Source organism: Bacillus sp. DU-106, assembly GCF_004799705.1.
GTDB lineage: Bacteria > Bacillota > Bacilli > Bacillales > Bacillaceae_G > Bacillus_A > Bacillus_A cereus.
On the sequence record NZ_CP026607.1, the window covers coordinates 3,962,103 to 4,192,788 of the forward strand.

Sequence of the window (230,686 nt, forward strand, 5' to 3'; positions counted from 1 at the left end):
TAAATCATATTTCCCGAACATTTTGTGAAGAAAACATGAACTTTTTGTGTCGAATATAAAAAACTTCATTCTGACTTGTCCTTATCATAACATGATGTTACCTTCTATAATAAACTATTTTGTCTTATTTAACACGTATTCTCCCCATTTCTTTTCAAAATAGCCTATTTTTCACCTAAAATTTTCCTTAGGAACCCTGTTTTTACACCTATTTTCTCCCCCTTTCCTTCCCCCTCCATTTCTTTGCTATTTTATTATTTTTTATATATCATAGGAACTAGCGCGTTTTATTCTATACATAATGGAATGAAAATATTTCGCAATAACTTCATAGCAGAAAGATGGTGAAAGAGATTGCAACGCTTTATTAAATGGTTAGCAGTCATTACAAGCCTTGATTTATTAATAGTTTTATTAGGAGGCGCTTTAGTTACAAAAACAGGTTCTGGTCAAGGTTGTGGTAAATCATGGCCACTTTGTAACGGTGAATTTGTTCCATCTAATTTATCAATGGAAACTATTATTGAACTTAGCCACCGATTAACATCCGGATCAGCTGGAATTCTTGTCACTCTCCTTTGTATTTTGTCCTGGAAATATTATAAACATGTGCGTGAAACAAAAACGTTAGCAATTTTATCCTTCGTATTTTTAGTTGCACAAGCATTAATGGGAGCAGCAGCAGTTGTTTGGGGCCAAATGCCAGCTGTACTTGCTATCCACTTCGGTATTTCCTTAATTTCATTTGCTTCTGTCATTTTATTAACGTGTCTTATCTTTGAAATTGACCAAAAATTTGATGCACGTTCACTTATTATGGACAAAAAAATGAAATTTCATATTTATGGTGTAACAATTTACAGTTATATCGTCGTCTACACAGGTGCTTTAGTACGTCACGAACGAGCTAGCTTAGCCTGTCCAGACTTTCCTTTATGTAGCAAAAACAGACCTATGCCAACTCAACTACATGAATGGGTTCAAATGGGCCATAGAGTTGCAGCGATGTTAATTTTCGCTTGGATACTATACGCGATGATTCTCGCTATTCGCCATTACAAACAGCAACCTGTCGTATATTGGGGATGGATCATTTCATTTATCCTTGTTACACTTCAAGCTGTAGTAGGAGTTTTAGTTGTATTTACAAACGCTAGTTTAGCAATGGCATTGTTACATTCTCTATTCATTTCTTGCTTGTTTGCCGTACTATGCTATTTAGTTATGTTAGGAACAAGAAGTAAAGTGAATGCAAAAGAAGCCGAATTAACTTCTAAACAAACAAAATAATTTAAAACTAAAATCCCTTGCCAATTCGGCAAGGGATTTTTTGCAATAAAAAAAGAGCTGTATTTTACACAGCTCTTTTTTTATTTTAGTGATCTAATTCAATAAGTAAATCACCCGTTTGAATCGCATCACCATCGTTAACATATACTTTCTTCACTTTACCATTGAACGGCGCTTGAACTGTCGTTTCCATTTTCATCGCTTCTGTAATTGCCATAGAATCGCCTTTTTTCACTTCATCGCCTTCTTTTATAACTACTTTAATTACCGTTCCTGGCATCGTTGCACTAATATGATTTGGATTCTCACGGTTACCTTTCACACGTTGTGCAACTGTTGCTTTTACACTCTCGTCTTTCACGATAATTTCACGTGGTTGACCGTTAAATTCCAAGTAAAGGACACGATTTCCATCCGGCTGAGGTTCTCCAATTGATACTAGTTTAACCATCAATGTTTTACCCTGTTCAATTTCTACATCAATTTCTTCACCTAGTCTCATACCATAGAAGAACGTCGGTGTATCAAGTACAGATACATTTCCATAAAGCTCAGCAACTTTTTCATAATCCATAAATACTTTTGGATATAAAGCATATGCAACTACATCAAAAATCGTTACTTCGCGTCCAAGTTTATGGAATAATTCTTCTTTTAACGCTTCGAAATCTACTGGCTCTAGTAATTCACCTGGTCTTACTGTTAATGGCTCTTTCCCTTTTAAAATAATCTTTTGTAATTCTTTCGGGAAACCACCGTACGGTTGACCTAAATCACCAGAGAACATTTCAACAACAGATCCTGGGAAGTCCATAGCATGTCCACGCTCTAAAACATCTTGTTCTGTCAGATGGTTTTGAACCATAAATAATGCCATATCACCAACAACTTTTGATGATGGCGTTACTTTTACAATATCTCCAAACATGTCATTCACACGGCGGTACATTACTTTCACTTCATCGAAGCGATCTCCTAAACCAACCGCCTTCGCTTGTTGCTGAAGATTACTATACTGCCCACCCGGCATTTCATGCATATATACCTCTGTATGAGGCGCATTCATACCACTTTCAAACGGTGCATAGTATTTGCGTACATCTTCCCAATAATGAGATAGTTTTTCTAAAGAATCTATATTAACATCTGGTTGTCTTTCGTTTCCACCTAATGCATAGTATAGCGTGTTCGCACTTGGTTGTGACGTTTGACCAGCCATAGAACTCACTGCTACATCGACGATATCAACACCCGCTTCAATTGCCTTCGTATACGTTAATATACCATTTCCACTCGTATCGTGCGTATGCAGGTGAATCGGAATCGACACTGTCTCTTTTAATGCAGAAACTAAATCATATGCTGCATTTGGTTTTAATAAGCCCGCCATATCTTTAATACCTAAAATGTGAGCTCCTGATGCTTCTAACTCTTTTGCTAAATTTTTATAGTAATTTAAATCATATTTACTACGCAGTGGATCATGGATATCCCCTGTGTAGCACATTGTTGCTTCTGCAATTTTACCAGTGTCTCGTACAGCGTCAATTGCAACTCTCATGCCTTCCACCCAGTTTAAGCTATCAAAAATACGGAATACATCAATGCCTGCTTGAGCAGAACATTCCACAAATTTTTGAATTAAATTATCTGGATAGTTTTTGTATCCAACTGCGTTTGAAGAACGAAGTAACATTTGGAATAAAACGTTCGGCATTTTTTCACGAAGATCTAGTAATCGTTCCCATGGATCTTCTTTTAAGAAACGATACGCAACATCAAACGTTGCACCGCCCCACATTTCCGCTGAGAATAGGTTCGGTAACATTCTCGCTGTTGGCTCCGCAATTTGATGTAAATCTTTTGTACGAATACGAGTTGCAAGTAATGACTGGTGTGCATCACGGAATGTTGTATCCGTTAAAAGTACACGTTTTTGATCCTGTACCCATTTTACTAATCCGTCTGCTCCACGCTCGTCCAAAATTTGTTTCGTTCCATTTTGGATTGGCTCTGAATGTTTTAAACATGGAATACGAGCATCTGGGAATATTGGTTTTTCTTTTTTACCTACTCCTGGGAAACCATTTACTGTTACTGTACCAATGTAATTTAACATTTTCGTTCCACGGTCTTTACGTTTCGGGAACAAGAACAATTCAGGTGACGCATCGATAAATGAAGTATCATATTCTCCTGATAAGAAGTTTTTATGTTTTACTACATTCTCTAGGAATGGAATATTTGTTTTAATACCACGAATACGGAATTCTTTTAAGTTACGTTCCATTTTTGCAGCAGCTTGCTCAAAAGTAAGTGCCCAAGTTGTAACTTTTACAAGTAAAGAATCGTAGTACGGTGTAATAACTGCACCTTGGAAGCTATTTCCTGTATCAAGACGTACACCAAAACCACCGCCTGATCGATACGCCATAATTTTTCCTGTATCCGGCATAAAATTATTTAGCGGATCTTCAGTTGTTACACGAGATTGAATTGCAAATCCATGTACAACTACTTCCTCTTGCTTCGGAACACCTACCATTTTGCTATGTAATGAATGTCCATCAGCTATTAAAATTTGTGATTGAACAATATCTACTCCCGTAATCATTTCTGTAATCGTATGTTCTACTTGAACACGTGGATTTACTTCAATAAAGTAAAACTCATCATCTTTTACAAGGAATTCTACTGTTCCTGCATTTAAATAATTTACATTTTTCGTTAACTTCACAGCAGCATCACAAATACGCTGACGCAGATCATCTGAAAGTGATACACTCGGTGCAATTTCTACAACTTTTTGATGACGACGTTGTACAGAACAGTCACGCTCGTATAAATGAACAACATTGCCTTCTTCATCTGCTAAAATTTGTACTTCTATATGTTTAGGTTTTTCAACGAATTTTTCGACGTAAACCTCATCATTACCAAAGGCTGCTTTCGCTTCTGATTTCGCTCGATTATATGATTCTCCTAATTCCTCACTAGTACGCACAATACGCATACCACGACCGCCACCCCCAAGGGATGCTTTAATAATAATCGGGTAATCATACTTTTCAGCAAATTTTTCGACTTCTTCTAATGAATTTACTGGACCATCACTACCAGGTATAACTGGAATTTGTGCTAGCTGCGCTTGTGTTCTTGCTTTCACTTTATCTCCAAACATATCTAAATGCTTACTTTTCGGACCGATAAAGATAATTCCTTCTTCTTCACAACGTTTAGCGAATTGAATATTTTCTGACAAGAAACCATATCCAGGGTGGATTGCATCTACATGATTACTTTTTGCAATCTCAATAATGCCTTCAATATCTAGATAAGCATCAATTGGTTTTTTTCCTTCCCCAACTAAATAGGACTCATCGGCTTTATAGCGATGATAAGAACCACTATCCTCTTTAGAATAGATTGCAACTGTTTTTAATCCAAGTTCCGAACAAGCTCGAAACACACGAATTGCAATCTCTCCACGGTTAGCTACCAATACTTTTTGAATACGTTGCAGCTTTGTCATGATTTTCCCCCTCTACTTTCCTACCACTCTAGAGATAAAATATATACACACCTTAAAAAGCGTGAAGTTCTTCACTTTCCACATTATATTATACTTAGAAAGCTTCACTTTATTTTTATCCATCATACCTTATTTTTTAACAAATGATAAGTTTTCTGTGCAATTTGTTTCACAAAAATAGTATAGCATACCTCTTCCTTTTCTAACAACTTAATTGTATATCACATTAAACTAAATGTGATATATTGTTTAACCGAAAGATATATTAATACATCACATTTAAAACTACTTAAAAATAAAAACACATCATGCTCTAAAGCACAATGTGTTTTTATTTTACAACTACAAGATGTGGTCCATTTTGTTCTTTTTCTTTCATTAATCCATTCTGTTGTTTCTCTTGTCGTTTCACGTGACTAGCAATATTGAGTAGTATCCCCATCGCAAGTAGATTAGCTATTAAGGAACTTCCACCATAACTAATAAATGGTAAAGGCACTCCCGTAAGCGGTATTAATCCAGACATACCACCAACATTAACAAAAGTTTGTACTCCTATTAAACTTGCAATTCCGATTGCAATTAAACTTCCAAAAGGATCGTTACATTTTTGAGCAATCCTGAATGAACGAATAATAATAAGTAGCAAGCAAATTAAAATAATAGCTACACCAATAAAACCTAATTCTTCAGATATAATAGCCATAATAAAATCTGTTTGCGGTTCTGGTAAATATCCATATTTTTGCACACTATTTCCTAATCCTCGACCATTTAGCCCTCCTGAAGCAATTCCAATAAAAGAATTTACTAATTGGAATCCATCATTCTGAGGATCATTGAATGGATCAAGAAAAACTGAAAAACGTGCCTTTTGATATCCACTTAATTTATAATTAGCCAAAAAATATAGAGCTGGAATCCATACTATAGAAGTTAAAACAATTCGTTTAATCCATAAATTAATCCTTACTCCTGAACAAAGAAACATAATCCCTACTGTTCCTGCAATTAACAAATCGGTACCTAAATCATTTTGCTTTAAAATTAAAAACATTGCCATTCCAACAAATCCAAGTGTAAGTCCCGACCCTTTAAAAACAGGTGTATTTGTTTCTTGTCTCCTTGCAAAAAAGCGAGCTAATATAATAATAATCGATAGTTTAACAAATTCAGCAGGCTGTATACCTAATATCCAACCTTTTGCACCATTTATTTCCTTACCAAAAATCAAGGCTGCTGCTAGTAAAGCAATACTCCCTAGCCCCATCGCGGATAAAATTATTCGTTTCCTCCAAAACTTATAAGGTAACGAAGCTACAATTACTAACAATACCGTTCCAATAGCTAAAGTTATTAATTGTTTTTTAAAAAAGTAATTTGCCGGCCAGTTATGCCTCGAAATCGCAACAATGGAACTAGAACTATATACCATTATTACTCCCAGCACACATAAGATAACAAGAGGAAGTAATAATGAATAATCCATTGATTTCCATACTTTTTTCATTTCATTTCCTCTTTCTGTTTCAATTTAATTATTGTTGTATTCCATATGTACATTGATTCTTCCTGCTTTATTATACAAATAAAAAGCTCAAACTAATTTAGTTTGAGCCCCCTTATTTGAACCCGTTATTGTTGTTTGTTTGTAAATGCTTCATGAAGTGCAGATAACTCACGTTCGAGCTCACCTAACATTGCTTTCCCTTGTTCTTCTGCAATAAGACCAAGGCGAACTGCAAAATCGACCTCGCGGGATAGTCCAAACATTTGTGTGTCTAACACTTCTTCATATAATGGACATTGCGGCATTGTAAGATGGTCCATTTGCACCTTAATAAGTCTTAAAATCTTCTCTGCATCCGCTTGTAGAAGGGCTAGTGCCTTTTCCTGATGATTTGCTACTGTCTCAGACGCCAAATTGATTCCCTCCGTTTCCGTCCTACTCTCCTCTATCCTATCTATTAATATTAGCGATAGTTTTAATAAATTGCAATAGAAACATTTTTTGTGACAACAGTGTCTAATACTATTATACTGAAAAGTGGGAGTATAACACAAATGGGGGAACAACAATGAGCGAAATTTTATTTATTAACGGAAAAGTACGTTTTCCAATCACTATTGATCCAACTGTTTGGATCTTTGATGATCGAAAAGTAGATTTGACAACTTACTTTGATGAAACTAGAGAAAACACGTCTGAACTAGAAACTTATTTAAAAAACACTTCAGAACATTGGGATCGCGAAATCCGTGATGGTGCCGCTTTTCCTCCAATACAACAAAGTGTGAAGAAATATAAAAAAGAACAGCTGATTACTGGAACATTTGGTATACCATTTCATCCATTCCTTGCTAACGCTGAAATTTTAGAGGACGCTACGCAAGTTGAAATTGAAACGGTAGATCATACAATGACACTTCCATTAGAAACTGTCAAAAATGCTATACTAGGCTTTTCAAAAGAAGGAAAACCATTAAAAGAAGACGGGCCTGTTCATCTCTATTTCAACGATGGATCTAATCAACAAAATCCAATCCGTAACATCCGTAAATTTACAATTATTTAAAGAAAAGGAGTGAGCTTAAGCTCACTCCTTTTTACAATAAATCTGCTGCTAGTTGAGCTAAATTAGATCGCTCCCCTTTAACAAACTTCACATGACCACTAATACGCTGTTCTTTAAACTTCTCTACAACATACGTTAAGCCATTATTATATTCATCTAAATATGGGTGATCAATTTGCTGAGGATCTCCCATCAATACAATCTTACTCTTTTCCCCTACCCTAGTTAATATCGTCTTCACTTCATGCTTTGTTAAATTTTGTGCTTCGTCAATGATAATGAACTGATCTGGAATACTTCTCCCGCGTATATAAGTAAGGGCTTCTACTTCAATCGAACCCATTCCAGCTAAAATAGCATCTAACTCTCCTGGCTTTTTCGTATTAAATAAATACTCTAGGTTATCAAAAATTGGCTGCATCCATGGTCTTAATTTTTCTTCTTTTTCTCCTGGTAAATAACCGATATCTTTTCCGACTGGAACAATTGGTCTTGCCACAAGTAATTTTTTATATAACCCTAAGTCTTCTGTTTGCATAAGTCCCGAAGCTAACGCAAGTAACGTTTTTCCTGTGCCGGCTTTCCCCGTTAACGTTACAAGCGGAATATCTTCACGAAGCAACAATTCTAATCCCATAATTTGCTGCACGTTTCGTGGTCGTATCCCCCACACTTGTTCATTGTGAAAAATAAGTTTCTTTACCTTCTTCCCTAAGTGATCCACAATGCCAAGCGCAGAACTAGAGCCCCCTAATGCATCTTTCATTACTACAAATTGATTTGGGTAAAAAGGATGATTCGCAATTTCAGATAGAGGCAATTCACCTTTCTCATAAAAATAATCCAATTGTTCTTTTGATATATATCCTTCTAAAAAACCAGAATATATATTTTCTACTTCAATTACGCGATCACTTAAATAATCTTCAGCCTTCAAACCAATTGCATCAGCTTTTACCCTTACGAGTACATCTTTACTTACTAAAATAACAGACTTCCCGTCCTCTTTTTCCTGTTCTTCTAAAGATAGATTTTTTGCTACAGCTAAAATTCGATTATCATTTGTTTTTTCTACAAAAATATCTTGTAGTTGCACAAATGAACGATGGTTCAATTCAATACGAAATGTTCCGCCGTTTTCTAGCGGGATACTTTCATGCAGCTTTCCTATTTCACGAAATTTATCTATTAACTTAGATACATAACGAGCGTTTCTTCCTACTTCATCCATATAACGTTTTTTCGAATCAACCTCTTCTAATACAACTGCTGGAATCACTACTTCATTGGTTTCAAATGAAAAAATAGATAAAGGATCCTGCAAAAGTACATTCGTATCTAACACATAAATTTTATCCAACCTGTTACCCCCTGACTCCACTTTTAAATTTGTAGAACAAGGGTTTCATCCATAAAATATGGACGAACCATTGTTATAATTATATGTACCGTGTAAACGAGGTAGAATCGAAAATCATAGTCATTAAACCTTTTATTTATTCTTTATTCATTTCTATTCAATATATTACTTTTTATTATAATTATTAACGTTAAATCACAATAACCGACTACAAAAGTGAATAAACGAATTTCTTATTTAGCATCTTTATAATTCTCTTATCCCTACTAACACTTCGTTATCCAGCTTTTTCGCTGCCCGAAGATCATATGTTTTTTCATATGTTGGTTCAATTGCAAGTTTCGCTCCATAAAACATAACATCACGCACTTCTTGCACCTTTACTTCTATTACAGTTAATTTTAGAGAAATACCTTCCATTCTATCTGTCAAAATTTCACCTGCACCACTTATAGAAAATACGGATTCATTCGCCATTATAGTCAATACCACACCTGTATTATGACGTATATTTTCCACAATACGTGAACGTTGATCTACTGCAAATCGAATACTAGTTTCACTCACTGCATACACCCAAGAAATAGCACTTACGTTAGGAACTTGTTTTTCGAAATCTGTCGTTGCTATCATAACAATACACTCTTTACGCAACGTTTGTACTAAATCCTCTGTTAAGGTAGGCTCTACTACATTCGCCATATTTTCACCTCCAAATATACTTGGTATATCCTTATCATAACTTATTTTTTGAATTGCGAAAATATTATTTTTTCCCACTATTATTCAAAAACATTATACTTCCATGATATACTTATACTGATAGAATTCGTATTGAGGTGACGAAATGAGAGTCAAATGTATGATTTGTGATAAAAAAGATATGTTAGATGATGAAAATCCTATGGCAAAAAAACTGCGTAATCGCCCTATTCATACATATATGTGCATGGAATGTTCGGAACGAATTGCAGAGCGTACAATGGAACGTCATGCAAGTGGTAATTTCCGATTATATCGTGATAAAAAAATCGAAGATGATTGGTAAAATGTAAATAAGTCCTTACTCATATAGATAAGGACTTATTTATATTTTTCTGGTTCACGATTCATCTGATCCAAAAAACAATCAATGGCTTCTAACGGAAACCTTGCAGATTTCCGTTCTCCATTTATTTCATATGTAATTAAATACATTTCCTCGTTCCTTTCGACTTCCACATTTCTTAATTTATGTTCTTCATATACCATATTTTGAAATAACAAATATGTTTCTTTTGCAGCACTATCATCTGGACGTGCTTCCGCAACTGTTTTAATTGTTAACCAATTATATAGTGCATCTTGTACTGAACGCATGAAAACTCCCCTTTCTTATCCTGCTTTTTGTTGTTTCGCTTGACGCAAACGCAGTCTATAAATTCCAAGTACAATTGCCGCTACAACAAGTCCTTCTCCAACAGGTAAAAACACAGCAAAAAAGGTTAATACTGTGCATCCAATTGCTAATGATATGTATATCACAATATTTTTTAGTACAGACAACTTTCTAGCAAACCCTAAATTATAAACGAGAGCACTTAATATAATAATCGTCCCATAAAGTAACCACATTCCTAACTCTGGATTTTCATCTACCTTACACAATTTTGCAAAAAAAGACATCCTTTCTAACACACTCTTCCCCCCCTAGCAGTAAAATGCAATTTTCTTTATACACTTAATACAAGAGTAACTCGCAAAAAAAATACTGTCCACAAAAAAGAGTAAATATTCTAAAAAATAAACAAAATAAAAAAACAACGCCCTTTATAAAGGGCGTTGTTTTTTTATTTTTACGCTTCAACAGATTTCTTTTTCTTAGCAGCTCTTTCGCGCTCACTCTTATCAAGAATCTTTTTACGTAGACGAATTGATTCTGGAGTTACTTCACAGAACTCGTCATCGTTTAAGTACTCTAATGATTCTTCTAAAGTCATTAGGCGTGGTTTCTTCATTGTTGAAGTTTGATCTTTCGTCGCAGAACGAATGTTAGTTTGTTGTTTCATTTTCACAACGTTAACTGTTAAGTCGTTCTCACGAGTGTGTTCTCCGACAATCATACCAGCATATACTTCTGTACCTGGTTCAACGAAGATTACACCACGGTCTTCAACTTGCATAATACCGTATTGTGATGCTTTTCCTGTTTCAAGTGAAACTAGAACACCTTGGCGACGTCCACCAACTTGTCCAGCGTGTACTGGTTGGTAGCAATCGAATGTATGGTTTAAAATACCGTAACCACGAGTTAATGTTAAGAATTCTGTTGTGTAACCAATTAAACCACGTGCTGGAACCATGAAAGTAAGACGAACTTGACCGTTTCCGTTATTCACCATATCTAACATTTCACCTTTACGTGCACCCATAGATTCCATAATAGAACCAGTGTATTCTTCAGGTACATCGATTTGTACGCGCTCTACAGGCTCACATCTTACGCCATCAACTTCTTTAATGATTACTTCTGGCTTAGATACTTGTAATTCATAACCTTCACGACGCATGTTTTCAATTAAGATAGATAAATGTAGTTCCCCACGTCCAGATACGATCCACGCATCAGGAGAATCTGTATTATCTACACGTAAACTTACATCTGTTTCTAATTGTGAACGAAGACGCTCTTCAATTTTACGAGATGTAATGTATTTACCTTCACGACCTGCAAATGGGCTGTTATTTACAAGGAACGTCATTTGTAGTGTTGGCTCATCAATACGTAATAATGGTAACGCATCTTGATGTTCAACTGGACATACTGTTTCACCTACGTTAATGTCTTCCATACCAGAAACGGCTACTAAGTCCCCTGCTTTTGCTTCTTCAATTTCTTGACGTTTTAATCCCATGTAACCGAATAATTTCGTTACGCGGAATTGCTTCACGCTTCCGTCTACTTTCATTAAAGCAACTTGTTGTCCAACCTTCATTGTACCGCGGAATACGCGACCAACTCCAATACGTCCAACGTAGTCGTTGTAATCAAGAAGTGCTACTTGGAATTGAAGTGGCTCTTCGCTGTTATCAATTGGTGCTGGAATATGTTCGATAATTGTATCGAATAATGATTTCATATTCTCTTCTTGATTTGCTGGATTTGAATCTAAGCTTGCTGTTCCGTTCATTGCTGATGCAAATACAACTGGGAACTCTAATTGATCTTCGTTTGCACCAAGCTCAATGAATAAGTCGATTACTTCATCAACTACTTCATCTGGACGAGCGAAGTCACGGTCAATTTTGTTTACAACTACGATTGGAGTTAAGTTTTGCTCAAGAGCTTTCTTTAAAACAAATCGTGTTTGTGGCATACAACCTTCATATGCATCAACAACAAGTAAAACACCATCAACCATTTTCATGATACGTTCTACTTCTCCACCGAAGTCAGCGTGACCAGGTGTATCTAAAATGTTAATTCTTTTATCTTCATAGTGAATCGCTGTATTTTTCGCTAAAATTGTAATACCGCGTTCTCTTTCTAGATCATTTGAATCCATTGCGCGTTCTTCAACGTGTTCGTTCGCACGGAAAGTCCCCGCTTGACGTAATAACTGGTCAACAAGTGTTGTTTTACCATGGTCAACGTGGGCAATAATTGCTATATTACGTAAATCTTGTCGTTTTTTCAACATGTCCAACTCCTAATGTCTTTTTAATCCTTCTCTATTATAAGAGCGAAGGGGATACAATAGCAATTAAAATAAAAGCAAGAATGAAAATATAGTTGTATTCTTACTTTTGTGAAAGTAAAATGAGATTGGAGGGTGAAGAAATGGAACACATTCAATATCGCTTTTTATTAACTGCAATTATCGGTGTTATTTTCTTAATCGGTATCGGCATTATGATTGCTGAAAATAGTCCAATCGGTATTATTATTTGCATTATCGGCACATTTGTTACAGTTGGATACGGTTTTGTAACAAAAAGAAAAATGCGCAAATCACAATAACGCTAAAAAGTAAGAAGCTTATACACAGCCTCTTACTTTTTTTGTTGCTCTCATATAAACGATAACACTTCTTCATACACTCCTGGTTTTGCAACTAACACACTGCTCTTCTCTATGATAGAAAGTGGCGCTCCAGAGAATGTCGTCACCTTACCTCCAACTTCTTCTACAATTATCTGCCCTCCGCCAAAATCCCATGGTGATAATCTCGGCGTTACATATGCATCTATTCTTCCTGTTGCAACGTATACCATCTCTAATGCTGCACAGCCATATGACCTTGTGCCCCTTGCTTTCTTAACAAGTGCCATCATACTTTCCATATTAAGCAATGGATTATCTGTAAGCCATATCGCATTTAAAGCTACAATACCTTGCTCTACAGTTCCTTTTTCCAATGGAGGAATTGATATATCATTACAAAAAGCTCCAGATCCCTTGACTGCATGATATAGTTCATCATGCACTGGATCATATATAAGTCCAATCTTTCCGATACCGTTCTCATAAATCCCAATTGAAATCGCAAAATTTCTTTTTTGATGAACAAAGTTCATCGTGCCGTCAATTGGATCAATTAACCAAACAACCCCGTCAGAAGACGTTATCTCGTCTCCATAACCCTCTTCTCCTAAAATATTATGATTCGGGAATGTTTCTTTAATTTTCCCAATTAAAAACTGTTCTATCTCTCGGTCCATATTTGTAACTAAGTCAGCTGCATTTGATTTTGTTTCTATAATAAGTGCTTTTTTCATTGATGCCATTAAATGCTCTCCTGCATCCCGAATCCACCGTTTGGCGTGTGCATCGATGTCTTTCCATACTTCTTGCATGTTTAAACACTCCGATCTATACTGTTCACAGAAAAAACGAACCCTTTATAAGGTTCGCACCAACTAATTTTTTATACATATACTATTATTACGCTTCTAAACGAATCATTTCAAGTCTTAATACTTCTAACTTTTGTACACACTCTTCTTTTTTCTGGTTATCATCTTCCATCATCGCATCATATAAAGTTGCTAATTCATAATCTAGCTCCAAACGTAGCACCGGTATTCTCTTTTCAGCATCTGTTCTCTTTAACGCATTAATCACCTGTCTCATATTATTTGCCTCCTCCCAATATTCGTCTGCCCTCGGACTAGAATTAATTCAATTTTCTGATTTTTTGTTTTATACTATACTATGTTGGATAAATCATCTATGCAACAAAATTATATTTTTTTATTTAAATTTTTTTGTGCTGTTTTTTTTATGAATAGTACAAGCTATGCTAAAATAAAAGCAAAATAGGAGTTGGAGGAACAATCATGACAATACAAACATTCAAGTCAACTGATTTTGATGTCTTTACAGTTGATGGTCTCGAAGAACGAATGAGTGCAATTAAAACGAACATTCATCCTAAGCTAGAAGCTTTAGGGGAACAATTTGCAGAATACTTATCCAAACAAACTGATGAGAACTTTTTTTATCATGTTGCAAAACACGCACGCCGCAAAGTCAATCCACCAAACGATACTTGGGTTGCTTTTTCAACAAATAAACGAGGATATAAAATGCTACCGCATTTCCAAATCGGCTTATGGGGTACTCATGCCTTCATATACTTTGGTTTAATCTATGAGTGTCCACAAAAAGTTGAGACGGCTCATGCCTTCTTAGAACATTTAAATGATTTAAAAACAAATATTCCAAATGACTTCGTTTGGTCCATTGACCATACTAAACCAAGTGTGAAATTACATAAAACACTTGAAACCGAAGACTTACAAAAGATGATTGAACGATTAGCTACTGTAAAAAAAGCAGAATTATTAGTTGGTATTCATATATCACCAGAGGAGTTTTCAGCAATGACCAACGAACAATTCCTTGCTAAGATTGAATCTACGATGCAATCACTCCTTCCTTTATATGCACTTTGTAATCGATAGTAGAAAACGGACAATTTATATTGTCCGTTTTTAGTTGTTATCACATTATATCACTTCAGTTTTTATTTTTCAAAATATTTTTTACATTTTTACAAGCTTTTGTTCTTCGACTTCTTTTGCCCTTTGAATAGCACGATATATAGAGTATCCACTTACTTCTTGAAATTCTTTATCAATTTTCTTTTCTTCTGCTTTCGATGGAACAATCTCTTTAAAACGACGATATAAACCCATTAACTCTTCTCTTATAATTCCTTTTTCATAAGCTTTCTCAATCGCTTCATAAAACTTCACCATTGTAACCATTTCCTCATTTGACCAATCATAATCTAACGGATATTGATATTCCATTTTGCACCTCATTTATCATTTCTTCTTGTTTCATTATGCTATCTTAAAGAGAATATTTTATTCTTCATTATAGCCACTCTGCATTATACACTATTTATTCATTTTAATGGAATTGTCTTCCTCTATTCATTAGTTGAGGCTAACTATTAAACATACTCACCTTAAAAAGATTTTTTTCTATACATCTATAATTATTGGTGATATAATGCTTTTGTTTTATAGAAAATAAAGTGAAGCTACCATCTCAAAAACGATTTTTTGAATGGCAGAAAAACAAGCCTTATTCTAAAAAGGGCTACACTTTTTTAGAGCAGGATTATATAAAACAAATTACACTAAATATTATGAAGAAGAAGGGGTGTATAGATTGTCCCAATACGAAACACCATTGTTTACCGCTTTAGTTGAGCACAGTAAGCGAAATCCAATTCAATTCCATATTCCTGGTCATAAAAAAGGACAGGGCATGGATCCTACATTTCGCGAATTTATTGGGCATAATGCATTAGCAATTGATTTAATTAATATTGCGCCACTCGATGATTTACATCATCCAAAAGGTATGATTAAAGAAGCACAAGATTTAGCAGCAGCCGCATTCGGTGCAGATCATACTTTCTTTTCTATTCAAGGTACAAGTGGCGCTATTATGACAATGGTGATGAGCGTTTGCGGTCCTGGTGACAAAATCCTAGTACCACGAAACGTGCATAAATCAGTAATGTCAGCTATTATTTTCTCAGGTGCAAAACCGATTTTCATGCATCCTGAAATCGATCCGAAGCTCGGTATTTCTCATGGAATCACAATTCAATCTGTCAAAAAAGCACTTGAAGAGCACTCAGATGCAAAGGGCTTACTTGTTATTAACCCAACGTACTTTGGGTTTGCTGCAGACTTAGAACAGATTGTACAATTAGCACATTCTTATGACATCCCTGTACTAGTCGACGAAGCTCATGGTGTTCATATTCATTTTCACGATGAATTACCTATGTCAGCGATGCAAGCTGGTGCGGATATGGCAGCAACAAGTGTTCACAAATTAGGAGGCTCTTTAACTCAAAGTTCTATTCTTAATGTGAAAGAAGGCTTAGTGAATGTAAAGCATGTCCAATCTATTATTAGCATGCTTACAACCACATCAACTTCTTACATCTTGTTAGCATCCCTTGATGTTGCGAGAAAACGTCTTGCTACAGAAGGAACAGCACTCATAGAACAAACAATACAATTAGCTGAGCATGTTCGTGATGCTATAAATTCTATTGAGCATCTTTACTGTCCTGGAAAAGAAATGTTAGGTACAGATGCTACCTTTAACTATGATCCTACAAAGATAATTGTATCTGTAAAAGATTTAGGTATTACCGGCCACCAAGCTGAAGTATGGCTTAGAGAGCAATATAACATTGAAGTAGAACTCTCAGATCTATACAACATACTATGTCTTATCACTTTGGGAGATACAGAAAGTGATACAAATACACTTATTGCAGCATTACAAGATTTAGCAGCAACATTTAGAAATAGGGCAGATAAAGGTGTTCAAGTACAAGTAGAGATTCCAGAAATTCCAGTGCTAGCACTTTCTCCTCGAGATGCTTTTTATTCGGAAACAGAAGTCATTCCATTTGAAAATGCAGCGGGGCGTATTATAGCTGATTTTGTTATGGTTTATCCGCCAGGGATTCCAATCTTTACTCCGGGGGAAATTATTACACAAGAAAACTTAGAGTATATTCGTAAAAACTTAGAAGCAGGTTTACCTGTACAAGGTCCTGAAGATATGACATTACAAACATTACGTGTTATTAAAGAGTACAAGCCTATCAGTTGATAGGCTTTTTTTTCACCTTTTTTCCTTTTCTTCATACGATACTTAAGAATGTAACGTATAGGTGGGGATACTATTATGATTGTAATAGGCCGTTCTATTGTACATCCTTATATTACAAATGAATACGAGCCATTTGCAGCAGAGAAACAACAAATTTTATCAATAATGGCAGGAAATCAAGAAGTTTATTCCTTCCGAACAGCTGATGAACTCAGCTTTGATCTCAATTTACGAGTTAATATTATTATCTCTGCACTAGAGCTTTTTCAAAGTGGATTTCAGTTTCGTACATTTCAGCAATCCTTTTGCAACCCCCAGTATTGGAAAAGAACGTCTCTTGGAGGATTCGAGCTTCTTCCAAACATACCACCTTCTATTGCCATACAGGATATTTTCAAAAACGGAAAACTATATGGAACTGAATGCGCAACCGCTATGATCATTATTTTTTATAAAGCTTTACTATCATTGTATGAGGAAGAAACTTTCAATCGTCTATTTGCAAACCTTTTACTTTATACATGGGACTACGACCAAGATCTAAGGCTCATAACAAAAAACGGTGGCGATCTTGTTCCAGGTGACCTCGTTTACTTTAAAAACCCACAAGTAAATCCAGCTACGATTGAATGGCAAGGAGAAAATACAATCTATTTAGGAAATTTCTTTTTTTACGGGCATGGCGTAGGTGTAAAAACAAAAGAAGAAATTATTTATTCATTAAATGAACGACGAGTCCCTTACGCTTTTATTTCAGCTTTCTTGACCGATACTATTACCCGTATCGATAGTCGTATAATGAGCCAATACGCTTCTTCTAGTACACCACAGACCTCCATAAGCTTTATTCCGATTAGGGATGATGCAATCGTTGCAACAGTTGGTCATACAACTACAATTTATTAAAAAAGCGCCTACACATGTAGGCGCTTTTTCTTATTATTAAGCTTTTGTATGTTCTTTATGGTCACATTCGCAATGAGATCCACATTTCCCGTATAGTACTGTTGATTTTTCATCTTCAAAATGTCCAATTGTTCCTTCACACACTTGGCATACGATTGTTCCCATTTTCATTTCCCCCTGAGTTTCAATAGTAATCTATTTATTTATCATTAAGCTTTCGCATTATCTTTTCTAGCACAGTCACAATTTGTTCCGCATTTTCCGTAAAGTACCGTCGTTTTCTCATCTTCAAAATGTCCGATTGTTCCTTCACATACTTGGCATACGATTGTTCCCATTTTTCATTTCCCCCTAAGTTTATGGTCCTAAAAACTTTTAGCTGTCCATTTCCTATCAATTATTGGGCTTTTGTATGCTCTGTGTGATCACATCCGCAAGATCCACATTTCCCGTAAAGTACCGTTACTTTCTCATCTTCGAAGTGTGCAATTGTACCTTCACAATCTTGACATACGATTGTTCCCATTTTTCATTTCCCCCTAAGTTTATAATCCCAAAAACTTTTTGTAACCGCTTAACTTTCTGTCTTTATTTTAATATGTTATACTTTTTACGTCAATAGGTTTTTAGTATAACACATTAAATATTTTAAATTTAAATTAGTATGCGATATTCAAATAAAAAACAGCCATATTTATAAGTACGACTGTTTCACATTAATTATTCTTCATATTCCGCATGTAAAGAAGTTGACGGAACTAGAAATTTGAAAAACTGAGCTAACTCCTTTGCTTCCTCTTCTGATCCTAATTTAAAAATCTCCTGTATATATTGAACATTCTCTACATCATCTCGTCCGAGTAAAGTAGACCTTCCTGTTTGCATACAAACAATGAGCGGCTTTCCAAAAAACATATTTGTATAAATAACACCAAAATCATAACGTGTATCATGTGTCATAAACCCTAAAAATCGTACCTTCACACTTTCATGCTCATCATACAATTTTTCAAACATTGGTTTCCACCTTTCTACATCACGTTTCATTAATAGTATATTAAACAAAACATGTAATACTCCTTTTAATTGTCAAAAAATTCAGTAGGATGTAGAATAATAGTATTCTACTAAGTTAGGGGGAACTTATATGCAACACGCCTTTATTACGCTTGTACCGAAATCCAACCAACAATCAGTTTCAATAGATGATATAAAACAACTTTTTCATTATTATAAAACAGTTACTTCTAAAACTGGTGCCCAAATTAATTACACGTATACAAATACCGCTTTTCCTTATGAAATTTTAGATACATCTACAACAACATTAAAACTTCAATCCAATCACGACCGGTATGACTCAATTTATATTGGTGTTGGTATAGAAAATGAACAATCTTTCATCCAAGTTTCTTTACCACCTAATGCAACATTTGGTGACAAAGGGAAAGCAAATGAATTTTGCCGTTTTTTAGCGAAGAAATTAGAAGGAGAGTTACAATTATTTAATGGACGAACAATGTATTTTTATAAACGCTAATTTAAAAAATAGATAATATGATTAAAAATAATATACAATTCGAACATGTAAGAAATAAAGCTTGCTTTCTTACGTGCAATACAAAATATGCTATTACATAGGCTAAATATAGAAATACGAAAAAAAGAATAACTTTATAATGAAACTTATCACCATTCGATAATGTTAATACAGTGGAAAAGCCACTCCATAGTAGTAAATGATAAAATATAACATGTAATATTTTCATGGAACCTTCTCCTTTGACATGCTCTATTTTATTAATATATGGGGGTACGTTTGAATCAATTACATATTATAGGATGATATATATTACCTTTGAAGTAAGTTAAGCCGGAATCATTTGTTAAAGTATTATATATTCATTCGACAAGTACGTTTAAAGACCTTGCAAGTCATTTGATGAAAATAAAAATAGCCCCTCTCTTACAATAAGAGAAGGGCTATTTACATTACTTAAATTATTTTACAATGTGAATTGGCATTCCAAGAGCAACTTCAGCTGCTTCCATTGTGATTTCACCTAATGTTGGGTGAGCATGGATTGTTTGAGCGATATCTTCAGCTGTCATTCCAGCTTCGATAGCTAAACCAATCTCAGAGATAATATCAGAAGCACCTGCACCTGCAACTTGAGCACCTACAAGAAGACCATCTTCTTTACGTGTTACAAGTTGTAAGAAACCGTCAGTGCTGTTTAATGATAATGCACGACCGTTAGCAGCGAATGGGAACTTAGATACAGTTACAGTCATTCCAGCTTCTTCAGCTTGTTTTTTAGTGTAACCAACAGATGCTAATTCTGGATCAGTGAAGCATACTGCAGGAATTCCGATGTAATCGATAGCTGATGCATGGCCACTAATTGCTTCTACAGCTACTTTACCTTCGTAAGAAGCTTTGTGAGCTAATGGTGGTCCAGGAACGATATCACCGATTGCATAGATGTTTGGTACATTTGTACGACATTGCTCATCGATTTCGATGATGCCGCGGTCAGTCATTTTAACTCCAACCTGCTCAAGACCGATTTCTTGAGTGTTTGGACGACGACCTACAGTTACTAATACGTAATCTGCTTCTACAGTTTGGATTTCACCTTTAACTTCAAAGCTAACTTTTACGCCAGTTTCTGTTTCTTCAACGCCTTTAGCCATAGCTTTTGTATGGATATTTACGTTACCTTTTTTCTGTAGAGCACGTTTAACAACAGAGCTCATAGCTTTTTCGAAACCAGCTAAGATTTCATCGCCAGCTTCTACTACAGTAACTTCTGTACCGAAGTTAGCATATGCAGTACCTAATTCCATACCGATGTAACCGCCGCCGATTACAACAAGTTTTTTAGGAATTTCAGGTAAGCTTAAAGCACCTGTAGAGTTGATAACACGTTTAGAGTATTTGAATCCTGGAATTTCGATTGGTGTAGAACCAGTTGCAAGAACAGCATTTTTAAACGTATAAGTTTGAGCTGCATCTTCAGTCATAACGCGTAATGTATTAGCATCTACGAAGTAAGCTTCACCGCGAATGATTTCAACTTTGTTACCTTTAAGAAGGCCTTCAACACCGCCAGTTAATTTCTTAACTACGCCGTTTTTCCATTCTTGAACTTTTGTAAAGTCAACTTTTACGTTTTCTGCAGTAATACCCATGTCATCAGAATGCATTGCATTCTCATAACGATGACCTGCATTGATTAACGCTTTTGAAGGAATACATCCAACGTTTAAGCATACGCCACCAAGGTTAGCTTTTTCAATGATTGCTACCTTTTGACCTAATTGTGCTGCACGAATTGCCGCAACGTATCCACCAGGACCTGCACCAACAACGACTGTATCTAATTCAATTGGGAAATCTCCTACTACCATTGTTATTACGCCTCCATTACTAATAATTGTGGGTCATTCAATAGACGTTTAATTTGGTTTAACGCTTTTTGAGCAGTTGCACCGTCAATTAAACGATGGTCAAAGCTTAGAGATAATGCTAATACTGGAGCTGCAACGATCTCACCGTTTTTCACAACTGGTTTTTCAGCGATACGGCCGATACCAAGGATTGCTACTTCTGGGTGGTTGATAACTGGAGTGAACCATTGTCCACCTGCAGAACCAATGTTTGTAATTGTGCAAGAAGCACCTTTCATTTCAGCTGGAGCTAGACGACCTTCACGTGCTTTACCAGCAAGATCATTGATCTCGTTAGAGATTGTGAAGATAGACTTACGATCTGTATCTTTAACAACTGGTACTAATAGACCTTTGTCTGTATCAGCTGCGATACCGATATTGAAGTAATGTTTATGAACTACTTCTTGAGATGCATCGTCTAAAGAAGTGTTTAACATTGGGTATTCACGTAATGCAGATGTTAAAGCTTTAACAACGTACGGAAGGTAAGTTAATTTAATACCTTTGTCAGCTGCTACTGCTTTGAACTTCTTACGGTGAGCAACAAGTTCTGTTACATCTACTTCGTCCATTAATGTTACGTGAGGAGCTGTGTGTTTAGAGTTAACCATTGCTTTCGCAATCGCTTTACGGATACCACTCATTTTCTCACGAGTTTCTGGATATTCACCAGCTGGGATTGGTTGTGCTTTTGGTGCTTCTTCTTTCGCTGCTGCTGGAGTAGCTTCTACTGCTGCTGGAGCCTCAGTTGCTGCTACAGTTTGTCCACCATTTGCAAATGCATCGATGTCAGCTTTTACGATACGGCCATTCTTACCAGTACCAGCTACTTTATGAATGTCTACACCTTTTTCACGAGCGTATTTACGAACAGATGGCATAGCGATTACGCGCTCATTTACTACTTCTGCAGTTGCTGCTGGAGTAGCTTCCGCTGCTGGAGCTTCTACTGCTGCTTCTTCAGCTTTTGGAGCTTCATCATGATCGTCACCTTTAAATTTAAGGTTTTCGTATCCAGGAGCATCAAATTTAATTAATGTATCTCCTACGATTGCAACTGTTCCTTCTTCTACAAGTACTTCAAGTACTTTACCTTTAACAGGAGAAGGGATTTCTACTACTGCTTTATCATTTTGTACTTCAAGAAGTACATCGTCTTCGTTTACTTCATCGCCTGGTTTAATAAACCATTTTACGATTTCACCTTCGTGGATACCTTCACCGATATCTGGTAGTTTAAATTCAAATGCCACGGAATTCAGCCCCCTGATTCATTTCATTATTATGGAATATGTACAAAAGAAACCAGCATGTGCTGATTTCTTTTGCACATGAAAAGCTAAAAATTAGAAGTTCATTACTTTGTTTACAGCTTCAACAATATCTTTGTGGTTTGGTAACCATACGCTCTCTGCTTGAGAGAATGGGAATACTGTATCAGCAGCTGCAACACGTACAACTGGAGCTTCTAAGTTTAAGATTGCACGGTCGTTAATTTCCGCTACAACGTTAGCTGCAATACCAGCTTGTTTTTGAGCTTCTTGAACTACAACTACGCGACCTGTTTTTTCAACAGAAGCGATGATTGTTTCGATATCTAATGGTTGAACTGTACGTAAGTCAACAACCTCTAAAGAGATACCTTCTTTTTCAAGTTCTTCAGCAGCTTTTAATGCAGCGTGAACCATAGCACCGTAAGCGATAACAGATACATCTGTACCTTCACGTTTGATATCAGCTTTACCTAAATCAATTGTGTAATCACCTTCTGGTACCTCTTGACGGAATGAACGGTACAATTTCATATGCTCTAAGTAGATAACTGGATCGTTGTCACGAATCGCAGAGATTAAAAGACCTTTAGCATCGTATGGAGTAGATGGAATAACAACTTTTAGACCAGGTTGTTGAGCCACTAATCCTTCTAAGCTATCAGCATGAAGTTCAGGAGTATGAACACCACCACCGAATGGAGAACGAACTGTTACTGGAGCAGTCCAACGTCCACCAGAACGGTAACGCATACGAGCTAATTGACCAGAAATTGAATCCATTACTTCATAAACGAAACCGAAGAATTGGATTTCTGGAACTGGACGGAATCCTTCAAGTGCAAGACCAACTGCAAGTCCACCAATACCAGACTCTGCAAGTGGAGTATCCATTACACGATCTTCACCAAATTCAGCTTGTAAACCTTCAGTAGCACGGAATACACCGCCGTTTACACCAACGTCTTCACCAAATACAAGTACGTTAGGGTCATTTTTCATTTCAACGCGTAAAGCATCAGTGATTGCTTGAATCATTGTCATTTGAGCCATGGCTTACTTCGACTCCTTTTCTTTGTAGATTTCATATTGTTCAGCTAAGTTGTAAGGCATTTTTTCGTACATGATTTCCATTAAATCAGTTACTTTTTGTTTTGGAGCTTGGTCAGCCTTAGCAATTGCTTGTTTGATATCTTCTTTTGCTTCTTCGATTACTGTCTCTTCAACTTCTTGAGACCATAGGCCTTTAGCTTCTAAGAACTTACGGAAGCGTACGATTGGGTCTTTTTGTTCCCATTCGTTTTCGATATCTTTTGTACGGTAACGAGTTGGGTCATCACCAGCCATTGTATGTGGACCGTAACGGAATGTTAAAGTCTCGATTAAAGTAGGGCCTTCGCCATTTACTGCGCGCTCACGAGCGAAAGCAGTTGCTGCGTATACAGCTAATGGATCCATACCGTCTACTTGAATTCCGTAAATACCTGCTGCTACTGCTTTTTGTGCTACAGTTTTAGCTGCAGATTGCTTTTCTACTGGAGTAGAGATTGCATAACGGTTGTTTTGAACAACGAAGATTGCTGGAGCTTTGAATGCACCTGCAAAGTTCATACCTTCGTAGAAGTCACCTTGTGAAGCACCACCGTCACCAGTGTAAGTAATTGCAACAGATTTTTTACCACGTAGTTTCATACCTAACGCAACACCAGCAGTTTGGATGATTTGCGCACCGATAATGATCTGTGGAGCTAATGCATTTACATTCTCAGGCATTTGGTTACCCATGAAGTGTCCACGAGAGAATAAGAATGCTTGGTATAATGGTAATCCGTGCCATACTAATTGTGGTACATCACGGTATCCTGGTAAGATGAAGTCTTCTGCTTCAAGTGCGAAATGACTTGCTAATTGAGAAGCTTCTTGTCCAGCTGTAGGTGCGTAGAAACCTAAACGTCCTTGACGGTTTAAAGAAATAGAACGTTGATCTAATACGCGAGTATACACCATACGACGCATTAATTCTTTTAATTGATCATCAGATAATTCAGGCATAGCTGCTTCATTCACAACTTCACCGTTTTCATTTAAAATTTGTAATGTTTCAAATTGAGCTGCGATAGCTTTCATTTGCTCATCAACATTAAATAGGGTCTTTTTTGTTTTAGTACCCATTCCGTTCACCTCTTCCTCTCTTGAACCATATTCTGAAACGCTTTCACTGGCTATTTTCCAGTTTAAAAAGCGCAACGATGTAAACCAACATGTTTGTATGTCGGTTGAGAATAATTTTGTGTACCTAACAATCTGTACTAATGTTTTTTCAGAAACATATTAATACAATCTTGATCACGTTTTTTAGTTTACAACTATTCTAATTACGATGTCAATTACTTTGAATACGTTTTTTTATAAATAATATGCAGGTTTCTACTACACAAACGTGTTTTTATTTTTTACATCTGTATTAGTAAGCATTGACCTACTGTTATATTATTCCCTTTTTCACTTATTTTTTCTCTTAGAATAATATGTAAACGATTTAATTCTCTTTAGTTTTTCTCTCTTCGTAACAAAAATATACAAACTACTCTTCCTTTTTTAGGTAAATACCTATACATTTCTACCCTCTCTTCCATACATTATAGTAACCGCAGTATTAGCGGGAAATGATAAAGGAGGTCATCTCATGTACGGATACTCATATTGCTATCCAACTTGTTCATATCCTTCCTACGGTTATGGCGGTTCTTGTGGCGGGTCTGGACGCGGCTTCGCCTTAATCGTTGTGTTGTTTATTCTTTTAATTATCGTTGGTGCTGCTTGCATTCGCTAATTGTAAAACGAAACAACTATGGAAAGAAAAAGACGGCTTTGCCGTCTTTTTCTGTTTACCACATACATAACTACTCTATAATAGAACGATTTCCAAAATGCCTTCCCTTTCTTGCCGATGACTTTTTCCATCTCCTTTGGTAGACTAAAGAGGAAAGGAGAGATTACATATGCTTACAATGAAAGATGTTATTCGCGAAGGAGATCCTATTTTGCGCAACGTTGCAGAAGAGGTGTCCTTACCGGCAAGCGAAGAAGATACAACTACCTTAAAAGAAATGATTGAATTCGTAATAAATAGCCAAGATCCTGAAATGGCTGAAAAATATAGTTTACGCCCTGGAATCGGATTAGCGGCTCCGCAAATCGGTGTTTCAAAAAAAATGATTGCAGTTCATGTAACCGATGCGGATGGTACATTATATAGCCATGCATTATTCAATCCAAAAATCATTAGCCATTCTGTTGAACGTACATATTTACAGGGTGGTGAAGGCTGTCTATCTGTAGACCGCGAAGTACCTGGTTATGTTCCTCGTTATACAAGAATTACAGTAAAAGCAACTTCTATTAACGGAGAAGAAGTAAAATTACGTTTAAAAGGTTTACCAGCAATCGTATTTCAGCACGAGATTGACCATTTAAATGGCGTTATGTTCTATGACCATATCAATAAAGAAAATCCTTTTGCCGCTCCTGATGATTCCAAACCTCTAGAGCGATAATAATAAAAAGGCGGAAGTTAATCTTCCGCCTTTTTATTATGAAATGGGTTCCATATTCAGTTATAGCAATCCAGCCCACTTTAGTCCATGATATATACCGTCTTCATTAACATCCTTTGTCACATGATTTGCAAGTTTTTTCAAGTCTTCATGGCCATTTCCCATCACAATACCTGTGCCAACGGCTTCGATCATTTCTAAATCATTTAAGCCATCTCCAAATGCATACACTTGATCACGATTAAAACCTAACTTTTCAATGTATTTCTCAATTCCTTTTGCCTTAGAACCACCATTCGGAATGATATCCATTGAATATGCATGCCAACGAATAAAATGAAAATCTGGATAATGATTAATAAACTTTTCCTCTTCATTTACTTCACAAAAAAGTAGTGTTTGATAAATATTACGTTCCTCATAAAAATTAGGCTCATATGCTGGATGCTCAAAGTTTAAGCTTCCAAAGCCTTCTTTCACATAATCATGATATTCCACTGATGCTCTCATATCTTGATGGTCAAGATATACAAGTGGATATCCTTCTTGTTTTGCAAACTGAGTAAACTTATGTAAAGCATCTGGATGTAACGGATTATTAAATATTACCTCATCTTCAAAGACAACATATTGTCCATTAAAACTAACATAATTATGTATATCAAGTTCCTTACGAATATCTTCGAACATAAATGGCGCGCGCCCTGTCGCAATTGCTACATGTACACCTTTTTCTTGTAACTGTTTTACTGCATCTCGTGTAGATTGCGGAATTTTTTTATCATGATCTAATAATGTTCCATCAATATCAAAAAAGACAATTTTATCATTCATTTGTCAAAATCCTTTCTGGCACTCTATATTCCTATTTTGAATATCACTTTTCAAATTCTAAAAAAAAGTATAACATATTAAACATCTGTGAAGAAAGCGTTCCCTTTCTGACCTTATTTGTAAACTTTGCATATATATATTAGTAAAACATGTGGATACTTGTTCGTATGAATTTTCTTTTCCATTCTTCCTCATACTATACCTATAACTAACGGCTACTAATCGTTACTATAGAATAACTTTCACTGTATGGGAAAGGACAAGATTCACCATTCACTTTTGTCCTATCTCTTATATCAGAGATAGAGTTTTCACTAGTAATAGGCATGTTTAAAATAAGGAAAGGAAGGAGTAATCATGCTGAAGAAGCTGAAGAAAAAGCTCAAGCGTTATTTAAATGGTCTAGTCCGTAAAAAGACAGTCGCTTAAATTGTGCCCATTTCGGGCTTTTTCTTCATTCTCATTCGAAAAAACATGAAAATCGTGACTGTTTGCTTTATAATAAGTAACAGATAATGCAAAACATAGACAAGGAGAGGTTTTCCAAATGATTTTTAAAGTATTTTATCAAGAAAAATTAACTGAGGTTCCAGTACGTGAAAATACAAAAGTTTTATATTTAGAGGCTACGTCTGAAAAGGATGTTCGTACAAAATTAAATAAGTTCGCATATAATATCGAGTTTGTTCAGTCTGTTACTGGCGCTCATCTTGAATATGAAAAAGAAAACGCTGATTTAACATTAGCGGAAATCGTATAGCGATATGAAATTTCTAAAAAACGACCAAGTTGCTGTATTTGCTCTCGGTGGGCTTGGTGAAATCGGTAAAAATACATACGCTGTTCAATTTCAAGATGAAATTATTATAATTGATGCTGGAATTAAATTTCCAGAGGACGAACTTCTCGGAATCGATTATGTAATACCAGACTACACTTATTTTGTGCGAAACGAAGATAAAATTAAAGGGTTATTCATTACACATGGTCACGAAGATCATATCGGCGGAATCCCTTACCTATTACGTCAAGTGAACATTCCAATTTACGGCGGAAAATTAGCAATTGCACTCATCAAAAACAAACTAGAAGAACACGGCTTACTTCGTAAAGCAAAACTTTACGAGATTCAAGAAGATGACGTTATTAAATTCAAAAAAACGTCTGTATCCTTCTTCCGTACAACTCACAGTATTCCAGATTCGTACGGCGTTGTTGTGAAAACACCTCAAGGTCAAGTCGTTCATACAGGTGACTTCAAATTTGACTTCACACCAGTTGGTGAACCAGCTGATTTAACAAAAATGGCTGAAATCGGTAAAGATGGCGTACTATGTCTATTATCTGATAGTACGAACAGTGAAGTTCCAAACTTTACTATGTCTGAGCGTCGCGTTGGTGATAGCATTCAAGACATTTTCCGTAAAGTAGAAGGACGGATTATATTCGCAACCTTTGCATCAAATATTCACCGCTTACAACAAGTTGTTGAAGCTGCTGTTGAAAACAACCGTAAAGTAGCTGTGTTTGGTCGAAGTATGGAAGCAGCGATTGAAATTGGACAAAACCTTGGTTATATTCGTTGCCCGAAAGATACATTCATAGATGCATCTCAACTAAACCGCTTACCAGCTAATAAAGTTGTTATTTTATGTACAGGTAGTCAAGGTGAACCGATGGCAGCACTTTCACGTATTGCAAACGGTACACACCGCCAAATTCAAATTATTCCTGGAGATACAGTTGTTTTCTCTTCTTCACCAATTCCAGGAAATACAATTAGCGTAAGTCGTACAATTAACATGTTGTACCGCGCTGGCGCTGATGTAATTCATGGGAAACTTTCAAATATCCATACAAGTGGACACGGTGGACAAGAAGAACAAAAGTTAATGTTACGTCTAATTAAACCGAAGTACTTCATGCCAATTCATGGTGAATATCGTATGCAGCGTATGCACATGAACATAGCAAATGATTGTGGCATCCCTGAAGAAAATTGCTTCATTATGGATAATGGCGATGTTCTTGCTTTACGTTCGGATGAAGCTAGCGTAGCTGGAAAAATCCCATCTGGTTCGGTCTACATTGATGGAAACGGTATTGGAGATATTGGCAATATCGTATTACGCGATCGTCGTATCCTTTCTGAAGAAGGACTTGTAATTGTAGTTGTAAGCATTGATATGAAAGAATTTAAAGTTGCAGCAGGACCTGATATCATCTCACGCGGTTTCGTTTACATGCGTGAAAGTAGCGATTTAATCAATGATGCACAAACATTAATTACAACTCATTTAGAAAAAGTAATGGAGCGTAAAACAACACAATGGTCTGAAATTAAAAATGAAATTACAGACACATTAGCTCCATTCCTATATGAGAAAACGAAACGCCGTCCAATGATTTTACCAATCATTATGGAAATATAAGAAAAAGGACAATGCCATGAAGGCATTGTCCTTTTCTTTTCTCTTATCTTAAAAAGTGTTTAAATCGATCCACTTCATCGTCATGACCAATGACAATTAATATATCTCCTGCTTGAATATTCTCCGTAGCTCGAGGGGATACGATAACTTCTTTGCCTCGTTTAATTGCTACAATATTCAATCCAAACTTCGCACGAATATCTAATTCAATTAAAGAGTGCCCATCAATTTTTTTATTCGCAATAATCTCTACAATACTATGCTCATCTGAAAGCTCAAGGTAGTCTAGCACATTGCTTGATGCAATATTATTAGCAATCCTTTTTCCCATATCACGTTCTGGATGCACAATATGATCTGCACCTATTTTACTTAACACTTTTTCATGATAATCATTTTGAGCTTTTACAGTAATATTTTTTACACCCAACTCTTTCAAAATCAAAGTCGTTAAAATACTTGAATTTAAATTATCTCCAATAGCAACGACTACGTGATCAAAATTTCGAATACCAAGGCTTTTTAATACCATCTCATCTGTTGAATCTGCAATTACAGCATGCGAAGCTATATTTGCAAATTCATTAATTTTATCCTCATCTGAATCGATTGCCATTACTTCCATTCCTAATTGAGCTAATTCTCGGCAAATACTTCCACCAAAGCGACCAAGTCCAATGACAGCAAATTCTTTTTCTTTCTCACCCACGGGAATTCCTCCAATAACTTCAAGTACTATTTATTTTCAGTGTAACACACTTTATATGCGTCACAAAAACTGTAATTAGCTCTTATTTTTGTTTTTGTATATAAAAATATTGTTGCAAGTAAAAAGCGATACCAACAAGTAGCATAGCAAATACAAATATATTTCCAAAAGAACTAAATGTTTCAAAAACGAATAATAATGTTTCTTGACCAAAAAAGGCAAATAGAAGCTGTGTGAATGCAAATAACAACGCCCATATGTAATGATGTTGATGGAATAAATAATGCGTTGCACCTAAAAAAGCAATAAACGAAAAGATAAAGATCCACCAATTTCCTAAAAATAGTTGCCAATTAGAAAATTGATATCCATTTACTAATATCGCAATAAGCGCGATAACTACCATCGTCGGCACACTCCAAAATAATGCCCGTCCTCTAAAGAAACGAGTGCCTTTAACATCTCCTTTTTCATGTGCAATATATGTTAGTACTACTGTGCTTATATACAAAACAGAAAGAATTGTTAAAACGATAATAAGCCAAAAATGTAATTGATAATATTCATGCTCTATATTTGTCACGATTGCAGCTAACATGCACGGAATTAACATTCCCGTCCAACCATCTACTTTTCTTTCATTCCAAAAGACCGTATTACCAATCCTTATTCCTAACAACATAAAAATAATGATACCCAATACAAATAACGTAGTTTTATTCCCTACTAAACTCGTTGAAAAAGCAATTAATCCAATAAATAAAAAGAGCACAAACCCATTCATAATTTCTAGTACAGGTGATAAATATCTCTTCACCCATTTGTATGTTTCGTCATATTCATTATTATCTACTAGACGATAGGCATAAAAACTTATCCCAAAATAAACCGCCGCAATAATAACGTACGCATATAAGACGAAACATAAAATCGCACTGCTAATTTGCACGTAATTCCCCACCCTTTTTTCTATGTTTCACATTGATTTTACACACTTTTCATACTAAAAGTAAACATATATAAGTTAGTCAAATAATTAATAATGAGCAGTGGCTAACCCCCCTGCTCATTATTAAAACAGTACAATTAACTTTAATTCTTCCATTTGTATGTCAATGTCTAAAATCAATCTATACGAGCGTTACTTACACCTCAGAACAAAAAGTTTTTTGGAACCTTCAAGAAAGTGGAAGTTTTATTTTCTATTCCCTTTCCACTTTACATATTGGCTTAAAAATGTAATTGCCTTTTCAATCACTTCTTCGTCTGGTTTTAATTTTGCATGATGTAAACCATATTCTGAATTTACTCCAAGCCAAAACATAAATCCAGGGATTTCTCGAAGCATATAACCAAAATCTTCACCCGTCATTGCCTCAGTACATGTAATAACATTCATATCAGTTTGTTTATGTACAAATTCCATAAACTCTCTCGTTAACTCTTCATGGTTATATACTTGATGATACATTGCTCCGTAATCTATAATCGCCTCACACTGGAAAGAAGCTTCGATACCTGCAACAATTGACTCAATTCTGCTTTTCACACGCTTCATTGATTCCACTGATAATGTTCGAATCGTTCCTTCTAAACGAGATTTTTCTGCAATAATATTTTGAACCGTACCACCAGTAATTTTCCCGATTGTAATTACTGCACTATCAAGAGGATTTACATTGCGACTAATAACGGATTGAAGCTGTGTAACAAGATGACTCGCTGCAACAATCATGTCATTTGCAGTATGTGGATAGGCAGCATGGCCACCTTTCCCTTTTAAATCAATATATAATTCTGAAGTATTGGCAAATAACAGTCCTTCTTTCGTTGCAATTGTCCCCACAGCGTATTCTGGTGCAATATGAAGACCAAGAATTATATTTGGTTTCCATTCTTTTAACTCTTCACTTTCTAACATAGGAAGAGCACCGCCTGGTCCTTCTTCTGCTGGCTGGAATAGAAATACAAGGTCATCATCTATTCTTTCGCTCACAGCTTTCGTTAGAAGGCCTAAACCGATTGTTGTATGTACATCATGGCCACATGCATGCATCATTCCTTCATGAATAGAAGCAAACTCGTATCCAGTTTCCTCTGTAATTGGTAAACCGTCTATATCTGCACGATAACCTATTATTTTTTCGGGATTTTTTCCATTTACTTTAACGATTACACCCGTTTTCCATGTCTTCACTTCCACAAATTCATGAGAAAGTGTTCCTATATAATCTAAAATATACTGTTGTGTTTTCCATTCCTTAAATCCGATTTCTGGAATTCTATGTAGATCTCTACGAATTTGGACAAATTTGCTTACTGTCATTTTTGCACCTCTATCTATAAAAAGCGTAAGAGCCCATTTACGCTCTTACGCTTTTTTTACTTTTTATTTCTCTGGGTTTAATTGACGAAGCTCTTGTTTAATTTCTGTTTTTGCTTTTGTCTTCTCATCAATTTCTTTAATTACACGTGCTGGAGTACCTGCAACAACTGTGTATGGAGGCACATCTTCTGTTACAACAGCTCCCGCTGCTACAACTGCACCTTTACCTACTGTAACACCCTCTAAAACAACTACATTTGCACCGATTACTACATCATCTTCAACGATAACTGGTTTTGCAGAAGGTGGCTCAATAACACCTGCAAGTACAGCACCTGCACCTACGTGACAGTTTTTACCGACTGTTGCACGTCCACCAAGTACTGCGTTCATGTCGATCATAGAACCTTCACCAATTACAGCACCAATGTTAATTGTTGCATTCATCATAATTACAGCGTTGTCACCAATTTCAACATGGTCACGAATAATAGCACCTGGCTCGATGCGAGCTTTAATACCTTTTAAATCAAGCATTGGGATTGCAGAATTACGACGATCGTTTTCTACAACGTAGTCAACGATGTGCTTATTATTCTCATCAAGAATTGTCTTAATTTCAGACCATTCTCCGAATAATACACCTGATTTTTTATTCACAAATGCTTGTACTGTTTCAGGGAATGTTACTTCTTTTAAATCCCCTTTTATGTATACCTTTACAGGAGTTTTCTTTTCACTTTTTTGAATAAACGAAATAATTTCGTTAGCGTCCATCATTTTCATTCTTGTTGCCTCCTAAATCCATTTATAATGTTACTCTACCAAACGAAAGAGCGAGTAGCAAGATAATAATCTTATTTTCCCCTTTGAATTTCTTCTATAATTTCTAAAAATGCTTGTACTTGCTTCAACTGCCTTGCCGAGTCACTTGTTAACAACCATGTTTCTCTCGTCAGTTGAACAGGTGTTTTATACATATTTTCCTGTACTTCCTTTAAAACAGTAGAAGGTAAAAGGGCATAACCTATACCATTTAAAACAAGTTGTTTACATGTTTCAATTTGGTCAACTACAATCGTTCGCTTAGGCGGATTAGAAAATAAACCATACCACCAATTTTGTATTTGTCCATAATAAGTCGAGTCACTTTTAAATTGAATGAACGGTCTATTTGTTTCTTTTAACATCGAAATATCTTTTATTTCTTTATCAACTAAATACAGTTCATCTTCAAATAATTGTTGCTTCTGACCTTTATATTCTTGTGTTCCCCTCAGTATAGCAACATGCACGTCTCCTTCATAAAACTGCTTTTGCACTTCACTACTCCATCCAGTAAACAGCGATATCTTTACAGAAGGATATTTATGCACAAACTTTTTCAAAACAGGAGGGAGCCAATATTGACCAATAACTGATGCAACAGCTATTTTTAACGTTCCATGAGTTTCCGTTCTGAAAACAGCCAGCTCACTTTTTATATCTTCTTCCCTTTGCAACATTTCTTTGGCATAATTTGCAACTTTTTCCCCTTCAGGTGTAATTGTCAATCCTTTTTGTGAGCGAATAAAAAACTTCATTCCCCATTGTTTCTCCATAGATTGTAATCGTTGACTCAGCGCAGGTTGGGAAACAAATAAACGTTCCGCCGCTTTTCTCATATTTGATTCCTGAGCTAACACAACCATCATTTGAAAATCATCAATTTGCAACTTTCTCCCTCTTTCCTTAGCTTCCATACACCTTATTTCAATAAGCTTTTCATCCTTAATTTACCCGAATGCTTTCATTCAGAAAATACAATTGTCCAGCACAAACTTTCCTTATGTTTTATGTCTTTTTAAATATAATACATACACAAGTGATATGCACGAAAAAAAAGTGACTTCTTCGTTTCTATGAAGTCACTTTTTTCACTTTATCGATTATGTTGCCTTACTTTCTTATTCAACAATTTTAAAATAGCCCGACGTGTTAAAATCCCCTCAAAATAGCCTTCTTCATTAACAGCGCAAATAAAAGGATGATCAATTGTCATTTCTAAAGCCTTTGCAAATGAATCGTCTAATTTAAGAACAGGTATATCTTCTTTCATCACCTGCTCTACTTTCATATCATCGAGCCTTTCAAACTCAATACGTTCTAATCCTAACATACCATCTAATATCATGGCAGTACTAATCAAACCATGTAGTTTATACATTGGATCTAAGACAGGTATCGCTGAATATCCAGATTTTACAAGGACGAGTAAAGCATGTTCTAAACTATTTCCAATTTGGACATGAGCTACTTTTTCCGATGAAATCATTAAATCCTTCACAAGAATTTGTTGAAATTCGTCTTTCGGAATACTAATCATATTACATCCCCCATTTTCCCTTTTTCCTGCTTATGTTCACAACTCTATTCACATTTTATGACAGCGTTTTCATATTATTATTTTGTCCTAAATTTATTTCAATAAAAATACAATCACACAGCTATTTTAGCATACCGCACAAAAAAAAGACTACCATTCCGGTAGCGCTTAATACCCTTTATTTTTTAATCTGTAAAATAACCTTGTGATTTTTTTATATTGCATCACATCTGTCTGTTTCAAACCATTCTCAATATCTGTAAGTTCCACAGCTAAAATTTCACTTGCGTAATTTTGCTGAAATAAAATATCTAGTAGTAAACTTTCTTCTTCCTTCGTTAAAACAACTTCCCTTTGCATATACCCCTCTCCTTACACTCGCATCGTTACTCTTATTATATAAAAAATTCAACCTATTTAATAGATGTAATATTCAGTTTTCGTTTAAAGATATGTAACAATCGTACACATACAAAAAAATCATTTCGTATATCGATTTGCATAGCTAAACGCCGCATAAGCATCCGGCTTAATTTTTGCAGTTAATCCCATCGCTCGAATTTTTTCTGTCATATCTAAAATAAATTCTTTTGTTAAGCCATCATTCCCAATGTCTAAATGAATTTCCATTATGAATCCAGCCCCATCTTGAGCATAAGGATGCAATAACTCCCATATTGTTTGTATATGAGTAGGCGTAAATAGACATGCGATTTCTTGACTAAACTGCGTTTCTAAATATATTTTCTCACGTAAGGTCGCTGGCTTATCTTTTACTGATTTATGGTGTAAACAACCCCAGGCACCTTTTCCAACACGATGAATATGGATTGCTGTAATAAACCTCGTATCCTTTTGATGCGCTTGCGAGTCTGTCCCAATGGATAATCGATACAAATTTCGCGGATCCTTTTCAATGAAACTACAAATACGGTTAAAGACCATATCAAAATTTAAATGTCTCTCTGAAACATTGTAAAATTTATGTGCACCGTCCATAGAGTCACGTCCTTTCAATTAGACAGACTTTTCGTATTCTCATTGTATGGGACAAAAACTAAAATTATAACTTCCTATCCTTTATTCGTTTCAATATTTCGAATTACAAAGTGACAAACTTGGCACGTATAAATTACATTTTGATTAGATTGAGCCGTTAATACATGAATAATCTCAGCAGAACTTTGACAATTAGGACAAATCACAACTGGTAAACGTTCCATACGATAACCTCCTAGTTATATTTCTCCCGCTATTTGCAAAACCCAGCGATAGTGAGAAGTTTAGCTTCACATATTCACCCGGTTGACGGGACTAATTATCCACATGGATAAGCAAACTTGCACGGATTAAATTTTCATTTTAATACCATTGTAGGAAAAATAAAAAACTTCTATACATTATGCTAGAAAGTAATAGAACTAAAAAAGGTACTGCCATGTGGCAGTACCTTTTTTATATGTATCAAGAAATGATATCGTAAATCTCAATTGCAACCATGTCGATATTATCGAATTGATATACTTGAGGTTTTTCACCTTGTTGATACACTTCTAACTCATACATTTCACTTTTATCGAAAAATTTCACGCTACATTTGCGCTCACCGTTCACTTCAAAATAGCGTTGTGCTACTTCACCGCTTTCAGCTTGTTCTTGTAGACTAACAAGTCGAGTTAAAATTCCTTGGAGTAGAGACATGAAATCTCTCCTTTCTCTGATCTTCCTACCAATAGGTTTTACAGCTATACTCATTCTATCCGTCATAACAGAAAAAATGTTCCACACTCTAGGATAAAGGTTATTGGCCAGAAACTCAACTAAAAATTTGTCGAAATGCGAAGGAAAAAACAGAAAGAACATATTTCTCCTTCATTATTGCGGTTTTTATACTGGAAGAATATAATAAAAAACAGAAAAAAGGAGGAATTACAATGAAAAAAATTGAGGTTTATACACAACCCAATTGTCCGCCATGTGTTATTGTAAAAGAATTTTTGAAGCATAATAACGTTGCATATGAAGAATTTGACGTAAAAAAAGACGCTGCTGCTCGCAATCGTCTTTTAAACGACTATGATTCCTATTCAACTCCAACAGTCGTAATTGATGGCGAAGTAGTTGCAGGTTTTCAAATTGAAAAGTTACAACAACTACTCAATATAGAATAGGAATAGGAATAGGTAAATACCTATTCCTATTCTTATCCCGCTGTTTGTAGGTAGTAAAACTCCCACTAATTAAAAGTTTCACTTTATAATTGTTGCAATCTTTTTATTTCAGTTAAAAGTTCCTGACTTTCATGATATCCTGCTAACTTCCATTTATCTTGATCCCTTTTCAATGTTACAATTTGATATTGTCCACTTTTTGTCCGCTCGTATACATATAAATTTTTATGTTCTTCATCATACGACATTTTCGTTTCTGAATTAAAAGAAAACGGTGCTTCTTTTGCCGGAAGTAAATATTCACCACTTTGTTTATCACTTCTGCTATTTTCATCTGTAAATACTTGAAGGAAATTATCTGTAAAATACGGTGATAACGTCTCTATCATCTTATTCATCGGCAAATGCTTCCCACGAATTGAAAACTGGGTTTCATAGCCTTTTTGTATCGTTGTAAATACTTCTTTCCGATCGACTTCCACTTCCTCTTTTCCTAAAACAGTCGTAACACTATAACCAACTAGAAAGGCAACACATACAAATAGAACAAGCCATATTCCATATTTCCTCATTTTTTCACCTTCCTTTTAAAAGAACTTGTCTTTGTAGTATTCATTGTAACAATGATTATGCAAAGAAAGGACAGATTTCGTTCGTAAAATCTTTACAACGATAGACAGCATTTTCATCACCATTTTCACTATTACCAATTTATGATAAAAACAAACAAAAAATGCACGAATCTCTTCGTGCATTAAAATAAAACATCTTCTTCATATAAATATTCATAAGATAAATCTATAAATAAAAAGTTGTCATCATCAATCGGGAAAGAAAATGTTCGTACCATTTCTCCCGTTTCAATATCTGCATATAAATCTGAAAGCCTCGCCTTATTCTCAAAACGCATTTTCATTATATTCTCGAGAAAATACGGGCGCCAGCTCCAGTTCTTCATATAATAATCCGGCATCACAATCCATTCTCCATCTTTTTTCATAACATTTCCTGATTGTTGGAAACCATCTTCATTACAAATAAATATACGAAAACTACACTGTGATACACTTTGACTAAATTGTAATAACCAATCATTTATATCTTCATTCTTTTTTTGTTTTGATAAAACATCGCCAATGCGATCGCGTAACATCTCTGTTAAATTATAAATTTTTTGTAACTTCTTCTTTTCATGCTGAATAAACTGATGACATTCATTACCTAGTCGCTCTTTCAAAACATTCGTTTCAATAAAATCAGGTAAACATTCTTTTAAATAATTACCTTGATAATATCTTCCACCGTTCTTCCAAGCATATTGCAGTTGATAAAAAGCATCTATTTCTTCATATAATAAAGTTGCACCAATTCTTCTAGCAAGTAATGATAAAGAATATAAAATATCTTGATAAGATTGTAAAAGTGCTGTTTGCCTTAAGTTCGTTAAATCTACTTTTAAAATATCAGGTGCTAACACGCTAATACGCTCTAAATTACTTGTACCCGTTCCGACTTTATTAATCGAAATTTGAATACCATATGTACGATAATACATAAGCAAATGATTAAATTGCTCTATATCTTCTTTACATTCATGCTCTGTAATCTCTAAAACAATTTGTTTTAAATTTAAACCTTGTTCTTCATACCTCAATAAAAGTTGAAGCAAGCTTTCATCATCATCATTCATTAATACATTAGCATTCCGATGTATAAATAATAATAATTTTTGATCGCTTTCTAAATAACGATTTAAAGCTTTTTCTACTATAATATTATCCGCTTCCAGTTGAAATTCACTTGGAATCGAATCATCGTGAAAGAAAGAAGCTAAACTTTGTATGCCCTCTTCTGTTTGAATACGTCCTACTACTTCATATCCAATTACAGTATGCTCATCAGCACTAAAAATAGCTTGATAATAAGGAAGGACTTTATCCAAGTTACTCATTACATCTAATGCATCTATCAACGTGCTTCCCTCCCTTTACTTTTCAAAAATTATAACATGATATTTACGGAAAAATAATAAAAAATCCCTTCAGTTTTCCTGAAGGGATTAGAGGGGTAAAATGCTAAGGGGAATTAGCAATTCTACTATGAAGAAAAAAGAGGTCTTAAATATAACGTATATATGACCTCTTGTAAACACTTTTCTTTCATATGTCACAATTCCGTCACATTTAACCGTAAAAAAATGAATCAAACATTCATTTTTTTATCCCTTTTAAAATGGATATTGATGTAAATGTTGTCCTCCATCCATTGTCATGCAAGTTCCATTTATGTACGCAGCTTCATCTGAGCATAAATAATAAGCTAGACCAGCGATTTCTTCTGGCGTACCCAGCCTTCCAAGCGGAACACTTTGTATCGTACGCTTAGCCATTTCTTCTGAAATCCATAATTTATCAGCACCGCCCGTACGTTCAATTGGTCCTGGAGCGATAGCGTTAACTCGTATTCCATATTTACGTCCCCACTCAACAGCGAGCGTCTTCGTCATCGCTAATACTCCTGCCTTCGCTGCAGCCGAATGAATAACTCCTGGACCTGCATCCCATGCATATGTTGCTACCATGTTAATGATATTCCCTTTTATACCTTTTTCAATCCAATATTTTCCGACAGCATGGCTACAGTAAAATGTACCGTTTAATACAATATTAATGACCGAATTCCAGCCATTCACGGATAAATCTTCTGCTGGACAAATAAAGTTTCCAGCTGCATTATTTATTAAAACATCAATTCGACCAAACTTCTCATCAATCTGTTCAATCATTTTCTGAATGTCATCCGTATTTCTTACATCCATTTGTACAGGTAATACTTGCCCTGGAAATTGTTCAATTTCCAACTTTGTTTCCTCTAGTTTTTCTTTTGTACGTCCTGTAATAACAACTCGTGCCCCTTCTTTTGCAAAGCGAGTCGCCATTCCTTTTCCCATTCCACTCGATCCACCTGTTATAATAACTACCTTTTCTTTCACATACATCCCCTCCAAAAAAATGAATACACATTCATTTTATCACTTTATTTAATAGAAATCTTTATATTTTTAAACTTTTCTGATATTTTAATGTAAAGAACTTTCTTTTTATTCATTTTTTTCGTAATCTATACTAATTTTTTATTATGTAAAGTATATTTTTAAATAAACTGAAAGGAGATTTGAGTAGCCTGTAAATGGAATAAAAACATTGAGGTATACTCATATTTTTATGACGCACATTACAAGAAGAAATTTTTTAAAAATTGGTATGCGTACTTGTCTCTATTCATTTATAACCAGTGGCATCGGATACTACTATGCTAAATATATAGAACCCCATTTCATTTCTTTTACACAGCACACATTAAAATCACAACTCATCCCAAAAAGTTTTCATGGTATGAAAATTCTTCAATTCAGCGATTTACATCTCGGATACTATTTCTCGCTTCAACATTTATCTCAAGTTGTTTCTAAAATTAATGCTGTAAATCCAGATATTGTCCTTTTTACCGGAGATCTCATTGATAATTATCAAACGTATACTGACACTCCTTTTGTCGCGTCCATTTTAAAAAATATACAAGCCCCCTTCGGTAAATTCGCTATTTATGGTAACCATGATCACGGTGGATATGGAACTGAATACTATGAGCACATCATGCGTGAATCAGGATTTGAACTATTGCTAAATAGTAAAAAAAGAATTCGTCTAATGGATAATAGTGAAATTTCTATTTTCGGTCTCGATGATATACTACTAGGCAAACCAAAAATAGAGAAAACATTACAACATGCACGGCAAAATACTTATAACATCGTTCTTGTTCACGAGCCAGATATCGCGCCGCAAATTTCCAAATATCCAATCAACTTGCAACTTTCTGGTCATAGCCATGGCGGACAAGTACAAATTCCTTTTTTAGGGGCTATTATTACACCATCACTCGCCAAAGACTATATTGAAGGCTTCTATACGATGCAGGATTTAACTCTCTATGTCAATCGAGGCCTCGGAAGAACACGTGTCCCATTTCGTTTCATGTCAAAACCTGAAATCACAATTTTCACACTCCAACATTCGTAATAATTCGCCTATTTTCTTACATATCCTTTCTTGTACGCGCTCATCCATGTTTCGTTTACCATATGATAAAAGTGAGTCCAATAAAGGAGGTATGTTCATGTATCCATATTATCAACCAATTCCAGTCCGTTCAGCACCTATTGGTCCAGTAGGCGACTCACGCTTCTTCCCGTTTTTTGGCGTTCCCTTTCTAGCTGGAATTGCTGGTGGATTGCTCGGCGGAGCATTAGCTTTCGGCCCTCGACCATTTTATCCACCTTATCCACCACCTTTCCCGCCGCCAGCACCTTATCCTTGTTACGGTGGACCATGTCAGCAACCCTACTATTACTAGGTTAAAGTAACGATTCTTTCAAATATTATTCTCTCAACGAGCCATCTCATTACACGCTTATAATAAAACTATTGTTTCTACTCATCCTTCTATTTTTGGAGCATATGAGTAGAAAAAAGTAAAAACCTCTTATGGACATAAGAGGTTTTTACTTTTTTTCATTATTCAGCGTCTGTATTTTGATACGCCATCTTAAACAACTTCACTTGGCTATCAATTTCTTCTGTACTACCATTAATAACATAATAGTAATCACCATCTTTATTTTGTTCACGTGTTTTCACATTATCAGCTAATATAAGCTGTAAAATCGCCTTAATTCGTGCCTTCATTTCAATATCTAATATCGGGAAAGATATTTCCACTCGCTTCTCCATATTTCGCGTCATCAAATCAGCTGAAGATAAATATATTTTCTCCTCCCCATTATGATGGAAATAATAAATACGGCTATGTTCTAAATATCTTCCAACAACACTAACTACACGAATATTTTCACTTACATTTGGAATACCAGGTCGTAGGCAACATGTTCCTCGAACAATGAGCTCTACCTTTACTCCAGCTTGTGATGCTTCGTACATTTTTTTTATTAACGGTTTATCTGTTAATGAATTCATCTTAGCGATAATATATCCATTTCCATATTGCCTATGATAACGGATTTCTTCATCTATTAAATCCATAAATTGCTCTCTTATATCAAATGGAGCAACCGATAAATGATGAAAATGTGGCTTTGTTGTATAACCACTTAAATAATTAAAGAAATTGGTTGCATCGACCCCAAAATCTTTTCTTGATGTAATATATCCAAAATCAGTATATAACTTCGCTGTTGCATCATTATAGTTCCCAGTTCCGAGATGTACGAACCTTTCGATTTTTCCGTTTTTTCTCCTTACAACTAGCGTAATTTTACTATGTGTTTTCAAGTGACTGACACCGTAAATAACATGACAGCCTGCCTGTTCCAATTCTTTAGCCCAGTGAACATTGTTTTCTTCATCAAACCTTGCCTTTAATTCAACTAATACCGTCACTTGTTTTCCCTTTTCAGCCGCTATCTTTAACGCCTGAATAATCGGTGAATCACCACTTACACGATATAACGTTTGTTTAATCGCAAGTACATTCGGATCGTCTGCCGCATCACGGACAAAATCAACTACCGGCTGAAATGATTCAAAAGGATGATGTAATAAAATATCATGCTCAATTGCTTTTTCAAATACATCTTCTTCATCACCTAAATCTTGAGGCGGTTGCGGAATAAGAGCTGGATATACAAGATGTTCATATAAAGGAGCTAGTTTTTTATATAAAGAAAACAAACATGTTAAATCTAATGGGCCATCCATTATATATACATCTTCATCTTTTACTTCCAGAACCTCATATAATAACGCTAATACTCTTTCATCAATGTGTTCTTTCCCAACTTCTAAACGTACAGCAGCCCCCCACTTACGCTTTTTTAATTCTTTTTCAATTACCTTTAATAAATCTCTCGCACCTTCTTCATGAATCGTTAAATCTGCATTGCGTGTAATACGGAAACGAGTAACAGATGATACTGTATATCCCGTAAATAATTTATGAGTAAAGCTACTAATTACGTCTTCTAATAAAATAAATTTATGCTTTTGCCCTTCACTCGGTAAAATTATGAAGCGCTCAAGTAATGAAGGAACTTGCACAATCCCTAACTTCGTCCTGTTTTCTTCTTCTGCTTGCTTCTCATCATATAAAAGAGTAGCCAAATTCAAACTTTTGTTTAATAACATTGGAAATGGGCGATATGCATCAATAGCTACAGGAGTTAACACCGGAAAAATTTGCTCGTCAAAATACTCTTCTATAAATTCTCGCTGCTCTTTCGTCAAATCATTGAATGTTAAACGTTCAATTCCCTCTAACTCAAGCGCTGGTAATACATAATTTTTAAATGTATCATATTGTACTGTCATTAGTGCATGGGCTTTTATCGCAATTTTATTTAATTGCTTTTTCGGTGTTAAGCCAGCTTTATTTTCTGGTTGATTAAATCCAGCACTCACTTGATCCTTTAATCCCGCTACACGTACCATAAAAAATTCATCTAAATTCGAACTAAAAATACTAATAAATTTCAATCTTTCCAAAAGTGGATTATTTGCATCTTGCGCTTCTTGTAAGACACGTTCATTAAATGCTAACCAACTTAACTCTCGATTATTGTAATAAGCTGTATCATTTAAATTTACTGCATTCCCCTTCAATAATTCCATTCTCTTCACACTTCCCCTTGAAACTTTTTTACTATAATTTAGTTAATTTCATTTTATCAAATTACAATATTACAAAGTGTAAATTTTTCGTAAAGACATCCGTACAACCCTAATGTTTTAGTTCAAATAATAAATTAATATTCGTTTTTAATACTCTTTCTAACTGTTTTTTTTGTTTTTCAGCTTGTACTTTTTCTGCTAATGCCGATTGTTCACATAAAACTTTAAACGTTAATCCCTCTTCGCTTTCTGTTATAGATATGGTATCAATAAGCGATCGTTGCCTTACATTTAAAGTAGCTGAAAATTGTAAAACAGCTCCTAACAGGCGGATTTTTTTTTGTTCGCTTTTATCAAACCAACCTTCAAATGGAGATAAATGTTGTTTAAATAACATTTTTGATTTATACGATGCAATAAGCGCTAGCCTTACTCGATCTTTATGCATCATGCCATCAATTGTCTTATTCGCTAATAAATAAAACGTATGTAAACGGCTTGCTTCTTCGTCTATATATTTGCCTATATTAAATACTTTCGCAGCTTGATGGAACACTTCCCAGTCTTTTACTGACATAGAAATAAGCCCTATTTCCTCAAGTTGTTTGCAAATTAGTCTTCCATGTTTAATAAGTTGAATAACAAATTCCATGTCCATTTCGTATTCATGTGATAGTAAATGCAAACTTTCTTCAACTACGTTCGGATAATATGAAATCCCCAAATCTTTTGTCAACTCTTCATAGAAAACACCTTCTCTTAACCCTTTTCTACTTAATACAAATGCCGGTGCCTCTATAACATGAACAAGTGTATGAAATACTTCAACCGCTGGAATAATCGTATCTGCTCGATCTTTTGCTAATCCTTCCAATTTCTGAAGTTCTATGAACGACAATTTTTCCAATTCCTCTTTTACACTTTCAACATCTTCTTCTTTCATCTTGTATAAATGTAATCCTGCTATAGGATAACATATTAAATTTTGATGGATTTTTACTAAGTTCCTAGCACTACCACCAATTGCAATAAGAGGCAATTTCTTATTGATTAACCATGGTAACGTTCGAAATTGAAACTCTAAATACTGTTGCATTCCCTCTAACTCATCTTTAGTAGGAATATCACCTTTAATAAATTGTTGCTTTAAAGAAAGTGCCCCAAAAGGAAAACTATGGTACTCTAAAATCTCTCTATTTCTAAAGTATGTAACTTCCGTACTTCCCCCACCAATATCTACCGTTATTCCTTCTGAAAACGATGTAGAATTCATAACCGCCAGGTATCCGTAACGCGCTTCCTCATACTCTGATAATACTCTAAGAGTAAAGTCCGTTTGTCCTTCAACAAGCTTTTTAATTTCCTCTTGATTCTCCGACTGTCTAATTGTTGCTGTTGCAACACAAAGTACATGATGCAACTGATGGAATCTTGTACTTTCTTGAAATTGAAATAATGTCTGTAATAATACTTCTATTCCCTCTTCATTCAATACACCATCAATTAAGTAATTCCTTAACCTAGCAACAACTTTCGTATTTTCAATCTCTTTATAAAAACCTCCATTTTGCTTTTCATAAATAACTAAACGCATTGTATTAGATCCAATATCTATAATGGCATACTGTTGTTTTAATATTTCTTTCAAACTTCTCACTCTTTCATTATCAAATTTCAAAAACATATTCTATTACTATTATACAAAATAGTTGTTTTTTGTAACAATATTGCTTTAATATTGAAAATATATACAATCACTTTTTGCGTATAATAAATACCTATTTTATTTATGGTATAATAATGAAAAATTGAAAGGAGATTCAATATGAAACCTTCACAACCACAATCTCAATTACAAAACCAACATTCTATTAATCGACTAGCTCAATCTATTTTCGTTGTGAATCGTCATGCTAAAGCAGCTACTAATCCTAAATATTTATACTGGTTAAAAAAGACAGCTTTAGAACGTTTGATTGCTGAAAAAAAAGCAATTAAAGAAGGATTGCATTTTTCTAGAAACCCACGTTTTAGCCAACAACAATCTGATGTCCTTATACGTTTAGGCGATTATTTTTTCCACATCCCTCCTACGAAAGAAGATTTTCGAATTCTACCGCATCTTGGTCATCTTGAATCCTCCTATCGAAATCCGAAAACAACCTTATCTTTAACAGTAGCAAAAAAAACACTTCAAGATTATATTGGTCCTGAAGCATTAAAACAAGAAAAAAAATTAAGTGAGCCTGTTCCATGGTATAGTCGTACTTATACAAAAAAATAAAACAGTTTGGCCAAGTGTAGGCCAAACTGTTTTATTTTTTCTCTTCTTTAATTTTAATATTTGCTTGTTTATAAAAAGCTACTTTTTCTGTATTATAAGACTTTGTAAATTCATTAAATTTATCTTTTTCTGACTCAATATCCTTATAAGATTGATTTACTACTTTTACTTTTTCACTAATATCTTTTAATTTAGTACCTTTATCTTGTAACATTGTATATAACTCTTTTTCTTGTTTTAAAGATTTGTTATAGCTGTCATACATTTTATTAAATGAATCGTGGCGTTTCTCATACGTGCTTTTCACTTTATCAGCTTGATCTTTCAATTTCTTATCTTCAATTTTCTTCACATACTTATCAGCTGACTTCACTTCTTCTTGCGCTTTATTTAAAACTTCTTTTTCTTTTGTAAGCACTTTTTCTCGTTCAGTTGTATTTTTCACTGCTTGATTCAGTTTTTCTTTAACAGTTTGATTATTATCTTTTCCTTCTTGAACAATCTGGTTATATAATTCTTGTCCTTCTTTCTCTAAAGTCTCAAGTTTTTTTGCATCTTCAAACATTGTTTTTTCTTGTTTAGCAGCGTTTTCAAACGCTACATATAATTCTTCTTCTGGTTTCGGACCGAAACAACCGGCTAATAAAATCATTGATAATGTAGTTACAATTGCTAATTTACTATATTTCAACATCTCTTCCTCCTACTTATAAACGACCATCGTGTAATATAAAAAAGTTATAAAATATGTAATTGTTCTATACACTCGCATCTTTTTTACGAAGATCATTAATATTGTTTGTACAAATTATTACTTGATATTACATTATTCTTTTTGAATTATTTAGCAATTCCATATCCATTTTTAAGTATACTACTTCGTGTTTTTTAAGGCCTGTTCACACTATGTATTACTTTAATATCCACGGAATTTCACCTCAGTCTTAATAAGACTATAATAGTTCACCTGATAAAAGGTGATCGCTCCGCTCTCACGTCTATCATTCCCTTTCCAGCTTTCTATCAATTAATCTCTTTGTTCATTTTACACAGTACAATCGATATCTCGCAACAACTTACAAATATTCTTTTCATTTCCTAAAAAGGAAAAGTGTAGAGCTTGCTTTCCTCTACACTTTTAAAATAAAACACACTGTGCAAATTGCATTGGCACTACCATCATAATTATATGCTTATTTCATATATTTTTAAAGACTTTTATTACAAATGTGGCGTTTTTTTGTAATAAAAGTCAAAAAAATGTTACAAATAAAACATCTTCCTATCATATATCTTCAAATCAAAGCTTCACTCATTTTCTTGCAAATTTCTATACTGGTACAATTGATTTTGCGACTTTCTCAACAGTTCTTCAAACGTTTTTCCTTCTACTGGATAGCTAGCTGCTCCAAATAAAAGAGTGATACTGAGTAAATCACCTTCTATTTCACTTTCAATATTTTTCATTAATCGTTTTGTTATTGTTGATGTTTCATGACCATTATCAATTGCTACAATAACGTACTTATTTTCATCCCACTTTGTAACAACATCGCCCTTCCGAATTGTCTTTACAATGGTACTCTCTAATTTTTGTACTAACACTCCCAACTTTTTTTCTTGCAACGTGTCTTTTAACCCTTCCCATTCTTTTACAGAAAGAATGTACACTGTAATATTACGAGAATCTCTTTCAGATAAAGCAGCTACTTTCCCAAAAAAATCAACAACAAAATCATTGCTTGCCATTCCTCCTACTTCCATACCCATACGCTCGTTTGTTCTTTTATCGTACCAATGTCCAAAATAATAACTTAGTATCATTTGCAATATATAAATAATAAAGACGGTATAAAATGATCGTGAATCCAGTTTTGCAATTACATCCTGAAGTGCAATCCATTCTGTAACTGCCACAGTATTGCCAAGCAATAATCCACTAATTTTCCCTTTATGTTTCATACTTTTCCCCCTTTTATACCAATATATGTTTCTATATCAATAATGTTTTTCTACAAAATAAAAAATGTACATATGCAATGTACATTTCTGCTTAAGCTTGTATACCTTTTCTACTCTATTTCATATATATAATATATAACTTTTATAGAAAGGAGTAATCTATATGCTACAAAAAGAGAATCTATCAGATGCTATGCGTTTGCTAGCTGGTTTTCTATTATCATTAAAATTATTATTTACCTCTTTCGGGATACACTTTATTACAAACGATCAAATCGACGCTATTGTTAATGTTGTTTCATTTTTATTTATTCTATACTTTGGCTACAAAAATAACTATGTAGGAAAAAAAGGAATGGAGCAAAAGAAAATACTCAAAAAACACAACCTTCACTAAAAAAGGAACCTTTTGTACAGGTTCCTTTTTATCATTGACGCACAACAACTTCATTTGTTTGCAGTGGGCCATATGATATCTCTTTATCTTGAAATGTATATGTAGCCTGAAAGAATGTTTGTTTAAGAGCTTTATCTTTATTAGCTTTTATTTTACAACGTAGTTCCACCTTCTCATTCGGTAACAAATCATCAATTCGCCATCTAACAAGCTGGAATAAAAACTCACTTATCCCCTTATCAACTTTTAAAGAATTAGGAATATAAGCAAAGTAATCTCGAATCATATGACTTACAACAACTCTCGAAATCATTTCTACCCCTTTATTTTCCACTTCAATTCTCATAATAAGTATGTCGTTTACATCGTAGGTCAATTCATACGAAAATTGTTCTGTATACATACTACCAATTTGTAATGTAACGGCTACTTGAGGAAATTCGTTTTCCTTTTTCGATCCGTCAATCCACAATACTGGTTGTAGCGGTATTGAATACTTTCCTGTATCCGAAATTCGTCCCCATATTTTCATAATATATATTCACCTCATTTCAGATGTAACATACACACAATGAATTCCCCAAATTCCTAAAGCTTGCTACAAGCAATGTTTAATATTTCTCTTCCTTTTATCCTATTCGACAATATGAAGAAAAAACCATTTTTCATCTATTAACAGAAGGTGTTCTTTATGAAATTTTTTTACAATTTACTTCATTCCCTTCATAGCAATATTCGTATGGCTCACTCGTTCTCTACTCATACGAAAGAATATTTTGACGGAAGAAAAAATTTGCCTTATAGTCAAATTTGACTATAATATTCTTTATGGCATATAAGTGCACTTATGGAAAAGAAATTAACATCAACTATACATTTAAATTTTTTATCCACTGCACTCAAAATTTAATATAGTTTACTTATTTCTAAAGGAGGGTTATATTTGGAAACTCCACCATTAAAAAAAGAAGCCAACAAGACAAAATTTGTTGTTGCTGGTTTACTGCTTGGTATATTAATGGCCGCAATGGATAATACAATCGTTGCAACCGCAATGGCAACAATCGTTGGAGACCTGGGAGGATTTGATAAGTTTGTTTGGGTCACATCAGCTTATATGGTAGCAACAATGGCAGGGATGCCTATCTTCGGGAAACTTTCTGATATGTACGGGCGGAAACGTTTTTATATTGGTGGCCTCATTCTTTTCTTATTCGGTTCTGCGCTCTGCGGAACAGCTTCAAGCATTGAGCAATTAAGTATTTATAGAGCTATTCAAGGGATCGGTGGTGGTGCCCTTATGCCTATCGCCTTCACAATTATGTACGATATCTTCCCACCAGAAAAACGCGGGAAGATGACAGGACTATTCGGTGCCGTTTTCGGGACATCTAGTGTATTCGGTCCTTTATTAGGTGCTTATATTACAGACTATATAAGTTGGCATTGGGTCTTCTATATCAATATTCCATTAGGACTTATCTCCTTTTTCTTCATTACTAAATACTACAGTGAGTCTCTAGAATTTAGAAAACAAAAAATTGATTGGGCTGGTGCTATTACACTTGTCATAAGTATCGTTTGCTTAATGTTCGCATTAGAACTTGGTGGTAAGGAATATGCCTGGAATTCTACTGTAATTATTGGCTTATTTACAACAGTAGTTATTACGCTTATTATTTTCTTCTTTGTAGAACGAAAAGCAACCGAGCCTATTATTTCATTCCATCTATTTAAAAAACCTTTATTCGCAGCTAGTCAAGGAGTTGCCTTTTTCTATGGTGCCGCTTTCATTATCTGTACAGTTTATATTCCAATCTTCATTCAAGGCGTCCTTGGAGGTTCCGCCTCTAATGCTGGATTAATTTTAACACCAATGATGGTTGGTTCTGTAATTGGAAGTCAAACGGGAGGACAATTAGCTTCTCGAACAAGCTATCGTAACATTATGATGGTATCTGGTGTCTTCTTCGTTCTTGGTATTTATTTATTAAGTACTTTAACAATGGACACACCTCGTTTACTCGTAACACTATTTATGATTCTCGCTGGGCTTGGTGTTGGTTTCTCATTCTCAGTATTAAGTATGTCTTCTATTCACAAGTTGGAAATGCGGGACCGTGGTTCGGCGACATCAACAAACTCATTCTTCCGATCACTCGGTATGACTCTTGGTGTAACGATTTTTGGTACAATTCAAAATCATATTTTTACAGATAAACTAAACTCTGTATTCCCCCCTGAACTAGCAAAATTAGCTCCAAAAGGCGGAGACACAAGTTTCTTATTATCACCAGGCGCTACCGCAAAAATTCCTGCTGAAATATTAGCGGGTATTAAGGAAGCTCTCGCTACATCTATTGCGAACACATTCTTCTGGGCACTCATCCCGGCTGTACTAAGTATTATTTGTATTTTACTTATGGGAAATGAACGCCTCTTTACAGGCCCTAAAAAGAAAGAAAAACAAAAGCAAGTTAGTTAATATAAAAAAGAAGCGGCATATCCCTTTATGAAAAAGGATATGCCGTTTATAATATGGATAAAGTTTTTATATACAGGAGTTGAGACAGCATGAGCATGAAATTAGTCATTCTCGGCTTGCTACTCGAAGGAGATAAACATCCATATGAAGTGCAGCATATTATGAAAGAACGACAAATGGATTGTTACATTAAATATGCTAAAGGATCACTTTATTACGCCTTCGAGCAATTAGAAAAGCAAGGGGCAATTCATATTACAAGTGTAATTAGAGACACAAATCGACCTGACAAAACGATTTTTCATATAACAGAAGAAGGCAAAAAACTATTCCACACTTTACTATTAAAACAATTCGAAGCCAAAAACCAAATATATAAACCTATTTATTCAGCCTTATCTTTCGCTCACTTTAGCAATGATCACGAATTAGTTCCTATTTTAGAAAAAAAGAAAAACGATACTCTTCAATATTTACATACTATGCAAACGATATATGATTGTAATAAAGGAAAGGTTCCACGTGCACAACTATATATTTTGCAAAGTGTAATTGAGCATATTACAGTTGAATTACAATGGCTAAACACCCTCCTTAAAGATGCTATAGCAGGCCGACTTTCAGAAGTTGCTATAGATGAAGATTGAGCTATGAAAGAAGACATCCCTACTTCTTTCATAGCTCAATTTCTCTTTTCATACTGTAATATTATTCGTTACTCCAGAATACAAAAAGTCAGAATACTAAGAAATAAAAACTTTAGAATTTTCTTATTTTAAAACAGTAGACAAAATTCCAAAAATTATGTTAAAATTTGTTTCAATATCATATCGCTTGTTAAATTCCTTTCAAAAGGAAAATAGGTACACGAAAGTTTTGTTTCGTGTTTAAAAGGGAAGCTTGGTGAAACTCCAACACGGTCCCGCCACTGTAAATGCTGAGATTTCTTTTTGGTGCCACTGTGAAAACGGGAAGGTAAAAGAAATTATATGAAGCATAAGTCAGGAGACCTGCCTGTTTTAACAACACTGATAGATTCACGGATGATGATGAGGTGTTAAAACAAAAAGGAAGGCTTATTTTCTATGTCTTTGTACTTTTTGTTATAGGTATTTCCTAGTAAACGGAAATGCTTACTTTCAATTAGGGAGGAATTTAAAATGGCAATTCAAACAAGTAACTTAGGTTATCCACGTATCGGACTACAACGAGAGTGGAAAAAAACATTGGAAGCTTTTTGGTCCAATAAAATCGATGAAGAACAATTTTTAACAACAATGAAAGAAATTCGCCTTCAACACGTAAAAGTACAGCAAGAAAAAGGGATTGAACTCATTCCAATTGGCGACTTTACATATTATGATCACGTTTTGGATACTGCCTATATGCTAGGATTTATTCCATCACGTTTTTCTGAGTTTACATCTTACCTTGATGTATATTTCGCAATGGCGCGTGGCTCTAAAGATCACGTAGCTTCCGAAATGACAAAATGGTTTAACACAAACTATCACTATATCGTTCCTGAATATGAAGAGGGATTACAAATCTCTTTAAAAGATAATCGTCCACTTCGCTTATACGAAGAGGCAAAACAAGAATTAGGAGTAGATGGAAAGCCTGTTATTTTAGGACCATATACTTTCTTAAAATTAGCTAAAGGCTATACACAAGAACAATTTCCTACCATTTTAAAACAGTTAGTTGCACCTTACGTACAACTGCTTTCAGAACTACATGCAGCTGGTGCACCAGCCATTCAAGTTGATGAACCGATTTTCGCTTCTTTAACTAAAAAAGAAGTTCAACAAGCAAAAGAAATTTATGAAGCTATTCGTAAAGAGGTTCCAAATGCGACTCTTCTTTTACAAACATATTTTGATAGCGTAGAAGAAAACTATGAAGAAATTATTACATTCCCGGTATCCGGTATTGGATTAGATTTCATTCATGGTAAAGAAGGTAATCTAAATGCTATTTCAAAATATGGATTCCCAGCTGATAAAACTTTAGCTGTCGGTTGTATAGATGGCCGTAACATTTGGAGAGCTGACCTTGATGAAGTTCTTGAGTTATTTACAACGTTACAAAAACAAGTCCAAACGAAAGATATCATCGTTCAGCCTTCTTGTAGCTTATTGCATACACCAATCGATAAAACAGAAGAAACTCACTTATCGACTGAGCTGTTTGATGCGTTAGCATTTGCAAATCAAAAATTAGAAGAATTAGTTCTTATTCATTCCGCTCTCACTCAAGGTACAGAAAGCATTAGTAATGAGCTGGAAACATATCGAAACGTACATCATACAATTCGTTCATCTGCTGCACGTAACCGAGAAGATGTCAAAGCAGCACGAACAGCACTAAAAGAAGAAGATTTTTCACGTCCTCTTCCATTTGAAAAACGATACGAATTACAACAAGTTGCTCTAGAGTTACCGCTATTACCAACAACGACTATTGGTAGCTTCCCGCAAACAACTGAAGTTCGTCAAACGCGAAAAGAATGGCGTAACGGTGTTATTTCAAATGAACAATATGAACAATTTATTGAAAAAGAGACAGAAAAATGGATTCGTTACCAAGAAGAAATTGGGCTTGATGTCCTTGTACATGGTGAATTTGAAAGAACTGACATGGTCGAATATTTTGGTGAGCGCCTTGCTGGTTTCTCATTCACTAAAAACGGTTGGGTACAATCATACGGTTCCCGCTGCGTAAAACCACCTGTTATTTATGGTGATGTAGCCTTTATTAACGGCATGACTATTAAGGAAACAGTTTATGCGCAAAGCTTAACAGAGAAAGTTGTAAAAGGAATGTTAACCGGACCTGTTACAATTTTAAATTGGTCCTTCGTTCGAAATGATATTCCAAGAAAAGAAGTTTCGTATCAAATTGCACTAGCTCTTCGTCACGAAATTGAACTACTTGAATCTTCCGGAATTAGAGTAATCCAAGTCGATGAGCCCGCACTTCGTGAAGGAATGCCACTAAAAGAAAAAGATTGGGATGCTTATATTACATGGGCAGTACAATCCTTCCTTTTAGCAACTTCTTCTGTAGCAAATGAAACACAAATTCATACTCATATGTGTTACAGTAACTTCGAAGATATTGTTGACGCGATTCGCGCATTAGATGCAGATGTAATTTCTATCGAAACATCAAGAAGTCACGGAGAATTTATTGATACATTAAAACATACAACATATGAAAAAGGCATCGGCCTAGGTGTATATGATATTCATAGCCCACGTGTACCGAGTAAAGATGAAATGTATAAAATCGTAGAACAATCTTTAGAAGTATGTGATCCTAAATATTTCTGGATTAATCCTGATTGTGGTTTAAAAACGAGAAGAACAGAAGAAGTTATTCCAGCTTTAGAACATATGGTGCAAGCAGCGAAAGATGCTCGTTCCCTTTTAAAAACAAACGCATAACAAAAATGGGTTATCCTTTTCTCAGGATAACCCATTTTTTATTCTTTACTTTCAAAAAAGAATTCATATTGTATTTTATATAATTCATCATCCGTTGGCTCTTCAAGAGGAATTGCTTGTAATACAACTGTATACTCACCATTTGGAATAGGTATTTGAAATTTATTAGAAAGAATACTCGTTATAACGATACTTTCATTTTCAACTGTAAAAGGAACCGTAATCGTTCTAACTACTTCTTCTTTTTCAATATGTTTCCCTGGGGTCACTTTCACTTCACAAGTATAATCAGAAAGTGCTTCAAAAATAACAGTTCCATCTGCCTTAGCATAACCTCTTTCAAAATCTTCATCAGTCCAATCTACATAAGGCTGCTCACCGTCATAGTTCATCAACATTAATTGCGAATAAGAAATCGTTAACTCCATAGTTCCCCTTCTCCTTCATTATGAAATATACAACTACTACTTCACTTCAAATTTTACTCGCGTACCATCTGGGTATTTATCTAACTTATTCCCTACCCAAGAACCTGCTCCGCGGTTATCCGCCGGACTTATATATTCAATATGTGCTCCTTTTCCGCCTTCCTTGCACATCGCCATTGGCCATTCATCACGATCATACCCTTTTTTTGATGGATATGGTGCTAACGACAATTTCCTTCTATCTGCAGCACCACCACGATCGATTGTACAAACTTCTGAATGCCCTTCTTTTATAGCATCCGTAATATGTTTTCCTGTCTCTGGATAACGTTCTTTCGGAAATTCTAACACTTGATCATACGTATTCGTTTTCTTTACACTTGTTTCCTCTGGCACAAGTACTTCATAAACTGCTACTAAAATAGACAGAATTGCGATAATTGAAATGATAATACCTTTTAATTGCTTCATGTATACCTCCATGTTTCTACCAGTTTCTTTTCCTCCGTTATTATAACAAACTTCTCCTGTATATGTTTTCAGACATTATTTTAGTTATTCCTTGCCATTCCGCCAAAAATTTTCATTTTTTCACTAATGCTGTAGAAAACTAATAGCCTTCCGACATTCTTTTTCAAAGGAAGTCCTCATAAAAGATTGAAATGATATATACGATACTTTTTGGGGAGGAAATATGATGGAAGCTACCTATAAAACAAAAGATGTCACGAATAAAACAGGCATCCCAAAACATATAGTTCGCAAATATAGTCAACTGTTAGAAGAACATGGTTATATGATTTCCAAAACAGCTGATGCTCGTATTTATAAACTTGATGATTTAAAATTATTGAAATCTATACACGAAAGAGCTGCTACATTACAAGAAGATATTTCAGAAACGATACCGATTATTTTAAAAGAAAAAGAGGCCCCACCTGTACCAGTTATACAAGATAAGCAAGAGATACAAACGAAAGAAAAAGAAGATGGGCGTAACTTTGAGGAGTTCATGTTAAAACTTGAAATGCTAGCTCAATTAAATGAGGCAATTATTCATCAAAATTCTACTTTAATTACACAAAATCGTTTAAAGGATGAGAAACTAGACGAATTGATGCAACAAGTTTATGTAAAAGAAGGCTCTCAAGAAAAAATGCTTCAAGAGTTAGTCGATCACGCCGCTCAAACAGATGCACTGCAAAAAGAAAAGATGGACTTATTAATGAATCATATGTATAAACGAGAATCCAAACAGGAAGAAAAAATGAATAAACTTGTTAGTCAAATTTATAATAAAGACAGTAACCGTGATGCACAGCTTATGCAAGTTATTCGAGAAATTCAAGAAACAAAAAGAATGGTTGCTGCCTCAAAAGAGCAAAGCTTCTTTCAATCATTTAAAAGTTTATTTAGCCGAGCAAAACAAGAAAAAACAAATGAATAAACAATATAAAATAAAAAGTTACCTTTCATCGGTAACTTTTATTCCTTATTTTGTACAGCTGGTAATATAATAATTGCTTCAGTGCCTTTTCCACTTTCACTCTTATATTCCAATGTACCATTATGCGCTTGTAAAATACTAAATGTTACCATAAGTCCTAATCCTGTCCCTTTTTCTTTTAAAGAATAATATGGTTGCCCAAGCCTTGCTAACTGTTCATTCGTCATACCAACACCACTATCTTTAACTCTTATTATGATTGTTTCGTCTTTTTGAATAGCTGTTACTTTTAAATATCCTTTATTTCCTTGAATTGCTTCAATACCATTTTTAACAACATTCATAATAGCTTGCTTCAATTTTGTCTTATCACCAATCGTATAAAGACTTTCTGAAATTTCAACTTGTAAATATACACCTTGCATCGCTGCAAATGACGACATGAGAGTGGTCATTTCTATTAATTGGGCTGATAAACAAATGTGTTCTTTTTTCTCAATTTGCGGCCTTGCTAAATTTAAGTAATCTGAAATAATTTGTTCCGCCCGATCCAATTCAGCTAATACGAGACGCATATAATCCTTATTCTTCACATCTTCCGTACTTTCTAGCAATTGGATAAATCCACGAACAACAGTTAGTGGATTTCGAACTTCATGTGCCACACTTGCTGCTAACTCACTTACAATATTAAGCTTTTCTGATTTTTGCATCTCTGTACGTAGCAATGCATTTTCATTTAAATATTCAGTTAAATACACCTGAAATACCATTGTCATGACCATGATAAGCGAGGCAAATATAAATCCGCTATATATTTGCGAAATATACGGTGTAAATCCTGTTTCCAAAAGAACATTAATCATGCCTAATACTAAAGAAACAAGCACATAAAATGATGAAATCATAAATGCTAAAATTAATTTCTTATCCCTTGAAAAAAGAGACCATTTCTTTGATAAAAATAGCGGAACTATCAATAAAAATATTACTTCTAAAACTGGAAGAAAGCTCATTCCCTTTAGTAACCATTCATATGCAACAAAAATAACCGCTGGGATTAAACCAACAATCCCACCATATAAAAAACCACTGACAATTGGAATGGGGTGAAAGTTATACCCACACACATTGCCAAAACAAATAGAGTATGTCATGGAGAGAACGAGCGTAACGCTAGATAAAAACATAATAAAGTAACGATTTGGCTTCGGAGGCATTTCTTGATAGCGATTTAAACGAATCGCTTCATATAAAAATAGTGGCAAAATTATGATGGCAATTTGAATCAATAAATCACGGATAAGCTCCATAACCTCTCATCCCCTATATGTATTTTGATATGATTATATCATTTTATAGGTGTATTTGTTTTAAAATTTTGATTTTTCTTAACATATTTGTTAATTCTTTGTTAACAACTCATAATAATTGTTACAGATTTTCGAAATGATTGTAAACCCTGTACCAAATTTCCTTCGTGCAGTATACAATGAATACGGATTACAAAGAAAATATAAAAATACTTTTTTAGACGGACAACTATAGCAAAATACAGCATATAATCCATACTATCTATGTTTACAAATAAGTGATCATTACTTTAGTAGGAGGAAGATAAATATGGCGGGTACTACGCTTGTTTTAAAAGAAGAAAATTTGGTTGTTCTAGAAAATGTTGAAAAATCAGTATATGAAGAGTTACAGCATAAAGCGGGAGAAGAAAACTGCACATGTGCTGTGAACGAATCAGTTGTTCACCTTGGCAAGGTATCCTCTGTACTCTGGAATGAAGATGAAATAGATTGGGAATACGGATATTAAAAAGTCGCTTATAGCGGCTTTTTTTCTCTTTTCTCTCTCTTTCTAAATAACATATACAAAGCGTAATCATAGAAAATATGATAAAATGAACTTAATTTTCAAACGGAAGAAAGGGAGATACAATGGAACAATTCATTAACCCTAGAGTGAAGGATATCCAAATTTCTGGAATCCGTCAATTCTCTAACATGATTCAAAACTATGATAATTTGATTTCTTTAACAATTGGACAACCCGATTTCCCTACACCTTCTCTCGTGAAAGAAGCGGCAAAACGGGCTATTACAGAAAACTATACAAGCTATACACATAACGCTGGTTTACTAGAATTACGTAAGGCAGCTTGTAACTTCGTAAAAGATAACTACGATTTACATTACTCACCTGAAAACGAAACCATCGTTACAATCGGTGCTAGCGAAGCAATTGATGTTGCATTCCGAACGATTTTAGAGCCAGGAACAGAAGTAATTTTACCTGCTCCTATTTATCCAGGTTACGAACCCATTATTCGATTATGCGGTGCAACGCCTATTTTTGTAGATGTTCGTGAAACTGGATTTCGTTTAACAGCTGAAGCGCTTAAAAATGCTATTACAGAAAAAACAAGATGTATCGTACTACCGTATCCTTCTAATCCAACTGGTGTAACTTTATCAACAGAAGAGCTAAAAGATATTGTAGATGTTTTAAAAGATAAAAATATTTTCGTCCTTTCAGATGAAATTTATAGCGAGCTTGTATATGAACAAAAGCATACATCTATCGCTCATTTCCCAGAAATGCGTGAAAAGACAATTGTCATTAACGGTTTATCTAAATCACATTCTATGACTGGCTGGCGTGTTGGACTTTTATTTGCACCAAGCTATTTAGCAGGACACATATTAAAAGTTCATCAATACAATGTAACGTGTGCTACTTCAATCGCTCAATACGCTGCAATTGAAGCATTAACAGCAGCTAAAGACGCACCAAAAATGATGCGCCACCAATATAAAAAACGCCGTGATTACGTATATAATAGACTCACTCAAATGGGATTAACAGTTGAAAAGCCAACAGGTGCATTTTACTTATTCCCATATGTTGGTCATTTGACATCTTCATCATTTGATTTTGCACTTGATCTTGTCAAAGAAGCGGGACTAGCTGTAGTTCCTGGAACAGCATTCTCTGAATACGGTGAAGGCTACCTTCGCTTGTCCTATGCGTATAGTATCGAAACTTTAAAAGAAGGCTGCGACCGATTAGAAGCCTTTCTAATGAAAAAAGCTAAGAGTTAAACTCTTAGCTTTTTTATGCATAATGATCACAAGTTTGACGTTTTAGTAATTTATGAGGAATAATGATACACTTTGCAGTGGATTCTGCATTCTCTACTTTATCAACTAAAGCTTTTGCCGCCTCATATCCTAGCTGATAAATATTCACATCAACTGTCGAAAGTGGAGGGCTCGCAATTTCCGATAATAAAGCATTATTAAAGCTTACAATAGAAACATCTTTCGGTACAACAAATCCTTTTTTAGAAAGAGCACTTAACACACCAAGTCCAATTAAGTCATCCGTTGCCATAATTGCCGTTGGCGGTTGCTGCAGTCCCATTAATTCCTCAACAGCTTGTTGACCACTTTCCCTCGAAAAATCAAAATGTAAAATATATTCTTTTGGTAATACAATGTCTGCTAATTTCAAGGCATCACTCATACCAGCTAAACGATCTCTCGTTACAAGTAAATCTGATCCACCACCAATGAACGCGATTTGTTTATGCCCTAATGAAATTAAATATTCTGCCACTTCTCTTGCAGCTGTATAATTGTCATTATCTACATATGTAATTTCATCTTTTCGATCATATGGTTTTCCTATTAAAACAAACGGGAAATTTTGTTCATGTAAATATTGAATAATCCGATCATTCTCCCTTGAATATAAAAGAATAATGCCACCAATTTGGCGTCCTTGTACCATCTTTACGACACCATTAAAAATTTCTTCTTCCGTTTCACCTGTCGACATGTAAAGCGCATAACCTTCTACGTGTGCAAATGAACTAATCCCTCTTATAACTTCTGGGAAAAATGGATTTTGAAAAGCTTTACTTGCAGAACTTGGCATAACAAGACCAAGTGTTTTCGTCGTTTGGTTCGCAAGATTTCTCGCATTTAAATTGGGATGATACCCTAATTCACTCATCACTTTCCTAACACGGCGCTTTGTCTTTTCACTTATACTTGGATTATCAGCAATTACACGAGAAACTGTTGATGGTGCAACATTCGCTTGCTTCGCCACATCTTTAATTGTAACTGTCATAAAAATCCCCCTCCTCTCATTTCTCTGCCATTTTTCATATATTTTATCTCGCACTCATTGCAAGTCATAAACTTTCATTTCTTATATCTTGCAAAACTAATCCTATTCTCCCTCTTCATGTATTGTAAGGGATATAGCTATTTTTTCCTATACTATAATATACTATTTATTTCACTTCTTTTCACATGTGATGTCAAATCTCTTTTCATCTCCCTATAAACTTATTTATAGGGAGATGAAAAGAAAAATGGGACGTAATGTCCCATTTTTCATCCTTTTGTACCTCCAGCTGTTAAACCAGAAATAAAGTATTTTTGTAGTGATAGGAATAAAATTGAAATTGGGATCGCAATTAACACAGAACCCGCTGCAAACGTTGTAAATTCATTACCGAATTTCTTCGCAACCATTTCATATAATCCAACTGCTAAAGTATAATTTTCTGGTGTTCGCAAAATAATACTCGCTAAAATGAAATCTGTAAATGGACCAATGAAAGTAAATAACGCTACAACCGCTACGATTGGCTTTGCAAGTGGCATAATGATTTGCCAAAAAATACGAAAATGCCCTGCTCCATCCATTCGAGCTGATTCATCTAGTTCTTTCGGAATCGTATCAAAATACCCTTTCATAAGCCATGTATTCATCGGAATAGCCCCGCCTACATAAATTAAAATTAATGCAAGGTGTGTATCAATTAATCCTGTTAATTGGGCTAATACGTATAAAGCAATTAACGCTGCAAAGTTTGGAATCATTTGCAGAATTAAAAATGTTAATAAACCATTTTTTCTTCCAACAAAACGATATCTCGAAAATGCATAAGCAGTAAAGCTAATTGCTAACACTGAGAAAATCATCGTTAAAACACTTACTTTTAATGTGTTTTTATACCATAGTAAGTAATTACTATTCTCTAGATCTAATAACTTACGATAATGATCTAACGTTGCATTTTGTGGAATAATACTTGATCCAGATAAACTATCACCCGGATTAAACGATGAGCCAATAATCCATAATAACGGATAGAAAATGATGGCACACATTACGAAAATAACTAAATAACTTAATGAGAGACGTAACATCTTCTGTCTTTTAATATTCATTTACATCATATCCTCTTCTTGGAATGATTTTGTTCTCTTAAATTGCCATAACGCAACTGTAATAACGATTAACGATAATATCATTGTAAGAGCTGCTGCTTTTCCGTACTGCGCTGAAGTCATCGTTAACTTATAAATCCATGAAATTAAAATATCCGTTCCACCTGCGTCTTGTCCAGCTACAGCAGGACCTCCACCGTTAAATAGATAGATGATACTAAAGTTATTAAAGTTAAACGTATATTGCGTAATTAATATTGGTGCTGTTGCATATAACACAAGTGGCAATGTAATTTTACGAAACTGTTGCCAAGCTGTCGCTCCATCTACTGTAGCCGCTTCATATAATTCTCCCGGAATCGATTGCAGTATACCCGTTGTCATCGCAAAGATAAACGGGAACCCAAGCCACGTTTGAATCATAATTAAAGCAATCTTCGCCCAAAATGGATCTGTCATCCAAGCAATTTTTTCAATTCCGAATAAAGCTAATACTTGATTGTTAATCGCTCCGAATGTTTCATTAAACATACCAGAGAAAACAAGAATAGATACGAATGCTGGAACCGCCCACGGTAAAATGAAGATTGTTCGAATAATTGCCTTTCCTTTAATACCGGGCTGATTTACGATAATCGCTAAGAAAATACCAAGCGCAACTTGTAATGTTGTTGCAACGAATGTCCAAATGACAGTCCAAGAGAATACACTTACAAATGTCTCTCTCCACATCGGTAAAGTGAAAATATCAATAAAGTTTTTAAAGCCCACCCAATCTACTAATTTTGCTGGAGGAGAATGATATAAATCATAGTTTGTAAATCCAATTAAAATTACGAAGATGATTGGAAATACGACAACAAAGATAAGTAGTAGAAAACCTGGTGAAACCATTAAATAAGGAAAACCTTGATCTAACAAATTACGGTATTGCTCTTTTACAGAATTTAACGGTGTTCCGATATCACGTTTCTTTCCATTTTGGTATGCATCGTATAAGTTAAATGCATATATGCCGAGCCCAAAAGCGATAACGATAAGGGCCAAGATTCCTTCTACTAATAGAAAGACAGAATGGTCACGTGGAACTTCTGTACCAAGCGTTACAATACCCCATAATCCCATATTTAATAAATCAGCAAAGGCTACAATAAATGAACCTGTTAATACTAGAAAAATAAGACCTTTTACAAATTGTTTATTATACATTTGGCCCACGCCTGGAATGATTGATAACATGGTTGCTATTTTTCTATGCTTTGAATGGTTTAACCCATTTGCTGGTTCCATAGATGTTTGCATGTTCCTTCCCCCTTTTTTCTTCCTACATGGAAGGGAGAGAATTCGTGCCTCTCATATTCGAGGCACGAATTTCACCTTATTTTTTCTTGTTATGATTTGCCTCAATATTACCTTTAATTTGTTTCACTGCACTATCAAGCGCCGCTTTTGGTGCCTCTTTATCTGTAACAACTAATTGAAGCGCATCTCCAGCTGGTTTCCAAACTTCTTGCATTTCTGGAATGTTTGGCATTGGAATTCCATTTTCAGATTGCGTTGCAACTGCTTTTGCAGCTTCGTTATCTTTAATAATTGGATCTTCCATTACTGATTTTACTGGAGGAATTTCTTTTGTTTTCTCAAATCGAATTTTTGCGTTTTCTTCATTTGTTACCCACTCAGTGAATTTTGTAGCTAAATCATTTTGTTTAGAGAAACTTGTTACATGCCATCCTTTAACCCCAACAAACGTTTTCATTGGTTGACCATTTGGTAATTTCGGCATTGGAGCAACGCCATAATCAATCCCGTTCTTTTCCATTGCTTGGAACGCCCATGGGCCATTCATGATAGAAGCTGCTTTTCCTTCATTGAATAGTCCATCAGCAGCAGGCCCACCTGATTCACCGATAATACCTTTTGGGAATAATTTTTCCTTGTACCATTTTTGAAGATATTCAGCACCTTGTACTGCTCCGCTATTATTTAATCCAACATCACTTGCATTTGGCTTTCCATCTTTTTCACCAAATACATAACCGCCCATACCTGCCATGAATGCATTAGCAAAGTAGAAGTTATCTCCTAATGCTAAAAATCCGTACTTGCCATCTTTCGTAAATTCTTTTGAGAAGTTAAACAGCTCGTCCATCGTTTCTGGCGCTTTTGGCATTAGTTTTTTATTGTAAATAAAGACTGGTGTCTCAATTGCTTTTGGTAAACCATATAATTTTCCATTATATGTCTGTGCTTCTATTGATGAATTAGTAAATTTACTCTTTACAGCATCATCTGCTTTCACTTCAGAAAGTAAACCTTCTGTTACTGCATTTCCGATTTGATCGTGTGGCAATGTTACAACATCTGGTCCAGTCCCCGCTGGTCCATCAAGGCGTAACTTCTTCACTTGATCTGTCATTTGCATTTCAACAACTTTTACTTTTACTTTATATTTTTCCTCAAAGCTTTTCACTGCTGGTTCTAAACCAACACCTTTTTTATCATCTTCCCAAACAAGAAGATCATAGTCTTTTTTCGCTTTACTTTCCTCTTTTTTCCCTGAATCTTTCGGTCCACATGCAGATAACATACCAATAGATAATGCTGAAACCGTTAATAATGATAATGCTTTCTTCATCCCAAAAACCTCCCTAAATTGTCTATGTACCTCAGTAACTGAAAACGTTTGCATTTAATAGTTTAATTGAAGCGCAAACAATATCTCAATCTATGAAAACGTTTGCGCTATTTGTCTATCATTATACATTCTTTTATTCATTTTGCAAATATTAATTTAAAAATTATGTCATTATACTCTTTATACATTGACTTTATATGAAATGAATACTACTCTTATAAGCAATATTAAAGCTACGAGAAAGGCAATCGTTTGCAATATAGGCTTTATTATTACACTTAAGGGAATACTATGTATAGAGATATTGAAGGGGGATTTTCTATATGTTTAAAGAAGCTATTTATCATAGGCCGAAAGATAATTATGCATACGCTTATGATGAACAAACAATTCACATCCGAGTACGTACTAAGAGAGATGATATTCAAAGCGCCAATCTTATTTACGGTGATCCTTACGAATGGAAAGACGGGAAATGGATATCAGCAAGTACACCCATGAAAAAAACAGGTTCTACTGCATTATTTGATTATTGGTCCATTTCAATCGAACCAAAATTTAAGCGCTTACGTTATGGGTTTGAATTAAAATCTGAAACAGACACTCTTATTTATGCAGAGCGAGGATTCTTTTCTAGCATTCCAAATGATGATGTTGGTAACTTTTTCTGTTTTCCATTTATTCATGCAGATGATGTATTCAAAGCACCATCTTGGATTAAAGACACCATTTGGTATCAGATTTTCCCTGAGCGATTCGCTAATGGCGATAGTACGCTGAATCCAGAAAACACCCTTCCTTGGGGAAGTGCGAATCCAACTCCAACTAATTTTTTCGGCGGAGATTTTTCTGGTGTTATTCAAAACCTTGATTACCTTGTTAAGCTTGGCATTTCCGGAATATATTTCACACCTATTTTCAAAGCTCATTCAAACCATAAATATGACACAATTGACTATATGGAAATTGACCCACAATTTGGGACGAAAGAAACTTTTAAAGAGCTCGTTGAAGAATGTCATAAGCACGGTATAAAAGTAATGCTCGATGCTGTGTTTAATCATAGTGGATACTTTTTCGAGAAATTTCAAGACGTACTAGAGAATGGTGAGAAGTCCGCATATAAAGAGTGGTTCCACATTCATGAATTTCCGATTATAACCGAACCACTTCCAAATTATGATACTTTCGCCTTTACACCGTATATGCCTAAATTAAATACAGCTCATCCAGATGTAAAAGAATACTTACTTGAAGTAGGACGTTATTGGGTACGAGAATTCAATATAGATGGCTGGCGCCTTGATGTCGCCAATGAAGTCGATCACAACTTTTGGAGAGAATTCCGAACTGAAATAAAGACACTAAATCCTGAAGTATATATTTTGGGAGAAATTTGGCACGATGCCCTTCCGTGGCTACAAGGCGATCAATTTGATGCTGTCATGAGCTATCCTGTTACAAACGCTCTACTTTCTTACTTTGCTAACGATTCCATTAAAGCAAGTGAATTCATGAAGCAAATTACAGAATCTCTACATTCCTACTCTATGAATGTAAATGAAGCAGCATTTCATTTATTAGATAGCCATGATACTCCAAGAATTTTAACAACATGCAACGGAGATAAAAATAAGTTGAAATTGCTCTATGTATTCCATCTTTCTTTCATCGGCTCTCCTTGTATTTATTACGGAGATGAAATTGGTATGGATGGCGGCATGGACCCTGATTGCCGTAAATGTATGATTTGGGATACTAAAGAACAAGATCATGCATTATTTACCCATATACAAACATTGATTTTATTACGGAAACAACATAAAGCATTTGGAGGACATGGTACTTTTCAATTCATCGAAGCAAATGATGAACATAATTATATTTCTTATACGAAAACATATGAGGATGAAACTATCTTTTTCGTTTTAAACCCTACTAATAGTGAAGTTACAGTTTCACTCCCTCTTCATGTTACTGGTAAGAAAATAATTAACATTTATACAAACGAAGAATTTTCAGCAGAAGCAAGTGTATTACAAGTTACACTTCCTCCATATGGATTCTCCATATTAAAATGGTAACCCAAAAAATCCTTATGCCAAGGTGGCATAAGGATTTTTCTTATTTCAATTTGAATACCATCGCTTCATACGGACGTAATGTAATGTTATCTATCGATCCAATTTCTACATCGTAATTGTGTATAAATAACTCTGATTCACTATAACTAATATCCTTAGGCATTTCAAATACACTTTCATCCGCAGTAAAGTTTGCAATGACAAGTAGTTTTTCATCTCCATATGTTCTTACATAAGCAAAAATAGAAGGGTCATTATTTAATATTAAATCATATGATCCATACACAACTATTTCATTATTTTTGCGTAGTTCAATTAATTTCTTATAGTAATAAAAAATTGAACCTTCATCTTGGATTGCTTGTTTCACATTAATCTCTTTATAGTTAGGATTTACAGTAATCCAAGGTTCACCTTTTGTAAATCCAGCGTGATCCTGATCATTCCACTGCATCGGAGTTCTAGCATTATCACGACCCTTTATATAAATAGATTCCATTACTTTTTCTATATCTTCACCATGGTCTATCACTTTTTCTTTATACATATTTAACGTTTCAATATCTCGATATTCATCAATTGACTCAAATCGGACGTTCGTCATTCCGATTTCCTCTCCTTGATAAATATATGGCGTTCCTTTCATCATATGAAGAACTGTCGCTAACATTTTTGCTGATTCAATGCGATACATTCCATCATTACCAAAACGAGATACAACGCGAGGCTGATCATGATTATTCCAATAAAGGCTATTCCATCCGGTATGCTCTAATGCTTTTTGCCACTTTGTTAAATTCTCTTTTAAAGTAAGAAGTGAGCATGGTTTTACATCCCACTTTCCACCTTCTCCTGAATCTAAATCCATATGTTCAAATTGGAATACCATTTGCAATTCTTTTCGTTCTTCTCCAGTATACAATTTCGCTTCTTCTGTCGTTACACCAGGCATTTCACCAACCGTCATAATATCATAATGCGATAATACTTCCTCATTCATTTCATGTAAATATTTATGAATGTTTGGACCGTTCATAAAATGCTTATGACCTGAAACATACCCCTCTTCTTCTGTTTCAACAGCTGGTAATCCCTCTTCTTTAGAAATAAAATTAATAACATCCATACGGAAACCATCAATTCCTTTTTCTAACCAAAACTTCATCATTTCATAAACATCTTGTCTTACCTTTTCATTATCCCAATTTAAATCTGGCTGTTTTTTAGAAAACAGATGTAAATAATATTCATCTGTCATTTCATCATACTGCCATGCTGATCCACTAAACGCTGCTCCCCAGTTGTTCGGTTCTTTTCCTTCTTTTCCAGGGCGCCATATATAGTAATCTCTATATTTATTATCTTTTGATTTACGTGATTCAATAAACCAATTATGTTCATCAGATGTATGATTAACAACTAAATCCATCATCAATTTCATATTACGTTCATGCATTTCATGTAATAGCTCATCCCAATCTTCCATTGTTCCGAACTCGTTCATAATTTTACAATAATCGCTTATATCATAACCATTATCATCATTTGGAGATTCATAGACTGGTGATAACCAAATCACATCAATCCCTAACTCTTTTAAGTAATCTAGCTTTGAAATAATCCCTTGAAGATCTCCTATACCATCATCATTACTATCCATAAAGCTACGAGGATAAATTTGATATACTACACTTTCTTTCCACCATTGTTTTTCCATTATGCTACCCCATTTCATTCATCATTCATTTTTCTCTTTTTTAAGGCGCAAACGTTTTCATTAATGAATGATAACAGATTCTATCTCAATTTAAAATAGCGCTTACAATTTTTATTGTCTTTTTCTAAGAAAACATATGAAAACCACTAATAAATCTCCAATAAATGAAAACGTTTTATTTTTTTATTTATTTTTTGAATCTATTCGTTTATAATGAACTCAAAGAAAACGTTTGCATAATTATTTCTAGGGGGAAATACCATGGCAGAACTTAAATTAGAAAACATTTATAAAATATATGATAATAACGTAACAGCTGTAACTGATTTTAATTTACACATTCAAGATAAAGAATTTATTGTATTTGTCGGTCCTTCTGGATGCGGAAAATCTACAACATTACGAATGGTAGCTGGACTTGAAGATATTTCAAAAGGCGAGTTTTCAATTGATGGTAAACTAATGAATGATGTTCCTCCAAAAGATCGAGATATCGCTATGGTATTCCAAAACTACGCTCTTTATCCACATATGAGTGTATATGATAATATGGCATTTGGATTAAAACTTCGAAAAATACCAAAAGATGAAATCGATCGTCGCGTGAAAGATGCAGCAAAAATTTTAGGACTTGAACAATATTTAGATAGAAAACCGAAAGCATTATCAGGTGGACAGCGCCAACGTGTTGCGTTAGGTAGAGCAATCGTTCGAGATGCAAAAGTTTTCTTAATGGATGAACCATTATCAAACTTAGATGCTAAACTCCGTGTTGCAATGCGCTCAGAAATTTCTAAGCTACATCATCGTCTTGGAACAACAACAATTTATGTAACACATGATCAAACAGAAGCAATGACTATGGCTTCGCGTCTTGTCGTTATGAAGGATGGAAAAATCCAACAAATTGGAACTCCAAAAGAAGTATATGAAACACCAGAAAACATCTTCGTGGGTGGATTTATCGGCTCACCAGCTATGAACTTCTTCCGTGGTAAATTGACTGAAACCGATTTCGTTATAGACAATACTATAAAAATTAAAGTATCTGAAGGAAAAATGAAGATGCTACGTGAACAAGGCTATGTAAATAAGGAAATTGTTTTAGGTATTCGTCCAGAGGACATTCATGATGAACTACTATTTTTAGAAGCTTCACAATCTACTGCCTTCACAACAAAAATTGAAGTCGCTGAGTTATTAGGTGCTGAATCCATTTTATATATGAAACTTGGGAATCAAGATTTTGCGGCACGTGTAGATGCAAGACATACGTTTTCACCTGGTGACCAAATTAAATTAGCATTTGATATGAATAAAGCGCATTTCTTTGATAACCAAACTGAACAACGTATTCGCTAAAAAATTTATCTTTACTATACACATATAAAAAACCGTCCACATATATTGAGGGCGGTTTTCATTATTATACTAGGGCTTCTACTGTATGAAATGATTGTCCTTTCGTGCCAATAATACCGAAAATCGGTAAATCACTAAGCACCACTTCTTCTTGCTGTTTCATAAAAGATGACGTTAATTGTTTTATCTCTATCCAAACGTCATTAATACAAAGTACATTGGAATCGTTCTCTTGTTGGCGAGAAAAAATAGAATCTATTTTATATAAACCAGCATTTTGAAAAAGCATGTCAATGCGACTGAATGCATTCAAAGTAATGCTAATAACGCGTTGCCAATCTCCTTGCTTTTCCATATCATAGAATACAAAAAGGGCTTCTCCGCCTAGATTCGTAATTTCCTCCACTGTTGCTTGTCCACTCTCTTGATCAATGTCCGTCACAATAACTTTTGCGCCTTGTTTAGCCAACAAAAGAGCTGTATTACGTCCAATACCGATGCCACCGCCAGTTACGATAGCAACTTTTCCTGCAAGCTTCATTTTCATTACCCCTTCTATAAGTCTTACCGTCATTCAGTATACTCCTTTATGAGATTATTCTGCAAGCAAGAAAAATTGCCATTCAATTTGTAAACGTTTACTTTTTATCCTTCTTTTTTCTTACTCTTACGCTGATCAAGAACTAGACCGATAAAAATGAGAATGCCCCAAAAAATTATGCTACCTCCTGTCATCTCAACTTCCCCCTTATTATATAAAGTAAAACTTTAATCAGCCCCAAATGGTGAGATAAAGATATTATTTTTAATCATTATACCATTATCTTAATTTTCAATCTATTATAAATAGAAATGACACATTTTAGTTTTTCCTTACTGTAAATATTCACAATATACTTATAAAATAAAAAAAGACCCTTTTATATATAAAAGGGTCTTTTTTTATTTTATTATACAAGACTTATTATTTTCGTCTTTGTAATTAAGTCCTGAAAACCGCAATTGTCTTTGCGGAACAACATCATATATACGTTACATATTAATGGAATTCCTAATAGCAATACGTTCGGTAATAACACTACAAAAAATCTTATAATTAATGTTTGCAACGTTAGCTTTTCACTCTTCAATGAAATTAATTTTATTCTCGTTACCTTTTTGCCAAGTGTAACACCGTTCCAAATAAAGGGTAATACAATAAAATATATCGCCATTAATATGAAAACTACTGCGAAATCATATCTAAAATCACCTAAGCTTATATTAAAGCGCTTAAACATAGCACTATAGTTTCCGGTCATAATAGCTACTACTGCACCATACATAACCGAGATTAAAAACATGTCAATTAGGGAAGCACCTATGCGATTCATTACAAGCGCTGGACGATGCATCTTTAACTTCATTTTATGTCGACTCCTTCATATCCTTCTTTACCCGTCTCATCGTACCACTTCTAAAAAACATTGTAAACTAGCGTTTCTCTTACTTTTCTTGTACAATTTGTTACAATAGCATTATAAAGGAGGTTCCCATATTGAAAAAATGGATAATCCTATTCGTCGCCTTCCTATTAACTGGTTGTGCAGGAAACACAAGTCACTTAACTTATACGGTTAACGATGAATACGAACTCATACGTACTTCTGGAAATGCATTTGAACTTTTCCCCTCGCAAGATGCTGTATATGCCACACAATACATCCCTGCAAAAATTACAGACATTGCTTGGGATGATAAATACATTATTGCAAAACAAACTGAGGAAAAATCAGATCCAAATAACCCTGACGCAGCAATTGCGAATAAAAAAAGTGAACATTATTGGATTATTGATGTAAAGCACAATAAACGTTTCGGTCCCTACAATGAAAAGCAATTTAATGAACAAAAAGATGCGTTTAAAATTAAGGTGCCTTTTCAAAATGTAGATTCATACATAAAAGAAATAAAAAAACAGTCAGCATAATATTTGTATGCTGACTGTTTTGTCTTACATTATTTTAGTGAGATGTTAAACGTTTGTGGCTCTTTTACAACATCTTGTGTTTCTGAATCTCCTGCAAGTAAATCATCAGTTGTAAACTGAATATCCTTTACCTTGTCTTTTCCATCGTCAAGTATTAAACCAATAATACCATCTCTTATTTCACCAGGCTTATAGTCTTCTCTTGATACATTTTTTGTACCAACTAACGTATCTTCGTCATATAAAAAGTTTTGAGTGGCTACTTTAAAATGTTGCTTACCATTAATCATAACATCATTCATAGAGAAAAATTGCATATTTTTATTTCCGCTATTCTCCACTTTATATGTAATCTCAACGTAACGAATTGTATTACTAATCTCTGTTCCACTTAGCGATGCATATAATTCTGCATCTTCTTGGCTTACTTTATCCCCTAATCTACGTTTTACTTCTTCAGGAGTTAGTGCCGTGTATACTTTCAATGTATTTTTTGCCTTTTCACTCATTTGTGATAAAGAGATTACTTTCACATCTTGTACGTGAATTTTCATTGGCGCTACTTCAAATGTTTGATTCACAGAATGCATCTGCTCTAACTTGAAAGTACCCCATCCTGTTTCTTTCACTTTTTGTCCTACTTTTTTCAGCTCACGCCCACCATATTCTTTCGTTTCAGGAATAGATTCTTTCTTCTTCGGTTCAGCTTTCTTTTCTTCTTGATGGAAGCAACCACTTAACATAAGAAGAAAACTACATAAAACAAAAATACTTTTCCATGCTTTCATCATTTCATTTCTCCTAACGCTATCATTCATGAATATACAATTAGTCCCTTGCTTTGTAAACTATAGAAACAATGACAATTCCACAAAATGAACTTGTCAGTCCAGATACTATTATACCTCCAATTTGGAAAATATGAAAATAGGGGTCTAGGAACGCATGCACGATAAATATAAAAGCTGTCACAATGATTATCGAAACCCAATACTTTCTTTTTTCTAAAGCTACAATCATATCTTTCCCTGTTTCATCTTTATACTTCCATAGTACGTATAATAGCAATAATAAGCCAACACATGTACTCCCATGTTGCATATATTTATACAATGGAATACTGTGTAATTCAATTTGTAACAATGCTATTTTCATAACGAAATAGCCTGTATTATGAGTAAATGCATCCAAAACGACATGCGTGAGCATACCGAATAATGCAGAATAGCAAAATACAAAGAATTCTTTCCAGGTATGTAGCCCCCACCTCTCATCTATTGCATATGAATAATAACCAGCAAACGGTTTAGGCAAATGCGTTATAAACGGCTTTTTTAAAATGTAATGATATATGTATGCGATTAGAAATACAAGCGGTAAATTTAAATATAAGAACCCAAGCCATGTATGGCCAATAACACCATAGGGTCTAAAGTGCAAAAAATATTCAAAGTCAGGCGCCATACTATATAAGAGCCGTTACTGAAATATGTTTAGAGTGCTTTTTCGCAAAAGGAAGAACTGCTGCTGGATGTGCAAATGTAAACGGCATACTTTAACTCCTTCTCACATTTTCAATAGAATACCATATATCATAACGAGAGAATGAATCTTCATGCAATATTTATTTTCACATTGGAATATGATAGTTTAAATGATATAATCCACATAAAATATTCAGAAAACAAGAAGGGATTCAGGTGTCATTAACACTTGTATTTGCTGCCTTTTTAAATTCAAAATCCGTTATGAATTGAGGTTTATATATTGATTGACGTACCCTTTTTACAAAATGTCACATTAAAAAAAGAAAATATCCCTAGTTTTTCCGCATATCCTTACTGCTTACCCGCTATTCGAACATTACAATCACTAGATTTCCATCCAAATGTAACATTCATTATTGGAGAAAACGGAACAGGTAAATCAACATTACTTGAAGGAATTGCAATTGCGTTAGGTTTTAATGCAGAAGGTGGAACGAAGAACTTCCGCTTTAGCACAAACGATTCCCATTCATCTTTACATGAATACCTTCGAATTTCAAAAAGTTTCAATACACCAAACGACGGTTTCTTTCTTCGCGCTGAATCATTTTATAACGTTGCTTCTTATATTGATGAAATAGATGCTGATAGAGAAGCACGTGGGAATCCGGTTATCAACTCTTATGGTGGTATCTCACTACACAAACAATCACACGGTGAATCATTCTTCTCATTATTTATGAACCGTTTTTCAGGACAAGGTTTATACATTTTAGATGAGCCTGAGGCAGCTTTATCACCAATGAGACAACTTTCCATGCTCATTCGAATGCACGAACTAGCTGAACAAGGTTCACAATTTGTTATCGCGACGCATTCTCCTATTTTAATGGCTTATCCTGAATCCACTATATATTCTTTAACACAAGAGGGAATTCACGAATCCACATTAGAAGAAACTGAGCATTACCAAACGACGAAACTTTTCTTTGAAAATCGCGATCGATTATTCCATCATCTATTTGAGTCGTAAAAAAAGAAGCAGCAATAGCTGCTTCTTTTTTATAGTGCTTCTATAAATAAGGCAACCCCGATACCGCCACCGACGCATAAAGAGGCAATTCCTTTTTCTAACCCACGTCTTTTTAATTCGTGAATTAAACTTACTGTAATACGAGCCCCTGTACAACCAATTGGATGCCCAAGTCCTACGCCACTACCGTTTACGTTCACTTTTTCACGGTCTAAGCCTAACTCTTTCTCTACAGCTAAATATTGAGCCGCGAAAGCTTCATTAATTTCAAGTAAATCTGCATCTTCCAATGACCAATCTACTTTTTCTAAACCTTTACGAATTGCTGGTGCTGGTCCAATACCCATAATTTTTGGATCTACTCCAGCTACTGAATATCCAACAATTCTAGCTAACGGTTGTAAACCTTTTTCTTTCGCTTTTTCTTCGCTCATTAATACTAGAACTGCACTCCCGTCATTAAGGCCAGATGCATTTCCAGCAGTCACTGATCCATCTTTACGGAACGCCGGCTTCAATCCAGCTAATTTTTCAGCTGTAATATCTGCACGTGGATGTTCATCCTTCGAAAATACAACTTCTTTTCTACGCTCTTTTATTGTAATAGGAACAATTTGATCGTCAAAGTATCCAGACTCGATTGCCTTCAGTGCCAATGTATGACTGCGAAGAGCAACTTCATCTTGTTCCTCTCTTGTAATTTCATATTGTTCAACTAAATTTTCCGCTGTTTCACCCATCATAATATGGTGAATCGGATCTTCTAACACTTCCCACACCGTATCACGAATTTCTCCGTGCTGTAGACGTTGTCCCCAGCGGTGCTGTTTCAATGCATAAGGGCTCGAACTCATCGCTTCTACCCCACCTGCAACAACAACATCACTTACACCTAATTGGATTTGCATTGCAGCTGACATAATTGCTTGCATACCTGAAGAACATTGACGTTGGATTGTATATCCCGTAACTGTGTCAGGAAATCCTGCCGCTAATGCAGCTGTTCTCGCCGTATTTGCTTCATCAGTTCTTTGAATACAATGACCTAAAATTACTTCATCAACTTCATGTGGTTCTACCCCGCCTCGTTTTACAGCTTCCTGAAGTACAGGAACAGCTAATTCTACTGGCGTTACATTTTTTAGCGCTCCTCCAAAAGTTCCAATTGGCGAACGAACTGCAGCTGTAATAACAACATTATGCATTTTGCACTTGCCCCTCTCTTATGTACCCTAGTCAGTTTTTAGGTGAAATTCCATAAGATGTATATCTATAACTATCATACTATAAACATACTAAAAAATCAAAATATTTAATATAATAAAAATAGAAGGAATTAACCTTCTATTCTGTCAGCGCATATAAAAACTTTTGTAAAATTTTCTCTGTCGTTTCATTCAATTTTGGCAACTTATCTACTGGAAAATATTGAAGTTTTAACCCTTCATGATCGAGCTTTAATTCCCCGCTCACATGATGTGCCTGATACAGATGAATAACATTGAAAATTTCATCGCCATTCGGATAACGGAAATATACTTCTTTTCCTGATAGAACACCAAGAAATTGCATTATTTTTGCAGTTAACCCCGTTTCCTCAAATAACTCTCTACGTGCAGTTTCTTCTGTCGTTTCGCCCAGTTCCATCGCCCCACCAGGTACACCCCAATCATATGTATCTGAACGATATTGAAGCAATACTTCTTGATTATCGTTTAATATAATAATTGCTGATCCTACGAGAATAAGCGGCCTTGTACCAACGACTTTTCGTAACTCTTCAATATACCCCATATGTAAATTCCCCTTTCCCTAACCTCCCTTATCATAACAAAATTTTGCTCTTTTTGTTCATGTAATTTTAAAGAAAAAAAGAAGCTTTCGCCTCCTTTTTTTCACCTTTATTTCTTAAAACTTTCATATTTTACAGCTTCAAAAGCTTCCTCAATTTCATCATTACGATAATGGACATATGTAAAACGCCCCAATTCTACTAATCTTGCTATTTCCTGTAACGCTTTATGCTGCTCATATGTTTCTTTCAGCTTAATATGTACATAAAACTTCATTAACGGATGTTCATATAAAGGTTCTCCCACCTCTACATATACATCTTCCACCCCTTGTACAACTCTTACATAACTTGCAAATTGATAAAGAGCTTCTCTGTCTGAAACGATTTTTAATGTATACATATATTCTCCCCCTTTTCTTTACTATATCAAAAAGATGATCACACTACGTTATAGAACTATGAAATTTTTTCGACTTGTCATCTATATATTCAATAAAGAAGGCGTTTATCCATACATGACATCTTTTCCCCACATATATTATAGGAAGAACTTTTTTTCAGTTGAGGTGTTCCTTATGGATCCATACGTCAATATATGTATTTGTATTACTCCCGGCGCCGATATTTCTGATGACCGAATCGCAAAAGATTTAGCTGTTGCAGAATCAATTTGGCACCCCATTACATTTCAAATTCAAGAAGTAATTGTATTAAATGAACTTTTCCGTTTTTTTGACCGTGAAATCAGTTATAAAAATTCCATTCAAAGTCAAGAAAAGCTGGCATCCTTTTTCCAAACATGTGTAAATGAAGCTCCTGAATGCGACCTTTATATTTGTTATATTGGCAGTGATTATTTCAAAGAAACAGCAGTAATTGCCTGCGCTTACTCTTTAGCAAAACAGCAACAACTTACCGGATATATCGTTTTAACAAACTCGGCTGCTCCTATGAAAAATATATATACGCTCGCTCACGAAATCGGTCATATTTTATTTACAAGACGTGTTCACGGAAAACTTACTCACGCAGATCCTCATTCCCCAACTGGCTCGGAGCACCATCCTTCTCCAACCAATCTTATGTATCCGATAGTCCCGCGCCCTGAAAATGTTCCTATTCAGTCTCTATTGACGAACGAACAAAAAACACTCTCTTTACAAAGCTCTTTATTGCAAAGAAAAAAACAGTAACCCTCATGTTACTGTTTAAAACAACTTATTCCAATCAACAAAACAAATCCCGGCTGCTAGAAATAAAAATAGACAACTAAAGGTAAATGTAATCCCTCTAAAAATCCCTATATAATATTTCTTTGGAAATAATTTTTGGTATATCCAGAGCAGCCGCTTTTTATTGAATTTCTAGTTCACACTTTTTCTTTCTTCAATTTTTAAAGACCATCTCATTAATCCATATATACTTCCATACATAAGTAATATCTTTGCAATTCCCCAAAATACATTTCTTTCTTCTAAGTCTTTAAATAAGAACATAATCGCAAGAGGAACAATTAGTACCAAAACACCCATCCAACCAAGAACATATACTTCACCAATAAGAAGTAATAAAAATATACTTACTGCTAATATATATGTCTGCATTGTCGACAATTGTAAAATTGGCGTCCCATACCATTTATTCATAAACATTAATAACACTAATAATAAAATAGGTATCATTACTATTACATAAATAATTCCAAACTCTACTAATTTACTTTTAAAAGAAGACATTCTAAACGCAAAAACCGTTCCAATAATTGTAATAATTAAAACGATAGGATAACCAATTACCTGTACATTTGTTAACGTAAATTGTTGATTCGGATTTCCAAATAAAATATTGGTTAGTAACCAATACCCACCTATCCCAATAATCATTCCTAAAACACTCTTTATACTTCCGCCTTTATCCTTCTCCATCTCTTTCGCTAATTCTTCCGCATACTCTTTTGGCGAATCACCAAATATATTACTTACCGTTTTTCCTTCTTTCTCACCTTCAATTAAATGAAGTTCTGCATCTTCTAAAAAAGCGTCAACATCTTCCTCTTTAATTCCTTTTGTTATTAAATATACTTTCGTATCGATTAAGAACTTTTCTCCTTCTTTAGAAATCTGCATTATAGCCCCTCCCTTATTTAACCATTTCTCTTCTATTCGCCTTCATCATAATTTCAACAAAAATTAAAATAAATAAACTTCCGTATAAACATATAATTTGAAATAACATTGGAACAAGGTCTTCCGTTGTAAATGTTTTAAACACTAACATAATTGAAAGTGGAATGATTAAATATAAGTTTTTAAACCATCCTTCAAAATATATATTTATAGCTACTGTGATGATAAAAATCCCACCAGCCACTATATAACTTTGCACTTCGGTGAATGTGAGCATTTTTGTCGGATATATCACGTCTAATATCGTAACAGCTCCTAATAAAAACATTGGAGCGATCATAACTAAAGACCACATAGAAAACCATGTTTTTGTAAAACTTGTGACGAAGGCCATTTTGCGAAGTAGAAAATTAGGACCTATAACAACTAAAATCAATGAAAAACTATAACCGATACACTGAATAAGTGAAATCTGTAACATTCCATGATTCACTATTAAGATAGAAGCAATAATCCAAAACGATACGATATTCATTACTGTAAAACCAATTTGCTTCCACGTTTCCTGTCTATCTCTTTCCATTACTTTGACAAGTTCATTTGCATATTCTTTCGGTGAGCTTCCGAAAATATCTTCTACACTTTTCCCATCACTCTCACCCTCAATTAAATGGAGTTCCGCATCTTCTATAAAATTTTCAATATCGCTTTCTTTCACACTCTTTGCCGTCAAAAATAATCTCATATCTAACAAAAACTTTCGCGCTTCACTTGATAGCATTATTTTCTCCTTCCCTTCCCTTCAAGTAGACGTTCTACACTACTTTGCATCGTTTCCCAGCGATCCATAAATTCATCAAGTGCTTCCTCGCCTTTTTCTGTTAATGTATAATATTTTCTCTTTGGACCAGATGGAGATTCCTTCATTACGCTTGTTATTAGTCCTTCTTTTTGCATTCGTATTAATAACGGATAAATACTTCCCTCACTCGCCATTGTAAAACCATACTTCGCTAGCTTTTCACTCATTTCATAACCGTATATTTCGCCTTCAGAAATAATAGCAAGTAAGCATCCTTCTAAAATCCCTTTCAGCATTTGACTTGTCGACATAATTCAAATCCTCCTACTACCTTGCTTTACAAAATAGTATAGCAAAGACTATTTTGCAAAACAAGATAGCTAACGATATTTTTCTAAATGTTTGCAGGAATTTCATTATAGCTTCTCTAAATAGAGCACTATGAAAACTTTATTATGAAGGGATGTTTTTCATCATGGTTACAAATCGAGTTGTCTTTTTAACAGGTGCTGCAAGTGGCATTGGTTATGAAATGGGAAAGGCTTTTGCAAAAGAAGGTGCAAAAGTTGTGATTACCGATCGGCTTGAAGAACGTGCAAAAGAAGCTGCTGAACAATTACAAAATGAAGGTTTTCAAGCTATCGGTTTAAAATGTGACGTTACATCTGAAGAGGAAATTACAGCAGCAATTTCTCAAACAGTTGATCATTTCGGTTCATTACATATATTAATTAACAACGCAGGAATGCAACACGTTTCACCCATTGAAGACTTTCCAACTGAAAAGTTCGAGCTACTAATTCAAATTATGCAAATTGCTCCGTTTATTGCAATTAAGCATGCCTTTCCGATTATGAAACAACAAAAATATGGTCGTATTATTAATGTCGCTTCTATTAACGGCCTTGTCGGGTTTGCTGGAAAAGCTGCCTACAATAGTGCAAAACATGGCGTAATTGGATTAACAAAAGTTGCCGCTTTAGAAGGTGCTACGCATGGTATTACTGTTAATGCCCTTTGCCCTGGTTATGTTGATACCCCCCTTGTACGTAATCAACTACAAGACTTAGCTACTACACGAAATGTACCACTTGAAAATGTTTTAGAAGATGTTATTTATCCACTCGTTCCACAAAAGCGCTTATTACAAGTACAAGAAATTGCAGATTATGCGATGTTTTTAGCGAGTGAAAAAGCTAAAGGTATAACTGGTCAAGCTGTCGTTATCGATGGTGGTTATACCGCTCAATAAAAATAAAGTTTGCTCAATAAGAGCAAACTTTATTTTTTATCCCGAGGATCTTCGTACTTTAGTAATTGCCGCGGGAGCTTCTCAATTGCAACAATTACCCCCTCTAATTTACTTTCAATACGGTGGAGTAAATATAATGTTACAACAATCGGAAACCCTACATTACCTATCATCTTGATCCACTCTTCCACCCTCTTCCCCTCCTTTCATTATATAAGTAAGAGAAAACACTGCATTTAGGCATAAAAAAACAAGCTATTATGTATTAGCTTGTTTTTCAAATAATGATGCAATTTCTCGTTTATAATCCCCGCGTATAATACCTTTCTCAGTAATAATTCCTGTAATTAATTCATTCGGCGTTATGTCAAATGCTGGATTATAAACATCCGTTCCAATTGGTGCTACTTGTTTTCCAAAGATTTTCGTAACTTCTGTTTCATCTCTTTCTTCAATAATAATTTCGGCTCCAGTTTCTTTCGTAACATCAAATGTTGACAGTGGCGCAGCAACGTAAAATGGGATATTAAAGTACTTTGCTAAAATAGCTAAATTCATTGTCCCTATTTTATTGGCTGTATCTCCATTTGCGACAATTCGATCCGCCCCCACAATAATTGCGTTTATTTCTTTCGTTTGAATAGCATGAGCTGCAGTATTATCTGTTATAAGGGTCACATCAATATTTGCTTGCTTCAATTCCCACGTCGTTAAGCGACCACCTTGTAAAACTGGTCTCGTTTCACACGCATATGCATGTAAACGCACACCTTTCTCTTTTCCAATATAAAAGGGAGCTAATGCAGTTCCATATCTGGCAGTTGCGATACTTCCAGCGTTACAGATTGTTAAAATATTATCGCCATCTTTAAAACATGTTAACGCATATTCCCCAATATTTCGACACACCTCTTCATCTTCCTGTTGAATGCGAAGCGCTTCTTCTTCTAATATTTTTTGTGCTTCTTTTATTGTAGTAATCTCTCGAATAGATTCTCTCATACGATCAATTGCCCAAAATAAATTTACTGCCGTTGGGCGTGATGTCCCTAAATAGTTACAGTCTCTATTAAACTTCTTTTGAAATTCTTCGATATGTAAAGTATTATATTTTTTCGCTGCAAGCGCCAAGCCAAATGCAGCTACAATTCCAATTGCAGGCGCTCCGCGTACTTCTAACATTATGATACTTTTCCAAACCTCTTCAATAGTCGTTAATGTTTTGTATTCTGTGCTATGTGGCAATTTCGTTTGATTTAATACCGCAATTGCATCCCCTTTCCAACTTACAGATCTCGGAACAGTAACGATTGTACTCATGCTTTTACACCCCTTGAAACTGTCTGTTGAAATAATGTTCGAAACAGTTGAATATCAGCACTTTTAGATTCATATTTTATTAGTTCTTTTCCTAAGGATAGCGCTTGTTTCTTAGCTTGAATTCTTGTTTCTTTATTTTCTATTTCATCTAAATCTGCTACATGAGCTAAACCAATTGTTCTACGAATTAGTTCACATCCGGCAAATCCAACAGCATCAGTAAAGATATTTTGCAAAATAATTGGTAACCATTGTTTTTCTTTCGTATATGCTTCTACACCTTCTCCAATCCATAACTTTGTAAAAGTCTCTACAAAATAACTCCACGTCTTTTCTATATGGAAAAATAGTACACTTCTCTTTTCTTCTTCTCTAGATAACGCATTTAATAATAGATTTGCAATAAATTGACCTATGTCAAACCCAAATGGGCCATATGCCGCAAATTCTGGATCAATCACTTTCGTTTCAGAAGGTGACGAAAAAATACTACCAGTATGTAAATCACCATGAATAAGAGTTTCTTTTCTTGTTAAGAACTTATATTTATATTGTGCTACTTTTAGTTTTAAAGTTTTATCACTCCAAAGTTCATCAACCACGAGCTGTAAATCTCGCTCATAATCATTTGTATCATAATGCCCAAAAGGATCTGTAAACACTAAATCCTCTGTAATTTTACAAAGGTCCGGATTTACAAAGGTACCTTCTAGTACCCTTTTCTCTTTTGACTGTAAACCAAAATCTGAAGTGTAAAATAAAACATGTGCTAGAAAACGACCAATATGCTGGGATAAAAGCGGATATTCTTCTCCGTCTATTAATCCTTTTCTTGTAATTGTTAGTCTTGATAAGTCTTCTATTACCGTTATCGCTAACTCTTCGTCATGACTGTACACTACTGGAACATAATCCGGTACATACTGCGCAAAAATTTGTAATGCCTTGCTTTCAATCGTTGCTCTTTTTATAGACAATGGCCAGCTTTCACCAACTACTTTCGCATAAGGCAGTGCTTGTTTTATTATAATGGATTTCTCTCCATCATCTAATTTAAACACGTAATTTAAGTTTCCATCTCCAATTTCATGACAAATGACATTTGCCTTCTCTTCAAAATAGCCATGATCTTTCGCATATTGTACAGCTGTTATTTCTGTTAATGAATAATATCCCATCTTCTTCTCCCCCTTTTTAAATTCAGAGGTTTTTCTAACATAGAAAAACCTCTTTCCACTAAGAAAGAGGTTTGAAGTTTATCTTCTCCCCTCTTATCTGCCAGAAAGTTTTACTTTCTGCTGGAATTAGCACCGTGCCTTTTGGCGTAATAAACGCCCCATTTCACAATGGTATTACGGTCGGTTGCTGGGCTTCATCGGGCCAAATCCCTCCACCTGCTCTTGATAAGAGTTGTATAATTTTTTGAATTTTTAACTTTATGTTGAAGACTATACCAAGAATAAAAATCACTTGTCAACATTTTATTTGTATAATTCTGGACGGCGATCCGCAAAAACTGGAATTCCTTTACGTACTTCTTTAATTTTCTCGAATTCAAGCTCTCCAAATAAAATTGATTCCTCTTCATTCGCCTCTACTACAACTTCACCCCAAGGATCCACAATTAAAGAATGACCTGCAAACACATTATTCGGATCCTTCCCTGCTCTATTACACGCAACAACATAACACTGATTTTCAACTGCTCTTGCTTGCAATAGCAAACGCCAATGTGCTAAACGAACTAATGGCCATTCAGCTACAACAAATAATACTTTTGCCCCTTTAGCAGTATGAACACGCATCCACTCTGGAAAACGAATATCATAACAAATTGTTCCAGCGCATTCAACATCATCTAGCTTAAATTCGCCCGTACCATTACCAGCTATTAAATATTTATGTTCATCCATAAGCTGAAATAAATGTACTTTACTATATTCGTTGACTAACTGTCCTTCATTATTTACAACATACATCGTATTTGTAACGCCTTGCTCTGTTTGCTTTGCTATGGACCCACCAACAATATGTACATCATATCGCTTCGCCCATTCTATTAACTTTTCTTTCGTTTCCACTCCATCCCTATCTGCAATTTCAGAAAGTCTCGTTAAATCATATCCTGTTGTCCATAGTTCTGGTAAGACGATAACATCTGGCCTTTCCTTCATAGCTTCACTTATTTTATTTTTAGCATTCTCAATATTTTTTTCTACATCTCCAAAAACAATATCCATTTGAATACATGCGACTTTCATTTTTTCAGCCCCATTCTTATTTTTCTCTTTACAAAATACTGGAAAGATTATATCATTTGTCACTAGAATTGTAACAACTTTCAAAAGAGGTGGAAAGTATGAAATTATTTCAACCTTCTGAGATAGTAACATCATTGCCAACACAATTTTTCGCTTCACTTGTTGCAAAAGTTAACAAAGTCGTTGCAGCTGGTCACGATGTTATTAATCTAGGTCAAGGTAATCCAGATCAACCAACACCGCAGCATATCGTAAAAGCTTTACAAGATGCTGCCGAAAAGACCATTCATCATAAATATCCGCCATTTCGCGGACATGAAAGCTTAAAGGAAGCCGTGGCTACATTCTATAAACGTGAATATGGCGTCGAATTAAACCCAAAAACTGAAGTTGCTATTTTGTTTGGTGGGAAGGCTGGACTAGTAGAATTACCGATTTGTTTTACAAATCCTGGTGATACGATTCTCGTTCCGGATCCAGGTTATCCAGATTATTTATCCGGGGTTGCTTTAGCAAAAGCACAATTTGAAAGAATGCCACTTATTGCAGAAAATAACTTTTTACCAGATTATACGAACATTGATGACTCTATTGCAGAGCGTGCAAAATTAATGTTTTTAAACTATCCAAATAATCCTACCGGTGCTACTGCATCAAAAGATTTTTTTGATGCAACCATTCACTTTGCTAATAAACATAATATATTAGTTGTTCACGATTTTGCTTATGGCGCTATCGGATTTGATGGTCAAAAACCTGTTAGTTTCTTGCAAGCAGATGGTGCGAAAAATATAGGAATTGAAATTTACACATTATCAAAAACTTTCAATATGGCTGGCTGGCGCATCGCTTTTGCTGTAGGGAATGAAAGTGTGATTGAAACAATTAACCTATTACAAGATCATATGTATGTTAGTATATTCGGTGCAGTTCAAGATGCTGCTCGAGAAGCGCTATTAAGTTCACAGTCTTGTGTAATAGACCTTGTAAATAGTTACGAATCTCGAAGAAACGCTCTTATTTCAGCCTGTCACTCAATTGGTTGGAATGTAGACATTCCAACAGGATCATTCTTTGCATGGCTTCCCGTTCCAAAAGGATATACCTCTGAGCAATTTTCTAATATTTTACTAGAAAAAGCACATGTCGCAGTTGCTCCTGGTGTTGGATTTGGTGAGCATGGCGAAGGGTATGTCCGTGTTGGTCTCTTACATACAGAAGATAGATTACGAGAAGCCATTAATCGAATTGATAAATTAAATTTTTTCAAAAAGTAATTGACAACACGAAAAATATCTGACAAAATTCAGTTATCTTAAAAATTTAAACATTTCTAAATACTTCTTATCAAGAGCAGGTGGAGGGACGAGCCCGACGAAACCCGGCAACCGATCTACAATTGTAGACACGGTGCTAATTCTCGCAGCATTACGCTGACAGATAAGGAGCTGGTTGTAAAAAAACCTCTCCTTAGCTGAGAGGTTTTTTTATTTAACTAGGAGGTTATAACAATGAGCGGAATTATAGCGACGTATTTAATCCATGATGATTCACATAACTTAGAAAAAAAAGCTGAGCAAATTGCACTCGGTTTAACAATTGGCTCTTGGACTCATTTGCCACACTTATTGCAAGAACAATTAAAGCAGCATAAAGGCAACGTCATTCATGTTGAGGAATTAGCTGAACATGAACATACCAATTCGTATTTACGTAAAAAAGTAAAACGCGGAATTATTAAAATCGAATATCCGCTATTAAACTTCAGTCCAGATTTACCAGCGATTTTAACGACTACATTTGGAAAGCTATCACTTGATGGCGAAGTAAAATTAATTGACTTAACTTTTTCAGACGAGTTAAAAAAACATTTTCCTGGTCCAAAATTCGGGATAGATGGTATTCGAAATCTTTTACAAGTGCATGATCGTCCCCTTTTAATGAGTATTTTTAAAGGAATGATTGGACGAAACATTGGGTATTTAAAAACGCAATTACGCGATCAAGCAATTGGTGGTGTAGATATAGTAAAAGATGATGAAATATTATTTGAAAATGCATTAACACCACTTACGAAACGCATTGTATCTGGAAAAGAAGTTTTACAATCTGTATATGAAACATACGGACATAAAACGTTATATGCCGTAAATTTAACAGGACGAACTTTTGATTTAAAAGAAAATGCTAAACGTGCAGTGCAAGCTGGAGCTGATATTCTATTATTTAACGTATTTGCTTACGGACTAGATGTACTACAATCACTTGCAGAAGATGATGAAATCCCAGTTCCTATTATGGCACATCCTGCTGTAAGTGGTGCTTATTCAGCATCCAAGTTATATGGAGTTTCATCTCCATTATTACTTGGAAAGCTACTACGTTATGCTGGGGCTGACTTTTCATTATTCCCATCTCCATACGGAAGTGTTGCGCTAGAAAAAGAGGAGGCTCTTGCTATCTCAAAATATTTAACTGAAGACGATGCATCTTTCAAGAAGAGCTTTTCTGTTCCGTCTGCTGGTATTCATCCTGGTTTCGTTCCCTTTATTGTACGAGATTTCGGTAAAGATGTTGTTATTAATGCTGGCGGCGGGATACACGGACATCCAAATGGAGCGCAAGGCGGCGGTAAAGCTTTCCGTACTGCAATTGATGCTACTTTGCAAAATAAACCACTCCATGAAGTAGACGACATAAATTTGCATAGTGCACTACAAATATGGGGAAATCCCTCTTATGAGGTGAAATTATGAGTATTCAAGTATTTTGTGATTTCGATGGCACGATTACAAATAATGATAACATTATGTCCATTATGGAAAAATTCGCACCACCAGAAGCCGAAGAAGTAAAGAATAAAATTTTATCACAAGAACTATCCATTCAAGAAGGTGTTTCTCAATTATTTCAATTAATACCTACTAATCTGCACGATGATATTATTCAATTTTTAATAGAAACTGCTGAAATCCGTAGTGGTTTTCATGAGTTTATACAATTCGTAAAGGAAAATAACATTTCTTTTTACGTGATATCAGGTGGAATGGATTTCTTCGTCTATCCACTCTTACAAGGAATCATTCCAAAAGAGCAAATTTATTGTAATGAAACAGACTTTTCAGCAGAGTTTATTACAGTTAAATGGCCCCATTCTTGTGATGATCATTGTCAAAATCATTGCGGATTATGTAAATCATCATTAATCCGTAAATTAAGTGATACAGATGACTTTCATATTGTAATTGGAGATTCTATTACTGATTTACAAGCCGCGAAACAAGCTGATAAAGTATTCGCTCGCGATTTTCTTATTACAAAGTGTGAAGAAAATCATATTGCTTATACACCGTTTGAAACATTTCAAGATGTGCAAGCTGAATTAAAACTTTTGTTGGAGGTGAAGGCATGAAACAACTTTTTCGTCAATGGTATGACTTAAGCGAGATAAAAAAAGAGTTAACAACACGAAATTGGTTCCCAGCAACAAGTGGTAATATTTCTATAAAGGTTAGTCATGAACCACTTACTTTTCTTATTACGGCAAGCGGTAAAGATAAAACAAAAACCACTCCAGATGATTTTCTATTAGTAGATCATGTAGGAGTTCCCGTTTTAGAGACTGAATTACGCCCTTCAGCAGAAACAATATTGCATACACACATTTATAACAATACGAATGCCGGTTGCGTACTTCATGTTCATACAACCGATAATAATGTCATCACAAATTTATATAGTGATGCAGTCACCCTTCAAAATCAAGAAATTATTAAAGCTCTCGATATTTGGGAAGAAGGTGCAACCATTCACATTCCTATTATCGAAAACCATGCCCATATCCCAACACTTGGAGAAAACTTCCGAAAGCATATACAAGGAGATTCGGGTGCAGTATTAATCCGTAACCACGGTATTACCGTATGGGGCCGAGATAGCTTTGATGCAAAGAAGAGATTAGAAGCTTATGAGTTTTTATTCCAATTTCATATAAAACTATTATCAATTCAAGGAGGCGTTTCTAATGGCGCAAATTCGTATTCATGAAGTAAATACTCGTATTGAAAATGAAGTGGAAGTATCTAAATTTCTACAAGAGGAAGGCGTTTTATATGAGAAATGGAATATTTCTAAACTTCCTACTCATTTAAATGAAAATTATTCGTTAACAGATGAAAACAAAGCTGAAATATTAGCTATTTTTTCAAAAGAAATCGCTGATGTTTCAGCACGTCGAGGTTATAAAGCACATGATGTAATCTCACTTTCAAGTAGCACACCTAACCTTGACGAATTATTAATTAATTTCCAAAAGGAACACCATCATACAGATGACGAAGTTCGCTTTATCGTCAGTGGTCACGGCATTTTCGCTATTGAAGGTAAAGATGGGAAATTCTTTGATGTTGAACTTGAGCCAGGCGATTTAATATCTGTTCCTGAAAATGCAAGACATTATTTTACCTTGCAAGATGATCGCCAAGTTGTAGCTATTCGTATTTTTGTGACAACTGAAGGCTGGGTTCCAATCTATTAAGGTAGTTAGTTGAATAAAAGGACTTGGACCCCCTTTTCCAAACTTTTATTCACTCTACATATATACATCCTCCTATGGAAAAGGCTTATTTCATTTTGAAATAAGTCTGATTTTTTATTTACTTGAAAGTACCATTTCATCACAAATTTACACCTTAATTTTTCAAGTGCATTTTTCGAACATTTTTTGAACATTTATTGAATTTTTTCTGAAAATTCTGTTTTATATGTGATATACTACAATTAACTTAGAAGGAAAATAATATCGCAAACAGAGGGGGATAATCATGAGCTTACTTATCGCACTTATACTTGGAGTTACATGTGGAGCATTTCCTGTTATTTTAGGAGCTATTATGGAAGAGTTAGAAATTGGTGTTTTAGGATTTGTCGCATCTTGTGTAAGCGCTTTATTATTTGGTTTATTCGGCGCTATTCCTGTTTCAATTCTGTGTGCTTTTTATATAATACGCCATGCTCGTACAAAACAATTTGGTCCTAATCACATCGCACAAATTATCCCGTTCCCGGTTGAACGATGCCGACGCGCTTCTAACTTATAATTATAAAAATTAAAGATGACTAAATAAATAAAAGTCCTCAAATGAGGACTTTTATTTATTTTCTTCTAGAAATTGAAACAATTCTTGTAGATGTAGGGCATCTTCACCATAGCTAACAGATACATGAAATATACCATCAATCTCAGCTTGCATATAAAGATCCACTCCATCACGATCATATTTCAATGCCAAATAAAACTCCATTTCTTCTAACATCTTTTTTGAGGTTCGAATTACATAATGTCCCTTCTCATCTCTTCCATATTCAAATTCTGGTTCAAAATCATATTTTTGTTTAAAAGCTTCTTTTTGTTTTTCATTAATTTGCATACAAGTAGCTCGCTGTACAGTATCAATCATCTCATCAAACTTTTGAAGGTCCACCTCGTTTACCCCCTTATATATTTTTTATATAGTACTTGTGTTCCACTATTTTCTTCGCCATCCTTAATTAACTCTTCATACAATTCTTTCGCCAAACTTAAGCCTGGGACTGGTAATTGTAATTTTTCTGCTTCCTCTAAAGCAATTTTCATATCTTTCATAAAATGCTTTACATAAAATCCTGGCTCAAAGTCTCCTTTTAACATTCGAGGAGCTAAATTACTTAATGACCAGCTACCTGCTGCCCCTGTTGAAATACTCTCTAACACTTTATCTGGATTCAGTCCAGCCTTCTTCGCGTAAGCAACAGCTTCACATACTCCAATCATATTGGAAGCAATCGCAATTTGATTGCACATTTTTGTATGTTGTCCACTCCCAGCTGGTCCTTGTAATTGAATGTTTGTTCCTAACTTTTCAAGTAAAGGTAAGCATCTATCATATATTTCTTTCTCCCCACCTACCATAATTGCGAGTTTTGCTTCTTTCGCACCAACATCTCCTCCTGAGACAGGTGCATCTAACGTATATATATTTTTGCTTTTTGCAACTTCATTAATCCGTTTTGCTAAAGTAGGTGTAGATGTCGTAAAGTCAATTGCTATCATACCTTCTTTGGCATGTTCTATAATTCCTTCTATACCAAAATACACTTCTTCTACATCATGTGGATATCCAACCATTGTCATTACAATATCAACTTGCTTTACTAACTCTTTTGGCGTATTACACCAATTTGCACCATCTTGCACTAAAGAATCTGTTTTTGCTTTCGTTCTATTATATACATATACTTTATGACCATCTTGCATTAAGTGATAAACCATACTTTTTCCCATTACGCCAATACCAATGAAACCTATTGATAAAGTTTTATGTTCCATTTTCTCATCCCCTTTGTTCTAATAAATCATTTACCATCTTTCGGAACTCTTTATTAAAGTCATCATCCATACTATTTTTCACATTTGAAAATAAAATAACAAAAGTTCCTTTTTCTTTATTAAAATTATTGAAAGTGTTCCAACCAGATAATACACCATGATTATGAAAATAATCTGGATATATATAAAAACTAAATGCATATTTCCGTTCTGCTGAAGGTGAAAACATTGCTTGTATACTTTGTTCAGAAAGAAGTTTTCCATTTATAATTGCTTCGTCTAATTTCTTCATATCTCCAACTGTCGTATACATCTCACCACAACCATATAGCCAATCCATGCCTAACTTCTGCGCTGGTACAAGCTCTTGATCTTTTTTCACATAACCCTTTGTAAAATTTTTATCTCCAGGTACCATATTTCCCATACCGGATTCATGCATATCTGCTTTTACAAATATGTTTTCTTTTATGTAATCTCCTAAAGGTTTTTTCGATATATGTTCTATTATATAAGCAAGCACCATATAATTATAATCTGTATATCTCCAACCTGTTCCTGCAGGAAATTCTAAATTTTGACGTCCAATCCAATTAATTAATTGTAAGCGGGAAGCCGCATTAATATTGCCTTTTGCGTGTTCAGGTAAACCAGAGGTATGCGTTAATAAATGATATAGCGTAATATTTTTATTCTCCGGAAATGAAGGAATATATTTATTTACATTATCTTGAATATTCAATTTCCCTTGTTCTTGCAGCTGTAAAATAGATGTGGCAACGACTGTTTTCGTAATAGAACCGATACGATATTTTGTTTGAGGCGTATTTTCTATTTTATTTTGAACATCAGCATACCCATATCCTTTATTCAATATAACATGCTCTTTATCTGTTACCAAAACTGTTCCATTGAATTGCTTTCCGACTAAATATTGATCTAATTTTTGAGATATGCTAGCATAATCAATTTGTTGCTCTTCTTTTTCTTCTATATTCCCTTGTACTTCCGATTCAATAGTAGGATTCACTTTAGTTGTTAATACAGTGTTTTCCTTTATATTGGGGCTAACAAGAAAATAGTATACTCCGCCGCCAACTATAGCAGACAGTGAAGCCACCACCATTACTTTTTTTATCATATTGATCCTCCATAATTCCTTCGCTAAAAATTGTCCCCCTATTCTATTATCAAACAATAAAAAAAAATCGCAACAATTTGTTGCGAAAAATCACATTTTTTCTTTTCTATACACACATACTTGATTCTTTCCATTTTTTTTCGCTTCATATAATGCAATATCCGCTCGTTGCATTAATTCTTCTCTTGTAGTTCCTTGTTCATATAACGCAACCCCAAAGCTAGCTGTTAACTTCGAAATTCCAGTGAATTGCTTTGTTTCAATGAAGAATCGTAATGATTCCGCAACTTGAAATGCTTCCTTTTCTACTGTATTTGTCACTAATATAATGAATTCTTCCCCTCCCCATCTTGCAAATACATGTTGCTGCTCCACTTTAGATTTCATAAGCTCTGCAAGTTGTATTAATGCCAAATCGCCAAAATCATGACCATATGTGTCATTAACTGTTTTAAAATTATCTATATCAAATAAAATAATTGCTATTTTCTCATCATTACGTATTACCTTTTCCCATTCTACCTCTAGTATTTGTTGAAACTTTAAACGATTATAAATCTCTGTCAATGAATCTATCATAGCAAGTCTTTCTTGTTCTTGATAGATTTCATCTAATTCTGTAATTTCCGTGCACTTTACAATAAATCTTGATAAATCTTCTGGCAATGGTGTCGCACGTAATAGAAAAGTAGATACTGCCCCTTCATAATTTGACATCTTAATTCTTCTACCGCTTGATAAAGTATCGTCTAGCCATGTTATATCATGCGTCGTCGAGTAGTATCCATTTTCTCTAATAAAATGTTCAGCAAATACTAAATGTTGCTCGCGATAGGCAAACAAATTTTCATATCCGAAAAACGTTAAAAAATTTGTATTACAATCAACAATTTCATCATCTTCTACTATAAATAATAAATCATTTTGAAAATCAAACATCGTTTGAAGCAGTTCCTGTTGTAAACTAACTTGCCTTACTAAAGAAAGTTGATACAAACTCTTATTCACTTCTTCTAACACTGCTTGCGGAGTTACAGGGGCTATTACAATATTACGTATTCCTAATGCAAGTACATCTGTAAATTCCTTTGTTATTTGTTGATCCCAAATGACAATGAATGTACTTTGCGAGGTATACATATTCTTTATATATTTTATTTGAGAATAATCTGTTACATACATAATTATAATGTGCGGTTTCGTTCTTTGAAATAATAGTTCGCCCTCTTCAAAACTATTTGCTATAAACATACATTTTGGATGGATATTTTCTATCGTTTGTTGATGTTTACATCCATTTTCTATATAAAGGACATTTAACTGCAGATCTTGTAACACATTTTGGAAAACCGTATTCTCTAATAAAAAATGTAGTATGTTCATCACTAGTCTTCACTCACTTCATATATCTTGTTCTACTGAATTCCTCACAAACATTTTTAAAAGACTGTTCTCCAATAAACTTTAATTTGTGAGAAATACATATTAACAAGCTAATTGAGAATGTTATCTTCCCTTTTCACTCTATAAATTCCTTTTTTAGTGTATGATTATAGGAATTATATCGTTTGTATGAATGCCCTAGCTTATTCCTTAAAACTTGACAATTAAAATAAAGATATTATATTCTTAAATTCGATAACTTACAAAATGTAAGTAATATACATTGCGTTTTCCCGATAATTTTATATACAATTTGGAGGATATATTATGACAAACGACAACTTTTTTAACGTTCTATATGAACGCACATCTACACGTGCATTCAACCCAAATAAAGAAATCTCATCTACAGAATTACATGAGATTTTAAAAGCAGCAGCACAAGCACCTTCCGCTTGGAACTTACAACACTGGAAATTCCTTGTTTTTCAAGGTGAAGATGTACAAAAACGATTACACCCAATAGCTTATAACCAACAACAAATTCTTGATGCTTCTGCAGTAGTCGCTATTTTAGGTGATTTAGAAGCTTATAAAAATGTTGAGCCAGTATATGGTCCAATTGTAGAACAAGGATTTATGAAAGAAGAAGCAAAAGAACGCTTAGCTAAAAATATTGAATCTGCATATGCTCGTGAACAATTCCCAAGAGATGCTGCCTTTTCAAATGCATCTTTAGCAGCAATGCAACTTATGCTTGCAGCTAAAGCAACTGGTTGGGATACTTGTGCTATTGGTGGCTTCAATCCACAAGCACTGACAGACGAATTTAACGTTTCATCTCGTTACGTTCCAATTATGCTTATTACAATTGGTGAATCAACTTTAAAAGGCCACCCTGCACCTCGCATGAGCGTAGAGCAAGTAAGCGAGTGGGCAAAATAATAAAAAACGAAGGCAACTACATTGCCTTCGTTTTTTTATTCCCTGTCATACTTTTGTAATATTACTACAAATCATTCGACATTTATACTTATGGAAAAGTATATTCTATTCCCTTCTCATAAATAAACGTGACGTTTCATGTCGAATTTTGTTAAGGCGTTGAAATATACCCGTGTATTTTTGTTACAATTGTGATACAATGATAACAAATAGATAACAAGAGAGGGATTTTCATTGAGTTCATACGGAAGCTTTATCGCACTTTTATGTTACATAGTAACTGTACTGCTTCTATATTTTATTGGTGATGCCGCAAACATCTCCATTTTACAATTTCCAAAAGAAGAAGCATTCCAATTAGAATCAGAAAAACATACTGCACGATCCATTGTACCACTACTCCTAGCTCTTCCTGTATATATCATCGTTTTATATAAAAGTAAAAAAGTGTAAAGGCTACCCATTTCATTTATTTCGGTGGTTTTTACATTTTTTTGTTATATTCCACCTATTTTAAACATCATTCCATACTAAACACCCAGCTAGTCATTTAAAATGAGAAAATCCCCTAGAAAAAATTCCACTCTCTGTCCAGTCACTAACTACCGAACTTACATAGATTATAAGTGTGAAGGGGGTGATGAGGATTATGTTTGGATCATTTGGATGCTGTGATAACTTTAGAGAATGTCATCATCATGAAAGAGAGCGCGACCATCGCGAGAAAGAGAGAGAGAGAGAGGTTAGACCACAACAACCAGCTGTATGTAACGTACTTGCTAGCATTTCAGTTGGAACAGAACTTTCTCTTTTAAGCATTAGAGGTAATGGTACTTTCAACAATGTAATTTTTGAAGGTTTCGCTAACGGTGTTGCTCTTTTCTCTGCTTTAGCTCGTAATGACAAAGACAACAAAGATAACAATAAAGACGATAAGAACAATCAAAATCGAAATACTTTTACTGGTATTTTACGTGTATGCCCAACTGATATCGTTGCAATCGCTATCTAATTCTGTCTCTTATCCTCGATAGTAAGCAAATAAGATTTACTTTTCTCATAGAAAAAACCTGAGACCGATTTCAAATCGACTCAGGTTTTTTTATTAATTAGATGCTTTTAACCAGTTCAACAACTTCTTCAGCAGTTGACATCATTAATGCTTTTTCTGCTAATGTTTCCATTTCTGCTTTTGACAACTTGCTTAGCTGTGTTCTTGCAGGAAGAATAGATGTTGCACTCATACTGAACTCATCTAACCCTAATCCTAATAGTAATGGGATAGCAAGTGAATCGCCCGCCATCTCACCACACATACCAGCCCATTTTCCTTCTTTATGAGCAGCATCGATAACCATTTTTACAAGACGTAAAATAGATGGGTTATATGGTTGGTATAAGTATGATACTTGTTCGTTCATACGGTCTGCAGCCATTGTGTATTGGATTAAATCATTTGTTCCGATAGAGAAGAAGTCAACTTCTTTCGCGAATTGATCTGCTAATACTGCTGAAGCTGGGATTTCAACCATCATACCAACTTCAATAGAATCAGAAACAGTTGTACCCGCTTCTACAAGTTTCGCTTTCTCTTCTAATAAAATTGCTTTCGCTTGACGGAACTCATCAAGAGTTGCAATCATTGGGAACATAATTTTTAAGTTACCGTATACGCTAGCACGAAGTAATGCACGAAGTTGTGTACGGAACACATCTTGCTCATCAAGACATAAGCGAATTGCACGATATCCTAAGAATGGATTCATTTCTTTTGGTAAATGTAAGTATGGAAGCTCTTTATCTCCACCGATATCAAGTGTACGAACAACGACTGGTTGACCTTCTTTTACACCTTCAAGAACTGCTTTATACGCTTCGAACTGCTCTTCTTCTGTTGGAAGATTGTCACGGCCCATGTATAAGAATTCTGTACGGTATAAGCCAACGCCTTCTCCGCCATTATCGATAATACCTTGTACATCATTTGGTGTTCCGATATTTGCAACAAGCTCAACGTGATGTCCGTCACTTGTTACAGTAGCTTGGTCTTTTAATTTAGCCCATTCAGCTTTTTGCTCTTCAAATTTCGCTTTCTTTTCTTCAAACGAACGAAGAGTTTCTTCTGATGGGTTTACAATTACTTCTCCATCTAAACCGTCAATGATAACGATATCGCCATTTTGGATTTTCTCCATAACAACTTTTGTACCAACAACAGCTGGAATTTCCATAGAACGAGCCATAATTGCTGAGTGAGATGTACGTCCACCGATATCAGTAGTGAAACCTTTTGCATACTTACGGTTTAACTGAGCTGTATCAGATGGTGTTAAATCTTCAGCAATGATGATTACCTCTTCAGAAATTGTACCAGGATTTGAGAAGTTAATTCCTAGTAAATGTGCAAGAACGCGTTTTGTTACGTCACGAATGTCCGCAGCACGTTCTTTCATATATTCGTTATCCATGTTTTCAAACATAGAAATAAACATTGATGCAACTTCATCCATTGCAAATTCAGCATTTACTTTTTCGCTATTTACTTTATCTTTTACTGGGTTTACTAGTTCTGGATCATTTAACACTAATAAATGTGCTTCAAAGATTGCAGCTTTGTCAGCACCTAGCTCAGCAAATGCGTGGTCCTTAATAGCTTCTAATTCAGTTTTTGCTTTCTCAAGCGCAGCGTCTAAGCGTGCAATTTCTGCAGCTTCGTTTGTAATTGATTTCTTTTCGATGTTAAATTCAGGATTTTCAAGTCTGAAAGCCTTTGCAATAGCAATCCCACTTGATGCAGCGATCCCTTGAATGTTAAGAGTCATTATTCTCCTAATCCTTCGTTTTTCATAGTTTCTTCGATAGCTGCTAGTGCTTGAGCTGCATCATCACCATTTGCAGTGATTTTAATTTCTGCGTTTTGTTGAATGCCTAAAGACATAACGCCCATGATTGATTTTAAGTTAACGTTCTTTCCGTTATACTCTAAGTTAATATCAGAACCGAATTTGCTTGCAGTGTTTACAAGTAGAGTTGCTGGACGAGCATGAATTCCTGAGTCGCTAGTTACTTTAAAGATTTTTTCCATGATAATTTATCTCCTTTAAATTACAGTATTTTTTAGTTGTATAGACGTGAGTACTACATCATCTATTGTATATAATAGGCGATGTTCGGTCAACCACATCGCCTATTATAATTATAAACATTTTGCGTCAAATTCCTACTGAATGTCAATAATAGCGGTTTCGCCCTTCTTAACATTTCCATCTTTTTTCAATTCGACTTGTTGCCCTTGTTGTAAGTTTGTAAAGACAATTGGTGTAATGATAGATGGTGCATTTTCTTTTACAAATGCAAGATCTACTTTTAATAATGGTTGGCCTTGTTTCACCTTGTCGCCTTGTGCTACAAGCGCTTCAAAACCTTCACCATTTAATTTTACAGTATCAATACCGAAGTGAATTAAAATTTCTTTTCCGCCTTCAGATTGAATACCAATCGCATGTTTTGTAGGGAATACATTGACAATCTCACCGTTCACTGGAGAAACTACTGTTCCTTCAGTTGGCTCAATTGCAAATCCGTCTCCCATCATTTTTCCTGAGAATACTTGGTCAGGTACTTCTGTAATTGGTAAGATTTTTCCTTCGATTGGTGATACAATTGTTTCATTTTCATCAACTTTTTGAGGAGTTTCTTCCACTTTTACAGGTTCTTCTTTTTCAACATGAGGTGTACGACCTGACATAATATCATGAATTTGTGATTTTAATGTGTCAGATTTCGGTCCGAAAATAGCTTGAATGTTATTTCCAACTTCAAGTACACCAGCTGCTCCAAGTTCTTTTAAGCGGTCTTTGTTTACATTCTTTTGTTCGTTAACTTGAACACGTAAACGAGTAATACAAGCATCTAAAGAAGCAATGTTTTCTTTACCACCAAGTGCTACTAATACTTCACGAGGGAGTTCGCCTGCTTCTGCTTTTCCTGCGCCGTCATTTGCATTTGCCACTTCACGACCAGGTGTTTTTAGATTCCATTTACGAATTGCAAAGCGGAATCCGAAGTAGTAAATAACTGCTAGTACAAGACCAACAATAATTACCCACCACCATGCTGTACGGCCTGGTAGTACACCGAATAATAGGAAGTCAATTAAACCACCAGAGAATGTCATACCAATTTTAACACCTAAAATTTGCATTGTCATAAATGATAGACCAGCAAATACAGCGTGAATTCCGAATAATACTGGCGCTACGAATAAGAATGAAAATTCAAGTGGCTCTGTAATACCTGTTAAGAAAGATGTTAATGCTGCAGAACCTAAAATACCTGCTGCTAATTTTTTATTTTCTGGACGTGCTTCATGGTACATTGCTAAAGCTGCTGCTGGAAGACCGAACATCATGAACGGATACTTACCAGTTGTAAATGTCCCTGCTGTTAATTCTACACCGTCTTTTAACTGTGCCATAAAGATTTTTTGGTCACCACGGATTAATTCGCCAGCTGCATTTGTATACTGACCGAATTCGAACCAGAACGGTGAATAGAAAATGTGATGTAATCCAAATGGAATTAATGAACGTTCAATTAAACCGAATATAAATGCTGCAATTGTTCTATTTGCATCAATCATTTGATGTGAGAACGTGTTTAAGCCACCTTGAATGTATGGCCAAACGAAGCACATGATAATACCTACTATTAAAGAGAATGTTGCAGTTGCAATCGGTACGAAACGCTTACCTGCAAAGAAACCTAAGTATGATGGTAATTCAATATTGAAGTATTTATTATAGCAATATGCCGCTACTATACCGACGATAATACCACCAAATACCCCTGTTTGTAGCGTTGGAATACCTAATACGTTTGCATACGCTGGATCTGCAAATCCAATTTTTACTGGGTCTGCTCCAGAACTTGTTACTTTCACTAGCTTATCTACTTCTAAGAACACACTCATCGTTTTGTTCATAATTAAGTAGCCGACGAATGCTGCTAAACCAGCTACTCCGTCTCCACCAGCTAAACCAATTGCTACCCCAACTGCGAATAATAATGCAAGGTTAGCGAAAATAATATCACCAGATTGTTCCATAATTTTTGCAACCATTACGAACCAATCTGCTTTTAAAGCAGGAATAACATTTGTTAACTGTGGATTTTGAAATGCATTACCAAATCCAAGTAAAATACCTGCCGCCGGTAAAATCGCTACTGGAAGCATTAACGCTTTTCCGACTTTTTGAAGAACACCAAAGATCTTCTTAAACATGGAAACCCTTCCTCTCTTATCTATATTGATACCTTCCGACAAACGCCAAAAAGACATGAGGAAAAAAAGATAGAACGATAGCTATACAAAGGGTAGTATATCCCTTTCTCTAGCTTACATTCCTTACTTTTCTCCACTCATGCCTGATCGAATCAGTAACACGTGTCAAAAATAGGTTTACGTATAAGTTCACTATAATTAAGGCAAACGTTTTCGTTACTCACCTTAATGTGTTTGTCGAAATTTGTATAACTTTGCAATAGTTATTATACATAACTATTGTAAGCGATTCAATCATTTTTTTTAACGTTTTCATTTTAGACAAAAATATATGGCTTTTTACACATGCTCTGCCTTTACTAAGCGTTGCAAGTGCATCGTTAAATAAATACTTTCAGCTTCATATACAGGTAGTTGCAACTCTTTTTGCATGACCTTAACTAGCTTCCAAGCCAAGTTATAGCAAGCTGGATACTCCGCCTTTAATAAATCAGCAAAACTTTGCGATTCCTCTACTTTTTCTCCTTTTTTCACCCTCTCAATAGCATATTGAAGATGACGAATAAGACGTAAATAATGAATGCTCTCTTGATCTAATGTAATTTGTAAGTTTGTCTCAATTAAAGATACAAGTTGTGCAATGAGACGGGAGTTTTGATTAACTGAAGATAAATCAGAATTTGTAAGCGAACTGTAAATGTGAAGTGCAATAAAACCAATTTCTCCTTCTGGCAATGTAATTTGCAAACGAGAATTTAAAAGTTCTACAACACCTTCCGCAATTTCATATTCCTTTGGATAGAGCATTTTTGTTTCAACTAAAAAAGGGTTATCAATTGTAAGTCCTTGTTTTAACCTTTTAATCGCAAATGAAATATGATCTGTTAACGCAATATGAATATGTTCATTTAGTGGCGATTTCGCTTTCCCTTGAATGTACAGCATAATATCGTTCATCAATTCAATTAATTTTTCACTAATATGCGGCACTAATAATTTGTATTGTTCACGATCACGTTCATTTTTTAAGACAAACATCTTTTCGATTTGTTCTTGCTCCAATACATCTTTCGCTTTTTTCCCAAATCCAATTCCTTTACCAATCACTACTACTTCCTCGTGTTCCGGATGGCTAGCAATGATGACATTATTATTTAAAACTTTTTTAATTTCTAGATAATTACTCATATAACACCACCCTCGTACTTAAATAGCCTACTTTTATGTTACAGAATATTCTTCTTTGTCGTCAATGTAAAACATCTGCCATTTAATAAAAATTCATTTTTTAGACATGTTTATATATGATGCGTATAATGTAAGAGCAACTGTACATAGAAAGGAGATAACAGCATGATTAAAATGTTTGTAAGTGATATCGATGGTACAATGATGCAACACGGAGGTCTTATTGACGAACAAGATGTTGCGGCACTGCGCAGCCTTGCCGAGCAAAATGTTATTCTTTGCTTCGCTTCCGGAAGACTTGATAATGAAATTGCAGACTTAATGAAAGCTGTAAATACAAATTTTCATCGCATTAGTGTAAATGGTGTTTTTGTATATACACATGAAAATAAACAACTATTATCTGCAACTTTTGATTCCAGCATACTTCCCGATTTGTTAGCTATGACGAATGAAGATCCTTATTTCCGTTATGTAAGTGATGAGCATAATTATTACATTGAAGAGAAAACACCTTTCATTCAAGAACTTGAACAACAAGTAACTATGACTTCTGTTGAAGAACCAAACTTACTACAGAAGATTGATGATACAATTTTCCCAAATAAAATTTCTGTCGGTGGAACAAAGGAGAGCTTACAACTCCTTCAGAAAAAAATTGATGAAAAATTCCACGGGAAAGTTAGTACTTTCATCTCAGCAGAACAATGTTTAGATGTAATGCCACCGAATGTTAGTAAAGGCTCTGCCATTTCTGTTTTATTAAATGAGTTTCAAATAAAACCTGAGGAAATTGCTTGTATAGGGGATTCTTATAATGACATTCCTATGTTTTCTTTAACTCCTCACAGTTTTGCTATGTCGCAAGCAGATGATGCAGTAAAAAAACACGCTCACTATGTAGTAAATCACGTCAAAGATGCTGTTAACCACGTAATTGCTCATAATAAAAATACGACTCATTCCTTATAAGGATGAGTCGTATTTTTATTTCTTTACATGTTAACCATTTTCAATTCCACTGTACTTCACAAACTGAAATATACTATTTGTTACGTGCGATATTCGTAATAAATTTATAACGATCTCCACGATAAATACATTTCACGTACTCTAGCGGTATCTCACCTTCTGAATATGACCATTGACGCATTACAAGTACAGGCGCCTTTTTAGGAATATGCAGATGTTCAGCTTCATTTTCCGTCGCAACGGAAGCTTCAATTGACTGAGTAGCGCTAACAAGTTTAAAGCCCAGTTTTTTCTCTAAATGTTCATATAAAGATTGTTGCAATATCTCTTCGTTAATATCTTTTACAAGAGCTGGCGACAAATATGTCGTCTCAAAAGCAATCGGTTCATCATCAGCTAAGCGAATACGCCTCACTTCATAAACCGATTCCCCCTCCTGTATTCTCAACCGGTCTGCTATTTTAGCAGTAGCTGGAACTAGGCGGAAACTAAGTAATTGACTACTTGGGTTCATCCCACGAGAAATCATGTCTTCTGTGAATCCCGTCATTCCTTGCAATTTTTGTTCCACTTTCGGAAGTTGGACAAATGTTCCAATTCCACGCTTCCGATATAAATAGCCTTGTTCCACTAAATTATTAATCGCCTGTCTGATTGTCATTCGACTCACTTCGAACTTATCACAAAGTTCATTCTCAGATGGGATTTTATCTCCCGGCTTCCATTCGCCGTCCTCAATTAGCTGTTTCACCCACTCTTGAATCTGATAATAGATCGGAAATGGTGAATACTTGTCGATGTTCATCAGCAATCGCCTCACTGCATAAAGATAGAGCTTCTTGATCAGCGATTACGGTTACATTCGGATGACGTTGTAAAACTGTAGCCGGACACTCTTCACTATATTCACCTTGCAATAATTCTTTAACAGCTTCTGCCTTTTTAGAACCCATAGCAACAAGTAGAACTTGTTTCGCTTTCATAATGCTTCCAATTCCCATTGTAATCGCATGAGTTGGCACATCTTCTTCTTTTTCGAAGAATCGAAGGTTTGCTTGGCGTGTAGATTCTGTTAATTCAACAATGTTTGTTGGAGAATTAAACGGTGTTCCTGGCTCATTAAATCCGATGTGACCGTTTTCACCGATTCCAAGAATCTGTAGGTCAACTGGGTTAGCAGCTAGAATGCTCTCGTAACGTTTGCACTCTTCCTCTAAATCACTTGCCATCCCGTTTGGTACATAAGTTTGTTTAAATGGAAGATGATCAAACAACTGTTCTTGCATGAAATAGTGATAGCTGTTTTTATCTTCATGTGGTAAATTTACGTACTCATCTAAGTTTACAGTGGTTACACGGCTTGTATCAAGTTTATTTTTTCGCATTTCTGCATAAATACCTAATGGAGAGCTTCCTGTAGCCATTCCTAATGTTGGATTTTCTTTTGTTTTTACAACTTCTTCAATTAATTTATAACCTGCTTCTGCTAATTCTTCTGGAGTTTTTACAACAAGAATATTCATTTAATTACTTCCCTTCCTTCATATGAATTCCTAAACGAACCGTATCATATACATGTAAATCTTCATTCATCACAACAAAGTCTGCATCTTTTCCTACCGCTAATGCACCTTTATTATTTAATCCAAACTCTTCTGCTTGGTTAACTGATGTCATAAGTACTGCATCTTCGATTGAACAACCTGTAAATTCAATTACATTTCGGAAAGCTTGATCCATTTTTAGAATACTACCAGCTAACGTTCCATCTTCTAATCGAGCACTACCATCTTTTACATGTACTGGCTGTCCGCCAAGCTCATATAATCCATCTTCAAGACCTTTTGCACGCATTGCGTCAGTAATAACACTTACTTTTTTCGGTCCTTTTAACTTATATGCTAATTTCACCATGTCAGGGTGAATATGAATACCATCTGTAATTACTTCAACCATTACATCTGGATTTAATAACACATGACCCACAACTCCTGGTTCACGGTGATGTAATCCACGCATTTGATTGTATAAATGTGTCGCATGTGTAATCTTTCTATTTTTTAGTTGCGCATCAATTGCATCTGTATGTCCCATTGTGCCAACTACACCAGTTTCAGCAAGATATTGTTCAAACTCTAATGCTCCCTCTTCTTCTGGTGCATATGTTACTAATTTAATTAAGTTCCCACTTGCTTCTTGCCATTGTTTAAATTGCTCAATATTTGCAGGAACGATATGTTCAAGTGGCTGTGCACCTGCACGTTTCTTTGAAACATAAGGTCCTTCTAAATGAATATATTCGAAATGCGCTCCTTTTTCTTTTGCTTCTTTCGCAGCAGTTAACGCTGCTTCAATTGCCTCTGGAGCTTGTGTCATTGTTGTTGGGAAGTAAGTTGTAACCCCTTCTTTTAACATTTCTTTACCTAGAGTTACTAACCCATCGCTATTTGCATCCATCGCATCAATATCGTATCCACCATGAATATGAACATCGATCATACCTGGAATTATAATCTTCCCTGTAGCATCAAAAACAGTTTCATTTTCTTGTGGTACATATTGAGCCATCAAACCAATTTCTTTAATGGTTTCTGCGTAACGAATAAATCCGTTTTCCACTATTTCTTGACCTGTGTAAATTTTGGCATTGATGACAATTTGCGTTTTCATTTTCATCGATCCTTTCCCATGAATTACCTACTTGTTATTATTACCTTATTCGCCTAGTTCCATCTTAATATACGCACGAGTAGTTGTCTATACATTCTAATGAAATTTCCTTTTTATTCAACAGAAAAGGAAATTTCTTACGTCTCTTATAATTATAATATATATTATTCATTTTTCCAAAAAGGGACAGTATCGCCCCCTAATATAGAAATCACTTCAACAATGGCATTAATCCGCTAGATTCTAACATAATATGTTCACCATCTGTTTCCATTTCTACTGTACGTTTATTCGTTCTATATACCATTATACCGTGCCTTTTTAAGCGTTTCACTACACTTTGGTGAGGATGTCCATACGGATTATTACTCCCGTACGATAGAATAGCAAACTGCGGTTCCACTTTTTTTATAAACGTTTCACTTGTTGAAGTATATGAGCCATGATGCCCCACTTTTAACACATCTGCATGGACATCAAATTGTTTTAATATTTCATGTTCTGTCCGTACATCCGCGTCACCCATTAATAAAAAATCCGCTTTTCCATATCGCACCTTTAAAACAATTGAGGATTCATTATTTTCATCTTTTGATTTCCCGTTGTTTAATACTTGTATAGAAACATGTGGATCCAGCGGTATATATTGTCCTTCCTTTACTGAAACGAAAGGTATCCCTCTTTTTTTTATATTATTCCGATACGTATGATAAGTAAGAGAACTATATGTTTTTCCGCTATCTAGTATAAGCGATACCGGCATTTGCTCTACAATTGGAATTAACCCCCCTATATGATCCATATCGGGATGCGTACTGACAATTACATCTAAATGATTAATCCCTTTCTCAATTAATTTCTGAATAATAACCTCTCCTGCTTCATAAGGTCCTCCATCAATTAACATTGTTTGTCCATTTGGCATTATAATAAGTGTTGCGTCACCTTGCCCCACTTTTAAAAAGCTCACTTTCATTTTACTAAGATGTTGCCGATGCATATGTAAAGGAGACGTAGTATGAATGGACATCATATACCTTTTAGCTGATGCGCTATTTAAAGAAAAACATAATAAAACAGAAACTAATAATAAAATAATCCGCATACCTCTCATAACTCGTCTCCTTTTTTCATTTAGTATGGCACTGTAAATAATTGATATACAAAAAAAGCTTAGCAAAATGCTAAGCTTTTATTTCGATATCTCTTGTAAGGAACCGAAGAATAAATCTGCTTCATTCATTTGTTCATTCTCTTCAGAAAGCGGTGGTAAATCATCTAATGTTTTCAATCCAAATGTGTCTAAAAATTCTTTTGTTGTTCCGTATAAAATAGGACGCCCTGGTCCTTCTGCTCTTCCCATTTCTTTTATAAGTAAATGTGAAACCAACGTTTGTAACGCCTTATCAGTTTTAACTCCTCTAATCTCTTCCATTTCAGTCCTTGTGATTGGTTGGCGATATGCAACAATCGCTAACGTTTCGAGGGCAGCTTGTGAGAGTGAAGCAGCTGTTGGTGTATCTATTAATTTTTGATAATATGAAGCATGTTCTTTCTTTGTAGCAAAACGATATACTTTTGCATACTGTACAATTTGCAAACCACGGTTTGCACCTTCACATTCTTGTTGCATTTCTTCTAAAATATTAATTGCTTCATTCATTTCAATTTCAAGAACTTTCGCTATTTGTTCTGGATAAATCCCTTCATCACCAGAAACAAATAAAAGGCCTTCAATAATTGACTTTTGTTCTTTCCTATCCATTTCACGAGCTCCTTCCTTCTATTTTCTCATAAAAATACACATCAAAAAACCGAATCACAATTAATGCGTTCGGTTCAATATTTTTTCTCTTGTTCCAAACGATACATTAAAACATAGCATGAGATAAAATGTTGCTATCCCATTTTCACATACTGGCTCTATGCAGATTTATTAGAGCTTGATACGAAAATTTCATCAAAATTATGTTCTTGCTCAATTATGATTTGTTGGTTTTTCATAAGTTCCAGAACTGCTAAAAATGTTACAACCATTATTTCACGTTCATCATCAACAAACAAATCATAAAAACTTTGGCGACCACCCTTTATTTTTAACTGTTTTAAAATATCAGTCATTCGCTGTTCAATTGGTATTTCTTGACGAGTAATACGTGTTGTTACAGGTTTTTTTGCCTTTTTACGGCGCATTAATTTTTGAAATGCTGCTAGCATATCATATAACGTAACATCAAGAGGTAAGCTTGTCTCCTCTTCTTGTTGCAACGATGTAAAGTCAATTGGTGGACGTGTATATAGCTGTGCTCTTTCTTGTTCTCTTTCTTTTAACTCAGTAGCAACTTGCTTATATTTCTTATATTCAATTAACCTCTCCATCAATTCTTGACGAGGATCATCTATAAAATCATCACCGTTATCAAGTACATCTTCTTCATGTTTCGGCAACAACATCTTACTTTTAATTTGTAATAACGTTGCAGCCATTACTAAATACTCACTTGCAACATCTAATTGAAGTTCTTTCATCGTATGCACATAAGATAAATATTGCTCTGTAATATCTGCTACAGGAATATTATATATATCAATTTCATAACGATGTATTAAATGTAACAATAGATCTAACGGCCCTTCAAAAGCCTCTACTTTAAAATTATATTGCACAAAGCATCCCACCACATTTTTTCTATAACAACATAAGTATAGAGCATACTCATGTTCTATCCAACCTTTTTAAGAAATTTAATTAAAAATAGACCGATGCCTATGTCATCATGCCCACCACTTCATATGATAACAGTGTAGTAAGAACAATGTAGGAGGTCAAAAAACTATGGGTCACGTTGATTGTGGTTTTAGCGGTGGGTTCGCATTACTTGTTGTACTGTTTATTTTACTAATTATTGTAGGAGCAGCTTGCTTCTGCTAATATGAACAATAACGGCTAGGGGGAAACCTCCTAGTCGTTTATTGTTCATATTTCTATGATACACTTATATGTATAACCGTTAGATAGGAGCGAGAAAACATGTATCCTACCGAATACATACAATTTTTAATTCATTTCCATGGAGATTATGACTATTTTGAATGCCACGAAATACTAGAAGAGTATTGGAAGACAAAACCAAGAGGTAATCGTGATCATTACTTAGTTGGTCTCATTCAAATTGCAGTTTCTTTATACCACCAAAGACGTGCTAATTGGAATGGTTCTACAAAAATGATGAAAAGCGCAATTACAATTTTAGAAAAAAGCGGTGTGCCTTTACAACGTTTAGGAATTAATCAAGTACAACTTCTTTCCTTGCTCAATGAAAGATTGCAATCTATCCATAAAAAAGAACGTTTTGTACCTTTATTTTTACCCTTATCAGATTCATCGTTAGAGAAGCAGTGCATAGAGTTATGTCAAAAACAAAACCTCTCTTGGAAAGACTTGAATGCTATCCCAGGTGAATATATTATAAACAAGCACACTTTGCGTGATCGCACAGAGGTCATTACTGAACGAAACGAACAATTACAAAAAAGAAAGCAGAGATAATAAACTACTTATCTCTGCTTTCACGAATGTATATTTTGTTCTAGCCCTTTACATTTTTCGCAAAAACTTGCTGTTTGCTCATTTCCGCAAATTGTAAACTCAAGAAATTTACTCTTTAACTCTTGAACCATCTTCGTCCCAATCCCCACATGACGATGAGACGGGTTCACACTCAAATGCTGAATTTCTAATACTTGATTCTCTTTTTTTACAATCCCCATTATTCCAACAAAATCTTCATTTTCTTTCCACAAATACAATTGCCAATCATCTTTTGCTTCATATTCTTTCATTGTCAATTGTAATGTTTTCACATCTTTTTCAGTTGGCATAAACGAAAGAAGCCCCATTGCAATTTTTTCATAACTTTTTTTAAAACGAATTAACATAACCCTTATCCCTTCTTACAAAAGTTACAAACTAGTAATCCCCTCAATCACTCTTTTCATATCACATTCATTTTACAATATTTTCAACAGAGTGAGAAGAGTCTAAAACAACTTGATAATCATACAAAGCGAAAAGAAGAAAGTCAAATCTATGTTTCAGCACTATTCCTTTAATAAATAGAGTTAAAAAAAGAAAATTTTATATGGAATGGAAAGAAACATATCATTCAACAGCACTTCATTTATAGTTACTCTAAAGCAGCACAATTCTAGCAAAATTAATATAACAAAAAATATTTATTGAAACATATAATGTAATGTATTCTATGTAATTGGTTAAAGGTTTGTTCTCACAAACAATATATTTTAGCAACAATACTACTTGTATGATGAGCTGTAGAAGTAGTACTCAATCTCATTAAAAATAAAAAAGAGAGCAAAAGCTCTCTTTTTCCTTACCTTATTCTTCCCAAACTTTAACTTCTTTCATTACATCGCCTTGACGCATTTTTAATACTGTTTCAATACCGCTTGTTGCTTTACCGAATACAGTATGAACACCATCTAAATGCGGCTGTGGCTCATGAACGATAAAGAATTGGCTACCGCCTGTGTTACGGCCAGCGTGAGCCATAGAAAGTGATCCTACAAGGTGTCTATGAGGGTTTCCATCAGTTTCACATGGAATAGAGTAACCTGGGCCACCTGCACCTGTACCTGTTGGGTCTCCACCTTGGCTTACGAAGCCAGGAATAACACGGTGGAATGTAACACCGTCATAAAATCCTTGCTCTGCTAATTTTTTAAAGTTTTCTACTGTTTTCGGTGCTTCTTCTGGGAAAAATTCCAAGTCGATTTTTTCACCGTTTTCCATTAATATGTATCCTAAAGTTTTCATACGTATATGTCTCCTTTCAACTATCTCAGCACTATATTACCACATTCATGACTAGAAACAAAAAGAATCCGACAATCTAGATACTTCTTTTTTGAAATGTGGAAAAAGCTAGGTGACAAATAAGAAATATATACTATAATAACTTTGTTGCCCGAAAATTTTAGAAAGAGAAAGGGAGCGATTTTTCGTGAAAACGAAATTACTAGCTCTGCTATTAGCTGTAACGGTATTTATGATGCCAACAGCTTCGTTTGCAGACATCATCGAGGGAGAATCAATTGTTACATTAGGAGAGAACTTATCTGAACAACAAAAACAAGATCTGTTAAAAGAAATGAAAGCACCGAAAGATGCTACAATTATTACTGTATCTAATGCGGAAGAACATAAATTTCTAGAAGGCATTGTTCCAAAAGCACAAATTGGTACGAGAGCAATTTCTTCTTCTATGATTACATACACAAAACCAGGATCTGGTCTTATTGTACGATCAAAGAACATTAACTGGGTAACAGATGCAATGTACACTAACGCTTTGATTACAGCAGGTGTAAAAGATGCAGAAATTCAAATTACTGCACCTTTTAAAGTTTCAGGAACTGCAGCTTTAACTGGATTAATGAAAGCATACGAAACTGCGTCCAATAAACAAATTCCTGAAGAAGTTAAAAAAGTAGCGAATGAAGAAATGGTACAAACAGCCCAGCTTGGTGATAAAATTGGTGAAGAAAAAGCAGTTCAACTTGTTGCAAAAATTAAAGAAGAAATTGCAAAAGAACAGCCAAAAACAACAGAAGATTTACGTTCATTAATTAAAAAAATTGCTGATCAACTCGGCATTACATTGACAGATGAACAGTTAGATAACTTAGTATCGTTATTTGATAAAATGAAAAATCTTAATATCGATTGGAATCAAGTTGGTAGTCAATTAAACAAAGCAAAAGAACACGTTTCTGCCTTCTTAGGTTCTGAAGAAGGACAAAGTTTTCTAGATAAAGTGAAAGATTTCTTCTCAAGTATCATTGATTTTGTTAAATCTTTATTCAAGTAAAAAAGAAGCCCGCCAGTGACGGGCTTCTTTTTTATACAAGTAATGGTAATTTCATAACAGCCTCTTCAACCGAACGCACTATATGATTTGCTTTCTCCTTTACATATGGATGGGCATGATGAAGAGTAAATGAATGCGGGGTTACTTCAAACATAGAAATATCATTGAAAGAATCTCCAATACAAGCAACTTCATTTGCTTCAATTTGCAAATGGTCCATTAGTCGCTTTAGAGCACTCCCCTTACTCACGCCTCTTGGCATAATATCAACATAGCGTTTACCTGATATAAAAACTTCCGCTTCGCCTTGAAACGTATCTCGTAGCTCTTGATCTAATGTCACAATTTTCTCTTCTTCTCCAAAAACAAACAATTTTGCAGGGTGTACAGTCTTACCAAACTCTTCTTCTAACGCTTCAATTTCAGCGATATGCACGCCCATATACGCTTCAAAATTATGGTGATGTTCATTCTTCCTTTTTGTATATCGCTGCTCATTTGCACAAACAATATCCGCTAGTCCTTTTTTATGTATATATCGATATATTTCCTGGGCAACCACATTTTCAAAACTCGATTCATGAAATAAATTTCCATCCGGAAGCAACATTGTCGCTCCATTTAAGCCAGTTGTATAATATGGGAATGAAAACCTTTTTACAACTTCATCAATTCTGTGTGTAAAGCGGCCAGAGGCAAAACAAATATTTGTCCCTTTCTCAGCTAACCAACACAGCGCACGTTCATCTTCTTTTTGCATATGATTCACATCGTAAACGAGCGTGTCATCTAAATCACTTACAAATAATTTAATCATGTCCTCTTCCCCTTCCATACACAATATCTACTCTAAGTGTACACAAAAAATGTTTGATTTTTGTTAAAAAATAATAAATTTTTGCTAAAAAAAATAAACGGGTGTATAATCCCGTTTATTTTTGTCTTTTTACATTTTGAGGTCTTACAATACTTGGTCGTACTTTTAAACTAGACATCGTTGGACGGAGTAAAATTTTTGTTAATGCGCCCCAATCAAATGGTAAAAACGGCCATAAATAAGGTGTTTGTAAACTTTTTATAGACGTTAAAAATAAAATTAATATCGTCATACCAATTACAAATCCCATCTCATGGAAGAGACCTGTTAAAATAATAACAAACAATTTCCCAACCTTATTCCCTAATCCTAATTCATAACTCGGTGTTGCATATGCACCAATCATCGAAACTGCTACATACAAAATTACTTCTGGCACAAACAAACCTACATCAATTGCAATTTGACCAATTAATATAGCGGAAATCAACCCTGCTGCAGACGATAACGGCGTTGGAGTATGAATGGCTGCCATCCTTAAAAACTCAAGTCCGACCTCTGCCATTAACACCTGTAATAAAATTGGTAAATGCGTCATCTTAGTCGGTCCAATAAAAGCAAGATTTGCTGGCAAAAGAGTTGGATCAAATACAAACACTAACCAAAATGGTAATAAAAATAACGAGAATATAACACCTAAAAAGCGCACCCAGCGTAAAAATGTACCGACAGCTGGATTTTGTCTAAACTCTTCCGCGTGCTGTAAATGATGAAAATATGTTGTCGGTGTAATCATAGCACTTGGCGATGTGTCAACAAGTACTAACACATGTCCTTCTAGTAGATGATTTGCTGCTACATCTGGCCTTTCTGTATATCGAATAAGTGGAAATGGGTTATAGCTTTGCTTTACAACAAATTCTTCTACTGTTTTATCCGCCATCGTAATTCCATCTACATCGATGTTATTTAATTCTTGTTTTATAATCTTTACTAAATCTGGATTTGCAACATCTTGAACGTATGTAATGCAAATATCCGTTTGTGATCTATCTCCTACTCGAACCATTTCATTTCGAAGACGTGGATCTCGAATTCTTCTACGGATTAATGCTGTATTTACAACGATATTTTCAACAAATCCATCCCTTGCACCGCGTACTACCTTTTCGGTATCTGGTTCTGTCGGCGTTCGCCCTGGATAACTACGAACATCGATTGCAAACGCTTCCGTTTCACCTTCCACAAATATCACGATGAGTCCTGATAATACTTGGAGCATTACCTCATCCATCGTTTTCACTTTACTTACTTGTTGATGGATTAAGCGATTCTCTAAAAGCTTCACTGTATCTTCTTCTACATCCCTTATCTCATTTGTATCCACCGCTTCTTCTAAAATAGGGATAATATAATTTGTATCACAAAGTCCGTTTACAAATAACACACCAATTTCTTTATTCAAAATTTGAAATTTACGAATGCCAACATCGTATGTAACGCCTAGCCCAACTGTCTGCTTTAAATAATTTTCATTGTCACTTATGAAAGTTGATATAGGGATATCCACTTTTTTAGGCTTCGTCATAAAAACCACTCCTTTCCAAAATTAATTGAATTGCTTTCTTCGTAATAGGTGATCCCCTCTCCCATTCATCATTTCCACACATCTTACCAATGTCACCGACTCCAACGATGACAGGAACATTCAAGTCATCTAAACAATAAATTGTATCTCCGCTAATTCTGCCAATTTCGCCATCTGGAAGTCCAAATTTATCAACACCGTATTCGGTTAAATTCCCATTCCGATCTACACTTACATCTACACGTGCCCATTCCCAATGATGCGTATTAGACGCTACCGCTAAAATACCGAGCACATCAATTTGTTTATGGGTAGCCACATATTTTAAAGCCTTTTCACCAGATCCTTCTCCAATAAATCCACTGTCATCAAACATGACAAATACAGGGTCATATGGCGTTTGCATAATAAGCTCAACAACTTTTTTCCCTGTCAATTTGGTTGGATTACTTTGTGATGCTGAAATACACCTTCCCCCAAATTCCTTCGTTAAAAGCTCAATTGTCCGCTTTGCATATTCATCTCCATCTGTGACCAAAACAACCCTTCGTCTCATTTGATTTATCCTTTCGGTTTACATATAAGTGCTATAAAAAACGAAAACAATATCGCTGCGGAAATGCCCGCAGACGTTAAACTAAACATGCCAATACCAATTCCTAAATATCCATGTTTTTCTGCTGCATGCATTGCTCCGTGCAATAGTGAATGTCCAAAACTTGTAATAGGGACTGTTGCTCCAGCACCTGCAAACTTTATTAGTTTATCGTACAATCCAAATCCATCTAAAATTGCTCCGATGACTACAAAAGTTGCCATTAAATGAGCTGGTGTTAACTTTACGAAATCTAACAATAGTTGCCCAATTAAACAAATAACTCCACCTACAAGAAATGCATATATAAAATCCACAATTCACTCTCCTTTAACTCTCTCAAATACGACACCATGTGCAATTGTTGGAATCGTTTCCTTCTGTTGCATCATCATCGGGCTTAATAATGCACCAGTCGCAACGACAAAAATTCGTTGTAAATTCCCTTTTTGCATCTCGTGTAATAAATGACCATATGTGACAACTGCTGAACAAGCGCAACCACTACCACCTGCAAACACTTCTTCTTGACTTGATTCATAAATCATCAATCCACAATCATTGTATATATGCCCAAGATCATAACCTTCCTCAAGTAAAAGTTGTTTCGCAATCGGCGTCCCAACAGCTGATAAATCACCCGTAACAATCAAATCATAATCATCGGCACTTCTTCTTAAATCTTCAAAATGTTGTTGAATTGTATGAGCTGCTGCTGGAGCCATCGCTGCCCCCATATCCAAAGGATTTGTAATTCCTAAATCTTGCACTTTTCCAATTGTAGCCGACGTAATTTTAATTGCACTTTTTTCATTGCTAATTAATATAGATCCTGCACCAGTCACAGTTGAATTTGCTGTCCCTGGCTTTTGTCCACCGTACTCTGTTGGATAGCGAAATTGTCTTTCAGCCGTTGCATTATGACTACTTACTGTAGCTAAGACACGATTTGCAAATCCACCGTCTATAAAAGCTGAGCCAACTGCTAAAGTCTCCATAGACGTCGCACAAGCGCTAAACATTCCTAAAAAAGGAATGCCCCACTTACGCGCAACATAATTTGCTGTCACTGTTTGATCTAATAAATCTCCCGCTAAAAAGAAATCAATTTGCGATGTTTTTATATTCCCTTTTTGCACTGCTTGTTGAATTGAGTCTGACATTAATCTTCGTTCGGCAAGCTCCCAATTTTCTTCTCCACAATGCAAGTCACCATATGAAATATCAAATTTTTTCCCAAGAGGGCCCTCAGCTTCTTTCGGACCGACAGCAGTACCCGTTGCATTCACATATATATCATTTTGAAATACCCACGTTTGTTTTCCGGTCAACCTCATACTAGCCCTCCTTTAAGACATAAAAATTTTAAAGGTATACCTTATTAACCCAATGATATATGCACCAACAACCCCAAATACAATCACACTTCCTGCCAGTTTAAACATATTTGTAGCAATCCCTAGAACAACCCCTTCGCTCTTATGTTCTAAGGCAGCGCTCGCCATAGAATTTGCAAATCCTGTTACCGGTACCGCTGATCCTGCTCCAGCAAATTGACCGATTTTATCATATACACCACACCCTGTTAAAATCGCGGATAATAAAACAAGGGTTGCAACAGTTGGGTTTCCTGCCTCTTGTTCACTGAAGTGAAAATAATGTATATAAAATTTCATCAATACTTCTCCAACTGTGCAAATGAGTCCACCTACAAGAAATGCTTTGATACAATTTAGTAAATAGTTTGGCTTTGGATGATACTCCTTCACTTTATTTATGTAATCATCCTTCAATTTCTGACTTGTCATTTATATACTGCCTCCTACTTTACGAAATAAATCCAGTGAAACAACGATCCTATTACTTTCCCAAGTACAAGAGCAACGAGTAAAACAATAATCTTCCCCTCTACCCCTACTCGTTTCGCTAAAATAGGCAGAACATTTAACACCTCTGTTAATGCCGCAGCAAGCATTCCGATGAATGTGCCACAAAATATCCCTAATATAACGAGCCAATACTGCGACGTTTGAAATGTAATGTTTTTCAAACTGCACCAAGCCCCTGTTAAAGTACCTGCAATGACTGCCCACTCAAAATATTGAATATGCTTTCCACTTCTCGTTAATTGGGCTAAACGGGGGATTATACCAAGTACAGCTAAAAATGCGACATATCCGCTACCTACCGCAATCCCTCCAGCTAAACCAATTAAAATAACAAATCCAGACTCAATCATCGGCAAGTTGTTTCATATTATCCTTGTTTTCATTAACGATTACATACTGATCAAGTGACTGTTGGTATTGAAACATCTCAACTTCTAACGGACTCGGCTCTTCATTAATTCGCTTTTGAAATACATGATTAAAAAATAAAACCATCCCTAAGCCAAGACCTAAAGAATAAGGGATTTGAAATAAAAGTGGTTGCGCATTAAATTCTCCAGTAATCATGTAATATAACCGTTGATGTACTTGTTGCATACTTACATCTTCATGGAAATAAATGATCGCAAGGGCCGCTCCAATGAACAGTAACAGCCATACAAGCCCGAAAAAAATTGGGTGTGTCTTCTTTTTTTCGTATATAATTTCAACAAGAGTTTGTCCAGAACCGAGTAAATTAATTTGTACATGAGATGCTTTCTGTTGAATAATCTCAATTACTTTCATAACATCAATTACAACATGCGTCTTATCATGCGCTGTTATTTTGTAAACTATCTCATTTTGTAACAACTCAACTACGGAAGAATCTCCGGCAAGTTGAGCAACATCGCCCAGCTTTACTTCATAAGTAGGAGAAACTTTTAAACGATTGCGCATTTTAATATAAATCGTTTGTTCCAACTTTCATTCACCCCTTCACTCTTCCTCGTAGTTGTAGTATGGTTATTGAATTTTTTTCTAATACAATTTTTTCATAAAAAAACATCTGCACCATTTCGGTACAGATGTTTTTTACTTATGCCTTTTTCTTAAATAAGTTTACAATACTTAATGCAAGCCCTCCCCAAATGACTACTATTCCAATAACCATCATCATAATCGCTGATCCACTCATTATGAAACACCTCGATCTTTCCATTCTTTTTCAAGCTTGGCAGAATCCGAATGAATTTGTGCATCCCATTTTTTCAGGCCAATGATTATTGCAACTATGAGGAATGCTGCTGCTATCGACCAACCATACGTTACAACAAACTCAGTCGGATAATCTCCGTAGTTCTTTTTAATATTTTGGATTGTACCATCAATTAGCATATACCCTAACATAAGCGGAGTAATAACGAGTAAACTCACTCTCCAAAACGTTCCTAATTTAATATCAGATACAAAGTTTGCATGATTTTGATAAACTGGTAAACGGCGTAAAATGAGCCCTATCGTAACTACTTCCGCAAGTGCAATTGTAATTAATCCGAAATTATTAGCGAAATAGTCGACAACATCTAAAAACATAAGTCCACCACGTGTTGCAAAAACAAGAGAAACTAACACGAGAAGGGTTCCCATAATTCCAATAGTTTTTTCCCGACTTAAACTGAATTTTTCAGATACAGCGGCAAAGCATACTTCCGCGAGTGAAATAAGTGATGTAATTCCAGCAACCGTTAACGATAAGAAAAATAAAACACCAAACAACGGTGACATCGGCAATTCATTAATAATTTGGGGAAATACTACGAACGCAAGCCCAACGCCAGCACTTGCTACTTTATCAACCGGTACTCCCATATTATTTGCCATAAATCCAAGAGCTGCAAAGACCCCAATACCTGCTAATAATTCAAATCCTGAGTTTGCAAATCCAGTAATAAAGGCATTATTTGTTGTATCCGAGTTTTTCGGTAAATAACTAGAATACGTAATCATAATTCCAAATGCTAAAGATAAACTAAAGAATATTTGACCGTAAGCAGCAAGCCATACTTTCCCATCAAAAATACGACTCCAATCTGGTTTAAAGAATGCATCTAGTCCTTGCATAGCACCTTCCATCGTCACTGCACGAACAACGATAATAAGGAACATAACAACTAATAAAGGAATAAATATACGGTTAACAACTTCGATTCCTTTTTTAACTCCTTTAAATGCAACGCCAAGCACAATAATCCAAACGAGAGCTAACGGAATTAATACTTCTGGTACAAGTCCTCCAAATTGTCCTGGCTTATCTGCAACATGTAAGTACTCTTTAAATAAAAATGATTGCGTGTCTTTTCCCCATGCTCCAGTAATTGCAAAGTATGTATACGATATAGACCAAGCAATAATCACTGCATAATATGTTGAAACAATAAATGTTACGCACATTTGCCACCATCCAATAAATTCTGCACGCGGGCTAATACGGAAAAATGTAAGTGGTGCTGAGCCACGATGACGATGACCAAGGGCAAACTCAAACGCTAACAATGAAATACCAGTCGTTAATAATGCAAATAAATACGGTAAAAAGAACGCTCCTCCTCCATTTTCATACGCTGTATAAGGAAAACGCCATATGTTTCCTAATCCAACGGCAGATCCGACCGCTGCGAAAATAAATCCAGCTCTCGTTCCCCATTGTTGCCTCGTTTCCATGTTTCCTTCCCCCTTTATGACAAGTTCATACTTGGATTATATTTTAAATTGACTAAATTATCAATAAATTCTGTTAATTTTTGTGAAAATTAACATCTCTCTCCTATTAACGGCATAAAAAAATCGAATAGACAATTATTCGTCTATTCGATCTTTCATCTGTTTTAATATTTTCTTTTCAAGTCTTGAAACTTGTACTTGCGAAATGCCTATGCGCTCGGCTACTTCTGACTGTGTTTGATCTTTATAGTAACGCAAGTATACAATTAAGCGCTCTCGTTCATCTAGTTCTCTAATCGCTTCTTTTAAAGCAATTTTATCGAACCATTTCGTTTCAGATTGATCTGCAATTTGATCTAAAATAGTGATTGGATCTCCATCGTTTTCATATACAGTTTCATGTATAGATGAAGGGGCCCGGCTCGCTTCTTGTGCTAGAACAACTTCCTCTGGCGTTAGTTCTAGTGCCTCTGCCACTTCATTAATCGTTGGAGCCCTTCCGAATTCTTTCGAAAGCTCATCTCTCATCTTTCTAATTTTGTTTCCTGTTTCTTTTAAAGACCTACTAACTTTCACTGATCCATCATCGCGTAAGAAACGTTGTATTTCACCAATAATCATTGGAACTGCATATGTTGAAAATTTCACGTCGAAAGATAAATCAAATTTATCTACCGATTTCAAGAGCCCAATACATCCAATTTGAAATAGGTCGTCTGGTTCGTATCCTCGATTAAGAAACCGCTGTACAACCGACCAAACGAGGCGCATATTACTTTGAACGATTGTATCTCTCGCTTGTTGATCTCCATCTTGACTTTTTTGAATTAACGCTTTTAGCTCGTGGTCCTTTAACTGAGGTTTCTTCTTCTCATTTTTGACCTCTATGTCCATAGGCTATTCTCCTTAATTGCATAGAGCGTTACTATTTGATAAGTATTTTGTCAAATGGATTGTTGTCCCGAAAGATTCGTTTGAAATAACTTCTACTTCATCCATAAAATTTTCCATGATAGTAAATCCCATTCCGGAACGCTCTAATTCAGGTTTAGTTGTAAAAAGGGGTTGTCTCGCTTCATCTAAGTTAAAGATTCCAATCCCTTCATCTCGAATCGTGAGTTTCACCATTGCTTCTTCCAAAATTACAGAAATATAAACAATACCTTCTGCATTTCCTTCGTATCCATGAATAATTGCATTTGTAACCGCTTCTGACACAACTGTTTTAATCTCCGTTAATTCTTCCATCGTTGGATCTAGTTGTGCAATGAAAGCCGCCACTGTAACGCGAGCGAATGATTCATTTTGACTTAATGCTGAAAATTGAAGGTTCATTTCATTTCTCATCTATGCCACCCCCAACGTCGCGAGCGCGTGCGCTTCACTTTCTTCTAAGCGAACGATTTTGAATAAGCCCGACATTTCAAATAAACGCTTAACAGGCGGTGAAATTGCACAAACAACCATTTCTCCACCTAATCCCTTTACGTGTTTATATCGGCCTAATATAACACCTAGACCAGAACTATCCATAAACGATAAGTTCTCTAGGCTCAAAACAATATGATGAACACCATGTGTCTCAATCATATCTGTTACTTTCGTTCGCAACTCTTCAGCCGTATGATGATCTAATTCACCCTCTAGTCTCACACATAGGACGTCACGTTTTACTTCTAATTGCATGGAAAGACTCACACGATTTCCTCCTTATGCTCAAACTTTACTTATTCACATACATAAAGATTTTCGTGATACAAAATAAGAATCCTTCCTGCTGACAAAAGAAGAACTATTTCGTCATAAAGTGAAACCTTTCAGCATTATTCACTTACATACGAATAGAAAAGCGGCAAAATATTTGCCGCTATTTTGATGTTGAAAACATCCCAAAACTTCTTTTAAATAACTCCCACCAGCTCGCTGCAGCAACATCTTCTTTTGCTACAATTGTTTGTTTTAATAAAACATCTTTATCTTTTTTAATAACAAGTGTACCAAGCGCGTAACCTTTTTTAATCGGTGCTTTTACTTTCTTTTCAGCAATTACTTCTTGTTTTACCTTGTCCATATTCTCGCCCTTCTTCATAAGAAGAGAAACATTATCTGATGCAACTAAATCTACTTTTTCTTTTTTCCCTTTTCCTACTTGAACTGTCTTAATTTTTTCGCCGCGCGTATACAATTTCTTTGTCATATATTGTCCAAATGCATAGTCAAGAAGCTTTGTCACTTGGTTGTTCCGTTCTTTTGATGTTGGTGCTCCCATGACAACTGAAATGACACGCATACCATTTTTTTCAGCCGATGCTGTTAAACAATATTTCGCTTCTGTCGTAAAACCTGTTTTTACTCCATCTACGCCAGGATAAAAACGTACTAGTTTATTCGTATTAACGAGCCAAAACTTTTTATCCGTATCTTCACGTAAATAATCTTCGTACTTACCTGTGTATTTACGAATAAGTGGATACTTCATCAATTCTCTCGCCATTATAGCCATATCATTTGCTGTCGAATAATGGTCTTTGGCCGGAAGACCTGTTGGGTTTTGAAAATGTGTATTTTTCAGCCCTAAATCTTTCGCCTTTTTGTTCATCATATTTACAAATCCTTCTTCTGAACCTGCGATGTGCTCGGCTACTGCAACAGATGCGTCATTTCCAGATGCAATTGCAATACCCTTTAACATCTCATTTACAGTCATCTCTTCCCCAGGTTCTAAAAAGATTTGCGATCCACCCATTGAAGCTGCATGTTCACTCGCTCTAACTTTATCGGTCAGTTTTAGTTTTCCTTTTTCAACTTGTTCCATAATTAAAAGCATTGTCATAATCTTTGTCATACTAGCAGGTGGTAATTTTTCATTTGGGTTTTTATCAAATAAAACTTTACCTGTATCTTGCTCAATTACGATTGCTGACGACGCTTGTTCCGCTAACTTCGGCGTTGTTTCTTCTGTTTTCTCCTGCTTCGTTTTTTCAGATTGCGCAAAACTCACTGAAGTTCCAGAAAGCAATAACATGAAACAAACAAGTATTCCAAAAACTCGCTTCATGACTAACCCTCCATTCTATATCAGACCTATTTTTTCCAATTCTCCTTTTTTTAATACCAATTTTTTCTATTATTTTCAGTTGACAAATACATTCGTCCCCTATATTGTATTAAGTGTATTACACATAGTAGTACACTTAATACATATGAGGAAGGAGACATTGCTCTTGCATATTCAACTTGACCCAAGAAGCAACACTCCGATATGGGAACAGATTGTTCAAAATATAAAAGAACTCGTATTGAAAAGCATGTTGGCTCCAAGTGATAAACTTCCTTCTGTACGCGAACTCGCTTCTTTACTCGTTATAAATCCAAATACAGTGAGTAAAGCGTATCAAGAGTTAGAGCGACAAGGAATTATTGAAACGTTACGAGGAAAAGGAACATTTGTATCCCAATCGATTACCCCAACATTAGACGAAAGGAAAATCGCTATGGTTGAAAAGCAATTTCATCAATTACTATTAGAAGCCTCTTATCTTGGTATTACGAAAGATAAAATTCATGATTGGATAGATTCATACTATAAAGAGATTGGAGGGAATACGGATGCTGAAAGTGACAAGCTTGAAGAAAACAATTGATACTCAAACAATTTTAGACGATGTTTCTTTCACATTACAAAAAGGTAGTATCGTCGGATTACTTGGAAGAAATGGTGCGGGGAAAACAACTTTATTACGAACGATAGTCGGCATTTTAGACCCAGATGAGGGAACTGTTACATATGAGGATATCGACATTCATAAGAATCCTGAAACGAAACAAAAAATCGTATATGTCCCGGATTCTACTAACATACTAAACGGTTATACAGTAAAAGAAATCGTGAAGTTTTATAAAGCAGTTTATACCGCATTTGATGAACCATATTTCTACGAACTACTAGAACGTTTCAACTTACCAAACAAACGAATTCGTAGTTATTCAAAAGGAATGAAGGCACTGCTTGCTATCATTTTAGCTGTTGCTGCACAGGCAGAATATATTATTTTAGATGAACCAACAAACGGACTTGATCCTATCGTTAAAAGACAGATTTTACAGTTTCTCGTTGGAGAAGTTGCAGCAAAAGAAATTACCATTTTCATCTCTACCCATCATTTAGATGAAGTGGAACAAATTGCAGATACAATCATTATGTTAAAAGGACATACTGTAGCATCTATTACGTCACTAGACGATGCAAAATCACAATTTGCAAAAATACAAGTAGCTTACGAGCGTTCATTACCTCAAAAACTAGAAAACTTAAGCAATATTAAAATATTAAATCAAACAGGAAAAGTATATACAATCTTAATTGAAGGAAATGTGGCTACAACACTCGAGAAGTTTTATAAAGAACAACCACTGCTCATTGAAGAATTAACAATGTCACTTGAAGATGTCTTCGTTACGACACTGGAGGAGGATGGGTATGTTTCATAAGGCGTTGTGGATGTGGAATTGGAAGCGTGGGAAATATGCTGCGTTACTATTCTTCTTTAGTTCGCTTTATCTTCTATCTCTCGGATACTATAGAAGTGCTCAGATGGAACTCGATAAATATTACGAATTACAAGAAAAAGGGGAACAGTATTATTATTTTTATACCTTTTCTGCACGAGATGGTAATAGTTTTTGGTTAACTGTTCTTATCATTGCTTTAGCCTGCTTATTGATAGGATGGGAACGTAGCAACCAATCTAATACACTACTTATGACGATGCCATTTAAAAGAAAACATGTTTTCTTATCTAAATGGGCTTTCGGTTCCTTCTGTATTGTGAGCTCGTTACTTATAAATTGGATTATTATGTATGTTATTTATAGAACAACTATCCATTTTGATTATCAATCATTTAGTCCACTTCACCGATACTTTCTTTATGCGATAGTTTCTTATGTTGCAGTCTATACAGCTGCTCTATGTATCGGTACTTTTACTGGAAGTATTGTTTCACAGGTCATTTTTTGCATTCCATGGCTACTAATGGGCCTTACATTTATTCCACTAGTGTACACTTTTACACTAAACCATTTAGAGGCTACCGATACTAAAAATAATAAATTAGATCAACAACTATATGAAATCAATCAAAAAACAAATATAGTTGTACCAATATATCGCTTTTCTATTGATTATAACTATCAGCCAGATTCTCGGAAGAGGGACAACGATCCAACTACTTTAAGAAATCCAGCATCTCACGTATATTATTCAGCCAAATCAATGTTAGTCCCTATTTTCTATACAATATTTTATTTACTACTTGGGACATATTTATATGTGCGTTCACCAAATGAAAATAGTCAAAGGATATTTATTTTCCAAAAACATTTAAAAATATGTATATGGGGGACAACGATTTACTTTTCATTACTAGGTGGCTATAAAATCAATCAATTTTATTTCTTACCTAACTACTATATCAGTTTGTTTCTCGCTGGAATCATTACTTATGTTGTATTATCACGCCTAACAAATTATAAAGTTTTTTAAAGGAGAGATCCTATGTTTCAAAAAGCACTATGGCTAAGAACGTATCAACAAAGTAAATATGTTGTATGGTTATTTTGGCTCGTCAGCTTCTATAGTTTGTCATATAAATACTATATGACTTCTATTCAACAGCAACACTTTCTAAATGACAATAAAAAATGGAACTATGTATATCATTATCACTTTGATTTAACACTTTTAGATCCTACCATGCTGTTAGGTAGCATACTGACCATTCTAGCTTGTACGTTAATTGGATGGGAAAGACAAAATAACGCTAGCGACTTGTTATGGTCTATGCCCTTTAAACGTTCACACCTTTATATAACAAAGTGGTTGTTTGGAATCTGTAATATCGCCGCTGTTGTCATTTTAAACTGGGGGCTATTTGCTATTATGAAAAGGTTGACTTTTCATAATAAATATCAAGTATTTTCACCGTTTCATAGTTACTTTATATATATGTTAATTGTATTAATCGCTATTTATACACTTGCCTTATGTATAGGAACAATCGCTGGAAATGTGATATCGCAAGGATTTCTTACTGCAGCTATATTAATCTTCCCAGCGTTACTTCCATCTCTAATATCAGGAGTCATTGCTGTTCACTCGAGTGCCGACTTTCATGAGAACAATGGCATTATACATGATGTTATGGAAAACATACGTATTTCTAGTCCAGCAGAAGATTTTACTATTAACTTTAATTATGATCCACAAAGCGCTTATACTGATCAAAATGGAGTACGTCATAACGAACCAAACTTTACAAAGATTCCGCCGGCAAAAACATTGATTGCACCTATTGCACATATACTTATTTTATTACCACTCGGTATTTATTTATATGCCCGTTCAATCAATGAGCGAAATGGTAACTATCTATTATATCCAAAGTTACAAAAGTTAGTAATGGCATGCGCTATTTTCTTTGGTGGGATCGTTGGAGGTTTAATACTAAGTCGCGCGCACTCATTGTCCAGCTTTTACATCGGATTTTTAATAACTAGTTTCATTACGTATTTCTTCCTACCTAAAATATTAAAATGGAAAGTCTCTTGGAATTTCAAATAAAATAACCTCCTCTCGATGAGGAGGTTATTTCACATTCTCTCTCCTATCCCCATACACCATCTCTTCTTTCATTCCAAATCCATCACCATTTTGCACAATTTGCTCTGTCGGGGCAACTACACTTTCGGCAATTTTCCATTCCCCACGCTCTTTTACGAATACTTGTAGAAAATAGTTCATGCCATCTAATTGATATGCATTTTCTTTTTTCACATTATAGTGAATCGCAATGTAGTACACTTGAATGTTTTCTTTCCCTATTTTTGATACGTATTGCGATAGTCTCGGTATATAAAGTGCTGCTTTCTGAAAAGATAGTTGCTTCGCTTTAACAAGCGATGAACTTGTTACATTACGTAATGTGTCCCGATTACGAATATTATCGCTATGGTGAAATAATACTGCGTTTTGCATAGAACGAACCCATAATTTCGAATATAAGACTGTATTATCATTTTCAATGTACTTCACTTCTTTTCGCACTACTTGGATAGGCGTATCTGCGTACGTGAATGTTTGAAAACAGAAAAAACCACCAAATAAAATGGTAAGTGCAGCAATATATTTCATAATCTTTCCTCCGATCTTTTAATTAAAGTATCGGAGTTTCAAAATATTTTTATTCAAAAGAAAAAGGATAGGAATGCTTTCGCTTCCTATCCTCATTTATTATAATACGCGGCCAAATAGTTCTAAGACCATTTCTATTTCTTGGTCGCTCCAACCTTTAAATCTCTCTTTATAATATTCTTTACGCACAGCTTCAAGTTTTTCAGTTACTTCTCTTCCGTGCTCTGTAATTTCTAAGTACACGATTCGACGATCTGAATTAGAACGTTTTCTTTCTACTAATCCTTTTCGTACGAGACGATCTGTAACAGCTGTAATATGACTGGAGGTTACGTTTACTTCACTCGCAATTTGCGAAGCCATCTGTGGACTGTTTAAAAATAACGCACGTAATACAGAAAATTCATTATATGGCATATGTTCTGCAAAACGTGTATTAATATCATTTTGTAATAAACGTATCATTTTTCGAAATGATGCAGATAAATCTAAAATCAGCGTTTCTCTTTTTTCGTTCAATAGCCTCGTCCCTTTTTTATCATATTTACACATATTATAATCTATAAATACCTATGTTGTATATGCTTTCTTTCCTCAACATTCTCATTTATGTAACTTTTTTCATATAAATTTCTTTTTTGTTCACACATATACATATAAAAAGGATGGTGATGGAAAATGCAGGGTGGAATGAATCCTTATTTACACAACGTACGCACTGCTAATACTGGTAAAGAAGCTACTATTACTGTACAAGGAGAAGGTGTTGTAAAAGCAAAACCGAATGTTGTTATATTAACACTCGGCATTCGAACAGATGATAAAAATGTAAAACAGGCTCAAGAAGAAAATGCAGTGCAATCCAAACAATTGTTGGATGCACTTAAACAGCTTGGTATTGCCGATAAAGATATAGAGACGATTTCTTATACAATTACTCCTCAATACGAATATGTAAATGATAAAGCCTTGCTGCAAGGATACCGCGTGGAGCATTTGTATGAAATTACCGTTTTAAATGTACAAAAAGCTGGGGAAGTATATGATATAGCCGTTTCAAATGGTGCAAATGTAGCAAAAGGTTTACGTTTCCGAGTATCTCATCCAAATAAATATTATGAGCAAGCTCTCATTCAAGCTCTGCACCAAGCAGTAGAAAAAGCTCGTGCTATTGCGAGTACATATAATTTAAATATTAATCCTGTTCCCCTCTCATTCGTTGAAGAATCTGCCCAATTACCAAGGGAGGTTACGTCTTATGCTACTTTACATGCGCAAGCAGCTCCACCCATTCAATCGGGAGAGTTAGAAATTATTTCAACAATACGGGCAATTTTTACGTATTTATAAATAATTTCATTTATAAGTAAACGTTATCATTTTCCTTGTTGTAAAAACATGATGTTCTGATATAATAAAGGACGGTGAGCTCTTACGAAAGAGATATCACGGGTGGGAGAGGGATATGAAAAAGAAGGTTTAACATGAAAGGAATACTTGAAAGAACATTTAAATTAGGTTTACACGAAACATCACCAAAACAAGAAGTTTTAGCTGGAGTTACGTCATTTTTCACGATCGTATATATTATGATTGTAAATGCATCAATTTTATCCGATGCTGGCATTCCTCTTGAAGCTGGAATTTTAGCAACTGTTTTCAGTTCATTTGTCGGATGTCTACTCATGGCATTTTGGGCAAATGCACCTGCTATTCTTGTCCCTGGTATGGGTGTAAATGCATTCTTCACGTACACAGCTGTGCATACGCTTGGACTAACTTGGCAAGAAGCATTGGCTGCTGTCTTTATCTCTGGTATTATTTTTGCAATTGCCGCTTTTACACCAATCGCTCGCGTGCTATCAGTATCAATTCCAAAGTCATTAAAGGAAGCAATTACTGTCGGCATCGGATTATTTTTAGCGTTTATCGGATTGCAAAAAGGTGGCTTAGTCGTTTCGAACCCAAATACTGCTGTTGCAATGGGTAAATTAAGTAACCCTGTCGTTCTTGCGACCGTGCTTACTCTTATCGTTGCACTTGTACTATTTATTCGTAACGTACGTGGAAACTTTTTATGGACGATTGCAATAGGAACTGGTATTGCATGGCTATTTGGCCTTGTTGATACAAGTCAAATCGGAAATAGTTCATTCTCATTCGCTAATTACGGGGATGTGTTTGGAGCTATGTCATTTGGCAAACTTTCTTCCTTACCGTTTTGGATTGCAACATTCTCCTTAAGCATGGTGCTTATTTTTGAGAACATGGGACTTCTGCACGGTTTATTAGAAGATGACCGTAAATTCCCACGTGCTTACCAAGCCAATGCAATTTCAGCAATGACATGTGGTCTATTTGGCACAAGCCCTACCGTATCAACAGTAGAGAGTGCCGCAGGTATTACTGCAGGCGGAAAGACAGGTCTGACGTCTATCGTTACGGGGTTGTTATTCTTTGCATCATTGTTTGCACTTCCGTTTGTCAAACTAATTCCTGATAGTGCCATTGCACCAATCTTAATTATTATTGGCGGCCTGATGATTACAAGCATTCAGCAAATTCCTCTGAACGATTTTTCAGAAGGATTTCCAGCGTTCTTAATTATCGTCATGATCCCGCTCACATATAGTATCGCTGATGGCATTGCGTTCGGATTTATTGCTTACCCTATCTTAAAAGTTGCTCTTGGAAAGCGTAAAGAAGTCGCACCATCTATGTATATCATTACATGCTTATTCTTAGCTATGTTTGTATTACATGCTATTGGTTGAAAAAAAACACCGAGGAAATCCTCGGTGTTTTTTTACTTAAACCATCCTTTTTTATAAAACCAGGCCATCATTCCGCCGCCAATTAATGCCATTAGAAGAAGACAAATAAAATAACTATATTGTCCACCAAGCTCTGGCATATGCGTAAAGTTCATTCCATATACTCCCGCAATAAATGTTAATGGCATGAAAATGGTCGAGAATACAGTTAATGTTTTCATAATGTTATTCATATGATGTGAGTTTAATGAAAAATAACTATCCCGAATATCCGCCGTTAACTCTCGACTTGCCTCAATCATTTCCGTAAGTTTAAGTAAATGATCATGTATATCTTTAAAATAAATCTCATGATCACTTATACCGTAAAAACGAGTGGAATTCAAAATACGATACAATAAATCACGCATTGGAATAATTGTACGTCTTAACTTAGATAAATCTGCCCTAATATCAAATACTTCTTCTAGTACGGCTCCTGCTGTCTCACCTGTTAAATTATCATCAATCGCATTTAAATGATCTTCAATGTAATATACAGGTGCGAAATAATCATCTACAATTTGATCAGTGATCGTATGTGCTACATGTAAAGGTCCTTTCTTAATCCGCCTCTTCTCACCAAGTGTTTTCCATACTCTTTCAATTGCATTATTATGAGAAAAATGGAAAGAAACAATATAGCGATCACTAACAAACAAATCAATTTCATGTGGTTCTAGCCCATCTTCTCCAAACGCGTGAAGAACTAAAAAGTTATATCCATCATAAAAATCAACTTTTGGCCTCTGTACGTATTCTAGACAGTCTTCAATTGCAAGGGGATGGAACTTAAAATGGTCTTGCAGAATATATGTATACTCTTCTTTCGTTGGCTTATATAAATCTAGCCAATACCATACAATATGGTCTTTCTTTGTTTCTTCTAGAGAAACATCATATAATACTTCATCTGTTTTTGTTACTGCACAAATTCTAATCATAATTTCACCCATTATTATTATAAACAAAAAATAGTAAAAAAAGCCAAGGAGAAATCTCCTCAGCTTTTTTTATTACTTCGTTACGATACCGTGTACTAAAGTTGGTGCATCTACGTGTTCTTTAGAGATCTTCATGTTCTCATAAATTTTCGCTTTTACATCTTCAACATTTTCGCGGTTTGCGTAAATTGTAACGAGAGATTCACCTTGCTTCACGCTATCGCCTACTTTTTTGCGCAGCATTAGACCAACTGCTAAATCAATTTCAGACTCTTTCGTTGCACGTCCTGCTCCTAAAAGCATTGCTGCTGTTCCGATTTCGTCTGCAACGATTTCTGATACATATCCGTCTTCTTTCGCTTCCACTTCAATTTTAAATTGTGCTTGTGGCAATTTAGAAGGGTCATCAACAACAGATGCGTCACCGCCTTGCGCTGATAAGAACGTTTTAAATGATTCTAGCGCTTTTCCGTTGTTCATTACTTCAATTAGCTTTTCACGTGCATCTTCTAAAGATGAAGCTTGTCCAGCAAGGTACACCATTTGACTTCCAAGTGTTAAACATAGCTCTTCTAAATCTTTCGGCCCTTTACCTTGTAATGTATCAATTGCTTCTTGAACTTCTAATGCGTTACCGATAGCTTCACCGAGTGGTTGACTCATATCAGAAATAACTGCCATCGTATTACGACCAACGTTATTACCGATACGTACCATTGCTTCTGCTAAACGTTTTGCATCTTCATCCGTTTTCATAAATGCACCTGCTCCAGTTTTTACATCAAGAACAATTGCATCTGCACCAGCAGCAATTTTTTTACTCATAATCGAACTTGCAATAAGCGGAATTGAGTTTACTGTTGCTGTTACATCACGAAGTGCATATAGCTTTTTATCAGCAGGTGTTAAGTTACCACTTTGGCCGATAACAGCGATTTTGTTTTCATTTACAAGACGCATGAATTCATCGTTTTCAATTTCCACATGGAATCCTGGAACTGCTTCTAATTTATCAATTGTACCACCAGTATGTCCTAAACCGCGTCCAGACATTTTCGCTACTGGTACATCTAAAGCAGCTACTAATGGACCTAATACAAGTGTCGTTGTATCACCAACACCACCTGTTGAATGCTTATCTACTTTTACACCTTCAATAGCCGATAAGTCGATTGTATCACCGCTATTTACCATTGCCATCGTTAAATCAGCACGCTCTTGATCGTTCATATCTTGGAAGAAAATTGCCATTGCAAGTGAACTTACTTGATAATCAGGAATATCACCATTCGTATATCCTTCAACAATAAAGTTAATTTCTTCTGTCGTTAATGCATGTCCGTCACGTTTTTTTGCAATTAGGTCCACCATTCTCATTGTGAAGTCACCCCTTCATTTGTTTTACGATTGCTTTTACTAATGCTAAGAAGTTAGCTTTAACACGTTCTGTCGTTTCAATTACTTCATCGTGGTGAAGTGGTTGATCTAAAATACCAGCTGCCATATTGGAAATACAAGAAATACCTAATACTTTCATACCAGCGTGACGCGCTACAATTACTTCAGGTACTGTTGACATACCAACTGCATCTCCGCCAAGTGTACGAAGCATACGAATTTCAGCAGGTGTTTCATATACAGGACCTGTCATTCCTACGTATACACCTTCTTGTACTTTAATATTTAAGTCTGCTGCAACTTGTTTCGCCATTTCGCGAAGTTCTACTGTATATGATGTAGACATATCAGGGAAACGTACGCCCATTTCAGAATCATTCGGTCCGATTAATGGATTCGTACCCATGAAGTTAATGTGGTCTGAAATTAACATAAGATCGCCTGGCTCAAATGATGTATTTACACCACCAGCTGCGTTTGTTACAACTACTGTTTCTACACCTAGTTCTTTCATAACACGAACTGGGAATGTTACTTTTTGCATGTCGTATCCTTCATAGAAGTGGAAACGTCCTTGCATTGCTACTACTGTTACACCTTGAAGTGTACCAAATACTAGTTGACCTGCATGGCCTTCTACAGTTGATACTGGGAATTCAGGGATTTCACTGTAAGGTACTGTTACTGCATTCTCAATTTCGTCTGCTAATACACCTAGTCCTGATCCAAGGATTAGTCCTACTTGTGGTGTCTCTTGAAATTTCTCTTTTAAGTATGAAGCTGATTTTGTAATAAGTTCACGATTCATTTGTTTATCCCCCTATTTCTTTAGCTCGTTTAAGAAGCTTGTTCCGTATTCTGGCATTTTCACACCGAAGTTTTCTGCTACTGTTGCACCAATATCAGCAAATGTTTGACGAAGTGGTAACTCTTGTCCGCCTTCTTTCATGCTTGGGCTATATGCTAATAATGGTACATATTCACGTGTATGGTCAGTACCAGGGTGAATTGGATCATTACCGTGGTCTGCTGTAATTAATAATAGATCATCTTCTTTTAGTTTTGCGAATACTTCTGGAAGACGTGCATCATATTCTTGCAGAGCTTCTCCGTATCCTTGTGGATCACGGCGGTGGCCGAATAATGCATCAAAGTCAACTAAGTTTAAGAAGCTAAGACCTGTAAAGTCCATATTTAATGTATCTACAAGCTTATCCATTCCATCCATGTTAGACTTCGTACGAAGTGATTCAGTTACCCCTTCACCATCATAAATATCAGAGATTTTACCAATAGCAATTACATCGTAGTCACTATCTTTTAATTCGTTCATTACTGTACGGCCGAATGGTTTTAATGCATAGTCATGACGATTTGGTGTACGTGTAAAGTTTCCAGGTTCACCAACGAATGGACGAGCAATAACACGACCTACCATGTATTTCTCATCTAATGTTAATTCACGTGCAATTTTACAGATTTTATATAACTCATCAAGTGGCACTACTTCTTCGTGTGCTGCAATTTGCAATACGCTATCAGCAGAAGTATAAACGATTAAAGAGCCTGTTTCCATTTGCTCTTGACCAAGTTCATCAAGAATCTCAGTTCCAGAAGCTGGCTTATTACCGATAATTTTACGGCCTGTTTTTTCTTCTAATTCATCAAGTAATTCTTTTGGGAATCCTTCTGGGAACACTTGGAATGGTGTATCAATGTAAAGGCCCATGATTTCCCAGTGACCTGTCATTGTATCTTTACCAGTAGATTTCTCTTGCATTTTTGTGTAATATCCAAGTGGTTTCTCTACTTTAGAGATACCTTTCATTTCTCGAATGTTACCAAGACCTAATTTCACCATGTTAGGCATTTGTAACCCATTCATATGTTCAGCAATGTGACCAATTGTGTCAGATCCTAGATCACCAAATTGCTCAGCATCTGGTGCTTCACCGATTCCCACAGAGTCCATTACGACTAGGAATATACGTTTATATTTATTCATAACTGCGACCTCCTATAAGTTCAGTTCTACTTCTTGTAGTATGTTCAAAACGCTATAAAGTGAAACTGTTATCCAAAAGAATTCTCATTGTCAAACAGTACTTCTTTAAATCATTTTCTAACCTATTTCGTTTACTTGAAACGATTCAAAAACATTTCTAGTTTTTTCTAAGTCAGATGTCAGACATCTGATACTGATATCATAACATGTTTACGCTTTCTTTTTAATACATTTTCGTAGAATTTCTCATTTTCTTCACACTTCTATTGTAATCTATTCTGCAACGAAGTGCTAATTTTTTTATGATTTATTTCTTCATATTAAAAATAAAAAGTAGCTCTAAAGAGCTACTTTTTATTTTACTTCTATTGTTTCTTCTTTATGTTCATGCAATTCGCCTTTTCTTACATGTACTTTCACTTTGTAAGCACCGTTCTCTTTGAAAGTATGTTTCGTTTCATACTCTCCTTTATTCCCTTCTTTCGCTGGAATAAATTCGTGTTTTTCAACACCATCTTTCCAAATCTCTAGTTGTACTTCAGCACCAGTTAATGCTTCTTCTTTTTGCTTTAAATGAACTTTCATTGTAGATTCAGCATTTGCCTTTATGTCTCCAGCCATAAGATGGATCATTGTGTCACTTTTATGATCTCCATGTCCTGCACTGTGATCACTATTTTCTTTTTTCGCATCTTCTACTTTCGCATTTCCTACAGCAACTTTCACTTCTGGCATAACGTGCATTTCACGTGCATTTGTGTGAGCAATAATATGGTATACTCCATCCGTTTCGAATGTTTTCTCTACTGCATAAACACCTTTTCCTTTATGCTTACCATCTAACATCTCGTGCTTTTCGTCGCCATCTTTCCAAATTTCAAACTTTACATCATCGGCATCCGTTACTTTTTCTTTCCCTTGTGTAACAAGTGCTTGTACTTCTGTTTTTTCACCTGGTTTAATTTCTTTCGGATTTGTTTGGACTGCTACTTTTACAGCTTCAAGTTTCTGTTCTTTTTTCGGTTCTTCTTTGTTTGTATTACAGCCAGCCAACGCTAGCATCGCGATAAATAAAGTTATAATCAGTTTTTTCATCATCATTTCCTCCTTTATACTTTATTTAGTATAGAGGAAATACATTGTAATATTCTAGTCTTCTGCTGAAAACAATATACGAAATGTTTGTGAAGTTTCTGTGAAACGGTCTTCCCCTCTTAATCTATGAAAAAAAGAGCATAGTAACTATGCTCTCGGATGAAACTGTTTATATACATCTTTTAATCTAGTTTTTGAAACGTGCGTATAGATTTGCGTAGTTGAAATATCTGCATGTCCAAGCATTTCTTGTACAGCACGTAAATCTGCTCCATTTTCTAATAAGTGCGTAGCAAACGAGTGACGCAACGTATGAGGTGTAAGTTCTTTTTCAATATTTGCCTCTTTCGCTAATCGTTTTAATATTTTCCAAAATCCTTGTCTTGATAATCGATTACCATGATGGTTTAAAAAGAGTGCATCTACTACTTTTTTCCCCATTAATTCTCTTCTTCCTTTTTCAATATACTTTTGAATCGCTTCCGTTGCTAAACTTCCTAGTGGAATAATTCTTTCTTTATTCCCTTTCCCTATGCAACGAACAAATCCCATCGTTAAATGTACATCTTCTAAATTGAGTGCAATCAATTCTGAAACACGAAGTCCTGTCGCATACAGTAACTCTAGCATCGCCTTATCACGAATACCAAAAGCACTTGTCATTTTTGGTGTTTGAAGTAACGCCTCTACTTCATCAACTGATAATACCTTTGGTAATTTCCGTTCCCCTTGTGGCGTTTCAATATGTACGGATGGATCGTGTTCTACCGCTCGTTCACGAAGTAAAAATTGGTGGAACGAACGAATTGATGCGATATGACGCGCCAATGTTTTCGAAGATTTTCCGTTCTCTTTTAAATACTGCAAAAAGTTAACAATGTGTAAACGGGTCACTTCATGAAAAGTTTTCGTCTGTTCCACATTTTGCAAATACTTTACGTAGCTTTTTAAATCCCGTTCATAAGATACTACTGTATTCTTTGCTAATCCTTTTTCGACAACCATATAATGAATAAAATCTTTTAATTGATCTTCCACTCTACACTACTCCCCATTTTCATAGAAAAACATCATTCTATTTACGAAAGCATCCTTTGCCGGTTCTTCATTCCCTGATACTTTTTCTACAGTCTCTTCTTTAGGTTTTTCATAACGATGATAGCTTTCATATTCTTCATTTATCCATAGTATAGCGAAATAAAACAAAATCGTACAACTTGTAAATAATAAAAATACTTTTATTCCATCAAAAGTTAATTTTAAAGCTCGGCGCATTGTAAATTCCTCCAAAATATAAGTTATTACAACATATGCCAAGCTTTCACCAATTTATACCTTATTCAAATAAAAAACCTCTTCCTAGATAAATAGGAAAAGGTTATTTTTCATCCGTTTCATTTTCTTGACAATTTTTACAAATCCCATGGAATGTTAAACGATGATCTTTCACCTTAAAGCTCCAGTCTCGTTCTACTTTCCTTTCCACTTCACCAAGTAAATCTTCTTGTATTTCTTGTACAGCACCACATTGTGTACAAATCAAATGATGGTGGAAACGCTGCGCACCTTCTTGGCGTAAGTCATAGCGTGAAACACCGTCTCCGAAGTTAATCTTATCGACAACTTTTAACTCAGATAATAGTTCTAAAGTTCGATAGACGGTTGCTAATCCGATCTCTGGCGACTTTTCTTTTACAAGGAGGTAAACATCTTCTGCGCTTAAATGATCTTCTTCATTTTCTAGCAGCACACGAACTGTTGCTTCACGTTGCGGTGTTAATTTGTAGCTCGCTGCATGTAATTGCTTCTTAATTCGTTCAATTCTTTCTTCCATTCGGTACTACTCCCTCCTCGCCACTCTTACACCATTATATCAGAAGAAGGGCTTCTGTCAAAAGAAAAAACAATAAAAACAAATTGATAATTATTCTCAAAAAGTATTTATTTTTTATTAATAGCCTCAACGACTTCTTTCATTAAAACTGGTGATGCGTAAGCCTCCACACTAGAAGCAAGTGCTAACACCACTCCAATTACGAGAAAGAAGCATGTATAACGGATTAATAATGGTAATAGTGGCTCGGTTATTTTTCTAATAAATTGATGCCTAATCATCCGTAAAGAAAAACTTGCAGCAATGGTTGTCATAACGAGAAAGACTGGAATGATAATTAAATTTTGTGGCAAAACAGATACAAATGCTAATAATAGTCCATTCCATCCATGCTGACTTACTAAAAAACCAACTGTAAATCCAACGACAACTCCTTTTACAAATAATAAAATAAAAATAAGTGGTAATCCAATAATTGAAATTCCTAAAATCCAAATAAATCCGATGTATTTTAATTGCGAAAAGTAACTTTCTCGAAACATTTCGCCCGCAATGGCAAATTCTCCTTTAGAGACTTGTCCAAAAAAACGTTGTAAATAAAATGATAAATCTTGTTTTTGATTGATTTGTAAACTATTCACGAGAATGGCTCCGAATATTACTCCCATCAATAATAAAACAGCGTTAAATATATATAATGAAGAGTTTTCCTGTATGTGAGACATTACACGGTCTTGCCAATTTTTTCGCCACATTTTTCTTCCCTCCGTTCACACTCTTATTAAAAATGTATGAAAGAAAGAAAAAAGTATGACGAATTAACATTGAAATTCCGCTCTACTTTGCTAAACTAAAAAGTAGAGAATAGGAGGGATTTCTCTTGAAACCATTATTATTAGATTTTCCAACATTATTTCAAACTGAACGCTTGCAAGTTCGTAAACCATTTCCAGGTGATGGTGCAGAAGTATATGAAGCAATCCAAGCTTCTCTAGAAGACTTAGTACCGTGGATACCAATTAACGCTGAAACAGAAGAGAGTGCTGAAGAAATTGTTCGCGAAGCTCACGGACAGTTTTTACTTCGTGAAACACTTGATTTTCACTTATACGATAAAGTATCTGGTACATTCATCGGAGCAATTACACTAAAGCCTGAAAACTGGGATATTCCAAAGTTTTCACTTCACTTCTGGCTACATAGTGCCTATACAAAACAAGGCTATATGACCGAAGCTGTTAAAGGTGCAATTCAGTTCGCCTTTGATAAACTAGGCGCTAGAAGAATTGAAATTCGTACTGATGCAACAAATATAAATGCATGTAGCTTAGCAGAACGTCTAGAATTCATTCTAGAAGGGACAATGGAAAATGACTTCCTAGCACCAGATGGTAGCTTACGTGATGCACGTGTATATGCAAAAATCAATTAAAAAACACTCGCCTTTGGCGAGTGTTTATTTTTGTAGTTGTAAATATTGTACTGCAAACATCGTCTTCGCATCATGAATACGAAGATCTTTCATAAGAGTAATCGCTTCTTCTAACGATACTTCCATTAATTCCACAAACTCATCTTCATCTAACTCAGCTTTATTTTCTTTTCTTGTCAAACCTGTCGCTTTATATACATATAAAATTTCATCTGCGAATCCTGGAGATGTATAGAAAGAAGTAATGAGCTCCATATTTTCACATACATATCCTGTTTCCTCTTCTAATTCACGAACTGCTGTTACCTCAGGTTTTTCACCAGGTTCTAACTTGCCAGCCGGAATTTCTATAATCGCCTTTTCAAGTGCTTTACGATACTGCTCAACAAGCACAATTTTCCCCTCATCAGTAATAGCAATAATAGCAACTGCACCAGGGTGATTTACAATTTCACGTTTACTCATTGCTCCATTTGGTAATACTACATCATCAACACGAACTTTTATAACTCTACCATCAAAAATTGGCTCAGTTTTTACTGTTCTCTCTGCAAGATTACTCATACTACTTCATCTCCCTGTTCTATTTCCTATTCTTTCCTCATACATTTTACCACATTGAAAGGAGCGTGATAGAAATGAAAGTTTATATTTTACCAAATCGCGTCACTTTAGTCGGAAAAGCATGGCAAATTCGCCATAAGCTAAAGCAATATAGCAAAGAGTATACAACTGTACAAGAGTGGATTACAGCAAATAAAGTGAAACATTAATCATGCTTTTACGGGCAGTTAATGCGAAGCGGAAAGTAAACGTTTGTCAACCTCTTTTTCCTCTCGTACAATAAAGGTAAGGAGGTTGACCTATGAAAAAACGTCAATTAGGAAACTCAGATTTGTTTGTTACAGAAATGGGCCTTGGCTGTATGTCTCTCGGTACATCTGAAACAGAAGCTATGCATATTATCGATGAAGCGATCGATTTAGGAATTAATTTTTTTGATACAGCAGATTTATATGATTACGGATTAAATGAAGAATTTGTTGGAAAAGCCTTGAAGGGAAGAAGAGACCAAATTGTACTTACAACGAAGGTTGGAAATCGTTGGACAGAAGAAAAAAATGGCTGGTCTTGGGATCCTTCTAAAGCTTACATAAAGACTGAAGTAAAGGAAAGTTTACGTAGACTTCAAACTGATTATATTGACCTTTACCAACTTCATGGCGGAACAATTGAAGATCCAATAGATGAAACAATTGAAGCTTTTGAAGAATTGAAAAAGGAAGGTATTATTCGCCATTACGGTATTTCTTCTATACGCCCAAATGTCGTTCGTGAATATGCAAAACGCTCAAACATCGTTAGTGTACTAATGGAATATAACCTTTTAAATCGTCGTCCAGAAGAATGGTTCCCCCTTCTAAATGAACACCAAATTAGCGTCATTGCCCGCGGGCCACTTGCAAAAGGAATTTTAACTGACAATAATGCAAGAAAGATAGAAAGAGTAAAGGAAAAGGATTATCTCTCTTATTCTTACGATGAATTACATGCAACTCTAGCAAGTGTAAAAGAAATGATTGGAGAACGCTCTTTAACAGGAACAGCTATTCAATATTGCTTACATAATAAGACTGTTGCAGCTGTTATACCTGGTGCAAGCTCTCTTCAACAATTACAGGAAAATATACGAGCTAGTCAACAGTTACCTTTAACGAAAGAAGAATATATACAACTTCAAAAGATTGTTAAATATGACACATATGCTTTGCATCGTTAAAAATATCGAATTACCGATAAAACAGAAGACTGTCTCCAGTATTAGGAGACAGTCTTTTTTATAACGTATCATATTTATCAGGATTCGTTCCTACATGTAAATCACGATTCAACGTGTTAATTTGACGTATCTCTTCTTCAGTTAGTGCAAAATCAGAAATAGTAAAGTTTTCTTTAATACGAGATGGTGTAACAGATTTAGGAATTGTAACAATCCCGCTTTGAATATCCCACCTTAATATAACTTGTGCAGGTGTTTTTTCATATTTGTTAGCAATAGCCTGAATGATTGGATGCTGGAATACTTCTCCGCCCCTCATTAACGGACTCCATGCTTCCATTTGAATTTGCTCATCTTGACAATAATTTCGCAACTCAAATTGCGTCAACATCGGATGAAGTTCCACTTGGTTTACCATCGGCTTCACTTTGCAATTTGGTAATAATAGTTCTAAATGATGTTTATGAAAATTAGAAACACCAATCGCACGCACTTTACCTTCTTCATACAATTTCTCTAAAGCCCGGTACGTATCAACATACTTCCCTCTTACCGGCCAATGTATTAAATATAAATCTACATAGTCCATTTGTAATTTTTTCAAACTCTTTTCAAACGCCTCGAGTGTCTCCTCATATCCTTGATCGTCGTTCCATACTTTTGTTGTAATAAATATATCTTCTCTTGGAATTCCTGATTCACGTATCGCCTCTCCGACACCGCTTTCATTTTCATATACAGTTGCTGTATCAATCGAACGGTATCCAACTTCTAACGCTGTTTTTACTGCTTGCTTTACTTCGTCTCCTTCTTTCGCTTTATATACGCCTAGACCAATCATCGGCATTTTCACGCCATTATGAAGTGTAGTTGTTGGAATATGCACAGTCGTCTCCCTTTCATTGTTACATTTTTTATAAGCCACAATTTTATTTCAACAAGATTCATCCCAAAAGTCAAAACATACGTACAGTTTACATAACACTTTTATATAGCTAAAAAATAGCGTGAACTCATTCATTCACGTTATTTTTTCTCCATTCTTTCGCTTTTTCATCCACATTGCGCACAAACTCATTTTTTCCTTCCGTATATAACGCGCCATCATATGTATACTTTTCGGCTAATTCTTTCTTTAAGGTTGCATATGCCTCTGCTTCTTCACAATGAGCCATCATATAATCACGAAATGCTAAATGCCTTACTATCTCTGGATTTCCTTTTTCAAACACGTGTAAATGATACGAGCGTTTTTCTTCAGTTCCATGAATAAAATATCGGCGTCTTGAAATACCATTTTCCCCTTTTACGATGTAACCAAGCTCTATAAATCGTTCATTCCACCCATCTACTCTTTCGATATTTTCTACTTCCATGATCATATCAATAATAGATTTAGCTGCCAGTCCGGGAACTGACGTACTTCCAATATGATAAATTTTTACCGTTTCTGGCATCGCTGATTTTAATCTTTTAGCCTCCATTTGAAATTTTTCACTCCAATGGTTTTCATGTGGAACAACGACAATTTTTCTCATTCTAACTCCCCTTTTCTTACAAGCTCGTCAAAAAATGATCAGTGGTATTTCACTGATCATTTTTTTATTATTTAAAGTCTTTCCAAGTAAGGTTACTTTCACTTAGCAGTTCTTCAAATGATTTATTCTTTTCACGTTCTTTTTGTTCTTGGCGCTTTCTTTCCAGTTCAGCTGCCTCTTTTTCCTCTTCCCTCACTTGCAACTCTTTCTTCTTACTCTTTAATTGTTGCATGAGTGAATCATTTAATTGATCGCCTAATGTAAGTGTTTCTTTCTTTGGTTGATTCACTTGTGATTGTCTTTGCATTTGTCTTTGTTTCTTTTTCTTCATGCTACTCACCTTTTACTTTTTTCTCCATTATAGTAGATACACAATGAAATCGACAATAAAAAAGGGTCTTTACTCTATTATTCACTTTTTGTAAATATGTTAATTTTTCGAAAAGACTAAATTTTTATGTAGCTATAATCCTATGAATCTATTAAAATTATGTCGTATGATGTCAGATTATAAAAAAGGAGAATTATATTATGTGGAAAAAAATTATTCCTGCCGTTGCTGTTTTAAGCACCATTACTTTTTCAAGCGTATTTGCCGCTCCCCCATCTCAGAATCCAGCTGAACAAAACCGCTACATAGACGTACAAATGCTTGGTATTAATGATCTCCATGGACAACTAGATACTGTTAAAAAAATCAATAATAAAGAAGCTGGTGGCGCTGATTACTTAGCTACTTATTTAAAAGAACATAAAAAACAAAACCCTAATACACTTCTCGTACATGCTGGTGATATCGTCGGAGCTAGTCCACCAGTTTCAGCATTATTACAAGATGAACCGACGATTGAATTTTTAAATGACTTAAAATTTGATGTCGGTACAATCGGGAACCATGAATTTGATGAAGGCATTGATGAAATGAAACGCCTCATTTACGGTGGATATCATGAAAAAACAGGAAATTTCAAAGGGGCTAACTTCCCCTATGTAGCTGCTAATTTCTATAACAAATCAACTGGTCGCTTATTTTTACCACCATTTACTGTAAAAATGGTAGATGGTGTTCCTGTAGGATTCATTGGGGTTGTTACAACTGATACACCAAATGTCGTTATGCCTACGATGCTTAACAATGTACAAATTACTGATGAAGTAGAAGCAATTAATAAATCAACACAACAATTAAAACGCCTCGGCGTTAAATCTATCGTCGTTCTTGCTCATGTCGGTGGAACAACCGATGAGTCTGGGGTAACAAATGGCGATCTTACTCGAATTGCAAATGAAACAGACCCAGAAGTTGATGTTATTTTCGGTGGACATAGTCATACGTATGTAAATGGTACAGTAAACAATAAACTAATTGTCCAAGCAAATTCATACGGAATGGCTTTCTCAGACGTCGATGTAACAATTGATCGTAAAACAAAGAATATTGTAAAGAAAAAAGCTGAAGTTGTTACAACGTATCATGAAGGTGTAGAACCTGATAAACAAGTAAAGAAAAAACTAGATCAATATAAAGAAAAAATCGCACCACTTGTAAATGAAGTGGTCGGAAAATCTACAGCACCTATCGACCGTAAACAAAATGATGCTGGTGAGTCCACTCTTGGAAATTTAGTTGCCGATGCTCAGCGTCAAACGATGCAAACTCAAATCTCCCTCATGAATCCTGGTGGCATTCGTAATGACTTAGATGCTGGTGATATTACGTGGGGTGAGTTATACGGCATTCAACCTTTTGGAAATCAATTGATTAAAGTAGATTTAACAGGTCAAGACATTCGCGATATTTTAAATCAGCAATGGCAAAAAGGAACAACAAGAATGCTTCAAATTTCAGGTATTCAATATACGTGGGATGCAAATAAACCAAACGGTGAAAAAGTTACAAATATACGTTTAACAAACGGAGAAGAATTATCTCCATCTACAACGTATAGCGTAGTTGCAAATGCCTTCTTAGCTTCTGGCGGTGATGGATTCATATCATTTAAAAATGGTAAAAATGCAGAAACTGGGCCAAACGACTTTGAAGCGTTAGTCAATTACGTAAAACAATTAAAAGAACCAATTCAGCCAGTTATTGATGGAAGAATTCAAAAAGTAAATTAAGTGTTTCTCTAATAATAAATTTCATTTTTCACGTATAAAGGATTTGTACTGATTCTCTATTTTATACGTAATATACATCATAAAAAGGATACTCGTTCTTCTAATGAACATAGTATCCTTTTCTTTAGTTATCAAAATGTGATGTTTTGTCAACTTCATATTGCTGTAAAAATTGTTGCAACGCCTCTTCTACAAGTTTAGATTTTTGAATTCCTTTCGATTCTGATATAAGGTCCAATCTTGCTAATATTTCTGTATTAATAGAAAAGGTTCGTCTCTTTTTCTCTGTACTTTTACTCACAATTGGTGCAATTACTTCTTCTCTTTTTCTTAATAACTCATAAATGCTTTGTAATTGCTCATAAATTAATAATTGATAATCTGTTTTCTCATATTGAAGGGCGGTCGCTTCTTGGAGTTGTAAGTGACGTGGTTCTTCTCCATCTCCTACAAAAATACGTTTCTTCTGCTCTCCATCATATTCGTATCCAATCAATCTTAATTTCTTCGATAATGTATACGGGCTTATTTCAAGACGTTTTGCTATAATAGCGATGGATTCACGTCTATTTAAACCATCTATAATTTCTCCAATCGTCACAATTTCCCTCCTCCCGTGTTGAAATGACACTAGTATGGTATGTTACAATGATTTTCTAACAGTATATGCAAAATGAATAGCCTGTGCGATTCATACGATTTCACAAAAGGAGGTTTTCAATATGCTTTTTCGTAGCTACACCCCTCAGTTCTATAACGAAAACAAACAACTCATTCCTAATAGTATCGCTACGATAGAAAGCGTTATGATTAATAATCGAAAACAAACTCTCCTTATGCGTGGACAAAACGTAGAGCAACCTATTTTATTATGCTGTCACGGCGGACCTGGGATGGCACAAATCGGATTTATTCGCCATTTTCAAAAAGAATTAGAGAAGCAATTTATTGTTATTAATTGGGATCAGCGCGGAGCTGGTAAATCCTTTTCAATGAAAGATTTCGGAGCAAATTTCACAATCGAACAATTCGTTTCCGATGCAAAAGAAGTGATTCAATATGTACTTAAAAAGTTCAACAAACAAAAACTATTTCTCGCTGGTCATTCTTGGGGAAGTATTATTGGGCTTAACATAGCACATCAATATCCAAAGTATATCGAGGCTTACATCGGTATTGGGCAAATTGTACATATGAAACAAAATGAAGAATTGCTATATCAACATTTAATTCATTCTGCAAAAAAACATGATCATAAAAAAGCATTAGCTTCCCTTTTAAAATTAGGCAAACCACCATTTTTAGATACGAGACGTCTCATTATTCAAAGAAAGTGGCTTGGCACATTTGGAGGCGCAATCCAAAACGGATCTTCCTTTTCTTTCATACGAAAAGGTTTCTTTTCTCCCGAATATACGCTATTAGATTGGTTCAAGTTTCTCGCAGGAAATTTAAAATCTGGAATTTTATGGGAAGAAATGCTGACAATCGATTTCTTTTCTTCTATCTCAAGTTTATCTATTCCAGTTTATTTTTGTTCTGGTCGCTATGATTATCAAACTCCTTATGCACTCGTTCAGGAATATTGCGATATTATTGAAGCGCCTATAAAAAAGATGATTTGGTTCCCAAATTCAGCACATTCTCCTGATTTAGAAGAACCAGAATTATTCGCTAATTCTTTACAATCAATTAAACAAGAGCTAGCTTTTCAGCATTAGTAACAAAAGGCTCTTTTACATTTCATAGAAAACATTTTATAATAATATGTCGCAAGTATGTATAAACATAGCAAAATGTTTCATATTTACTTGTCTTAACAGAATAAAAATTTAGGGAGATTACATTTATTATGAACGCTGTACTCGTCGCAGTAGCAATTATGCTATTGCTTAGTTTGTTACGTGTCCAGGTCATTGTCGCCATCATTGTTGGAGCTTTAACAGGCGGACTTATCGGCGGACTCGGTATTTCAGAAACGATTAACACTTTTACAACTGGTCTTGGAAACAGTGCTCCAATCGCTTTAAGTTATGCAATGCTTGGTGGTTTCGCTATTTCCCTTTCCAAAACAGGACTTCCAGATGCTATGATTCAAACTGCATTAAAATGGATTGGCAATGAACAAGACACGAAAAAACAAGTTTATTCTAAAATACTTATTTTATTCATTATTTTAACGATGGCTTGTTTCTCACAAAATGTGATTCCTGTTCACATTGCTTTCATCCCCATCTTAATTCCAGCACTTTTAAAAGTATTAAATGAGCTGAGAGTGGATCGCAGACTTGTCACATGTATTATTACATTTGGATTGATTACTCCTTATATGTGGATCCCTGCAGGGTTCGGAAAAATTTATCATGACGTATTGCAAACCAACGCTGCGCAAAGCGGCCTTACATTTGATGTCACACTTATTCCAAAAGCAATGACTATTCCAGCAATCGGTATGATTATTGGATTATGTGTAGCGGTATTCATTACGTACCGAAAACCTCGTACGTATGAAACAGAACAAATTCATACTACCGAAAATGAAATCGTTCCCTATACAAAACGTAGCATTACTTTCGGGTTATTATCTATCATTGCTACATTAACTGTTCAATTAACAACAGAATCAATGATTTTCGGTGCTTTAGCAGGTATTATCGTCTTATCAGTTAGTGGCAGTCTACCACTTAAAGAAGCAGATGCGATATTAACAAGCGGAATGCGTATGATGTCCTTTATTGGCTTTGTTATGATTGCTGCCGCTGGATTCGGCGCTGTTCTTCGAAAAACAGGACATGTTGAATCTCTAGTGCAAACGAGTGCACATATAATCGGAAATAACAAACCACTCGCTGCATTTCTTATGCTCGTTATTGGACTTCTCGTTACGATGGGAATTGGTTCATCCTTTTCAACCATCCCTATCTTAACAACCATTTTTGTACCTCTTTGCATTCAGCTTGGATTTAGTCCAATGGCCACAATTGCAATTATCGGTACAGCCGGAGCACTAGGTGACGCAGGATCTCCAGCATCGGATAGTACCCTTGGACCAACATCCGGTTTAAATGCTGATGGTCAGCACCATCATATATGGGATACATGTGTACCCACTTTTCTACATTACAATATACCGTTACTTATATTTGGCTTTATTGCCGCAATTACATTATAAAAAGGTGCGTATAAAACGCACCTTTTACTTTTTTATTTTTCCTTTTAATTGTTGAAAAGCTACTTTTCCGTTATCTTTGACATAGCTTTCAATTGTCGGTAGTGATGAACCTATCCATTCACACTCTATACTCCCATTCGGTCCAACAATTTTTAATTTATCTGGTATATGTATATTTAGAAATCTCGCTGACCGAATTAACTCAATAGCAATCTGATCACTTGAGGCTACAATTCCATCTATATACGGATTGTTTTGCAATAATGTAATAAATTGTTTATTTGTATACCCTTGTACACATTCTTCTCGATAAGAGATTCCTTCATCCCAAACAGCGTCTAAAAACCCTGCTATATGATCTTCCATTTCTTCACTTTCTTCTCCCTCACCGAAATATGCAAGAAAGTGACACCCTTTCTCTTTTAATAAAGAAACAGCTCTCTGTCCACTTTCATAATAATTTCCATGTGATTGTTGCTCATCGATCACAACAAATGGAAATGGAATTTCTCCTACACTTTTAAAAACTGCTCTCGTCAAAATAACACCTGCAATGTTATTTTGCTTCAGCATATGTATGTATCTATCTTTATTCTCTATATTACAAATAATGATTTGATAGCCTTCTTTATATGCTATTTCCTCAATACAATGTAGCAAAGTGATGTTTGATTGGTTACATAAATTATCTACAAGTAATGCAATTATCGTTGAACTCTCTTTAAATAGTGGCTTCGCTGCACTGTTTGGCCTATAACGTAATTCTTCAATTGCTTCCTTTACTTGTTTTACTGTGTCCTCATGAACGTATCCTTTTTCATTAATAACTCGTGAAACGGTTGCGACTGAAACACCTGCCAATTTTGCAACATCACGTATAGTTGCCACATCGTCACCCCTTAATATGGTAATAGATTACAATTTTACGGTAACCTAAATTACACTATCCGTCAAGATTAATAACTCACATTTCTGAAAATTGTTACATCATTTCACTAAACGATACTCCAACTGAATTTCATGTAAAATTGGGATATTATCATATCCCATACGTGGAATTTCTTTCTTTATTTTTCGTGCCTCCTCTACCGCATTCACATATAAATTAGTCATTACAAAATTACGTTTTTGGTAAAATCGTAACGCATTCATATTATCATTTGTTGTAATAAGCCAAACCTGTCTGCACCGTTCTTCTTCTGCAACTTGTAATACACAATCCACAAGTTTCGTCCCTATTCCTTTTCTTTCTTCAAAGCTATCTAGCGATACAATTTCGCATATATTTCCGGTCACTTCATACGTTATAATTCCGATTATTCTGTCATCTGAGAGCGCAACAAATCCTGGAAACTCTTCTAACTGATGTCCCTTACCACGTGAAACCATCAATGAACTTCCCCAGTTCTCACACATGAACATTCGGATTGTTTCTTTCATCGCTGGCGTAATTTTTTGTATATGCAGCATTTCCTATTTCTCCCCTTTTATATCATTGTGATACAATATAAGTGTATCACATGTAACGGTATTTGGAGGATGAGGTAAAGTATGAAACGTTTTTTTGCAGCATTGTTTACTATACTAGGTGCAATAACTGCCCTTGGGATTTTCTTTACAAATAAAGTGATGTACTTAAAGAAAAAAACAGAGGAAGAAGTACTCGAAAGAGAAACGAAAAAACATTTTCGTATAGAGGATTTTGATGCTCTTCATAAAGAAGAAATTCATATTCCTTCACAATTCGGATACGACCTTCACGGATATTACATTCCTGCCGGTCATTCCACCAATAAGTTTATGGTTTTTTGCCACGGTGTAACTGTAAATAAAATAAACTCTGTAAAATATGCAAACTTATTCTTAAAAAGGGGATATAACGTCCTCATTTACGATCATCGTCGTCATGGTAAAACTGGCGGAAAAACAACAAGCTATGGATACTATGAAAAACATGATTTAAAATCCGTAGTTGACTGGCTAAAAAAACGTTTTGGCACCAATATTACACTTGGTATTCATGGTGAATCTATGGGAGCTGCAACACTTCTTCAATACGCAGGACTTGTAGAAGATGGTGCTGATTTCTATATTGCAGATTGTCCTTTCTCTGATTTTCAAGGACAATTACAGCACCGTTTAAAGGTTGAATTCCATTTACCAAAATGGCCTTTATTACCTTTAGCAAACGCATTTTTGAAAGTTCGTGACGGTTATACAATTCGTGAAGTTTCACCAATCGACTGTATAAAAAACATTAACAATCCCGTTCTCTTTATTCATAGTAAAGATGACGACTATATTTTAGCCGATATGACAAAAGCGTTATATGAAGCGAAAGAAAATAATAAGCAGCTTTATATTGCAGAACACGGTGCACACGCTTGCTCTTATAACGAAAATAAAGAAGAGTACGAAGCAGCCGTCGATCAATTTTTAAACACATATGTGAAAGAAACAAAAAACAGGCTTGCATAAGCCTGTTTTTTATTGCGCTAAAACGTCTGTAACTTGTTCCATATTTTCAGAAATCCATTGCATTGCATCATCTAACGTTGGGAATTCTGTCGTTTGAAATGTTACTTCATCTTGAAGTAACCAAACATCCTTTGCCTCTTGCCCTACACCTGCAATGGACCAATGTAACAAACTATATGGATGATTATCATTCAAAAATGATGCCCACGTGCGCTCATTTGCAATGTTTCGTAATGTATGTAATTGTTTATCCATCTCTCGTCACCTTACTCTAGTCAGTTATGAAAACTATTATAACACTCTCTTCTTTCTCAAACAAAGTGCTCTTTTTATATTGTCAAGCACTTCCCTTGATTATATGATGAAATTAAGCGTTTGGGAAGGAGGGATAACGTTGGCAAAAGTACAAATTAAAGTAAATGATAATGGCTCTTTTCGCGTTACAGGGGACGTGGAATTAGTCGACTCACAAGGGAATGTATTCCCAGCAAAACCGGCATTTTCTTTATGCCGTTGTGGTTTATCAAAAAATATGCCTTATTGCGACGCTTCGCATAAAGGTAAATTCGAATCTGTTGTTAGAGCACCAGAGGCAGAATAATTTTACATGTGACATGCACATTTTTTTGTGCATGTTTTTTCTTTTTAGCAACTCCGTTATATCCCTTCTCCTTACAACATTTCTAATACTTTTATTTCCATTCCAGCCTGCATATATTTTCACACAATTCTTCACATTCGAATATTTTTTACTAGCCTTTTATTTTTTTTGTGCTATAATTTGAGCAAACAGCATCCTTCGGGGTCGGGTGAAATTCCCAACCGGCGGTGATGAAGTGAAAACTTCTAAGTCCGTGACCCGTTTTCAACTCGAAAACGGTGGATCTAGTGAAACTCTAGGGCCGACAGTATAGTCTGGATGGGAGAAGGATATGTTTCTAGTTTTTTATATAGTGAATACACTTTTATTTCAGTATGCATATTTTTAAAGATTCATTTTGATTCTTTATATATGTTTAATTTTCTATACTTATTTTTTATGCTGAAATAAAAAGAGACAACTAGCGTTTAAAAATTTGATATTTTGCTAGGTTTTTTCCTTATGCAGAAATATCAATTATCGTTAGGTTTCTTTCCTATGCTTTCGTATTCAAACTATATTTCTAGAAATCACGTCTCCCAAACCCCAAGGATATTAAATCCTTGGGGTTTTTTGATTTTTTTAGGAGAGGTGAAGAAAATGACAGATCAAGAATATATGAGGATTGCCCTGCAGTTAGCAGAAGGGACATCAGGACAAACAAGTCCAAATCCTATGGTTGGTGCTGTTGTTGTAAAAGATGGAAACATCGTTGGTATGGGGGCTCATTTACGAGCTGGTGAAGAACACGCAGAAGTTCATGCCCTTCAAATGGCTGGTCAGAACGCCAAAGACGCTACCGTTTATGTAACACTGGAACCGTGTAGCCACTTTGGAAAAACACCACCTTGTTGTGAATTGCTCATCGAAAAAGGAGTTAAGCGTGTTGTAATTGCTACTCTCGATTGTAATCCGCTCGTTTCTGGTAACGGAAAAAGAAGATTAGAGGAAGCTAGAATTGAAGTAACGACCGGTGTTCTTGAAGCAGAAGCAGTTTTATTAAATCGCTACTTTTTTCACTACATGAAAACGAAGCGCCCTTTTGTAACAATCAAAACAGCGATGAGCTTAGATGGAAAAACAGCAACTGTAACTGGTGAAAGTAAGTGGATTACAGGTGAAGAAGCACGTGCTGATGTTCACCAATATCGCCATACACATGATGCAATTCTTGTTGGAGTGAATACAGTTATAGCTGATAATCCTCATTTAACAACAAGAATTCCAAATGGTGGGAAACATCCTATTCGCGTTGTTTTAGATACCCATTTACGAACGCCACCATCTTCTCATGTTATAACAGATGGTTTAGCACCGACATGGATTATTGTCGGTAAGGATGTAAAGGAAGAGAAGATATCTTCTTATGAATCTAAAAATATAGCTATATTCCAAATGGAAACGAAACATATAGAAATCGAGGACCTTCTTTCCTTTCTTGGAGAGAAACAAATTCTTTCTCTATTCGTTGAAGGTGGCCAATCGATTCATGCAAGTTTCTTAAAAACAAACAATTTTAATGAAATTGTAACCTATATAAGTCCGAAATTAATTGGTGGGAAAGATGCTCCTACTTTATTTGGAGGAAATGGTTTTTCAAAATTACAAAATGCGCTTTCCTTGAAAATTCAAGAGATGAAACAAATTGGTGATGATATAAAAATCGTTGCGAATGCCCGAAACAAGGTGACGAAATGTTTACAGGAATTGTAGAAGAATTAGGAACGATAGCAAACATGCAACAAAGCGGAGAAGCGATGAAATTAACGATTCATGCAAAAAAAATTTTATCAGATGTTCACTTAGGTGATAGTATCGCGGTTAACGGTATTTGCTTAACTGTAACAAGCTTTACAACTACTTCATTTACAGTTGATGCAATGCCTGAAACGATGCAGTCGACATCACTTCGCATGCTTAAACCGCACTCTAAAGTAAATTTAGAGCGCGCAATGGCTGCAAACGGACGATTCGGTGGACATTTCGTTTCAGGACATATTGATGGAATCGGAACGATTTTAAATAAAAAACAACATTACAATGCCGTCTATTACAAAATAGCAATTTCTGATGAACTACTGCGCTATTGTTTGCAGAAAGGGTCCATTGCTGTTGATGGAACGAGTTTAACGATATTTGATATAGACGAATCTTCCATAACGATTTCACTCATCCCGCACACAGTAAGCGAATCTGTCATTGGAGCAAAAAATGCCGGAGATATCGTAAACATTGAGTGTGACATGATTGGTAAATATATTGAACGCTTTATTACTAAACCTACAAAACGAGTAGGTTCAATGACCGAAAGCTTTTTACAAGAAAACGGATTTCTATAAGGGGGAAGCACAATGTTTCATCGTATTGAAGAAGCTCTAGAAGATTTAAAAAAAGGTAAAGTCGTTATCGTATGTGATGATGAAAACCGAGAAAATGAAGGCGATTTTATTGCTTTAGCAGAGTACATTACACCAGAAACAATTAATTTTATGATTACACATGGCCGTGGTCTCGTTTGTGTACCGATTACGGAAGGGTACGCAGAACGTCTACAATTAGAACCAATGGTATCTCATAATACAGATTCACATCATACTGCGTTTACAGTGAGCATTGACCATGTCTCTACAACAACAGGGATTAGCGCTCACGAACGTGCAACTACGATACAAGAATTGTTAAACCCCGCATCAAAAGGTGCTGATTTCAATCGACCTGGACATATCTTTCCATTAATTGCGAAAGAAGGCGGTGTCCTGCGTCGTGCAGGTCATACAGAAGCTGCTGTTGATTTAGCAAAGCTATGCGGTGCCGAACCAGCTGGAGTTATTTGCGAGATTATAAATGAGGACGGCACGATGGCACGTGTACCTGATTTAATAGAATGCGCAAAACAATTTGATATAAAAATGATTACAATAGAAGATTTAATTGCTTACCGCCGCCATCATGAAACACTTGTGACGAGAGAAGTGGAAATTACATTACCTACAGATTTCGGTACTTTCCACGCAATTGGCTATTCTAACTCATTAGATACGAAAGAACATATCGCACTTGTAAAAGGTGATATTTCAACAGGTGAACCGGTACTTGTACGTGTTCATTCTGAATGCTTAACAGGAGATGTATTCGGTTCACATCGCTGCGATTGCGGACCACAACTCCATGCAGCACTTGCTCAAATTGAGCGTGAAGGAAAAGGTGTTCTTCTTTATATGAGGCAAGAAGGAAGAGGCATTGGGCTTCTTAATAAGCTTCGTGCTTATAAATTACAAGAAGAAGGATTTGATACTGTAGAAGCAAATGAAAAACTCGGCTTCCCTGCTGATCTTCGTGATTACGGTATCGGTGCTCAAATATTAAAAGATTTAGGTTTACAGAGTTTACGATTATTAACGAATAACCCAAGAAAAATTGCTGGCTTACAAGGTTACGATTTAGAAGTAGTCGAGCGTGTACCGTTGCAAATGCCAGCAAAAGAAGAGAATAAATCGTATTTACAAACGAAAGTAAACAAATTAGGACACTTACTAAACTTATAATTAAAGGAGAGATTTATTATGGTATTCGAAGGTCATTTAGTTGGTACAGGATTAAAAGTTGGAGTTGTTGTTGGACGTTTTAACGAATTTATTACAAGTAAGTTACTTGGCGGCGCTTTAGACGGGTTAAAGCGTCACGGTGTAGAAGAAAATGATATTGATGTTGCTTGGGTTCCTGGTGCATTTGAAATTCCTTTAATCGCTAAAAAGATGGCTAGTAGCGGAAAGTATGATGCTGTTATTACATTAGGTACTGTAATCCGAGGTGCTACAACTCACTACGATTACGTTTGTAATGAAGTAGCAAAAGGTGTTGCGTCTTTACCACTACAAATGGACATCCCAGTTATTTTCGGCGTATTAACGACAGAAACAATTGAACAAGCGATTGAACGCGCAGGTACGAAAGCTGGTAATAAAGGATATGAATCAGCTGTTGCTGCAATTGAAATGGCTCACTTATCAAAACAATGGGCATAAAAAAAGAGGCTGCGGCCTCTTTTTATTTTTTCACCTTTTTTTGTACATCTTTTATTAATTCATTCATCGTTTTTCCTTCTGTTTTTATATGAAGAGCTTGTGCCGTTCTCCATACATTCTCTCTTTTTTTCGCTTCTTCTATAATAGTAATTTCTTTTCTAACTTCCTTTAAATCTTTTCCTTCCGTTTTCAATCCAAAATGTTCAGCTTTCGTTCGAAAGTGTTGTTCGATTCTTTGTTGCATTTCTTTTTGTTCAGGATTTTCAGCAGCCTTAACTGGATCAGAACTTATTGCTTTTATTAAAATTAAACAAGTCATAATCGCTAATATGTATTTGTACATGTAAAATCCTCCAACCCAATATAAATTACATATTTACTATGTACAACTAGGGCTTGGAAAATTCGTCCACAAAAATTCTTTTTTTCGCTTAAAAACCAATAATATCAAGCGTTTACAACTATTTATTACATTTTATTTACAAAAAAAGCAAACCCTTTTACAAGTTTGCTTTTTCATCTATCTTATAATGCACATTCTTCAATCTCAAATCCTAAATCTGCAATCATACCCCAGTCCGCAGTCGGCTCTTGTCCAGCTGTCGTTAAGTAGTCCCCGACAAAAATAGAGTTTGCTGCAAATAAACCGATTGGCTGTACAGAACGTAAATTGATTTCACGTCCTCCTGAAATACGAATTTCTTTTGTTGGGTTTACAAAACGCATCATTGCCAGTACTTTTAAACATTCTACTGGAGTTAACTCTTTTTGTCCTTCAAGAGGTGTCCCCTTTACAGCAACAAGGAAATTACAAGGGATAGAATCTGCATCTATACGTTGTAATTCAAATGCAATTTCAGCACGCTCTTCAATTGTTTCTCCCATGCCAAAAATCGCTCCCGAGCATGGGGAAATGCCCGCTTGTTTTGCTTTTTGAACTGTATCAACACGATCATCATACGTATGAGTTGAACAAATACTATCGTAATTATTTGCATGTGTATTTAAGTTGTGGTTATAACGATGCACGCCTGCTTCCGCTAAACGTCCTGCTTGATCTTCATTTAAGAAACCTAAACAACAACAAATCTTCAAGTCTGTCGTTTCACGAATTTCCTTAACTGCTCCAATTACGTGATTTACCTCTTTATCCGTCGGACGACGACCAGACGCTACAATACAATATGTACCTGCTTTACGGCGTATTGCTTCATGTGCCCCTTCTACAATCTTCTCCTGCGTTAACCATGCATATTTATCAATCGGTGCTTCTGAAATAATAGACTGTGAGCAATATCCACAATCTTCAGGACATAATCCAGATTTCGTATTAATAATCATATTCAATTTTACTTTCTTACCAAAGTGATGATGGCGAATAATGTAAGCCGCATTCATAATTTCTAAAACTTCGGTATCATCAGCTTCTAATATCGCTATTGCATCTTCTTTCGTAATCATCTTCTCTTCCACTACGTCGTATGCAAGTTTTTTCCAATCCCTTTTTGTTTGTACTTGTTTCATTTCATCTCTTCCCCTCTTTTGTTATATGTATAAATAAAGCATGATACGTTGCCATTATCCCTTCATTTCCCGTGAAGTCTCTTTCGTATATGCGTAGCATCGCACGAAAGAGTGAGGGACTTTGACAATATGATCCTTCATTGCTATTAGTTGCTCCTACTTTTCGAATAGAATGCAGAAACTCCTTAACTTCTGTAAAACTCTCTATGTAACATGTTTCAGAAACATGCACATCCCCTGTTTCTATCTTACATATATGAAGCAACTGATCTTTTGAATAAAAACGTTGACCAATCGATGTTTCATTTTTTATATTTCTTTCTTCTTTCGCACGTTGGAACGAAGCATGCAATTCTTGAAACGTTTCATGTCCAAACGTTGAAAAGAGTAATATCCCATCTATAGACAAATGTTGAAATAAATTTCTTAACACTTGTTGTAAATTATTTAACCATTGAAATGTAGCATTTGAAATAATGACATCATATGATTCTTCTAATCGTAATCGCTCAATATCTTCACAGTGAAACGTTACATTTTTTACATTTTGTCTAGTTTGCGCAATCGCAATCATACTTTCAGCAAAATCAACTGCTGTAATATGTGCTTTCGGAAATAACTTTGATAATTGCTCTGTTACATACCCCGTCCCGCATCCCAGTTCTAAAATACGTATTGATGCCGTTTCACTATATCGTTCCTTTAAGATTGAAAGTAATGAATGTGCCATCTTTTTTTGTACATTTGCATATCGATCGTAAGATACGGCTGCCCCATTAAACCGTTTTTGTAGTAACGTTTTGTTGATCATGTCGTATCCCCTCTACAAATTGAATTATCTCATTTGCGCAATATTCAAAATTTGTCACACATAATGCATGCCCTGCTTCACTTACTACTTTCAGCTCGCTGCTGCTATTTTCCGTCATACTACGTGCCGCAGACAATGGGCATATTACATCCTGTTCTCCGTGAATAAGTAGTATAGGTACTTTAATTTCTTTTAGTTCTTCTCTCATATCTGTTTCTATTAAATAATCCAAACCTAGTTGTAAAGACTGAATAGAATCACCTTTAAAACGGTCTACAATGTCTTCAAAGTTTTTATTCTCTTTTAGCTCATCTTTCGTAAACATATTTTCATAAAACCGCTTGAGCGTATCTTCTTTCCTTCTCGCCAAATTCCTTTTCAGCCGTTCTACATGCAAAGCATTCCATCCGTTACTGTAATCGCTCGTATTTGTAAATTTAGCAGTACCACCAATTAATACGATGCCTTTTGCCTGAATCTTTTTATAAGCTTCAACTGCTGCTAACGCTCCTAGTGACCATCCAACCAATATTACGTTGTCATTATGCGCTACATCTATAATTCGGTCCGCAAATTCACTTCGTTCTTTCACATTACGCCAATCTATGCATTGAACAGAATATCCTTTAAAATACGGAAGTACTAAATCCCAAATATTCTCTTCCATTCCCCATCCGGGGATAAAAATAATCTTTAGCTCATTCATACGAAAAGCTCCTCTTCTTTCGCAATGTGGATAATTCGGTCAATAGCCCATTTTAAATCAGCTATTGTATGTTGCGATGTAACTGCAAAGCGAATTCGAGAACTATGAACCGGCACAGTTGGCGGACGAATTGCAATAGCCGCAATCCCTGCCTCTTGCAACCTTTTACTAAACCGTAAAGCATGTTCATTTGAACCGACTACAATCGGTACAATATGAGTTGAACTATTCCCAATATCAAAACCAGCATCCCTTAATTTAGTTCTGAAGTATTCTCCGTTTGCTATAAGGTTCTCTCTTCTTTCGTTATCTTCTTTTACAATTTCAATTGCTTTTTGCACCGCTCCTAACGTACTTGGTGGTAAAGCTGTAGTAAAAATAAAGCTTCTCATCATATTTTGTAAATACTCTATATAAATTTCATCACCTGTCAAATACGCACCATAACACCCTAAAGCCTTGCTAAACGTCCCCATATGTATATCAATTTTTTGAGCAAGATTTTTTTCTATATGAGATAACCCAGCTCCGCCGATTCCATATATTCCACTCGCATGTGCTTCATCGACTATAATGATTGCCCCGTATTTCTCTTTCAGCTGTACTAAATCTCTCAAATACGCAGTATCACCATCCATACTAAAAACGGTATCTGTTACGATTAATTTCCTTTTTTCAGGCGAAGCCATTTTCAACAACTTCTCTAAATGATCCAAATCATTATGACGATACCTTTTATGCTCTGCCCCGCTTAATATGATTCCATCAACAATACTTGCGTGATTTAACTTATCACTAAAAACAATATCGTGCCGAGAGGCTAAAGAAGATATGGCACCTATATTTGCCGTATATCCACTATTTACAATTAAAGCTCTTTCAGTACCTTTCCAGTCACATATGCTTCTCTCAACCTCTTCATATAATGGATGATTTCCTACAACGAGACGAGAGGCAGTCGCTCCAGTTCCATATCTTTTTGTACAGGCAATAGCAACTTCTTTTAACCTTTCATCTCCAGCTAACCCTAAATAATTATTTGACGCTAAATTTAACATCCTTTTTTTATCTCGAATAAGCCAAGTCTCTTCTGCCTTCTCTGTTACATATAAATCACGATACTGCCCTTGCTCATGTAATTGTTGTAATTTAGATTGAAGGTGCGCCCGCCACGTTTGATTCATTTTGGATAAACTCCTCTAATTTTGAAATCATAATATGTTCTTTTGCAGATTCTAATACTTCTTCTTTCGTAAACTCACCTGCAAAGAATGGCAATAATCCTAAAACTGGTACCCCGCTCAGCTCTTCAATCATCTCTTTATTTTCTTGCACTCTTTCCATTTCACATTCTTTGCAACCTGATAAAATGACACCCACTACGGTTAAACCATGCGCCTTTGCGTAAGCAATCGTTAACACTGTATGATTTACTGTTCCTAATGTAGGACGAGCTACTACAATAAGAGGCAACTGTAATTCTTTTGCAAAATCAATTACTAAAGCATCTTCTGTATATGGGACAGCAAGCCCACCTGCCCCTTCTACAAATAAGCTATTAAACTCTTTTAATAGTTCATTATAGTAATCAGTAATTTCTTTTAACTTTACTACTCTTCCAGCTCTTTTCATGGCAAGTCTCGGAGCAAGTGGTTCTTCAATAGAATAAGGGCAAATTTCATTTTCTGGTGTCGGTACACCTGATAATGCTTTTAACCTTGCCGCATCTCCCTCAGGGTTTGATGCAACATGCCCACTTTGCAACGGTTTATATACTCCGATGTTATATCCCAATTCTCTAAATACACCGGCTAATGCACCGGCAACGACAGTTTTCCCCACTTCAGTATCTGTTGCTGTTATAAAAAAACCACTCATTATTCTCCCTCCGTAACATCCGAGATTGCCTTATATAAAATGCGTAACATATCATCAATTTCTTCAAAAGTAGAAGCAAGTGGTGGCATAAATACAATCGTGTTACCTAGCGGTCGTAAAATCATACCCAGCTCTCTTGAGCGTTTACATACTTGAACACCGACTCTTTCTGTCCAGTCAAACGCTTCTTTCGTTTTCTTATTCTTCACAAGCTCAATACCAACCATTAATCCGCACTGACGAATATCACCTACATGTTTATACGCAAAGAGCTTTTCTAATTGCGCTGTCACATAATCCGTTTTACGTGCCACTTCTTCTATTAAATTTGTTTTTTCATATAGTTCTAGATTCGCGATTGCTACGGCACACCCTAACGGATTACCTGTGTAGCTATGTCCATGGAAAAATGTTTTTTGTTCTTCATATTCTCCTAAGAAGGCATTATATATTTCATCTGTCGTTACCGTAACTGCAATTGGTAAATATCCACCTGTTAAACCTTTCCCAGCAGTTAAAATGTCTGGCGTCACATTTTCATGTTCACACGCAAACATTTTCCCTGTACGCCCAAATCCAGTCGCTACCTCATCTGTAATAAATAATACATTGTACTTTGTACATAAATCGCGCAGTCCTTTTAAATATCCTTTTGGCATTGTAATCATTCCGCCAGCACCTTGCATTAATGGCTCTACAATGATGGCAGCTACTTCTTCATGCTTTTCTTTCAACAATTCTTCCATTTCTTCTAAATGGATTTTTACAATTTCCTCCTTATTATTTCCGTAAGGAGAACGATATGTATATGGATACGGCATTTTAATCGCATCAAATAAGAGCGAACTATACACTTGGTGAAACAAGTCTATTGCTCCTACTGAAACAGCTCCAATTGTATCACCATGATATGCTTCTTTTAATGTAACGAATCTTTGTTTCTTTGGTTTCCCTTTATGCTGCCAATATTGGAAAGCCATCTTAATTGCAATTTCAACAGCGGTAGAACCTGAATCAGAATAGAATACCTTCTTCAATCCATCTGGTACAACCTCAATAATTTTTTCTGCTAATAAAATAGATGGAACGTTAGCAAGTCCTAACATAGTAGAATGAGCAATTTTATTTAATTGCTCACGAATTGCTTCATCTAATTCCGGTACTTGATGTCCGTGAACATTTAACCATATAGATGAAACACCATCCCAATATTCATTACCATTTACATCGTATAGTTTTCTTCCCTCTCCACGTTCAATAATGACAGGATCTTCTTCTAAATAATCTTTCATTTGTGTAAATGGGTGCCATACGTAAGCTTTATTTTTCTCTGCTAATTCTTCATATGTATAAGATGATTTTTCAATCGTTCTACTATTTATTGTCACAATTGTCACCCCTAATGTTAACTTGTTTATAAATATAGTTAACATTAAATCCGAATGACTGTCAATTATTTTAAAATCAAATAGTTCTTAAAAAAGAACAACTTATCCTACGATAAGTTGTTCTACTTTCCATGCTGTATCTTTCCAATTTCTAAAATAATTTCTTCATCTTTTTTCCCCTCTGTATCAATTTCAAGTTGCTTAGCGTGCTCAATTAATAAATCATGACGCTTCTCAAATCTAGCGGTATTTACTTCTTTCGTAACCTCTTCTTTTGTTTTCCCCTCAGTAGAAACTCCTAGTTTTTCTGCTGCTTTTTCCATTGATTTCTTCTCTTCTATTTCTTTTACTTTCTTCACTTCTGACTGTTGTATTTGCTTTTGTTTCAACTGCTCTGATTCAGCCGCAAAAACTGTGTAAATTCCAGCACTTCCTCCAATAACTAATAAAGTGGTAAAAAGAATTATTTTTTTCTTCACTCTTTCCTCCCCCTTTCAAATTCATTATAACGTACATTTTTACAGCGTTAAAAACAATTATCCTTTATTTCCCTAAAAAAACATTTAATATTTTTATTGACATGTAAGATGAAAATATGATAAAAATTTAACTAACATCATATGAATCGGCGTTGATAGGATTTAGTAGTATTTCGATTTCTGATTTCAGAGAGCTGGTGGTCGGTGCGAACCAGTACAGAGCGAATTATGAATTACCCCCTGGAGCTTCTTTTACGAAACGTGAGGAGTAGTGAAAGACGGTTATAGACCGTTATGTCTAAAGAGTGGTGAAACGACACTGTTTCACAATTTAGGGTGGTACCGCGAATTTTTCGTCCCTGCATATATTGCAGGGGCGTTTTTTATTTTATAAGCGCATATCATATGACCCTTTATTTTGTGACGCATTCATTTCACAAGCTAGGGTGGTACCGCGATTTCTTCGTCCCTGCATAATTATATGCAGGGACGTTTTTTTATCCAATCATTTCCGTATCATATAGAAGGACTAACAATTACCGGTAATTTGTCACAAAATTCTAAATTTTAGAAGGAAATATACAATATTGGCGAATTTTATATAAAAAAGAGCTATTTCACATTACTTAGGAGGGGAAAACAATGGTTTCAAAAATTGAGTCTGTTCTTTTAACAATTTTTATCTTTTTCTGTATTGGTTTTAGTGTTATTCAATTAGAAGTTTCACCACACATTCCAATTTTATTTGGTATCGTTCTTTTATTAGCATTTGGATTCCTGAAGAGAATCTCTTGGTCTACTATGGAGAAAGGGATGATTAGTAGTATTTCAGCTGGTATTCCATCTATATTTATTTTCTTACTTGTAGGCGTATTAATTAGCGTTTGGATTGCAGCTGGAACTATTCCCACTTTAATGGTATACGGCTTCCAACTTGTATCTCCAAAAATTTTCGTTCCAACTGTTTTTGTTGTTTGTGCAATTGTTGGAACGAGTATCGGTAGTGCTTTTACAACTGCTGCAACTGTAGGACTTGCCTTTATGGGAATGGGTACTGCCCTTGGATACGATCCAGCTCTTATTGCTGGTGCAATTATTTCTGGTGCATTCTTCGGAGATAAAATGTCTCCTTTATCTGATACAACAAACTTAGCGCCTGCTGTAACAGGTGTAGATTTATTTGAACATATTCGTAACATGCTTTGGACAACAGTGCCAGCTTTCATTATTGCTTTTATCGCATTTTTCATTTTAGGAAGCGGATCTGGTGGAAACGTTGATTTCTCAGCATTTATTAACACACTAGAAAAAAATGCAACGATTTCTATCGTTACACTGATTCCTATTTTATTACTGTTCCTATTCGCATTTAAAAAGGTACCCGCAGTTCCAACATTACTTGCAGGAATTGTGGTAGGGATTATTATTCTCTTTATTTTTAAACCTAGCACTTCTTTAGCTGATTTAATAAAAATTATGCAAGACGGTTACGTTTCTAAAACTGGTATCAAAGACATTGACAGCTTATTATCTCGCGGTGGCCTGCAAAGTATGATGATGTCAATTGCTCTTATTTTCCTAGCTCTTTGTATGGGAGGATTATTACAAGGAATGGGTATTATAGCGCAGCTGATGAATATTATCTCTAGCTTCGTAAAAACTAGTACACGCTTAATTATTTCTACTGCTTCAACTGCAATTGGTGTAAACTTCTTACTTGGTGAGCAGTACTTATCCATCGTTTTAACAGGACAAGCATTTGCTAATAAATACGATGAAGTCGGTTTAGAACGTCGTAATTTATCACGAGTATTAGAAGATGCTGGTACAGTAATTAATCCACTCGTACCATGGGGTGTAAGTGGCGTATTCTTAACAAACGTTCTTAGCGTTCCAACATTCGATTACTTGCCATACGCAATCTTCTGTTTAGCATGTCCAGTCGTAACCATTATTGTCGGCTTTACTGGATTCGGTCTTTCATGGAAAAAAGAAAAAGCAGTACCAGTTTCATAATATAACAAAAAGGATTACCAAATCGGTAATCCTTTTTATATTTCTTGACTATCTATTCGCTTTCTTTCTTCTAAATAACAGAAGTAATCCCGCTCCAACAAACGCAAGACCAGCTCCAATTGTAGAAGCAATACTTGCACCTGTTTTCGGTAAATCACGTTCATCTTTTTCAGCTTCTTTATTTTCACTTACAGTTGTTGTTTCTTTTGTATTTTGATCATCTGTTGTAGTTTGTCCAGATCCAGTATTGTTTCCATCTTGCTTTGGTTCATTACCATTATTACCTTCTTCTGTTGGCGGTGTTGTTGGGTTTTCTCCATCACCTTTTGGTGGTGTCGTCGGATTTTCTCCACCACCTGTTGGCGGTGTTGTTGGGTTTCCTTCACCAGTTTCTTTATCATCATTTTTCTTCGTTATATCAATTGCATATTTCGCAAATTCATTTTCAGATGGTCCAACATATGAAATCTTTCCATCTTTCTTTATATACTTTTGTGCATTTGGTGAAGAATCAAATGTTGTATTTAATTTATCTGCAACAATCGGTTTAAATGTCCAATTTTGATCAGCTGCTGGATCAATATCTTTTATTTTTTGCATATACTTCACAATGATTTGACGTGTTTCATCTTGTGATTGGTATACAACTTCCCCTTTACTTACACCTGGGAACGTTTGGCTACTTCCACGATAGTTATTTGTAGCGACGATGAACTCTTGCTTGTCAGCTACTGGCTTACCTTCATATGTCATATTTACAATACGATTCGTATTTGCATTTACAACTTTTCCATCTTTATCGTATTTCGCCGGTTGTGTTACATCAATTTCGTATTTTAAGCCATCTAAAATATCAAAGTTATATGTAGGATACCCTATATTTACTAACGGCTGTTCTTCTGTTTTCTTTGGATCAATTTGATTAAACTGACCTGCAGACATTTCAAGCCATTCTTTCACTTGTGCCCCATTTACTTTTACAGCATATAACGTATTTGGATATACATATAAATCTGCAACGTTTTTAATCGCTAACGTTCCAGCTGGAATATCCGTATAATATGTAGCACCGTTTCGGCCACCTGCTTTAAATGGTGCGCCTGCAGATAAAACCGGAATATCTTTAATCTTTTCGTACTCTGGTTTTTTAAGTTCTTGTTCTACATACCATTTTTGCGCATTGGTCACAATTTGTACGGAAGGATCATCTTGTACTAATGAAAAATAACTATTAATTGGTGCTTTCGTTTCACCTACATGTGTATTTACATATTCGATTGTCTTTTCATGTTCATCTTTAATTTCATTAACTAATTTTTGATCAGATTCTACTAATGGGGTACCTTTACTATTAGCAATCGGGCGAAGTTGTGGCTTAGATTGATCTTTTTGCACTTCCCATTTTCCGTTTACCTTTTTCAATTGCATATCAATAATACCTAAGTTACTACCAAAAACACCCGGCATTACAACTGGAACACCATTAAATACATCCTGCACTTCAGTATGTGAATGTCCCATTAATACTGCATCTACGCCAGGAACTTGTGTTGCTAAATGATATGATGCATTTTCCATTTTATTCGCTTCTTTATATTCGCTCTTATCGACGCCTGAATGAGCCAATGCAACGATAATATCTGCACCCTCATCTTGCATTTTTTTCACCATTATTTTTGCTGTTGCGACGATGTCTTTCGCTTTTACTTTTCCTTCTAAATTCGCTTTATCCCAGTTCATGATTTGTGGTGGAACAAATCCCATTACACCAATTTTCACTATTTGTTTTTGGCCTGCTTCATCCACTACTTCTTTCTTTAAAATATGATATGGTTTAAAATAATTTTCATCGTTCTCTTCCTTATCATCATGGTCATCTTTATATACATTGGAGTTAATAACCGGGAAATCCGTTTTTTCAATCACTTTGTTTAAATAGTCTAAACCGTAGTTAAATTCATGATTCCCAAGAGAGATGACGTCATACTTCATTAAATTCATTACACGATATAATGGATGTGTATAACTAGGATCCACAGGATTCTTCGGATCTTTTATTTTATTTGCTACATAATCTCCAAGCGGTGTCCCTTGTAATGCATCTCCATCATCAAATAGGACAGAGTTTTTCGCTTCTTCACGTGCTTTATTAACGAGTGTTGCCGTTTGTACGAGACCTACTTTATTATCTGTTTTCGTTTGATAATAATCGTAATTCATTAAGTTAACGTGAATATCTGATGTTTCTAGAATTCGTAAGTTAACTGTACTCTCCCCAGCGTTCTCATCTGCATGAGCTGTTGTTGGCATTACTTGCGGTGCTATAACACCAATCGCAAGAGTTGCTCCAGCTAGCATTTTTTTTGACTTTTTCACAAAAAATCCCCCTTATACAATTACCAGAAATAATGAAATGAATCCCTATCTGTCTCTAACCACATACCTTTTTTCTTCTATTAGAGACACAATTTTCATTTCACCCTGCGCTAACGAGTAGTCCCCTTAAACGCCCGATTGATGAAGACTAACAATTAATAGGAAATAAAGCTCCCACTAATTAAAATTTCACCTTATCTGACATTATCATATATAAAGTTCTTTCCTATCGTCAATATTTTTTGACAAACTTCAACAAATTTTCTGTAAAGTTATTATAAACTTTTCATAAACATATAATATGCCCTTACATTGCTAATACTGCTGAATATGATACAATTACCAATTACAAGGAGGATGAATTTATGAAAAAAGTCATCTTAACAATTGTTTGTCTCCTCCTTCTGATCATTTCTTATTCTTATTTTGAAAAGAACGACGAGACAAAACAAAATGAACCCGAAGAAAAAACAGAAAAAACATCTACTCCAAGTTGGATTGATAAGCAAACAAACGATTCCTTTTATCATCTCGTACTAGGTGATTCGCTCGCCAAAGGATATGGATCAACACAAGGTGGATTTGCTGAATTAGCCTCTAAACAAATAGAAGCACAAATTCATAAACCAATTACTGTAGAAAACCTTGGGATAAACGGTCTTACAACAGATCGTCTCGCTAAAAAAGTTCAATCAGAAGATGTAAAGCAAAAAATTAGAGCAGCAAATATCATTACAATTAATATTGGGGGAAATAATTTATTTCGCTTAAATCGTGATGTCGGTGTTATAGACGGTATTAAAATGTTAAATAAAGAAAAAGCTCATTTTGAAGCGGATGTAAAAAATATTGTAAAGACAGTCCGAGATCAAAATCCGGATGCTTTACTCATTCTTTCTGAACTCTATAACCCGTTACAACTCGATGACTCCATCGCAAGTTATGCAGATATGTTTTTAGACGGCTGGAATGAATCCGTTTATTCCATTGCAAAAGTGAATCAACCATCTATCGTTTTGCCAATTCGTAAATTAATATCGAATGATAAAAAAGAATTGCTCTTTGACCAAGTACACCCAAATGATAAAGGCTATACGATTATTGCCGATTCATTTACAAAAAAAGTGTTGGCCTACAAATATTAAAATTCCCATGAAACAATTCTATTTTTATAACATGTCTTTTTTGTTACAATGATAGTGGAAGGGGGCCTTTATATGGAATCACGCGAGTGGGAACGTATTGTTGATCATCTTCTTTCGCTAGTGCCTCTTTTTTATCGCAAATTTATGCTTCCTGGAGAATTTTCTTCTCAAAGACATATGCCGCCATCACATACACAAGTATTACTGCTTTTGCATGAAAACGGCACATTAGCAGTTTCCGAAATCGGCAAGCGGCTAGCGATTTCACGGCCTAACATGACACCTCTATTAAACAAACTTATTCAAGAAGAACTAATAGAGCGTCATTATAGCGAAAAAGATCGACGGGTCATTTTAATTTCCCTAACAGCTGAAGGGAAATTATTAGTAAATCAGTATCAGCAATTCATTTTAGACAAACTAAAAGAAAATTTCCAAACATTATCTGAGGAAGAGCGCGAAAAGCTCATTCATTCTCTTCAAACCATTCAAAATTTAATTTTGAAAACAAACGTATAAAGCTGCTTCTAAATAGAAGCAGCTTTATGATTCGTAATAGTTACCATAGTACACATTGGAATATGGCCATGTTGTTAAATATGGTTTTTTTTCCTGTGTAGGCTGTTGTTGTGGTAATTGTGGTATTTGTGATAATTGCTGTAATTGTTGTTGCCGATATAATTCGTATTGTCTACTCGTATCATAAACCGGATAATAATTTACATATGGATATACTTGAGGTACGTAATAATAATACATTATCCTCTCCTCCTTTTTCTTAAACATATTCAAAGGAGAAAATGGATGTGACATTGTTTATAATTGTACAAGTGGTTCTCTCACTCGTTTCTTCCTTTTCTTCAAGCGTAACTTACGGTTCTTTTCGTATAAATAATGCACAACGAAATACGAAATGAGACCAAACACAACTCCTAAAATCGTCATTCCAATTAATACATACACTTCACTTTGTAATAAGCTCTTTAATATCGTAAAAATGTGACTTGAAAACAAGTCCGATATCGTAAATGGTTCATGATGAATTTTCTGTACATGAAATGGATAAATCATTTTTCCTAGCGCATACGCAAGCGGAAATAAAAATACTGGGAGAAACGATATTTTCCCAATAATATTGCCAATAACTGCCGCAGGAAAAGATCCCTTTGCTAACCTGACGATTGGATAAAATATTACATATACGAGCGATGCCGTATAAATGACTAACATTTCTAAGCCGAATCCTATAGCAAACCCTAACGATACTTTCTTTGCGCCTTCTGGCGATCGAAGCAACTTATAATATTGAAACTTTAATATTCTCCACATCCGCTGAAAAAACGAATATGTTTTCTTAGTTGTTTTCACCCTCATCATCTCTTTAACTATATTTTTATATGTAGTATGTCCTTACACACTCTGAAAAACAAATTTAGTTTTCTCTTTTATTATAAATGATATCGAAATGGTTAACTAAATATACATATGACATTTTAATATAAAAAAACCTCCCTTTTAGGAAGGCTCTTCTACATTTTTAAATAAACTCACTAATAACGCTTTTTGAGCATGCAATCGATTACCAGCTTGCTCAAAGACGATAGACTGCGGTCCATCTATAATTTCTCCTGTTACTTCTTCTTCACGATGGGCAGGTAAACAGTGTAAGAAACGATATGTTTGCTTCGCATGCTTAGCAAGTTCGTTATTGATTTGGTAAGGTTGAAATAAAGAATATTTCTCTTCTTCGCCCTCTTGCCCCATGCTCATCCAAACGTCAGTATAAATGAAATCTGCTTCATTCACCGCTAATTCAGGATTATGTAAAACTTCAATCTCAGCTCCTGTTTCCTTGGCAATCGCTAACGCTTTTTTTACAATCTCTTCATTCGGTTCATATCCTACAGGCGTTGCAACAGTCATATGCATTCCGACTTTTGCACTCGCTAGCAACAATGAATGACATACATTATTTCCGTCACCTACGTAAGCCAATTTTATTCCTTTAAATGTATTTGTTTCTTCATATATCGTCATGAGGTCTGCCAATGCTTGACAAGGATGATGATCATCCGTTAAACCGTTAATAACAGGAATACTTGATTCTTTTGCAAGCTCTTCTACATCCGCGTGCGAGAATGTACGTATCATAATCCCGTCAATATACTGCGATAATACTTTCGCAGTATCTGAAACAGTTTCTCCTCTTCCCATTTGCATCTCTTTTCCACTTAAAAACATACCATGTCCCCCGAGTTGTACCATTCCCGCTTCAAAAGATACACGAGTACGAGTTGAATGCTTATCAAAAATAAGCCCTAATATTTTTCCTTGTAATAAAGGCTCTTGCTTATTCTTTTTTAAATATATAGCGAACTCAATTAAAGAAATAATTTCTTCTTTCGTTAATTCTTCTAGTGTTAAAAGATCTTTCGTATTTAATTTCGGTACTTGTACAGTTGACATGAAACTTCCCCCTTATATGATTGATACGTTTTTTGTACAAACTACTTTTTTTATTATATATACTGCCTGTTCTAACTCTTCATTCGTGACAATGAGTGGCGGTAATAGTCTTATAACATTAGGGCCTGCTTGTAATACGAGAAGCCCTTCGTTTTCTAGTTGTTCTATAAAACTTGCAACTTCATGCTTACACTCAATCCCAATCATAAGCCCCTTACCACGTATATTTTGAATACATTCGACATGCTGTAATTCCTCTTGCAACTTCTCTAATACGTACTCGCCCTTTTCTTGTACTTCTTTTAAAAACGATGGTTTCTTACTCACTTGCAATACTTCTTTCGCTGCAGCCATCGCGATGTAATTCCCGCCAAAAGTTGAACCGTGTGATCCTGCAGTAAACGACGTTCCGAGCTCTTTCCGGCCAATCATCGCTCCGACAGGAACCCCATTCCCAAGTGCCTTTGCAACGGTAACGATATCAGGCTCTATTCGCACTTGTTCATAAGCGAATAGTGTTCCAGTTCTTCCTATCCCCGTTTGTACTTCGTCTATAATAAATAAGGAACCGAACTTATTACATAATGTTTCAATCTCTTTCAAAAAAGATAGATCGGCAGGTATTACTCCTCCCTCTCCTTGAACAACTTCTACCATTACCGCCGCAACTTCTTCATTCATTACTTCCTCTAATGCTTTAATATCATTAAAAGGGATATGTAAAAAAGATGGAAGTAATGGACCAAATCCTTCTTTTACCTTATCTTGGCCTGTTGCACTCATCGTTCCAAATGTTCTACCGTGAAAAGACTGCTGGCATGTTACGACGAGAGATTTTCCAGTATGCTTACGTGCTAACTTTAAAGCCGCTTCATTTGCCTCTGCCCCACTATTACAGAAAAACACATAATCTAATGCTCTACTTTCTGTTAATAATGACGCAACTTCTTCTTGTAAGCTGTTTGTAAACAGGTTAGATATATGCCATATATCATCAAGTTGATCTTGTACACCTTTGAGAACAGTAGGGTGACAATGTCCTAAATTACATACGCCAATTCCTGATGTGAAATCTAAATATTCCTTACCGTTATTATCAATAACTTTCGTTCCAGTTCCCTTTACAAACTCAATAGTTCTTCTGCCATACGTTTGAAAAAGATGACTCGTCATGCAATACTCACGCCTTTCGTTACCGTCGTTCCAATACACTCTCCCGTAACCTCAGTAAAATCTTTTGTACCATTCACAATACTTATCTTTTGCACTCCCATTTTTAATGATGCTAGTGCCGCCTGTACTTTCGGAATCATCCCACCTGTAATAACACCTGTTTCTATAAAAGTAGCAATTTCAGATTCATCCGTTTCCTTTACCAAATTCCCTTCATGTAATATTCCATCTACATCCGTAATAAAAATCAGCTCTTTTGCCCCTAACGCGGCCGCAATCCCAGCTGCAGCATTGTCCGCATTTATGTTATAAATTTCATTACCATTTACCCCGATTGGAGCAATAACAGGAATATACCCCATATTTATTAATCCTTTTAATAAGGCTGTTTCTACATAACTTACTTCTCCCACATATCCTATCTCCTCGCTGACAGGTTGAACTTGAAGTAAATTGCCGTCACACCCTGAACAACCTACAGCAAGTAAATTATGCTTTTGTAAATTCATTACGAGTTTTTTATTCGTACTTCCGCATAGCACCATTTGAACAACATCCATAACTTCTTTTGGTGTTACGCGTAATCCATCTCTTTTTTCTACGTTGATGTTACAATCTTTTAATTTGGCATCAATTTCTGGCCCACCACCATGAACAATCACTACTTTATACTTCTGTTGCAATTTCTTTATACAATCAAAAAACACAGCATTTAATTGATTCAACATACTACCGCCGCATTTCACTACAATATAATCGCTCATCTTCTCTCTCCTTATGTACGATAACAAGCATTTATTTTCACATATTCATAGCTTAAGTCACAGCCCCAAGCTGATCCTGTCTCTTCACCTAAGTGTAAGTACACATTAATCACTATTTCATCTTCTTGTAATCTCTCTTTCATTTCTTCTTCAGAAAATATTTGAGGCTCACTATTTTTTAATACCGATATAGATTGAAGAGTAATGTCAATTGTATTCGGATTAATAGCTACTTCACTTTGTCCAATACTGCTAATAATTCGTCCCCAGTTTGGGTCTTCACCATATATTGCTGTTTTCACAAGACTCGAACCGACTATTTGCTTTGCAATTTTTTTTGCCTCTTCATTCGTTTGAGCTCCTAGCACATTTACTTCTATTAACTTCGTAGCGCCTTCACCATCTTGCGCAATTTTTTTTGCTAAATCTTCACATACCTTCTGTAAAGTACATACGAAAGTTTCCCAATCTGTATGTTCCATATTTATCGGGCTTGTTTCTGATAATCCACTTGCCATAACGATGACCATATCATTCGTAGAAGTATCTCCATCTACCGTAATTTGATTAAATGTATGATTCGTAATTTGGGATAATGCTGTTTGCAATACGTCACGCTCTATATGAGCATCTGTCGTAATAAAACTAAGCATCGTTGCCATATTCGGATGAATCATCCCTGAACCTTTTGCAACACCCGCAATCGCCACTTTCTTCCCATCAATAATCATTTCATAACAAGTTTCTTTCGTGATAAGATCCGTCGTTAAAATTGCTTCAGAAAAAGAATATGCTTCACTTTCTTCCTTCGTCGGTATAAGAGTTGCAATCCCCTTTCGGATTATATCCATCGGCAGTGGAACACCAATTACACCTGTTGAAGCTACTGCAACGTAATTTTCTTTCACTCCAAAATGTTCCGCCCCTAACGCGCGCATCTCGTATGCGTCTTGTAATCCTTGCATTCCAGTACAAGCATTTGCATTTCCACTATTAACGATAATTGCTTGTAACTTCCCTTCTGCCGTTATACTATCCTTCGTTACTTGCAAAGGGGCTGCTTGTATTTGATTCGTTGTATACACAGCGGCACATGATGCTGGTACGTCACAAACGATTGCCCCTAAATCCTTTTTCTCCTTTTTCAGACCATTTACAGTACCAATTGCCGAAAAGCCTTTCGGCGTTACAATTGAACCATTTTCTAATTTTGTAATAGACGCTACTTTAATCATCATGTCCCCCTTATAGATAAAGCGGCATATGTTGTAAACCTGTTGTCTCTTCTAGTCCCGCTATTATGTTTGCATTTTGAATCGCTTGCCCAGCCGCGCCTTTCATCATATTGTCTATAACAGAAACGACCGTAACTCTTTCAGTTCTTTCATCGTAAGCTATGCCAATATCACAATAATTTGAGCCTCTCACTTCTTTTGGACTTGGAAATTTCCCTTGCGTACAAATTCGGATGAAAGGCGATTGTTCATACGTTTCTTCATACAATTTTTGAAGTTGCTTTATTTCCATCTTTTGTTTTACTTTTGCATAAAGTGTAATCATAATTCCTCGTGATATCGGTATTAAATGTGTGCTAAATGTAATTGGCTGTGATCCATTATTCCATTCTGTAAGCATTTGCTCAATCTCTGGAACGTGCTGATGCTCATTCACTTTATAAATGTGCAAGTTATCATATAGCTCAGGAAAGTGAGTCATTGTTGTTGGTGTTTTACCTGCTCCTGATACCCCTGATTTCGCATCAATAATAATCGAATCTTCTTCAATCATGCCGCTACGTACTAACGGCGCTATCGCTAGCAATGTGGCTGTAGCAAAACATCCTGGGTTTGCAATTAAATTTGCCTTTTGAATCCCAGTCCTTTTCCATTCACTTAACCCATACACTGCTTTTCTAAGAATTTCTTCTTTCGCTGCTGGCCTTTTATACCACAGTTCATATGACGAAGGATCTATCATACGAAAGTCTCCAGATAGGTCAATTACTTTTAAACCTTCTGCTAATAACTTGGGAGTTAACTCCGCCGATACTCCTGCTGGTGTTGCTAGAAATACGATTTCTGCTTCTTTCCCTATTGTCTTCACATCAATTTCTTGTAACGTATGAACGAGAACATTTCGAAGATGCGGATATACATTTGTTATACACTCACCAACTTGCGAAAAAGAATGAAGAGATGCTATCGAAAAATATGGATGTTGTTCTAATAAACGAATTAATTCAATGCCCCCATATCCAGTGGCTCCAATAATTGCGACTTTCATAAGTTCCTCCTCAAATCGATTCTTTAAATTAAGTATGATTATAATATTGTATATTTATAGAGTCAATTAAATATTTATAAATTTTTAAATCTAAAAAAAACTTAATTTTATTAGAAAAACAATATACTCAACCGAATTTTTATACAAAAATAGTGCATAGTAGTTTTTTTATTTCACTTCAAGTACAATAAAACAATACATACGTACATACAGGCGGGAAAAAATATGAACGAAAAATTAATTGAGAAAATGATTATAAAAAGTTTTCAGCAATATCAATGCAGTCCAATATCAAAAGAAGATCAGGAAATGCTAGTGAAACATATTCAAACGGTGACTCATTCAAATATTGAAATTGATTTATACGAGGAGATTGAGGATATTGTTTATGATTATGTGACTGGAAAACAATAAAAAATAGGAGATTTCCATGTGGAAATCTCCTATTTTTTACTTAATGATTTACCTGCTACACGTTCAAATAAACCTGGGAATAAAGCATAAAGTTTTGGACCAATTCCCATCCACTTCGGTAAGTTTACTTCACGTTTTTTCGTGTGCATCGACTTTACGATTTGTTCTGCTACGTATGTTGGTTTTAACATGTAACGTCCCATATTCTTTACATATGTACCAGATTGATCCGCTATTTCAAAAAAGTTTGTATCTATCGGACCTGGATTAATTGCTGTAACATAAATATCTGTATTCGCTAATTCCATGCGTAAACTATTCGTAAATCCTAATACAGCATGTTTCGTTGCTGCATACGCACTTGATTTCGGAGTTGCAATTTTTCCGGCAAGTGAAGCAATATTAATAATATGTCCTTCGTTCTTGTTTACCATATAAGGTAGTACCGCTTTCGTACATGCTACTAATCCAAATACATTTACTTGGAACATATCTTTTACTTCACCCATTGACGCATCTTCAAACGTTTTAAAAATACCAAATCCCGCATTGTTTACTAATATATCAATACGTCCCACTTCTTGTAATACCTTTGAAAAAACAGACTGTACTTCCATCTCTTCACTTACATCTAATACATAATAATAGCAAGGCGTATTATAAGTTTCTTTAATTTTGTCTACTAACACTTGTAGTTTCTCTTCTGTTCGAGCCATTAATACTGGCGTCGCTCCCTGTGCTGCAACTTGCATTGCAACTTGCTCACCAATCCCACTAGAAGCACCTGTAATGACGATTACTTTATTTTGTAAACGTCCTGTCATTGCTGTCACCTACTTTGCATAATAAATCAATTGTTGCGATGACTCATCAATCATCACTTGTTGATTATATGCTAAATAGTCCAATTGTCCAACCGTTTCTGAAATAGTAAGTGGTAATTGTTCTTTATATAATACCGGAAATAGTTTTACACATACTTCAAATGCTGTCATTGGTTTTTCCTTTAATAATTCAAGCACTTTAAAAGCACGTGTTTCTTGCTTTTGTAATCTCGTTTCAATAAGTTGTTTCACATTTAGAACATCTTCCCCATGCCCTGATAAAATGCGTGAAATATTCATTTCGCTTAAACGCTGTAATGTTTGATTATATTGTAGTAATGGGCGTGCCCGCTCTGTTTGCCCTTCATATGGCGGTTCTAGTATTGGATTCGAAGAAATATGACTAATGAGAGCATCTCCACCAATTAATATTCCATCAGATTCTCTATATAAAGAAATATGAGTAGAAGCATGACCTGGTGTTTCAAGTACTGTAAATCCAGGCAAAGAATCAATACGATCTCCTTCTCTCACAGTATGCGTTAACGATCTATTACAAGAATATTTAAGTGTCCTCGTCGTCAATAACGACTCGTCTTTCAAAAATGCTGCTGGCACACCAAACTGTAAGGCCGTCTCTCTAAAAAATTCATGATACCGCTTTAAAAATTCTGGATTTTGTGTAATCCAAGGCTCATTCCAAGGATGTCCAATAATATTCGTCTTCTCAGAAAATATATTTAAAAGTCCACAATGATCTGCATGATGATGCGTAATGACTACTGTTTCAATATCTTCTATCGTATGTCCTAATGCACCTAATTGACTTTCTAACGCATTCCTTGCCTCTTCTGTATTCGTCCCTGTATCAATTAATGTTAATGTCTCCCCCTCAACTAAAAACACATTCACAGTTTCCACTGCAAATGGTACAGGAATCTCCATTCGGTGAATCGCCGTCATGCTTAGCCCCCCTGTCTCTTTCCGGTTCAAAAATGAATACTTCTTCAGTTTACAACTTCTATATATATTTGTCATTATTTTCAGATAAAAAGAGGTGTTTCCTATAAAAAAACGAATGTATGTACATTTATAAGAATTTCTAACCAAAATTAAAGGAGGAACATCATGTCTATTCAAAACATTTCCTTTCTCGGTGCAGGCTCTATTGCCGAAGCTATTATTGGTGGCTTGTTACATGCAAATGTCGTTAAAGGTGAACAAATTACTGTAAGTAATCGTTCTAACGAGACAAGATTACAAGAGCTACATAAAAAATACGGTGTCAAAGGTACTCATAATAAAAAAGAATTACTTACTGATGCAAATATTCTTTTTCTAGCAATGAAACCAAAGGATGTTGCAGAGGCGCTTACCCCTTTTAAAGAATACATAAATAATAACGTGCTTATTATTTCATTACTAGCAGGTGTTTCTACTGACTCAATTAGAAAACTACTTCAAAAAGACGTTCCAATTATTCGTGCAATGCCAAATACATCCGCAGCCATTTTAAAATCTGCTACCGCTATCTCCCCTTCAAAACATGCAACAGCGGAGCATATTCGCACTGCAACATCTTTATTTGAAACAATTGGTCTCGTCTCTGTTGTAGAGGAAGAAGATATGCATGCTGTCACTGCATTATCCGGAAGTGGACCTGCTTATATTTATTACGTAGTGGAAGCTATGGAAGAAGCTGCAAAAAAAATTGGTTTAAAAGAAGATGTTGCAAAATCACTTATTCTTCAAACGATGATTGGTGCTGCTGAAATGCTAAAAGCAAGTGACAAACACCCTTCTATTTTGAGAAAGGAAATTACTTCTCCTGGTGGAACTACCGAAGCAGGTATTGAAGTATTACAAGAACATAAATTTCAACAAGCACTTATTTCTTGTATTACACAGGCAACGAAACGATCACATAATCTTGGAAAAACATTAGAACAACTAACAAAAGAAAAATAGAAAAAGGAGCTCAAGTTTATTTGAGCTCCTTTTTCTATAATTACACTTAGTTATTGTTCTTCCCAAAAATCTCTTCTTGCAGGCGACGACCAGTCGGCGTTGCTGCAAGTCCACCTTCTGCTGTTTCACGAAGTGCTACTGGCATCGTTTGTCCGATTCTAAACATTGCCTCAATTACTTCATCACATGGAATTGTACTCGTTACACCAGCTAATGCTAAATCTGCTGAAATCATCGCATTCGCAGCTCCTGCTGCATTACGTTTTACACAAGGTACTTCTACAAGTCCTGCAACAGGATCACACACTAAACCAAGCATGTTCTTTAATGAAATTGCCATCGCTGTAGCTGCTTGATCTTGTGTTCCACCAGCCATCTCAACTGCGGCTGCAGCCGCCATTCCACTTGCTGAACCAACTTCAGCTTGGCATCCTCCCGCTGCACCAGAAATACAAGCGTTATTCGCAACAACCATACCGAAAGCTCCTGCTGTAAATAAGAATTCAATCATTTCTTCACGTGTAGGCTGCAATTTTTCTCTTAGTGCAAATAGTACACCTGGCACTGTTCCAGCAGACCCTGCTGTTGGTGTTGCACAAATAATTCCCATCGCCGCGTTTACTTCATTTGTTGCAACAGCTTTGCTTACTGCGTCCAAAATCGTATCTCCTGATAAGCCTTTTCCACTCTTCATATACGCTTGAACTTTTACAGCATCTCCACCAGTTAAACCAGTTGGTGATTTCACGCCGCGAATACCACGTTCTACTGCTTGCTCCATCACGACTAAGTTCTTTTCCATACCAGCAATTACTTCTTCACGTGAAATACTTCTTGTTTCCATTTCACATTGAATCATAATTTCTGCGATTTTTACATTTTGTTCTTTAGCTTGCGCCACTAGTTCCGCTGCGTTCCGAAACATGGTGTGTCCCCCCTGCAATTATTCCATAATAGTTACTTGACAAATATTTTGTTGCGCTTTTATTTCTTCAATCACTTCATCTGCTAATAATTCATCTGTTTCAATGACCATAAGCGCTCTTCTTCCTTTTTCTTTACGAGAAACACTCATTGTACTAATGTTAATCTCATGTTTCGCAAGGATTGAAGCTACCGCTGCAATAGCACCGAAGCGATCGTTATTTACAATAAGTAGTGCTGGGCTCGTGCCTGATAATTGAAGATCGAATCCGTTTAATTCTACAACTTCAATTTTACCGCCACCAATTGAGCAAGCAACAACTTCAATTTCATCTTCACCTTTATACAAACGAATTCTCGCTGTATTTGGGTGAGGTGCATTGGCATCTTCTTCAATGAATTCCACTTCAATTTCGCGCTCTTTTGCTATTTCTAGCGCCTCTGGAATACGTAAGTCATCTGTTTCAAATCCTAATATTCCACCGATTAGTGCTACATCCGTACCATGCCCTCGATACGTCTTTGCAAATGATCCATATAACGAAATGCTTACTCTTTCTGGTTCATGACGAAACAGCTGGCGAGCAACTTGCCCCATTCTTGCTGCGCCTGCTGTATGTGAACTTGATGGTCCAATCATAACTGGACCGATAATATCAAATACTGAGCGATACTTCATCATAACTCCCCCTAAACCTCTATGAAAAAATTTATTCTACTATTCTATTAAGCTGCTACATCTGTCGCTTTTCCAGTTGTACCACGAATTTGTTCTGCTGTACGAATTGGATAGTTTTTGAATAAAAGTAATCCAATATAACCTGAAATAATACCAGTTATCATAATACATAAGAATCTTAGCATTATTTTCATTTAAAAATGATACAAGATAATCCAGAATAAAGTCTGGTAGCAATCCAAAGTTTAACACAGAAGCCATTGCAAGCATAGCATAAACAAGTGATATAACCATTGCTAATGCAACTAAATTTGCACCCGCTATTCCGCCTAGACTACCTGCTGATGTTCTGAACTCTTTTAAAGAGTGGTGTACCAATTAAATCTCCACCACCTTATTAATAAAAAGCTTCTACTAAGGAACTCGCAATAGCTACACTTGCTAATCATATCGTTTAGCTAAAAAGTGAAAAAGACTTATGACAAATAATAGTAATATCTTTCCTATTATAATTCTCGTGTTACTCTCTCATGATTTAGTCAACTTCACTTGTTACGATAATGACTAAAATACATGCGACTTATCATAAATTATAATCTGCCCTCATTATAGCTTGTTTTTTATAAAACGCTTACTTTTGTTGAATTTTAAAAGTTCTGAATAAAATTCCATTTCTGCTATTTGTATCACTTGTATGTCATCTGACTTATATAACAGTTTTTCTAAATAATCATTATTTCGTATTTTTATCCTATATATTCAAAGCATCCTATTTTTCTGTATCATCCAAGTATAAGTATAAAATAATAACAGTTTTATTTTTAAATTTTTTTAGACATAAAAAAATGGTAACCCACCGTTACCATTTTTTACAAAACTATTATTTTTCTACTGGGAATGATTTCAAATCTGTCGCTATTTCTGTATTAGAAAACAACTCTCTAGCCTCTTTCAATAATTCCTTATATGTATCTCCTTGATAGCGAGAACTAATGTGAGTTAATATTAGTCGCTTCGCATTTGCCTGAAGTGCAATGCTCGCAGCTTGCTTAGATGTAGAATGAAAATAATCATACGCTTGTTGCTCATCTTCTGCTGCGAAAGTCGCTTCATGGACAAGTACATCTGCATCTTGCGCAAGCTCCCTACTCGCTTCGCAATATCGGGTATCACCTAAGATAGTAATAATTCTTCCTTTTTGAGGTGGGCCGATAAACTCATTTCCATTTAATATCGTGCCATCCTCTAATTCAACTACTTCACCATCTTTTAAACGTTTAAAGATTGGACCTGGTTTCACACCCATCTCAAGCAACTTATCAACTAAAAGAGCACCTTGTATATCTTTCTCTACAATACGATATCCAAAGCATTCTATACCGTGTGACAATCTTTTCGTTTCTACATAAAATTCATTATCTTCAAATACGGTACCTTCTTCTGTTATCTCCACAACTTCAAGTGGATATTTCACATGTGTCGTACTTACCGATAATGCCACTTCAATAAATTGTTTAATTCCTTTCGGTCCATACACCGTTAAAGGCGTAGTTCCTCCTTGAAATGAACGGCTACCTAATAAACCAGGCAATCCAAAAATATGATCGCCATGTAAATGCGTAATAAATATTTTTTCAATGCGGCGCGGACGTACAGATGTATGTAATATTTGATGTTGCGTGGCCTCGCCACAATCAAATAACCAAGTTTGTCCTCGTTCTTCTAACAATTGTAAAGCAATTGCTGAAACGTTCCTTCCTTTTGAAGGAACACCTGCACCAGTTCCTAAAAATACAAATTCCACTTTCTTTCCTCCAGCTCTAAATATACTCTATCTCTCATCTTACGGAATGTTATTTCAAATGGCAAATTGAATTTACATAACCAAACATCTAGACAACTATATAACACGAACGTTATACTCAAAAAATTTAGCTATCGTTCGTGTTTTGTGTTAAAATAATTATACTACATTTTAAGGGAGCGTTTTATTATGAAAGAAGTATTTCGTTTACAAACTGATTTTTCATCTTCATTTGATCGCTGGGTAAGTTCTTTCGTGTCTGATCACCCAGCACAATTAGAATGGACAACTTTAAAGGAATTAATCCATGAATATACAACATCACATACAAATGATACGTTACCAGCATATATTTCTTCAGCTTTAACATATTACGCCCAACGCGTTTCAACTACAAACAGTTCAGAGATTGTTATTTTTGAAAACCCTACAATCTCGTAATCTATAATAAAAAAGCACTGGTTACAGTGCTTTTTTATTTATACTTATTTAGCAAATGATTATATTCCGTCCAAAAGTCGGTATACATACTTCGCTCAAACTCATTTGAAATTATCTTTTCACTTGATTTATTAAATAATTCTTTTGCTTGTAGTGCAAAAGAAACAATTTGTTTTCTATATTCATTTTCATTTACTTCTATATGAAGCCCTTCATAGTATATAGCCTTTTGATCAGTAGAAATAACTTTGACAAAATCCTTTAAAACCACATTTTCACCTATATGGTTTATAGTCCAATGAATTGAAATTGGGCATCCTAACATGAGCATAGTGCCACATCCGTGCAAAATAAGCCCCTCTTCATTTTCAATATCACAAATATATTCTTTATCTAAAGTTCGTAACAGAGCTAAAGCTGATTCACTTATTCCCCATTCCTCATCCATACCTGTTTGTGTAATAATCGTTCCATCCACATTTAAATAAATTTCCCCGTGAGAACATAAATCTTCCTGCTCATTAAACAACCACTTTTGATTCTCAATATTTATAATAAAATTTTGTGGTCCCATTACAAATTCCCCTTTTATAAAAATATTTATTTTTCATATTATTTATAATCAATATCATACATTTCATCCCACATATCTATTATAAATCCGTTTAATATTTTAAAAACACAGATAAAAAAGATATTGACACTACAATTTTACAGTGCTAACATTCAACATGTAATTGAATATGGTCTCTGTTAGGTGAGGCTCCTGTATAGAGAAACGCTGCTGCCCAAAAATGTCGAGAGACGCCAATGGGTCAACAGGAAAGGTCGGAATGAAGGCCTTTTTTAATGTAGCTGGTTTCAGTACCTATGCTATACAGTGCTAAAACTCAACGAGGGAGAGGTGCATGTATTTTGTCATACACAAAAACTGTTTTTATTTATGTCTACTAACAGTCTTTGTTGTGGACTCTTTTAACTGCGAATTCAGACCTTTACTCGTTTTGAGTAAAGGTCTTTTTACGTCTATATGCACCTTACTATGAAACAAACATAGCATATTCAGAAACTACTAAATTGTACGGAGGTGAGGAACAGTTGGCAATTGATGATTCGGCCCAGATACCCATACGTTTTACATTCATATTTCATCATGTAGGTAGGAAAGAAACTGTTCCTCACCATTTCAAATAGTTAGGTAACAGATTGTTTCCTCCTTCATGACAGAGGAGGAACTACCGATGTTTAATTTACAAAGACAAGAAACAAAGCATGCTTATGAGCAAGATAGCATGAAAACAAATAACGAATTATTAGTGGAGGTTGCAACACAAGATGTAAGCTCTGCGTTAAAACTTTTAGAAACAACACAAGATGGATTATCTAAACAAGAAGCGTCTCGTAGACTTTCTTTATATGGTCCGAACGAAATAGCTCATAATAAAATGGCACCGTGGTACATTCAATTTCTGTCGGCATTTAAAAATCCATTTATTTTCGTTTTATTAGCTCTTGGAGCACTCTCCTTTTTCACGGATGATATGCAAGGAACAATTGTCGTATCTGCAATGGTACTACTTAGTGCAACAATTCGGTTTTCCCAAGAATTTCGTTCTCAAAAAGCTGCCGATAATTTAAAAGCTATGGTTCGAACAACTGCAAGCGTATTTAGAATAAATGGATTTGTACATGAAACAAAAAATGTAACGAATTTAAATCGAAATTACACAACAGAAATTCCAATTGAGGAACTTGTACCTGGCGATATCATTTCCCTTTCAGCCGGTGATATCATTCCAGCTGATGTGCGTATTGTATCCGCTAAAGATTTATTTGTTAATCAATCTTCTTTAACAGGGGAAGCACTTCCTGTAGAAAAATACGAACACTGCTACCATACAGAAAATAAGCATATCTTACCGACAAACATGAAAAAAAATTACAATCCACTCGATATGGAAAACCTTTGTTTCATGGGAACAAATATTGTAAGTGGTAGCGCAAAAGCTGTTGTCATCTCAACAAGTACCGATACGTATTTCGGCTCTTTAGCCAATAAGGTAATTGGAAAGCGTGTAGAAACAAACTTTGATAAAGGTGTAAACAAAGTAAGCTGGCTCTTAATTACATTCATGCTTATTATGGCACCTATTGTTCTTCTCATTAATGGATTCACAAAAGGTGATTGGCAAGAAGCTTTCTTCTTCGCTATTGCCGTCGCTGTTGGCCTTACACCTGAAATGTTACCAATGATTGTAACTGCTAATTTAGCTAAAGGTGCCGTTAAAATGTCTAAACAAAAAGTAATTGTAAAACAGCTAAATTCTATTCAAAACTTAGGTGCTATGAACATTCTTTGTACAGATAAAACCGGAACTTTAACAGAAGATAACGTTGTCCTTGTTCGTCACTTAGATCCCAAGGGAAATGAATGCAATCGCGTCTTGCAATTTGCCTATTTAAATAGTTTCTATCAAACTGGATTGAAAAATTTAATAGATAAAGCTGTTATTAAGCATACAGAGGAAAACAATACATTTAATCCATCAGCTTTTCAAAAGCTAGATGAAATTCCATTCGATTTCGCCCGCCGGCGTATGTCAGTCATCGTAAAGGATATTTCAGGTGAACATACAATGGTTTGTAAAGGTGCCGTAGAAGAAATTTTATCAATTTGTAACTACACTGAAGTGGATGAAAAAATCGTTCCACTCACCGAGGAAATACGTTCAAATGTCAAAAAAATAAGTGAGACACTAAATAGTGAAGGTATGCGGGTTATTGCTGTGGCTTATAAAAAAGATAGAAGAATAAATGATACAGAGTACACAGTAAAAGACGAAACTGATATGATTCTCGCTGGATATATCGGCTTTTTAGATCCACCGAAACCATCTGCAGCAGCTGCAATTCAAGCATTACAGAAACATGGTGTACAAGTGAAAATTTTAACTGGCGATAACGAAATTGTTACAAGAAAGGTTTGTAAAGAAGTTGGATTAGATATCTGCGAACCAATCCTCGGTTACGAGATTGATTCTTTACCAGATAAAGCATTAGCAAGACTTGCCGAAGAAACGACTGTATTTGCGAAGCTTAATCCCATGCAAAAATCTCGTATTATACACGCATTACAAGGAAATGGACACACTGTAGGTTACATGGGAGACGGCATTAACGATGCTGTAGCATTACGTGAAGCTGATGTCGGAATATCTGTTGATACTGCTACTGATATTGCGAAAGAAGCTTCCGATATTATTCTACTCGAAAAAAGTTTAACTATATTAGAAGCAGGGATTTTAGAAGGACGTACTACATTCGGAAATATTTTAAAATATATTAAGATGACAGCTAGCTCTAACTTCGGTAATGTGTTTAGCGTGTTAGTAGCAAGTGCTTTCATTCCTTTTTTACCGATGCTTGCCATTCATCTTTTAATTCAAAACTTACTTTATGATATTTCACAACTTTCTATTCCATGGGACAAAATGGATAAAGAGTTTCTAGAAAAACCACGAAAATGGGATACTGCAAACTTACGAAACTTCATTATTTGTATCGGCCCAATTAGTTCTATATTTGATATTATCACATACGTAGTCATGTGGAATGTATTTGGTGCAAATACACCGAGCGAGCAATCATTATTCCAGTCCGGTTGGTTTGTCGTTGGGTTGTTAACACAAACTTTAATTGTTCACATGATAAGAACACAAAAGATTCCATTTATTCAAAGTACTGCATCAACACCAGTCGTTTTATTAACCGCTCTTATTATGGCAATCGGGATTTATATTCCATTCTCACCACTTGGTGCAGCCGTTGGTTTACAAGCATTGCCACTTAACTATTTCCCTTGGTTAGTAGGAATACTATTAGGCTACGCTTTTTTAACACAATTCCTGAAAAAGCTTTATATTAAAAAGTTTCATAGCTGGTTGTAAAAATAAGAATGAGTGGGTATCCCCCGCTCATTCTAAAAAACATAACACATATTATATATGGAGGTGACCATGATGGTATGGTACGACATTGTATTCAGGTTAGTTATAGCAATTATTGTAGGAGCTTGCATTGGAATGGAAAGACAATGGAGACACCGAATGGCTGGGTTACGGACAAATGCTCTCGTATCACTTGGTGCCTGTATATTTGTTTTATTATCCGTCATGCTTGATCATGATGCTAGCCCATCCCGCATTGCTGCTCAAGTCGTTAGTGGTATTGGATTTTTAGGGGGTGGCGTTATTATCCGCGATGGTTTTAGTATTAGAGGGCTAAATACAGCAGCTACTTTATGGTGTGCAGCTGCTGTCGGTACTCTTACAGGCGCCGGTTTCCTCGTTGCAGCTATATTAGGTGCAGCCGGCGTGTTACTAGCAAATATACTTCTTCGCCCAATTGCTCTTTTTATGAATAAAAAATCAAAAGAAGAATCACCAGAACAAACGAACTACTTACTTTCCCTTACTTGTTCAGAAGAAAATGAAGCACATATTCGTTTTTTACTTATGCATATGGTAAGTACAGAAGGAATCGGTTTAAAAGAGTTGTATAGTGAAGACGTAGATTCTAATCAAAAGGTGTGTATACAGGCTACATTACATCGCAAGACAAATGCGGCTATCTTAATTGAAAAAATAGTAAGTAGAATGCTATTAGAATCTGGCGTTACTGGAGCTGGATGGAAGACTTCTTTAAATTTAGAAGCGAGTTAACTAGGAAAGGTGTCATGATTTTACTACTTCATGACACCTTCTACATAAACTTATTTTCTAACTTTTGTTGAAACGACTTCTCTTGCTTACGTAGTAGTTGACTACCTCGTTGTAAAATCGGTGTTCCATACTTATCGTTAATTTGATCAATGACAGCAAGTAGTGGTTCTTTTTTCGCATCCTCTTCAAATGAAAATAAATCTAATTGTTTCACCGATTCTGTCTTCCACTCTATTTCAGTAGCTGTAACACCTAGTAAACGAACGGAATCACCATCCCAATGTTGCTTCCATAAACGGGATGCTGCTTGAAAAATATCGCGTTCTTCCCAAATTGCATTTTTCAATTGCTTACTCCGTGTTACTGTTCGCCTATCATGGTATTTAATCATAATTTGAATATTATAACTGACAAGGGTTCGCTTTTGTAATCTTTTACTCACTGATTTTGATAACCGTTCTAACATATCAAGTAATTCTTTCTCTTCATCCATATCCTTTGAAAAAGTCATCGAGTTACCGACACTTTTATGTTGGCCCATTTGACTCGGATCCACTTCCCTATCATCCGTACCTTTTGCACGCTTTTGTAAATCAATACCGTGCTTGCCAATTTTAGCGCGAATGATATGCTCGTCTCCCTTCGCTAACTGTTCAATTGTATGTATATGAATTTCATTTAATTTTTCAGCTGTTTTTTCTCCAATCCCATGCATTGCTTCAACTGAAAGTGGCCAAATCATTTCTGGAATATCACGTTTTCGAAGTACGGTAATACCGAGAGGTTTTTTCATATCAGAAGCTGTTTTTGCTAGGAAAAGATTTGGAGCGATTCCGATACTACACGGAAGCTGCAACTCTGTTAATAGTGCTTGTTGAATCATCTTTGCTATTTCAAGAGGCGAACCAAGTGCGTAGCAATCTGTAATATCTAAATATCCTTCATCTATTGAGACTGGTTGTATCTTTTCTGTAAAACGAGAAAGGACTTGAAACATTTGAAATGAAGCTTCGCGATATAATGTGAAATTAGGACGCCTTACAACTAATTGCGGGCATAACCTTTTCGCTTCCCAAAGGGGCATCGTCGTACGTATTCCGTATTCTCTCGCCTCATAACTACATGTTATAATAATTCCTTTTCTCTCTTTTTCATTTCCAGCAACCGCTAATGGCTTTCCTTGTAATGATGGATCATGAGCAATTTCAACAGATGCGAAAAAGCAATTCATATCTACATGTAAAATAACACGACCATTTTTCGGATACATTTCTCGCATAGTACTCACTCCCTAATCAGAACGTTCGTTCTTTTATTATATCAAATTTTGCACAATAGTTATAATAATTACTTGTTCTTTTTTATAATCGATATAAATCGAAACTTTAATCAACTCTCACTAATCGGACTTTTACGGGCAGCAGGGCCCCCACCTAACTTCTTTACTTTCGCTGAATTTTGAGGTAGTGGTCTTACTGTCCGGCAAATAGCGGGATAAACTCAACTATACATTCCCTGTAGTTATATTAATCATTGCAATTAATTATTTACTACTTCCGATTTTCAATATGAATACGTTAAGGTTATTCCCTCGTCTAGTACATGTAGCAACAACGTATATACTTCCATAGTTTTTCTTATATTCGCTTATACGTCTTGTCAAAGCAATCGAATCAAAATAAAAAGCGTGTAAATCATAATTGATTTACACGCTTTTTATTTTCCATTACTTCGCTACTTCTTCAATAATTGCAACAACTAATTCTGCTGTTTTTGCTAATTCTTCAACAGGAATCTTCTCGTTTGTTGTATGAATTTCTTCATAACCAACCGCTAAGTTAACTGTTGGGATACCATGTCCTGCAATTACGTTTGCATCACTTCCGCCACCACTTTGGTGAAGAGAAGGTGTACGACCAATTTTTTCAGCTGCACGTTTTGCAACTTCTACAACGTGATCGCCATCAGCAAATTTAAATCCTGGGTACATAACGTTTACTTCAACGTCTGCATGACCGCCCATTTCTTTTGCAGTTGTTTCAAATGCTTCTTTCATTTTCGCAACTTGCGCTTCCATTTTCTCATTAATTAAAGAACGAGCTTCTGCAAAGATTTGTACATGATCGCAAACGATATTCGTTTGTGTACCACCTTCAAAACGTCCAATATTTGCAGTCGTTTCAGAGTCAATGCGACCAAGTGGCATCTTCGCAATTGCTTTCGCTGCGATAGTAATTGCAGATACACCTTTCTCCGGCGCTACACCAGCGTGAGCTGTTTTCCCGCGAATAATTGCGTTCACTTTCGCTTGTGTTGGAGCTGCAACAACGATTTCACCAACTTTTCCATCGCTATCTAATGCGTAGCCATATTTCGCTGTAATACGCTCACGGTCTAATGCTTTTGCACCAACAAGACCTGATTCTTCTCCGACTGTAATAATAAATTCTATTTTACCATGAGGGATATTTTTCTCTTTTAAAACACGGATTGCTTCGAACATTGATGCTAATCCAGCTTTATCATCCGCACCTAAAATTGTTGTACCATCTGATACGATATATCCATCTTTAATAGAAGGCTTAATTCCATTACCAGGAACTACTGTATCCATATGAGAAGTAAAGTAAATTGTATCAACACCATCTTTTGTTGCTGGTAAAGTACAAATTAAGTTACCTGCACCATGACCAGTTACAGCCATTGTGTCATCTTCAAATACTTCTACACCTAAATCTGTAAATTTCTTCGTTAATACTTTGCAGATTTCTGCTTCAAATTTCGTTTCAGAATCTACTTGTACTAATTCCATAAATTCATTTACTAAACGTTCTTGATTAATCATAAGACTGCGCCTCCTGCACTACCATTATGTATGTAACACTATTAATTATAACAGAATTTCGCAAAAGTTTCGAAATACAAGACAAAAAACAGATGGTTTACATGTCTAGATAACCATCTGCTTTCTATTACTCATTTAACAATACCCAGCGCATATGATCTTCCCACACGCCATTTACCATTAACATCTTCCTAGACACGCCTTCATATTGAAAACCTATCTTCGTTACTACTTGTATAGATGCTAAATTACGAGGCATAATCGGAGCTTCTATACGATGTAACTGAAATTCCCCAAAAGCAACTTGAATTGCTTTTCTAAGCGCTTCTGTCGTATACCCTTTGTTTAACTCTGCTTTATCTAATTTATAACTGAGGACACAAGATTGATAAATGCCACGAACGATTAAATTAAATGAAATACACCCAATTATTTTCGTATCATCACCCTTTTTAAAAATCCATAGTCTGATGATTTTCCCTTCTTCGAACTCTTTTCTATCCTTTTGCAACTTTTTCTTTTGATAATCTAGCGTAAAAAAATCATCCGGTCTATACTCTTCCCAAGCTTTTAAAAATTCACGATTTCTGTCGTAATATTGAAGAACTGTTTCAGCATACGACTCATCAATTTCCCTTAAGTATAAACGATCTGTTTCGTATATTTTCATCATCGTATCTCCATTCTTCAGCTTGCCCAACTAAAAATTAACAATATACCCTTTTACTATATTCTCTATACACACTCAAATTTCCTGTTATATTTTGCAATCCCCTCCCGAATTTTGTCCTCACTCTCCCCTTGTCCATAATTTCATTTCTCGTTACAATGAAATTGTACTGATTTGCAAGGAGGTATAACGATGCATAAAAAAGCTCAAAAAGTTATGGTTTATGTGATGCTGATTTCTATGCTTGTAACAACATTACTTGCTGGCGCGAGTATGTTTTGGTAAAAAGGGCGATGTGTTCGTCCTTTTTTTACTTTTTACACATGACAAAATAAACCATCTCGACATCGAGATGGTTTATTTTATATAAAACACAATCGCTACAATACTAAAGGAAAATGACATTACAAGTGCTATTACAAAACTTGTATATTGTTTCTGCTGAAATGCTCCAATAACAAAAGTTAGATTAAGTAATGCCATACATACAATCGCTACAAGATAAGAACATATATTAAAAGTTGCCAATATGAATGTAATAACAAATAGAAATCCCATAAAAAACTGCATATACGAAAGTTTTGGATTCAAGTACATATGAGCAACCCCTTTATCTAATTTTATCTTTCTATATTCTCATTAACGCACGGTTATGTACACATGTCAAGACAACTTATTATAATAGAAAAAGCCAACCTTTTCGTTGGCTTTTTCATATGCAACGGCTCCTTTTTCTTTTGCCAATTGCTGAAATGATTTTTTCGATTTCACAATCCATACTTTCGTTCCAATTGGAATGCGATCAAACAAATATTCCACATCGTTTTTCTTCATTCTTATACACCCTTGTGAAATATACTTTCCAATTGAACTCGGTTGGTTTGTTCCATGTATTCCATATTTACTTCCATCAGTTCCTCTTGCATTAAATCCAATCCACCTTGACCCAAGTGGATTTTTTGGCGACCCACCTGGAATATCCTTCGCAATATAATACGGATCCTTCGCTTTCATTACAACATCAAAAGTTCCTTCTGGAGTTAATTCATTCGTTTTCCCTGTCGCTACTGGAAAAACCTTTTGAATCTTTCCATCGTCAATGTAAGCTAATTTATTCGTTGCTTTATTTACAATAATAAAAGGATCTCCGGCACGTGGATTATCCCCAAGAGGCCAAATCGGCGATAAAGAAAGACATAATATGATAGAGAGAAGATACGGCATAGATAATTCCTACCTTCTATATAAGTTCTTTTATATTATCCTTTCCCTTAAAGCGACTTTTAATGAGTAAATATTGTTCCATTTCATACACAAGTTGAACAAGTTTCGCACGTATCTCAAATTCTTCGCGTGTAGCTGGTAATGGCATGTCTCTAAATAATTCCCTCATTTCTTGAAGCTGCCTTAAGGAAATAACGCCAGTACTCTCAGGGCTAATAGCATTACCAATGTTTTCAACAACATCTGCAATCATATCAGCTTGTTCATATGTCCATGATAAAGAAGCTGCTAGTGGTATCATTCGCTCTAAAATTTCGAATTGTTGCATACGCATATTAAAATAACGATAGTAATAATCATCTTCTCGCATAAATGCATTCTCAAGTTTTTTAAACGATAAATCTCTTGCTTCATTTAACATATTCTCGGTTTCAATGAGTTCTGCCCCACTCCAACTACTTTCTCGATTTCGTAAATACACAACCATTTCAAACAAAATCGTTTTAAAATTGCTCTCTATTTTATCCTGATACTCTTTTAGCTTATTTTCACTACTCGGCATATACATATTTACTAATAACGCCACGCTAATCCCTATCGTTAATATAGCAATTTCATTTCCAACTATAAGCCATGTAATTTGCTTCAATGAATATAGATGCATAACAATAACTGAACTCGTGACAATGCCTTCTTGAATTTTAAGCATTACTGCAGTCGGAATAAATGTAAGTAACAATATGCTAATTGCAAGTGGTGTATAGCCGATCGTTTCAAAAATACAAAACGCGAATACCATTGATAATACACACGCTAGAAAACGATGTAACGACACTTGAAGCGATTTGCGCTTCGTATTTTGTACACATAAAATAACTAAAATACCTGCTGAACTATAAAATTCCAACCCTAATAACTGAGCAATAAAAACTGCCGCGCCTGTCCCTATTGCTGTTTTTACTGTACGGTATCCAATTTTAAACATATCATTACTCCTATATGTATAAACGTATTTACAGCTAGTATAAAAAAAGGATGACACAATGTCATCCTTTTCTACTTATTATTCACATAACCTTTTCATATTACAATATTTTTTGTAAAAATTGTTGCGCACGTTCACTTTTCGGCGCTGCAAAAAATTCTTCTGGCGCACTATCTTCTACAAGCTTTCCTCCGTCCAAGAAAAGAACACGATCTGCCACTTCTTTTGCAAAGCCCATTTCATGTGTAACGATAGCCATCGTCATTCCTGTCGTAACTAACGATTTCATAACTTCTAACACTTCTTTCACCATCTCTGGATCTAGCGCCGATGTCGGTTCATCAAACAACATAACTTCGGGTTCCATTGCTAACGCTCTTGCAATTGCTACACGTTGCTTTTGTCCTCCCGAAAGACGATTTGGATACGTATCTTTTTTATCTACTAATCCAACCTTTTCTAAAAGTTTCTCAGCTTTCTTTTCAGCTTCTTGCTTCGTTATCCCTTTTACATTGATAGGAGCATACGTAATATTTTCTAATACAGTCATATGAGGAAATAAGTGGAAATGTTGAAATACCATACCGACATTTTCACGAACATGCATAACATTCGTTTTCGGATTCGTTACTTCTTCCGTTCCAATCCAAATGTGACCATCCGTTGGTGCTTCTAACATATTCATACAACGTAAAAATGTTGATTTTCCTGATCCAGAAGGTCCTATAATTGCAACTACTTCCCCTTTTTCAATCGTTGTTGTAATTCCTTTTAATACTTCGTTTTTACCAAATGATTTATGAAGGTTTTCAATTTTAATCACTTTTCTTCATTCTCCCTTCAATTGCCTTCCCGACTAATGTAAGAATAATGACTAACATATAATAAATCAGTCCAACAAAAAGTAATGGTTCAAGATATTTAAATGTCTCACCGCCTACGATGTAAGCACGACGCATTAAATCAGTCGCGCCTATTACTGTTACTACAGCCGATTCTTTCGTAAGTGTCGCAAATTCGTTCACAAGCGCTGGTAATATATTTTTTAATGCTTGAGGGAAAATAATATTTCTCATCATTTTTCCGTATGGTACCCCTAAAGCCATTGCTGCTTCTGTTTGTCCTTTATCCACCGCTTGAATACCAGCACGAATTACTTCTGACATGTATGCACCTGAATTCAAGCTAAATGCAAGTACAGCAGCTAAGAATGCTGGTATTTCATAACCAATTATTTGCGGGACACCGAAATAAATAATCATTAATTGCAATACAAGGGGTGTACCACGAAAAATTGATGTATAAAAATCTGCTGCTATATTTAATGCTCGTATTCTAGCAATTTTACAAAGTGCTAATAGCGTTCCTAAAATAAATCCTGCTAAAGCTGATACTGCTACAATTTTCAAAGTAACTTCTAAACCTTTTAGTATATATGGTATCGAAGGCGTAATCGCCGAAAAATCTAAGTTCATTCTTTTCATTCCCCTCACAGAAAAGTGAAAGGCAGCTTATTTTCCGCTGCCAAACCATTTCTTCACTAATTTATCCATTTCTCCATTTTCTTGCATTTTTTTAATTACTTTATTAAATTCAGCTGTTTTATCACTGTTTTTCGGAAGGGCAATTGCTGCTCCAACTTCTTCTGGCGCTTCTTTAATTTCAACTCCTTGTAAATCTTTCATTTTCTCTAAATAATTTTTAGCAACTGTGTCTTCTATAATTGCAGCGTCAAAACGACCAGCTTTAATTTCTTGTACGATTTCTGGTATACGGTCACGTCCCTCAACCTGGAAATCTACTTGTTTTTTAAATTCTGCTGCTTTCTCTTCTTGAATAGACCCTGTTTGTACTCCTACTTTTTTCCCTTTTAAATCCTCTACAGATTTAATGTTAGAATCCTTTTTAGAAACGACCATATTTTTCGCAACAAAATAAATATCTGTAAAATCAACATTATTTTTACGCTCTGCAGTTGGCGTCATGCCTGCCATTACGAAATCAACTTTTCCTGAACTAAGAGATGCTAATAAACCACCAAAATCCATATCTTTCACTTTCACTTCATACCCAAGTTCTTTTCCGATATATTTAGCAACATCAACATCAAAGCCGATAATTTCATCGCTCTTTGACGCATCTACATATTCATAAGGTTTATAATCTGCTGAAGTTCCCATTACGAGTACTTTTTTATTTCCTTTTGTTTCTTTCGATTCCCCATTACTACAAGCGCTGAATATACTTACAATTAAAATAAGTGCAAACGATATTGATACTAACTTCTTCATCTTTCTTCCCCCTAATAATGTATATTTAAAAGTTTAATAGAATATTTATTCGATGTTTGTATTGTATCAGCACTTTTATTTTTATGCAATATATAAAATAAAAATAAATAACAAAACAATATAAACACTATTTTTCATGTATAAAATGATGCATAAAATAACACAACTATGCATATTCCATAAATTTTAATAATAAATAAAAAAGGCGGCACATCCACTTGATTGTGGACGTGCCGCCTTTTCTCTTATTTTTTATAGTTCTTCACAATTCTCTTCAAAATATGATTGTAGTTTCGCAATAACTTGCATCGGTTCATGACCTTCAATTTCATGACGCTCTACCATCGTTACAATTTTTCCATCTTTTAATAAAGCAAATGATGGAGAAGAAGGTGGGTACCCTTCGAAATATTCACGCGCTCTTGCTGTCGCTTCTTTATCTTGACCTGCAAACACCGTTACAAGGTGGTTAGGACGTTTATCATAATGTACGGAATGCGCAGCAGCAGGACGAGCAATACCACCTGCACAACCACATACAGAGTTTACCATTACAAGTGTTGTTCCATTTCTTTTAAACGCTTCTTCTACCGCTTCTGGTGTCGTCAATTCTGTATATCCAGCAGAGACAATCTCTTCACGCGCTTGGCGGACAACATCATTCATAAAAAAGTTAAAATTAATCACTCTTTTCCCTCCTCTAAAACTACCTATTTGTATCTTACCAGTTAATGTTTATGAAATACAAGTAAGTTTACTTGTATTTCAGTATAGAAAAGGTGTTAGAGCTCCTGCTCTAACACCTTTTCTTTAATGACCACGATGTTTTTGCTTTGCTTTTTGTACTTTCATTAAACGTCTTCTTTCTTTTTCAGCTTCTCGCTTCTCTTTAGACTGCACTTTCTTTTCTTGTTTATGCAATTCATAAGATAAACTAATCGCCTCTTGCGCCTTAGTAAAACGTTTAATACTTATTTCTTTTGCTGCTTGTCGTATGATACGCTTTATGTTTTTAGGACGCTGTTTTTCTTTAACTTCTACACCACATTTTGCAAAGTGCTGAAAATGCTCTAAAAGTGAACCATTCACAAACATAAGCACTTCTTCATCTGACGGTTCCGCCCCAAAAATATACCTCGCCCCATACAATTTCCCTTGTTCTTTACATGTAATGATTCCAACAAAAAATTGGCCATCGTGATATACTGTCAAATCCATTGACAGCCCCTCCTTTAAAAGATTAGAAATACAGGACATCCCGGAGGGGAAGGTTACTGACATGAAATCATGCGTCTGGACTACCAACCAGAACTGTGTTTTTGTATTTCTTTCACTATGATTATATCTTTTTTTCCATAATCTTCATATATTCAGCAATCATTTTTTTATGCGATCCTACAATATAGTCAGGTAGTTCTGTTACTGAAAAGAATTTAAGCTGAACTGCTTCTTCTTTATTCATAACAAAATCCCCTTCGTATTCATCTGTATAATAGGCGGTTGTTACAGATTGAAATTCATCACCGTTTGCTAATTTTGTAAAGTAGTTCGCTCCAGAAAATACATTGATTAGTCGCAAGTTCTTCACTTTTATTCCTGTCTCTTCATATACTTCACGATAAGCTGTTTCTTCTGGTGATTCACTAAGCTCCATTAGCCCGCCAGGTAGCCCCCATTTTCCGTACGGCTCTGTCCGCTGCTGCAATAAAACATATCCATTTTCATTTATAATGAGTACAACAGCACCAACTAAAATTAAAGGGCGATGACCAACTATTTTTCGTAATTCTTCTACATATCCCACCGTATCGCCTCCTTTTTCGTTGTCCACACTATTGTATCATATGTTCGAAACGACAAAATGCGTATATTTTTCATTTTTTTAACAAAATATTTATTTTATGTGATTCATCTACTGTAGCTAACATAATAGATTCCACTTCTGTACTCTCCTCTAGAAATTCTCTCGCCCAAGCTTCTGTTTTTCCTAATAATGCAAGAACATCTTTCTGTATCCTCCCATCCTTTACTAATACAAAAGAAACTGGAGATTTTTTTCCCGCCACTTTAAGATCAAGCCGCGAAACTGCTTCATATTCTGGATACCGAAATATAGAAACGACACCGTTTGCTTCCCATAATGCTAATTTAATCGTTTGAATATCGCTCACATTTCGCATACGAAGTTCCGAAAACAAATATTCCACGGTAATTCTCGCCTTTTTCAAATTGCTAAAATCAATGGAACCATTATGTATAAGAATGATAGGTGCTGGCTCTAAAAAACGTCTCCATCTATCCCATTTCAGCATTAAAACTGAGCTTATAATATGAAGTACAACGAGTATGAACGTTGTAATCATCGAGCCCAGTAACCCTACTTTTTCATCAGACAATGCGTTAGAAATATTCCCACCAAGCAATAACACTAATACAACATCTAAAAAACGAAGTTGTGCGATAGACCTTTGTCCCATCGCTTTCGCAACTAATATTAAAAATATGTATGCTATAATAGCCCGAATAACCCATTCACTACTAGAAAGATGCCGTGCTCCTTCAAAAATATGCATATGCATCACTTTGCACTCCTTACCCGTCTCAAACTGCTAACCTGTTTTAGTTTGCAACGTTTATGAGCATATATGTAAAAAAGCTGGTTCGTTTAAAAACGAACCAGCTTTTTTTACTTAACTGAAAACATATATTTTTTATACGTTTTCCGTACCGATAGTATGAGCCCCATCATAATCATATTCGAGAATAAGGAACTTCCCCCATACGATAAGAAAGGTAATGCAATACCTTTTACAGGCATTAATCCAACGATCATACCGATGTTTTGGAATATTTGAACTGTTAATATACCGATCGATCCAGCGCATAATAATGTACCAAATAAATTATCAGCGGAATAACCAATAATAATTGTTCGATATAGTAGTAATAGGAACAAGAAGACAACTAAGGCTGCTACGATAAATCCACCTTCTTCGGCAATTGTAGCGAAAATAAAGTCAGTATGCTTCTCTGGGATATAGACGCTTCCTCCCCCAAACCCTTTACCTTCCATTCCTCCACTACCTACAGCTAAAATCGATTGTTGCGTTTGATAACCTTGATCTGCATTTTCAAATGGATTTAACCAACCTACAATACGCGACTGTTGGTGAGGTTTTAGTAAAGTAACTAAATTATTATAGAAAAAATCTTGATACTTAAAGAAAATAAATATTAAAGCAGATAATATGGTCAACGGAATAACTGTACATAATGCTATCAATTTCTTTTGAATACCTGACATAAATAAAATACATGCAATAGCAGCAGCATATAAGAACACCATACCTGTATCAGGTTGACTATATACAACCGCCATAGGTGGAAGTGACACTAGCATAATTTTACCTACTAGCTTTAAATCTGTTTGGAATGTCCTTGCCATATACTGTGCATTATGTTTTACTGCTATACTCGCTACTACAAGTAGCAATGCAATTTTGAAAAACTCAGACGGCTGAATTTGTCCAAATACTGGGAAAACAAACCATCTTTTTGCACCTAATTTTTCAGGTGTAAAACCTGATGGTGGTAATACTTTCAAAAGAATAAGTGAAGCAAACCCAGCAATATAAAGCGGCCAAGATAATTTTTGTAACTGATCTAAATCAATGCTTGCAACAAGAAGTAACAATACAACCCCAATTATGTAGTTAACACCTTGTTTCATAGCAAAGTTTGCAGCTCCATACTGTCCCGTTTGCTGACTGCTATATATAGCAGCTATACTCGTCACACATAGTGCACACAAAATTAAAATTAATTTTACATCTAAACTTTTTAGAAACTCGGTACTTCTTTTCATGACATCCTCCTGAAACATTGTTACGGCAAAAATAAAAAACCAGGAGTCAACATTCTTCATGTTTTGACGACTGATTACACATTATCTATAAAACACTTATATAGAATAACTCTCTTTTTCATACAATACAATATATTATACTACAGTTTCATCAGTAAGATTTGCCAAAAAAATTATTCTTTTCTTATTTTATATCCATATACCATATATCAGCAATGTATTTTCGTAAATTCCTAATACATAATCGTTTATTGTAAGATTACTGGGAAAGATATTTATACATATAGTAGGATGTAGATGAAGAAATAAGATAATAAAAAGCTCGCATAAGCGAGCTTTTTATTAATATACAGATGTATTATTTTCTGACATGTTTTCTAAAATTTCTTTAACACGCCCTAAGAACTTACCACAAATTAAACCATCAAGTACTCGGTGATCAAGTGATAAACATAAGTTAACCATGTCACGAGCACCGAACATACCATTATCCATAATTACTGGGCGCTTTACAATTGATTCAACTTGTAAAATAGCCGCTTGTGGGTAATTAATAATACCCATAGATTGAACAGAACCGAATGATCCTGTGTTATTAATTGTAAATGTTCCACCTTGCATTTCGTCTGCTTTTAACGATTTCGTACGTACTTTTCCTGCAAGTTCTGTAATTTCACGAGCGATACCTTTAATTGTTTTCTCGTCCGCTTGCTTAATTACTGGTACAAATAGTTCTTCCTCTGTTGCAACAGCGATAGAAAGGTTAATATCTTTCTTCTGAACAATTTTATCGCCAGCCCACATTGAATTAATTTGAGGATACTCTTTTAACGCTTGTGCTACTGCTTTTACGAAGAAAGCAAAGAACGTTAAGTTAAAGCCTTCACGCTTCTTAAAGTCACCTTTAATTGAGTTACGGTATGACACAAGGTTTGTCACATCTACTTCAATCATCATCCAAGCATGTGGTGCTTCATGTTTACTACGTAACATGTTTGCTGCGATTGCTTTACGCACACCTGTTACTGGAATTTCGATATCTCCAGGCATTGTAGGTACAGAAACTGGTTTCGCAGCTTCTACTTTTTGCGCTACTGGTGCTGCTTTTGGTGCTTCTGGGCGAGCTTCTACTACTGCCGCTACAGCTTCCTCTTTCTTCGCTGCACCTGCTTGCGGAATATTTCCAGATTCCACTAGCTTTAAAATATCTTTACGAGTGATACGGCCGTTTGCTCCCGTACCTTCTACTAGATCTAAATCAACGTTATGCTCACCCGCAAGTTTTAACACAGCTGGTGAAAAACGTGGTTTTCCATCAGTTGGTTGTTTTACTTTCGGTGCTTTTTCAGACGTAGCTACTTCTGCCTTTGGTTCTTCTTTCGTTTTTTCTTCAACAGCTGTTGCTGCTACTTCATCTGCGCCTTCTACTTGAATCACACAAACTACTTCACCTACAGCTAACGTATCACCTTCACCAGCGATTAACTCTTTTACAATCCCCGTGAAAGAAGATGGTACTTCAGCATTTACTTTATCAGTCATTACTTCTGCAAGCGGATCATACTTGTTTACGTGATCGCCAACATTAACGAGCCATTTACTAATTGTGCCCTCTGTAACGCTCTCCCCGAGCTGAGGCATTGTAATATTTTCTACAGCCATGTATAGTCCCCCCGATTAAAATTCCGCAAGTTCACGCATTGCTTTTTCAACTTTATCTGGATTTACCATAAAGAATTTTTCCATTGTTGGTGCATATGGCATTGCTGGAACGTCTGGACCTGCAAGACGTGCGATTGGCGCATCTAAATCAAATAGACAGTTTTCAGCAATAATTGCTGCCACTTCACTCATAATGCTTCCTTCTTTATTGTCTTCTGTTACAAGAAGAACTTTACCTGTTTTAGAAGCTGCTTCAATGATTGCTTCTTTATCTAATGGATATACAGTACGTAAATCAAGAATGTGTGCAGAGATGCCATCTTGTGCTAACTTTTCAGCCGCTTGAAGAGCAAAATGAACACATAATCCGTACGTGATAACTGTAATATCATCACCTTCACGTTTTACATCTGCTTTTCCGATTGGTAATACGTAGTCATCCTCCGGCACTTCACCTTTAATTAAACGATATGCACGTTTATGTTCGAAGAATAATACTGGATCTTCATCACGAATGGCTGCTTTTAATAAGCCTTTTGCATCATATGGTGTAGAAGGGATAACGATTTTTAAACCTGGTTGGTTTGCAAACATCGCTTCTACAGATTGTGAATGATACAATGCACCGTGAACACCCCCGCCAAATGGTGCACGAATTGTAACTGGACAAGTCCAATCATTATTAGAACGATAACGAATTTTTGCTGCCTCAGAAACAATTTGGTTTACTGCTGGCATGATGAAATCAGCAAACTGCATTTCAGCGATTGGACGCATACCATACATTGCCGCACCAATTGCTACCCCAGCAATTGCAGATTCTGCAAGCGGTGCATCAAGCGCACGATCTTCACCAAATTGATCATACAAACCGTGTGTCGCTTTAAACACGCCACCTTTTTTACCAACATCTTCTCCTAAAACGAATACTTTCTCATCGCGTTCCATTTCTTCGCGCATTGCTAATGTAATAGCATCAATATAAGACATTACAGCCATGAAACGTTCCCCCCTATTCTGCGTATACGTGCTTCAATGCATCTTCAGGTGCTGCATACGGAGCATTTTCTGCATATTCTGTTGCTTCATTTACGATATGCATAATTTCGTCTAACATTTGTTTTTCCGATTCCTCAGTTAATACACCAGCTTCTTTTAAATAAGCCGCGAATGTTATAATTGAATCTTTTTTCTTTGCTTCTTCTACTTCTTCTTTATCACGATAAACACGATCATCATCGTCACTAGAATGTGCTGTTAAACGATATGATACTGTTTCAATTAAAGTTGGGCCTTCACCACGGCGACCGCGATCTGCTGCTTCTTTTACAGCTTTATATACTGCAAGCGGATCGTTTCCGTCTATTGTATATCCAGGCATACCGTAACCAATCGCACGATCTGATACGTTTTTACATGCTAATTGTTTTTCAACTGGAATAGAGATTGCATATTTGTTATTTTCACACATAAAAATAACAGGTAGTTTGTGTACACCAGCAAAGTTTGCCCCTTCATGGAAGTCACCTTGGTTTGAAGAACCTTCTCCAAATGTAACGAACGTTACTAAATCTTTCTTCTCCATTTTTCCAGCTAATGCAATACCAACTGCATGTGGTACTTGCGTTGTTACTGGAGATGAACCTGTAACAATACGATTTTTCTTTTGACCGAAGTGACCAGGCATTTGACGACCACCAGAGTTTGGATCTCCAGCTTTCGCGAAAGCAGACAACATAAGCTCTTTAGCTGTCATACCAAATGCTAGTACAACACCCATATCACGGTAGTATGGTAATGCATAATCTTTCTCTCTATCAAGAGCGAACGCCGCTCCAACTTGTGCAGCCTCTTGTCCTTGACAAGAAATTACGAATGGAATTTTACCAGCACGGTTTAATAACCACATACGTTCGTCGATTTTACGTGCAAGTAACATCGTACGGAACATTTCTAATACTTGCTCATCACTTAAGCCAAGCTCTTCATGGCGCTTTTCTTTTACTTCTGCCATTTTTCATAACCTCCTAAATCCACATTTTTATGCGTGTAACGCTCTTCCATCTACAGCAAGTGCTGCTTCACCAATCGCCTCAGATAATGATGGATGCGGATGAATTGTATGTGCTACTTCCCAAGGTGTTGCATCAAGTACTCTTGCAAGACCCGCTTCAGAAATCATATCTGTTACATGCGGTCCAATCATATGAACACCAAGAATGTCATTTGTCTCTTCATCAACTACAAGTTTTACGAAACCATCTGATTCTCCGTATACAAGTGCTTTTCCGATTGCGCGGAATGAGAACTTACCTACTTTTAACTTATAGCCTTTTTCTTTCGCTTCTTGTTCTGTTAAACCGACAGAAGCAACTTCCGGACTGCTATATACGCATTTTGATACCATAGAGTAATCGATTGGTGTAACTTCTTTCCCTGCAATATGTTCTACTGCAGCAATTCCTTCGTGAGAAGCAACGTGAGCGAGTTGCAGGCCACCGATTACATCTCCAATTGCGTAAATATGCGATTCTTTCGTTTGATAAAACTCATTTGTTTGAATGTATCCTTTTTCCACAACGATATCTGTATTCTCTAAGCCAATATTTTGCGTATTCGCTTGTCTTCCTACAGATACAAGCATTTTTTCTGCTTTAAATTCTTTATTTTCACCGTTGTGTTCAGCTTGGATTGTTACTCCATTATCTTTTACCAATGTTTCTGGTAATACTTTTGCACCAGTTACCACTTTAATACCTTTTTTCTTGAATAGACGTTGCATTTCTTTTGAAACGTCTTGATCTTCTAGTGGTAATATCGTTTTCGCATACTCTAATACTGTAACTTCTACACCGAAGTCAGCAAGCATAGATGCCCACTCAATACCGATTACACCGCCACCAACGATAATAATCGAACTAGGAAGCGTTTCCATTTTTAGAGCATGATCTGAAGACATTACGTACTCTCCGTCTAATTCTAAACCTGGTAATGAATTTGGACGAGAACCTGTTGCAATAAGTACATTTTTTGGAATTAACATTTCATTCTCTTCTCCACTTGCAAGTTCAACTGAAATTGTCCCTGGCATCGGAGAGAAAATAGATGGGCCAAGAATACGGCCAATACCTTCAAACACATCAATTTTACCTTGTTTCATTAAATGTTGAACGCCTTTATGAAGCTGCGTTACTATCTTCTCTTTACGCTCTTGTACTTTCGCAAAGTTTAGTTCTACATTGCTTGCAATAACTCCGAACTCTTCGCTTTTTTTAGCAGTTGCATATACTTCCGCACTACGTAAAAGAGCTTTACTAGGAATACATCCTTTGTGTAAACAAGTACCACCAAGATTTTCTTTTTCGACTAGTGCAGTTTTTAACCCTAGTTGTGATGCACGAATTGCAGCAACATATCCACCAGTACCGCCGCCAACGATGACTAAATCATATTCTTTTGCCATTATCTCAACCCCTAGCTACCGTTTCTTTTTCACGTACAACGTATTCTTTTGGAGCTTCTTCTTCACGTAATACACGAAGTGCTCCTTCTGCTAACGCTTCTAACTCATCTTCGCCTGGATGTACGATAACATCTGCAATCCAGTCCACTCGCTCTTTTATTTCATCGACAAGAATTTTACTGTATGCCAGTCCACCAGTTAATACGATTGCATCGATTTTCCCGTGAAGTACAGCGCTAGCTCCGCCAATCTCTTTTGCAACTTGATATGCCATTGCTTTATAAATAAGAGTTGCTTCAGGATCACCTTTTTCAACCATTTGCTCTACTTTAATCGCATCATTTGTACCGATTAAACTTACAAGTCCACCTTGTCCGACAAGTTTTTTAATCATTTCATCACGGTAATACTCACCAGAGAAACACATTTCTACTAGTTGCCCTACTGGTACTGTACCAGCGCGCTCTGGACTAAATGGTCCTTCTCCGTTTAAACCGTTATTCACATCGATTACTCTTCCTTTTTTATGAGCACCAACTGTAATACCGCCACCCATATGTGTAACTAATAAATTTAAATCCTCGTATTTGTGATTTAACTGTTCAGCTACTTTACGAGCAACTGCTTTTTGATTTAATGCATGGAAGATACTTTTGCGTTCCATACCAGCAATGCCACTTATACGAGCAACCGGCTCCATCTCATCTACAACGACAGGATCTACAATGAATGCAGGAATGTTTAATCCAGAAGCAATTTCATATGCTAAAATGCCTCCAAGGTTTGAAGCGTGATGACCGCTAAAGCCATTTTTCAAATCTTCTAACATCGCATCGTTTACTGTATACGTACCGCCTTCGATTGGACGAAGTAATCCACCACGCCCACAAACAGCGTTTAATTTTGAAATGTTAATACCATGAGAATGTAGAACTTCTAAAATCGTTTCTTTTCGAAACTCATATTGGTCGATAATTCTCTTATATTTTCCAATCTGTTCTACGTCATGACGAATCGTTTCTTCTAGAACGGGTCTTTCATTATCAAAAACACCAATTTTTGTGGATGTACTACCTGGGTTAATAACAAGAATTCGATTTACAGACAATGTTGCTACCTCCACTAATAAATTCAAAAGGAAGTGGAAACCTCATAAGAGGTAACCACACCTTTTGTAAAAGTTATATATGAATGATTAGCGACGGCTAATAATATCGTGACCGTTGCGTAAGTAAGTGCTACGAGAATTCTTCAAGCTTGCAATGCGCTCTTCAGCTAGACGATCTGCCGCTACATAAGTTGCTATGCCATCGCGTTTTGAAATTTCGATTACTTTTGCAATTGTGTCATAAATAGACTCAACACGTTTTAGTGCACGTTCTCTATTGTATCCATATAATTCGTCTGCTACGTTAATTACGCCACCTGCATTAATTACATAATCTGGTGCGTATACAATACCCATTTCATGAATGATGTCACCATGACGATCTTCTTTTAATTGGTTATTTGCAGAACCTGCGATTACTTTTGCTTTAAGTTGTGGAATAGTTTCATCATTAACTGTTGCGCCTAGTGCACATGGTGCGTAAATATCGCATTCAACACCGTAAATTTCATTTGGTTCAACTGCTGATGCACCGAATTCTTCTACAGCACGTTGTACAGCTTCTTTATTAATATCTGTAACGATTAATTTTGCTCCTTCAGCGTGTAAATGTTTGCATAGGTGATATGCTACGTTACCAACGCCTTGAACAGCAATTACTTTTCCTTCTAAATTGTCAGTACCGAAAGCTTCTTTTGCAGCTGCTTTCATACCACGGTAAACACCGTATGCAGTTACCGGAGATGGGTTACCAGAAGAACCGAATGATGGTGAGATACCTGTTACAAAGTCAGTTTCTTCATGGATAATATCCATATCATCTACTGTTGTACCAACATCTTCAGCTGTAATGTAACGTCCGTTTAGTCCTTGGATATAACGTCCTAGTGCACGGAACATTGCTTCGCTCTTATCTTTACGAGGATCACCGATAATTACTGTTTTCGCACCACCTAAGTTTAAACCAGCTGCTGCGTTTTTGTATGTCATCCCTTTTGCAAGACGCAATGCATCTTCAATCGCCGCTTCTTCAGAATCATATGTCCACATTCTTGTTCCACCAAGAGCCGGTCCAAGTGTTGTATCATGAATTGCAATAATTGCTTTTAAACCAGATTCTTTATCTTGACAAAATACTACTTGCTCATAATCATATTTTTCTAAGTATTCGAAGATTTCTAATGTCATTGTCGTTTCCCCCTAATGTTTTACCCTTTTTGGTTTATTTTGAAGCAGTCGCAACTGCCAATGCTAATGAATATACTTTTGTTTCTGCTGAATCAGCACGAGATGTTAAAACAATCGGTGCTTTTGCGCCAGCAATCATTGCTCCTACTTTTGCATCCGCAAAGTATACGAGTGATTTATATAGCACATTTCCAGCTTCAATCGTTGGGACGAGTAAAATATCTGCCTTACCTGCTACATCACTTACTATGCCTTTATGCTCTGCTGCAATTTGTGATACTGCATTATCTAAAGCAAGTGGTCCATCAACGATACAATCTTTAATTTGTCCGCGGCGATTCATTTGTGTTAACATCGCTGCATCAATTGTCGCCTGCATCGCTGGATTCACAACTTCTACTGCTGCAATTGGTGCCACTTTTGGCAAGTCGATTCCTATTGCCCGGGCAACTTCTACAGTATTTTGTATAATAGCAGCTTTTTGTGTTACATCAGGTGCGATGTTCATCGCTGCATCTGTAACGAAAATAAGACGATCGTAATTTGGAACTTCAAATGCTGCTACATGTGAAAGTACGCTACCTTTACGTAGGCCCCACTCTTTGTTTAACACAGCCTTCAAAATATTCGCTGTTGGGATGTTCCCCTTCATAAGCACGTCTGCTTCACCATTTCTCACAGCTTTAACAGAAAGTTCTGCAGCCTCTGCACTAGACATTGCTGCAATCACTTCAACATGTTCTGAAGTTTGTAAACCATGTTCTTGTAGCATCCCCATTATTTTTTCTTGATTTCCATATAGACGAAATTGAGCTAACTGTAATTTAATTGCTTTCGCTACAGCTTCAATTACTTCATGATCTTCAGCTACTGCTACAGCTACAGTTTTTTTAGGCTGCCCTGCTGCTTGATCAATTAAGTATTCTAACTTCATATTTTGTAATCAACCCTTTCCGTCGTCCCTCGTCTATTTATAAAGCAAATACCGTGCCAACTTTTAAAAGTGGTCTTACCAATAATGAAAACGCATTCAAATTGCAGTAAAATCAATACTTTGGAAAATAACAAAATATTCTGTCTTATTTTGTCGCTTTTTGTATACCATGCAATAAATTGCACGGTACGCAACTTATTGCATGCTATTTTTTGCATGGTCATACTTTTCTAGCTTGTAATATAAATTTCGAACGGAAATTCCTAACGCTTTTGCAGTTTGCGTTTTATTCCCATCAAATCTCTCCAAATATTCATGAATAATATTCCCTTCAAACTCTGTCACTAAATGTTCAAGTGGCTTTTCTTCTAATTCAGGTAATAAATGAGATTGCTTTGACTCCACCTGCTCTTCGTTATGTAATGGCGGTAAATGGTGTACATCAATATAGGTCTCGTTATAATTCATAAAGATAATAGCTCTTCCCAGAATATTTTCAAGTTCCCTCACATTCCCTGGCCATTCGTATGATTGTAAATATAAAATGGCTGAATCAGTGAGCCCTTCTACATTACGACCGTAATCTTGATTAATTTTTTGAATCAATCTGTCCGCAATTGTCGGTATATCTCCTTTACGTTGACGAAGAGATGGAATTTGAATTGGGATTTTATTTAATCGATAATATAAATCCTCCCTAAACTTCCCTTCTAGAATAGCCTTTTCTAAATTCACATGCGTCGCTGCAATTACTCGAACATTAATAGGTATCGCTTTCGTTCCACCAACTTTTACAATTTCTTTTTCCTGCAGTACACGAAGGAGTTTCGCTTGTGTATTTGCAGATAACTCCCCTATTTCATCTAAAAAAATACTACCGTTATTTGCTTCCTCAAAGAACCCACGTTTCCCGCCTCTTTTCGCTCCAGAAAACGCCCCTTCCTCATAACCAAATAATTCACTTTCTAACAACGTCTCCGAAATGGCCGCACAGTTTACACGGACGAACTTATTGTATTTTCGATTACTTCCATTATGGATTGCATGTGCAAACAATTCTTTACCAGTCCCAGATTCACCGCGTAACAGCACTGTTGCTGGTGTATTTGCTCCTAGCTTCGCCTGTTCGATAGCTGCCGTTGTTTCATCTGAATTCCCGACAATATCATCAAATGAATATTTCGCTTCTAATGTGCGAATAATTTGCCTTGCTCTATTCAATTCATTTGTTAACTTTTGAATTTCCGACACGTCACGGATAACGCCGACGCTTCCTTTCAATATTCCATCCACAATGACTGGTGCCACGTTTACAATTACATCGCGCTTTTTTTGCCCAATCTTCATATGTATTCCGCGCACCGCACGACGCGTTCGAAGTACTTTCATATGCATACTTTCGCCTTCTACAATATCAGTTGTAGCAGGCTTCCCAATAATATCTTCTTCTGTTAAACCCGTTAATTTCGTATATGCCGGGTTAATGACTAAACCTCTTCCTTTTTCATCCACAACCGAAATTGCTTCTTCAGATGAGTTAATAATTGCCTCTAATAGTGTTTGAATCTCCTTTAAATCTGTAACTTCTTCCGCTAAATCTACAACTTCTGTTATATCTTTAAAAATTGCAAATGCCCCTTGTACCTCTCCGCCCTCTTTTAATATCGGTATACGCGTTGTAATAATTTTCTTTCCATTCTCTAATGTTAGTTCATAATTTACTTCTATTTGTTTCGTACGTATAATGCGAAGTAATTTACTAGTTGGAATGACTTCTAAAATATATTTTCCTATCGCCTCTTCTTTTTTATATCCGATAATACGCTCTGCACTTTTATTAAAAAGACGAACTTGTCCCTCTCGATCAATTACGATCATGCCGTCATGTGTAGAATTTAAAATTAATTCTCCTTGTTGCGTTTGTTCCTCTAATCGCCCAATCAGCCCTTCCTTCTCATGCGCTAATCCTGTAACAATTTTTGCGATATCACCTGGTATAAGAAGAGTGTCTTTTTTCTTTTTTTCCAATAAAACCTTATGCACATCATCTTCACCTGTCATATCAAATATTACATCGATATGCATAGAAAGAAATGGAGTTACACTTTCTCCAATTGCAATCCCGTATTCCTTAGCAATTTGTAGTCCTTTTGCCAACGGATTTATATCAATAATCCCTATAATTTGAAATATATTCGAACTTTGTAACAGATTCAGCAGTGCGCTCCCGCCTTCACCTGCACCAACAATTAATACTTTTTGTTTCATATATCCCACTTCCTCTCGAAGTAACTCTGCAAATTTTTTCACACCTTTATCTTACTCGTTCAGCACCCTCTTGACAAACCCCCTTTTCTTATAACATCATTAAAATATACGAAATAATCTGAAAAGGAGCGTTATGTATGCAGCGTTACGTTGCTCTACTATTAGCACTCATCCCTATTTCATTAGCTGTGTTTGGTATAAAGTTAATGAGAGATACTGTATTCGGGATTCTATTTCCACCAATCTCTATACTGTGGTTACAATTTTTAATCGGCGCTCTCTGCTTCGGGCTCGGGTTTTATATCTTCGGTGGCTTCGTCTTGCACCGAGACCGTAAACGAAATAAAGTACAAGCTCGCTTTAGAAGATAGGAATGCCCCACTATTTATAAATAAAAAAATGAGACCGTTACACGCGGTCTCATTTTTTTATTGGCATTAACGTTCTGGCCGTTTCAGGGTAATCAGTAATAATCGCCGATATATTCATATCAAAATATTTACGCATAAGCGTTTCTTCATTAATTGTATAAGGGCGAACCTCTACACCACTTTCCATCGTTAGTTCGGCAATAGCATCTTGAAGGTAACGATAATTCGGATGTACTGCTGTAGCGCCCATTTTTTTCGCGTATGCCCACGGACTATGCAAACCTTCGCGATATAAAATTGCTGTTTGAATATCAGGAGCCATCATATGGCACCGTTTCATACTGTAGTGATTAAACGAAGAAAATATAACACGATCCTCTAGACTAAATTTCCGTACAAGCGTTATAACTTCTTCCTCTAAACCTCTGTATGGAATTTTATTATTTTTAAGTTCAATATTAAGTAGCAAACTCGTTTGTGCAAGCCATTCTAATACCTCTTCTAAAAGTGGTATTTTACAAAAACCTACTTTATCACCAAATTTATAACTTGCATCTAACTTGCATAAGTCCTCATATACATAATTCCGAACCGCACCTTTTCCATTTGTTGTCCGGTCCACCGTTTCATCATGAATGACGACAACTTTTCCGTCTTTCGTTAATTGAACATCAAGTTCAATTCCATCCGCTCTAAAAGACTCAGCCGCTTCAAATGAAATCATTGTATTTTCTGGGTACGTTCCAGCCGCACCACGATGTGCAAATATAAGAGTCATCCTCACTCCCCCAATCTTATGCTATACTATACGAAAAAGGAGGTACTTCTATGAGACCATTACAAATCTCTCCAGATACTGCAGTCCGCTTATCAAAAGCACTAGGTGTTCCACTTGAACAACTCATGCATATGCCGCAGCACATTTTAATTCAAAAGCTAGTTGAATTAGAAAAACAAAATAAAGACGAAGAATAATACAGTCCTGTTTTGCAGGACTTTTTATTATTTTCTATTATATCACGGATGCCTTTCCTACTAAAATCCTTTAACAGATGTACTACGATGTGATTTAGCCGTTCCTTCATCATTTAATAATGAATCACATCTTTTCTTTTTTTGTTACACGTCATAAAGAAAGCAGACCATTTATTTATAAGTCCCATTACGTCCTTAAAACACGATAATAAAAAAGCTAGAGAAGTCCTTTATATTATTTTTTATTGAACGTGCGGAGCATCCCCTGATTCGTATAGTTCTTTCGCTTTTTCCTCCCCGAATATAGTTAAAATATAATGTTGCTCTTCTAACGCATCCATTGCTCTAGTTACTTTACAAACGCTATCTTCTTGAGCATCCGAGAAATAATTGTGATCTTCTACAATTTTACTAAAATCTTTTTTCGCCCATCTATCAGCAATTGCTAAAAGTTCATTTTTCTTCGTAAAGCTACTCTTATTTATAATTTCTTTTAATTTTTTAGCATTACTTTGAATCATTGGGATAGAGCCCGATTTTCGTTCTGCCACCACTTTTTGATGAGTCATGCGATGCATCGCTGTAATGACTTCGCTTTCAGTAGAATTTTCAGTAACATACACATCAACAAAGACCCCATCCACCTCTCTACCTACTATTGTTTGGTCTTCTTTTTTATCTATTTGAGCGCTCACTTCTTTATCTACTGGATTATCTGCAAGTTCTAACATTCCAAATGTAACTGCAATAGCAAGAACTCCCATAGCTGCTACTATTCCTAGCCAAGTTGAAATTTTATTTTCCATTCCCCTTCTCCCTATCTATATCTATTTTATTGCCTTATAAAAAACTCACTTACATGTAATATTACTGAAAATAGGTTTTATTTTCCACACTATCAAATAATCTCTTTTTCTCAACAAAATAAAAAGACCAACGAATTATAACATTCATTGGTCTTTCATTAAAAAGTTTATTGGCTTTAAAATTAACATCGAGCATAGCGTTCCAGCATACATCGGTTTTACTAAAACGAAAACCCATTGCTACTTCTACTCTCAGCTAGCTTTATGTTCAAGTCTCAGCTTATCCGCAACCATTGCGATAAACTCAGAGTTCGTAGGTTTTGCTTTTGACATGGATACTGTATAACCGAATAAGGACGAAATAGAATCAATATTCCCACGGCTCCAAGCTACTTCAATCGCGTGACGAATTGCGCGCTCCACACGGCTTGCTGTTGTATTATATTTCTTTGCGATATCTGGATACAATACTTTCGTAATCGATCCTAATAATTCGATATCGTTGTATACCATGGAGATTGCTTCTCGTAAATACATATATCCTTTAATATGAGCGGGTACACCAATTTCATGAATGATACTCGTAATACTCGCATCTAAGTTTTTCGGTTTTCCATCTACTGTTGTTGCTGATCGGAATGATGGTAGTGGACGTTTAATCATAGCGTTTGCTTTACCACTCACTTGACGAATATGACTCGTTAAATTCTCCATATCAAATGGTTTTAATATGAAATATGAGGCACCTAAGTCAACTGCTTTTTTCGTCACATCTTCTTGGCCAAATGCTGTCAACATAATTACGCTAGGCTGTTTTAACCTTTCAATATGTCGCATTTTCTCCAATACAGCTAAACCATCTAAGTGTGGCATAATAATGTCTAAAACGAGTACATCAGGTTGCTTATCTGTTAATAAGTTTAAACACTCTTGACCATTATAAGCAGTACCGATTACTTCCATATCATCTTGAGCGGCTACATAGCTCTCTAACATTGATACTAGTTCTTTATTATCATCCACAAGACATACTTTAATTTTCTCCACAGCTTTTCCTCCCTTACCGAATCGATTCTCCGACATGTGTATCCTTCTAGGCTACATGAATTGTTCGACAATTGTGTGAAAATTCCCTTTTAAAGTTTCTTACTTTCCGATAAAATCACAAAAAAATATGTTTATCGTTCATTTATTCCCTTTCGCAACACATTCCATCATAGAAATACAACGAAACGTTCAACCCTTTCCTTTTATTTTACAACAAAAAACACCTCTTGCGGAGCTTTTACAAAATTTCAACGAATTTTTCAACAGAAAAAGCGAGCTAATAATATATATTAGCTCGCTTTTTTCTCTTGATCATAAATATTAATTCCAGCTTGATGTAACATCCATTCAATATGAACACCATATCCTGATGTTGGATCATTTACAAATACATGTGTAACAGCACCAATTACTTTTCCATTTTGTACAATTGGACTTCCGCTCATTCCTTGTACGATACCGCCCGTTTTCGCTAATAGACGTTTATCTGTTACTTTTATTACCATACCCTTTGTGGCTGGGAATTTTTGCTGCACTGTACTAACGACTTCAATATCAAACGCTTCTACTTTATCTTGATCAATAACTGTTAATATTTTTGCCGGTCCTTCTTTTACTTGATGAGATAATGCGATAGGCATTGCTTTATCCATTATACCGTTTTTCATATTCGTATTTAATTTTCCAAAAATACCATATGGACTATTAATTGTAATATTGCCAATCACTTCACGGTCTGGTGAGAATCTTGCTAATTTCTCCCCTGGATTCCCATGACTACCTCTTTCAATTGATGTAACTGTCGAGCGCATAATTTGTCCATCTTCGACTTGAATCGGCTTTTTCGTATCATTATCAGAAATAACATGACCAAGTGCCCCATATTTCATAGAATCTGGATGAACAAATGTCATCGTTCCAATTCCAGCTGCCGAATCACGGATATACAAGCCAATTCGATAAGACGATTCACCGTTGTCTTTTTGTGGAGTTAGCTTCGTACGAATATATTTTCCATCTCTTAACAATACAAGATTAAGCGGTTCACCTGTTTCTCCACTATTATGAATAAACGGTGCTACATCACTCATTCTTTCAATTGTTTTACCATTAATTTCAGTAATCATATCTCCAATTTGTACACCTGCTGTTTCACCAGGAGATATTTTACCTTTTTCAGTTTGAATTAAATGATGGCCTACAACAAGTACACCTTTTGTATTTAATTTCACACCAATTGATTGTCCACCTGGAATCACTTTAAAATCTTTTAACACTTTCACATTTACTTTTTTTACTGGAAAACCAGCAAGCTGAAATACCATATCAGCTTCACCATTTTGATGAGAATTTACCATAAGTCCTTGTTTTTGTTCATTCGAACTCACTGTAAATACATGACGATTTGTGGATGAAGCTTTGAAAACTGGTAATGATGATATTTCTGATTGTTGTCCTTCAAAAACAACAAGTTGTTTCGGTGATGAAATAAACGTTCGAAGCGGTTTAAAACATCCAATAAAAACTAAAGAAACAAGGAGACAAAGACCTATTATTTTTCGAAATTTTTCTAATTTCAACTTGTTCACTCTCCTCGCTCCTACCCCACATTCAGCCTCTTGGCTTCACTTTTTAATCTCTCCTTGCAGTGCTTTATTTATAACCGGAAGAATTAAGAAATCGTCATTTGAGAAAAAAAGCTATCCATTACTGGATAGCCTCTGCTGTCTGTTTAAAATGATGCGCTTGCGTAAGTAATTCTTTCGCATGCTCTGTCGTTAAATCTGTGATTTCCACACCAGAAATCATTCGAGCTATTTCTGTTACTTTATCCTCCATAGTTAAAACAGTAACCGATGTAATTGTCCGATCATTCGCTACTTGTTTTCGAATAAATAAATGTGAATCTGCCATTGAAGCTACTTGAGGTAAGTGCGTAATACAAAGTACTTGCGAGTTTACTGATACTCGATAAATTTTTTCCGCAATAGCCTGTGCGACCCGGCCACTTACACCCGTATCCACTTCATCAAAAATAACAGATGCAACCCCTTGATGCTTAGAAAAAATGCTTTTTAAAGCTAAAATGATACGAGATAACTCTCCGCCAGATGCAACCTTTGAAAGTGGTTTTAGCGGCTCTCCTGGGTTCGTTGAAATATAAAATTCCACATGATCGTAACCATCCGCCGTAAGTCTTACCGGCGCACCTTCCACAAGGGGCTCTTCTACATTTCCTTCTCTCTTCATAATTCTCACTTCAAATTTCGTTTTTTCCATATATAATTCTTTTAATTCCTGATGAATTGCATTTGTAAGGTGTTCTGCAAGCTCATGACGCATATTACTTAACAACGTTGCTTCTTTCAGAATAACACTTTCTAATTCCTTCAACTGTTTCTTCGTCGTTTCAATATGAACGTCTTTATTTTCAATCGTAAAAATTTCCTGTTCAATTTTATCAGCATACGCTAAAATCTCTTCTACAGTATTTCCATATTTTCTCTTTAGCATACGAATTTCATTCAAACGTGTTTCGATTTCATCTAAACGATTTGGATCATATTCCATCATATCGAGCTTTTCTCTCAGTTGATAGGCAACCTCTTCTAATAAGTAATAGCTATTTGCAATTGAATCATGATTCTCCTGATACACTTCATCTAAATGTGTAATACTTTCCATTTGCCCCATTGCACTTCTTACATTATCTAACCCTTGTCCGTCGGCACTTAACGAACGATATGCATCACCTAACGCTTTATAAATCTTTTCAAAATTAGAAATTTGCAATCGTTCCTCAGTTAATTCATTTTCTTCATCCATCTTTAAATCCGCCTTGCGAATTTCTTCATGCTGAAATTGAATTAAATCTAAGCGATGTGCCATTTGTTGCTCATTTTCACTTAACGATTTCAATTGTTTTTTTAATTTTTCATAGTCAGCGTATACGTTTTGATATATGTCTAATTGTTTAACGATTCGATCCCCATCAAAGTGATCAAGCATAAACAGATGTCGTTCTTCATTCATTAAATCTTGCGTTTCGTGCTGTCCATGAATATCAACAAGTGTTTTCCCAATTTCTTTTAATATGCTAAGTGTAACAAGCTTCCCATTTACACGACATACACTCTTCCCGTTCGCAGCAATATCACGCTTTAAAATAATCATGCCATCTTCTATTTCTATATCTAACTCTTCTGCCTTTTCAATACATGGATGCTTCTCATCTTCAACATAAAATAGCCCTTCAATCTCAGCCTTCTCTGTTCCATATCGAACAAATTCTGCTGACCCACGGCCACCTACAAGTAAACTAATTGCATCAATAATAATCGATTTTCCGGCCCCTGTTTCACCGCTTAAAACCGTTAAACCTTTTTGAAAAGAAATATTTAATGCTTCAATAATAGCAAAGTTTCTAATCGATAATTCCGATAACAATGCCCCATTCACCTCGTTATAAAATAATCCCTTACTAAAGGATTTTCTCAGTTCTTCATTCAAATAATCATGCTATATATTTGTATGTATATACTCTTCTAACCCGCTTCATTGTACCAAACATTTGTTTTACGGGTCAATCCATCTATTTTCTAACTTTATGCAAACAAAATATTATATTACAATTGAAAATTCATATTTTTAACCAATAAAAATATCTTGTTCACTTTCCACTTTACGATGGAAAGCAAACAAGATTTTTTGTTACAACATATTTAAGAAACGATCAGAGACAACACCTGTATCGTCAGGTGTACGGCAAATAATTAAGCAAGTATCATCACCACAGATGGTTCCGATGATCTCATCCCACTCTAAATGATCAATAAGTGCTCCAAGTGAATGAGCGTTACCAGGCAATGTTTTTAGCACAAGCATATGTCCTGCCGTGTCTAATTTTACAAATGAATCCACTAGATTTCGTTTTAATTTTTGTAACGGGTTAAATCGTTGATCTGCTGGCAAGCTATATTTATAGCGCCCATCATGTAATGGCACCTTCACTAAGTGCAGTTCTTTAATATCGCGCGATACTGTTGCTTGCGTTACATTAAATCCCTCATTACGTAAAATATCAACTAATTCATCTTGTGTTTCAATTTCTTTGTTTGCAATAATTTCCCTGATTTTAATATGGCGCTGACCTTTATTCATACATTTGCACCTCACACTATCTCTTACCATAGTTTAAACATTGGTATACTTCACTTATTTATGTTAACTTATAATTCGTTTCTTGTACACAATTGTTTTTACAATCATTATACAATTACAGCAAAAAGAGGAACAACATATGTTATTCCCCTTTCCCTTTTTGTTTTAGAACTTCATGCGCTTCTGTAACAACTTGCTCTATAGAAATCGGAGAATGATTTTCGCCATTCTCACGTTCACCATGCCATTTCAGATGAATTAAAAATTCAATATTACCATCCCCACCCGTAATTGGTGAGAATGTTAAACCTTCCACATCATAGCCTTCTTTTAAAGCAAACTCGACAATCATTTCTACAACAGCTTCATGTACTTTTCTATCACGAACGATACCTTTTTTCCCAACTTGCTCTCTTCCAGCTTCAAACTGCGGTTTAATTAACGCTGCTACATCTCCGTTAGGCATAAGCATTGTTTTTAAAACTGGCAGTATAAGCTTTAATGATATAAATGAAACATCAATACTTGCAAATTGAGGTAAACCACGTTCTAAGTCTGCTGGTGTCACGTAACGGAAGTTTGTTCGTTCCATTACAACAACACGCTCATCTTGACGTAATTTCCACGCTAGTTGATTGTATCCTACATCTAATGCATAAGATAATTTCGCTCCATTTTGAAGCGCGCAATCTGTAAAGCCACCAGTTGATGAACCAATATCTATCATAACTTTATCTTGTAAATCAAGATGAAATGCCTCTAATGCCTTTTCAAGTTTATAACCACCACGACTTACATACGGCATAACTTGTCCCTTCACCGTAATCTCAGTATCTTGCGAGATTTTCTCTCCTGGCTTATCAAGTCTCATCTCATTTGCATATACGAGTCCGGCCATAATGGCGCGCTTTGCTTTCTCACGCGTTTCTATAAGTCCTCGCTCTACTAATAGTACATCTACTCTTTCTTTTTTTACGCTCATTTGTTACGCCCTTTTTTGTTTTGATGGAATCATTGTATGAATACGGTCTACAACAGCATCTGTCGTTAAACCAATTTCTTCTAATAATTTTGTTACACTTCCGTGCTCTATGAAGCGATCTGGAATACCCATTCGTTCAACCAATGCACTATGGTAACCATTTTCAGATGCAAATTCAACTACTCCTGTTCCAAAACCACCGATTAAACAAGCTTCTTCAATCGTTAAAATCGGTATATTCTTTCCTAGAAGATCATGTAAATATGCTTCATCCATTGGTTTAATAAAGCGAGCATTCACTACTTTCACTGAAACCCCAGCTTTTTCAAGACGCTCAGCTGCTTCCATTGCCATTGGTATTGTCGTACCAAACGTTAAAATAGCTGCTTGTGTACCCTCTTTTAACGTCTCCCACGTACCGATTGGAATCGCCTTTAATTCTTCATCCATATGAACGCCAAGTCCATTACCGCGCGCATAACGCAATGCGATTGGTCCATCTTCATATTGCATCGCCGTATAAACTAAATGTTGACCTTCATTTTCATCTTTCGGCATCATAAGCACCATATTCGGCAAGTGACGTAAGAATGAGATATCAAATACGCCTTGATGCGTTTCACCATCTGCTCCTACTAATCCCGAACGATCTATTCCGATGAAAACATTTAAATTTTGGCGGCATATATCATGAACAACTTGGTCATATGCTCTTTGTAAAAATGTTGAATAAATCGCTAAGAATGGCTTCATTCCTTGCGTTGCCATACCTGCTGCCATTGTTGTAGCATGCTGTTCTGCAATACCTACATCAATCATACGATCTGGGAATTCTTTTTGGAATTTCTCAAGTTTTGATCCAACAGGCATTGCAGGTGTAATTGCTACGATACGCTCATCTGCTCTCGCTAGCTTAAGTACTGTTTCACTAACGACAGCACTCCATGCTGGTGCAACTTCTTTCGGCTTAACGAAGTCACCTGATTCAATTTTATAAGGTCCTGTTCCATGCCAAGTTCCAATAACGTCACTCTCAGCCGGTTTATAACCTTTTCCTTTTTTCGTAATAACGTGAACAAGTACTGGGCCTTTTGTTTTCTTTGCATATTGCAACGTTTCGAATAACTTTTCATAATCATGCCCATCGACTGGACCTAAATATGTAAAGCCTAACTCTTCGAAAAAGACACCAGATACTAGTAAATATTTAAGACTATCTTTTATTTTCTCTGCTGTCGCAGCCACTTTCCCGCCAACTGCTGGAATTTTCTTTAATATATACTCTAATTCATCTTTTACCCAGTGATATTTTCCTGCGGTACGTAAACGACCGAGCACATTATGAAGCGCACCAACGTTTGGTGCAATTGACATTTCATTATCATTCAAAATAACAATCATGTCTGTTTTTTCATGTCCAATATGGTTCAATGCCTCTAAAGCCATTCCGCCTGTTAAAGCACCATCTCCAATAATTGGTATAACATATTCTTTCGTTTTCTTTAAATCACGTGCCAGAGCCATTCCCATTGCAGCCGATAACGAAGTCGAGCTATGACCAGTTTCCCATACATCGTGCTCACTCTCACAACGTTTCGGGAAACCACATAGACCTTGATATTGCCTTAATGTGCCAAACTCTTTCGCGCGTCCAGTTAAAATTTTATGTACATAGGATTGATGTCCTACATCCCATAAAAATTTATCTTGCGGGCTATCAAATAATTTGTGCAGAGCAATTGTGAGTTCTACTACACCTAAATTAGGTGCAATATGTCCACCTGTTTGAGAGAGCTCTTCAATTAAAAACTTACGAATATCCTCACTCAATCCCTCTAGTTCACTGATAGACATATCTTTCAAAAAACTAGGGTTTTGAATTTGCGTTAGATCCACATGGATCACTCACTTTCATTTCATAATCTGTCAACATGTCAAATATTATAAAAAACATTTACACAAAACAAGAAATTCTCTTTTCTATTTTTCGTCTTGTCCCGCTATTAACCAGTCTATTGCGCCTTAATCCTATTATAAACCATACTTCTTTAGGCGATGAAAAAAATAGCCGCTAACACGAAGTGATAACGGCAATGTAATCTACATATATTTTTGCCAATAACAAGAAAAGAAAAACCTTTTCCTACATTTATATCATAAAATGATGAATGACTCAACAAATGAAAACGCTGTTATATTAGTTATTACGTTTTGCAATCAAATCGCAAATAGATAGTAAATATTCATCTTGTAATTGCAAGGAGCTAATCGCACCTTTTGCTTCTGCAATTGTTTCTTCTAAAATAGCCTTTGCTCTATCTACAGTAAACAACGTCGTATATGTGCTCTTTTCATTAGAAAGATCACTACCAATCGGTTTTCCAATCTCTTCTTCAGTTCCTTCGACATCTAAAATATCATCTCGAATTTGGAAAGCTAGACCGATATATTTGGCAAACGTAAGCAACTTTTCTTCTTGCTCTTCTGTCGCATCAGAAAGTATCGCACCCGCAAGTACAGCAAATTCAAGTAGTTTTCCGGTCTTATGTTTATGGATGTACTCCAATTCATCAATCGTAAGGCGTTTCCCTTCCGCTTCCATATCTGCCACTTGTCCGCCAACCATTCCTTCTGGTCCTGCTGCTTTTGCGAGTTCAAGTACAAGTCTTACTTTTTTTTCAGCAGAAATTTCTTTTTGCTCATATGCCATAATAACTTGAAAAGCGTATGTCAATAAGCCATCTCCTGCTAAAACTGCCATCGCTTCACCAAATACTTTGTGATTTGTGGGCTTTCCTCTTCTTAAATCATCATCATCCATACAAGGTAAATCATCATGAACTAACGAATATGTATGAATCATTTCAAGAGCACAAGCTGCACCTACTCCAAGATTTCTTTCTTTCCCAAACGCTTGTAATGTTGCAAACAAAAGTAACGGGCGGAGACGTTTTCCACCCGCTTCCAAAGAATATGCCATCGCTTCACGAAGTACATTTGGACATTGTAATCCATTTGCATAGCTTACAAGTTTTTCTTCTACGAAAGTTTTACTTTCTTTCAAAAAAGTATCAAAAGCAATCGTCACTATGCTTCATCTCCTAAAGCAGTAAACGGTTCAAGCTCTCCATCTTCCCCAAGAATAACTGCCATTTGTTCTTGTACATTCTTCAACTTCTCATCACAAAGCTTAGATAATTCCATACCTTCTTTAAAATAAGAAATCGCTTCTTCTAAAGGTACGTCACCTTGTTCTAGCTTAGAAACAAGATGCTCAAGTTGCGAAATTGCCTCTTCAAAGCTTAATTTATTTTCCATTATTCAATTCACGCTCCTCTATGCCTGATACGCTACAATCTAGTATTCCATCTTGTAATTGAACTGAAACAGCATCTCCAAGGCTTACATCTTTCACACTTTTTAACACTTGCTTCTCTTCATCATATACAAGCCCGTACCCTCTCATCATTACTTTAAGCGGACTTAACGCTTCAAGTTTTTGAGCAGCTCTTACAAAGGCAAATTCTTTCGTTTGAAGTAACGTTTGCATTTCACGTTGTAATTGCTTTTGCAACGTTTCCACAGCTACCTTCGTTTGCATAATTTTTTGAGATGGGTGGTGCTTCTCTAAATAAAATGAAAGTTGCTTTAACTGATTCACCTTTTTATCAATATAGCGCTCTTTCGCTAAAACAAGCTGTTCTAGCGCTCTATCTAATTGCTCTTCCTTTTGCTCATATACTTGTCTTGGATAACGGAACGCATACGATTTTTGCAACACTTGTAGTTTTTCTTCTTTTTTATGTACTAACTCTCTCATTGCTCTTTGCAATCTCAGAGTTCTTTGTAATACCTTTTCTTGTAACTCTATAATGTTAGGTGCTGCCAACTCAGCTGCTGCGGTCGGTGTTGGCGCGCGTAAATCTGCAACAAAATCTGCAATTGTAAAATCTGTTTCATGGCCTACTGCCGAAATAATAGGAATTTCACTCTTAAAGATTGCTCTTGCAACCATTTCCTCATTGAAAGCCCATAATTCCTCAATAGAACCTCCACCACGACCAACGATTAGTACATCTATCTCTCCCATTTCATTCGCTGTACGAATCGCTTGTACAATCGAGGGAGCCGCTGACTCCCCTTGTACAAGTACCGGAAATACAATAACATTCCCAATTGGATAACGACGTTTAATCGTTGTTATAATATCACGAATCGCTGCTCCTGTTGGCGACGTAATCACACCTATTGTTTTAGCGTAAGGAGGAATCGCTTTTTTATAAACTTGAGAAAAAAGTCCTTCCTCTTCTAAACGAACTTTTAACTGTTCGTACGCTAAATGTAAATTTCCGACTCCGTCAGGCTGCATGTCTTGAATATAAATTTGATAAGAACCACTCGCCTCGTAAACAGAGATTTTTCCTTTCACGAGTACCTTCATCCCATTTTCAGGTTTGAATTTAATATTACGATTATGGCCCGCAAACATAACCGCTGCGATTCTTGCATTTTCATCTTTCAATGTAAAATACATGTGGCCACGGCTATGATTTTTAAAGTTGGAAATTTCACCTTTTAACCAAACAGACTGCAAATGCGGATCATATTCTATTTTTGTTTTTATATAGCGTGTTAACGCTGTAACGGTTAAATATTGCTTCTCCATTTCTCTCTCCTCATAGCCGACTCAAATTATTTACAAACGACACCTGCACGTTTGGCAGATTCAACAGTATTATGAAGAAGCATTGTGATTGTCATTGGACCAACACCCTTTGGCACAGGTGTAATGTAACCCGCAACATCTAACACGTTGTCAAAGTCAACATCACCACAAAGTTTTCCTGTTTCTAAACGGTTAACACCAACGTCAATTACAACCGCCCCTTCTTTAATATAATCCGCTGTTATCATTTTAGGTCGTCCAACAGCTACGATTAAAATATCAGCTAACTTCGATAACTCTTTCATATTTTGCGTCTTAGAATGACAATATGTGACAGTGGCATTTTCATTTAAAAACAATTGCCCCACTGGTTTACCGACAATATTACTTCTTCCAATTACTACTACATGTTTTCCAGAAATATCAAGATTTGTTTCTTTTACTAATTCTACAATACCATGCGGTGTACATGGAAGGAATGTATCTTGTCCCGTCATCATACGTCCCACGCTGATTGGGTGAAATCCGTCTACATCCTTTTCTGGTGAAATTCTTTCAATGATAGCTTTTTCTTCAATATGTTTTGGTAAAGGTAATTGCACTAATATGCCATTAATACGGTCATCGCCATTTAAGCGATCGATTTCAGCAAGCAAACGTTCCTCAGTAATTGTTTCAGGAAGTTCAATTAGCTCTGAGTAAATCCCTACTTGTTCACAGCCTTTTTCTTTTCCTTTCACATAAGAACGAGATGCTGGATCTTCTCCAACTAAAATAACTGCTAATCCTGGTACAATACCTTGCTCTTTCAACTTCACAACTTCTTCTGTTAATTGTGCTCGTTTTTTCTCCGCAACTTCATTTCCTTTGATGATTACTGCTACCATTTTAAGATTCCCCCTTAAAGAATTTACAGTGTATCTTTTATATTAGATAAAACGCCGTTAATAAAACGACGAGATTCCTCATCCCCAAATGTTTTAGCAATTTCAATTGCTTCGTTAATTGTTACGTTGTGTGGAATTTCTTCCATGTATTTCATTTCATACACAGCTACACGTAAAATACTGCGATCAACAATACTAATACGCTCAAGCTTCCACTTTTTTAAATTTTGACGAATCGCTTCATCGATTGCTTCTTTATTTTCTACAAAACCTACTACAAGTGACTCTAGAAACTCATTTGTTTCTTCGCCTTCATCTAGCGTGTTTTCCACTGCTACTTTCGGTTCTAATTCACCTGTAATATCCATTTGGTATAATGCTTGCATTGCTCTTTCTCTAGCCGTCCTACGTTTCATTGTAACTCTCCTTTATGCTTCAAGTCTTTCCTTATACTTTGTTATATTATTATAATTTATAAGCCGTCAATTCACTTACTCTTACAGTTTTCATTGATTTTCCAACCTTATAATACAATGATAATAACACAATTTATCGTTTCACACACGGGTTACAAGGCTGAAAAATAATAAAAAGATTAACTTCAAGTTCCATATCTTATCACAATGTACGTTTTTTGGAAAAACGACACATTTTCTTGTTTATTTCTTATTTTTTGAAATAGTATAATAATTAGAGGGTTGTAATTTGTGAAGAAATGAAACGATAAAAAAGATGCCTATGTTACTAGGCACCTTTTCATTCTTACACTGGTTCGATTTCTGTTTTTTGTGTTTCGAATGTTACGCCAACGATGTGAACATTCACTTCTTTTGGCTCAAGTCCTGTCATTGTAAAGAGTGCTTGGCGAATATTGTCTTGAATCTTTTGTGCAACAACTGGAATTGCTACACCAAAATACATTACAACATAAAGGTCAACGATAATATCTTCGTTTGCTAATTCAACCTTTACACCTTTACCATGATTTTTCTTACCTAACTTCTCAACAACATCTGTAGCAAAATTACCGCGCATTGCCGCTACACCTTCTACTTCAGCAGCTGCAATACCTGCAATTACTTCAATTACTTCTGGTGCAATTTCTACTTTACCAAGAGTTGTATCTTGACCCATATCTAACATATGTTCAGCCATGAAAAAAACCTCCTTTAATGTATCACTGCGTCACAAGTTCATGCTCTTCCAAAAATTTCGTATTAAACTCACCTTTTACAAAATCAGGATGATCTAGCAATTGCAAATGGAACGGGATTGTTGTATGTACGCCTTCAATGACAAATTCACTAAGTGCGCGCTTCATTTTTGCAATTGCCTCTTCACGTGTTTTTCCGTGAACAATTAATTTAGCAACCATCGAATCATAGAAAGGTGGGATTGAATATCCCGGATATACAGCTGAATCGACGCGAATACCAAATCCTCCTGGTGGTAAGTACATTTCTACTTTACCTGGAGATGGCATAAATTTTTTGGCAGGGTTTTCCGCATTAATTCGACATTCAATTGCCCAACCATTAAATTGTACTTCTTCTTGCTGTAACGATAACTTTTCTCCTGAAGCAACAAGAATTTGTTCTTTAATTAAGTCCATTCCTGTTACCATTTCAGTAACCGGATGCTCAACCTGAATTCTCGTATTCATCTCCATGAAGTAAAAGGTTTTCGTTTTATATTCATAAATAAACTCAACCGTACCAGCACCTGTATAATCAACCGCTACCGCCGCTTTAACTGCCGCTTCACCCATCTGCTTGCGAATCTCTTCATCAAGTGCAGGTGATGGACTTTCTTCTAATAGTTTTTGCAAACGGCGCTGAATTGTACAATCACGCTCTCCTAAATGAATGGCATTTCCGTGTGTATCTGCCATTATTTGAATCTCAACATGGCGGAAATCTTCAACGTACTTTTCTAAGTATACACCAGGGTTCCCAAAAGCGGTACTAGCTTCTTGCTGTGTAATTTGAATTCCTTTTATAAGCTCTTCTTCATGGCGTGCAACACGAATACCTTTTCCACCGCCACCTGCAGTCGCTTTAATAATAACTGGATATCCAATTTGATTAGCAAGCTCAATCGCTTCTTCGGTATTTTTAATAATCCCTTGTGAACCTGGTACAATCGGAACCCCTGCTTCTTTCATTGTATCACGAGCAACGTCTTTTGTGCCCATCTTTGAAATAGCTTCTGGACTTGGACCGATAAAAATCAAGTTACATTCACGGCATAACTCTGCGAAATCTGCATTCTCTGCTAAAAATCCGTATCCCGGATGAATAGCATCGCAGCCTGTTAACTTCGCAACGCTAATAATGTTTGTCAAATTTAAATAGCTTTCTTTCGAAATCGTTGGTCCTACACAATACGCCTCGTCTGCAATCTGTACGTGAAGTGACTCTTTATCTGCTTCTGAATAAATTGCAACTGTTTCAATATCCATTTCTTTACAAGCACGAATAATTCGTACAGCAATTTCCCCACGATTGGCTATTAATACTTTTTTTATCATCACAAAGACTCCCTTATTACGCTTTTACAAGAAATAGCGGTTGTCCATATTCAACAAGCTGTCCGTTATTAACAAGAATTTCAACAATTTCGCCCTCTACATCAGCATCAATTTCGTTAAATAACTTCATAGCCTCGACAATACATACGATAGAATCTTTCGATACTCTATCCCCAACACTTACATATGGAGGTGTATCAGGCGAAGAAGAAGAATAGAATGTACCTACCATCGGTGATGTGATTTTATGTAGGTTTTCATTTTGAACAACCTTCTTCTCTTCTTGTTTTGGCACTTCTGCTTGCGCTGCTGCTACTGTCGTTTCAACTTCAACAGGCGCTACTGGTTGCATAGCTTGTTTTGCTGCAGGTGCTTGCACAGCAACAACTTCATTACCACGCTTTTTCATTTTGATTGTTGTACCGTCTTTTTTGTATTCAAATTCATCAATATTAGAGCTATCAATTAATTTAATTAATTCACGAACTTCTTGAATTTTAAACATGTAAAATCCACTCCCATACTCTTGTTTGTCCCGTTTTTACAGATTCTCGTCACGAAAACTAGATTGACTGTAAAAATACGATGTACTCTATTAGAAAATATATTTCATTAACTAATAGAAATATTTACTATTTCCATCTTACGATAAATTTTTTAAACATTCCAATTTATATTTCTTTATAATAAATCGAAATTCCTGTAAAAATATTATTCCAATAAAAATTTAATACCTAGTAATAATACCAAGTTTCACATGAAATTGGCAAGACCACTTCTTAAAAAACATTCACTACTTTTGCAAAATGTTACAAAGCAAACATGCCATTCCCTCCTCACTCTTCACCACAACTATAGTCAATAACATATTTTTACCAAATATTATTTTTTTGTTTACACGCCGTTCATCATTCCTTCATATAAGAATAGTATGTTCAAAGTGTAGAAAATATATTGTGTTGAGGTGTGGAAATATGATATGGCTCATTCTCTTTTTACCTGCCGTAATCGTTTGGGCATGCGTTCTTTTCATCCACGTCAAATCCGGAAAAAGTAATCATCAGTACCATGAACCATTAATCTTTTACTCACAACGTGTTTCTCCATTCCGAGTTGAACATAGTAAAAATAATTACAAAGACGACATAGAAAAAAGCTATCGAAAATGATAGCTTTTTTCTATTCACACATTTACTTGCTTGCATACTCTATTTTACTATTTGCATACCCTTTGCTTAGTAAAAGATAATAATCCGCAGGGAAATCCCTACGGATTAAAGTTTCACTTATTTCGCTGGTGGATCAAATTTCACACCTACATCTTTTGATCCGCCTTCACTTCTTACAAGTTGAATAATTTTATTTGCTTCTTTCTGTGAATGTTTTGCCGCTTTAACCGTTACTCTAATATCAGTGCCATCAGCTCTTACAAGAGCATCTGGATATCCTCCTTGAGATTTAATTACTGTCTCAAGTAATTCTTGCTTCGTTTCCATTGTCGTAATGGCATCAAAATTTTCTTTCGCTTTATTCTTTTCTGTTGCTGAAGCTTTTGTTGAACTCATCACTTCTTGTAATTTTGCTTTTTGTTCACTACGCTGATCTTCCATTTGCATACGTAAAGCTGTGAAATTCTCATCACTTGATTGAACTGATACATTGCCCTCTTTTTTACTTGTTTCTTTTTTTGCATTTTCTTTTTTGTCTGTTTCTTTATTTGTTGTTTCCTTGCTTGTATTTTCTTTTTTCGGAGTTTCTTTAGGCGCTTCGTTTGTTACTGCTTTATCAGTACCTTGTTTTTCTTGTCCAATCTTTTCACCTGTTGCCGGCGATGCTGTATTCATTTTGTCAGGAGTTGTCACGTAATACACAGATAGTACAACAACTAAACTTAACATCGTTAATAACCAAACTGTTTGTTTTTTTAACACTTTATTTCCTCCCTATCAATTTTTCGGTGAAACTGAAACGCGATGGGCCGGTACATCTAGCAGCCTTATCACAGCTTCTTTTACCATTGCTTTAACTTGTATATTATCCACTCCCTTTGCTACGACAAGAACACCACGTACTTTCGGCTTCTCTGTTCGTAAAACAACAGGAGTTTCTTTATCCCCTTCACGTATAATGACAGTCTTTTCATCAAGAGACTCGTCCTCTACTTCTCTCTTACCGCCTGTTTTATCTGTTTCACCTGTTGTTTGTGAGCGTTTCACTGTATTTTTTTCTAAAATTTTTTCTTCAGATGAATCTAAATTCACTTTAATCGTTACGTCTTTTACTCCTGCTATTTCTTCTAAAGCAGTTTTTAATTCTTGTTCATACGCTTTTTCATATTTTTCTACATTTGACATATTATCATTATTTTTTTGTCCAAAAGTTGGTACATCTTTTTCCTGGTTTTGAGTTTTTTGTTCTTTAAATACAGGTACTTCTTCTTTTTTACTTGAAAAAAAACTACTAGAAAACATAAGCAAAATTCCAAGTATGAGTAGGACAAGTAAGAACTTAGGTGTTACCTTTCTTCCCTTCTCATTACTTTCTTTTTCATCTCCATTCAATAAGTTTCGAAAAAATGAGAACTTCGAATTTTTATCTTTATTGTCCATTTACTCTACCTGTCCTCCCTTCCATTTGAACTTGGATTTGTTTATTCTCTAGTTGCCACCTGCTTGAAAAGAAGTCTTTCATTTCTACATTCGTTTCCTCTACTTTTTTCGGTGGTTCTTTCGTGTTAATTTCAACTGGTTTTACTGTTTCGATTGCATCATTTTTACTACGTTCTTTTTCTTTTAACGTCACAACAACAGATTGAATATCTTTCGCTGACTTTACTTCCGCTGTGCTTTCCGCTGCGACTATTTGTATTTCAGAGACTGACATACCATACTGTTTCTCAAACTCTTTTCCTACTTCTTTTTTCATTTTGGTAGCCATCTCTTCTAAACTATATGCACGTGTTAGAGCTTGTATTTCTTTTTTCTTCGAATCTATTGAATTTTTTACAGATCCTTCTGCTACGTACTTTTCTTCATTAAAATTTGCAATTACTTCATTTACATCTGTCTGCAATAGTTTAAAAAGGGGTGTTAAAATTAATACGACTAACAAAAGACTTACAACGAATTTAACGTATTTTTGCAAATTCGAATTTGGAAGAATAAGATGAAGCATTGTCGCTAAGAGCAAAAAAACGATAATATTTCTGATCCACTCTGTAACAAATTGCATACTCTTCACCTCCTACCGCATCATAAGTGTAATATTCCCCGCAGCAATAATAATTGTAATACTTAAAAAGAACATAAATGATACGATAGCTAAGCAAGCAAATACGTAAATGATGCTTCGTCCAATAATGTCTAAGCATTGAATAATTGCTCCGCCTCCAACCGGTTGCAATACTGCTGCTGCGAATTTATAAATAAATGCGATACAGAAAATTTGAATCGCTGGAAAAGCAACAATTAAACATAAAATGACGAGCCCAATAATTCCGACTGTGTTTTTCAATAATCCTGATGCGCTAATAACAGTATCTGCCGCTTCTGTAAACATCCTTCCGACTACTGGAATGAAGTTCCCTGTTACAAATTTAGCAGTTTTCACAGCTATTCCATCAGCAACGGCTGTTGCTGTTCCTTGTACAGATAATACTCCTAAAAAAATCGTTAAGAAAATACCGATAATCCCAACGCTAACGTTTTGCAGAAGCTTGGACAATTTCGTCACTTTATATTGATCACTCATTGTACTTACAATACTTAATATCGTTGCCAGTAATAAAAGCGGTAGAACGATATAATTCATAAGAAGCCCGCTTGTATTCATTAAGAAAATGATAATCGGATGAAAGAAAGATACAGATACAACCCCGCCACCAGTCGCTATAAGCGCCAATAAAATTGGCAATAGCGCTAATATGAAATCTACCATTGTTTGTATCGTTTCTCTTGCATATGTCATAACGACATAAAAACTATTTAAAGCAAAAATAATAAGTACCATATATACAACAGCATCAGCAATTTTACTTACACTACTTTTTGAAAAAGCGGATTGCAGTGATTGCAACAATGCACTAAAGATTGTGAGCATAATGAGTGTGCCAAGCAGTTTTCCATTAGCTGCAAGCTCATGAAATAAATATTTTAATAACCCTATCATCCACTCTTTTAGAGAGAATTCTTTTTCTCCCTTTACAAACTCCATAAAACTCCCTTTTTGACTCTCTGGCAAATAGCCTCCATATTTTGTAACAAGCCCGTCCCAAAATTGCTTCACATCTTCAATTCCGAGCTTATCCAATTGTTGATCAACGACGTTTGTTTCTACAGGAGAAGCTTGTACAACAACCGGTAAAGAAAAGAAAAGGAAGCAAGCAAATAGCAGCTTAGCTCCAAACCTCCTCAACATTCACTCCCCCTTATCCCGTCGGTAAAAATCCGAGAATAGTTTCAATTACAACCGTCAAAATAGGAATTGCCATAACGAGAATTAAGATTTTCCCAGCAAGTTCAATTTTCGAAGCGATGGCACCTTGACCAGCATCTTTTGTAATTTGAGCTCCAAACTCGGCAATATAAGCAATTCCAATAATCTTTAGTAACGTTTCCACGTAGACGTTACTAACTTTCGCTTCACTCGCTACTCTCTCAATCATTTGTAAAATAGAATGAATTTGATCGATTAAAATTAGAAACATCACGCTACCTACGAACACAATAAATAAAGATGTAATACTAGATTTATGCTGGTTCAAAACAGCAGCTAAAAACGTAGCAACGAGGCCTAATCCGACAATTTGTATAATTTCGATTCGAACCGCCTCCTTTACTGGAAGAGAAAGACACTTTTAATCTTGTCGAATAGCGTATTAATTAAAAATGCAACATGAAATAAAATGACGACAAAACCGACAAGGATAACCCAATTTGCAATATCCTCACGCTTCAATTCTTTTAGTACAGTATGAATGAAAGCTAAAACAATGCCGATTCCGGCGATTTGAAATATTAATCCAACATCAATGGACATCGCCTTTCTCCCCCCTATAGCAGTAAAATTACAATTAGTAGCCCTGCTAGTACCCCTAAGCTCTTAATCATTTTTTCGTATTGCAGTTGTAAAGCTTTCGCTTCCTCTTCTTCTCTCTCCAAATGTGTAATACATAAGCGAATATGTTTTTGTTGTGATTCACGATCATGTTGCCCGAGCGTTTCACCAAATTGCTGCAGTATTTCATACTCGGTTTGTTGAAAAGCCGTCAACTTCCAATTCTCTTTCAAACTATCTATCCAAGCTTCCCTTACCGTTTGTTCTCCACTTTCTAGTTTTTTAGCGAAACTTTGAAATATCCAATTTAATGGCTTTGGCATTTGTTTAACTAATCGCTCGGCAGCCTCAGATAAAGGTGTGTGTCCATACATAATTTCTGCCTCTAATGATTGAAGTGCTGATTTTAATAACCTAAGTTGCCTCGGCCTCTCACTGTATCTTTTAGCGTACGAAAACCCGAAAAAGGTGCTGACCGCAACGATTAACACTGCACCAAATATTTTCACCATACGCCCTCAGCCTTTCTATTTGATAACACTGGTTTTCCATATTTATCTTTCACCTGCATAACCGTTCCTGGACCCCTCGCTTTTGACAACTCCACAAACCTATCAAATATACCAAGCTCTAGCACTGCCTTGAGCGATGGACGTCTCACAACATCCTCATAGGAAAATCCGTGTGCGCTTATAAAAAGCTGAACACCTGCATGCACTGCCTCCATAATTGCTTCACTATCTTCTTTACGGCCAATTTCATCTACGATCAAAATATCAGGACTCATAGAACGAATCATCATCATCATTCCTTCTGCCTTTGGACATGCGTCTAACACATCGACTCGGGTACCAAAATCATATTGCGGGATTCCTTTCACACAGCCAGCAATTTCTGAACGTTCATCAACGATCCCCACTTTACAGGAAGGAATTTCCGAAGCACTTACCCCTTGACTCATGCAACGTGCTACATCTCTTAAAAGTGTCGTTTTTCCCGTTTGGGGAGGGCCAATTACCATCGTGTTTAACCACCTTTTTTCATACAAATATGGCAAAAGCGGTTCAGCAATCCCTATTTTTTGACGAGCAATACGAATATTAAAGGAAGAGACATCACGAATCATTTTCACTGCGCTTTTTTCTGTAATGACTTTTCCTGCTAACCCGATTCTATGCCCCCCGCGAAGCGTCACATACCCACGTTTTAATTCCTCTTCCATCGTATAAATTGAGAATTGACTTAATTTATTCAATAAGTAAGTAGCATCCTCTGCAGTAGTGATATAGTCATAAAAAAACACCTTTCCGTGTGCAATACACTCTAGCGGCCTTCCAATTCGAACACGAATTTCCTCTAAAGCATCGTATTGCTTACATTCTTCAATTAAGTACTTCATCGTTTTTGGTAAAACTTCTAATACCTCTTTCATCGGCTTCTCCCCACTATACTCGACTTACTATTTCAGTAATGCGATAAAAATACAGCAAATTCCAAGCGCTAGAAAAAAGAGCTTCAAGAAAGAAATTTCACTTGCTACACTCGCTATCCCAATTGTCATTGTTAAAATTAATACGGTAGGTCCAACAAACGCCAACATACCATTTATAAACAACGCTTTCTTCGCATCATTCACATAAAGCATAAGCAAAGCAGCAAATATCTCCGCACTACCTGAAAATAATCGAAGTGCCCCCATAACAAGCACGGATGTTTCCATTGCCGCTAGCCACTGTTTCATTCTTCCACCTTCTCCCGTAACAGTTACTAACTTCGTATTCTAAAAAAGAATATATTTGTACAACCATATGCAGAGGTTGTCTATTTCAGAAGTAAAAACATAATTTTTCTCTAAAGTCTGAATTAGAATCTGAATATTCATATTATTTTATGGTATATTATGGTATATTTAGTTTGAAAGGGGTTTAAACCATGCAGCACATCACTTTATTACCACTAGATTTATGCTATACAAATGTGATTTTCGAGCTATCAAGTGATCCACATATAAAAAATGCATTGGGGATAACGGTAGAAAACATCGAAGACACGAAAACATTTCTTCTTTTCGCAATAGAAGAAGAGCGTCAAAAGAAATCCTTATCGAGAATGATTGTGAATGAAGAAAATGAAATAATTGGCCTCACCACACTTAAACATATTAATAATGAAAAAAAGCAATCTCACATTGGTAGTTGGATTGGCTATCCATACTGGGGAAAAGGCTATAACGAGGCTGCTAAAAAAGAAATCTTTAAAATCGCCTTTTTAGACTTACAACTTTCCTACGTATTTGCTGGTGCTAAAACGAATAATATCCGCTCACTAAAAGCACAAGAAAAACTACCCTATATTTCATTGCATGTGGAAAACAAGTTTCCAGACGAACACGCTGCACTAGAGAAAGAAGTAAGGTCACCTTGCTCTCTGCATGTCGTGTCACGTGAAAATTTTTTAAACTGGTTGAAATTACAGAATGAGGAGGAAAAATATGAAGGCATTGAAAATTAGTTTAACCGTTGTAGTAGAATTAGCTCTTATTTATCTTTTTTCATTATTAGTCGGTTGGTCATTTATAGAGACCTTTTTCCTTGGTAGTTTAGCAATATTTGCAATTATGTGGTTAATTATTATGAGTAACCATAGAAATAACATTACAGATCACGCAATAAGCAAAACATTAACTGGCGTTGAGACTGGCGAAATAAAACCATTTCAAATTGTTTTGACTCCATCTATTATGGGTACTCTTTCACTTGTTTTAGTCAGTTTTATAGTAACAGCTATTTACTATCTACCCTATTTCCTATAAAAAAAACACTCGTGAATTATCACGAGTGTTTTTTTACTATGCACGAGAAACGTATTTACCTTCACCAGTGTTGATGATAAGCATTTCGCCTTCGTTAATGAAGATTGGTACTTGTACAACAAGACCAGTTTCTAATGTAGCTGGTTTTGTTACGTTAGAAGCAGTATCACCTTTAATACCAGGCTCTGTTTCTGTAACTTGTAATTCAACTGTGTTTGGAAGTTCAACACCAAGTACTTCGCCTTGGTAAGTCATAATTGCTACTTCCATGTTTTCTTTTAGGAATTTAAGCTCGCGCTCGATTTGTTTTTCACCAAGTTCGATTTGCTCATAAGTTCCGTTATCCATAAATACGTGAGCCTCACCGCTTGCGTATAAGTATTGCATACGACGGTTTTCGATGTGTGCTTTTTCTACTTTCTCACCTGCACGGAATGTTTTCTCTTGAACAGAACCTGTGCGAAGATTACGTAGTTTAGAACGAACGAATGCAGCACCTTTACCTGGCTTTACGTGTTGGAAATCAAGTACTTGCCAAAGGGCATTGTCCACTGAAATTGTTAAACCTGTACGAAAATCGTTTACTGAAATCATGTAAAAAAATCCTCCTGTGTATTACAAAATAATAAGTTCTTTTGGTGATTTCGTAATTACTTCATTACCTTCACTTGTCACAATGATATCATCTTCAATACGTACGCCGCCAATACCTGGAATATAAATACCTGGCTCTACTGTTACAGCCATACCTGGTTCAAGTACTGTATCAGAACGGAACGCTAAACCTGGTGCTTCATGGATTTCAAGACCTATTCCATGACCAGTAGAGTGTCCAAAGTATTCACCATATCCTTTTTCCGTTATGTAGTCACGCGTTAGCGCATCAGCCTCGCGACCTGTTAAACCAGCTTTAATACCGTTCACACCACGTAGTTGTGCTTCTAAAACGATATTATAAATTTCTTTTAATTTATCAGATGGTTCACCGACTGCAATCGTACGAGTAATATCAGAACAATATCCTTTGTAATAAGCGCCGAAGTCTAATGTAACGAAATCTCCTGTTTCTATCACTTTTTCAGATGCCACGCCGTGCGGTAATGCCGAACGAAGACCTGAAGCAACGATAATATCAAACGAAGAAGATGTTGCTCCTTGTTTTCTCATGAAAAATTCAAGTTCATTTGACACTTCAATTTCAGATACTCCCGGGCGAATGAATGATAGAATATGCTCAAAGGCAGCATCTGCAATCTGTGCAGCTTCCTTTAATATCTTAATCTCTGAATCAGTCTTTATCAAGCGTAACTTTTCTACAAGTCCAGAAGTCGGGATAAATTCAGCATCAATCGCTTCCTTATGCACTGAATAAGAACTATATGTAAGAGTATCTTGCTCAAAACCAAGTTTTTGAATTCCAAGCTCTTTCACTTGCTTTGCCACTTCATCAATGATCAATCCTGCGTGCTGTACAACCTCATATCCAACCGCTTGTTTACTTGCCTGCTCGACGTAACGGAAATCTGTAATAAATTGAGCACGATCTTTTGAAATAAGAACAACGCCTGCTGTTCCTGTGAAGTTAGCCATATATCTACGACTATGTTCATTTGTTAACAAAATACCGTCAATGCCAGCCTCATCAAATGCACTTCGTAATCTTTCAATTTTCTCCATTACTTTATGCCTCCCTCAATTTCTCCATTAATGCAAATAACGCTAACTTATAGCCATAAAAACCAAATCCTACAATTTGACCTGCACAAACAGCTGCCGTCACAGATTCATGACGGAACGATTCACGCTGATGAATGTTAGAAATATGTACTTCAATAACAGGAATCGAAATGCTCGCAATGGCATCACGAATCGCATAGCTATAATGCGTAAATGCTCCCGGATTTAAAATGATCCCCTCATATATATCTTCCGCTTCATGAATAATGTCGATAATGGCACCTTCATGATTCGATTGGAAACATTCTAACTCCACTCCCATTGTTTCTGCTTCTTGCTTCATATCTGCTTCAAGTGTCGCTAGCG

The 230,686-nt window shown here is 35.6% G+C and carries 256 protein-coding genes, 2 pseudogenes, 5 riboswitches and 1 other annotated feature (1 of these 264 running past the window's edge); of the genes and pseudogenes, 74 read left to right on the forward strand and 184 right to left on the reverse strand.

All coding sequences use genetic code 11. The features are described 5' to 3' along the window. Positions 1–354 precede the first annotated feature (354 nt). Entirely contained in the window at positions 355–1,290 is a 936-nt protein-coding gene (gene ctaA, locus C3Y97_RS19930; protein ID WP_001188743.1) for a heme A synthase, read from the forward strand. An 85-nt stretch (positions 1,291–1,375) separates the two neighbouring features. Here ctaA and pyc read toward each other — a convergent pair whose 3' ends face one another. The 3 genes from pyc to C3Y97_RS19950 all read right to left on the reverse strand — a co-directional run bounded on the left by pyc (position 1,376) and on the right by C3Y97_RS19950 (position 6,745). Then, a complete protein-coding gene (gene pyc / locus C3Y97_RS19935; RefSeq protein WP_136363617.1) occupies positions 1,376–4,822 on the reverse strand; it encodes a pyruvate carboxylase in 3,447 nt (1,148 codons plus the stop codon). 331 nt (positions 4,823–5,153) lie between these two features. Then, complete coding sequence (locus C3Y97_RS19945) at positions 5,154–6,332, reverse strand: FtsW/RodA/SpoVE family cell cycle protein (protein ID WP_000758411.1); 1,179 nt, start codon at positions 6,330–6,332, stop codon at positions 5,154–5,156. A gap of 125 nt (positions 6,333–6,457) precedes the next feature. Continuing rightward, complete coding sequence (locus C3Y97_RS19950) at positions 6,458–6,745, reverse strand: Fpa/YlaN family protein (RefSeq protein WP_000135694.1); 288 nt, start codon at positions 6,743–6,745, stop codon at positions 6,458–6,460. A 155-nt stretch (positions 6,746–6,900) separates the two neighbouring features. Here C3Y97_RS19950 and C3Y97_RS19955 point away from each other — a divergent pair, with 155 nt between their 5' ends. Then, positions 6,901–7,398: a molybdopterin-binding protein gene (locus tag C3Y97_RS19955; RefSeq protein WP_001289809.1), complete on the forward strand. Its 498-nt coding sequence runs from the start codon at positions 6,901–6,903 to the stop codon at positions 7,396–7,398. Between the two features lie 31 nt (positions 7,399–7,429). Here C3Y97_RS19955 and C3Y97_RS19960 read toward each other — a convergent pair whose 3' ends face one another. Continuing rightward, the gene (locus tag C3Y97_RS19960) at positions 7,430–8,758 is read right to left on the reverse strand and encodes a PhoH family protein (RefSeq protein WP_000358083.1); all 1,329 of its coding nucleotides are present in this window, start codon (positions 8,756–8,758) and stop codon (positions 7,430–7,432) included. A 246-nt stretch (positions 8,759–9,004) separates the two neighbouring features. Further along, positions 9,005–9,460 (reverse strand): pyridoxamine 5'-phosphate oxidase family protein, encoded by a 456-nt coding sequence (locus C3Y97_RS19965; RefSeq protein WP_000024593.1) that lies wholly within the window; start codon positions 9,458–9,460, stop codon positions 9,005–9,007. Between the two features lie 145 nt (positions 9,461–9,605). Between C3Y97_RS19965 and C3Y97_RS19970 the strand changes: the two genes are divergently transcribed. Then, positions 9,606–9,806, forward strand: coding sequence for a YlaI family protein (locus C3Y97_RS19970; protein ID WP_002082250.1), 201 nt, complete (start codon positions 9,606–9,608; stop codon positions 9,804–9,806). Positions 9,807–9,841: 35 nt separating this feature from the next. On the opposite strand, the gene C3Y97_RS19975 is transcribed toward C3Y97_RS19970, so the two are convergent. The 3 genes from C3Y97_RS19975 to typA all read right to left on the reverse strand — a co-directional run bounded on the left by C3Y97_RS19975 (position 9,842) and on the right by typA (position 12,438). Further along, on the reverse strand, positions 9,842–10,117 hold the full coding sequence (locus tag C3Y97_RS19975; RefSeq protein WP_001258152.1) for a hypothetical protein: 276 nt from the start codon (positions 10,115–10,117) through the stop codon (positions 9,842–9,844). Between the two features lie 15 nt (positions 10,118–10,132). Then, on the reverse strand, positions 10,133–10,435 hold the full coding sequence (locus C3Y97_RS19980; protein WP_000893662.1) for a YlaH-like family protein: 303 nt from the start codon (positions 10,433–10,435) through the stop codon (positions 10,133–10,135). Positions 10,436–10,593: 158 nt separating this feature from the next. After that, positions 10,594–12,438, reverse strand: a complete 1,845-nt coding sequence (gene typA / locus C3Y97_RS19985) for a translational GTPase TypA (RefSeq protein ID WP_000914762.1) — start codon at positions 12,436–12,438, stop codon at positions 10,594–10,596. 140 nt (positions 12,439–12,578) lie between these two features. On the opposite strand from typA, the gene C3Y97_RS19990 reads away from it, so the two are divergent. Continuing rightward, positions 12,579–12,758 carry a DUF5325 family protein gene (locus C3Y97_RS19990; protein WP_000400127.1) on the forward strand — a complete coding sequence of 60 codons (180 nt, stop codon included), beginning with the start codon at positions 12,579–12,581 and terminating at the stop codon, positions 12,756–12,758. Positions 12,759–12,808: 50 nt separating this feature from the next. Here the strand turns inward: C3Y97_RS19990 and C3Y97_RS19995 are convergent, their stop codons facing one another. Together C3Y97_RS19995 and C3Y97_RS20000 are read right to left on the reverse strand one after the other, a co-directional pair. Beyond that, the gene (locus tag C3Y97_RS19995; protein ID WP_001158701.1) at positions 12,809–13,594 is read right to left on the reverse strand and encodes an inositol monophosphatase family protein; all 786 of its coding nucleotides are present in this window, start codon (positions 13,592–13,594) and stop codon (positions 12,809–12,811) included. A gap of 88 nt (positions 13,595–13,682) precedes the next feature. Beyond that, a complete protein-coding gene (locus C3Y97_RS20000) occupies positions 13,683–13,871 on the reverse strand; it encodes a hypothetical protein (RefSeq protein ID WP_001250165.1) in 189 nt (62 codons plus the stop codon). A 206-nt stretch (positions 13,872–14,077) separates the two neighbouring features. Between C3Y97_RS20000 and C3Y97_RS20005 the strand changes: the two genes are divergently transcribed. Continuing rightward, the gene (locus tag C3Y97_RS20005; RefSeq protein ID WP_000155317.1) at positions 14,078–14,704 is read left to right on the forward strand and encodes a YktB family protein; all 627 of its coding nucleotides are present in this window, start codon (positions 14,078–14,080) and stop codon (positions 14,702–14,704) included. A gap of 81 nt (positions 14,705–14,785) precedes the next feature. On the opposite strand, the gene C3Y97_RS20010 is transcribed toward C3Y97_RS20005, so the two are convergent. After that, positions 14,786–15,055: a UPF0223 family protein gene (locus C3Y97_RS20010; protein ID WP_000456562.1), complete on the reverse strand. Its 270-nt coding sequence runs from the start codon at positions 15,053–15,055 to the stop codon at positions 14,786–14,788. A gap of 367 nt (positions 15,056–15,422) precedes the next feature. Here C3Y97_RS20010 and speA point away from each other — a divergent pair, with 367 nt between their 5' ends. Then, positions 15,423–16,895, forward strand: coding sequence for an arginine decarboxylase (gene speA / locus C3Y97_RS20015; protein ID WP_000084899.1), 1,473 nt, complete (start codon positions 15,423–15,425; stop codon positions 16,893–16,895). A gap of 75 nt (positions 16,896–16,970) precedes the next feature. Then, a complete protein-coding gene (locus C3Y97_RS20020; RefSeq protein WP_000635337.1) occupies positions 16,971–17,801 on the forward strand; it encodes a protein-glutamine gamma-glutamyltransferase in 831 nt (276 codons plus the stop codon). 36 nt (positions 17,802–17,837) lie between these two features. On the opposite strand, the gene C3Y97_RS20025 is transcribed toward C3Y97_RS20020, so the two are convergent. The 4 genes from C3Y97_RS20025 to C3Y97_RS20040 all read right to left on the reverse strand — a co-directional run bounded on the left by C3Y97_RS20025 (position 17,838) and on the right by C3Y97_RS20040 (position 18,818). Beyond that, positions 17,838–17,966 carry a GapA-binding peptide SR1P gene (locus C3Y97_RS20025; RefSeq protein WP_000536796.1) on the reverse strand — a complete coding sequence of 43 codons (129 nt, stop codon included), beginning with the start codon at positions 17,964–17,966 and terminating at the stop codon, positions 17,838–17,840. Between the two features lie 44 nt (positions 17,967–18,010). After that, positions 18,011–18,139 (reverse strand): GapA-binding peptide SR1P, encoded by a 129-nt coding sequence (locus tag C3Y97_RS20030; protein WP_000536803.1) that lies wholly within the window; start codon positions 18,137–18,139, stop codon positions 18,011–18,013. 59 nt (positions 18,140–18,198) lie between these two features. Next, the gene (locus tag C3Y97_RS20035; protein WP_000536778.1) at positions 18,199–18,327 is read right to left on the reverse strand and encodes a GapA-binding peptide SR1P; all 129 of its coding nucleotides are present in this window, start codon (positions 18,325–18,327) and stop codon (positions 18,199–18,201) included. Between the two features lie 194 nt (positions 18,328–18,521). After that, positions 18,522–18,818, reverse strand: a complete 297-nt coding sequence (locus tag C3Y97_RS20040) for a DUF3055 domain-containing protein (RefSeq protein WP_000462038.1) — start codon at positions 18,816–18,818, stop codon at positions 18,522–18,524. Positions 18,819–18,948: 130 nt separating this feature from the next. Between C3Y97_RS20040 and C3Y97_RS20045 the strand changes: the two genes are divergently transcribed. Continuing rightward, on the forward strand, positions 18,949–19,341 hold the full coding sequence (locus tag C3Y97_RS20045; RefSeq protein ID WP_001163299.1) for a DUF1885 family protein: 393 nt from the start codon (positions 18,949–18,951) through the stop codon (positions 19,339–19,341). Position 19,342: 1 nt separating this feature from the next. Here the strand turns inward: C3Y97_RS20045 and C3Y97_RS20050 are convergent, their stop codons facing one another. The 5 genes from C3Y97_RS20050 to pdhA form a co-directional block, all read right to left on the reverse strand. Further along, positions 19,343–19,570, reverse strand: coding sequence for a hypothetical protein (locus tag C3Y97_RS20050; RefSeq protein ID WP_000697469.1), 228 nt, complete (start codon positions 19,568–19,570; stop codon positions 19,343–19,345). 232 nt (positions 19,571–19,802) lie between these two features. After that, complete coding sequence (lpdA, locus tag C3Y97_RS20055) at positions 19,803–21,215, reverse strand: dihydrolipoyl dehydrogenase (protein WP_000260104.1); 1,413 nt, start codon at positions 21,213–21,215, stop codon at positions 19,803–19,805. A gap of 5 nt (positions 21,216–21,220) precedes the next feature. Beyond that, entirely contained in the window at positions 21,221–22,510 is a 1,290-nt protein-coding gene (pdhC, locus tag C3Y97_RS20060) for a pyruvate dehydrogenase complex dihydrolipoyllysine-residue acetyltransferase (RefSeq protein WP_000863419.1), read from the reverse strand. A gap of 93 nt (positions 22,511–22,603) precedes the next feature. Next, positions 22,604–23,581 carry a pyruvate dehydrogenase complex E1 component subunit beta gene (pdhB, locus tag C3Y97_RS20065; protein ID WP_000068168.1) on the reverse strand — a complete coding sequence of 326 codons (978 nt, stop codon included), beginning with the start codon at positions 23,579–23,581 and terminating at the stop codon, positions 22,604–22,606. A gap of 3 nt (positions 23,582–23,584) precedes the next feature. Next, the gene (gene pdhA / locus C3Y97_RS20070) at positions 23,585–24,700 is read right to left on the reverse strand and encodes a pyruvate dehydrogenase E1 component subunit alpha (protein ID WP_000536895.1); all 1,116 of its coding nucleotides are present in this window, start codon (positions 24,698–24,700) and stop codon (positions 23,585–23,587) included. Between the two features lie 514 nt (positions 24,701–25,214). On the opposite strand from pdhA, the gene C3Y97_RS20075 reads away from it, so the two are divergent. Continuing rightward, positions 25,215–25,361: a YjcZ family sporulation protein gene (locus tag C3Y97_RS20075; RefSeq protein WP_000274562.1), complete on the forward strand. Its 147-nt coding sequence runs from the start codon at positions 25,215–25,217 to the stop codon at positions 25,359–25,361. Positions 25,362–25,530: 169 nt separating this feature from the next. Then, entirely contained in the window at positions 25,531–26,085 is a 555-nt protein-coding gene (gene def / locus C3Y97_RS20080; RefSeq protein ID WP_000957048.1) for a peptide deformylase, read from the forward strand. A gap of 60 nt (positions 26,086–26,145) precedes the next feature. Here the strand turns inward: def and C3Y97_RS20085 are convergent, their stop codons facing one another. Beyond that, positions 26,146–26,919, reverse strand: a complete 774-nt coding sequence (locus C3Y97_RS20085) for a Cof-type HAD-IIB family hydrolase (protein ID WP_000998268.1) — start codon at positions 26,917–26,919, stop codon at positions 26,146–26,148. Between the two features lie 547 nt (positions 26,920–27,466). Here C3Y97_RS20085 and C3Y97_RS20095 point away from each other — a divergent pair. Both C3Y97_RS20095 and rnjA read left to right on the forward strand, forming a co-directional pair. Then, complete coding sequence (locus C3Y97_RS20095; protein WP_000576435.1) at positions 27,467–27,679, forward strand: DNA-dependent RNA polymerase subunit epsilon; 213 nt, start codon at positions 27,467–27,469, stop codon at positions 27,677–27,679. 4 nt (positions 27,680–27,683) lie between these two features. Continuing rightward, positions 27,684–29,351, forward strand: a complete 1,668-nt coding sequence (gene rnjA, locus C3Y97_RS20100; RefSeq protein ID WP_000670377.1) for a ribonuclease J1 — start codon at positions 27,684–27,686, stop codon at positions 29,349–29,351. 43 nt (positions 29,352–29,394) lie between these two features. Here the strand turns inward: rnjA and C3Y97_RS20105 are convergent, their stop codons facing one another. From C3Y97_RS20105 to C3Y97_RS20145, 10 genes are all read right to left on the reverse strand, one after another. Then, positions 29,395–30,060, reverse strand: coding sequence for a potassium channel family protein (locus C3Y97_RS20105; protein WP_000504032.1), 666 nt, complete (start codon positions 30,058–30,060; stop codon positions 29,395–29,397). A gap of 82 nt (positions 30,061–30,142) precedes the next feature. Beyond that, positions 30,143–31,009, reverse strand: coding sequence for a cytochrome C oxidase assembly protein (locus C3Y97_RS20110; protein WP_136363618.1), 867 nt, complete (start codon positions 31,007–31,009; stop codon positions 30,143–30,145). A 246-nt stretch (positions 31,010–31,255) separates the two neighbouring features. Continuing rightward, entirely contained in the window at positions 31,256–32,386 is a 1,131-nt protein-coding gene (locus tag C3Y97_RS20115) for an N-acetyldiaminopimelate deacetylase (protein ID WP_000218672.1), read from the reverse strand. Positions 32,387–32,449: 63 nt separating this feature from the next. After that, the gene (gene dapD, locus C3Y97_RS20120) at positions 32,450–33,172 is read right to left on the reverse strand and encodes a 2,3,4,5-tetrahydropyridine-2,6-dicarboxylate N-acetyltransferase (RefSeq protein ID WP_000783241.1); all 723 of its coding nucleotides are present in this window, start codon (positions 33,170–33,172) and stop codon (positions 32,450–32,452) included. 71 nt (positions 33,173–33,243) lie between these two features. After that, positions 33,244–34,128 carry a transcriptional regulator CcpC gene (locus C3Y97_RS20125; RefSeq protein ID WP_002026259.1) on the reverse strand — a complete coding sequence of 295 codons (885 nt, stop codon included), beginning with the start codon at positions 34,126–34,128 and terminating at the stop codon, positions 33,244–33,246. Between the two features lie 179 nt (positions 34,129–34,307). Next, the gene (gene cbpB / locus C3Y97_RS20130; RefSeq protein ID WP_000623579.1) at positions 34,308–34,751 is read right to left on the reverse strand and encodes a cyclic-di-AMP-binding protein CbpB; all 444 of its coding nucleotides are present in this window, start codon (positions 34,749–34,751) and stop codon (positions 34,308–34,310) included. 168 nt (positions 34,752–34,919) lie between these two features. Continuing rightward, on the reverse strand, positions 34,920–35,111 hold the full coding sequence (gene abbA, locus C3Y97_RS20135; protein WP_001188692.1) for an antirepressor AbbA: 192 nt from the start codon (positions 35,109–35,111) through the stop codon (positions 34,920–34,922). Positions 35,112–35,231: 120 nt separating this feature from the next. After that, positions 35,232–35,750 (reverse strand): ribonuclease H-like YkuK family protein, encoded by a 519-nt coding sequence (locus C3Y97_RS20140; RefSeq protein WP_000348488.1) that lies wholly within the window; start codon positions 35,748–35,750, stop codon positions 35,232–35,234. Positions 35,751–35,824: 74 nt separating this feature from the next. Next, positions 35,825–35,974 (reverse strand): hypothetical protein, encoded by a 150-nt coding sequence (locus C3Y97_RS27900; protein WP_000440540.1) that lies wholly within the window; start codon positions 35,972–35,974, stop codon positions 35,825–35,827. A gap of 241 nt (positions 35,975–36,215) precedes the next feature. Beyond that, complete coding sequence (locus C3Y97_RS20145; RefSeq protein WP_000055151.1) at positions 36,216–36,452, reverse strand: YkuJ family protein; 237 nt, start codon at positions 36,450–36,452, stop codon at positions 36,216–36,218. Between the two features lie 233 nt (positions 36,453–36,685). On the opposite strand from C3Y97_RS20145, the gene C3Y97_RS20150 reads away from it, so the two are divergent. Beyond that, on the forward strand, positions 36,686–36,922 hold the full coding sequence (locus C3Y97_RS20150) for a glutaredoxin family protein (protein WP_098910970.1): 237 nt from the start codon (positions 36,686–36,688) through the stop codon (positions 36,920–36,922). A gap of 83 nt (positions 36,923–37,005) precedes the next feature. Here C3Y97_RS20150 and C3Y97_RS20155 read toward each other — a convergent pair whose 3' ends face one another. From C3Y97_RS20155 to fadH, 3 genes are all read right to left on the reverse strand, one after another. Next, on the reverse strand, positions 37,006–37,494 hold the full coding sequence (locus C3Y97_RS20155) for a DUF3993 domain-containing protein (RefSeq protein WP_001233804.1): 489 nt from the start codon (positions 37,492–37,494) through the stop codon (positions 37,006–37,008). Between the two features lie 182 nt (positions 37,495–37,676). Next, entirely contained in the window at positions 37,677–38,894 is a 1,218-nt protein-coding gene (locus C3Y97_RS20160) for an EAL domain-containing protein (protein WP_000564306.1), read from the reverse strand. 255 nt (positions 38,895–39,149) lie between these two features. Then, on the reverse strand, positions 39,150–39,914 hold the full coding sequence (fadH, locus tag C3Y97_RS20165; RefSeq protein ID WP_000660913.1) for a 2,4-dienoyl-CoA reductase: 765 nt from the start codon (positions 39,912–39,914) through the stop codon (positions 39,150–39,152). A 232-nt stretch (positions 39,915–40,146) separates the two neighbouring features. On the opposite strand from fadH, the gene C3Y97_RS20170 reads away from it, so the two are divergent. Continuing rightward, the gene (locus tag C3Y97_RS20170) at positions 40,147–41,004 is read left to right on the forward strand and encodes a metallophosphoesterase (RefSeq protein WP_002026257.1); all 858 of its coding nucleotides are present in this window, start codon (positions 40,147–40,149) and stop codon (positions 41,002–41,004) included. Between the two features lie 97 nt (positions 41,005–41,101). After that, positions 41,102–41,338, forward strand: coding sequence for a hypothetical protein (locus C3Y97_RS20175; protein WP_000283738.1), 237 nt, complete (start codon positions 41,102–41,104; stop codon positions 41,336–41,338). 161 nt (positions 41,339–41,499) lie between these two features. On the opposite strand, the gene C3Y97_RS20180 is transcribed toward C3Y97_RS20175, so the two are convergent. Together C3Y97_RS20180 and C3Y97_RS20185 are read right to left on the reverse strand one after the other, a co-directional pair. After that, positions 41,500–43,608, reverse strand: a complete 2,109-nt coding sequence (locus tag C3Y97_RS20180) for a polyphosphate kinase (RefSeq protein WP_000421678.1) — start codon at positions 43,606–43,608, stop codon at positions 41,500–41,502. Positions 43,609–43,717: 109 nt separating this feature from the next. Continuing rightward, positions 43,718–45,292, reverse strand: coding sequence for a Ppx/GppA family phosphatase (locus C3Y97_RS20185; RefSeq protein ID WP_002198132.1), 1,575 nt, complete (start codon positions 45,290–45,292; stop codon positions 43,718–43,720). Positions 45,293–45,433: 141 nt separating this feature from the next. Between C3Y97_RS20185 and C3Y97_RS20190 the strand changes: the two genes are divergently transcribed. Then, complete coding sequence (locus C3Y97_RS20190; RefSeq protein WP_000804864.1) at positions 45,434–45,892, forward strand: YkyB family protein; 459 nt, start codon at positions 45,434–45,436, stop codon at positions 45,890–45,892. 31 nt (positions 45,893–45,923) lie between these two features. On the opposite strand, the gene C3Y97_RS20195 is transcribed toward C3Y97_RS20190, so the two are convergent. Together C3Y97_RS20195 and C3Y97_RS20200 are read right to left on the reverse strand one after the other, a co-directional pair. After that, on the reverse strand, positions 45,924–46,586 hold the full coding sequence (locus C3Y97_RS20195; RefSeq protein ID WP_000922498.1) for a YkyA family protein: 663 nt from the start codon (positions 46,584–46,586) through the stop codon (positions 45,924–45,926). 614 nt (positions 46,587–47,200) lie between these two features. Continuing rightward, complete coding sequence (locus C3Y97_RS20200) at positions 47,201–47,854, reverse strand: diguanylate cyclase domain-containing protein (protein WP_063220780.1); 654 nt, start codon at positions 47,852–47,854, stop codon at positions 47,201–47,203. A gap of 163 nt (positions 47,855–48,017) precedes the next feature. On the opposite strand from C3Y97_RS20200, the gene C3Y97_RS20205 reads away from it, so the two are divergent. Next, positions 48,018–48,251, forward strand: a complete 234-nt coding sequence (locus C3Y97_RS20205) for an SPP1 phage holin family protein (RefSeq protein ID WP_000939448.1) — start codon at positions 48,018–48,020, stop codon at positions 48,249–48,251. Positions 48,252–48,282: 31 nt separating this feature from the next. On the opposite strand, the gene C3Y97_RS20210 is transcribed toward C3Y97_RS20205, so the two are convergent. Next, on the reverse strand, positions 48,283–48,783 hold the full coding sequence (locus C3Y97_RS20210) for a hypothetical protein (RefSeq protein ID WP_000708120.1): 501 nt from the start codon (positions 48,781–48,783) through the stop codon (positions 48,283–48,285). Between the two features lie 486 nt (positions 48,784–49,269). Between C3Y97_RS20210 and C3Y97_RS20215 the strand changes: the two genes are divergently transcribed. The 3 genes from C3Y97_RS20215 to metE all read left to right on the forward strand — a co-directional run bounded on the left by C3Y97_RS20215 (position 49,270) and on the right by metE (position 54,185). After that, positions 49,270–50,736 carry an MDR family MFS transporter gene (locus C3Y97_RS20215; RefSeq protein ID WP_440046573.1) on the forward strand — a complete coding sequence of 489 codons (1,467 nt, stop codon included), beginning with the start codon at positions 49,270–49,272 and terminating at the stop codon, positions 50,734–50,736. A gap of 89 nt (positions 50,737–50,825) precedes the next feature. Continuing rightward, positions 50,826–51,383 carry a PadR family transcriptional regulator gene (locus C3Y97_RS20220; RefSeq protein ID WP_000062067.1) on the forward strand — a complete coding sequence of 186 codons (558 nt, stop codon included), beginning with the start codon at positions 50,826–50,828 and terminating at the stop codon, positions 51,381–51,383. A gap of 197 nt (positions 51,384–51,580) precedes the next feature. Further along, positions 51,581–51,768, forward strand: a riboswitch (cobalamin riboswitch). A 128-nt stretch (positions 51,769–51,896) separates the two neighbouring features. Then, the gene (gene metE / locus C3Y97_RS20225) at positions 51,897–54,185 is read left to right on the forward strand and encodes a 5-methyltetrahydropteroyltriglutamate--homocysteine S-methyltransferase (protein ID WP_001007608.1); all 2,289 of its coding nucleotides are present in this window, start codon (positions 51,897–51,899) and stop codon (positions 54,183–54,185) included. 38 nt (positions 54,186–54,223) lie between these two features. Here metE and comJ read toward each other — a convergent pair whose 3' ends face one another. Both comJ and nucA read right to left on the reverse strand, forming a co-directional pair. After that, on the reverse strand, positions 54,224–54,613 hold the full coding sequence (gene comJ / locus C3Y97_RS20230; RefSeq protein ID WP_000424030.1) for a competence protein ComJ: 390 nt from the start codon (positions 54,611–54,613) through the stop codon (positions 54,224–54,226). 36 nt (positions 54,614–54,649) lie between these two features. Next, the gene (nucA, locus tag C3Y97_RS20235) at positions 54,650–55,084 is read right to left on the reverse strand and encodes a DNA-entry nuclease (RefSeq protein ID WP_000811494.1); all 435 of its coding nucleotides are present in this window, start codon (positions 55,082–55,084) and stop codon (positions 54,650–54,652) included. 226 nt (positions 55,085–55,310) lie between these two features. Between nucA and C3Y97_RS20240 the strand changes: the two genes are divergently transcribed. Then, positions 55,311–56,060, forward strand: a complete 750-nt coding sequence (locus tag C3Y97_RS20240) for a DUF3967 domain-containing protein (protein WP_000388471.1) — start codon at positions 55,311–55,313, stop codon at positions 56,058–56,060. Positions 56,061–56,098: 38 nt separating this feature from the next. Here the strand turns inward: C3Y97_RS20240 and kinB are convergent, their stop codons facing one another. Next, positions 56,099–57,373: a sporulation sensor histidine kinase KinB gene (gene kinB, locus C3Y97_RS20245; RefSeq protein ID WP_000420370.1), complete on the reverse strand. Its 1,275-nt coding sequence runs from the start codon at positions 57,371–57,373 to the stop codon at positions 56,099–56,101. A gap of 310 nt (positions 57,374–57,683) precedes the next feature. Between kinB and C3Y97_RS20250 the strand changes: the two genes are divergently transcribed. Further along, a complete protein-coding gene (locus C3Y97_RS20250) occupies positions 57,684–57,884 on the forward strand; it encodes a hypothetical protein (RefSeq protein WP_000929280.1) in 201 nt (66 codons plus the stop codon). Between the two features lie 122 nt (positions 57,885–58,006). Further along, complete coding sequence (locus tag C3Y97_RS20255) at positions 58,007–59,170, forward strand: aminotransferase A (protein ID WP_000434578.1); 1,164 nt, start codon at positions 58,007–58,009, stop codon at positions 59,168–59,170. 13 nt (positions 59,171–59,183) lie between these two features. On the opposite strand, the gene malR is transcribed toward C3Y97_RS20255, so the two are convergent. The 4 genes from malR to C3Y97_RS20275 form a co-directional block, all read right to left on the reverse strand. Next, the gene (malR, locus tag C3Y97_RS20260) at positions 59,184–60,206 is read right to left on the reverse strand and encodes a maltose operon transcriptional repressor MalR (RefSeq protein ID WP_000219053.1); all 1,023 of its coding nucleotides are present in this window, start codon (positions 60,204–60,206) and stop codon (positions 59,184–59,186) included. 269 nt (positions 60,207–60,475) lie between these two features. Beyond that, positions 60,476–61,318: a maltosaccharide ABC transporter permease MalD gene (malD, locus tag C3Y97_RS20265; RefSeq protein ID WP_001022608.1), complete on the reverse strand. Its 843-nt coding sequence runs from the start codon at positions 61,316–61,318 to the stop codon at positions 60,476–60,478. Beyond that, the gene (gene malC, locus C3Y97_RS20270) at positions 61,319–62,620 is read right to left on the reverse strand and encodes a maltosaccharide ABC transporter permease MalC (RefSeq protein ID WP_136363620.1); all 1,302 of its coding nucleotides are present in this window, start codon (positions 62,618–62,620) and stop codon (positions 61,319–61,321) included. Between the two features lie 76 nt (positions 62,621–62,696). Further along, positions 62,697–63,956 (reverse strand): extracellular solute-binding protein, encoded by a 1,260-nt coding sequence (locus C3Y97_RS20275; RefSeq protein ID WP_000709923.1) that lies wholly within the window; start codon positions 63,954–63,956, stop codon positions 62,697–62,699. A gap of 323 nt (positions 63,957–64,279) precedes the next feature. Between C3Y97_RS20275 and C3Y97_RS20280 the strand changes: the two genes are divergently transcribed. After that, a complete protein-coding gene (locus tag C3Y97_RS20280) occupies positions 64,280–66,040 on the forward strand; it encodes an alpha-glycosidase (RefSeq protein WP_078386113.1) in 1,761 nt (586 codons plus the stop codon). A gap of 40 nt (positions 66,041–66,080) precedes the next feature. Here C3Y97_RS20280 and malL read toward each other — a convergent pair whose 3' ends face one another. Next, complete coding sequence (malL, locus tag C3Y97_RS20285) at positions 66,081–67,757, reverse strand: oligo-1,6-glucosidase (protein WP_078386112.1); 1,677 nt, start codon at positions 67,755–67,757, stop codon at positions 66,081–66,083. A gap of 261 nt (positions 67,758–68,018) precedes the next feature. On the opposite strand from malL, the gene C3Y97_RS20290 reads away from it, so the two are divergent. Next, positions 68,019–69,119, forward strand: coding sequence for an ABC transporter ATP-binding protein (locus C3Y97_RS20290; RefSeq protein WP_000818931.1), 1,101 nt, complete (start codon positions 68,019–68,021; stop codon positions 69,117–69,119). Between the two features lie 64 nt (positions 69,120–69,183). Here C3Y97_RS20290 and C3Y97_RS20295 read toward each other — a convergent pair whose 3' ends face one another. The 3 genes from C3Y97_RS20295 to C3Y97_RS20305 all read right to left on the reverse strand — a co-directional run bounded on the left by C3Y97_RS20295 (position 69,184) and on the right by C3Y97_RS20305 (position 70,525). Beyond that, positions 69,184–69,693, reverse strand: a complete 510-nt coding sequence (locus C3Y97_RS20295) for an SDR family NAD(P)-dependent oxidoreductase (protein WP_000218413.1) — start codon at positions 69,691–69,693, stop codon at positions 69,184–69,186. A gap of 71 nt (positions 69,694–69,764) precedes the next feature. Beyond that, the gene (locus C3Y97_RS20300; protein ID WP_000145638.1) at positions 69,765–69,854 is read right to left on the reverse strand and encodes a hypothetical protein; all 90 of its coding nucleotides are present in this window, start codon (positions 69,852–69,854) and stop codon (positions 69,765–69,767) included. A 215-nt stretch (positions 69,855–70,069) separates the two neighbouring features. Then, complete coding sequence (locus C3Y97_RS20305) at positions 70,070–70,525, reverse strand: RDD family protein (protein WP_000769080.1); 456 nt, start codon at positions 70,523–70,525, stop codon at positions 70,070–70,072. 131 nt (positions 70,526–70,656) lie between these two features. Here C3Y97_RS20305 and C3Y97_RS20310 point away from each other — a divergent pair, with 131 nt between their 5' ends. Continuing rightward, positions 70,657–71,088, forward strand: a complete 432-nt coding sequence (locus C3Y97_RS20310; protein ID WP_000758789.1) for a DUF3997 domain-containing protein — start codon at positions 70,657–70,659, stop codon at positions 71,086–71,088. 29 nt (positions 71,089–71,117) lie between these two features. On the opposite strand, the gene C3Y97_RS20315 is transcribed toward C3Y97_RS20310, so the two are convergent. Further along, entirely contained in the window at positions 71,118–71,879 is a 762-nt protein-coding gene (locus C3Y97_RS20315; RefSeq protein WP_000973899.1) for a hypothetical protein, read from the reverse strand. Positions 71,880–71,916: 37 nt separating this feature from the next. Beyond that, positions 71,917–72,640 (reverse strand): annotated as a pseudogene (locus C3Y97_RS20320) (DUF4184 family protein). A gap of 215 nt (positions 72,641–72,855) precedes the next feature. Here C3Y97_RS20320 and C3Y97_RS20325 point away from each other — a divergent pair. Further along, on the forward strand, positions 72,856–73,608 hold the full coding sequence (locus C3Y97_RS20325; protein WP_000568006.1) for an AAA family ATPase: 753 nt from the start codon (positions 72,856–72,858) through the stop codon (positions 73,606–73,608). 29 nt (positions 73,609–73,637) lie between these two features. Here the strand turns inward: C3Y97_RS20325 and C3Y97_RS20330 are convergent, their stop codons facing one another. The 3 genes from C3Y97_RS20330 to C3Y97_RS20340 form a co-directional block, all read right to left on the reverse strand. Further along, entirely contained in the window at positions 73,638–74,813 is a 1,176-nt protein-coding gene (locus tag C3Y97_RS20330) for an acetyl-CoA C-acetyltransferase (protein WP_000552078.1), read from the reverse strand. A gap of 139 nt (positions 74,814–74,952) precedes the next feature. Next, positions 74,953–75,402 (reverse strand): NUDIX hydrolase, encoded by a 450-nt coding sequence (locus tag C3Y97_RS20335; protein ID WP_000540529.1) that lies wholly within the window; start codon positions 75,400–75,402, stop codon positions 74,953–74,955. Positions 75,403–75,509: 107 nt separating this feature from the next. Continuing rightward, positions 75,510–75,803, reverse strand: coding sequence for a DUF3928 family protein (locus C3Y97_RS20340; RefSeq protein ID WP_000288330.1), 294 nt, complete (start codon positions 75,801–75,803; stop codon positions 75,510–75,512). A gap of 175 nt (positions 75,804–75,978) precedes the next feature. Here C3Y97_RS20340 and C3Y97_RS20345 point away from each other — a divergent pair, with 175 nt between their 5' ends. After that, complete coding sequence (locus C3Y97_RS20345; protein WP_000371608.1) at positions 75,979–76,596, forward strand: ImmA/IrrE family metallo-endopeptidase; 618 nt, start codon at positions 75,979–75,981, stop codon at positions 76,594–76,596. A 15-nt stretch (positions 76,597–76,611) separates the two neighbouring features. On the opposite strand, the pseudogene C3Y97_RS28200 reads toward C3Y97_RS20345, so the two are convergent. The 4 genes and pseudogenes from C3Y97_RS28200 to C3Y97_RS20365 form a co-directional block, all read right to left on the reverse strand. Then, positions 76,612–76,755, reverse strand: a pseudogene (locus C3Y97_RS28200) (DNA-binding protein); the annotation flags it as partial. 12 nt (positions 76,756–76,767) lie between these two features. Continuing rightward, positions 76,768–77,529, reverse strand: coding sequence for a DUF1129 domain-containing protein (locus tag C3Y97_RS20355; protein WP_048655576.1), 762 nt, complete (start codon positions 77,527–77,529; stop codon positions 76,768–76,770). Positions 77,530–77,542: 13 nt separating this feature from the next. Beyond that, on the reverse strand, positions 77,543–78,310 hold the full coding sequence (locus C3Y97_RS20360; RefSeq protein ID WP_000952886.1) for a DUF1129 domain-containing protein: 768 nt from the start codon (positions 78,308–78,310) through the stop codon (positions 77,543–77,545). Further along, positions 78,310–78,642 (reverse strand): PadR family transcriptional regulator, encoded by a 333-nt coding sequence (locus C3Y97_RS20365; protein ID WP_000107982.1) that lies wholly within the window; start codon positions 78,640–78,642, stop codon positions 78,310–78,312. Before C3Y97_RS20365 ends, C3Y97_RS20360 begins: the two co-directional genes overlap by 1 nt. Positions 78,643–78,806: 164 nt before the next feature. On the opposite strand from C3Y97_RS20365, the gene C3Y97_RS20370 reads away from it, so the two are divergent. After that, positions 78,807–79,583, forward strand: a complete 777-nt coding sequence (locus tag C3Y97_RS20370; protein ID WP_000258428.1) for a 3-hydroxybutyrate dehydrogenase — start codon at positions 78,807–78,809, stop codon at positions 79,581–79,583. Between the two features lie 29 nt (positions 79,584–79,612). On the opposite strand, the gene C3Y97_RS20375 is transcribed toward C3Y97_RS20370, so the two are convergent. The 4 genes from C3Y97_RS20375 to C3Y97_RS20390 all read right to left on the reverse strand — a co-directional run bounded on the left by C3Y97_RS20375 (position 79,613) and on the right by C3Y97_RS20390 (position 83,248). Next, complete coding sequence (locus C3Y97_RS20375) at positions 79,613–79,774, reverse strand: YvrJ family protein (RefSeq protein WP_000393336.1); 162 nt, start codon at positions 79,772–79,774, stop codon at positions 79,613–79,615. A gap of 67 nt (positions 79,775–79,841) precedes the next feature. After that, complete coding sequence (gene mtnA, locus C3Y97_RS20380) at positions 79,842–80,903, reverse strand: S-methyl-5-thioribose-1-phosphate isomerase (RefSeq protein WP_000104604.1); 1,062 nt, start codon at positions 80,901–80,903, stop codon at positions 79,842–79,844. Beyond that, positions 80,900–82,081, reverse strand: a complete 1,182-nt coding sequence (mtnK, locus tag C3Y97_RS20385) for an S-methyl-5-thioribose kinase (protein WP_000542684.1) — start codon at positions 82,079–82,081, stop codon at positions 80,900–80,902. Before mtnK ends, mtnA begins: the two co-directional genes overlap by 4 nt. 90 nt (positions 82,082–82,171) lie before the next feature. Then, a riboswitch (SAM riboswitch) is annotated at positions 82,172–82,313 on the reverse strand. A gap of 71 nt (positions 82,314–82,384) precedes the next feature. After that, complete coding sequence (locus tag C3Y97_RS20390) at positions 82,385–83,248, reverse strand: carbon-nitrogen family hydrolase (protein ID WP_002204714.1); 864 nt, start codon at positions 83,246–83,248, stop codon at positions 82,385–82,387. A 14-nt stretch (positions 83,249–83,262) separates the two neighbouring features. On the opposite strand from C3Y97_RS20390, the gene C3Y97_RS20395 reads away from it, so the two are divergent. The 6 genes from C3Y97_RS20395 to C3Y97_RS20420 all read left to right on the forward strand — a co-directional run bounded on the left by C3Y97_RS20395 (position 83,263) and on the right by C3Y97_RS20420 (position 88,263). Further along, positions 83,263–84,441 carry a pyridoxal phosphate-dependent aminotransferase gene (locus C3Y97_RS20395; RefSeq protein ID WP_000765518.1) on the forward strand — a complete coding sequence of 393 codons (1,179 nt, stop codon included), beginning with the start codon at positions 83,263–83,265 and terminating at the stop codon, positions 84,439–84,441. A gap of 64 nt (positions 84,442–84,505) precedes the next feature. Continuing rightward, positions 84,506–84,611, forward strand: a riboswitch (SAM riboswitch). Between the two features lie 64 nt (positions 84,612–84,675). Further along, positions 84,676–85,920: a 2,3-diketo-5-methylthiopentyl-1-phosphate enolase gene (gene mtnW, locus C3Y97_RS20400; RefSeq protein WP_000014181.1), complete on the forward strand. Its 1,245-nt coding sequence runs from the start codon at positions 84,676–84,678 to the stop codon at positions 85,918–85,920. Further along, positions 85,917–86,576 carry a 2-hydroxy-3-keto-5-methylthiopentenyl-1-phosphate phosphatase gene (locus C3Y97_RS20405; RefSeq protein WP_000027461.1) on the forward strand — a complete coding sequence of 220 codons (660 nt, stop codon included), beginning with the start codon at positions 85,917–85,919 and terminating at the stop codon, positions 86,574–86,576. The genes mtnW and C3Y97_RS20405 overlap by 4 nt, the downstream gene beginning before the upstream one ends. Further along, positions 86,573–87,211, forward strand: a complete 639-nt coding sequence (locus C3Y97_RS20410; RefSeq protein WP_000811341.1) for a methylthioribulose 1-phosphate dehydratase — start codon at positions 86,573–86,575, stop codon at positions 87,209–87,211. Before C3Y97_RS20405 ends, C3Y97_RS20410 begins: the two co-directional genes overlap by 4 nt. Further along, positions 87,189–87,701 (forward strand): 1,2-dihydroxy-3-keto-5-methylthiopentene dioxygenase, encoded by a 513-nt coding sequence (locus tag C3Y97_RS20415; protein ID WP_000057314.1) that lies wholly within the window; start codon positions 87,189–87,191, stop codon positions 87,699–87,701. The genes C3Y97_RS20410 and C3Y97_RS20415 overlap by 23 nt, the downstream gene beginning before the upstream one ends. A 286-nt stretch (positions 87,702–87,987) precedes the next feature. Continuing rightward, positions 87,988–88,263: a hypothetical protein gene (locus C3Y97_RS20420; protein ID WP_000054659.1), complete on the forward strand. Its 276-nt coding sequence runs from the start codon at positions 87,988–87,990 to the stop codon at positions 88,261–88,263. 51 nt (positions 88,264–88,314) lie between these two features. On the opposite strand, the gene C3Y97_RS20425 is transcribed toward C3Y97_RS20420, so the two are convergent. The 4 genes from C3Y97_RS20425 to C3Y97_RS20440 all read right to left on the reverse strand — a co-directional run bounded on the left by C3Y97_RS20425 (position 88,315) and on the right by C3Y97_RS20440 (position 92,055). Next, complete coding sequence (locus C3Y97_RS20425) at positions 88,315–88,647, reverse strand: DUF3909 family protein (protein ID WP_000365619.1); 333 nt, start codon at positions 88,645–88,647, stop codon at positions 88,315–88,317. A 5-nt stretch (positions 88,648–88,652) separates the two neighbouring features. Continuing rightward, on the reverse strand, positions 88,653–89,531 hold the full coding sequence (locus C3Y97_RS20430) for an NAD(P)-dependent oxidoreductase (RefSeq protein WP_025687569.1): 879 nt from the start codon (positions 89,529–89,531) through the stop codon (positions 88,653–88,655). Between the two features lie 4 nt (positions 89,532–89,535). Further along, positions 89,536–90,672 (reverse strand): serine hydrolase, encoded by a 1,137-nt coding sequence (locus C3Y97_RS20435; protein ID WP_000592910.1) that lies wholly within the window; start codon positions 90,670–90,672, stop codon positions 89,536–89,538. Positions 90,673–90,762: 90 nt separating this feature from the next. Beyond that, the gene (locus C3Y97_RS20440; protein ID WP_001023185.1) at positions 90,763–92,055 is read right to left on the reverse strand and encodes a GGDEF domain-containing protein; all 1,293 of its coding nucleotides are present in this window, start codon (positions 92,053–92,055) and stop codon (positions 90,763–90,765) included. Between the two features lie 327 nt (positions 92,056–92,382). Between C3Y97_RS20440 and C3Y97_RS20445 the strand changes: the two genes are divergently transcribed. The 3 genes from C3Y97_RS20445 (at position 92,383) to C3Y97_RS20455 (ending at position 94,012) form a co-directional block, all read left to right on the forward strand. Further along, the gene (locus tag C3Y97_RS20445) at positions 92,383–93,000 is read left to right on the forward strand and encodes a nitroreductase family protein (RefSeq protein ID WP_000180387.1); all 618 of its coding nucleotides are present in this window, start codon (positions 92,383–92,385) and stop codon (positions 92,998–93,000) included. A gap of 234 nt (positions 93,001–93,234) precedes the next feature. Further along, positions 93,235–93,453: a hypothetical protein gene (locus C3Y97_RS20450; protein WP_000100485.1), complete on the forward strand. Its 219-nt coding sequence runs from the start codon at positions 93,235–93,237 to the stop codon at positions 93,451–93,453. Positions 93,454–93,649: 196 nt separating this feature from the next. After that, positions 93,650–94,012, forward strand: coding sequence for a DUF3915 domain-containing protein (locus C3Y97_RS20455; RefSeq protein ID WP_000468041.1), 363 nt, complete (start codon positions 93,650–93,652; stop codon positions 94,010–94,012). Between the two features lie 97 nt (positions 94,013–94,109). Here C3Y97_RS20455 and ptsP read toward each other — a convergent pair whose 3' ends face one another. The 4 genes from ptsP to glcT all read right to left on the reverse strand — a co-directional run bounded on the left by ptsP (position 94,110) and on the right by glcT (position 99,472). Continuing rightward, complete coding sequence (gene ptsP, locus C3Y97_RS20460) at positions 94,110–95,822, reverse strand: phosphoenolpyruvate--protein phosphotransferase (RefSeq protein ID WP_000174207.1); 1,713 nt, start codon at positions 95,820–95,822, stop codon at positions 94,110–94,112. Beyond that, a complete protein-coding gene (gene ptsH, locus C3Y97_RS20465) occupies positions 95,822–96,085 on the reverse strand; it encodes a phosphocarrier protein HPr (RefSeq protein WP_000411080.1) in 264 nt (87 codons plus the stop codon). The genes ptsP and ptsH overlap by 1 nt, the downstream gene beginning before the upstream one ends. Positions 96,086–96,220: 135 nt before the next feature. Beyond that, positions 96,221–98,284, reverse strand: coding sequence for a PTS glucose transporter subunit IIABC (gene ptsG, locus C3Y97_RS20470; RefSeq protein WP_000473178.1), 2,064 nt, complete (start codon positions 98,282–98,284; stop codon positions 96,221–96,223). 339 nt (positions 98,285–98,623) lie between these two features. Then, a complete protein-coding gene (gene glcT, locus C3Y97_RS20475; protein ID WP_000073860.1) occupies positions 98,624–99,472 on the reverse strand; it encodes a glucose PTS transporter transcription antiterminator GlcT in 849 nt (282 codons plus the stop codon). Positions 99,473–99,637: 165 nt separating this feature from the next. Between glcT and C3Y97_RS20480 the strand changes: the two genes are divergently transcribed. Further along, positions 99,638–100,444 carry a Cof-type HAD-IIB family hydrolase gene (locus C3Y97_RS20480; RefSeq protein WP_000594243.1) on the forward strand — a complete coding sequence of 269 codons (807 nt, stop codon included), beginning with the start codon at positions 99,638–99,640 and terminating at the stop codon, positions 100,442–100,444. Positions 100,445–100,517: 73 nt separating this feature from the next. Here C3Y97_RS20480 and C3Y97_RS20485 read toward each other — a convergent pair whose 3' ends face one another. The 6 genes from C3Y97_RS20485 to scpA all read right to left on the reverse strand — a co-directional run bounded on the left by C3Y97_RS20485 (position 100,518) and on the right by scpA (position 105,781). Then, positions 100,518–101,249 (reverse strand): GntR family transcriptional regulator, encoded by a 732-nt coding sequence (locus tag C3Y97_RS20485; protein WP_014894892.1) that lies wholly within the window; start codon positions 101,247–101,249, stop codon positions 100,518–100,520. Next, a complete protein-coding gene (gene nagB, locus C3Y97_RS20490) occupies positions 101,179–101,967 on the reverse strand; it encodes a glucosamine-6-phosphate deaminase (RefSeq protein ID WP_001024210.1) in 789 nt (262 codons plus the stop codon). Before nagB ends, C3Y97_RS20485 begins: the two co-directional genes overlap by 71 nt. 4 nt (positions 101,968–101,971) lie before the next feature. Next, positions 101,972–103,114, reverse strand: coding sequence for an N-acetylglucosamine-6-phosphate deacetylase (nagA, locus tag C3Y97_RS20495; RefSeq protein WP_002179749.1), 1,143 nt, complete (start codon positions 103,112–103,114; stop codon positions 101,972–101,974). 211 nt (positions 103,115–103,325) lie between these two features. Then, positions 103,326–104,228: a ComEC/Rec2 family competence protein gene (locus C3Y97_RS20500; protein WP_001214826.1), complete on the reverse strand. Its 903-nt coding sequence runs from the start codon at positions 104,226–104,228 to the stop codon at positions 103,326–103,328. A gap of 78 nt (positions 104,229–104,306) precedes the next feature. Further along, positions 104,307–104,879, reverse strand: coding sequence for a segregation/condensation protein ScpB (gene scpB, locus C3Y97_RS20505; protein WP_000375168.1), 573 nt, complete (start codon positions 104,877–104,879; stop codon positions 104,307–104,309). Positions 104,880–105,037: 158 nt separating this feature from the next. Beyond that, the gene (scpA, locus tag C3Y97_RS20515) at positions 105,038–105,781 is read right to left on the reverse strand and encodes a segregation/condensation protein A (RefSeq protein ID WP_001199753.1); all 744 of its coding nucleotides are present in this window, start codon (positions 105,779–105,781) and stop codon (positions 105,038–105,040) included. A 169-nt stretch (positions 105,782–105,950) separates the two neighbouring features. On the opposite strand from scpA, the gene C3Y97_RS20520 reads away from it, so the two are divergent. Together C3Y97_RS20520 and C3Y97_RS20525 are read left to right on the forward strand one after the other, a co-directional pair. Continuing rightward, positions 105,951–106,046, forward strand: coding sequence for a YjcZ family sporulation protein (locus C3Y97_RS20520; protein ID WP_000510194.1), 96 nt, complete (start codon positions 105,951–105,953; stop codon positions 106,044–106,046). Positions 106,047–106,145: 99 nt separating this feature from the next. After that, positions 106,146–106,664 carry a DUF309 domain-containing protein gene (locus tag C3Y97_RS20525; RefSeq protein WP_000283597.1) on the forward strand — a complete coding sequence of 173 codons (519 nt, stop codon included), beginning with the start codon at positions 106,146–106,148 and terminating at the stop codon, positions 106,662–106,664. 20 nt (positions 106,665–106,684) lie between these two features. Here the strand turns inward: C3Y97_RS20525 and ribT are convergent, their stop codons facing one another. Both ribT and C3Y97_RS20535 read right to left on the reverse strand, forming a co-directional pair. After that, positions 106,685–107,053: a GNAT family N-acetyltransferase RibT gene (ribT, locus tag C3Y97_RS20530; protein ID WP_000908401.1), complete on the reverse strand. Its 369-nt coding sequence runs from the start codon at positions 107,051–107,053 to the stop codon at positions 106,685–106,687. Between the two features lie 460 nt (positions 107,054–107,513). Next, positions 107,514–107,951: a peptidylprolyl isomerase gene (locus C3Y97_RS20535; protein ID WP_000853782.1), complete on the reverse strand. Its 438-nt coding sequence runs from the start codon at positions 107,949–107,951 to the stop codon at positions 107,514–107,516. A gap of 187 nt (positions 107,952–108,138) precedes the next feature. On the opposite strand from C3Y97_RS20535, the gene C3Y97_RS20540 reads away from it, so the two are divergent. Beyond that, positions 108,139–109,005 carry a DUF1002 domain-containing protein gene (locus C3Y97_RS20540; RefSeq protein WP_000850515.1) on the forward strand — a complete coding sequence of 289 codons (867 nt, stop codon included), beginning with the start codon at positions 108,139–108,141 and terminating at the stop codon, positions 109,003–109,005. A gap of 31 nt (positions 109,006–109,036) precedes the next feature. Here the strand turns inward: C3Y97_RS20540 and C3Y97_RS20545 are convergent, their stop codons facing one another. The 14 genes from C3Y97_RS20545 to dacF all read right to left on the reverse strand — a co-directional run bounded on the left by C3Y97_RS20545 (position 109,037) and on the right by dacF (position 119,655). Beyond that, positions 109,037–109,840 carry a Cof-type HAD-IIB family hydrolase gene (locus tag C3Y97_RS20545; protein ID WP_002026273.1) on the reverse strand — a complete coding sequence of 268 codons (804 nt, stop codon included), beginning with the start codon at positions 109,838–109,840 and terminating at the stop codon, positions 109,037–109,039. A gap of 97 nt (positions 109,841–109,937) precedes the next feature. Next, the gene (gene spoVAF / locus C3Y97_RS20550; RefSeq protein ID WP_000165595.1) at positions 109,938–111,410 is read right to left on the reverse strand and encodes a spore germination protein SpoVAF; all 1,473 of its coding nucleotides are present in this window, start codon (positions 111,408–111,410) and stop codon (positions 109,938–109,940) included. Next, entirely contained in the window at positions 111,397–111,966 is a 570-nt protein-coding gene (gene spoVAEA, locus C3Y97_RS20555) for a stage V sporulation protein SpoVABEA (protein ID WP_001254415.1), read from the reverse strand. The genes spoVAF and spoVAEA overlap by 14 nt, the downstream gene beginning before the upstream one ends. Positions 111,967–111,971: 5 nt before the next feature. Then, on the reverse strand, positions 111,972–112,322 hold the full coding sequence (spoVAE, locus tag C3Y97_RS20560) for a stage V sporulation protein AE (protein ID WP_000345916.1): 351 nt from the start codon (positions 112,320–112,322) through the stop codon (positions 111,972–111,974). Positions 112,323–112,325: 3 nt separating this feature from the next. Beyond that, positions 112,326–113,342, reverse strand: a complete 1,017-nt coding sequence (gene spoVAD, locus C3Y97_RS20565; protein ID WP_098212664.1) for a stage V sporulation protein AD — start codon at positions 113,340–113,342, stop codon at positions 112,326–112,328. Positions 113,343–113,354: 12 nt separating this feature from the next. Then, positions 113,355–113,813 carry a stage V sporulation protein AC gene (gene spoVAC / locus C3Y97_RS20570; RefSeq protein ID WP_000203810.1) on the reverse strand — a complete coding sequence of 153 codons (459 nt, stop codon included), beginning with the start codon at positions 113,811–113,813 and terminating at the stop codon, positions 113,355–113,357. Between the two features lie 14 nt (positions 113,814–113,827). Continuing rightward, the gene (gene spoVAB, locus C3Y97_RS20575; RefSeq protein ID WP_000572936.1) at positions 113,828–114,244 is read right to left on the reverse strand and encodes a stage V sporulation protein SpoVAB; all 417 of its coding nucleotides are present in this window, start codon (positions 114,242–114,244) and stop codon (positions 113,828–113,830) included. After that, positions 114,237–114,857: a stage V sporulation protein AA gene (locus C3Y97_RS20580; RefSeq protein WP_000438369.1), complete on the reverse strand. Its 621-nt coding sequence runs from the start codon at positions 114,855–114,857 to the stop codon at positions 114,237–114,239. Before C3Y97_RS20580 ends, spoVAB begins: the two co-directional genes overlap by 8 nt. A 115-nt stretch (positions 114,858–114,972) precedes the next feature. After that, complete coding sequence (locus C3Y97_RS20585; RefSeq protein WP_000016828.1) at positions 114,973–115,071, reverse strand: methionine/alanine import family NSS transporter small subunit; 99 nt, start codon at positions 115,069–115,071, stop codon at positions 114,973–114,975. After that, entirely contained in the window at positions 115,071–116,597 is a 1,527-nt protein-coding gene (locus C3Y97_RS20590; protein WP_000450088.1) for a sodium-dependent transporter, read from the reverse strand. The genes C3Y97_RS20585 and C3Y97_RS20590 overlap by 1 nt, the downstream gene beginning before the upstream one ends. A 135-nt stretch (positions 116,598–116,732) precedes the next feature. Further along, a complete protein-coding gene (gene sigF, locus C3Y97_RS20595; RefSeq protein WP_000350729.1) occupies positions 116,733–117,491 on the reverse strand; it encodes an RNA polymerase sporulation sigma factor SigF in 759 nt (252 codons plus the stop codon). Positions 117,492–117,503: 12 nt separating this feature from the next. Next, a complete protein-coding gene (spoIIAB, locus tag C3Y97_RS20600) occupies positions 117,504–117,944 on the reverse strand; it encodes an anti-sigma F factor (RefSeq protein WP_001243398.1) in 441 nt (146 codons plus the stop codon). Beyond that, entirely contained in the window at positions 117,945–118,295 is a 351-nt protein-coding gene (spoIIAA, locus tag C3Y97_RS20605) for an anti-sigma F factor antagonist (protein ID WP_000059135.1), read from the reverse strand. 169 nt (positions 118,296–118,464) lie between these two features. After that, complete coding sequence (gene dacF, locus C3Y97_RS20610; RefSeq protein WP_136363621.1) at positions 118,465–119,655, reverse strand: serine-type D-Ala-D-Ala carboxypeptidase DacF; 1,191 nt, start codon at positions 119,653–119,655, stop codon at positions 118,465–118,467. Positions 119,656–119,821: 166 nt separating this feature from the next. On the opposite strand from dacF, the gene C3Y97_RS20620 reads away from it, so the two are divergent. Genes C3Y97_RS20620 through C3Y97_RS20635 form a run of 4 tightly spaced genes read left to right on the forward strand, consistent with a single transcriptional unit; the run spans position 119,822 to position 123,219 of the window. Continuing rightward, complete coding sequence (locus C3Y97_RS20620; protein WP_086403790.1) at positions 119,822–120,241, forward strand: GntR family transcriptional regulator; 420 nt, start codon at positions 119,822–119,824, stop codon at positions 120,239–120,241. Further along, complete coding sequence (locus tag C3Y97_RS20625) at positions 120,207–121,088, forward strand: ABC transporter ATP-binding protein (RefSeq protein WP_098212663.1); 882 nt, start codon at positions 120,207–120,209, stop codon at positions 121,086–121,088. The genes C3Y97_RS20620 and C3Y97_RS20625 overlap by 35 nt, the downstream gene beginning before the upstream one ends. Then, positions 121,078–122,142, forward strand: coding sequence for an ABC transporter permease (locus C3Y97_RS20630; protein ID WP_000468523.1), 1,065 nt, complete (start codon positions 121,078–121,080; stop codon positions 122,140–122,142). Before C3Y97_RS20625 ends, C3Y97_RS20630 begins: the two co-directional genes overlap by 11 nt. A 12-nt stretch (positions 122,143–122,154) precedes the next feature. Continuing rightward, positions 122,155–123,219, forward strand: coding sequence for an ABC-2 transporter permease (locus tag C3Y97_RS20635; protein ID WP_136363622.1), 1,065 nt, complete (start codon positions 122,155–122,157; stop codon positions 123,217–123,219). Between the two features lie 24 nt (positions 123,220–123,243). Here C3Y97_RS20635 and C3Y97_RS20640 read toward each other — a convergent pair whose 3' ends face one another. Next, positions 123,244–123,789, reverse strand: coding sequence for a hypothetical protein (locus tag C3Y97_RS20640; RefSeq protein WP_000873774.1), 546 nt, complete (start codon positions 123,787–123,789; stop codon positions 123,244–123,246). 99 nt (positions 123,790–123,888) lie between these two features. Next, positions 123,889–124,308 (reverse strand): MarR family winged helix-turn-helix transcriptional regulator, encoded by a 420-nt coding sequence (locus C3Y97_RS20645; RefSeq protein WP_001003307.1) that lies wholly within the window; start codon positions 124,306–124,308, stop codon positions 123,889–123,891. Between the two features lie 159 nt (positions 124,309–124,467). On the opposite strand from C3Y97_RS20645, the gene C3Y97_RS20650 reads away from it, so the two are divergent. Together C3Y97_RS20650 and C3Y97_RS20655 are read left to right on the forward strand one after the other, a co-directional pair. After that, positions 124,468–125,139 (forward strand): SIMPL domain-containing protein, encoded by a 672-nt coding sequence (locus tag C3Y97_RS20650; RefSeq protein WP_001161449.1) that lies wholly within the window; start codon positions 124,468–124,470, stop codon positions 125,137–125,139. Between the two features lie 134 nt (positions 125,140–125,273). Beyond that, positions 125,274–126,563, forward strand: a complete 1,290-nt coding sequence (locus C3Y97_RS20655) for an NCS2 family permease (RefSeq protein ID WP_000676248.1) — start codon at positions 125,274–125,276, stop codon at positions 126,561–126,563. Positions 126,564–126,595: 32 nt separating this feature from the next. Here C3Y97_RS20655 and corA read toward each other — a convergent pair whose 3' ends face one another. From corA to spoIIM, 9 genes are all read right to left on the reverse strand, one after another. Beyond that, a complete protein-coding gene (corA, locus tag C3Y97_RS20660) occupies positions 126,596–127,558 on the reverse strand; it encodes a magnesium/cobalt transporter CorA (RefSeq protein ID WP_002026281.1) in 963 nt (320 codons plus the stop codon). Between the two features lie 60 nt (positions 127,559–127,618). Beyond that, positions 127,619–128,923 (reverse strand): pyrimidine-nucleoside phosphorylase, encoded by a 1,305-nt coding sequence (locus C3Y97_RS20665; RefSeq protein WP_001243069.1) that lies wholly within the window; start codon positions 128,921–128,923, stop codon positions 127,619–127,621. 7 nt (positions 128,924–128,930) lie between these two features. Further along, a complete protein-coding gene (locus C3Y97_RS20670; RefSeq protein WP_001078446.1) occupies positions 128,931–129,752 on the reverse strand; it encodes a purine-nucleoside phosphorylase in 822 nt (273 codons plus the stop codon). Positions 129,753–129,764: 12 nt separating this feature from the next. Then, positions 129,765–130,949: a phosphopentomutase gene (gene deoB / locus C3Y97_RS20675; RefSeq protein WP_001046079.1), complete on the reverse strand. Its 1,185-nt coding sequence runs from the start codon at positions 130,947–130,949 to the stop codon at positions 129,765–129,767. 354 nt (positions 130,950–131,303) lie between these two features. After that, positions 131,304–132,044, reverse strand: coding sequence for a FixH family protein (locus C3Y97_RS20680; RefSeq protein WP_000733456.1), 741 nt, complete (start codon positions 132,042–132,044; stop codon positions 131,304–131,306). A 147-nt stretch (positions 132,045–132,191) separates the two neighbouring features. Continuing rightward, the gene (gene xerD / locus C3Y97_RS20685; protein ID WP_000390088.1) at positions 132,192–133,082 is read right to left on the reverse strand and encodes a site-specific tyrosine recombinase XerD; all 891 of its coding nucleotides are present in this window, start codon (positions 133,080–133,082) and stop codon (positions 132,192–132,194) included. A gap of 6 nt (positions 133,083–133,088) precedes the next feature. Next, the gene (locus tag C3Y97_RS20690; RefSeq protein ID WP_001250432.1) at positions 133,089–133,319 is read right to left on the reverse strand and encodes a YqzK family protein; all 231 of its coding nucleotides are present in this window, start codon (positions 133,317–133,319) and stop codon (positions 133,089–133,091) included. A gap of 103 nt (positions 133,320–133,422) precedes the next feature. Next, a complete protein-coding gene (fur, locus tag C3Y97_RS20695) occupies positions 133,423–133,878 on the reverse strand; it encodes a ferric iron uptake transcriptional regulator (protein ID WP_000392657.1) in 456 nt (151 codons plus the stop codon). Positions 133,879–133,985: 107 nt separating this feature from the next. After that, positions 133,986–134,603, reverse strand: a complete 618-nt coding sequence (spoIIM, locus tag C3Y97_RS20700; RefSeq protein ID WP_013142149.1) for a stage II sporulation protein M — start codon at positions 134,601–134,603, stop codon at positions 133,986–133,988. Between the two features lie 155 nt (positions 134,604–134,758). On the opposite strand from spoIIM, the gene C3Y97_RS20705 reads away from it, so the two are divergent. Next, positions 134,759–135,310: a GNAT family N-acetyltransferase gene (locus C3Y97_RS20705; protein ID WP_000803479.1), complete on the forward strand. Its 552-nt coding sequence runs from the start codon at positions 134,759–134,761 to the stop codon at positions 135,308–135,310. A 24-nt stretch (positions 135,311–135,334) separates the two neighbouring features. Here the strand turns inward: C3Y97_RS20705 and C3Y97_RS20710 are convergent, their stop codons facing one another. Next, positions 135,335–135,874 carry an NUDIX hydrolase gene (locus C3Y97_RS20710; RefSeq protein ID WP_000067042.1) on the reverse strand — a complete coding sequence of 180 codons (540 nt, stop codon included), beginning with the start codon at positions 135,872–135,874 and terminating at the stop codon, positions 135,335–135,337. Between the two features lie 74 nt (positions 135,875–135,948). Here C3Y97_RS20710 and mciZ point away from each other — a divergent pair, with 74 nt between their 5' ends. Both mciZ and C3Y97_RS20720 read left to right on the forward strand, forming a co-directional pair. Continuing rightward, on the forward strand, positions 135,949–136,083 hold the full coding sequence (mciZ, locus tag C3Y97_RS20715; protein ID WP_000870302.1) for a Z-ring formation inhibitor MciZ: 135 nt from the start codon (positions 135,949–135,951) through the stop codon (positions 136,081–136,083). Between the two features lie 92 nt (positions 136,084–136,175). Then, positions 136,176–137,090, forward strand: coding sequence for an aldo/keto reductase (locus C3Y97_RS20720; RefSeq protein WP_000747210.1), 915 nt, complete (start codon positions 136,176–136,178; stop codon positions 137,088–137,090). A gap of 58 nt (positions 137,091–137,148) precedes the next feature. Here the strand turns inward: C3Y97_RS20720 and C3Y97_RS20725 are convergent, their stop codons facing one another. The 3 genes from C3Y97_RS20725 to C3Y97_RS20735 form a co-directional block, all read right to left on the reverse strand. Next, entirely contained in the window at positions 137,149–137,976 is an 828-nt protein-coding gene (locus C3Y97_RS20725; protein ID WP_000547993.1) for an aldo/keto reductase, read from the reverse strand. A 127-nt stretch (positions 137,977–138,103) separates the two neighbouring features. Next, positions 138,104–138,628, reverse strand: a complete 525-nt coding sequence (locus tag C3Y97_RS20730) for a GrpB family protein (RefSeq protein WP_136363623.1) — start codon at positions 138,626–138,628, stop codon at positions 138,104–138,106. A 67-nt stretch (positions 138,629–138,695) separates the two neighbouring features. Then, a complete protein-coding gene (locus tag C3Y97_RS20735; RefSeq protein WP_000727561.1) occupies positions 138,696–138,959 on the reverse strand; it encodes a YqkE family protein in 264 nt (87 codons plus the stop codon). A 200-nt stretch (positions 138,960–139,159) separates the two neighbouring features. Between C3Y97_RS20735 and C3Y97_RS20740 the strand changes: the two genes are divergently transcribed. After that, on the forward strand, positions 139,160–140,749 hold the full coding sequence (locus C3Y97_RS20740; protein ID WP_098212662.1) for a bifunctional metallophosphatase/5'-nucleotidase: 1,590 nt from the start codon (positions 139,160–139,162) through the stop codon (positions 140,747–140,749). Positions 140,750–140,873: 124 nt separating this feature from the next. Here the strand turns inward: C3Y97_RS20740 and C3Y97_RS20745 are convergent, their stop codons facing one another. Further along, entirely contained in the window at positions 140,874–141,350 is a 477-nt protein-coding gene (locus C3Y97_RS20745; protein WP_000151931.1) for a ribbon-helix-helix domain-containing protein, read from the reverse strand. 121 nt (positions 141,351–141,471) lie between these two features. Between C3Y97_RS20745 and C3Y97_RS20750 the strand changes: the two genes are divergently transcribed. Together C3Y97_RS20750 and C3Y97_RS20755 are read left to right on the forward strand one after the other, a co-directional pair. Continuing rightward, positions 141,472–142,470: an alpha/beta fold hydrolase gene (locus C3Y97_RS20750; protein ID WP_000898969.1), complete on the forward strand. Its 999-nt coding sequence runs from the start codon at positions 141,472–141,474 to the stop codon at positions 142,468–142,470. 131 nt (positions 142,471–142,601) lie between these two features. Continuing rightward, on the forward strand, positions 142,602–143,921 hold the full coding sequence (locus C3Y97_RS20755; RefSeq protein ID WP_000994817.1) for a Na+/H+ antiporter family protein: 1,320 nt from the start codon (positions 142,602–142,604) through the stop codon (positions 143,919–143,921). Positions 143,922–143,945: 24 nt separating this feature from the next. Here the strand turns inward: C3Y97_RS20755 and C3Y97_RS20760 are convergent, their stop codons facing one another. Beyond that, positions 143,946–144,809 (reverse strand): LacI family DNA-binding transcriptional regulator, encoded by an 864-nt coding sequence (locus C3Y97_RS20760; protein ID WP_000201363.1) that lies wholly within the window; start codon positions 144,807–144,809, stop codon positions 143,946–143,948. A gap of 99 nt (positions 144,810–144,908) precedes the next feature. Beyond that, positions 144,909–145,391, reverse strand: coding sequence for a GNAT family N-acetyltransferase (locus tag C3Y97_RS20765; protein WP_136363624.1), 483 nt, complete (start codon positions 145,389–145,391; stop codon positions 144,909–144,911). Positions 145,392–145,472: 81 nt separating this feature from the next. Here C3Y97_RS20765 and C3Y97_RS20770 point away from each other — a divergent pair, with 81 nt between their 5' ends. Then, the gene (locus C3Y97_RS20770) at positions 145,473–146,399 is read left to right on the forward strand and encodes an alpha/beta hydrolase (protein WP_000819232.1); all 927 of its coding nucleotides are present in this window, start codon (positions 145,473–145,475) and stop codon (positions 146,397–146,399) included. Positions 146,400–146,408: 9 nt separating this feature from the next. Here the strand turns inward: C3Y97_RS20770 and C3Y97_RS20775 are convergent, their stop codons facing one another. Next, positions 146,409–146,654 carry a DUF2552 family protein gene (locus tag C3Y97_RS20775; RefSeq protein WP_000360793.1) on the reverse strand — a complete coding sequence of 82 codons (246 nt, stop codon included), beginning with the start codon at positions 146,652–146,654 and terminating at the stop codon, positions 146,409–146,411. A gap of 139 nt (positions 146,655–146,793) precedes the next feature. Between C3Y97_RS20775 and C3Y97_RS20780 the strand changes: the two genes are divergently transcribed. The 5 genes from C3Y97_RS20780 to ribH all read left to right on the forward strand — a co-directional run bounded on the left by C3Y97_RS20780 (position 146,794) and on the right by ribH (position 151,064). Beyond that, positions 146,794–147,000 carry a CDGSH iron-sulfur domain-containing protein gene (locus C3Y97_RS20780; protein ID WP_001151582.1) on the forward strand — a complete coding sequence of 69 codons (207 nt, stop codon included), beginning with the start codon at positions 146,794–146,796 and terminating at the stop codon, positions 146,998–147,000. A 190-nt stretch (positions 147,001–147,190) separates the two neighbouring features. Continuing rightward, positions 147,191–147,334: riboswitch (FMN riboswitch) on the forward strand. A gap of 305 nt (positions 147,335–147,639) precedes the next feature. Next, positions 147,640–148,752: a bifunctional diaminohydroxyphosphoribosylaminopyrimidine deaminase/5-amino-6-(5-phosphoribosylamino)uracil reductase RibD gene (gene ribD / locus C3Y97_RS20785; RefSeq protein ID WP_136363625.1), complete on the forward strand. Its 1,113-nt coding sequence runs from the start codon at positions 147,640–147,642 to the stop codon at positions 148,750–148,752. Next, the gene (ribE, locus tag C3Y97_RS20790) at positions 148,734–149,378 is read left to right on the forward strand and encodes a riboflavin synthase subunit alpha (protein ID WP_000493908.1); all 645 of its coding nucleotides are present in this window, start codon (positions 148,734–148,736) and stop codon (positions 149,376–149,378) included. Before ribD ends, ribE begins: the two co-directional genes overlap by 19 nt. 12 nt (positions 149,379–149,390) lie before the next feature. Then, entirely contained in the window at positions 149,391–150,584 is a 1,194-nt protein-coding gene (gene ribBA / locus C3Y97_RS20795) for a bifunctional 3,4-dihydroxy-2-butanone 4-phosphate synthase/GTP cyclohydrolase II (RefSeq protein ID WP_000468976.1), read from the forward strand. Between the two features lie 18 nt (positions 150,585–150,602). Continuing rightward, entirely contained in the window at positions 150,603–151,064 is a 462-nt protein-coding gene (gene ribH / locus C3Y97_RS20800; protein WP_136363626.1) for a 6,7-dimethyl-8-ribityllumazine synthase, read from the forward strand. A gap of 22 nt (positions 151,065–151,086) precedes the next feature. Here ribH and C3Y97_RS20805 read toward each other — a convergent pair whose 3' ends face one another. The 8 genes from C3Y97_RS20805 to C3Y97_RS20840 all read right to left on the reverse strand — a co-directional run bounded on the left by C3Y97_RS20805 (position 151,087) and on the right by C3Y97_RS20840 (position 157,850). Then, a complete protein-coding gene (locus C3Y97_RS20805; protein WP_000280032.1) occupies positions 151,087–151,407 on the reverse strand; it encodes a hypothetical protein in 321 nt (106 codons plus the stop codon). Between the two features lie 182 nt (positions 151,408–151,589). Continuing rightward, the gene (gene bioB, locus C3Y97_RS20810; RefSeq protein WP_000815856.1) at positions 151,590–152,588 is read right to left on the reverse strand and encodes a biotin synthase; all 999 of its coding nucleotides are present in this window, start codon (positions 152,586–152,588) and stop codon (positions 151,590–151,592) included. A 1-nt stretch (position 152,589) separates the two neighbouring features. Further along, positions 152,590–153,399: a malonyl-ACP O-methyltransferase BioC gene (gene bioC, locus C3Y97_RS20815; protein ID WP_000608911.1), complete on the reverse strand. Its 810-nt coding sequence runs from the start codon at positions 153,397–153,399 to the stop codon at positions 152,590–152,592. Next, positions 153,365–154,105 carry an alpha/beta fold hydrolase gene (locus C3Y97_RS20820; RefSeq protein ID WP_136363627.1) on the reverse strand — a complete coding sequence of 247 codons (741 nt, stop codon included), beginning with the start codon at positions 154,103–154,105 and terminating at the stop codon, positions 153,365–153,367. Before C3Y97_RS20820 ends, bioC begins: the two co-directional genes overlap by 35 nt. Then, entirely contained in the window at positions 154,102–155,289 is a 1,188-nt protein-coding gene (bioF, locus tag C3Y97_RS20825; RefSeq protein WP_001077297.1) for an 8-amino-7-oxononanoate synthase, read from the reverse strand. The genes C3Y97_RS20820 and bioF overlap by 4 nt, the downstream gene beginning before the upstream one ends. Then, the gene (gene bioD / locus C3Y97_RS20830; RefSeq protein WP_000012495.1) at positions 155,255–155,983 is read right to left on the reverse strand and encodes a dethiobiotin synthase; all 729 of its coding nucleotides are present in this window, start codon (positions 155,981–155,983) and stop codon (positions 155,255–155,257) included. Before bioD ends, bioF begins: the two co-directional genes overlap by 35 nt. Beyond that, the gene (gene bioA, locus C3Y97_RS20835) at positions 155,983–157,416 is read right to left on the reverse strand and encodes an adenosylmethionine--8-amino-7-oxononanoate transaminase (RefSeq protein WP_002041775.1); all 1,434 of its coding nucleotides are present in this window, start codon (positions 157,414–157,416) and stop codon (positions 155,983–155,985) included. Before bioA ends, bioD begins: the two co-directional genes overlap by 1 nt. 77 nt (positions 157,417–157,493) lie before the next feature. Beyond that, positions 157,494–157,850: a hypothetical protein gene (locus tag C3Y97_RS20840; RefSeq protein WP_136363628.1), complete on the reverse strand. Its 357-nt coding sequence runs from the start codon at positions 157,848–157,850 to the stop codon at positions 157,494–157,496. Positions 157,851–157,993: 143 nt separating this feature from the next. Continuing rightward, positions 157,994–158,214, forward strand: a binding site (T-box leader). Positions 158,215–158,492: 278 nt separating this feature from the next. Here C3Y97_RS20840 and nhaC point away from each other — a divergent pair. Further along, positions 158,493–159,866, forward strand: coding sequence for a Na+/H+ antiporter NhaC (gene nhaC, locus C3Y97_RS20845; RefSeq protein WP_000253736.1), 1,374 nt, complete (start codon positions 158,493–158,495; stop codon positions 159,864–159,866). A gap of 48 nt (positions 159,867–159,914) precedes the next feature. On the opposite strand, the gene cpdB is transcribed toward nhaC, so the two are convergent. Continuing rightward, a complete protein-coding gene (cpdB, locus tag C3Y97_RS20850; protein WP_000748652.1) occupies positions 159,915–162,242 on the reverse strand; it encodes a bifunctional 2',3'-cyclic-nucleotide 2'-phosphodiesterase/3'-nucleotidase in 2,328 nt (775 codons plus the stop codon). A gap of 365 nt (positions 162,243–162,607) precedes the next feature. Here cpdB and C3Y97_RS20855 point away from each other — a divergent pair, with 365 nt between their 5' ends. Both C3Y97_RS20855 and C3Y97_RS20860 read left to right on the forward strand, forming a co-directional pair. Then, positions 162,608–163,387 carry a GDSL-type esterase/lipase family protein gene (locus C3Y97_RS20855; RefSeq protein ID WP_000755838.1) on the forward strand — a complete coding sequence of 260 codons (780 nt, stop codon included), beginning with the start codon at positions 162,608–162,610 and terminating at the stop codon, positions 163,385–163,387. A gap of 72 nt (positions 163,388–163,459) precedes the next feature. Continuing rightward, a complete protein-coding gene (locus C3Y97_RS20860) occupies positions 163,460–163,906 on the forward strand; it encodes a MarR family winged helix-turn-helix transcriptional regulator (protein ID WP_000445819.1) in 447 nt (148 codons plus the stop codon). A gap of 24 nt (positions 163,907–163,930) precedes the next feature. On the opposite strand, the gene C3Y97_RS20865 is transcribed toward C3Y97_RS20860, so the two are convergent. The 7 genes from C3Y97_RS20865 to argC form a co-directional block, all read right to left on the reverse strand. Beyond that, positions 163,931–164,146, reverse strand: a complete 216-nt coding sequence (locus tag C3Y97_RS20865; protein ID WP_000291956.1) for a hypothetical protein — start codon at positions 164,144–164,146, stop codon at positions 163,931–163,933. Positions 164,147–164,203: 57 nt separating this feature from the next. Then, positions 164,204–164,764, reverse strand: a complete 561-nt coding sequence (locus tag C3Y97_RS20870; RefSeq protein WP_002005691.1) for a DUF2062 domain-containing protein — start codon at positions 164,762–164,764, stop codon at positions 164,204–164,206. Between the two features lie 138 nt (positions 164,765–164,902). Next, a complete protein-coding gene (gene argF, locus C3Y97_RS20875) occupies positions 164,903–165,853 on the reverse strand; it encodes an ornithine carbamoyltransferase (protein WP_000108864.1) in 951 nt (316 codons plus the stop codon). A gap of 12 nt (positions 165,854–165,865) precedes the next feature. Beyond that, positions 165,866–167,026 (reverse strand): acetylornithine transaminase, encoded by a 1,161-nt coding sequence (locus tag C3Y97_RS20880; RefSeq protein WP_000200551.1) that lies wholly within the window; start codon positions 167,024–167,026, stop codon positions 165,866–165,868. Continuing rightward, positions 167,023–167,790: an acetylglutamate kinase gene (gene argB / locus C3Y97_RS20885; RefSeq protein WP_001286792.1), complete on the reverse strand. Its 768-nt coding sequence runs from the start codon at positions 167,788–167,790 to the stop codon at positions 167,023–167,025. Before argB ends, C3Y97_RS20880 begins: the two co-directional genes overlap by 4 nt. 11 nt (positions 167,791–167,801) lie before the next feature. Continuing rightward, entirely contained in the window at positions 167,802–169,025 is a 1,224-nt protein-coding gene (gene argJ, locus C3Y97_RS20890) for a bifunctional glutamate N-acetyltransferase/amino-acid acetyltransferase ArgJ (RefSeq protein WP_136363629.1), read from the reverse strand. Positions 169,026–169,035: 10 nt separating this feature from the next. Then, a complete protein-coding gene (gene argC / locus C3Y97_RS20895; RefSeq protein WP_000861256.1) occupies positions 169,036–170,073 on the reverse strand; it encodes an N-acetyl-gamma-glutamyl-phosphate reductase in 1,038 nt (345 codons plus the stop codon). Positions 170,074–170,298: 225 nt separating this feature from the next. Here argC and C3Y97_RS20900 point away from each other — a divergent pair, with 225 nt between their 5' ends. Beyond that, positions 170,299–170,487 carry a YqzH family protein gene (locus C3Y97_RS20900; RefSeq protein ID WP_001003222.1) on the forward strand — a complete coding sequence of 63 codons (189 nt, stop codon included), beginning with the start codon at positions 170,299–170,301 and terminating at the stop codon, positions 170,485–170,487. Positions 170,488–170,516: 29 nt separating this feature from the next. Here the strand turns inward: C3Y97_RS20900 and C3Y97_RS20905 are convergent, their stop codons facing one another. Continuing rightward, positions 170,517–171,311 carry an SDR family NAD(P)-dependent oxidoreductase gene (locus C3Y97_RS20905; RefSeq protein ID WP_000147797.1) on the reverse strand — a complete coding sequence of 265 codons (795 nt, stop codon included), beginning with the start codon at positions 171,309–171,311 and terminating at the stop codon, positions 170,517–170,519. A gap of 9 nt (positions 171,312–171,320) precedes the next feature. Further along, the gene (locus C3Y97_RS20910; protein ID WP_000125119.1) at positions 171,321–172,274 is read right to left on the reverse strand and encodes an MBL fold metallo-hydrolase; all 954 of its coding nucleotides are present in this window, start codon (positions 172,272–172,274) and stop codon (positions 171,321–171,323) included. A gap of 165 nt (positions 172,275–172,439) precedes the next feature. Here C3Y97_RS20910 and proI point away from each other — a divergent pair, with 165 nt between their 5' ends. Beyond that, positions 172,440–173,279 carry a pyrroline-5-carboxylate reductase ProI gene (gene proI / locus C3Y97_RS20915; protein ID WP_000027249.1) on the forward strand — a complete coding sequence of 280 codons (840 nt, stop codon included), beginning with the start codon at positions 172,440–172,442 and terminating at the stop codon, positions 173,277–173,279. 46 nt (positions 173,280–173,325) lie between these two features. On the opposite strand, the gene sdaAA is transcribed toward proI, so the two are convergent. The 3 genes from sdaAA to rnz form a co-directional block, all read right to left on the reverse strand. Next, the gene (sdaAA, locus tag C3Y97_RS20920; RefSeq protein WP_000489461.1) at positions 173,326–174,204 is read right to left on the reverse strand and encodes an L-serine ammonia-lyase, iron-sulfur-dependent, subunit alpha; all 879 of its coding nucleotides are present in this window, start codon (positions 174,202–174,204) and stop codon (positions 173,326–173,328) included. Positions 174,205–174,222: 18 nt separating this feature from the next. Next, the gene (gene sdaAB, locus C3Y97_RS20925) at positions 174,223–174,882 is read right to left on the reverse strand and encodes an L-serine ammonia-lyase, iron-sulfur-dependent subunit beta (protein ID WP_000877445.1); all 660 of its coding nucleotides are present in this window, start codon (positions 174,880–174,882) and stop codon (positions 174,223–174,225) included. A gap of 880 nt (positions 174,883–175,762) precedes the next feature. Further along, the gene (gene rnz, locus C3Y97_RS20935; protein WP_000397455.1) at positions 175,763–176,686 is read right to left on the reverse strand and encodes a ribonuclease Z; all 924 of its coding nucleotides are present in this window, start codon (positions 176,684–176,686) and stop codon (positions 175,763–175,765) included. Between the two features lie 189 nt (positions 176,687–176,875). Between rnz and C3Y97_RS20940 the strand changes: the two genes are divergently transcribed. Then, the gene (locus C3Y97_RS20940) at positions 176,876–177,127 is read left to right on the forward strand and encodes a DUF3932 family protein (protein WP_000665709.1); all 252 of its coding nucleotides are present in this window, start codon (positions 176,876–176,878) and stop codon (positions 177,125–177,127) included. Positions 177,128–177,161: 34 nt separating this feature from the next. Here C3Y97_RS20940 and C3Y97_RS20945 read toward each other — a convergent pair whose 3' ends face one another. Then, on the reverse strand, positions 177,162–177,701 hold the full coding sequence (locus C3Y97_RS20945; RefSeq protein ID WP_000529166.1) for a hypothetical protein: 540 nt from the start codon (positions 177,699–177,701) through the stop codon (positions 177,162–177,164). Between the two features lie 168 nt (positions 177,702–177,869). After that, positions 177,870–178,037: riboswitch (M-box (ykoK) riboswitch) on the forward strand. A 331-nt stretch (positions 178,038–178,368) separates the two neighbouring features. Here C3Y97_RS20945 and mgtA point away from each other — a divergent pair. Both mgtA and C3Y97_RS20955 read left to right on the forward strand, forming a co-directional pair. Then, positions 178,369–181,074 carry a magnesium-translocating P-type ATPase gene (gene mgtA, locus C3Y97_RS20950; protein ID WP_000482696.1) on the forward strand — a complete coding sequence of 902 codons (2,706 nt, stop codon included), beginning with the start codon at positions 178,369–178,371 and terminating at the stop codon, positions 181,072–181,074. A gap of 72 nt (positions 181,075–181,146) precedes the next feature. After that, positions 181,147–181,848, forward strand: a complete 702-nt coding sequence (locus C3Y97_RS20955) for an MgtC/SapB family protein (RefSeq protein WP_136363630.1) — start codon at positions 181,147–181,149, stop codon at positions 181,846–181,848. 40 nt (positions 181,849–181,888) lie between these two features. Here the strand turns inward: C3Y97_RS20955 and C3Y97_RS20960 are convergent, their stop codons facing one another. The 3 genes from C3Y97_RS20960 to C3Y97_RS20970 all read right to left on the reverse strand — a co-directional run bounded on the left by C3Y97_RS20960 (position 181,889) and on the right by C3Y97_RS20970 (position 185,366). Beyond that, positions 181,889–183,127, reverse strand: coding sequence for a DNA polymerase IV (locus C3Y97_RS20960; RefSeq protein WP_001208858.1), 1,239 nt, complete (start codon positions 183,125–183,127; stop codon positions 181,889–181,891). A gap of 447 nt (positions 183,128–183,574) precedes the next feature. Beyond that, positions 183,575–184,693, reverse strand: a complete 1,119-nt coding sequence (locus tag C3Y97_RS20965) for a tripeptidase T (RefSeq protein ID WP_000609803.1) — start codon at positions 184,691–184,693, stop codon at positions 183,575–183,577. Positions 184,694–184,820: 127 nt separating this feature from the next. Further along, positions 184,821–185,366, reverse strand: coding sequence for a GNAT family N-acetyltransferase (locus C3Y97_RS20970; RefSeq protein ID WP_001987197.1), 546 nt, complete (start codon positions 185,364–185,366; stop codon positions 184,821–184,823). Between the two features lie 189 nt (positions 185,367–185,555). On the opposite strand from C3Y97_RS20970, the gene prli42 reads away from it, so the two are divergent. Next, positions 185,556–185,648 (forward strand): stressosome-associated protein Prli42, encoded by a 93-nt coding sequence (prli42, locus tag C3Y97_RS27905; protein ID WP_000549040.1) that lies wholly within the window; start codon positions 185,556–185,558, stop codon positions 185,646–185,648. 72 nt (positions 185,649–185,720) lie between these two features. Here prli42 and C3Y97_RS20975 read toward each other — a convergent pair whose 3' ends face one another. The 19 genes from C3Y97_RS20975 to C3Y97_RS21070 form a co-directional block, all read right to left on the reverse strand. Beyond that, entirely contained in the window at positions 185,721–185,960 is a 240-nt protein-coding gene (locus C3Y97_RS20975) for a DUF3894 domain-containing protein (protein WP_000281167.1), read from the reverse strand. Positions 185,961–186,026: 66 nt separating this feature from the next. Continuing rightward, positions 186,027–186,587, reverse strand: a complete 561-nt coding sequence (locus C3Y97_RS20980) for a L,D-transpeptidase (RefSeq protein WP_001146566.1) — start codon at positions 186,585–186,587, stop codon at positions 186,027–186,029. 16 nt (positions 186,588–186,603) lie between these two features. Then, a complete protein-coding gene (locus tag C3Y97_RS20985; RefSeq protein WP_000472671.1) occupies positions 186,604–187,572 on the reverse strand; it encodes an aromatic acid exporter family protein in 969 nt (322 codons plus the stop codon). Positions 187,573–187,672: 100 nt separating this feature from the next. Further along, complete coding sequence (locus tag C3Y97_RS20990) at positions 187,673–188,395, reverse strand: amino acid ABC transporter ATP-binding protein (protein WP_000590200.1); 723 nt, start codon at positions 188,393–188,395, stop codon at positions 187,673–187,675. Next, a complete protein-coding gene (locus tag C3Y97_RS20995) occupies positions 188,388–189,047 on the reverse strand; it encodes an amino acid ABC transporter permease (protein WP_001046916.1) in 660 nt (219 codons plus the stop codon). The genes C3Y97_RS20990 and C3Y97_RS20995 overlap by 8 nt, the downstream gene beginning before the upstream one ends. Before the next feature lie 36 nt (positions 189,048–189,083). Continuing rightward, on the reverse strand, positions 189,084–189,863 hold the full coding sequence (locus C3Y97_RS21000) for a transporter substrate-binding domain-containing protein (RefSeq protein WP_000737675.1): 780 nt from the start codon (positions 189,861–189,863) through the stop codon (positions 189,084–189,086). Between the two features lie 252 nt (positions 189,864–190,115). Further along, complete coding sequence (locus C3Y97_RS21005; protein ID WP_001979317.1) at positions 190,116–190,529, reverse strand: BrxA/BrxB family bacilliredoxin; 414 nt, start codon at positions 190,527–190,529, stop codon at positions 190,116–190,118. Between the two features lie 144 nt (positions 190,530–190,673). Further along, complete coding sequence (locus C3Y97_RS21010) at positions 190,674–191,081, reverse strand: YjdF family protein (RefSeq protein ID WP_098212657.1); 408 nt, start codon at positions 191,079–191,081, stop codon at positions 190,674–190,676. A 121-nt stretch (positions 191,082–191,202) separates the two neighbouring features. Then, on the reverse strand, positions 191,203–191,667 hold the full coding sequence (locus tag C3Y97_RS21015; RefSeq protein WP_000542536.1) for an NUDIX hydrolase: 465 nt from the start codon (positions 191,665–191,667) through the stop codon (positions 191,203–191,205). 70 nt (positions 191,668–191,737) lie between these two features. Next, on the reverse strand, positions 191,738–192,442 hold the full coding sequence (locus tag C3Y97_RS21020) for a DUF421 domain-containing protein (protein WP_000550974.1): 705 nt from the start codon (positions 192,440–192,442) through the stop codon (positions 191,738–191,740). A gap of 107 nt (positions 192,443–192,549) precedes the next feature. Then, on the reverse strand, positions 192,550–193,728 hold the full coding sequence (locus tag C3Y97_RS21025) for an FtsW/RodA/SpoVE family cell cycle protein (protein ID WP_000831181.1): 1,179 nt from the start codon (positions 193,726–193,728) through the stop codon (positions 192,550–192,552). A gap of 342 nt (positions 193,729–194,070) precedes the next feature. Next, entirely contained in the window at positions 194,071–195,390 is a 1,320-nt protein-coding gene (locus C3Y97_RS21030; protein WP_000257660.1) for a dihydrolipoamide acetyltransferase family protein, read from the reverse strand. A 15-nt stretch (positions 195,391–195,405) separates the two neighbouring features. Beyond that, positions 195,406–196,389, reverse strand: a complete 984-nt coding sequence (gene bfmBAB, locus C3Y97_RS21035) for a 3-methyl-2-oxobutanoate dehydrogenase subunit beta (RefSeq protein ID WP_000290071.1) — start codon at positions 196,387–196,389, stop codon at positions 195,406–195,408. A gap of 13 nt (positions 196,390–196,402) precedes the next feature. After that, positions 196,403–197,404, reverse strand: a complete 1,002-nt coding sequence (bfmBAA, locus tag C3Y97_RS21040; protein ID WP_000852551.1) for a 3-methyl-2-oxobutanoate dehydrogenase subunit alpha — start codon at positions 197,402–197,404, stop codon at positions 196,403–196,405. A gap of 27 nt (positions 197,405–197,431) precedes the next feature. Beyond that, a complete protein-coding gene (gene lpdA / locus C3Y97_RS21045) occupies positions 197,432–198,853 on the reverse strand; it encodes a dihydrolipoyl dehydrogenase (RefSeq protein ID WP_001051289.1) in 1,422 nt (473 codons plus the stop codon). Between the two features lie 4 nt (positions 198,854–198,857). After that, the gene (gene buk / locus C3Y97_RS21050; RefSeq protein ID WP_000115781.1) at positions 198,858–199,961 is read right to left on the reverse strand and encodes a butyrate kinase; all 1,104 of its coding nucleotides are present in this window, start codon (positions 199,959–199,961) and stop codon (positions 198,858–198,860) included. Between the two features lie 87 nt (positions 199,962–200,048). Further along, positions 200,049–201,149: a leucine dehydrogenase gene (locus tag C3Y97_RS21055; protein WP_000171355.1), complete on the reverse strand. Its 1,101-nt coding sequence runs from the start codon at positions 201,147–201,149 to the stop codon at positions 200,049–200,051. 34 nt (positions 201,150–201,183) lie between these two features. Next, positions 201,184–202,083 (reverse strand): phosphate butyryltransferase, encoded by a 900-nt coding sequence (gene yqiS, locus C3Y97_RS21060; RefSeq protein WP_000764677.1) that lies wholly within the window; start codon positions 202,081–202,083, stop codon positions 201,184–201,186. A gap of 195 nt (positions 202,084–202,278) precedes the next feature. Beyond that, positions 202,279–204,351: a sigma-54 interaction domain-containing protein gene (locus C3Y97_RS21070; RefSeq protein WP_033666632.1), complete on the reverse strand. Its 2,073-nt coding sequence runs from the start codon at positions 204,349–204,351 to the stop codon at positions 202,279–202,281. A gap of 137 nt (positions 204,352–204,488) precedes the next feature. Between C3Y97_RS21070 and C3Y97_RS21075 the strand changes: the two genes are divergently transcribed. Then, entirely contained in the window at positions 204,489–204,722 is a 234-nt protein-coding gene (locus tag C3Y97_RS21075; RefSeq protein ID WP_001190211.1) for a DUF2627 domain-containing protein, read from the forward strand. Positions 204,723–204,771: 49 nt separating this feature from the next. Here C3Y97_RS21075 and C3Y97_RS21080 read toward each other — a convergent pair whose 3' ends face one another. Beyond that, positions 204,772–205,500, reverse strand: coding sequence for a glycerophosphodiester phosphodiesterase (locus C3Y97_RS21080; RefSeq protein ID WP_000172575.1), 729 nt, complete (start codon positions 205,498–205,500; stop codon positions 204,772–204,774). 50 nt (positions 205,501–205,550) lie between these two features. Between C3Y97_RS21080 and C3Y97_RS21085 the strand changes: the two genes are divergently transcribed. After that, positions 205,551–205,697, forward strand: coding sequence for a YycC family protein (locus C3Y97_RS21085; protein WP_001247671.1), 147 nt, complete (start codon positions 205,551–205,553; stop codon positions 205,695–205,697). Between the two features lie 242 nt (positions 205,698–205,939). Here C3Y97_RS21085 and C3Y97_RS21090 read toward each other — a convergent pair whose 3' ends face one another. From C3Y97_RS21090 to accB, 15 genes are all read right to left on the reverse strand, one after another. After that, positions 205,940–206,503: a PRK06770 family protein gene (locus C3Y97_RS21090; protein WP_000428228.1), complete on the reverse strand. Its 564-nt coding sequence runs from the start codon at positions 206,501–206,503 to the stop codon at positions 205,940–205,942. A gap of 252 nt (positions 206,504–206,755) precedes the next feature. Further along, entirely contained in the window at positions 206,756–207,550 is a 795-nt protein-coding gene (spo0A, locus tag C3Y97_RS21095) for a sporulation transcription factor Spo0A (protein ID WP_011110369.1), read from the reverse strand. Between the two features lie 290 nt (positions 207,551–207,840). Further along, the gene (gene spoIVB, locus C3Y97_RS21105) at positions 207,841–209,139 is read right to left on the reverse strand and encodes a SpoIVB peptidase (RefSeq protein ID WP_002000940.1); all 1,299 of its coding nucleotides are present in this window, start codon (positions 209,137–209,139) and stop codon (positions 207,841–207,843) included. Positions 209,140–209,257: 118 nt separating this feature from the next. Next, positions 209,258–210,997 carry a DNA repair protein RecN gene (recN, locus tag C3Y97_RS21110; protein WP_000947768.1) on the reverse strand — a complete coding sequence of 580 codons (1,740 nt, stop codon included), beginning with the start codon at positions 210,995–210,997 and terminating at the stop codon, positions 209,258–209,260. Between the two features lie 264 nt (positions 210,998–211,261). Continuing rightward, complete coding sequence (argR, locus tag C3Y97_RS21115; RefSeq protein WP_001032580.1) at positions 211,262–211,711, reverse strand: arginine repressor ArgR; 450 nt, start codon at positions 211,709–211,711, stop codon at positions 211,262–211,264. 142 nt (positions 211,712–211,853) lie between these two features. Beyond that, positions 211,854–212,693, reverse strand: coding sequence for a TlyA family RNA methyltransferase (locus C3Y97_RS21120; protein WP_000111871.1), 840 nt, complete (start codon positions 212,691–212,693; stop codon positions 211,854–211,856). A gap of 3 nt (positions 212,694–212,696) precedes the next feature. Continuing rightward, entirely contained in the window at positions 212,697–214,589 is a 1,893-nt protein-coding gene (dxs, locus tag C3Y97_RS21125) for a 1-deoxy-D-xylulose-5-phosphate synthase (RefSeq protein WP_000366452.1), read from the reverse strand. A 301-nt stretch (positions 214,590–214,890) separates the two neighbouring features. Next, positions 214,891–215,781 carry a (2E,6E)-farnesyl diphosphate synthase gene (gene ispA / locus C3Y97_RS21130; protein ID WP_000150379.1) on the reverse strand — a complete coding sequence of 297 codons (891 nt, stop codon included), beginning with the start codon at positions 215,779–215,781 and terminating at the stop codon, positions 214,891–214,893. Continuing rightward, positions 215,781–216,011: an exodeoxyribonuclease VII small subunit gene (gene xseB, locus C3Y97_RS21135; protein ID WP_000428423.1), complete on the reverse strand. Its 231-nt coding sequence runs from the start codon at positions 216,009–216,011 to the stop codon at positions 215,781–215,783. Before xseB ends, ispA begins: the two co-directional genes overlap by 1 nt. After that, a complete protein-coding gene (gene xseA / locus C3Y97_RS21140) occupies positions 216,001–217,359 on the reverse strand; it encodes an exodeoxyribonuclease VII large subunit (protein WP_000415249.1) in 1,359 nt (452 codons plus the stop codon). The genes xseB and xseA overlap by 11 nt, the downstream gene beginning before the upstream one ends. 26 nt (positions 217,360–217,385) lie before the next feature. Then, a complete protein-coding gene (gene folD / locus C3Y97_RS21145) occupies positions 217,386–218,246 on the reverse strand; it encodes a bifunctional methylenetetrahydrofolate dehydrogenase/methenyltetrahydrofolate cyclohydrolase FolD (RefSeq protein WP_000226732.1) in 861 nt (286 codons plus the stop codon). A gap of 23 nt (positions 218,247–218,269) precedes the next feature. Further along, positions 218,270–218,662, reverse strand: a complete 393-nt coding sequence (nusB, locus tag C3Y97_RS21150; RefSeq protein ID WP_000830247.1) for a N utilization substance protein NusB — start codon at positions 218,660–218,662, stop codon at positions 218,270–218,272. A 346-nt stretch (positions 218,663–219,008) separates the two neighbouring features. Then, positions 219,009–219,401 (reverse strand): Asp23/Gls24 family envelope stress response protein, encoded by a 393-nt coding sequence (locus C3Y97_RS21155; RefSeq protein WP_000807630.1) that lies wholly within the window; start codon positions 219,399–219,401, stop codon positions 219,009–219,011. 22 nt (positions 219,402–219,423) lie between these two features. Then, on the reverse strand, positions 219,424–220,776 hold the full coding sequence (accC, locus tag C3Y97_RS21160; protein WP_000592871.1) for an acetyl-CoA carboxylase biotin carboxylase subunit: 1,353 nt from the start codon (positions 220,774–220,776) through the stop codon (positions 219,424–219,426). 16 nt (positions 220,777–220,792) lie between these two features. Further along, the gene (accB, locus tag C3Y97_RS21165; protein ID WP_000472866.1) at positions 220,793–221,281 is read right to left on the reverse strand and encodes an acetyl-CoA carboxylase biotin carboxyl carrier protein; all 489 of its coding nucleotides are present in this window, start codon (positions 221,279–221,281) and stop codon (positions 220,793–220,795) included. A 469-nt stretch (positions 221,282–221,750) separates the two neighbouring features. On the opposite strand from accB, the gene C3Y97_RS21170 reads away from it, so the two are divergent. Next, a complete protein-coding gene (locus tag C3Y97_RS21170; RefSeq protein ID WP_002179810.1) occupies positions 221,751–221,945 on the forward strand; it encodes a hypothetical protein in 195 nt (64 codons plus the stop codon). 117 nt (positions 221,946–222,062) lie between these two features. Here C3Y97_RS21170 and C3Y97_RS21175 read toward each other — a convergent pair whose 3' ends face one another. Genes C3Y97_RS21175 through C3Y97_RS21215 form a run of 9 tightly spaced genes read right to left on the reverse strand, consistent with a single transcriptional unit; the run spans position 222,063 to position 227,572 of the window. Next, positions 222,063–222,707 carry a SpoIIIAH-like family protein gene (locus C3Y97_RS21175; RefSeq protein WP_000914710.1) on the reverse strand — a complete coding sequence of 215 codons (645 nt, stop codon included), beginning with the start codon at positions 222,705–222,707 and terminating at the stop codon, positions 222,063–222,065. 15 nt (positions 222,708–222,722) lie between these two features. Continuing rightward, positions 222,723–223,385, reverse strand: coding sequence for a stage III sporulation protein AG (gene spoIIIAG, locus C3Y97_RS21180; RefSeq protein WP_000368880.1), 663 nt, complete (start codon positions 223,383–223,385; stop codon positions 222,723–222,725). Continuing rightward, positions 223,375–224,007, reverse strand: a complete 633-nt coding sequence (gene spoIIIAF, locus C3Y97_RS21185) for a stage III sporulation protein AF (protein WP_001161052.1) — start codon at positions 224,005–224,007, stop codon at positions 223,375–223,377. The genes spoIIIAG and spoIIIAF overlap by 11 nt, the downstream gene beginning before the upstream one ends. 12 nt (positions 224,008–224,019) lie before the next feature. Next, complete coding sequence (gene spoIIIAE, locus C3Y97_RS21190; RefSeq protein WP_000946110.1) at positions 224,020–225,192, reverse strand: stage III sporulation protein AE; 1,173 nt, start codon at positions 225,190–225,192, stop codon at positions 224,020–224,022. Between the two features lie 10 nt (positions 225,193–225,202). After that, entirely contained in the window at positions 225,203–225,586 is a 384-nt protein-coding gene (gene spoIIIAD, locus C3Y97_RS21195; RefSeq protein ID WP_077393170.1) for a stage III sporulation protein AD, read from the reverse strand. Positions 225,587–225,609: 23 nt separating this feature from the next. Then, positions 225,610–225,813 carry a stage III sporulation protein AC gene (spoIIIAC, locus tag C3Y97_RS21200; RefSeq protein ID WP_000020914.1) on the reverse strand — a complete coding sequence of 68 codons (204 nt, stop codon included), beginning with the start codon at positions 225,811–225,813 and terminating at the stop codon, positions 225,610–225,612. Positions 225,814–225,827: 14 nt separating this feature from the next. After that, positions 225,828–226,343, reverse strand: a complete 516-nt coding sequence (gene spoIIIAB / locus C3Y97_RS21205; RefSeq protein ID WP_000238702.1) for a stage III sporulation protein SpoIIIAB — start codon at positions 226,341–226,343, stop codon at positions 225,828–225,830. Beyond that, positions 226,337–227,263: a stage III sporulation protein AA gene (spoIIIAA, locus tag C3Y97_RS21210; protein WP_136363631.1), complete on the reverse strand. Its 927-nt coding sequence runs from the start codon at positions 227,261–227,263 to the stop codon at positions 226,337–226,339. Before spoIIIAA ends, spoIIIAB begins: the two co-directional genes overlap by 7 nt. Positions 227,264–227,290: 27 nt before the next feature. Continuing rightward, positions 227,291–227,572: a YqhV family protein gene (locus C3Y97_RS21215; protein ID WP_000816050.1), complete on the reverse strand. Its 282-nt coding sequence runs from the start codon at positions 227,570–227,572 to the stop codon at positions 227,291–227,293. Positions 227,573–227,763: 191 nt separating this feature from the next. On the opposite strand from C3Y97_RS21215, the gene C3Y97_RS21220 reads away from it, so the two are divergent. Then, on the forward strand, positions 227,764–228,342 hold the full coding sequence (locus tag C3Y97_RS21220) for a GNAT family N-acetyltransferase (protein WP_001163837.1): 579 nt from the start codon (positions 227,764–227,766) through the stop codon (positions 228,340–228,342). After that, the gene (locus C3Y97_RS21225) at positions 228,323–228,643 is read left to right on the forward strand and encodes a hypothetical protein (protein WP_000645572.1); all 321 of its coding nucleotides are present in this window, start codon (positions 228,323–228,325) and stop codon (positions 228,641–228,643) included. The genes C3Y97_RS21220 and C3Y97_RS21225 overlap by 20 nt, the downstream gene beginning before the upstream one ends. A gap of 36 nt (positions 228,644–228,679) precedes the next feature. Here C3Y97_RS21225 and efp read toward each other — a convergent pair whose 3' ends face one another. The 3 genes in view from efp to aroQ are tightly spaced (at most 21 nt apart) and all read right to left on the reverse strand, a layout consistent with a single transcriptional unit that may run on beyond the window. Then, the gene (gene efp, locus C3Y97_RS21230) at positions 228,680–229,237 is read right to left on the reverse strand and encodes an elongation factor P (protein WP_000626516.1); all 558 of its coding nucleotides are present in this window, start codon (positions 229,235–229,237) and stop codon (positions 228,680–228,682) included. A gap of 21 nt (positions 229,238–229,258) precedes the next feature. Then, positions 229,259–230,320: a Xaa-Pro dipeptidase gene (gene pepQ, locus C3Y97_RS21235; RefSeq protein ID WP_000411040.1), complete on the reverse strand. Its 1,062-nt coding sequence runs from the start codon at positions 230,318–230,320 to the stop codon at positions 229,259–229,261. A 4-nt stretch (positions 230,321–230,324) separates the two neighbouring features. Further along, positions 230,325–230,686, reverse strand: partial view of a type II 3-dehydroquinate dehydratase gene (aroQ, locus tag C3Y97_RS21240; RefSeq protein WP_000735140.1) — the 3' portion only. 79 nt of this gene lie beyond the right edge of the window; 362 of the gene's 441 nt are visible here — the last part of the coding sequence; its start codon lies off the right edge, out of view; the stop codon is at positions 230,325–230,327.

Coding starts and splice junctions, on each gene's coding strand:
- C3Y97_RS21215 (WP_000816050.1), bottom strand. CDS start 227,572: ATGAAACAGTGGCTAGCGGCAATGGAAACATCCGTGCTTGTTATGGGG.
- C3Y97_RS20625 (WP_098212663.1), top strand. CDS start 120,207: ATGCTGAAAGTGACAAGCTTGAAGAAAACAATTGATACTCAAACAATT.
- C3Y97_RS20210 (WP_000708120.1), bottom strand. CDS start 48,783: ATGAAAATATGGGGACGAATTTCGGATACAGGAAAGTATTCAATACCG.
- C3Y97_RS20870 (WP_002005691.1), bottom strand. CDS start 164,764: ATGATGAGGGTGAAAACAACTAAGAAAACATATTCGTTTTTTCAGCGG.
- C3Y97_RS20985 (WP_000472671.1), bottom strand. CDS start 187,572: ATGTTTAAAATTGGATACCGTACAGTAAAAACAGCAATAGGGACAGGC.
- C3Y97_RS20690 (WP_001250432.1), bottom strand. CDS start 133,319: ATGCGCCGAGCTTTAAAATTAACTTTTGATGGAATAAAAGTATTTTTA.
- C3Y97_RS20360 (WP_000952886.1), bottom strand. CDS start 78,310: ATGCTATCAAGTGAAGCGCGAAAGTTTTTGTTAGATATGAGATTATTT.
- C3Y97_RS20755 (WP_000994817.1), top strand. CDS start 142,602: ATGAACGCTGTACTCGTCGCAGTAGCAATTATGCTATTGCTTAGTTTG.
- C3Y97_RS20955 (WP_136363630.1), top strand. CDS start 181,147: ATGGTATGGTACGACATTGTATTCAGGTTAGTTATAGCAATTATTGTA.
- cbpB (WP_000623579.1), bottom strand. CDS start 34,751: ATGATTAGTATTCCGAAAGACGAATTTCAACAAATTCTTGTGAAGGAT.
- C3Y97_RS20095 (WP_000576435.1), top strand. CDS start 27,467: ATGATTTTTAAAGTATTTTATCAAGAAAAATTAACTGAGGTTCCAGTA.
- C3Y97_RS20035 (WP_000536778.1), bottom strand. CDS start 18,327: ATGGGAACAATCGTATGTCAAGATTGTGAAGGTACAATTGCACACTTC.
- C3Y97_RS20980 (WP_001146566.1), bottom strand. CDS start 186,587: ATGCCGTATCTTCTCTCTATCATATTATGTCTTTCTTTATCGCCGATT.
- mciZ (WP_000870302.1), top strand. CDS start 135,949: ATGAAAGTTTATATTTTACCAAATCGCGTCACTTTAGTCGGAAAAGCA.
- C3Y97_RS20960 (WP_001208858.1), bottom strand. CDS start 183,127: ATGCGAGAAATGTATCCGAAAAATGGTCGTGTTATTTTACATGTAGAT.
- bioA (WP_002041775.1), bottom strand. CDS start 157,416: ATGTTAACTATATTTATAAACAAGTTAACATTAGGGGTGACAATTGTG.
- C3Y97_RS21000 (WP_000737675.1), bottom strand. CDS start 189,863: ATGAAGAAGTTAGTATCAATATCGTTTGCACTTATTTTAATTGTAAGT.
- C3Y97_RS27900 (WP_000440540.1), bottom strand. CDS start 35,974: ATGGAACGTTTACCAGTTGTGATTTGTCCTAATTGTCAAAGTTCTGCT.
- C3Y97_RS20480 (WP_000594243.1), top strand. CDS start 99,638: ATGATTAAAATGTTTGTAAGTGATATCGATGGTACAATGATGCAACAC.
- C3Y97_RS20940 (WP_000665709.1), top strand. CDS start 176,876: ATGAAAGAAGTATTTCGTTTACAAACTGATTTTTCATCTTCATTTGAT.
- spoIIIAE (WP_000946110.1), bottom strand. CDS start 225,192: ATGTTGAGGAGGTTTGGAGCTAAGCTGCTATTTGCTTGCTTCCTTTTC.
- fur (WP_000392657.1), bottom strand. CDS start 133,878: ATGGAAGAAAGAATTGAACGAATTAAGAAGCAATTACATGCAGCGAGC.
- C3Y97_RS20805 (WP_000280032.1), bottom strand. CDS start 151,407: ATGTACAAATACATATTAGCGATTATGACTTGTTTAATTTTAATAAAA.
- accB (WP_000472866.1), bottom strand. CDS start 221,281: ATGTTTAAAATTCAAGAAGTTCGTGAATTAATTAAATTAATTGATAGC.
- proI (WP_000027249.1), top strand. CDS start 172,440: ATGTCTATTCAAAACATTTCCTTTCTCGGTGCAGGCTCTATTGCCGAA.
- bfmBAA (WP_000852551.1), bottom strand. CDS start 197,404: ATGGCAGAAGTAAAAGAAAAGCGCCATGAAGAGCTTGGCTTAAGTGAT.
- C3Y97_RS20590 (WP_000450088.1), bottom strand. CDS start 116,597: ATGGAAACGAGGCAACAATGGGGAACGAGAGCTGGATTTATTTTCGCA.
- spoVAEA (WP_001254415.1), bottom strand. CDS start 111,966: ATGAGACGAAGGGTTGTTTTGGTCACAGATGGAGATGAATATGCAAAG.
- C3Y97_RS20215 (WP_440046573.1), top strand. CDS start 49,270: ATGGCCGCAATGGATAATACAATCGTTGCAACCGCAATGGCAACAATC.
- C3Y97_RS21090 (WP_000428228.1), bottom strand. CDS start 206,503: ATGGAAAATAAAATTTCAACTTGGCTAGGAATAGTAGCAGCTATGGGA.
- sdaAA (WP_000489461.1), bottom strand. CDS start 174,204: ATGTTTCGGAACGCAGCGGAACTAGTGGCGCAAGCTAAAGAACAAAAT.
- xseA (WP_000415249.1), bottom strand. CDS start 217,359: ATGGAGAAGCAATATTTAACCGTTACAGCGTTAACACGCTATATAAAA.
- C3Y97_RS20440 (WP_001023185.1), bottom strand. CDS start 92,055: ATGAACATACTACATTTTTTATTAGAGAATACGGTTTTCCAAAATGTG.
- mtnK (WP_000542684.1), bottom strand. CDS start 82,081: ATGGGATATTATTCATTAACAGAAATAACAGCTGTACAATATGCGAAA.
- C3Y97_RS20175 (WP_000283738.1), top strand. CDS start 41,102: ATGTATCCATATTATCAACCAATTCCAGTCCGTTCAGCACCTATTGGT.
- C3Y97_RS20860 (WP_000445819.1), top strand. CDS start 163,460: ATGGAATCACGCGAGTGGGAACGTATTGTTGATCATCTTCTTTCGCTA.
- C3Y97_RS20255 (WP_000434578.1), top strand. CDS start 58,007: ATGGAACAATTCATTAACCCTAGAGTGAAGGATATCCAAATTTCTGGA.
- C3Y97_RS20020 (WP_000635337.1), top strand. CDS start 16,971: ATGATTGTAATAGGCCGTTCTATTGTACATCCTTATATTACAAATGAA.
- C3Y97_RS20295 (WP_000218413.1), bottom strand. CDS start 69,693: ATGACGGTAAGACTTATAGAAGGGGTAATGAAAATGAAGCTTGCAGGA.
- C3Y97_RS21055 (WP_000171355.1), bottom strand. CDS start 201,149: ATGACATTAGAAATCTTCGAATACTTAGAAAAATATGATTATGAGCAA.
- C3Y97_RS21075 (WP_001190211.1), top strand. CDS start 204,489: ATGCAGCGTTACGTTGCTCTACTATTAGCACTCATCCCTATTTCATTA.
- C3Y97_RS20185 (WP_002198132.1), bottom strand. CDS start 45,292: ATGTTTTTGAAATTTGATAATGAAAGAGTGAGAAGTTTGAAAGAAATA.
- spoIIIAG (WP_000368880.1), bottom strand. CDS start 223,385: ATGGACAATAAAGATAAAAATTCGAAGTTCTCATTTTTTCGAAACTTA.
- C3Y97_RS21020 (WP_000550974.1), bottom strand. CDS start 192,442: ATGCATATGCATATTTTTGAAGGAGCACGGCATCTTTCTAGTAGTGAA.
- corA (WP_002026281.1), bottom strand. CDS start 127,558: ATGGGTGAAATTATGATTAGAATTTGTGCAGTAACAAAAACAGATGAA.
- C3Y97_RS20140 (WP_000348488.1), bottom strand. CDS start 35,750: ATGGACGGTGCACATAAATTTTACAATGTTTCAGAGAGACATTTAAAT.
- C3Y97_RS20050 (WP_000697469.1), bottom strand. CDS start 19,570: ATGAAAATATTACATGTTATATTTTATCATTTACTACTATGGAGTGGC.
- spoIIM (WP_013142149.1), bottom strand. CDS start 134,603: ATGTCTCACATACAGGAAAACTCTTCATTATATATATTTAACGCTGTT.
- typA (WP_000914762.1), bottom strand. CDS start 12,438: ATGTTGAAAAAACGACAAGATTTACGTAATATAGCAATTATTGCCCAC.
- argJ (WP_136363629.1), bottom strand. CDS start 169,025: ATGATTAAAGTAGCGTCTATTACAAAATTAGAAAATGGTTCAATTGTA.
- C3Y97_RS20205 (WP_000939448.1), top strand. CDS start 48,018: ATGCTACAAAAAGAGAATCTATCAGATGCTATGCGTTTGCTAGCTGGT.
- kinB (WP_000420370.1), bottom strand. CDS start 57,373: ATGGAGCTTATCCGTGATTTATTGATTCAAATTGCCATCATAATTTTG.
- C3Y97_RS20085 (WP_000998268.1), bottom strand. CDS start 26,919: ATGAATGATAAAATTGTCTTTTTTGATATTGATGGAACATTATTAGAT.
- nagA (WP_002179749.1), bottom strand. CDS start 103,114: ATGAAAACGCAAATTGTCATCAATGCCAAAATTTACACAGGTCAAGAA.
- mtnA (WP_000104604.1), bottom strand. CDS start 80,903: ATGAGTACAATCGTTACTGTTCCGAGATCTGTAAGTTGGAAAGGGGAT.
- C3Y97_RS20445 (WP_000180387.1), top strand. CDS start 92,383: ATGACAAACGACAACTTTTTTAACGTTCTATATGAACGCACATCTACA.
- glcT (WP_000073860.1), bottom strand. CDS start 99,472: ATGAGTAATTATCTAGAAATTAAAAAAGTTTTAAATAATAATGTCATC.
- C3Y97_RS20335 (WP_000540529.1), bottom strand. CDS start 75,402: ATGGGGTATATTGAAGAGTTACGAAAAGTCGTTGGTACAAGGCCGCTT.
- C3Y97_RS20345 (WP_000371608.1), top strand. CDS start 75,979: ATGGATCCATACGTCAATATATGTATTTGTATTACTCCCGGCGCCGAT.
- ribBA (WP_000468976.1), top strand. CDS start 149,391: ATGTTTCATCGTATTGAAGAAGCTCTAGAAGATTTAAAAAAAGGTAAA.
- sdaAB (WP_000877445.1), bottom strand. CDS start 174,882: ATGAAGTATCGCTCAGTATTTGATATTATCGGTCCAGTTATGATTGGA.
- abbA (WP_001188692.1), bottom strand. CDS start 35,111: ATGCAAAGGGAAGTTGTTTTAACGAAGGAAGAAGAAAGTTTACTACTA.
- C3Y97_RS20905 (WP_000147797.1), bottom strand. CDS start 171,311: ATGACAGGACGTTTACAAAATAAAGTAATCGTCATTACAGGTGCTTCT.
- C3Y97_RS21080 (WP_000172575.1), bottom strand. CDS start 205,500: ATGACTCTTATATTTGCACATCGTGGTGCGGCTGGAACGTACCCAGAA.
- bioD (WP_000012495.1), bottom strand. CDS start 155,983: ATGAGTGGTTTTTTTATAACAGCAACAGATACTGAAGTGGGGAAAACT.
- C3Y97_RS20635 (WP_136363622.1), top strand. CDS start 122,155: ATGTTTCAAAAAGCACTATGGCTAAGAACGTATCAACAAAGTAAATAT.
- C3Y97_RS20405 (WP_000027461.1), top strand. CDS start 85,917: ATGAGTATTCAAGTATTTTGTGATTTCGATGGCACGATTACAAATAAT.
- C3Y97_RS20030 (WP_000536803.1), bottom strand. CDS start 18,139: ATGGGAACAATCGTATGCCAAGTATGTGAAGGAACAATCGGACATTTT.
- ptsG (WP_000473178.1), bottom strand. CDS start 98,284: ATGTTTAAGAAGATCTTTGGTGTTCTTCAAAAAGTCGGAAAAGCGTTA.
- C3Y97_RS21005 (WP_001979317.1), bottom strand. CDS start 190,529: ATGAATGATGTTGTCCGCCAAGCGCGTGAAGAGATTGTCTCTGCTGGA.
- def (WP_000957048.1), top strand. CDS start 25,531: ATGCTTACAATGAAAGATGTTATTCGCGAAGGAGATCCTATTTTGCGC.
- pyc (WP_136363617.1), bottom strand. CDS start 4,822: ATGACAAAGCTGCAACGTATTCAAAAAGTATTGGTAGCTAACCGTGGA.
- C3Y97_RS20720 (WP_000747210.1), top strand. CDS start 136,176: ATGAAAAAACGTCAATTAGGAAACTCAGATTTGTTTGTTACAGAAATG.
- C3Y97_RS20670 (WP_001078446.1), bottom strand. CDS start 129,752: ATGAATCGTGAACTTATTACAAAATCAGCTTCATACTTAAAAGAGAAA.
- C3Y97_RS20280 (WP_078386113.1), top strand. CDS start 64,280: ATGTTTAAAGAAGCTATTTATCATAGGCCGAAAGATAATTATGCATAC.
- C3Y97_RS20680 (WP_000733456.1), bottom strand. CDS start 132,044: ATGAAAAAACTGATTATAACTTTATTTATCGCGATGCTAGCGTTGGCT.
- malR (WP_000219053.1), bottom strand. CDS start 60,206: ATGACAGTTACAATTAAAGATGTGGCGAAGCAAGCGAATGTTGCACCA.
- C3Y97_RS19975 (WP_001258152.1), bottom strand. CDS start 10,117: ATGCGTTCAGTACAAGATGCACTATATAATTGGTTAACAATTAAAACA.
- C3Y97_RS20710 (WP_000067042.1), bottom strand. CDS start 135,874: ATGAGTAATCTTGCAGAGAGAACAGTAAAAACTGAGCCAATTTTTGAT.
- C3Y97_RS20770 (WP_000819232.1), top strand. CDS start 145,473: ATGAAACGTTTTTTTGCAGCATTGTTTACTATACTAGGTGCAATAACT.
- bioF (WP_001077297.1), bottom strand. CDS start 155,289: ATGAATCAAACGTGGCGGGCGCACCTTCAATCTAAATTACAACAATTA.
- rnjA (WP_000670377.1), top strand. CDS start 27,684: ATGAAATTTCTAAAAAACGACCAAGTTGCTGTATTTGCTCTCGGTGGG.
- C3Y97_RS20315 (WP_000973899.1), bottom strand. CDS start 71,879: ATGATGAAAGCATGGAAAAGTATTTTTGTTTTATGTAGTTTTCTTCTT.
- C3Y97_RS19970 (WP_002082250.1), top strand. CDS start 9,606: ATGAGAGTCAAATGTATGATTTGTGATAAAAAAGATATGTTAGATGAT.
- C3Y97_RS20820 (WP_136363627.1), bottom strand. CDS start 154,105: ATGAATGAGCTAAAGATTATTTTTATCCCCGGATGGGGAATGGAAGAG.
- C3Y97_RS20535 (WP_000853782.1), bottom strand. CDS start 107,951: ATGAAAACTTTAGGATACATATTAATGGAAAACGGTGAAAAAATCGAC.
- C3Y97_RS19945 (WP_000758411.1), bottom strand. CDS start 6,332: ATGAAAAAAGTATGGAAATCAATGGATTATTCATTATTACTTCCTCTT.
- comJ (WP_000424030.1), bottom strand. CDS start 54,613: ATGGAGTTAACGATTTCTTATTCGCAATTAATGTTGATGAACTATGAC.
- spoIIIAA (WP_136363631.1), bottom strand. CDS start 227,263: ATGAAAGAGGTATTAGAAGTTTTACCAAAAACGATGAAGTACTTAATT.
- C3Y97_RS20735 (WP_000727561.1), bottom strand. CDS start 138,959: ATGAAGAAAAAGAAACAAAGACAAATGCAAAGACAATCACAAGTGAAT.
- C3Y97_RS21025 (WP_000831181.1), bottom strand. CDS start 193,728: ATGAAAAGAAGTACCGAGTTTCTAAAAAGTTTAGATGTAAAATTAATT.
- metE (WP_001007608.1), top strand. CDS start 51,897: ATGGCAATTCAAACAAGTAACTTAGGTTATCCACGTATCGGACTACAA.
- C3Y97_RS20420 (WP_000054659.1), top strand. CDS start 87,988: ATGAGCTTACTTATCGCACTTATACTTGGAGTTACATGTGGAGCATTT.
- C3Y97_RS19995 (WP_001158701.1), bottom strand. CDS start 13,594: ATGCAAGAAGTATGGAAAGACATCGATGCACACGCCAAACGGTGGATT.
- dapD (WP_000783241.1), bottom strand. CDS start 33,172: ATGAAAATGATGGACGCTAACGAAATTATTTCGTTTATTCAAAAAAGT.
- C3Y97_RS20115 (WP_000218672.1), bottom strand. CDS start 32,386: ATGACAGTAAGCAAATTTGTCCAAATTCGTAGAGATCTACATAGAATT.
- pdhA (WP_000536895.1), bottom strand. CDS start 24,700: ATGGGTACTAAAACAAAAAAGACCCTATTTAATGTTGATGAGCAAATG.
- C3Y97_RS20740 (WP_098212662.1), top strand. CDS start 139,160: ATGTGGAAAAAAATTATTCCTGCCGTTGCTGTTTTAAGCACCATTACT.
- C3Y97_RS20430 (WP_025687569.1), bottom strand. CDS start 89,531: ATGGAACATAAAACTTTATCAATAGGTTTCATTGGTATTGGCGTAATG.
- yqiS (WP_000764677.1), bottom strand. CDS start 202,083: ATGAAGTTAGAATACTTAATTGATCAAGCAGCAGGGCAGCCTAAAAAA.
- spoIIIAF (WP_001161052.1), bottom strand. CDS start 224,007: ATGCAATTTGTTACAGAGTGGATCAGAAATATTATCGTTTTTTTGCTC.
- C3Y97_RS20455 (WP_000468041.1), top strand. CDS start 93,650: ATGTTTGGATCATTTGGATGCTGTGATAACTTTAGAGAATGTCATCAT.
- C3Y97_RS20485 (WP_014894892.1), bottom strand. CDS start 101,249: ATGAACATCGACAAGTATTCACCATTTCCGATCTATTATCAGATTCAA.
- C3Y97_RS20005 (WP_000155317.1), top strand. CDS start 14,078: ATGACAATACAAACATTCAAGTCAACTGATTTTGATGTCTTTACAGTT.
- C3Y97_RS20365 (WP_000107982.1), bottom strand. CDS start 78,642: ATGTCGACAAGTCAAATGCTGAAAGGGATTTTAGAAGGATGCTTACTT.
- C3Y97_RS20240 (WP_000388471.1), top strand. CDS start 55,311: ATGGAAGCTACCTATAAAACAAAAGATGTCACGAATAAAACAGGCATC.
- C3Y97_RS20520 (WP_000510194.1), top strand. CDS start 105,951: ATGGGTCACGTTGATTGTGGTTTTAGCGGTGGGTTCGCATTACTTGTT.
- C3Y97_RS20355 (WP_048655576.1), bottom strand. CDS start 77,529: ATGCAGATTTCTAAAGAAGGAGAAAAGTTCTTAATCGATACGAAAGTA.
- C3Y97_RS20765 (WP_136363624.1), bottom strand. CDS start 145,391: ATGCTGCATATACAAAAAATTACGCCAGCGATGAAAGAAACAATCCGA.
- C3Y97_RS20640 (WP_000873774.1), bottom strand. CDS start 123,789: ATGAAATATATTGCTGCACTTACCATTTTATTTGGTGGTTTTTTCTGT.
- C3Y97_RS20195 (WP_000922498.1), bottom strand. CDS start 46,586: ATGTTGAAATATAGTAAATTAGCAATTGTAACTACATTATCAATGATT.
- C3Y97_RS20630 (WP_000468523.1), top strand. CDS start 121,078: ATGTTTCATAAGGCGTTGTGGATGTGGAATTGGAAGCGTGGGAAATAT.
- C3Y97_RS20290 (WP_000818931.1), top strand. CDS start 68,019: ATGGCAGAACTTAAATTAGAAAACATTTATAAAATATATGATAATAAC.
- C3Y97_RS20000 (WP_001250165.1), bottom strand. CDS start 13,871: ATGAGACAGGTGATTAATGCGTTAAAGAGAACAGATGCTGAAAAGAGA.
- C3Y97_RS20545 (WP_002026273.1), bottom strand. CDS start 109,840: ATGGAAGGGGAAGAGGACATGATTAAATTATTTGTAAGTGATTTAGAT.
- C3Y97_RS20525 (WP_000283597.1), top strand. CDS start 106,146: ATGTATCCTACCGAATACATACAATTTTTAATTCATTTCCATGGAGAT.
- C3Y97_RS20880 (WP_000200551.1), bottom strand. CDS start 167,026: ATGACGAGTCATCTTTTTCAAACGTATGGCAGAAGAACTATTGAGTTT.
- C3Y97_RS20945 (WP_000529166.1), bottom strand. CDS start 177,701: ATGGGACCACAAAATTTTATTATAAATATTGAGAATCAAAAGTGGTTG.
- C3Y97_RS20975 (WP_000281167.1), bottom strand. CDS start 185,960: ATGTACTTGAATCCAAAACTTTCGTATATGCAGTTTTTTATGGGATTT.
- C3Y97_RS20435 (WP_000592910.1), bottom strand. CDS start 90,672: ATGATAAAAAAAGTAATGGTGGTGGCTTCACTGTCTGCTATAGTTGGC.
- argB (WP_001286792.1), bottom strand. CDS start 167,790: ATGAGCGATTATATTGTAGTGAAATGCGGCGGTAGTATGTTGAATCAA.
- C3Y97_RS20900 (WP_001003222.1), top strand. CDS start 170,299: ATGAACGAAAAATTAATTGAGAAAATGATTATAAAAAGTTTTCAGCAA.
- spoIIAB (WP_001243398.1), bottom strand. CDS start 117,944: ATGAGAAATGAAATGAACCTTCAATTTTCAGCATTAAGTCAAAATGAA.
- C3Y97_RS20275 (WP_000709923.1), bottom strand. CDS start 63,956: ATGAAGAAAGCATTATCATTATTAACGGTTTCAGCATTATCTATTGGT.
- C3Y97_RS20585 (WP_000016828.1), bottom strand. CDS start 115,071: ATGAGTGGATCAGCGATTATGATGATGGTTATTGGAATAGTAGTCATT.
- C3Y97_RS20150 (WP_098910970.1), top strand. CDS start 36,686: ATGAAAAAAATTGAGGTTTATACACAACCCAATTGTCCGCCATGTGTT.
- C3Y97_RS20970 (WP_001987197.1), bottom strand. CDS start 185,366: ATGATGAAAATATACGAAACAGATCGTTTATACTTAAGGGAAATTGAT.
- C3Y97_RS20040 (WP_000462038.1), bottom strand. CDS start 18,818: ATGTTTGAAAAATTGTATGATGAGCATGAAAGTGTGAAGGTACGATTT.
- C3Y97_RS20200 (WP_063220780.1), bottom strand. CDS start 47,854: ATGAAACATAAAGGGAAAATTAGTGGATTATTGCTTGGCAATACTGTG.
- C3Y97_RS20910 (WP_000125119.1), bottom strand. CDS start 172,274: ATGACGGCGATTCACCGAATGGAGATTCCTGTACCATTTGCAGTGGAA.
- C3Y97_RS20305 (WP_000769080.1), bottom strand. CDS start 70,525: ATGAAGTTAAAGATGCATCGTCCAGCGCTTGTAATGAATCGCATAGGT.
- C3Y97_RS21155 (WP_000807630.1), bottom strand. CDS start 219,401: ATGGCTGAACATATGTTAGATATGGGTCAAGATACAACTCTTGGTAAA.
- C3Y97_RS21070 (WP_033666632.1), bottom strand. CDS start 204,351: ATGAAACAAAAAGTATTAATTGTTGGTGCAGGTGAAGGCGGGAGCGCA.
- C3Y97_RS21220 (WP_001163837.1), top strand. CDS start 227,764: ATGCAGCACATCACTTTATTACCACTAGATTTATGCTATACAAATGTG.
- C3Y97_RS20730 (WP_136363623.1), bottom strand. CDS start 138,628: ATGAGAAAAATTGTCGTTGTTCCACATGAAAACCATTGGAGTGAAAAA.
- efp (WP_000626516.1), bottom strand. CDS start 229,237: ATGATTTCAGTAAACGATTTTCGTACAGGTTTAACAATTTCAGTGGAC.
- C3Y97_RS20250 (WP_000929280.1), top strand. CDS start 57,684: ATGGCGGGTACTACGCTTGTTTTAAAAGAAGAAAATTTGGTTGTTCTA.
- C3Y97_RS20330 (WP_000552078.1), bottom strand. CDS start 74,813: ATGCATAATGTTGTTATTACAGCTGCAGTTCGTTCGCCAATTGGAACT.
- bioC (WP_000608911.1), bottom strand. CDS start 153,399: ATGATCAACAAAACGTTACTACAAAAACGGTTTAATGGGGCAGCCGTA.
- C3Y97_RS19990 (WP_000400127.1), top strand. CDS start 12,579: ATGGAACACATTCAATATCGCTTTTTATTAACTGCAATTATCGGTGTT.
- C3Y97_RS20750 (WP_000898969.1), top strand. CDS start 141,472: ATGCTTTTTCGTAGCTACACCCCTCAGTTCTATAACGAAAACAAACAA.
- C3Y97_RS20125 (WP_002026259.1), bottom strand. CDS start 34,128: ATGGAAGCTAAGGAAAGAGGGAGAAAGTTGCAAATTGATGATTTTCAA.
- accC (WP_000592871.1), bottom strand. CDS start 220,776: ATGATAAAAAAAGTATTAATAGCCAATCGTGGGGAAATTGCTGTACGA.
- C3Y97_RS20370 (WP_000258428.1), top strand. CDS start 78,807: ATGGTTACAAATCGAGTTGTCTTTTTAACAGGTGCTGCAAGTGGCATT.
- C3Y97_RS20190 (WP_000804864.1), top strand. CDS start 45,434: ATGAAACCTTCACAACCACAATCTCAATTACAAAACCAACATTCTATT.
- C3Y97_RS20865 (WP_000291956.1), bottom strand. CDS start 164,146: ATGTATTATTATTACGTACCTCAAGTATATCCATATGTAAATTATTAT.
- spoVAF (WP_000165595.1), bottom strand. CDS start 111,410: ATGACGAAGCCTAAAAAAGTGGATATCCCTATATCAACTTTCATAAGT.
- lpdA (WP_000260104.1), bottom strand. CDS start 21,215: ATGGTAGTAGGAGATTTCCCAATTGAATTAGATACAGTCGTTGTTGGT.
- C3Y97_RS20340 (WP_000288330.1), bottom strand. CDS start 75,803: ATGTATACATTAAAAATCGTTTCAGACAGAGAAGCTCTTTATCAATTT.
- C3Y97_RS19965 (WP_000024593.1), bottom strand. CDS start 9,460: ATGGCGAATGTAGTAGAGCCTACCTTAACAGAGGATTTAGTACAAACG.
- C3Y97_RS20855 (WP_000755838.1), top strand. CDS start 162,608: ATGAAAAAAGTCATCTTAACAATTGTTTGTCTCCTCCTTCTGATCATT.
- C3Y97_RS20965 (WP_000609803.1), bottom strand. CDS start 184,693: ATGATTAATCAAGAACGTTTAGTAAATGAATTTATGGAATTAGTACAA.
- ribT (WP_000908401.1), bottom strand. CDS start 107,053: ATGTTAATTCGTTTTAAAAAAAGTTATGAAAAAATTGCAATGGGGCTT.
- C3Y97_RS20500 (WP_001214826.1), bottom strand. CDS start 104,228: ATGAGAGGTATGCGGATTATTTTATTATTAGTTTCTGTTTTATTATGT.
- C3Y97_RS20220 (WP_000062067.1), top strand. CDS start 50,826: ATGAGCATGAAATTAGTCATTCTCGGCTTGCTACTCGAAGGAGATAAA.
- scpB (WP_000375168.1), bottom strand. CDS start 104,879: ATGGATAGGAAAGAACAAAAGTCAATTATTGAAGGCCTTTTATTTGTT.
- C3Y97_RS20170 (WP_002026257.1), top strand. CDS start 40,147: ATGACGCACATTACAAGAAGAAATTTTTTAAAAATTGGTATGCGTACT.
- C3Y97_RS20300 (WP_000145638.1), bottom strand. CDS start 69,854: ATGACAGGAGGTAGCATAATTTTTTGGGGCATTCTCATTTTTATCGGT.
- ribH (WP_136363626.1), top strand. CDS start 150,603: ATGGTATTCGAAGGTCATTTAGTTGGTACAGGATTAAAAGTTGGAGTT.
- C3Y97_RS20995 (WP_001046916.1), bottom strand. CDS start 189,047: ATGAACTTAGATTTTTCGGCGATTACGCCTTCGATACCATATATACTA.
- spoIIIAC (WP_000020914.1), bottom strand. CDS start 225,813: ATGTCCATTGATGTTGGATTAATATTTCAAATCGCCGGAATCGGCATT.
- deoB (WP_001046079.1), bottom strand. CDS start 130,949: ATGAATAAATATAAACGTATATTCCTAGTCGTAATGGACTCTGTGGGA.
- xseB (WP_000428423.1), bottom strand. CDS start 216,011: ATGGAAAATAAATTAAGCTTTGAAGAGGCAATTTCGCAACTTGAGCAT.
- spoVAD (WP_098212664.1), bottom strand. CDS start 113,342: ATGAGGTTGACCGGAAAACAAACGTGGGTATTTCAAAATGATATATAT.
- folD (WP_000226732.1), bottom strand. CDS start 218,246: ATGGTAGCAGTAATCATCAAAGGAAATGAAGTTGCGGAGAAAAAACGA.
- C3Y97_RS20395 (WP_000765518.1), top strand. CDS start 83,263: ATGAAATTATTTCAACCTTCTGAGATAGTAACATCATTGCCAACACAA.
- argF (WP_000108864.1), bottom strand. CDS start 165,853: ATGTCAACTGTACAAGTACCGAAATTAAATACGAAAGATCTTTTAACA.
- C3Y97_RS21225 (WP_000645572.1), top strand. CDS start 228,323: ATGAAGGCATTGAAAATTAGTTTAACCGTTGTAGTAGAATTAGCTCTT.
- C3Y97_RS19955 (WP_001289809.1), top strand. CDS start 6,901: ATGAGCGAAATTTTATTTATTAACGGAAAAGTACGTTTTCCAATCACT.
- argC (WP_000861256.1), bottom strand. CDS start 170,073: ATGAAAGTCGCAATTATTGGAGCCACTGGATATGGGGGCATTGAATTA.
- C3Y97_RS20075 (WP_000274562.1), top strand. CDS start 25,215: ATGTACGGATACTCATATTGCTATCCAACTTGTTCATATCCTTCCTAC.
- C3Y97_RS20775 (WP_000360793.1), bottom strand. CDS start 146,654: ATGGATAAACAATTACATACATTACGAAACATTGCAAATGAGCGCACG.
- spoIIIAB (WP_000238702.1), bottom strand. CDS start 226,343: ATGGTGAAAATATTTGGTGCAGTGTTAATCGTTGCGGTCAGCACCTTT.
- ptsH (WP_000411080.1), bottom strand. CDS start 96,085: ATGGAAAAAATCTTTAAAGTAACTAGCGACTCAGGAATTCATGCTCGT.
- nagB (WP_001024210.1), bottom strand. CDS start 101,967: ATGAATATTCTTGTTGTAAAAACTCCAGAAGAATTAGCAGAAGCAGGT.
- malD (WP_001022608.1), bottom strand. CDS start 61,318: ATGAATATTAAAAGACAGAAGATGTTACGTCTCTCATTAAGTTATTTA.
- C3Y97_RS20180 (WP_000421678.1), bottom strand. CDS start 43,608: ATGGAATTATTGAAGGGGAATGCAGTAAATTTAAATGATACAGCTTAT.
- bioB (WP_000815856.1), bottom strand. CDS start 152,588: ATGAAACAAGTACAAACAAAAAGGGATTGGAAAAAACTTGCATACGAC.
- malC (WP_136363620.1), bottom strand. CDS start 62,620: ATGCAAACATCTATGGAACCAGCAAATGGGTTAAACCATTCAAAGCAT.
- lpdA (WP_001051289.1), bottom strand. CDS start 198,853: ATGGCAAAAGAATATGATTTAGTCATCGTTGGCGGCGGTACTGGTGGA.
- C3Y97_RS20025 (WP_000536796.1), bottom strand. CDS start 17,966: ATGGGAACAATCGTATGCCAAGTGTGTGAAGGAACAATTGGACATTTT.
- mgtA (WP_000482696.1), top strand. CDS start 178,369: ATGTTTAATTTACAAAGACAAGAAACAAAGCATGCTTATGAGCAAGAT.
- C3Y97_RS20010 (WP_000456562.1), bottom strand. CDS start 15,055: ATGGAATATCAATATCCGTTAGATTATGATTGGTCAAATGAGGAAATG.
- C3Y97_RS20410 (WP_000811341.1), top strand. CDS start 86,573: ATGAAACAACTTTTTCGTCAATGGTATGACTTAAGCGAGATAAAAAAA.
- sigF (WP_000350729.1), bottom strand. CDS start 117,491: ATGGACATAGAGGTCAAAAATGAGAAGAAGAAACCTCAGTTAAAGGAC.
- bfmBAB (WP_000290071.1), bottom strand. CDS start 196,389: ATGGCTGTAATGTCTTATATTGATGCTATTACATTAGCAATGCGCGAA.
- pepQ (WP_000411040.1), bottom strand. CDS start 230,320: ATGGAGAAAATTGAAAGATTACGAAGTGCATTTGATGAGGCTGGCATT.
- C3Y97_RS21170 (WP_002179810.1), top strand. CDS start 221,751: ATGATATGGCTCATTCTCTTTTTACCTGCCGTAATCGTTTGGGCATGC.
- prli42 (WP_000549040.1), top strand. CDS start 185,556: ATGCATAAAAAAGCTCAAAAAGTTATGGTTTATGTGATGCTGATTTCT.
- mtnW (WP_000014181.1), top strand. CDS start 84,676: ATGAGCGGAATTATAGCGACGTATTTAATCCATGATGATTCACATAAC.
- C3Y97_RS20650 (WP_001161449.1), top strand. CDS start 124,468: ATGCAGGGTGGAATGAATCCTTATTTACACAACGTACGCACTGCTAAT.
- nusB (WP_000830247.1), bottom strand. CDS start 218,662: ATGAAACGTAGGACGGCTAGAGAAAGAGCAATGCAAGCATTATACCAA.
- C3Y97_RS21010 (WP_098212657.1), bottom strand. CDS start 191,081: ATGGATTTGACAGTATATCACGATGGCCAATTTTTTGTTGGAATCATT.
- C3Y97_RS21120 (WP_000111871.1), bottom strand. CDS start 212,693: ATGAGCGTAAAAAAAGAAAGAGTAGATGTACTATTAGTAGAGCGAGGA.
- ribD (WP_136363625.1), top strand. CDS start 147,640: ATGACAGATCAAGAATATATGAGGATTGCCCTGCAGTTAGCAGAAGGG.
- malL (WP_078386112.1), bottom strand. CDS start 67,757: ATGGAAAAACAATGGTGGAAAGAAAGTGTAGTATATCAAATTTATCCT.
- C3Y97_RS20655 (WP_000676248.1), top strand. CDS start 125,274: ATGAAAGGAATACTTGAAAGAACATTTAAATTAGGTTTACACGAAACA.
- C3Y97_RS20145 (WP_000055151.1), bottom strand. CDS start 36,452: ATGTCTCTACTCCAAGGAATTTTAACTCGACTTGTTAGTCTACAAGAA.
- nhaC (WP_000253736.1), top strand. CDS start 158,493: ATGGTTTCAAAAATTGAGTCTGTTCTTTTAACAATTTTTATCTTTTTC.
- C3Y97_RS20155 (WP_001233804.1), bottom strand. CDS start 37,494: ATGAGGAAATATGGAATATGGCTTGTTCTATTTGTATGTGTTGCCTTT.
- C3Y97_RS20665 (WP_001243069.1), bottom strand. CDS start 128,923: ATGAGAATGGTGGACCTAATTGCAAAAAAACGTGACGGACATGCATTA.
- ribE (WP_000493908.1), top strand. CDS start 148,734: ATGTTTACAGGAATTGTAGAAGAATTAGGAACGATAGCAAACATGCAA.
- dacF (WP_136363621.1), bottom strand. CDS start 119,655: ATGAAGCGAGTTTTTGGAATACTTGTTTGTTTCATGTTATTGCTTTCT.
- C3Y97_RS20045 (WP_001163299.1), top strand. CDS start 18,949: ATGCAACACGCCTTTATTACGCTTGTACCGAAATCCAACCAACAATCA.
- nucA (WP_000811494.1), bottom strand. CDS start 55,084: ATGAAGCAATTAAAAGGTATTATCATTTCAATTATCGCAATTCTGTCT.
- pdhB (WP_000068168.1), bottom strand. CDS start 23,581: ATGGCTCAAATGACAATGATTCAAGCAATCACTGATGCTTTACGCGTT.
- spoVAC (WP_000203810.1), bottom strand. CDS start 113,813: ATGACAAGTCAGAAATTGAAGGATGATTACATAAATAAAGTGAAGGAG.
- C3Y97_RS21085 (WP_001247671.1), top strand. CDS start 205,551: ATGAGACCATTACAAATCTCTCCAGATACTGCAGTCCGCTTATCAAAA.
- argR (WP_001032580.1), bottom strand. CDS start 211,711: ATGAATAAAGGTCAGCGCCATATTAAAATCAGGGAAATTATTGCAAAC.
- C3Y97_RS20415 (WP_000057314.1), top strand. CDS start 87,189: ATGGCGCAAATTCGTATTCATGAAGTAAATACTCGTATTGAAAATGAA.
- C3Y97_RS21030 (WP_000257660.1), bottom strand. CDS start 195,390: ATGGCTGTAGAAAATATTACAATGCCTCAGCTCGGGGAGAGCGTTACA.
- spoVAB (WP_000572936.1), bottom strand. CDS start 114,244: ATGATTGAGTCTGGATTTGTTATTTTAATTGGTTTAGCTGGAGGGATT.
- ptsP (WP_000174207.1), bottom strand. CDS start 95,822: ATGACTCTTAACATTCAAGGGATCGCTGCATCAAGTGGGATTGCTATT.